The sequence below is a fragment of the Micromonospora sp. 067-2 genome (assembly GCF_046549295.1).
Classification (GTDB): domain Bacteria; phylum Actinomycetota; class Actinomycetes; order Mycobacteriales; family Micromonosporaceae; genus Micromonospora.
Map to the genome: position 1 here is coordinate 173015 of NZ_JAJPWB010000004.1, position 227111 is coordinate 400125.

The window sequence follows — 227111 nt, forward strand, 5'->3', positions numbered from 1 at the left end:
CGAGGTGACCGACCTGGTGCAGCGGGTCCGGCAGCGCGCCGACGGCGGTCTGATCATCGGCTTGTTCGGGGCGGTGAGCCTGGCCGAGGCCGAGGTGCTGGCCGGGCTGCGCGGCAACGGCGCCACCTGTGTCGGCTTCCTGTTGGACAGCTCCACCTGGCTGAGTCTTCCGGAGAAGGCCCGCGCCGAGGCGGAACACGCGCACGGCGCCGCCGCGCTCGCCATGTTGCAGAGCGGTTGGCGGGTGGTCGGTGTCGACCACGGCAGCCGACTGCCGGCGCTCTGGCCGCAGGCGGGCCGGGGTTCCCAGGGCTTCGCCATGCGCGCCGCCCTGGCCGAGACGGTCGCCGGCGGCGTGCGATGAACGGAAGGCTCCCCTCATGATCGCCAGTCGGAACATCGGCGTGGTGGCGGCCGCGGCCACGCTGCTCGCGGCAGCCCCGTTGTCGGCCATCTTCGAAAGCTGGACGTGGCTGATCCAGTCCGCGATCGCGGTCGCCGTGGTGGCCGGTGTGGCCGCGCTGACGCGACTCGTCCGGGCACCCCTCTGGGGTCAGGTCCTCGGCATGCTGGCCGCCCTGACGCTCGCACTGACCTGGCTGTTCCCCAGCGGCGGTGAGCTGCTCACCTTCCTGCCCACGCCGACCACGTTCGGGCACTTCGCCGACCTGTTCGCCGGCTCCCTGCAGGACATGCGCTCGTACGGCGTCGAGGTGCCGGACACCGATCCGCTGCTGTTCATCACCGCGCTCGGCATCGGCGGGGTGGCGGTGCTGGTGGACGTGCTGGCGGTCGGGCTGCGCCGGCCCGCGCTGGCCGGGCTGCCGATGCTCGCCATCTACTCGGTTCCGGTCGCCGTCTACGTGGACAGCGTTCCCGCGGTGCCGTTCGTGGTGGGCGCCGCGGGCTACCTCTGGCTGCTGGTCACCGACAACGTCGACCGGGTACGCCGGTTCGGCCGCCGCTTCACCGGTGACGGCCGCGACGTCGACGTGTGGGAGGCCTCGCCCCTGGCTGCCACCGGCCGCCGGCTCGCCCTGGTCGGGGTTGCGCTGGCCGTGTTGCTGCCGCTGGCCGTGCCGGGCATGACCGGTGGGCTGCTCGACACGCTCGGAAAGGGGTCGGGCAACGGCACGGGCAACGGACGGGCCGGCGCGGGGTCGTCGGGCCGCATCGACCTGTTCGCCTCGCTCTCCGGCCAGCTCAACAGGTCCGAGGTGAGCGATCTGGTCAAGGTGACCACATCCGAGCCGACACCGTTCTACCTGCGCTACGCGGTCGCCGACGAGCTGCGTCCGAACGGCTTCCAGGCGCGCAGCCCGAGCGGCAGACCGGCCAACCGGGACCTGCCGGATCCGAGCGAACGCGCCGGCGCAGGGGTGCAGCAGACCCCGTACCGGGCCACCGTCGAGGTCACCAAGAACCTGAGCATGTCCCTGCTACCGGTGTACGCGGACCCGGTACGCACCGAGGACCTCAACGGCAACTGGCTCTACGACCCCAACCAGCAGGTGGTCTTCTCCAACCGGGACAACTCGCGGGGCAAGAAGTACTCGTTCGACTACATCCGCTCGACGTACACGCCGGCGGCGTTGCGCGCCGCGCAACCACTGCCGACCGACCACCCGATCAGGCGGCAGTTGACCGCCACTCCGACGCCGGTGCCCGAGGTAGAGGATCTGGTCAAGAGCCTGGTTCGGGGCCAACGCACCGAATACGACCGCGTGCTGGCGATCTACCGGCACTTCTCGGCCGACAACGGGTTCAGCTACCGGCTCAGCACCGAGAGCGGCAGTAGCGGTCAGGACATCGTCAACTTCCTGACCAACAAGGTCGGCTACTGCCAGCAGTACGCCGCGGCGATGGCCTGGCTGGTCCGCGCGGCCGGCATTCCGGCCCGGGTGGCGTTCGGGTTCACCAACGGCAGCAAGCGCGATGGCGACACGTACACGCTGACCAACCTGAACCTGCACGCCTGGACCGAGGTCTACTTCGACGGGATCGGTTGGGTGCCGTTCGACGCCACCCCCACGTACGGGGTGCCCGGCTCCACCCGGTCGGATTGGGCACCGGACACGGACGCCCCGGAACCGGCCAGCCCGGACACCGGCACCACGAACACCCCGGCGGGACCGAACGCGTCGGCCGGCCCGGCCGGCCCGGACAACGCCGACCGGGACACCGACAGCGGGCTCTCTCTGAGCGGTGAGAAGCCGGCCGAGCAGGCACCGGTGTGGCCGTGGTGGGCGGCGGGCCTGTTGGCCCTGCTGGCCCTGCTGGCGGTGCCGGCGCTGCGTCGGCTCGCGCTGCGCCGACGGCGGGGTGGCCGGGTGGAGGCCGCCGCGGTGGCCCTTCCCGGGAACGACACCTCCACGGTCGACGGGGCACCGCTGATGGTGGTCGGGGTGGATGCGACCGTCGCCCGCGCCGACGCGCACGCCGCCTGGGCGGAACTGCTCGACACGCTTGTGGACTTCAAGGTCCCCCTCGACGGGGCCGAGACACCCCGGGCGACCGCGGACCGGCTGATCCGGGACACCCTCACCGAGGACACCGCGGCGGTCGGCGCGGCGCGGCTGCTCGGCCGGGCGGAGGAGCAGGCGCGGTACGCGCGGGACCCGCTGACCGGTGAACGGCTGCTGCCGGCGCTCCGCGCGGTCCGCGGCGCGCTGGCCGCCCGAGCGGACCGGCGTACCAGGCTGCTCGCCGCTGTGCTGCCACCGTCGGTGCTGCTGCGCTGGCGGATCGCCCTGGCCGACACCTCCGGCCGGCTGGTGGGGCTGGCGGGGCGGGCCCGGTACAGGCTGCTGCGCTGGAATCCGCGTCGGCTGCTGGCCGACCGGGCGGCTCGCTGAGCGACGTCCGTCGGGCTCGGGGCGGCGGTCCGTCGGCCGTCGCCCCTCCCGTTGGCGTTCCGCTTCGTCGATCACCTGCCACTCGGCCCCCGACGCGCCGCCGCGCAGGTCACGAGGGCACGCAGGTCACGAGGGCACGCAGGTCACGAGGGCACGCAGATACGACGGTGGTCGCCGGGCTGATGGTCCCGGCGACCCGCTCGTCGCGGTCAACGACCCGCCTCAGCGGCGGGGCGGGCTCAGCGGTGCCCCTCCGGGCGCTGCCGCCACCTGTCCTCCATGCGGTCCAGGATCGACGACCGGCGACCGGATCGGCCACCGCCACGGGGACGGCGACGACTGGTCGTGCCGCCCACCACGTGCAGGTCGGGTGACTGCGCCCGTCGGTGCGACTGCACCGCGAACGCGGCCGAGGCCAGCATGACGACGAAGCCCGCCACCGCCAGCGGTGGAGTCTTGATCACCGCGCCGTAGACCAGTAGAGCCAAGCCAGCGATGATCACGCCAGCAGCGACGAGCAGGCGACGCCGCGCGTGAAAGCGCGGATCGCTGGCGCGCACGGCCGAGGCGAATTTGGGGTCCTCGGCAAGCGACCGCTCGATCTGCTCGAACAGCCGCTGCTCGTGCTCCGAGAGCGGCACGGCACTCCTCCCCGGTCACGTTGGTCGGGCCCACTCGGGCCGACAGACCGTGGCAGCCAACCGGCTGCTTACCCGCAAGTCTACGAGGGGGGTCGCGCGTCGGAAAGCGGGACGACCTATGGGTGGGGTGGATTTTCCCTACGACGGGCGTCACGGTCGCCTAACAGACTGGCTGGACCTATGACGGACCGCCCGAATCGGGCAGCGGCGGCGTCCGCGGCAGCTTCCGCCTCGCGCCAGCCGCGCTCGGGCGCGCCGAGGGTGAGTTGCCGCGCCGCACCCTGCGCCGGGGCGAGCCCCTCCACCCGGACACCGACGAGCCGGATCCGCTCGGTCGGGTCCAGGGCGGTGTAGAGCGCCCAGACCGTGTCGAACATCTCGCGGGCGGTGTCGGTTGGCACGTCGAGCGTGCGGGAGCGGTTGACGGTGCGGAAGTCGGCCAGCCGCACCTTGAGCGCGACGGTGCGCCCCACGTGCCCGGAGCCGCGGAGACGGGCACCGACCTTGGCGCTGAGCGCGAGCAGGGCGCGACGGATCTCCACCGGGTCGGCCACGTCGACGTCGAAGGTCACCTCGGCGCCGATCGACTTGTCGACGTGCTCGGGGCTGACCCCGCGCGGGTCCCGTCCCCAGGCGAGTTCGTGCAGGTGCGCCGCCGACGCCGCGCCGACCGCACGGCGGAGCATGCCCACGGGGGCGTCGGCGAGGTCGCCGACGGTGGCCAGGCCGAGCCGGCGCAGCGCCTCGGCGGCCCGCTCACCCACCCCCCAGAGCGCGTCCACCGGCAGTGGATGCAGGAAGTCGAGCACCTGCCCGGGTGGCACGACCAGCAGGCCGTCCGGCTTGGCCCGGGTGGAACCCAACTTGGCCACGAACTTGCTGGGCGCCACCCCGACCGAGCAGGTCAGCGCCTGCTCGTCGGCGACCCGGCGGCGAATCAGCCGGGCGATGGTGGCCGGCGCCCCGAACAGCCGTCGGGCACCGGTCACGTCGAGGAACGCCTCGTCGAGGGAGAGCGGCTCGACCAGCGGGGTGACGTCCCGGAAGATCTGCATCACCGCGCGGGACGCGGCGGTGTAGGCGGTGAAATCCGGTGGCAGGTAGACGGCGTGTGGGCAGCGGGCCCGCGCCTGGCTGGTCGGCATCGCGCTGCGCACCCCGTAGCGGCGGGCCTCGTAGCTGGCCGAGCTGACCACACCGCGCGGCCCGACGCCGCCGACGACCACCGGTCGGCCGCGCAGCTCGGGCCGGCGGCGCACCTCGACGGCGGCGAAGAAGGCGTCCATGTCGACGTGCAGGATCGGGCTGTCGGAGTCGTCGGCGTCCGGCCCGAAGCGCGGATCGTCGCCCCGGGGCAACGACTGGCTGCGGCCCATCCCGGCAGGCTAACCCGGGGGTACGACACCACCGGCGGCCGCCGGGCCGGACCCGTCCGCCCGATCAGCCGCGGACGACCAGCAGGGGCACCGTCAGCTCGGCGGCCGTGTCCGACCCGTGGTACGCCACCAGCCGGGACGCCATCGGTCGCTCGGTCCGGGTGGCCAGCACCGCGTACGTGTCGTTGCAGGTCACCACCACGTCGCCGATGCGCCCCAGGTGCTCCTCGGGCACCGGCCCGAACCAGCCGGTCGCCACCACCTCGTCGCGCGTACGCACCCGTGCCGCGTTCCCGAGCACCGCCGACCAGGCGGCCACCACGTCGTCGACCGCGCCCGCCGTGACGTGCAGATAGCGCACCCGTGCCTCACCGGCCACCAGTCGCACACCGGCGCGCAGCCGCGGATCGGTGTCCAGGTCGAAACGGTGTGTGGCGGGCACGTTGAGCTGCCCGTGGTCGGCCGTGACCAGCAGCGCGGCGTCCGGCGGCAGCCCGTCGACCAGGCGGGCGAGGAGCGCGTCCACCTCGGTGGCGGCGATCCGCCAGGGCGCCGAGTCGACCCCGCTGACATGGCCGTGCCGGTCCAGGTCGGCGTGGTAACCGGAGACCAGGGTGGGCCCGGGGCCGGCGGTGAGTGCGGCCAGCATGGCGGCGGCCACGGCCTCCGCGCCGGTGGCGCCCAGGAAGTCACCGCCCCGGTTGGCTGCCAGGGTCAACCCGCTGCCCCCGAACTCCGGACGGCTCACCACGCTGACCGCGACCCCGGCGGCCCGGGCCCGCTCCAGTTGGGTTCGTACCGGCTGCCAGCGCAGCGGCGACGGGTCGGCGGCCCAGTCGGTGTGGGTGAGCACCCGGTCGGTGCCGGGCACCCGCACGGTGAAGCCGAGCACCCCGTGCGCGCCCGGCGCCACGCCGGTGCCCAGCGACACGAGGCTGGTCGGGGTGGTGGACGGAAAACCCGCGAGAAGCGGGCGGGACGCCGTCGCCGCGAGACCGGCGAGGGTCGGCGCGTGCGGGGCGGCGGTCGGCAGCTGGTACCAGCCCAGCCCGTCGACCAGCAGCACGGCGATCCGGCGCACCCCGGCCAGCGCGGGGACGAGCCCGAGCGGGTCGACCGACCCGGGCACGCCCAGCACGGCGAGCGCGCTGGGCAGCACGTCGGCGAGGCGACCGCCGGCGTGGTCCGGGCCGAGGACGGCCAGCGGCGCGGGGGCACCGCCCGACGGGGCGGTCATGCCGGCCGGCGGGCGAACAGGTGCAGCTGGGCGGCCAGGTCCCGGTACGGGGGTTGGGCGGCGAGCGCCCGTTCCAGCTCGACCAGGGCGGCGGGCTGCCCGTCGGCGACCGCGGCCGGCAGGAGGTCGGCCAGCACGCGTACCCCGTGGATCTCCTCGACCACCAGCCCGGCGGCGGCGAGCAGCGCGGCGGCTCCGGGGGCGTCGTAGCGGCGGCGCAGGGTGTCCCGCGGCCCGGCGGTGCCGGCCGGGTCGACGGCCAGGGTGGCGGCGACGTCCAGGTGGCCGTTCATGGCCCGGCCCAGGACTGCTGCGGCCCGGCCGGCCACCAGTACGCTGGCCGCTCCGCCGGGGCGCAGCGCGGTGGCCAGCGCGGCCACCACCGGTGCCGGGTCGTCGACGACCTCCAGCACGGCGTGGCAGAGGACCAGGTCGACGCCGGCCGGCTCGACCAGCCCGGCGAGGGCGTCGCCGTCGCCCTGCACGGCGGCGATCCGGTCGGCCACCCCGGCCTCGGCGGCCCGGCGGGTGAGCGCCGCGAGGGCGTCGGGGCTGGCGTCGACCACGGTGACGCGGTGCCCGGCGCGGGCCAGTGGGACGGCGAAACCGCCGGTGCCGCCCCCCACGTCCAACACGGTGAGCTCGGCGTCGCCGCGCCGGTCCAGCTCGGCGCGGAGCACCGACCAGATCACGGCGGTACGGGGGGTCAGCGGCGGCCCGGCGAACCGGCCTCGGGTCTGCTCCACCCGGTCGAGCCTAGTGGTCAGGACTCGGCGCCCTCGACCTCGTCCTCAGCCCGGGACCGGCGCTCGTTGGCGACCGGACCGTTGGTCACCTCGTACTCGCGGGGGTCGGCGAGGTGCGACGGCATCCAACCGGCACCCAGCCGGGTCCGTCGGGAGTTGGCGATTCCACCGGTGTACGAGTGATTCCCCAGCACTGTTCATTCCCCCTCGTGAATCACGGGCCGCTCTGCCCGCTCAGCACGAGTCTCCCGTTCGGCGGCGCGAGAAACCGTAATGTGGATCACTCGATCAGCGAAAGTCACGGGAGGCGGGGCTGACCGGCGGCTCGATGGCGTCCAGCCGGTCGGCGACCAGATTCATGACCCCGTCGTGCCGCTGCAGCCGCCCCCGGACCACCAGCGCGGCGCTGGTCCGGGCAACCCGCCGGTAGCGCTGCCACAGCCCCGGTGAGCAGGTGACATTCACCATCCCGGTCTCATCCTCCAGGTTGAGGAAGGTGACCCCGCCCGCGGTCGCCGGGCGCTGCCGGTGGGTGACGATGCCGCCGACCCGGATCCGCTGCCCGGGCTCCACCCGACCGAGCCGGGCAATGGGGACCGCGCCGACCACGTCGAGCTGACCCCGGATGAACCGGGCCGGATGGCTCTCCGGCGACAGCCCGGTGGCCCACACGTCGGCGACCAGCCGGTCCACCGCCTCCATCCCCGGCAGTGTGGGCGCCGCCGCGCCGGTCACCGTGCCGGGCAGCCGGCCCGGCCGGTCCTGGGCCGCCGCGCCGGCGGCCCAGAGCGCCTCCCGCCGGGTCAGCCCGAAACAGGCGAAGGCGTCCGCGGTGGCCAGCGCCTCCAGCTGCCCGGCGGGAAGACCGACCCGCCGGGCCAGATCCGGCATGTCCCGGTACGGCCCGTGCGCCGTCCGTTCGGCCTCGATCCGCTCGGCCACCTCGGCACCGAGGGTACGCACGCTGGACAGCCCGAGCCGGACCACCGGGCCACCCAGCCCCCAGGCGTGCGGCGGCTCCCCCGGCCCACTGCCCCACCGGGTGTCCGGGGTGGATTCCAGCACCGCCTTGGCCCCGCTGGCGTTGATGTCCGGGCGGCGTACCTCCACCCCGTGCCGACGGGCGTCGTCGACAAGCGTCTGCGGGGAGTAGAAGCCCATCGGCTGGGCGTTCAGCAGCGCGGCCAGGAACGGCGCCGGGTGGTAGCGCTTGAGCCAGGAACTGGCGTAGACCAGGTAGGCGAAGCTCATCGCGTGGCTCTCCGGAAAGCCGTAGCTGGCGAACGCGGTGAGCTTGCGGTAGACGTCGTCGGCCAACTCGCCGGTGATGCCCCGCTCGGCCATCCCGGCGTAGAGCCGGTCGGCGATCCGCTCCATCCGTTCGACCGAACGCTTCGCGCCCATCGCCCGGCGCAACTGGTCGGCCCCGGCCGCGTCGAAGCCGGCCAGGTCGATGGCGAGCTGCATCAACTGCTCCTGGAACAGCGGCACGCCCAGGGTCTTCTCCAGCGCGTTGCGCATCAGCGGATGCGCGAACGTCACCGGTTCCTGACCGTTCTTACGCCGGATGAACGGGTGCACCGAGCCGCCCTGGATCGGGCCGGGCCGGATCAGCGCCACCTCCACCACCAGGTCGTAGAAGACGCGGGGCTTGAGCCGGGGCAGGGTGGCCATCTGTGCGCGACTCTCCACCTGGAACACCCCGACCGAGTCGGCCCGGCAGAGCATGTCGTAGACCTCCGGGTCGTCCAGCGTCATGTCACCGAGGTCGAGCCTGGAGCCGATCATGTCGTAGCCGTAGTGCAGCGCGGAGAGCATGCCGAGGCCGAGCAGGTCGAACTTGACCAGCCCGACCGCGGCGCAGTCGTCCTTGTCCCACTGGAGCACGCTGCGTCCGGGCATCCGCCCCCACTCCACCGGGCAGACCTCGATCACCGGCCGGTCGCAGATCACCATGCCACCGGAGTGGATGCCCAGGTGCCGGGGGAACGTCTGCAGCTCGTTGGCGTACTCCACCACCTGCTCGGGGATGTTCTCGACGTCGACCGTGGCGACCGAGCCCCACCTGTCGATCTGCTTGCTCCAGGCGTCCTGCTGACCGGGTGAGTAGCCGAACGCCTTGGCCACGTCCCGTACCGCCGACCGGGGCCGGTAGGAGATGACGTTGGCGACCTGGGCGGCGTGCTCCCGGCCGTAGCGGGTGTAGACGTGCTGGATCACCTCCTCCCGACGGTCGGACTCGATGTCCACGTCGATGTCCGGCGGCCCGTCCCGCTCCGGGGCGAGGAACCGTTCGAAGAGCAGCCGGTGCCGTACGGCGTCCACATTGGTAATCCGTAGCGCGTAGCAGACCGCCGAGTTGGCCGCCGATCCCCGCCCCTGGCAGTAGATGTCCTGCTTCCGGCAGAACGTCACGATGTCGTAGACCACCAGGAAGTAGCCGGCGAAGCCCAGCTCCTCGATCATGTTCAGCTCGTGGTCGAGCTGCGCGTACGCGCTCGGGTGCGCCTGCGGGGGGCCGTAGCGTTCCCGGGCACCGTCGGCGGTCAGCTTCCGCAGCCAGCTCATCTCGGTGTGCCCCGGTGGCACCGGGTATGCCGGCAGCTGCGGCGCGACCAGTTGGAGGTCGAAGGCCAGCTCGGCCCCGAACTCGGCGGCCCGGGCCACCGCACCCGGGTACGCGGCGAACCGGGTCGCCATCTCCGCGCCGCTGCGCAGGTGGGCGGTGGCCGCCGCGGGCAGCCAGCCGTCGATCTCGTCGAGGCTGCGCCGGGCCCGGACAGCGGCGACCGTGGTGGCCAGCCGACGTCGGCCGGGGCTGGCGTAGTGCACGTTGTTGCTGGCCACCGTCGGCAGCCCGGCCGCGGCGGCCAGCTCGGCGAGCGCGTCGTTGCGGTCGGCGTCGACGGGGTGGCCGTGGTCGGTCAGCTCCACCGCCACCGTCTCCGGGCCGAACAGCGCGGTGAGCCGGTCCAGTTCGCGGGCCGCCGCGTCGACCCCCTCGGTGAGCAGCGCCCCCGGCACGTGCCCCTTGCGGCAGCCGGTCAGCACCAGTACGTGATCCTTCAGCTCGGCGGCGATCTCCTCCAGCTCCCCGTAGACCGGGCGGCCCTTCTCACCGCCGCGCAGCTGGGCGCGGGCGATGGTGGTGGCCAGGCGGGCGTACCCCTCGTGGCCGTGCGCCAGCACCAGCAGGTGCGCGCCGTGCGGGTCGGGCTCGCCGTTCTGCGGGCCGGGCAGCCCGAGGGAGAGCTCCGCGCCGAAGATCGTCGGCAGGTTGAGCGCGCGCGCCGCCTCGGCGAAGCGGACCACCCCGTAGAAGCCGTCGTGGTCGGTGACCGCGAGCGCGGTGAGCCCCAGCCGGGCCGCCTCCTCGGCCAGCTCCTCGGGGTGGCTGGCGCCGTCGAGAAAGCTGAAGTTGGTGTGCGCGTGCAGCTCCGCGTAGGGCACGGCGCCGTCGGGGCGGGTCAGCTCGGGCGCCTCGTAGTGCTGGCGATGGCGAGTCCAGGCCGGGGAGTCGCCACCGTCGGCGTCCACGGCGAGCGGGTCCACGACGTGCAGGTGCCGCTCGCCGCCGCTCCCCCGCCCGCCCCCGCCCGTCCGCTTGTCGCCGGACCGCCCGGAGAGCACCCCCTCCAACTCCGACCAGGGCATCTCGGGGTTGCGGAAGCTCATCCCCGCTCCCTCCGGCCGGAATCGGGCTCGATCGACTCCATGTCCTGGTCGGTCTGTCCGAACGGGCGGGACACCCCGATTCCCAGTTCCTGGGTCGTCCGGTCAGTCATAGATCGCCTCCACCAGCCACTGCCCGGCCTCGACGGCGAGCAGCAGAGCGGTGCCATCGGCGAGGCCAACCTGGAACCGGGCCCGGCGATGGGCCTCCGTCGGCGCCCACCAACGCTCGTCGACCGGCCACGGCCCGGTCCAGCCCACGATCTCCGCCGGCCGGCCGGTGCCGACCACCAGCCGGACGGGCGGGGCGCTCACCGCCAACCGTGCGCTGATCACCACCGGTTCGCCGGCAGCGTCGTGCACGGTCGCGGCCAGCGGACTGCCGAGCACCACGGCCGGCGCGGGCGGCGGCAAGCGCCCGGGCCACGGCGGGACGCCCCCAGCCCGGCCGGCACCGGCCCGGCCAGCACCGGCCCGGTCGCCACCGGCCCGGCCAGCACCGGCCCGGCCAGCACCGGCCCGGTCGGCACCGGCCTCGCCCGGCAGCGGTGGCGGGCCGGGACGGGTGGGGAGGCGTTCGTCGCCCCACGGCACCAGTCGCACCTGGTCCGCCGGGGAACGCCCGCCGCCGAGCACCGCGGTGACCACCGCCTCCGGGCCGAGGATGCCCTGCACCCGGTTCAATGCCCGGTGCGCCCGCTCCCGCTCCTCGCCGGTCTCCCCCCAGAGGCCCGACTGCAGGCCGCCCTGGGCGATCCCTCCGTCCGGGATCAGCCGCAGCCGGATGATGCCGGCTGTCGGTCGGGCCGGCCGGGCACCGGCCCGACCGTTACTGCCGGAGAGCCAGCCGTCGAGCTGCCAGCGCACCCGGTCGGCGATGGCCGCGGCGGTGAGCAGGCCGTCGTGTCGCCACACCCGGTGCAGCTCCTGCCCGTGCGCGGTGACCGCCTCGATGCCGAGTCGGGTGCAGGCCAGCCCGTGCCCGGCCAACCGGTCGTGCAGCTGCTCGGCCAGCGCACGGGCGGCGAACGCCGCCGCATCGACCCGGTCGATCGGCTCGTCGTACTCGGCGGTCACCGTCAGGTCGGACGGCGGCTGCCGGACGGCGAGCGGACGGTGGTCCCGCCCGGCAGCAAGCCGGTGGGCAAGTGCGCCGTCGAACCCGAACCGGGCCAGCACGTCACCGGCCGGTAGCGCGGCGAAGTCGCCGAGGGTCCGCACCCCCAGCCGGCGCAGCAGGTCGGCCAGCGCCGGCCGCGCGAGCGCCTCGACCGGCAACCCGGCCAGGAACTCCGGCGTCCCGCCCGGCTCCACCACCCGCCCGGCCCGAGCCGCCAACCCCGCGGCGAAGACCCCGTCGGCGATGCCGACCTGGCTCTCCACCACACACGACTGGGCGATGTGCTCGATGATCCGCTCGGCCGCCGCCTCCTCGCCGCCGAGGTAACGGCCCGGACCTCGGGCGGCCACCGCGCAGGCTCCCGGGCGGACCACCTCGACGCCGGCGACCAGCTCCTCCACAGCGGCGACCACCGGCTCGAACGCCCGGGCGTCCCGGCCCGGGTCGTACTCCACGACGGTGAGCTGCGGGCAGCGGCCCTGCGCCTCCCGCTTGCGCAGCCCTCGGCGTACCCCGTCGGCGCGGGCACGCTCGGAGCAGGCGACCACCCGGTTGGCGTGCAGCACGGCGACCGGGTCGGTGGCCGGCACCCCGTCGACGATCTCGGCGGCGAGCACCGGCCAGTCCGGACACCACAGCAGCAGGGTCCGTATCGGCGCTTCGGTCATGCCGAGCCGACCAGGGTGAGCGCCGGACGGCCGACCGCCGACGACACCGCGCGGGGGATCACCCGGGTGAGCCCGTCACCGGGAAGCCAGACCTTGATCTCCTTGGGTCGGGCGGCCGCCCCGCGCCCGCGCGCCGAGACGGTGACCTCCCGGCGGCGCAGCCGGCCCCGACCCGGCCCGAGCCCTTCCCAGACCCCACGGACCACCTGCAACGTCACGTCCGCGCCGTCCCACCGGCCGTACGGAACGAGCACGCTGCCGCGCTGCCGCGCCCGGGCGGCCAGCCGGGTGGCGACCGAGGCGGAGACCGCGGCCGGCACGGCGGTGACCACGACGTCCACCCCGTCGATCAGCGCGGCGACCACGGTGGCCCACTCGGGGCCGGGGTTCGGCACCAGGGCCAGCCGGTCCAGGGCGATGCCCAGCTCGGCGGCCGCGCCCGCGCCCAACGTCGGCACCCCGACCACGGCGCACCACGAGCCGGCCCGGGACGCCTCGGCGAGCAGGGCCAGCACCAGCGAGGTGCCGCCGCTGCGCCGGGGTTGACCGACGGTGACCGCGATGGTGCTGCCCCGGCGCAGACCCCGGTTGGGCAGCAGGCCGGTCAGCTCGGGCGTCACCGGCAGCACCCGGTGGCCGCCGGCCGGATCGGGTGCGCTCGCCGGACGTACCAGATCGACCAGTGCGGCGGAACCGACCACCATGCGGCCCGCCATCGGACCAGCCCCCCGTCGTTGCTGTGAAAATCAGATCAGGACCGGCGCGCCGTGACGCCGGCCGCCCGGCTCCCCCCGCCGGGCGGCCGGCGTCACGGCGGGATCATGCGGCGAGGCCGTCCAGGGCCGGTTGGTGCGCCACACCGAGCGCGGTCTCCACCACCGTCACGAACTGTTCGGCGGCGCGGAGCAGGTCGTCGGCCTCCCGGGCGCTGACAACCCGAGGGATGCCGGCCTCGGCGGCGGCCCGCTTGCCGGCACCGGCGGCGAAGAACCGGGCCCACTCGTCCAGCTCGGGGGCGACGGCGCAGAGCAGAACCCAGACGCTGGTGATCCGGTTGCGCCGGGTGGGCGCGGGTCGGGCGCGAGCGGCGAGCAGTGCGGCCGCCGCGCGCAACGCCGACAGGTGGGCGGCCGCGTAGCGCAGGCCGTCGGGTCGGGTCTGGCCGGCCTCGACCAGCCCGCGCCGGGCCAATGTGAGGAGTTGGGCGGGGGTGCGGTGCGGCAGCACGTGCGCTGACACCATCGGTGCCTGAGCCGGGTTGGACGGCATGGGACTGTCTCCTCCACGTGGCCGGGCGTCGCCTCGGCGCACTGGTGCCGCCGATGGAATGCCGAGGTCGGTGGTGCGGAGGAAGACGCACCGGGTGTGGCCGGCCGGGTGTGGATGCTTCCCCACACCACACCCGGCCGGCGTACCGGCGGGTTCGTCGCCCGCCGCCCGGGGGTCGTGGGCGGCGAGCGACGCTCCTGCCTGTCGGGACCGGGCTCGCGACTGCCCGGAAACCCAGGTGCGGCCCGCGAAGCCGCACCGGCCGGAGGAGGCGCCGCGAAACACCGCGCTCCGGCTGGTTGGAACGGGCGTTCGAGGCAATCGAACACTCGTTCTAACTGCTGCTGACAGTACACCTCCCCTCCGACGAAAATGCAACGTGTGACGCGCCGGTCCTGGCCGGCTGAACCAACCACCGGCGTACGGGGAAGAATGGCGGCATGCAGCCACACCCGAACGTCCGGGCGGTGCAGGACGCGCTCGACGAAGCCGGCGCGCTCGACGGCGCCGGCCGGCCCAGCACGGTCCGCCTGCTGCCCGACGCCGTGCACACCGCGGCGGCCGCCGCCGAGGCGCTCGGCGTCGAGGTCGGCCAGATCGCCAACTCGCTGATCTTCGATGCGGACGACACGCCGCTGCTCGTGCTCACCTCCGGCGCGCACCGGGTGGACACCGCCGGCCTGGCCGCGTCGATCGGGGTCACCCGGCTGCGCCGGGCCACCCCGGAGTTCGTCCGTACGCACACCGGGCAGCCGATCGGCGGGGTCGCCCCGCTCGGGCACCCCCGACCGTTGCGCACCCTGGTGGACACCGCGCTGTCGGCGTACCCGGAGATCTGGGCCGCGGGCGGCGTACCGCAGGCGGTCTTCCCCACCACCCATGCCGAGCTGCTGCAGATCACCGCCGGCACCCCGGCCGAGGTGGCGTGAGCGAGCGTAGCGAGCGAACCGGCAGGCACGGCAGCGATGCGCTCACGCCGCCGCGAAGCGGGGGCGTGAGCGAGCGTAGCGAGCGAACCGGCAGGCACGGCAGCGATGCGCTCACGCCGCCGCGAAGCGGTGACGCGAGCACCGTTCCTGAGCTGGTGACCCTGCACGTGTGGCGTACCTCCGCGGGTGCGCTGCCCCGGGCGCTGACCCGGATGGCGCTGGACCCGCGGCGGCTGCGCGCCCTCCCCGGCGTCCGGTTCGGCAAGCTGCTGGGCACCGGGACCGGCACCGGCTTCGGGCCGGGCGACGCCGACCTGACCCGGTGGGCGGCGTTGACCGTCTGGGATTCGCCCGCTGCGGCGGCCAGCTTCGACGGCTCGCCGGTCGGACGCGCGTGGGCCCGGATCGCCCACGCCCAGGCCCGCGTCGACCTGCGCCCGCTGAGCAGCCGGGGTGAGTGGTCCGGGCAACGGCCGTTCGGCGAGCCGTCGGGCGGGCGGGTCAGCGGGCCGGTGCTGGCGCTGACCCGGGCCCGGCTGCGGGCCCGCCGGGCGGCCACGTTCTGGCGGGCGGTCCCCCCGGTCGCCGCCGCCCTGCGCGACGCTCCCGGGCTGCTGGCCCGGTTCGGCGTCGGCGAGGCGCCACTGGGTTGGCAGGGCACGGTGAGCGTGTGGCGCGACCCGACGGACCTGGTGGCGTTCGCGTACCGTCACCCGGAGCACCGGGCGGCGATCATGCGAACCCCCACCGCGGGTTGGTACGCCGAGGAACTGTTCGCGCGGTTCGAGGTGCGCGACGTGGTCGGCGACCGGACGGTGCTCGGGTGGGTCGACGGCGACCCAGGAACGGGAAAGGGTGGACGGGCATGAGGTTGGTGCGCTGGACGCCGGACGATCTCGTCCGGCGGCTGGACGACGTGGTGGCCGTGTACGGCGAGGCGATGGGCTACCGCACCGACCTGCTGGAGGCCCGGCGCGGCTACATCGCCACCCACGTGCGCCGACCCGGGTTCCGGGCCGTGGCGAGCCTGACCAACGATGGTCGTCTCGCCGGCTTCGGCTACGGCTACCTGGGCAGCTTCGGGCAGTGGTGGCACGACCAGGTGCACCGGGCGCTGGACGCCCCGACCCGGCAGCGCTGGCTCACCCACTGCTTCGAGGTGGTCGAGTTGCACGTCCGGCCACCGGCGCAGGGGCACGGCCTGGGCGCCGGTCAGCTCCGCGCGCTGCTCACCATGGCCGAGGGCGACACCACGCTGCTGTCCACCCCGGAGGCCGACGAGCAGACGTCGCGGGCCTGGCGGCTGTACCGGCGGTTCGGCTTCGTCGACGTGCTGCGCGACTTCCACTTCCCGGGCGACGATCGGCCGTTCGGCGTACTCGGCCGGGCCTTGCCTCTCAAGCCCCCGGCGTCATGACCGGGCGGCGGATCTCCTGGACGTTGCTGGCGGTCCTGGTGCTCGCCCAGATCTGTTACCCGCTGACCACCGGCGCCACCCGGGCGGGGCTCACCGTGGCCACCGTCGTCCTCGGGTGGCTGCTCTCGGTCGGCCACGCGCTGCTCAGCCGGGGTCCCCGCGCCGCGGCAGCGCTGGTCGCGGTGGCCACCGGCGGCGGGTTCGCCATCGAGGCGGTCGGGGTGGCGACCGGCGTGCCGTTCGGCAGCTACGACTACTCCGGCGAGCTCGGCCCCAAGCTGGCCGGGGTGCCGCTGATCATCCCGCTGGCCTGGACCTGGATGGCCTGGCCGGCCTGGTTGGCGGCGGTCCGCCTGACCGGCGGCACGGCCACGCCGGCCGGAACAGACGGCGGCACCGCGCCCACCGGCGCCGCGTCGGCCGGCGCCGGCAACGCCACCGCGACGGCCGGTTCATGGGTACGGCGGATCGCACTGGCCGCGCTCGGGCTGGCCGCCTGGGACCTCTTCCTCGATCCGCAGATGGTGGCCGAGGGCTACTGGACCTGGCGGAACGCCACCCCGGCGCTGCCCGGCCTGCCCGGCATCCCGGTCAGCAACTACCTGGGCTGGCTACTCTTCGCGGTGCTGCTGATGAGCGTGCTGCGCCCGCTGGCCGGCTCGACCGCCGAGCACACCGACCAGCGGGATTACCCGATGATCGCGCTCTACCTGTGGACGTACCTCTCCAGCATCCTGGCCCACGCGGTCTTCCTCGACCTGCCCGCCTCGGCGCTCTGGGGCGCCGCCGGCATGTCGGTGACCGCCGTGCCGCTGGCGGTGACCCTGCTGCGCGCCCGCCGGGCGCGCGACACCCACCGGGCGGACCGCCAGCCGAACCGCCCCGGCGTCGACGCGACCCGATGACCGCTCTGCTCGTCCTGCTGCTCGCCGTCGCCGCGCTGACCGGCCACACCTGGGTCAACGCCGCCCGCTGGCTGCGCCGGCCCACCGACCGACCGGGCGAGGTCGACGAGCAGGTCGCCGTGCTGCTGCCGCTGCGCGACGAGGCCACCCGCGTGACCGGCTGCCTGCGCGCCCTGCTCGCCCAGCGCGGCGTGCCCGGGTTGCGCATCGTGGTCCTCGACGACGGGTCCACCGACGGCACCGCCGACGTGGTCCGCGCGGTGGTCGGCGATGATCCGCGGGTCACCCTGCTCACCGGGGTCGCCCCGCCGCCGGGCTGGCTGGGCAAGCCGCACGCCTGCTGGCAACTGGCCACCCGGGCCGACCCGGCCGCCACCGCGCTGGTCTTCGTCGACGCCGACGTGGTGCTCGCCCCGCACGCCGTGGCGGCGGCCGTCACCGAGCTGCGCGCCGCCCGCGCGACGCTGCTGTCGCCGTACCCCCGGATTGTCGTGGCGACGGCGGCCGACCGGCTGGTGCAGCCGCTGTTGCAGTGGTTGTGGCTGACCTTCCTGCCGCTGCGCGCGATGGAGCGCTCGGCGCGGCCGTCGCTGGCTGCGGCGGGTGGGCAGTTCCTGGTGCTGGACCGGGCCGGCTACACGGCCGCCGGCGGGCACGCCGCGGTCGCCGAGAAGATCCTGGAGGACGTCGAGCTGGCCCGCGCGGTCAAGCGGGCCGGCGGGCGCATCGCCCTGGCGGACGGCTCCCGACTGGCCACCTGCCGGATGTACGACAACTGGCCGCAGCTGCGCGACGGGTACTCGAAGTCGCTCTGGGCGTCGTTCGGGCATCCGGGCGCGGCGGCCACCGTGGTGGCGCTGCTGTTGCTGCTCTACTGCGCCCCGCCGCTGGTCGCGGCGGGTGCCCTGGCGGCCGGCGCGCCGTGGGCCGCCGCGCTGGCCCTGGCCGCCTACGCGACGGGCGTGACCGGGCGGGTGCTCACCGCCCGGGCGACCGGGGGTCGGTGGTGGCCCGACGCGCTCGCACACCCCGTGTCGGTCGTGGTCCTCGGTTGGTTGACCCTGCGGTCGTACCATCTGCGAAAGCGACGCCGCCTGACCTGGCGGGGCCGCCCGGTCAGCTAGGAGGCGCGGCATGGCACGGATCGTGGTCGTCGGCGCCGGGGTGGGTGGCCTCGCCACCGCCGCCCGGCTGGCCGCCACCGGGCACCAGGTGACCGTGTTCGAGCGGGCCGACACGGTCGGCGGCAAGCTCGGCCGGTACGCGCACGACACCCCGGGCGGGTCGTTCCACTTCGACACCGGGCCGAGTCTGCTCACCCTGCCCGAGGTGTTCCACGACCTCTTCGAGGCGACGGGGGCGAAGCTCGACGAATACCTGGACCTGGTCCCGCTGGACCCGATCGTCCGGCACGTCTTTCCCGACGGCGGCCCGGCTGTGGATTCCTGCGCCGACCCGGTGGAGTTCGCCGCCCGGATCGGGGCCGCCTTCGGTGACCGGGCGGCGACCGACTGGCAGCGGCTGTGGCGACGCGCCGAGCGGGTGTGGCACGCCTCCTCGCGGGACATCCTGCGCCGCACCATCGACTCGCCCCGCGACCTGGCGTCGCTGGCCTGGCGCGTCGGCGACCTGGCGGCCATCGCGCCGGGCCGCACCCTGCGTGGGCTGGGCCGCCGGCACCTGTCCGACCCGCGGCTGCGGATGCTGCTGGACCGGTACGCCACCTACACCGGCGCCGATCCGCGCCGGGCGCCCGCCGCGCTGGTCGCGGTCCCCTACGCCGAGCTGACCTTCGGCGGCTGGTACCTGCGCGGCGGGTTGGGCACGCTCGCCGACGCGCTGCTGACCCGCTGCCTGGACCTCGGCGTGGTCGTGCAGACCGGCGCCGCGGTGACCCGGATCGACGCCGCGGGCGGCCGGGTGCACGGGGTACGCCTCGCCGGCGTCGCCGCGCCGGTGCCCGCCGACGTGGTGGTGGCGAACACCGACGCGCTCACCGTCTACCGTGACCTGCTGCCGCACCCGCGCCGGCTGGCCGGGCTGGCCGACCGCAGCCTCGCCGGTTTCGTGCTGCTGCTCGGCGTCTCCGGCAGCACCGGGTTGGCGCACCACAACGTCTTCTTCCCCCGCGACTACGACGCGGAGTTCGACGCGGTCTTCGGCGATCCGGGGCGCGGCGTACGGGCCCGGCCGGCGCTCGACCCGACGGTGTTCGTCACCGTGGCCGACGACCCGATGGTCCGTCCGGCCGGGCACGAGGCGTGGTTCGTGCTGGTCAACGCGGCCCGCCACGGCACCGCCGCAAGCGCTGTCGACTGGCGACGCCCGGGGTTGGCCGACGCGTACGCCGACCGGATCCTCGACGTGCTGGCGCAGCGCGGCGTCGACGTACGCGACCGGCTGCTGTTCCGCGAGGTCCGCACGCCTGCCGACCTGGACTCCGCGACCGGCGCGCCGGGTGGCTCGATCTACGGCACCGCCGGCGGGCTGCTCCGTCCGGCCAACCGGGGCCCGGCGCACGGGCTGTGGCTGGTGGGTGGCTCCAGCCACCCGGGCGGAGGGCTGCCGATGGTGACCCTCTCCGCGCAGATCGTCGCCGACGAGATCGGCCCCGCCTGGTAGGTCGCCGCTTCCACGGCCGGCCCGGGACGCCGCTCGGCCGGCTGCCCCGGGAGGTCGCTCAGCCGGCTGGCCCCGGGAGGTCGCTCAGCCGGCGTCGAGCAGCGCGCGGCGGACGGTGGAGAGCAGTTGCCCGAGGCCGAAGCCGGCCAGCAGCACCCACACCGCGGTCGCCATGGTGATGGTGCCGGCCGCCAGATCCGGTTCGATCAGCCCGGTCAGCCCGGCGACCAGCAACCCGACCAGCGCCACCGAGACCCGGGTGGGACGCTCTCCCACGGTCACCGCGCCGATCTCGCGCATACCGGCGGAGACCGCTCGGGCCCGCACGTACTCGTGCAACCAGGACAGCGCGCCGCCCGCGACGACCAGCGCTCCCGGCGCGCCGAGCAGCCAGAACGCCAGCAGCCAGGCCACCTCACCGAGCCGGTCGGCGAGCGAGTCGTAGACGTAGCCGAGCCGGGTGGTGCGGCCGGTGGCCACCGCCACCGCGCCGTCCACGCTGTCCGCGACGGAGGCGAGCAGCACGAACAGCGCACCGAGGAACGGCCCGTCCCCCGGCCGGTCGACCAGCAACGGCACGCAGAAGCAGAGCAGCACCCCGGCCACGGTGACCGCGGTGGGGCCGACCCGCAGCCGGCCCAGCACATACCCGACGTGGTACGCGAAGCGCAGCCAGGCACGCACCACCGGCGCGGCGGTCCGGGGGTCGAACCCGCCGTGCAGGCGTGCCCACACCGTGGCGTACTGGTCCCAGTTCAGCTGTGTGCCCACCACTGATCAACCGTCGCGCAAGGCATCAGGTGTCGCAACTCCCCGGTCACACCCGTGCGCCGGCCTGGAGGTTCTGCCAGACCTCACGGGTCGCGGTGGACCGGTTGAGGGTGATGAAGTGGATCCCCGGCACGCCCTCGTCCAGCAGCCGGCGGCACATCTCGCTGGCCTGTTCGATGCCGAGCCGGCGGACCGCGTCGGGGTCGTCGGCGACCCGCTCGAAGCGCGCCGCCAGCGCCGGCGGAAAAGGCGCCCCGGACAGCTGCACGGACCGCTCGATGGTGCCGATCTGGGTCACCGGCATCACGCCGGCCAGGATCGGGGTGTCGCAGCCGGCGGCAGCGACCCGGTCACGAAGCCGCAGGTAGTCCTCGGCCTCGAAGAACATCTGCGTGATCGCGAACTCGGCGCCGGCCCGGCACTTGCGGACGAAGTGCGCGGTGTCGCCGGCCACGTCGGGTGAGCGGGGGTGCTTGTACGGGAAGGCCGCCACACCCACGCTGAAGTCGCCGGCGTCGCGCACGAGGCGGACCAGATCCTCGGCGTAGTCCACGCCCTCGGGGTGGCGCACCCACTCGCCGCCCGGGTCGCCGGGCGGATCACCGCGCACCGCGAGCACGTTGCGGACACCGACTCCGGCGAGCCGGCCGATCACGTGCCGCAGCTCGGCGACGGAGTGGTCGACCGCCGTCAGGTGGGCCATCGGCAGCAGGGTGGTCTCGGTGGCGATCCGTTCCGTCAGCGCCACGGTGGTGTCCCGGGTCGAGCCGCCAGCGCCGTAGGTGATCGACACGAACGACGGACGCAGCGACTCCAGCTCGCGGATCGCCTGCCAGAGCAGCCGCTCCCCCGCCTCGGTCTTGGGCGGGAAGAACTCGAACGAGAAGGTCGGCTGACGGTCACGGATGAGCTCCCCGATCGCCGGCTGCGGATTGGGGAGTACCGAGGGAAGACCGAGCGCCACGACCAGACTCTAGCGGGCTGCGTCCCGGTCACCCAGGCGCTTGCCCCTCCGGTTCGCCGGTTCGACAAACCCACGGGTGTACGAGAGCGTCTCGCCGCCACGGCCTCCGAAGGCGCAGAGCCGTCGTACCCGTGGGGTATCAATGGGTGGCGCGGGAGGGGCGGCGGGGGCCGGCCCCGGGGGCCTGCGCGGGGGTCGACAGCCGACAGGTGGCGCCGTGCCCGTCCGGTCGGGCGGGCGGGTCGTCACCGCACCGACGCCCCGCCGGGAGGACCGATGACACTGCCCCCACCGCCTCGTCCACCACAGCTCGGGCCGCTGCTGGCCCGGTGCCGGCTGGCTCGGGGCTGGAGCCAGCAGCGCACCGCCACCGAGTTGTGCGCCGCCGCTGGCGTGCCCACCTTGAGTCGAAACGAGGTGTCGCGGTGGGAGCGGCAGCGACGCGTGCCGGGGGGCTTCTGGCTCGGCTGGCTCGCGGTCGTGCTGGACGTACCGCTGGTGGTGCTCGCCCAGGCCGCCGCGGGCACCCGGCGGGCCGGCCCGACGCGGACCGCCGGGCCGGGTCGGGCACCCGTGACCGCCGCGCGGTCGACCGGGCGTACGGGCCCGGGCCGCGCCGGGGGCGGGTCGGCGGGACTGCGCGTGGCGGTGGAGCGCGGGCCGCGGCGACCGGCTAGCGTCGTGGCGTGACCCACGCTGCTCCCGTGTCTCCCGTCGACCGCGCCGGCCTGCGTCAGCGGGTCGACAAGGCCCTCACCGAGTTCCTGGCCGGCCAGCGTGCGCGGTTGACCAGCGTGGACGAAGCACTGGTTCCGGTGGCGGAAGCGATCGAGGCGTTCGTGCTGGGCGGGGGCAAGCGGCTGCGGCCGGCCTTCGCCTACTGGGGGTTCCGGGGCGCCGGCGGGGTGGACGGCGACCAGGTGCTCACCGCCCTGGCCGCACTGGAGTTCGTGCAGGCCAGCGCCCTGATCCACGACGACCTGATGGATCGCTCCGACACCCGGCGCGGTGAGCCGGCGGTGCACCGGCGGTTCGCCACCCGGCACCGGGCGGCCGGCTGGGGCGGCGACCCGGACGGTTTCGGCGACGCGGCGGCGCTCCTGCTCGGCGACCTCTGCCTGGTGTGGTCCGACGAGCTGCTGCACTCCGCTGGACTCGACCTGCGGGCGGTGGCCCGGGCCCGGCCGGTCTTCGACGAGATGCGCACCGAGGTCACCGTCGGGCAGTACCTCGACGTGCTGACCCAGGCCACCGGGGACACCTCGGTGGAGCGGGCCAGCAAGGTCGCCCGGTACAAGTCGGCGAAGTACACGGTCGAACGCCCGCTGCTGCTCGGCGCCGCGCTGGCCGACGCGACGGCCGACGTGCGGACGGCCTACTCGGCGTACGGGCTGCCGCTGGGTGAGGCGTTCCAGCTCCGCGACGACGTGCTGGGGGTCTTCGGTGACCCGGTGCAGACCGGCAAGCCGGCCGGGGACGACCTGCGCGAGGGTAAGCGCACCTACCTGGTGGCGGCGGCGGTCGAGGCCACCGGCGACGCCGGTCGGGAGTTGCTGCTCGGCCGGCTCGGCGACCCGCAGCTGGACGAACAGGGGGTGGCCCGGCTGCGCGAGCTGATCTCCGCGAGCGGCGCGCTCGCCCGTACCGAGCAACGGATCGTCACGCTCACCGACACCGCGCTGGCGGCGCTGGCCGCCGTGGACCTCGACACCGAGGCCCGCCAGGCCCTCGTCGACCTGGCCATTGCCGCCACCCGCCGCGCCGACTAGGCCCCGGCCCCTCCCGGCCCCCGGCCCGCATGGTTGATCATGAGGTTGGCGACCCTCGCCTCGGCGTGTCGCGCCGCTAACCTCATGATCAACGCGGAAGCAGGGGCGGGGCGGGTCAGAAGCCCAGGGCTTGGGCTCGGCGTTTGACTTCGCGGGCCTGGTCGCCGGAGAGGGCGGCGGCCGGGTTGGCACCGGGGAGGGTGTCGTCCGGCTCGTAGAGCCAGCGCAGCGCGGCCTCGTCGTCGTAGCCGTTGTCGGAGAGCAGGTTGAGCACACCGGGCAGGTGCTTGAGCGCGGTCTGGTTGGCCACCAGGTCCACCGGGATCCGGCGGACGCCGTCGCGGCGGACCGCCAGCAACTCCCGGTCGCGGATCATCTGGTGCACCTTGCTGATCGACACGTCGAGACGCTCGGCAACATCGGGCAGGGTGAGCCAGCCGGCCGGGTCGGCGGGTCCGGCGAGCTCGGGGCCGGGCACGGCCTGGTCGGGTACGGGTTCGGTCACCCGATCACCCTGCCACGCCACCGGCGCGCCGGGCCACCGGCACCCCGGATGGCCGGCCGTCACCCGGCGGGACGCACCAGCTCCGTCCCCGAGCTGTAGCATCCTGTTCAACCTTTGCCCCTTGGACGCATAGACTCCCTGCCGATGGACACACAGGTCGCCGACACGTTGCTGGGCTCGCTGATCGACGGGCGCTACCGCATTCGCGGTCGCGTGGCCCGTGGCGGCATGGCGACCGTGTACACCGCCACCGACGAACGCCTCGAGCGCACCGTCGCCGTAAAGATCATCCACCCGACCCAGGCACCGGAAGCTCGGGCCCGGATCGCCAACTTCGTGACCCGGTTCACCGACGAGGCCAAGACCATCGCCCGGCTGACCCATCCGAACGTGGTGGCGGTCTACGACCAGGGCACCCATGCCGGCCTGCCGTACCTGGTGATGGAGTACGTCCGCGGCCGCACGCTGCGTGACGTGCTGGCCGAGCGACGCCGGCTCGACCCGGACGAGGTACTGGCCATCGCCGAGCAGATGCTCGCCGCGATCGCCGCCGCGCACCGGGCCGGCCTGGTGCACCGCGACGTCAAGCCGGAGAACGTGCTGGTCGCCGAGGCGCCCACCGGTGGCGTCGCCAACCTGGTGGACAGCGTCGTCAAGGTGGCCGACTTCGGGTTGGCCCGGGCGGTCGAGGCGAGCGCCGACGACGAGCAGGGCAACCAGCTGATGGCCACCGTGGCGTACGTCGCCCCGGAGCTGGTCACCGAGGGCCGGGCCGATCCGCGCACCGACGTCTACTCGGCGGGCATCGTGCTGTTCGAGATGCTCACGGGCCGGGTCCCCTACGACGGGGACCGCCCGGTGGACGTCGCCTGGCAGCACGTCGACCGGGACGTGCCGGCGCCCTCGACGCTGGTGCCCAGTCTGCCGTCGGTCCTCGACGGCCTGGTGCAGCGGGCCACCCGACGCGACCCGGACGCCCGGCCCGCCAACGCCGGCGCGCTGCTGGCCGAGGTGCAGGTGGCCCGGGATCACCTGGGTGACGCCAACACCCGCACCGCCGTGCTGCACCGGGTGACCGACGAGCCGCCGGTCTCCCAGCCGACCATGATGGTCGCCACGGTCCGCCCGGCGCAGCGGCCGGCCTGGGCCCGGCTGCCCGAGGGCGGCCAGGGGCCGGGCCGACGGCGGGCTGCTCCGGAGCAGACGGAGGGCCTGCGGTCGCGGCTCGCCGAGCTGCGCGCCACCGTGCTGGGCCACCCCCGTGGTCGGCTGGCCGTCGCGGCCGTCGTGGTGGTGCTGGGTCTGGTGGCCGCCGGCGGCGGCTGGTGGTTCGGCGTCGGCCGCTACACGGCCGCCCCGCAGTTGGTCAGCCTGAGCAAGGCCGACGCGCAGGCGCAGGCCGACCGCGCCGGGCTCACCCTGGCCTACGGCGAGCCGCGGTACGACGAGAAGGCCCCGAAGGACAGCGTGCTGGGGCAGAGCCCGACGTCGACCACCAAGATCGTCAAGGGTGGCAAGATCACCCTGACCCTCTCCCTCGGCCCGGAGCGCTTCGGAGTCCCCGACGTGATCGGCAAGGAGTTCGAGCTGGCCGAGGCTGACCTGGTCAACGCCCAGCTGGTGGTGGCCAAGGGCACCGCCCGCTACGACGACAGCCTGCCCGCCGGCGTCGTGGTGGACAGCTCCCCGAAGGTGGGCACCGAGGTCCGACCGGGCGCGAAGATCACTCTCATCCTGAGCCGGGGTCGGGCGCCGGTGTCGGTGCCGAACCTCGTCGGCAGGAGCCTGACCGAGGCCCGGGCCACCCTGGCCCAACTCACCCTGGTGCCGGTGGAGACCTACAAGGATTCCGACAAGCCCAAGGACGAGATCCTCGGTCAGAGCCCGGCCGACGGCTCCGGCGTGGAGAAGGGCACCCAGGTCAAACTGGAGGTCAGCAAGGGTCCGCCGCTGGTGGCCGTACCCCGGGTGGTGGACCTGCCCTGCCCGCAGGCCAAGCAGGTGTTGGAGAGCCAGGGCTTCCCGGTGGCGATCCAGTTCAACCCCAATGCCGTGGTCCGCTTCCAGAACCCGGCCGAGAACTCGCAGGTGCCGCCGGGCACCCAGGTCACCATCGGGTGTCTGTGACATGCCGGTGACCTCCTCCAGACCGGTCGGCGCTCACACCCCCACGTCCGGCGGCCTGGCCAGGGCCGCACTGCCGTACGCCGAGGCGACCGGCGCCGAGGTGGTCCAGGTCTACGTCTCCAACTCGCGGGGCTGGGCCCTGCCGGCCGGCGACCCGGCGCAGGACGCGCTGTTCCGCGACGGCTGCGCCGAACGCGGCATTCCGGCCTTCATCCACGCCTCGTTGCTGGTGAACCTCGGATCGCCCACTCCGGCCACCGTGGAACGGTCGGCGCAGACGCTGGCGCACGCGCTGCGGCGGGGCGTCGCGATCGGTGCCCGGGCGGTGGTGTTCCACGCGGGCAGCTCGGTGGACGAGGGGTACGCCGAGGCGGCACTACGACAGGTCCGCCAGGAGCTGCTGCCGCTGCTCGACTGGGCCGCCGACGCCGGTGGGCCGATGCTGCTGGTCGAGCCGAGCGCGGGCGGCGGCCGCTCGCTCGCCTCCAGGGTGGAGCAGCTCGGGCCCTACCTGGACGCCGTGGACCGGCACCCCATGCTGGGGGTCTGCTTCGACACCTGCCACGCCTGGGCGGCCGGGCACGACCTGGCCGCCGAGGGCGGGATGACGGCGACCCTGGACACGCTGGTCTCCACGGTCGGTGCGGACCGGCTACGGCTGGTGCACGCCAACGACTCGAAGGATCTGCGCGGCTCCACCCGGGACCGGCACGAGAACATCGGCAAGGGCACCATCGGTGAGCCGGCCTTCGCCGAGCTGATGGCCCACCCGGCCACCGCCGGCGTCCCGATCGTCGTGGAGACCCCCAGCGAGAAGCACGTCGGCCACACCGCCGACATAGCCACCCTCACCCGCCTCCACCCCTAACCACCCCGCGCCCGCCCCACCCCGCGTCGGTCTAGGGAAAAACGTCGCTAGTTGATCGCCAGCCACGATGGTTCGCCCTAGATCGACGCCAGCCGGGGAGGGGTTAGGCGGACAGGATGCGGGGCAGGACGGCGGCCGCGCGGTCGATGTCGGCGTCGTCGAGGTCCAGGTGGGTGACCAGGCGGGCGGTACGCGGGCCGAGCACCGAGATCAGTACGCCCTCCACCCGCGCGGCAGCGGCCAGGGAACGCGCGTCCAGCGTGTGCTTGGTCAGATCCAGCGGAACCAGGTTGGTGCGGACCCCGGTGGCGAGCACGCCGAACGGCGCGACCACCTCGGCGAGCCGGGCCGCCCGGGCGTGGTCCTCAGCCAGCCGGTCGACATGGTGGGCGAGCGCGTACCGGCCGGCTGCCGCGAGGATGCCGGCCTGACGCATGCCCCCGCCCAGCCGCTTGCGGATCAGCCGAGCGCGTTCGACCTTTTCGGCGCTGGCCACCACCAGCGAGCCGACCGGCGCGCCAAGGCCCTTGGAGAGACAGACGGAGAGCGTGTCGAAGAGCCGGCCGTACTCGACCAGGGGCACCCCGTCGGCGACGTGCGCGTGCCAGATCCGGGCGCCGTCGCAGTGCAGCGCGACCTCCGCGTCGTCGGCGACCCGACGCAGCTCCCGCAGGGTGGCCAGCGGGATCACCCCACCACCGCCCCGGTTGTGGGTCTGCTCGACGGCGATCGCCCGGGTGGGAACGGCGAAGTAGCCGTCCGGCCGGATCATCCCGGCAACCGCCACCGGGTCGATGTCCGCGCCGACTGCCGGCCAGGTCCGCGAGGAGATCCCGCCGTACGCGGCCGCGGCGCCGATCTCGTACGTGACCACGTGCGCGTCGGCGTCGCAGAGCAGCTCGTTACCGGGTGACACCAGCAGTTGCAGGGCGATCTGGTTGGCCATCGACCCGCTCGGGGCGAACAGCGCCGCCTCGTGCCCGAACAGCGCGGCGACCTCGGCCTCCAGCGCGTTGACCGTCGGGTCCTCGCCGTAGACGTCGTCACCGACCTCCGCGGCGGCCATCACCTCCCGCATGCCGGAGGTCGGTCGGGTCACCGTGTCGGATCGCAGATCCACAAAATCAGCCACTGTCATCCCTTCGGCTGCCGACTGCGGGGCTCGCAAGCTCACTCCTCGCGTCAGCCACTGTCATCCCTTCGGCTGCCGACTGCGGGGCTCGCAAGCTCACTCCTCGCGTCAGCCACTGTCATCCCTTCGGCTGCCGACTGCGGGGCTCGCAAGCTCACTCCTCGCGTCAGCCACGGAGCATCTCCGCTACGAGGAAGGCCAACTCCAACGACTGCTGGGTGTTGAGTCGCGGGTCGCAGGCGGTTTCGTACCGGTCGGGCAGGTCCAGGTCCTCGATGCCCTGGGCGCCGCCGAGGCACTCGGTGACGTCCTCGCCGGTCAACTCGACGTGCAGGCCGCCGGGGTGGGTGTCCAGCCCCCGGTGCACCTCGAAGTAGCCGAGCACCTCGTCGACGATGCGGTCGAAGTGCCGGGTCTTGTAGCCGTTGGACGACTCGTGTGTGTTGCCGTGCATCGGGTCGCACTGCCAGACCACCTTGGCACCGGCGGCGGTGACCTTGGCGACGATCGGCGGCAGGGCGTCGCGCACCCGGTGGTTGCCCATCCGGCTGATCAGGGTGAGCCGGCCGGGCACGTTGTCGGGGTTGAGCTTCTCGCACAGCTCGATCGCCTCGTCCGGGGAGGTGGTCGGGCCGAGCTTGACGCCGATCGGGTTGGCGATCCGGGAGATGAAGTCGATGTGGGCGCCGGTGATCTGCCGGGTGCGTTCACCGATCCAGAGGAAGTGCCCGGACAGCCCGTACGCCCGGCGGTCGGAGACCCGGGTGAGCGCCCGGTCGTACTCCAGGGCGAGCGCCTCGTGGGAGCAGTAGAGCGTGACGGTGCGCAGCGCCTCGTCGTCGGTCATCCCGCAGGCCCGGATGAAGGCCAGCGCCCGGTCGATCTCCCGGGCGATCGCCTCGTAGCGCTCCCCGGCCGGGGAGTTCTTGACGAAGCCCTTGTTCCAGTCGTGCACCGCGTGCAGGTCGGCGAGCCCACCGGCGAGGTACGCCCGGAGCATGTTCATCGCCGCGGCCGAGTTGGCGTACGCCCGGATCATCCGCTGCGGGTCGGCGACCCGGGCGGTCGGGTCGGCCTCCAGTGAATTGATCATGTCGCCGCGGTAGGCGGGCAGGCCGCGCGCGTCGGTGGGCAGCGAGCGGGGCTTGGTGTACTGGCCGGCGACCCGGGCGACCTTGACCACCGGCAGCGACGCGCCGTAGGTGAGCACGATCGCCATCTGGAGCAGGGTGCGGGCGTTGGCCAGCAGGTGGCTCTCGGTGTTGTCGGCGAAGGTCTCGGCGCAGTCACCGCCCTGCAGCAGGAACGCCCTGCCCTCGCAGACCAGAGCCAGCTTCTGCCGGAGCTGGTCCACCTCGTAGGGCGCGACGACCGACGGCACGGTGTCGAGCACCTTGCAGACCTCGGCGACGGTGGACGGGTCGGACCACGGCGGGGTCTGTTCGCGCGGCAGGTCCCGCCACCGGTCCAGGCCGAGCGCGGCGTCCTCGGCGGAGTCGGCGGTCGGGCGGCTGGTCTGCAGGCCGGGGCCGCGCACCCCGGGATGGCTCAGCTGATGCCACTCATGGCGCATGAGGGAAAGCGTACGGCGACCGGGGGCGTGCCCGGGCGGCGAGGGGGACGGTTCCGGCAGGTGGGAGATCAATTCCAGCGGGCGCAGGTCAGGACGCGGGCGACGGAACGACGCCGGTCGGCTTCGCGCCGGCGGCCGGGGCGCCGCCGGGAGCCTCTCCCGCGATGCACCAGTCGCCGCCGTCGCGGGTGACGGTGAACACCAGCGGCCGGGTGACCTTGCTCTTGCCGGCGGTGACCGAGACCGAGACGCTGACCTCCTGGCCACGTGGGCCGGACCGCACGTCGGTGATGGCCGCCTCGGGCACCTCGAAGTGGTCGGCGAAGTCACCGTTGGGGCCGGTGGCGCCCAGGTCGAAGCCGTCGTGCAGCAGCGCGCAGAGCTGGCTCCGGCCGGCGGCGACGTCCTTGGCGGTCATCGCGTCGAGGTACGCCTGTACGCGTTCCCGGGACCGGGTCGCGGCCTCCTCGGCGGGGGCCCGATCGGGTTTGGCGGCAGGCTCGTCGCCGCCGTCGCCGCCGAATCCGCAGCCCATCAGGGCCAGCGGCAGCAGCACCAGCCCGGCGGCGGTCGCGGCCAGCCTGCGGCGGGTCGGACGCATGATCACCTCCGTCGAACGGGACATCGACTGCCGAGCCGCGAGTCTGCCACATCGGGGCCGAGCCGCCCAACGCCGGCGACCCGGCCGACGCTGGGCGTCGACCGGGCCGGTACCGCACGGGCGGGGAGGGGCGGTGCGGGCCCCTCCCCGCCGTGTGGGTGGTGCGTCGGCCCTCGGCCTCAGCCGAGGCCGCCCTTGATGGCGCCGATGAGCTCGCCGTTGCCGGTGTCACCGGAGAGCTCCCAGAAGAACGCGCCACCGAGGCCCTGATCCTTCGCGTACGTCATCTTGCCGTTGATGGTCGACGGGGTGTCGTAGCTCCACCAGTTGTTGCCGCACTTGGCGTACGCGGTGCCGGCGATCGTGCCGGTGGCCGGGCAGGTGTTCTTGAGGACCTTGTAGTCCTCGATGCCCGCCTCGTAGGTGCCCGGTGCCGCGCCGGTGGCACTGCCGCCCGGGGCGGCCTGGGTGACGCCGGTCCAGCCCCGACCGTAGAAGCCGATGCCGAGCAGCAGCTTGTTGGCCGGTACGCCCTTGCTCTTGAGCTTCTGGATCGCCGCGTCGGAGTTGAAGCCCTGCTGCGGGATGCCGGTGTACGACGTGAGCGGCGAGTGGGGAGCGGTGGGCCCCTGGGCGGCGAACGCGCCGAAGTAGTCGTACGTCATCGGCATGAGCCAGTTGAGGTTGCCCACGGCACCGGCGTAGTCGGCGGCGTCGATCTTGCCGCCGTTGCTGCCGTCCGCGGTGATCGCGGCGGTGACCAGAGCGTTGGCGCCGAACCTGGTCCGCAGCGCGCCGACCACGTTCTTGAATGCGTTCGGACCGCTGCTGTCACAGCTCAGACCGCAGGCGTTCGGGTACTCCCAGTCGACGTCGATGCCGTCGAAGACGTCCGCCCAGCGCGGGTCCTCGACCAGGTTGTAGCAGCTGTCGGCGAAGGCGGCCGGGTTCTGCGCGGCCTGGGTGAAGCCGCCGGACCAGGTCCAGCCACCGAACGACCAGATCACCTTCAGGTGCGGGTTCAGCTGCTTGAGCTTGCGCAGCTGGTTGAAGCTGCCGCGCAGCGGCTGGTCCCAGGTGTCGGCGACGCCGTCCACGCTGTCGGCCGCGGTGTACGCCTTGTCGTAGTCGGCATAGCTGTCGCCGATGGCGCAACGGCCACCGGTGGTGTTGCCGAAGGCGTACAGGATGTGGGTCAGCTTGGCGGCGGAGCCGCTGGTCTGGATGTTCTTGACGTGGTAGTTGCGGGCGTAGACGCCCCACTCGGCGAAGTAGCCGACGACCTTCTTGGCACCCGGGTTCGGCGGCGGCGTGGTGGGCGGCGGCGTGGTCGGCGGTGGGGTGGTGGGCGGCGGCGTGGTCGGCGGCGGAGTGGTGGGCGGCGGGGTGGTCGGCGGCGGGGTGCCTCCGCCGCACGCGGCGCCGTTGATGGTGCAGTTCAGCGGTGCGCGGTAGGCGCCGGTGCCGTTGTAACCCCAGCTGAACGAGGCGCCGGGCGCGATCCCGCCGGCCCAGCTCTTCTTGACCGCGACGTAGTGGTTGCCGCTGCTGGTCACGTCCGCGTCCCAGGCGCTGCCGATGGTGGTGCCCGAGGGCAGGTCGAACTCGATGCGCCAGGTGTCGACCGCGGCACTCGATGAGTTGGTGACGGTCACCTTCGTCTCGTGACCGGTCCCCCAGTCCTGGGTCTTGGTGAACGTGGCGGTGACACTGCCGGCGCCGAAGGCGGTCGTCATCGGCACCGCGGTGAGGGTCACGGCGACCACGGCACCGGCCCAGAGGGCCCGGCGGAGCGATCTTTTCATGAGGCGTCTCCCGAACTGTTAGGAAACTTTCCAAAAGAGATGGTGAGACGGTACTCACGGCGTCATCACTTCGTCAAGATGTGCATGTTTCGATTTCTTCTGGTGCGCGGAATGCGGCCCCTTCCGCCCGTTCCGGGCCCCCCGGTGGCCGACGCGTAATCTCGGACCATGACCGTTTTCGACATCCCGATCGACGCCCTCTCCGGCGGTTCCGCCGACCTGGCCCACTACCGGGGCAAGGCGCTGCTGGTGGTCAACGTCGCGTCCCGCTGCGGCCTCACCCCCCAGTACGCCGGTCTGCAGGCCCTCGCGGACTCCTACGCCGACCGTGGCCTGGTGGTGCTCGGCGTGCCCTGCAACCAGTTCGCCGGGCAGGAGCCGGGCAGTGCCGCCGAGATCAGCGACTTCTGCCAGGTCAACTACGGCGTCACGTTCCCGCTCACCGAGAAGGTCGACGTCAACGGCCCCGACCGGCACCCGCTCTACGACGCGCTCGTGGACACTCCGGACGCCGACGGGCACACCGGGGACGTCCGATGGAACTTCGAGAAGTTCCTCATCGCTCCGGACGGCACGGTCGCTGCCCGGTTCGCCCCCACCGTCGAGCCCGGCGCCGACGAACTACGCGCCGCCATCGAGAAGGCCCTGCCGGCCTGACCCCGCCTCAGCGCGGGAGGAAGCGCCACCGGGTGGCGTCGGAGATCGGGCGGTAGCCGATCACCTGGTAGATCTTGTTGCTGGTGGGGTTGGCGCGGTCGGTGTAGAGGGTGCAGCGGGTGGCGCCGGTGTCGAGCGCGTACCGGCTGGCATGTGCCACGCAGGCGCTCGCGTAGCCGCGACCACGCCGCGGCGGTGGGGTGTAGACCCCGCTGACCCGGGCGACCCGGGCGACCGGCCGGCTCAGCCAGGCTGTGGCGACCGGGGTGCCGGCGTCCTCCCAGAGCCAGAGCAGGTGGCCGTGCGGCAGCCGTGCGTCGATCTGCGCGGCGGGGTCGGCCGGCGGTCCGCCGGGTGCCGTCTCGGCGAGGAACGCGCCGGTCCAGGCCACCAGCAACTCCCGGTCGGCGCTCGTGGCAGGGCGGGCCCGCCCGGGTACGCCGACCGGCGGCCGGACCGTGTCCAGCTCGAAGATCCGCTGGGACGTGCCGGGTACGGCTGTCAGGTCGGCGTGCTCGGCGTACCGCTCGGTGAACCAGCCGACGGCCGGGACCGGGCCGTGCACCTCGACCAGCGGCGGCGCCGACCGGACGAAGTGGTCGGCGAGGGCCCGCGCGGCGGCCGGCGGCACGGCGCCGAGCAGCGGCCCGCGCGGCGGGGTGTGCACCGCCACGCCCACCGTCGCGCCCCCGTCGACCACCCGGACGAACCGCTCGCCACCGGAGAGTGGCACGTCCCCGGAGAGCCGGCCCGCGACGAGCGTGAGCAGTACGTTGTGCAGGACCGGCTCACGGCGCAACCAGGCGTCGGCTGTGGCGGCGAAGGTCGCGAGATCCTCGACGAGGCAACGCATGCCCGGCAGTCTGCGCCGACGATCGGGACGCCGGCAATCGAAATAACCCACCGGACCGGTCGGGAATGCGTCGTGGGTGGACGGAGTTGGGAACGAGCATGACAACTGTGGGACTGATCGGCAGTGGCAAGATCGGCGGTACGCTGGCACGGCTCGCGGTGGCCGCCGGCTACGACGTGGTGCTGAGCAACTCGCGGGGCCCCGAGACGCTCACCGACCTGGTCGACGAGCTGGGCGAGCGGGCCAGCGCCGGCACGCCGCAGGACGCGGCGCAGATCGGCGATCTGGTGGTGGTCACCGTGCCGCTCAAGGCGTACCGGGCGGTGCCCGTGGAGCCGCTGGCCGACAAGATCGTTCTGGACACCAACAACTACTACCCGCAGCGCGACGGGGCCTTCCCGGAGTTGGACTCCGGCGAGACCACCAGCAGCGAACTCCTTCAGAAGCACCTGCCGACGGCACGCGTGGTGAAGGTCTTCAACAACATCTTCTTCAAGCACCTGGCCGCACTGGGCCGGCCGACGGGCGCGGCCGACCGCAGCGCCCTCGCGATCGCCGGCGACGAGGCCGCCGCGAAGACCGAGGCGACGGGCTTCCTGGACCGGATCGGCTACGACACGGTGGACGCTGGCGCGCTTGCCGAGGGGTGGCGCTACCAGCCGGACACCCCGGCGTACGGCACGCTCTACTCGGCCGACCCGACGGACTGGGAGCGCCCGGCGCAGGGCGACGCCGAGACGCTACGCGCCCTCCTGGCCGCGGCCACCCGCTGACCGCCGACGGGCGGGCCACCGCCGGCCCGCCCGACGGCGTCACACCCCTCGCGCCGACCCCTACCAGCTGGTCGTGCGGAGAGCGGCGGCGAGTTCGTCGTCGTAGCTCGCGATCTGTCGACCGTCCGGGGCGTACGCGACGAGCCGGCCCTGGGCCATGCTCGCCGACCGGAACGAGAACGTCCGGGTCCCCGGATACGCGGCGAGCAGCGGAATGACCCGGGGTGATCCGCCCGGGGCCGAGTAGTACTCCAACCGGGCCACCCGTGGAGAGACCACGCCGTTGACCCGTACCTTGGTCTTCTCCGCCCGGGTGCCGAAGGTGACTGGCGCTTCGGTGCGGTACGCGGCGCACTCGGCCGGCCCACGGCAGACGAAGAAGTATCGCGGGTTGACCACGTCGCCGAGGTCGTACGCCTTGAAGGTCGGGTCAGCTCCGGCGGGCAGCGGTTGGACGGCGAAGAACGCGACCGCCGCCGCGGCCGTGACTCCGATCCGCAACCATGCCCGCCCGGCGGGCGGCCGCCGGTGCGTCCGTGCGGCGGCGGCGACCGCGACACCACCGAAGCCCGCCAGGCACAGCAGGCACACCCCGAGCGCACGGGCGTTCTCGAACAGGAACTGCACGCCCGGCCGGGTCGACACCGGGCTCAGCACCGCACCCAAGGAGACGACCATCGTGCCGAGCAGCGCCGCCCCGGCGGCCCGTTGGGTGACGCCGGACGCGCCGATCAACAGCATCGCGGCGAGCACCGGCCACACCTGGTGGTGGGTCCAGGACACCGGGGACGCGGCCACGGTGGCACAGCCGACGAGCACCGCGCCGTGCCCGGGCCGGCCCTGAACCGTCAGCTGGCGAGCCCGTAGCAGCGCCGCCGCGCAGATGAGCGCCACCAGGCCGGCCCAGAGCAGGGGCAGCACCGTCTCGTCGACCCCGATGCGCAGCAGCATCCCGTGCAGGGACTGGTTACCCAGGGAGGCCAGGTTGCCGATCCGCGAGGTCTGCCGCACGGCGTCGGTCCAGTAGGTCCAGCTCTCCCGGGGCAGCACGATCGCGCCGATCGCGGCGCACCCCAGGAACGTCGCCGCCGCACGGCCGGCGTCGCGGTAGCGGCCGATGGCGAGGAAGTAGACCACGAACAGCAGTGGGGTCAGCTTGATCGCGGCGGCCACGCCGACCAGCACCCCGCGCAGTCGGGGCGGGACGACGCCCATCCCGTCCAGCAGGGCCATCAGCACGATGAAGATGCTGACCTGCCCGAAGCGCAGGTTGCTCTGCACCGGCGCGGAGAGCATCAGCACCGTGGCCGCCACCGCCACCACCAGTGGGCGTCGGTGCCGTCCGGCGGTCAGCGCCACACCGACCGTCCCAGCGATGGCGACGACTGCCGCGCACGTCGCCACCAGCCAGAGCCCCTGCACCACGCCCTCACCGACGACGGTGATCGGCCCCAGCACGAGGGCGGCGAACGGCGGATAGGTGAACGGCCCGCCGTTGTCCGCGACGTAGCCGTACAGCGGTCGGCCGGCGTGCAGGTTGGACAGCGCGCTGTAGTAGATGTGCAGGTCGGAGAGGCGGTCCGCCCGCCGCAGCACGAGCACACAGGACACCAGCGCGACGACCACGAAGGCCGCCCACGCCAGCGCCACCCGGCGATCCCGCATCGACCGAGAATAGGCGAGCACGACGACCCTCGGCGGCCCGTCAGCCCCCGGGCACCGCCCCGTAAGGCCACGACCTGCACACCATCAGGGATGTTGGTGCCTCACGACGGTTCGAGGCGGCAGTTTCCCCGACGTCGAACAGCTCGTGGAGCACCCGCAGGGGCATGGTGACGAAAAGACGGGCGAAAACATTGACCTGCCAACTTGCGCTGCCGTCCCGCGCACGGGACTCTGTTTGCTGGGTTGTCACCCGATCACCGACCGTGCCCCCTCGGAGGCGACATGCACCAGCCCCGCACCGCGTCTCGCCGGCTGCTGGCCGGCGCCGGCGCGCTCCTGCTCGGCGCCGCTCTCACCGCGGCCGGCTCGCCGATGCCGGCCAGCGCCGCGACCGGCGCGGACAACGTCGGATACGTCCGGCTCGCCCACCTCTCCCCCGACACCCCGGCGGTGGACGTCTACCTGGCCGCCTCCGACACCGCGAAGCCGAAGGTCTTCCCCGGCGTCGGTTACGGCGTGGTCTCCGACTACCTCAAGCTGGCGCCCGGCCGGTACGCGGTCGCGATGCGGGAGGCCGGCGCCCCCGCCAGCGATCCCCCGGTGCTCACCACCGAAGTCGCGGTGACCAGCGGCGACGCCTACACGGTGGCCGGCGTCGGTCGGCACGCCGACCTGGGGCTGCGGGTGCTCAACGACGACATCAGCGCGCCCGACCAGGGTCGAGCCAAGGTGCGCGTCGTGCAGGCGTCGGTGCGCACCCCGGTGGTGGACGTGACCGCCGTCGACGGTCCGGTGATCGCCGACGGCGTCCAGTTCGCCACCACCACCGACTACGAGCAGGTCGACCCGGGAAGCTGGCGGCTGAGGCTCACCGGCGCCGGTGGGCCCAGCTCCGACGCCCAGGTGCAGCTGACCGGGGGCGCGGTCTACTCGCTGCTGGTGCTCGACGCGAAGCAGGGCGGGCTCACCGCCGAGCTGCGCCGCGACGCCGCGGGCGGCACCGTCGCACCGGCCGGCGGCGTGGACACCGGCGCCGGCGGCATCGCCGGGACCGGGCTCGGGACGTACCCCCTGGTGGTCGGCGGGTTGGCGGCGGCGGCCGTCGCGGTGAGCCTCCTCCTGTGGCGTCGGCGGCGGCGCACCACCTGGTGAGCACCGGGCCCGACCCGTCGATCCGGCGACACCGTGACCGCCGGGTGCCACTGGCCGCGCTGGTCGCGGCCGGTGCGGCGGTCTGTCTGGCCGCCGGCACCGGGGTCGGGCTCGCCACCACCAGCCGGGACCTGCCGCCGCCCTCGGCGATCTGGCACCCCGGCTGCACCGACAACTGCCCGTCCGTGGCGGCGGCGCCCACGCCGCAGGGTCCACCCACCCGGGTACGCGTGCCACGGATCGGCGTCGACTCGGCGCTCACGGTGCTGGGCCTGGACCGCGCCGGCGCGCTCATCCCGCCGGTCGACTTCGACACCGCCGGTTGGTACGGCGGCGGTCCGGCGCCCGGCGACACCGGCCCGGCCGTGCTCGCCGGGCATCTGGACTCGCGGCGCGGCCCGGGGGTATTCGCCCGGCTCGGCGAGCTGCGTCCGGGCGACGAGGTGGAGGTGTGGCGCGGCGGTCAGCGGGTGTCGTTCCGGGTGACCGGGTCGCTGCGTACCCGCAAGGACCGGTTTCCCACGGCGGCGGTCTACGGTCCGACGCCCGGCCCCGAGCTGCGGCTCGTCACGTGCGGCGGCGCCTTCGACAAGCGGCGCGGGCACTACACCGACAACGTGGTGGTGTTCGCGGTGACCGAGGCCGCCGGCACGGTGCTGCCGAGGTCCGCTGCCGGCTGACGTGCCTGATCCGATCTCGCGTGCGGCCGGCTCGCGTCAGATCGGGCGGCGGCCGGCGAAGCCGCACTCGACCCGGTGGTACCAGCGCACGTCGGAGTCGCCCTCCAGCCAGCACCACAGCACGACGCGCCCGGCCCGCTCGCCGGGAAAGTCGAGCAGCACCGGCGCGATGCTCTTGACCTGGATGTCGTGCTGGTGCAGCTCGTCGACCACGGCGTGCAGACGGGCCTCCAGCCCCTTCACCTCGGCCAACCCGCCGAGCGCGCTGACGCCGTGGTCGGCCAGGTCGGCGCGCAGCTCGGCCAGGTCGGCGCGGAGCCGGATCAGCTCGTCGACGCGCGGTCGCAGGGTGGCCACCAGGTGCCGGGCCTGGGCGAGTGTGAACACCGGGCAAGTATGCGGCACCCGCCGGACGTTGCCGGACCCCGCGACCGGCGCCAGCTCAGTCGGCCTGGGCGGCCAGCTCGCGTGCCCGGTCCCGGGCCGCCTCGAGCGCCGCGAGCAGCGCCGCCCGGACGCCGTGCTTCTCCAGCTCGCGGATGGCGGAGATGGTGGTGCCGGCCGGCGAGGTGACCGCCTCCCGCAGCTTGACCGGGTGCTCGCCGGAGTCACGCAGCATCACCGCGGAGCCGATCGCGGTCTGCACGATCAGCTCGTGCGCGACCTGCCGGGGCAGCCCGAGCAGGATCCCGGCGTCGATCATGGCCTCGACCAGCAGGTAGAAGTAGGCCGGGCCGGAGCCGGAGAGCGCCGTCACCGCGTCCTGCTGCGACTCGGGCACCCGGATCGTCTGGCCGAGCGGCTGGAACATCTCCTCGGCCAGCGCCAGGTGCGCCCCGGTGGCGTACGCGCCCGCCGAGATCGCCGTCATCGCCTCGTCGACCAGTGCCGGGGTGTTGGTCATCACCCGGACCACCGGGGTGCCCTCGGGCAACCGTCGGCTGAAGAAGCTGGTGGACAGCCCTGCGCACAGCGAGATGACCAGCTTGTCGGCGGGCACCTTGGGGCCGATCTCGTCGAGCAGCGCTCCGGCGTCCTGCGGTTTGACCGAGATCGCGAGCACCGCCGCCTCGTCCACGGCGGTCAGGTTGTCGACCACCCGTACGCCGTAGCGGGCGCTCAACTCCTCGGCCCGGGCCGTCCGTCGCGCGGTGGCCAACAACCGATCAACGGGCCATCCCGAACGCAGCAACCCGGAGAGCATCAGCTCCCCGATCTTGCCCGCCCCGACCACCGCAACGCTGTGCACCCCAACCGTCATGTCGCCGCACCCCTCCCTGACCCCGCCGATCTAGGGCGGATCGTCGTGAGTTGATCTCCTCGAACAGAAATATGCCCTAGATCGACGGGGTGGGGGGGTCAGCTGCCGAAGAAGACCTCGGCTTCGGCGTAGCGCTCCAGGGGGACGGTTTTCAGCTCGGCTGTGGCCTCGGACAGGGGCACTCGGACGATGTTGGTGCTCTGCATCGCGACCATCTTGCCCCAGTCGCCGTCGTTGACCGCGTCGATGGCCTGCAGGCCCAGGCGGGTGGCGAGCACCCGGTCGAACGCCGTGGGGGTGCCACCGCGCTGGATGTGACCCAGCACCACGGTGCGGGCCTCCTTGCCGGTCTTGGCCTCCAACTGCTCGGCCAGCCACTGGCCGATGCCGCCGAGGCGGACGTGCCCGAACGAGTCCAGCTCCTGGTTGGCCAACCGCATCTGGCCGTCCAGCGGCTGCGCGCCCTCGGCGACCACGACGATCGGGGCGTACTGGTGCTGGAAGCGCTTCTCGACGTAGCCGGCCACCTGCTCGACGTCGAACTGACGCTCGGGCAGCAGGATCACGTTGGCGCCACCGGCCAGGCCGGCGTGCAGGGCGATCCAGCCGGCGTGCCGGCCCATCACCTCGACGACCAGGGTGCGGTGGTGGCTCTCCGCGGTGGTGTGCAGCCGGTCGATGGCCTCCATCGCGATGTTGACCGCGGTGTCGAAGCCGAAGGTGTAGTCGGTGGCGCCGAGGTCGTTGTCGATCGTCTTCGGCACTCCGACCACGTGCACGCCCAGCTCGTAGAGCTTGGTGGCCACGCCGAGGGTGTCCTCGCCGCCGATCGCGATCAGCGCGTCCACGCCCTGGCTGGCGAGGTTGTCCTTGATCCGCTCGACGCCGTTTTCGATCTTGAACGGGTTGGTTCGGGACGAGCCGAGGATGGTGCCGCCGCGGGGCAGGATGCCGCGGACGTCGGCAATGTCCAGGGGGCGGGACAGACCCTCCAGCGGGCCCTTCCAGCCGTCCCGGAAGCCCACGAACTCGTGACCGTAGGTGGCGACGCCCTTGCGGACCACCGCCCGGATGACCGCGTTGAGACCGGGGCAGTCGCCGCCGCCGGTGAGCACGCCGATACGCATGATCCGCTCATCCTCCTGGAGCATCAGGTAAAGCCCGATTTGCCCCAGGATATGTGTCAGGTCAGACCATCGGCGCCGTTGCCGGCCCGGGGCGGGCCGTCACTGCGAACTGTAGTCGGCCTGCCTGTACGGCGACAGCGCGCCCCGGACGCCCCGCGACCGGTCGCGGTCAGTAGGTCACCTCGTGGTTCTCGCCGGGGTTCGGCGGCTGGCCGGTGACCGCGGCCTTGGCGAAGCCGAGCAGATTGACCACGGTGCTGCTGGGCGAGTCCCAGTACTCCGCCGAGGTCGCGTGCACCTTGATCAGCGTCAGGCCGGGCGTGTCCAGCCCGTCCGGGAACCACACCTTGAGCAGCGGGCTCCACAGCCGCTCGGCGCGGGACCGGTCGAAGCCCTCGTTGGCCGTGCCGGAGATCGACACCCAGGCGTTGTGCTTCTGGTCGGAGAAGGCCACGTTGACCTCCGGGTTCACCCGGATCTGACGGACCTTGGCAGAGTCGGCATAGGCGAAGAACCACAGTTCGCCGTCGAAGTCGGCCTCCTGGAGGCCCATCGGCCGGCTCACCTGCCGCCCGTCGACGGCGATCGTGGTGAGCATGCAGATCCGCGCGGCCCGGGCCAGCTCGGTGACCCGGGTGCGGGCCTCGGCCGCGGTGGTCGGCTCGTTGCTCATGGCTGTCTCCCTCAATCGGCTCGTCGAACCGATGCCCGGGACAGAACTGGTCAAACATCCGACGGTACGGCCGGCAGCCACGACCCCCGATCTCAGCGGGCCGTCATCGCCCGCCAGCGGGCCACGTTGTGTCGGGCATCGACCAGGGCGTCGTGCCGGGCCGCGTCCGCGTCCGGGAGGGTCGGGCGGCCGCGGTCGTCCCAGAGCTGCCGCAGGTCCTTGGTGAACCGGGGGATCTCCCGGGGCAGCGCCGGCATCGCACCCCAGAGCTGGGCGAGCACCACATGGTCGTACGCGGCGTACCAGGCCCACAGCTCCAGTTGCTCCCCCGGCCGGTCCCGGACCGGTTCGACGAGGAAGTCGTACAGGTCGTCGCGGATACGTTCCCGGGAGCGCCAGGAACGGTCGGCCGGCGACGGCAGCTTGTCCAGTACGTTGCGCCGGACCCAGGGCACGGCGCGGGAGTCGTCGAACTCCGTGGAGACCGCGTAGAACTCGCGGCCGTACTCGTCGACGACACCGATCGAGACGAGGTCGACGATGCGCCCGTCCTCGATGAACTCGCAGTCGTAGAAGTAGCGGTAGACCATTCCGGCCATCCTCGCCCACCCTCGCGCGGCGGTGGACGGCGGGGCCGGCGGACGGCGGCCGTCGGCATGGATCCGCACCTGGGAAAGCGGTACGCCCCAGCTCGCGACGGTCACGGAAGTGCTTCGAGGGGTGTACAGCAAGCGACCGGACCGTCATGATCTGATGGGTACCGCTACCGGACGCCGAACCGGTGTCAGTTCACCTTGTCAGGGCCATCAGGTTCACCCGGTGAGCGAGTTGTGGTCCATGACCGGGGAGGGGTTGGGCCGTGGAGATGCGCCTGCCGGAGCCGGGTGACGCGCTCACGGGTGTGGAGATGTTCGCCGGGCTGGAGCCCGAGGTGCGGCAACGCGTCATCGCCGCCGCCGTTCCGCGCACCTACCGCAAGGGTCAGCTGCTCTTCGTGGAGAACGACCCGGGCGAGTCGCTGATCGTGTTGCGCCGCGGCGCGGTGGCCGTCTTCCGCACCGCACCCACCGGTGAGCGGGCGGTGCTGTCGGTGATCCGTCCACCGGACGTGCTCGGCGAGGTCTCCCTGCTCGACGCCTCCACCCGGTCGGCCTCGGCCGAGGCCATTGAGGACTGCGCGGCGCTCGCGCTGTCCCGGGGCGCTTTCATGGAACTCGTCCACTCCAACCCGCGCATCCTGGACGCGGTGATGCGCTCGCTGGGCGGCCTGATCCGCCGGCTCACCGAGCAGAACGCCGACCACGTCTTCCTCGACCTGCCGGGTCGGGTGGCCAAGACGCTGGTCCGGCTCGCCGGTGAGAGCCAGGCACCGATGATCACGATCGAGCTCAACCAGAGCCAGCTCGCCGAGATGGCCGGCGGCTCCCGGCAGAGCGTCAACCAGGCCATCGGGTCGTTCGCCAGCCGGGGTTGGCTGCGCACCGAGGGGCGCCGCATCGTGGTGACCGACGTGGCCGCGCTGCGCCGGCGCGCCGGCATGAACGACCGCTGAGGGCGCCCGCGCGGGCGGGGTCCCCGGATACGGACACGACGCGGCCGGGCCACCCGAGGGCGGCCCGGCCGCGTCGTCGCGTCACCGACGCTGAGTCAGACTCCGGCGCTGCCCGGCCCGGCCCACTGGTCCGGGCCCTTGCCGTCCTTGCCCTTACCGTGGGACTGCTCGCTGACGATGCCCTCGGCCTGCAGGTTGGCGAGGGTGGCGGCGTCGACATCCACCGACTCACCCGCGGAGTGGTTGACTCCGTTGCCGTCGGTCCAGTCACTCTCCAACTTGACGTACACCATGACCTGTCCCCCTCTGGTCGCTGATCGATATCTGGCCGCCTGAATCTAATGCGTCAACCCCTCGGTGGAGTGTCCACAAACCAACAGCCCGGTACCTGACAGCCACGTCGACAGTGATACTTCCACTCAGGGGACGCCGTGCGCGTCCGCCGGTTTCACCCCAGTGGAGGATGTCATCGCCGCGCAGTGTGGGCGCTGTGGACGTACGGCCTCTGACGGCGATCGTTTCTGCGGTGGCTGTGGGGCCGAGCTGGGCGCGGTCTGCCCGCACTGCCTGCGTCCGCTCGCCTCGGACGTCACCTTCTGCACCTCGTGCGGGTCACCCCGCCCGGGCGCGGACCGCGCGGCGGGCGCGGTCACCCCGCAGGAGGACCGCCGCCGGGTGAGCGTGCTCTTCGTCGACCTGATCGACTTCACTCCGTACGTCGAACGGACCGACCCGGAGCAGGTCCGCGGCATGCAGACCGGCTTCTTCTCGGCCGCGCGCCGGGTCGTCGGCCAGTACGGCGGCGTGGTGGAGAAGTACATCGGCGACGCGGTGATGGCGCTCTTCGGCGCCCCGATCGCCACCGAGACCGACGCGCTGCGCTGCGTACGGGCCGGACTGGAGCTGCAACGGGTGCTGACCCGTTTCGCGCCCACCGGCAGCACCGAGCTGCGGTTCCGGGTCGGGGTGGCCACCGGTGAGGCGCTGGTCGACGTGGCCGCCGCCCGCGACGGCGGGCAGGCAATCGTGGCCGGCGACGTGGTCAACACGGCCTCACGGATGCAGTCGGTCGCACCACCGGGCGGGGTGCTGGTGTGCGGCACCACGCACGCGCTGACCAAGGACGCGATCCGCTACGAGGAGCAACCCCCGGTCACCCTGCGCGGCCGGTCGGCGCCGACCGAGGTGTGGCTCGCCCTGTCCCCACTGCGCCGGCAGCCCACCGACCGTGAGCCGGACACCACGCCCCTGGTCGACCGTGAACATGAGCTGGGCATGCTGGTCAACGCCCTGCACCGGTCGCTGCGCGACCGGCTGCCGCAGGTGGTGACCATCTTCGGCCGGGCCGGTATCGGCAAGAGCCGGCTGCTGCGGGAGCTGCACCGGCACACCGGCCGGCTGGTCGACGAGCCGCTGACCTGGCGGACGGGACGCTGCCCGCCCTTCGGGGAGAACGTCACGTTCGCCGCGCTGGCCGACATCGTCAAGTCCGAGGCCGGCATCCTGGACACCGATCCGGCCGGCAGCGCGGCACAGCGGCTGGCGTCGGCCGTCGGTGAGCTGATCGGCCCGGGCGAACGGGACCGGGTGGTGGACGCCCTGTGCCCGCTGGTCGGGCTGCCCGGCACGCCGCTGCCCGCCGAGGAGGCGGAGTCGGCGTGGCGGCGCTTCCTGCTGGCGTTGGCCGCCCGCCGCCCCACCGTGCTGGTCTTCGAGGACCTGCACTGGGCCGACGACGCGATGCTGCGTTTCGTGGAGCTGCTCGGCGCGGCGGCCCGCGAGGTGCCGCTCCTGCTGCTCTGCACCGCCCGTCCCGAGCTGGTCGACCGGGACCCGAGCTGGGCCGGCACCATCACCGGCTCGGTGACCATCACCCTGCCGCCGCTGCGGGACACGGGCATCGCCGCGCTGTACGCGCACATGTTCGGCCAGGCCGCGTTCTCCGCCGACATGCTGAGCCCGCTGATCGAGGTGGCCGGCGGCAACCCGCTCTACGCCCACGAGTACGTCCGGATGCTGATCGAGCAGGGTGCGTTGCGCCAGTCCGGGCGCGGCTGGTCGCTGGACAAGCAACTCGAGCTGGCCATGCCGGAGAGCGTGCACGCGGTGATCGCCAACCGGGTGGACCTGCTGGACGCCAAGGACCGTGCCGTCCTACTGGCCGCCTCGGTGGTCGGCGTGCAGTTCTGGCCCGGCGCGGTGGCCGCCGCACTGGGGCAGCCGGTCGAGTCGGTCGAACGCTCGCTGCGCCGGCTGGAGCAGCGCGACTTCGTCCACGAGCAGGCGGCGTCGACGATGGCCGGGCAGGCCGAGTTCCGGTTCCGGCACGTGCTGGTGCGTGACGTCTGCTACCAGCGGCTCCCGCGTACCGAGCGGGTGGCCCGGCACGAGCGGGCCGCGGACTGGCTCGACGCGCTGTCACACAGCCGTGACACCGACCTCGCCGAGGTGCTCGCCCACCACCGCTGGGCGGCCCACGAGATCGCCCGGTCACTCGGCATGCAGGTCCGCCGGTACGCGGGGCCCGCACGGCAGGCGCTGCACCGGGCGGCCCGGCGGGCGTACGCGCTGCACGGCCTGGACGCGGCGGCGAGCCACGCGGGCCGGGCGCTCGGTCTGACCGACGACAGCGACCCGGTGGACCGCCTCCAGTTGGAGCTGCTGAGCACGGAGATCTCGTTCTACCGGGACGGCAACGCGTTCCTCTCCGGGGGTGGCCCGGAGCAGGTGCACGCGCTCGCCGACCGGCTGCTGGCGCACGGCGACGACCCGTGCGCAGCGCGGGCGTGGACGCTGCTCGGTCAGGCCGCCTGGCTGCGCGCCGACCGGAGCGACGCGTTGGCCTGCCTGGACCGCGCGGTGCAGCTGTTCGAGCCGCTGTCGGACACCCCGCAGAAGGCGGACGCGTACGCCGAGCTGGGCCGCCTGCACATGCTCAACTACGAGCGGGACCAGGCCGTGGCGGCGGCGGACACCGCGGCGGAGATCGCCGAGCGGTTGGGTCTCACCGAGACCCGCACCAACGCCCGGATCACCGCGGCCACGGCCCGCTACCAGTCCGGCGACCGGGTGGGCCTGGACGAGCTGCACGCGATCGTCGAGTTCAGCCGCGTCGGTCAACTGCTGGCGCTGCCCCGGGCCACGCAGAACCTCGCGTGGGCGGTCCGGGAGGAGGGTGACTGGCTGCGCTCCGACGCCCTGCTGTCGGCCGCGCCGGCGCGTACCGCCAGCGGGCAGACCCTGACCACCAGCTACTCGGCGGAGGCGATGCGCGCCTGGTTCGAGGGCGACTTCGGTCGGCTGCTCACGGCGGCGGAGGCGTTCGTGGACACCCCGACGGGGAGCTGGGACATGCAGGTGCGGGGGCTCCGCAGCTGCCTGCTGGTGCTGCGCGGCCAACCGGTCCCACCAGCCGGAAACGCCGCAGCGGGGCGGCCGGCCGGTCCCGGGCACCTCGACGACGTCACTGCGGCGTTGCACACGGCGCGCAGCAGCGGGTTCCACCGGCTGCACTGGACGATGCTCGGCATGGCTGCCCTGTGCCGGGCGTTGCAGGGCAGGGAGACGGAGGCGGCCGAGCTGATCGGTGAGCTGGACGCCTCCTGGTCCGCGGTGCCGGCCCTGGCCAGCGGGGAGTGGATCGCGGCGGCGGCGTACGCGGCCAGCCTCGCCGGCCGGGACGCAGCGGTGCGGGTACGCACGATGCTCGACCGCGTCGGGCACCGTACCCCCTGGTCGGAGGCGGCGCTGCACACGGTGACCGCCGCGGTGGCCGCCGCGGACGGCGATCACCGGCGGGCCGCCGAGCTACACCTGGCCGCGGGTGACATCTACGGCCAGGTACCGGACGTCTCGGACCGGGTCCTGGCGCTCGCTTTCGCCGCGGCGGAGATGAAACGGGCCGGCGACCGGATCAGCCTCCAGGGCCCGCTGGCCGACGTCCGGAGGTTCGCCGCGCGCAACGGGGCGCCGGGCCTGCTCACCCTTGCCGGTCATCCGACCGCCGCCGCTTCCCTCGCCTCCTGAGGCGTCACCCACCGGACACCGGGACCGGTCCGTCCACGTGCCCCCTTGACCTTGCCCCATGGGCAGGCTCCAGCCTGGTTCGTACCGGTCGCCCTGACCGGTACGAGGAGGATCTCGACGTGAGGTTGCTGACCATCGGTGCGTTCGCCCGCGCGGCGCGGCTGACGCCGAAGGCGTTGCGCCTGTATGACGAGCTCGGACTGCTACAGCCGGCCGCGGTCGACCCCGATTCCGCCTACCGGCTCTACGATCCCGACCAGCTGGAGCAGGCACGGCTGATCGCCCAGCTACGCCGCATCGGCATGCCGCTCGCGGAGATCCGGAACGTGTGCGCCCTGGAGCCGGCCGCGGCGGCCGAGGCGATCAGCGCGTACTGGCAGCGGATCGTGACCGACACGGCGGCCCGCGGACGCCTCACCGCCTTCCTCCTCGAGCACCTCTCCGGAAGGGGAACCACCATGTCCTACGCCAGCCCCACCCTCGGCCTGCACTGGGCCGCCGGCTGCGAGATCGGAACCGTTCGCGACAGCAACGAGGACGCCACGTACGCCAGCGATCTCCTGCTGGCGGTCGCCGACGGCGCGCGCGGACCCGGAGGTGCGGCGGCCAGCGCCGCCGCCATCGACGCGCTCAGGCCGTTGGAGCTGGCCGACGTGCCGGCTGCCGAACTGCTCAGGAAGCTGGCCGACGCGGTCACCGAGGCCGATCGGACCGTGCGCGGGGCGGCGACCGACGACCACCAGCCGATCACCACCCTGACCGCGATACTGCGCCGTGGCTCCCAGCTGGCCCTGGTGCATGTCGGCGACACACGGGCATATCTGCTGCGTGGCGGTGAGCTGTCCCAGCTCACCCAGGACCACACCTGGGTGCAGTCGCAGGTCGACCAGGGCAGGCTCGGCCCGCAGGAGGCCGCCGCGCATCCCCAGCGAGCCCTGCTCGTACGGGCACTGGGCGCCGGCGGGGACCATCTCGAGGCGGACCTGGCGCTGCGCACCGCCCTGGCCGGTGACCGCTACCTCCTGTGCTCCGACGGCCTGTCCGCCGTGGTGGATCACGCGGCACTGCGTACGGCCCTGGGCGGGGCGGCCGATCCCGACGAGACCGTGCAGCGGTTGATCTCGCTCGCCCACGACGGAGGGGCACCGGACAACATCGCCTGCGTCGTCGCCGACGTCGTCACGGTCTAGGGGCGGCACCGCGGGTCAGGCGGCCACCGGCACGGGCACGGGCGCCTTGAGCTTCTGCGCGTAGATGTCGACGTACTCCCGGCCGGAGAGCTCCATCAACTCGTACATGATCTCGTCGGTGACCGCACGCTCGACGAACCGGTCGCCCGCCAGCCCGGCGTAGCGGGAGAAGTCGAGTGGCGCCCCGAACCGGATCTTCACCCGGTCGACCCTGGGGATCAGCTTGCCGGGCGGCTGGATCTCGTCGGCGTTGAGCATCGCCACCGGCACCACCACCGCGCCGCTCTCCAGGGCGAGCCGGGCCACCCCGGTCTTGCCCCGGTAGAGCCGCCCGTCCGGCGACCGGGTGCCCTCCGGGTAGATGCCGGCCACTCCCCCGGCGCGCAGCACCTGCAACTGGGTGTCCAGTGCGGCGCGGGCAGCCCGACCGCCGGAGCGGTCCACCGGAATCGTGCCGGTGCCGACGAAGAACATCTTGGTCAGCCAGCCCTTGATCCCCTTGCCGGTGAAGTACTCGGCCTTGGCCACGAAGGTGACCTTCCGCGGAACGATCAACGGGGTGAAGATCGAGTCGGAGAAGGAGAGGTGGTTGCTGGCCAGGATCACCGGACCCGTCGCCGGCACGTGGTGCAGGCCCTCCACCTGGGGACGGAAGATCAGCTTGAGCAGCGGACCGAGGATGACGTGCTTCAACAGCCAGTAGAGCACCGGCGTCCTTTCCCAAGATGTGCCCGCGACAGCACGCCCGTGCCGGGCAACACCGCCGTCACCGACGAGCCTACGAAGCACAGGCTCTCACCACAACGGACGAACCCGGCGCTGACGCATCGACCGTCCCCAGCGCGGTCCGCCGTCAGGTGTCCCGACCGCGCTGGCTCGTGCCCACCAGCAGCACCGTGCGCCCCTCCGGTCCCGATCGGTGGCAGCTCCGCAGGGCGGCGCTCGGCGGGTCGAGTCGCCGTCACCGAGATAGCACCCGGAGCGCAAGAACGGACAAAGAGCACCTGCCGGGACCTGCGGCGGTAGCCGTGACTTTGGAAGACGCGACACAACGCACTCCCGGAACCGGCCCCGGACGTGTCACGATTCAGAGCACGGCGTGCGGACGGACGTCGAGGGGGCTGGGCGGCCGCGCCGGAAGGTGCGTGAAGGAGGATGTCCGGGTGTCAGCGGGTGGGGCCCGCCGGGGACGGCGGGACAACGGGCTCGACGCGAGCGACTACGCCGTCGTGGGCGACGTCGATCCGCGCGTCGGCGAGCACCTGCTCGACGTGCTGGCCGCCGGGGGGATCGCCGCCTACCTGCAACCCTCCGCCGACCTCAACCCGGTCACCCGCACGACCACCGTTCCGGCCCGCCCGGTCGACCGGCTCTACGTCGACCGCTCGCACCTGACCACGGCACGGGACTACCTCACCCAACTCGCCGACGAGACCGCCCCCGAGCAGTCACCGGCTCGCGACGAGCCGGATATCGACGCCGAGTGGGCACGGATCGTGGCCGGCTTCCACAGCACCTCGACGGTCGGCGAGCACCCGTGGCCGGCCGCCGAGGACGTGGACGACCGGGACGAGCCGGCTGCCGGCCCGCTGGCCCGCTCCGGCGCCGACGAGGCCGGCCCGACCGCCACCGACGTTCGCCGGCTACCGTCCGCCACCGACATCTCCGGGATCTCGATCGGGCGCGGCACCCGGCCGGACCAGCCGTCGCTGCTGGACGGGCTGGACACCTTCGGCGCCGACCTGCCCGACGACGACGAGGACGAGGGTTACCACCCGCCCCCACCGCCGCCGCTGCCCCGGTTCTCCAAGTACGCGGTGGTCGGCGCACTCGCGGTGGTCATCGGGTTTGTGCTCTTCCTCTTCCCGGCGTTGCTCCCGGTGGACCGCTCGGCGGTCACCCTGTTCGGCTTCACCGGGATCCTGGCCGGCTTCGTCACGTTGATCTGGCGGCTGCGCCCCGGCGACGACGACGATGACGACCCGGACAACGGCGCGGTCGTCTGAACGCCGCGAACCCACCGCCGACCGCATGCCGGGACGACGACGCCCCCCGCCGGGGGCGTAACAGTGGTGTAACTTACTGTCAGTAGGAATACCGCCGTACGTCACTTCCCTCGCTGACTGACCGGTTTTCCATCTTCGCGGCGGTCAGTCCTCTGCTGATCGGAATGCCCGAGATGCGACAGAGTTCCCTCGTGGTGGTGGCCAACCGCCTTCCCATCGACGACAGCGTGGCGCCCGACGGGGCCTGCGAATGGCGACGCAGCCCCGGAGGGCTGGTCAGCGCGCTACACCCCCTCCTGCGGCACACCCCGGCGACGTGGGTCGGCTGGGCCGGCGGCACCGGCCCGGCCCCCGCCCTGCCGGACGTGGACGGCGTCCGGATGCACAGCGTCGCGCTGACCCAGGAGGATCTGCGCGACCACTACGAGGGGTTCGCCAACGCCACCCTCTGGCCGCTCTACCACGACGCCGTCGAGCAGCCGCAGCACCATCGACGGTGGTGGGAGGCGTACCAGCGGGTCAACCAGCGCTTCGCCGAGGCGACCGCCGAGGTGGCCGAGCCGGGTGGGGTGGTCTGGGTGCAGGACTACCACCTGCAACTGGTCCCCGGCCTGCTCCGGGCCAAACGGCCGGACCTGCGCATCGGGTTCTTCCTGCACGTCCCTTTTCCACCGCCGGAGCTGTTCATGCAGCTGCCCCGTCGGGCCGAACTGCTGCGCGGCATGCTCGGCGCCGACCTGGTCGGCTTCCAGCGCGCCCAGGCGGCACACAACTTCGCCCAACTGGTCACCAGGGTGCTGGAGTTGCCCGCCACCGACCGGCGGATCGGAATCGACGACCGGGTGGTGCGCATCGGCGCGTTCCCGGTCTCCATCGACACCGCCGAGATGGCCGCGCTCGCCGCCCGCCCCAACGTGGCCGCCCGTGCCCGCCGCCTGCGCCAGGACCTCGGCGACCCCCGGCAGGTCATCCTCAGCGTCGACCGGATGGACTACACCAAGGGCATCGAGCAGCGGCTCAAGGCGTACAGCGAGCTGCTTGCCAGCGGCGACGTCACGGTCCGTGACACCGTCCTGGTGCAGGTCGCCATGCCGAGCCGGGAACGCGTCGGCCAGTACCAGATCCTGCGCGAGCGGATCGAACGTGAGGTCGGCCGGATCAACGGCGAGTTCGGCCGGGTCGGTGAGCCGGCCATCCACTACCTCACCCAGCCCTTCGACCGGGCCGAGCTGGCCGCGCTCTACCGGGTCGCCGACGTGATGGCGGTGACGCCGCTGCGCGACGGAATGAACCTCGTCGCCAAGGAGTACGTGGCCGCCCGCGTCGACGACTCCGGCGCGCTGCTGCTCAGCGAGTTCGCCGGCACCGCCGCCGAACTGTCCCAGGCGTACCTGGTCAACCCGCACGACCTGGAGGGGCTCAAGCAGGGGCTGCGCGCGGCGCTGGGGGCCAGCCCGGCCGACGTCACCGAGCGGATGCGGGCCATGCGCGCCCATCTGCACCGGCACGACATCCGAGCCTGGGCCCGCTCCTACCTCAACGCGCTCGACGAGAGGGGCGCCCTGGTCGGCCGCCTGACCGATGGCGACCTCGACGCGCCCGCCCGGGTGCCGCACCCGACACACCACGCCAGCCCGGCCACACACCGCACCGGCGGCTGACGACGCAAGCCCGCCCACTCACTTCGTCGGAGGCTCCTTCTCCAGCCAGTCCAGGATGGCGTCGATCGGCTCCACCCAGCGCGCGTCCAGCATCAGGTCGTGCCCCATGCCGGGAAACAGCAACGGGGCCGACCCGAACCGTCGGGCCACCCCGGTCAGTGCCGACGCGGGCACCACCCGGTCATCCGGGCTGCCCAACACCAGCACCGGCGGCGCACCGACGGCCGGCTCGGCGTCCGGCGCGCCCAGCAGCGACCACTGCGCCCGCCGCCCGGCCCGACCGAGCCGCGCGACGTGCCGCCGGGCCTCCTCGTCGGGCAGCTCACGGCTGAACAGCTGGCTCCGGCTGAGCCGCAACGGGCCGCCGAACACCGCCGGCAGCGTGCCGCCCGGGTTACGGCGCAACGCGGCGCCGAGCACTCCCCAGCCGCCGAAGACCGGCGCCACCAGCACCGCGCCCCGGGCCGGGTAGCGGGCCAGCGCGTGCGCCACCACCAGCGCCCCGGCGCCGTGCCCCACCAGCACCGCCTGGCGCGGCAGGCCCGCCGCCACCTGGACCACATCATGGGCGTACGCGCGCAGCGTCGCCTGCGGCGCCGGCTCGCTGCCGCCGTGCCCGCGCAGGCTCACCGCGTACGCCGGGAACCCCCGCGACGCCGCGTGCCCCAACCAGTGCTCGGCGAACGCCCACGCGCCGTGCCCGAAGCCGGGTACGAAGAGCAGCGGTGGGCGTCCCTCCTCCAGCTCGGGAGCGGCACTGAGCACCTCACGCCGGGCCGCCCGAACCGGACGGGACCACTCCCGCCCCCGCATGATCCGCAACTGACTCACCGGACCGGCCTCTCGTTCGCGACTGCGGGGCTCGCAAGCTCACTCCTCGCGCTCACCGGACCGACCTTTCGTTCGCGACTGCGGGGCTCGCAAGCTCACTCCTCGCGCTCACCGGACCGGCCTTTCGTTCGCGACTGCGGGGCTCGCAAGCTCACTCCTCGCGCTCACCGGACCGGCCTTTCGTTCGCGACTGCGGGGCTCGCAAGCTCACTCCTCGCGCTCACTTGGCCTCCAGCTCTAGCAGGGCGCGCTCGACGGCGCGCAGGTAGTCGGCGTGACCGACCTCGAACCAGTGCCGGCTGCTCTCCTTGACCTGCGCCGAGTACCGCTCCCCGGCGCGGTCCCGCACCCGCTGCGCGAACGCCGCGGCACGCTCCGGCCGGTCCCGGCGAGCCTGCAACAGCCGGGCGAAGAGCACCGTCTGCCAGTGCGACAGGGTGAACATCCCCGAGTCCGGCTGGACCAGCCCCGCCACCGCCAGCGTCGGGTGCCCGGGAGTGAACGCGTTGAGCCACAGCGTGGGCCGGCCGACGCCGGCGCTGTCGCCGAACACCGACGCGTCGAGGAACTCGAAGCGTGGCAGGTAACCGGTGGCGAAGATGATCAGCTCGGGGTCGATCTCACGACCGTCGGCCAGCTCCACCGCGTACGGGTGGAACCGGGCGATGTCCGGCACCGGGCCGATCGCGCCGTGACCCACGTAGTAGACGAGCTGGCTGTTGGCGATCGGGTGCGTCTCGTACACCCGGTGGTCGGGTTTGGGCAGGCCGAAGCGGGTCAGGTCGCCGACGGTCAGCCGCAGCGTCCAGTGGTAGAGCCACTGGCGCACCCGCAGCGGCACCCGCAGCGCCAGGAGCGCGTCGTTGACCTGGTCGGCGGGGCGGCCGAGCACGTACTTCGGCGCGTACCAGTAGCCACGCCGGGTGGAGTGCCAGCAGCGTGACGCCTGCTGGGCGGCCTCGACGGCGATGTCGCAGCCGGTGTTGCCGGCGCCGACGACCAGCACCCGCTTGCCGCGCAGCTGCGCCGGGTCCTTGTAGGACGAGGCGTGCATGATCTCGCCGCGGAACTCCTCCAGCCCCTCGTAGCGGGGCAGCTTCGGCGACCAGTTGTGGCCGTTGGCGACAACCACGGCGGCGTACTGGGAGGTGCGTTCCGGACCGTACCCGCCGGTGGAGCGGGTCGTCACGTCCCAGCGGTCCCCCGCGGCCGGCTCGACCCGGACCACCTCGGTGCCGAACCAGATGTGCGAGCGGAGGTCGAAGTGGTCGGCGTACCGCTCGAAGTACGAGAGCAGCTGGCTGTGGTGCGGGTAGTCGGGCCAGGAGTCCGGCATCGGGAAGTCGGGGAACTGGGTGAACGGCTTCGAGGACAGCAGGTGGGTGCTGGCGTACACCGGGCTGCGGTCGTGTCGCCAGTTCCAGGCGCCGCCGATGCCGGTCTCCCGCTCGTAGCAGTCGACGGCGAAGCCGTGCTCGCGCAGGTTCTTGATGGCGGTCAGGCCGCTGGCCCCGGCCCCGATGACGCAGACCGTGTCGCCCCGGTCGGAGACCGGGCGGCCGTCACGGCTCGGCGCCGACGAGGTCGCCTCCGGGTCGGGCCGGCCATGGTCGGTGGAGGTGGACACCGGAACATCTCCTTTTGTGCGGCACGCGTGCCGGTCGCGCGAAATCCTCTCCACAACGGAGCCGGATGTCCAGCCCCGGCGCGGGCCGGATCGACGGTTCGCGCCGGTGGGGGTCAGTCGGTGGTGGGCAGCAGCAGGTCGACCAGGACCGGGAAGTGGTCGCTGGCCCGCCTGGTCTGCGGGGTGTCCACCACGTCGTAGTCGACCACGGTGATCCGCTCGTCGACGAAGAGCGCGTCGATGCGGCGGCGCGGGTCGGCGCAGGAGTAGGTGAGGCGGTCCGCCCGGTCGGCCGCCACCGCGGCATCGGTCAGCCCGCGCGCCACGGTGGCCCAGGCCGGGCCGTCCGGGCCCTCGTTGAGGTCGGCCCCCGCCAGTACCGGGCCACTCGCGGCGTCCAGGCCACGCTTGAACTCGGCGGCCTGCGCGGGACGCTCGGCCGGATCGGTGGACAGGTGGGAACCGGCGAGGGTGAACCGGGCGTCGCCGACCCGGCAGTCGGCGTACGCGGCGCCGCGCAGATGCCGGCCCGGGGTGAGCGGGAAACGCTGGCAGCGGGTGCCGAGGACCTGGACGCGCAGACTGGTCAGCAGCAGGTTTCCCAGCGCGGGCAGACCACCGGCGACCACCACCAGGCCGAACGACTCGGCCAGCGTGGCGGACTTCTGCCGCCAGCGGAACCGACGCGGGCCCTCCTGCACGATCACCACGTCCGGTGACACGGCCCGGACCACGGCCGCCAACGCGGCGGTGTCGTCGCGCTGGCTGTGGATGTTGTACGAGATCACGCGCAGCGGCACGCCGGCACCCTGACCCATTCCGGCCCGCCTCAGAGCCGTCGGGCCAGGTCAGCGGCGCCGATCACGCCGGCGCTGTTGCCCAGCTCGGCCGGGAGCACCTCGGCCACCGGCAGCCGTCCCCGCTGGGCGAGCGCGTCGAGGTACGAGCGGCGGGTCGGGCCGAGCAGCAGGTCCCCGGCGTCGATCACGCCGCCGCCGACCACCAGGGTCTGCGGATCGAGGATCTGCGCCATGTCGGCGAGGCTGGTGCCCAGCCAGCGGCCGATCTGCGCGAACGCCTCGGCGGAGATCGGGTCGCCGCCCTGCGCGGCGGCGGTCACCATCGGGCCGGTGATCGCCTCGGCCTCCCCGCCGGCCAGGTCCAGCAGTGCGGTGGCCCGGTGCGGCTCCTGCCGAGCGCCGGCCCGGGCGAAGCGGACCAGGGCGCTACCGCTGGCGTACTGCTCGATGCAGCCCAGCCGCCCGCAGCCGCACTGGTGCCCGTCCGGCACGGCCAGCATGTGGCCCAGCTCCGCGGCGACGCCGTGTGCTCCCCGCATCAGCTCACCGCCGAGCACGATGCCGCCGCCGACGCCGGTGCCGATGGTGAACATGACCATCGAGTCGTCGGCGGCCCGGGCGGCGCCGTAGCGGAACTCGGCCCAGGCGGCCACGTTGGCGTCGTTCTCCACGATCACCGGTAGGCCGACGGCCGCGCTGACGTACTCGCGCAGCGGCTCGTCCCGCCAGGCGAGGTTGGGGGCGAAGAGCACCGTCGAGCGGGTGGCGTCGATCCAGCCGGCCGCGCCGATTCCGACCGCCTCGACAGTCCGCCCGGCGGCCAACTCGCCGACCAGCTCGATGATGACGTCGCGGGTCTTGCCGACGTCATCGGCGGGGGTGTCCCGTCGGCTCTGCACGAGGACCGCGCCGGTGTCGTCCACGACACCGCCGGCCACCTTCGTGCCACCGACGTCGACTCCGATGGTCAGCGTCACCGCTGCCGCTCCCCTCTGCTGTGCTGTCCGGCCCGCGCGCCGGCGGCACGCCGGTCCGGGTCGCGGATGCTCCCGCGCTCAGGCGCCGTCGTCCGGCGCGTGCGCGCCGGTGTCGTCGGGGGCCCGCGAAGCGGGCACCACCGTTGCGCTGGTCGGTGCCGGTGCGGACACCGGCCCGGCCTCGTCGACGGGTGGTGCGGCAGCCGGGGCGGGTGGGTCCGCCGTCCGGGTGGCGACCGACCAGACATCCCGCTCCGGCGCCGGCTGAGAATCATGCCCGGTACGGGTGGCATCGCGCCACACGTGATCGTTGCCGGCTTCGGTGGACCTGTCGGCCGGGGCGGGCTGCCCGGCATCGGTGTCGGCGGTCGGGGCTGGCGCCGGTGGGCTGGTGGCTGGCGGCTCGGCCGGGGCGAACGCGCGCAGCAGGCTGGCGACGCCCGCCGCGAGGTCACCAGCACCGGTGGCCAGACGTTCGGCGAACTCCGGACTCGGGTCGCGCAACGCGGCGATGCCGCGGCAGACCGGGCAGATGCAGCATTCGGTCGAACCGGTGGCGAACCCACCCCCGGGGGTGGACTGGGCGCCGCGGGTCGCACTGTGACCGAGGACACCGGTCACCATCCCGGCCAGCGGGCCCCACGCGCCGCCCGTCGACCCCGCGGAGGCCAGTCGGGCCCCCGCGAGCAGGGTGGCGACCAGTCGCTCCGCCTCTTCCCGGGCCGAACCCGGATCCGTTCCGCCCACCCTCGGCTCCTCTACCGTGCCGCGCGACGCGTCACTGCGCCGCACCGGGTGCTTCTACCCGGCGCTTGAGCTGCTTCAACGCGGCATCCATGATCATCTTCTCGGCTTTGCGCCGAAACATGCCGAGCATCCCCACGGACAGCTCGACCTCCAGGGTGTACGTCACCGTGGTGCCACCGTCCGGTTCACCCACCAGGTCGTACGACCCACGCTGGCTCTTCTGCATCTTCGAGGGGGCGACCAGGCGCCACTCGATCCGGGACAGATCATCGGCGTACTCGTAGGCCAGCACGTACTCGTCGGCCATCACCCCGGCGTCGATGGTGAAGCGCACCTGGCTGGCGTAGCCGTCCTCGTACTCCTCGATCACCTCGGCGTGGCGCACCGCCTCGGTCCACTCCGGGTAGCGCGCGAAGTCGCAGATGACCGCCGTCACCCGGTCCGGTGCGGCGCCGATGGTGATCGACTGGGTGGAGGAGTCCGCCATGGGGGGAGGCTACCCGGCGGGCAACACCCGCACGCCGCGCCGCCCCCCGCCGTGCCGGGCATCCTGCCTACTACACCCGAACCGGCGGCCGGGTAGGTTTCGACAGAGCCGACACCCACGGTGGCGGCCGGTCCGGCCAGTGCGAGCACGAGGGAGTGCAGGTGCGCGAGTTCTCCGTTCCGCCGATCGTCACCGTCGGCGAGGCGGCCAACCTCACCGACCCGGTGTGGAACAACGCCGAGGTCGCGCCGGACGCCGTCCAGTTCGCCCGCTCCATCCCGACCGCCGACGGCACCGGCACCACCTGGGCCGAGGTGACCTGCCTGCAGTTCCGCGACGAGGTGACGGCGGTGGCCCGCGGCCTCATCGCCGCCGGCATCCAGCGGGGTGAACGGGTCGCGCTGATGAGCCGGACCCGCTACGAGTGGACGCTGCTGGACTACGCGATCTGGGCGGCCGGGGCGGTCACCGTGCCGATTTACGAGACCTCCAGCGCCGAGCAGGCCGCCTGGATCCTCGCCGACTCCGGCGCGGTCGCCGTGGTGGTGGAGACCGCCGCGCACGCCGCCACGGTGGCCGGCGTCCGGGACCGGCTGCCCGACCTCAACCAGGTCTGGCAGATCGACCACGGCGCGGTCGACGAGCTGGTCACCACCGGCGCGGCCGTCGAACTGAGCGAGGTGCAGCGGCGACGCAAGGCGGTCCGCTCCGGCGACCTGGCCACCATCATCTACACCAGCGGCACCACCGGCCGGCCCAAGGGCTGCATGCTGACCCACCACAACATGTACGCCGACATCGCGAACGCGGTGCCGGTGCTGCCGAACCTGTTCAACGCCGGCGCGGCCACCCTGCTCTTCCTGCCGCTCGCGCACGCCTTCGCCCGGCTGATCCAGATCGGCGTCGTGCAGGCCCGGGCCACCATGGCGCACTGCGCCGACACCAAGAACCTTGTGGCCGAGTTGCAGGACTTCAAACCGACCTTCGTGCTCTCCGTACCCCGGGTGTTCGAGAAGGTCTACAACGCGGCGAAGCAGAAGGCCGAGGCCGACGGCAAGGGCGAGATCTTCGCCCGCGCCGAGCAGGTCGCCATCGCGTACAGCGAGGCGCTGGAGACCCCGCGCGGGCCGGGCCTCGCGCTGCGCGCCCAGCACGCGGTTTTCGACCGGCTCGTCTACCGCAAGCTGCGCGCCGCGCTCGGCGGCCGGTGCCGCGACGCCATCTCCGGCGGCGCGCCGCTCGGCGCTCGGCTCGGTCACTTCTTCCGCGGGATCGGCGTGACGATCCTGGAGGGGTACGGGCTGACCGAGACCTCGCCCGCCGCCGCCGCGAACCTGCCCACCGGCACCCGGATCGGCACCGTCGGCCGCCCGCTGCCCGGCGTGACCGTGCGCATCGAGGACGACGGCGAGATCCTGCTCTCCGGCGACCTGATCTTTCAGGGCTACTGGCACAACGAGTCCGCGACCGCCGAAGCCCTCAGCTCCGACTGCTGGTTCCGCACCGGCGACCTCGGCCATCTCGACAACGACGGCTACCTCAGCATCACCGGCCGGAAGAAGGAGCTGATCGTCACCGCCGGCGGCAAGAACGTCGCCCCGGCGGTGCTGGAGGACCTGGTCCGCGCGCACCCGTTGATCAGCCAGTGCGTCGTCGTCGGCGACCGACAGCCCTTCATCGCGGCGTTGGTCACCGTCGACGAGGAGGCGCTGCCGAAGTGGCTGGAGAGCGCCGACCTGCCCGCCGACACCCGGGTCGAGGAGCTGCGCGAGCACGAGGGTCTGCGCAGGGAGATCCAGGCCGCCATCGACACCGCGAACCAGGCCGTCTCCAAGGCCGAGGCGATCAAGGTGTTCCGGGTCCTACCCCGCGACTTCACCGAGGCCACCGGCGAGCTGACCCCGTCACTCAAGGTCAAACGTCAGATCGTCCACAAGACGTACGCGGCGGAGATCGCCGATATCTACCGGGGCTGACTACCATCCGTCACGTGCCCGCATCCACATCCGTCGCACCGCACCCGCATCCCCTCGCCGCGGCCGCCCGCCTGGTGATGCTCGCGCTGGTCGCCGTCCTGACCCTGTTCGCCACCCACGACGTCAGCCAGCTGTGGTGGATCGCCCTACTGGCGGTCGCCGGTCTGCCCGCCCTGCTGGCCCCCCAGCACCGGCTGATCGGGCCGCTCAGCCGGGTGGCCGAGGTCGTCGTGCTGGGGCTGGCCGCGAGCCAGGTGGCCGCGGTCGCCTCGATCGGCGGCACGGTCGGCGGGCTCGGCGCCTCGGCCGTGCTGCCCTACCTGGCGGTCCCGGTGACCGTCACCGCCCTGCGCCGCAGGTTTCCCGAGGGTGCCGCCCTGCTCGCGGTCAGCGCCGCCACCCTGCTGGTCAGTGGCGCGCTGACCGAGGTCGGCGGTGGGCGTCAGCTCGGCCAGCTGGGCTACCTGGCGGTCTGCGCGCAGTGGCTGATCCTGGCCGCGCTGGGCCTCTACGCGGCCAGCACGCTGCACCGGGTGATGGCGGTCCGCAACGAGGGCAAGCCCCAGCCGTACGCGGAGGCGACCCGGCTGCTGACCCAGCTGCGCACGGTGGCCCGCCAGCTGCCCGGCGCGACCCTGGACCCGGGTGGCATCTCCGAGCACCTGCTTGAGGAGGTACGCACGGTGGCCCGGGCCGACCGCGCCGCGGTGCTCTCCGCCAGCGGGGGCGGTCGACTGGTGGTGCTCGCCCAGGTCGGGGTGGAGCGGGTGGACTGGGAGACGACGCTCGACGCGGACTCGGCGATCGCCGACGCCTGGGCCAGCCAGCAGGCGCAGACCGCTGCGCGGTCGCAGTCCCGCTCGCACGCCGGCGGCGACGTCTCGGCGCTGATCGTTCCGCTGGTCGCCGGGGTCCGCACGGTGGGCCTCATGGTGCTGGAGGCGGACGCCGCGCACGCGTACCCGCCGCCGGTGGTGTCCCGGGTGACCGCGCTGACCCGTCCGGCCGCGCTGCGGCTGGAGGCGGCGCTGCTCTTCGACGAGGTCCGCTCGCTGGCCACCAACGAGGAGCGGCAGCGGCTGGCCCGGGAGATCCACGACGGGGTGGCGCAGGAGCTGGTGATGGTCGGCTACGGCATCGACAACGCCCTGGCCACCGTCTTCGACGACGCCGACGAGACTGCCGAGTCGCTGCGGACGCTGCGCGGCGAGGTCACCCGGGTCATCCAGGAGCTGCGGCTGAGCCTGTTCGAGCTGCGCAGCGAGGTGGACCGGCAGGGCGGGCTGGCGGCGGCGATCGCGGAGTACGCGCGGACCGTGGGAGCGTCCGGCGGGCTGCGGGTGCACCTGTCGCTGGACGAGTCCACCGCGCGGCTTCCGGCCGCCACCGAGGCCGAGTTGCTGCGCATCGCGCAGGAGGCGGTGACCAACGCGCGCAAGCACGCCGGAGCCTCGAACCTCTGGGTCACGTGCGAGGTGGACCCCCCGTACGCGCAAATTGAAGTGTCGGATGACGGTCAGGGGATGGCTGACCAGCGCCCCGACGGGCGGTACGGTCTTGCGATCATGGCCGAGAGGGCGGAACGTATCCGGGGCCGGTTGGAGATCAGGCCGCGGCAACCGAGCGGCACGACCGTGGCGGTGGTTCTCGGCACCTCGTCCCGGCGAGATAACGTGCGCGACAGCGCAGCACCAGAAGGGGAGTAACCCGAGGATGACCACAAGTCCGACACCGGCCACCCGCACCAAGGTCCTCCTTGTCGACGATCACGACCTGATTCGCAAGGGTCTGCGGCACGCCTTCGAGCGTGACCGCCAGTTCGAGGTCGTCGGTGAGGCCGCCACCGCGGCGGAGGGGGTACGTCAGGCGGGCGCCCTGCAGCCGGACGTGGTGATCATGGATCTGCGGCTGCCCGACGGCAGCGGCCTGGAAGCCACGCGCGCCCTGCGCAAGTCCAGCGCGTCGATGGGCATCGTGGTGTTGACCATGTACGCGGGCGACGACCAGCTCTTCGGCGCTCTGGAGGCCGGCGCGAGCGCCTTCGTGCCGAAGACCGCTCCGGCCGACGAGGTGGTGGCCGCCGCCCGGCACGCCGCCTCCTCCCCCAGCGCGTTCACGGCGGCCGACCTGGCCGAGGCGATGAAGCGTCGGCTCGCCCCGTCCGGGCCGCAGCTCTCCCCCCGCGAGGGTCAGGTGCTGCGGTTGCTGGCCGACGGGATGAGCGTGGCCGGCATCGCCAAGCAGCTCTTCGTCAGCGAGTCCACGGCCAAGACGCACATCTCCAAGCTCTACGAGAAGCTCGGTGCGGCCAACCGCGCGCAGGCGCTGATGACCGCGCTGCGGCTCGGCCTGCTCGAGGCACCGGACGCCCCGAAGTTCTGACCTGCGCCCGCTCGTCGAGCGGGATCCCGCGACCGAAGGTCCGTGCCAGCCTCCCGCTGGCACGGACCTTCGCGTATCGACCGAGATCGGCGGCGACGAGGGCGGCACGCTATGGTCTGGCGGGCACGGCGGGGGCACAATACCCGCGCGGGCGACGATGCCCGCGTCGCGGACTAGGGGTGAGCGCATGCAGCGGCCGGACTGGGCACCCGAGACGATCGACATCGAGCGCCCGAGCGTCGCGCGGATGTACGACTACTATCTCGGCGGCTCGCACAACTTCGCCGCCGACCGGGCGGCGGCCCAGGCCATGGTGGCCGCGGTGCCGGAGGCGCCGCTGATGGCACAGGCCAACCGGGCGTTCCTGCGGCGGGCCGTGCACCACCTGGCCGAGGCCGGGATCCGGCAGTTCCTGGACATCGGCTCGGGGATCCCCACCGTCGGCAACGTGCACGAGATCGCCCAGCGCATCGACCCGGACTCGCGGGTGGTCTATGTGGACGTCGACCCGGTGGCGGTGGCGCACAGCCGCGAGATCCTCGCCGGCAACGACCGCGCGGTGGTGGTGCAGGAGGACCTGCGGCACCCGGAGAAGATCCTGGCCCATCCCGGCGTGCGTCGGCTGCTGGATCTGGACCAGCCGGTGGCCGTGATGATCGTGGCCGTACTGCACTTCGTTCCCGACGAGGACCGGCCGGCGGAGCTGTTGCGGACCCTGCGCGAGGCACTGGCCCCGGGCAGCTACCTGGTGCTGTCGCAGGCCAGCGACGACGGGCGCAGCTCCGACGAGCGGGCCGAGGCGGAGCGGGTCTACCGACGTACCGACAACCCGCTGTGGGTCCGCAGCCGGGCCGAGCTGACTGTGCTCTTCGACGGGTTCGAGCTGGTCGACCCGGGTGTGGTCTGGGTGCCGCAGTGGCGACCGGACACCCCGGAGAGCGCGGAGGACGCCGAACGCACCGTCTTCATCGGCGGCGTCGGGCGTCTCGGTGGCTGAGTCGCCCGATGCGATCTCCTGCCCGGGCACCTTCGCCCGGGCCTGGGCGAAGGCGGTCTCCGGCACCAGCTATCTGCCGATGACCCAGGCCCAGCTCGAGACCCTGCTGCACCGGCTCACCGGGCAACTGGCTGGTGCGCTGCTCACCGAGCCGTTCGACCTGCGCGTCGGGCACCGGGTCGGTGCCGAGATGGTCGCGGCGCACATCGCGTCCGCGGAGGGGTTGGGCCGTACGGTGGAGGTCATCCAGCTCCGTCTGGTTCGTGACCTGGGGCTGGTGGCCGAGGACGTCGAGGACCGGATGGCGCGGCTGCTGGCCGCGGTGGCGACCGGCTACGCCCGCGCGCTGCGTGACCGGACGCTCGACGAGCAGGAGTCGATCCGCCGTGCCGCCATGATGGCCCGGACGCAGGCAGAGCGGGCGCTGCGCGCCAGCGAGGCCCGGTTCCGCCATCAGGCCACCCACGACCCGCTGACCGGCCTGCCCAACCGGACGCTGTTCACCGAGCGGCTCACCGCCGCGCTGAACGAGCCGGGCCGGGGTGCGCAGCGGGTCGGGGTGTGTTTCCTCGACCTGGACCGGTTCAAGGTCGTCAACGACACCCTGGGGCACCAGGTCGGGGACCGGCTGCTGACCACGGTGGCTGAGCGGCTGTGCGAGGCCCTCGGTGAGCACCTGGTGGCCCGGCTCGGCGGGGACGAGTTCGTCATCCTGGTGGAACGCACCGGTGGAACCGACGACATGGTGCGGGTGGCCGAGACCGCGCTGGCCGCGGTCCGGGCACCGGCGCTTGTCGACGGACACGAGCTTCAGGTCTCGGCGAGCCTGGGCATCGTGGAGCGGCAGGTGGCCGGCGCCGACCCCGGTGACCTGATGCGGGCAGCCGACAGCACCCTGCACTGGGCGAAGTCGGCCGGCGGGGCGCGGTGGGCGCTCTACGACGCCGAACGCAACCGGCGGGAGCTGGCCCGGTACGCGCTCTCCGCGGCCATCCCGGCGGCGTTGGAGCGGGGCGAGTTCTACCTCGACTACCAGCCGTTGACCTCGCTGCGCGACGGCCGGCTGATCGGTGTGGAAGCGCTGGTCCGCTGGCGTCACCCGGAGCTGGGGGTGCTCCGACCGGACAGCTTCATCGGGTTGGCCGAGGAGACCGGCCTGATCGTGCAGCTGGGCGGCTGGGTGCTGGCCGAGGCGTGCCGGGAGGCGAAGGCCTGGTCGGCCGGCGGCGCGGCGGCGCCGTTCGTGAGCGTCAACCTGGCGGTCCGCCAGGTGCACCGACCCGGGCTGGTGCAGGAGGTCCGTGCCCTGCTGCGGCAGACCGGTCTACCGCCGGAGCGGCTCCAGCTGGAGATCACCGAGAGCACGATGATGAGCACCGCCGAGGAACCCGTTCGTGCCCTGCGGGTGCTGGCGGACCTCGGCGTACGCATCGCCATCGACGACTTCGGCACCGGTTACAGCAACCTGGCGTACCTGCGGGACCTGCCGGTGACCGAGCTGAAGGTGGCCGGGGAGTTCGTGGCCGGGCTGCGGTCGCCGGCGGTCGGGCGCACTGACGAGCGGATCCTCGCCTCGCTGGTCTCGCTGGCGCACGCGCTGGATCTGACGGTGACCGCCGAGGGTGTGGAGACCGCCGGGCAGGCCGAGCGGCTGCGGGCGATCGGCTGCGACGCCGCTCAGGGCTGGCACTTCGGCCGTCCCGCGCCCGCCGACCGGATCCTGGCCCGCATGCGCTGAGGCTGCCCGGCCCCGCCGCTCGCCGTCGGGGCGGTCGGGTCGGAGAGCGCAGTAGACAATGTCTACGCTGAACTGGTAGACACTGTCTATGAGCGAGGACGCGGGCGTCCGGGCCCGACTGGTCGCCGCCGGGGTGGACCTGGTGTTGCGTGAGGGTCAGTCGGCGGTGTCGCTGCGGGAGATCGCCCGTCGGGCCGGCGTCTCGCACGGCGCACCACGCCGCTACTTCCCCACCCACGTCGACCTTCTCTCCGCCATCGCCCGGGAGGGCTTCGCCGACCTCACCGCCCGGGTCGGGATGACGATGCGCGACGCCGGCCCGGACCCACGCGCCCGGCTCACCGCGCTGGGCCGGACGTACCTGGACTACGCGGCCGCCCACCGGGGCATGTTCGAGCTGATGTTCCGGCACGACCTGCTGGCCAGCGGCCGACTGGGGTTACGCGAGACGAGCCTGCCGCTGTTCGCCGTGCTGGTGGACCTGATGGCCCAGGTACGCCGGCCGACCGACGCGGCGGCGCCGGTGCTGGCCGGTGCGCTCTGGGCCAACCTGCACGGCATCGCCCAGCTCTGGGCGTGGGGCAGCCTGCCGCTGGCCACCGGCGCCGCCGACGACGCGGCTCTGCTGCGCGCCGCGCTGGAGGTCCACCTCGGCCTCACCGCCAACTGAGCCATCCCACCCCCACACCCCGGAGTGCCAGTGCCCCTGCTGTACGACCTCACCAAGCTGACCGTCGGCGCGACGCTGCGGCTGGGCTGGCGGCCACGCGTGGAAGGCCTGGAGCACCTGCCCCGGCACAGCGGCGCGATCCTCGCCGGCAACCATCTCTCCGTCGCCGACGAGCTGTTCCTCGTCTGCGCGGCACCCCGGCACGTCACGTTCTGGGCGAAGGTCGAGTACTTCACCGGCCGCGGCCCGGGCGGCTGGCTCAACCGGCGGATCGTCGCCGGCATGGGTGCCATCCCGGTCGAGCGTGGCGGCGGCCGGGCCGCCCTCAGCGCCCTCGACGCCGCCGTGCCCGTGCTGCGCGCGGGCGGCCTGGTCGCCGTCTATCCGGAGGGAACCCGCTCCCCCGACGGGCGGCTCTACCGGGGACGCGTGGGAATGACCCGGCTGGCCCGCGACGCCGGGGTGCCGATCATCCCGGTCGGTGTGCTCGGTACTGCCGAGGTGCTACCGGTCGACGCGCGGCTACCCCGCCGGCACCCGATCACCCTGCGATTCGGCCCGCCCATCCCGGTCGCCGACCGGATCACGGGACCCCGCGACATCCGTACGGTCACCGACGAGGTGATGGCGGCGATCCAGCGGCTCACCGGCCAGGAGTACGTGCCGCACTACGCCCCGCGACGCGAGCACCCCGACGACTGAGCGCCGGTGCTCAGCCGGCGAGCAGGGCCGCCATCCGCTGCGCCTGGGCCTCCCAGCGCCACTCCCGCTCCACCCACGCCCGACCGGCCGCGCCCAGTTGGCGGGCCAGGTCCCGGTCGGCGAGAAGCCGGGCCACCCGGTCGGCGAGCTGGGCGATGTCGCGGCCGCGTACCACGTAGCCGGTCTCGCCCTCGCGGACCGCGTCGGGTGCGCCCCCGGAGTCACCGGCCACCACCGGCAGGCCGGTCGCGGACGCCTCCAGATAGACGATCCCCAACCCCTCCACGTCCAGCCCCCGGTTGCGGGTGCGGCAGGGCATCGCGTAGACGTCGCCGGCCGCGTAGTGCGCCGGCAGGTCGGCCGACGGCACCGAGCCGGTGAAGACGACGTCCCGTTCCATCCCGGTCTGCCGGGCCAGTTTCTCCAGGGTCGCCCGGTACGGCCCACCGCCGACGATCAGCAGCGCCGCGTCGGGCACCCGGCGGCGGATCTCCGGCAGTGCCCGGACCAGCATGTCCTGGCCCTTGCGCGGCACCAGCCGGGACACGCAGACCACCACCGGCCGGTCGGTCAGGCCCAGCCGGGCCCGGACCGGCTCGCCGTCCACCGTGGGGTGGTAGGTGTCCACGTCCACCCCGGGCGCCAGACGGCGCAACTCGGTCACCCCGTCGAGCACCCGGGCCAGTCGGCTGCGGGTGTACTCGCCCAGGTAGGTGGTGACGTCGACGCCGCGACCGATCCGACGCAGCGCCGGCCGGGCCGCGGGAAGCGCGGCCCAGCCGACCTCGTGGCCGTGGGTCATCGCCACCACCCGGCGGACGTCGGTCCGCCGACGCAGGCCGGCGGCGAGCAGGCCGAGCGGGGCCGCCGCGCCGAACCACACGGTGTCGCAGTCGTACGCCCGTGCCAGCCGGGCCGCCCGGCGGGCGATCAGCGGGGTGGGCAGCAGCACCCTCGTGCGTTCCCGGACCACCTCGAACGGCTGGTCGGCGTCGAACTTCGCCGCGCCTCGCCAGCTCGACGCGTACACCACCACCGAGCCGGCCGGCTGACGGACGGCGAGGTTGTGCACGAAGGACTGGATGCCGCCGGGGCGCGGCGGAAAGTCGTTGGTGATCAGCAGCGTCCGGCTCACCGGCCAGCCTCCCGGGCGTACGCGCGGGCGGCGGCCATCCGCTCCACGGTGGACGGGTGCGAGGCCGAGTAGAGGTATTCCCAGCGGGGCGGATCGGGGTCGTCGAGGTTGACCGAGCCGAGCCGGCGCTGCATCGCCTCGAAGGCGGCCGGATCACCGGTGAGCGCGAGCGCGTGCGCGTCGGCCCGTGCCTCCACCCGCCGGGACATCAGCGCCTGCACCGGAGCGGCCACCAGCCCGGCCACCGTGACCACGGCAACCAGCAGCGGAAACGCGCGGGGTTGGGCAACCGAGTCGACACCGGCCAGCCGCAGCAGCGGCCCCCACGAGCCGAGCAGGTAGAGCGCCACCACCGCGGCGGCGGCGCCGAGCGCTCCGGTCAGCGTGCCGACCGTGACGTCCCGCTCCTTCGCGTGCCCCAGCTCGTGCGCCACGACGGCGGTCACCTCGGCCGGCGTGGCCTCGCGCAGCAACGTGTCGTAGACGACGACCCGCCGGGTCGGCCCGAGACCCGAGACGTACGCGTTGACCGCCTTGGTGCGCCGCGAGGCGTCGGCGACCAGCACGTCGCGCACCGGCACCCCGTCCCGGGCGGCCATGCTGATCAGCTCGGTGCGCAGTGGGCCCTGCTCCAGCGGGGTGAAGCGGTTGAACACCGGCTCCACCAGCACCGGCAGCACGAACGACAGCAGCACCACCAGCAGCGCCGCGCCGGCCGCGCCGAAAGCCCACCACCAGCGCGGGGCGAGGCGGATGACGGCGTAGAAGCCGAACAGCGCGACCGCGCCGATCACGGCACTGACGGCGTACGACTTGAGCAGGTCCACCGCCCAGCCGCCCCAGCCGTTGGTGCTCAGCCCGTAGCGGGTGAGCACGCTCTGCCGCCAGGCGGAGAACGGAAGGGTGAGCAGGTCGGCGACGAGCACCACGGCGAGCCCACCGAGCACCGCCTGCGCGGCCCAGTGCCCACCGAAGGGCCGGCCCACCAGCTCGACCAGGCGGCTGCCCAGCGGGGTGAGCCCGAGTGCGAGGGCGATCAGCAGCCCGACGGCCAGCGCAGCGTACCCACCGGGGCGAAGCGCGGCGCGGAACTCCCGCCCCCGAGCCACCTGCTCGGCGGGCAGGTCGCGCAGCGCGGCGAGCTGGTCGGCACGGGGAGCCGGCGGCCGGTGCCACGGAATGAACAGCGCGGCGATCACCACGAACGCGACGGTCAGGCCGGCCAGGGTCAGCAGCGCCCAGCCGCGCGGAGTCACCGGGGCACCGCCGTAGTCGCCCCGCGGCGAGCCCTCTCGTCGCCGCCGACGGGCCCGCCGTCGTCGCGTCGTACACCGCTCATCTGGCCGCTCCTCCCGCCGTGACCGCCCATCCTATGGCCCGGGAAGAGCCCACTTCGGGCGCGGTGTGGTGGTCAGGCCACCCGGCGTTCGCGGCGCCGATCACGCGCGGCGGGCGCGGGTGGTGAGAGCACCTCCACCTCGAAGCCGGCCCGGGCGAACACCTCGATCGCCCGGACCTCGGCGGCGTCCAGCCCGGCCGCCGGGGACGACTCGTCGAACAGGGCGGCCACCAGGCAGTCGGAGCAGCCCTTCCCCTGGGTCGGGCACCCGTCGCAGTCGATGAGCATCGTGCCTCCTGATCGGCTCGCGATGCGCGGCCGGCGCGCTGTCGTCGCCGCCCGAGCACCGTCGGTCACATCGACGCTAACCATCGGGTACGACAGAACCGTCCCGACCGGCCGTTTGAGGACGAGATCGACTCCAGATCAGCGATATCGGGGTATCCCGGCCGGACAGCCCGACAGCACCGATTCCGTGCCTGGCCGGGGACGATGTGAGCCGGCTCAGGTACGGACGCCGTGGGTCGCCGGATCCCCCGGGGCGGCCTGGTCGACCATTGCGGTGCGCTCGGCCGCGACCGGCACCAGGATCGCAGCGACAAGGGGGAACGCGGCCACCACGGCGAAGGCCGGCGCGAAGCCCGCGGCTCCGATCGCCACCGCAAGAACCGGTGGAGTGAGAGCCGTCAGCGCGTTCTGACCCGTGGTCTGGATACCGAGTGCGCGGCCGGCCCAGGCAGATCCCGCTTGTTCGGCGACGGCGGTGAAGGACAGGCCGTTGCTGCTCACGACCACCACCCCCAGGAACAGCAGGACGGGCACCGCCAGGCTCGATCCGGCAGCGGCGGCAGCGGCCAGCACCAGCATTCCCACACCGGTCGAGACCGCGATGATCCGCATGGGCCTCAGCCGGCTGTCGGTGCGATCCGACCAGTAGCCCGCACCGAGGCGGCTGAGGGCACCGCACACCTGCGCGCCGGCGAGCAGGTGACCGGCGGCGAGGGCAGTCCAGCCGCGGGCGTCGATGAGGAACACCAGCGCGAACGTGGTGATCGTGAACTGGGGGATCACGAGAAGCGCACTGGCGGCGTGGATGCGCCACAGGCTGGGAGTGCGATAGGGCGAGGTCGACGGGCGGTCCGGTGTTCCCCGGACACTGGTGGAGGGCTGCGGGGCCGGATCGCGCACGAACACGAAGGCCGCTGTCGCCGCGGCCAGGAACAGCGCCGCGAGGAACAACAGCGGCATCCCGATGCCATCAGCGGCGAGAGCGGGCAGCGTGACCGCGGCCAGCGCGAGGCCCAGCGGCCCCGAACTCTGCCTGATGCCCATCGCCAGGGCGCGCTCGTGCCGCGCGAACCAGCCGAGGATCATCCGGCCGCTCGCCAGCACCGAACCACCGGCCGCGCCGGCGAGCGTCAGGCAAACGGCCAGGCTCGCTGTGCCGTGCGCCCACTGGGCGGCGACGAGGACGAGGCCCTCCAGCCCGAGGCCCGTGGACAGCACGCCGCGCTCACCCCACCGGTCGGCCGCGGCACCCCAGGCGATCAGCGTGAGCGTCACGCCGACGGTGGGGCAGGCGACCAGGAAGGCGGCCTGTTCCAGAGCTAGACCCTCGTCCCGGAATGCCGGGATCAGGTAGGCGAGCCCGTACTGGAACGTGCTGCCGGCGATCATCGTGAGCATGCCGACGACCAGGATCAGCCACCGTCTGCGCTCACCTGGCATGTGCGGGTCCATCCCCCTCGATGCGCCGTCGCACGCGCCCGTTGACCTTATGGCACGGCACGCCGACACAGGGGCCCCCGCCTCCCCGTGATCGACAGCGTTCCGGCGATGTCGCGGTGTTCCGGAGCCGAGGATCAGCCGTTGTCGGCGCCGTCGACTCGATCGTGCCGAGGCCCGACGCGTACCAGGCGGCGATCATGCCCGCCGCCCGAGGCGGGCCGGCCAAACTCGGTCAGGAGCGGGCGAGACGCCGCAACAGCGAGTCGGCCCCCAGCGGGTAGGCGCCGTGCCGGCGTACACCGTCGGCGACCTCACGGTCGGACGAGACGACGACCACCGGGCGGCCCGACGGCTCGGCGCGGACCAGGCGGCGGATCAGCTCGTCGGCGGTCTCGCCCTTGCGGGAGAACAGCACGCGTACGCCGCGCGGCGCCGGTGGGAGCCCGTGCATCCGTTCGGCGCCGTCGAAGACCACGGTGACCTCGTCACCGGTCTGCGCGGCGATCCCGCCGAGGCCGGTGATGAGACGTTTGCGCTGCTGCTCGAGCGACATCTCGCCGAAGCCGCGCTTGGTGACGTTGTAGCCGTCGACCACCAGGTGCGCGCGGGGCAGGGCGAGCAGCTGGTCCAGTCGGGCCGGGTCGTCGGTGTCCCGGGCGCGCGCGGACGGGCCGGCCGGCGCGGCGCCCGGCTGCTCGGCGAACGAGTCGGCGATGAAGTCGGCGGGAAGCTTGTCGACGGGGTCCAGTGCCAGCTCCCGGCGCAGCCCGACGGCGGCCTGGCCGATGGTCTCCAGCAGCAGCCACAGCCGGGCGTCGTCGACCGAGCGCGCCTCCTTGGCGCTGGCTCGGGCAACCCCGGCCGCCGACTCGGCCTCGGCCAGGCGTGCTCGGGCGCGGCGCAGCTCGGCGTCCACGTCGGCGCTGGCACGCGCGGCACGACCGCGCTCGGTGGCCAGCAGCTCGGTGGCCTTGCGCTCGCGGGCCTGTGTCTCGCGCAGGGTGCGCGCCACCTGTCGGGACTCCTCGCGGAGCTGGCCCAGCTCCTCGCGGACCCGGGCGAGCTCGTCGCGGAGCTTCTCGGCCTCGACCCGGGCCACCGCCCGGTCGTGTTCGGCCCGGGTGGCCCGCTGCTCGGCCTCCCGGACCAGCTCGGCGACGACCGCGCTGTCGGCCTCGGCGCGGACCGCCGCGCCACTGGCGTCGATCAGCTCGCGCCAGCCACGGGGCCGGGCAAGGTAGGCCAGCGCGGCCACCTCGACGGGGTCGGCGGCGGCCGGGGCGGTGCCCTCGACCACGGCCGCACCGAGATCACCGGCGTCGGCCAGCACCCGGGCGGTGACCCGCTGCCGGAACAGCGGGTCGGAGGTGAGCTGGGCGGCGATGGCTGGCGCGCCGAGCCGGGCCCGCCGGTTCGGGGCGAACTTGGCCACCCGGCGCAGCGGCACCGGCACCTCGTCGAGGGGCAGCCCGGGCAGCACCGTGGCGGTGAGCGTCACGATCCGCTGCCGGACCGGCTCGGGCAGGGTGGGTTCCGGCTCGATCGCCGGCCCGTCGTCCGGTGTCGTCGGGCCGGGTGCGCCCGATGTGTCGGTGACCACGTTGTCGTCCGGATCGCCCACGGCACCAGCACGCACGGCGACCGGGTCCTCCTGCGGGAGGTGGTCGTCGGACGGCTCGGTGAGGGGCATGTGGCAAGTCTCCCACCGCGACCGGGCCCACCGCCCGGTGAGTGAGCCGATCTCTCATCCTAGCCCCACGCCGACTGGTGGGGCCGCTGTGACGGGAGTGTCGGACCGTCGCGCTAGCGTGCCGCCGATGGCACAGGCGGAGTACGTCCAGGAGTCCCTCGCTGGTCTCGACCCGGCGGTGGGCGGGGTGGACCCGGCGCTGCCGCTCTACGCGACCACTTTCGTGGTGGTCGACCTGGAGACCACCGGCGGCGCGCCGGACGGCGGCGGCATCACCGAGATCGGCGCGGTCAAGGTGCGCGGCGGCGAGCAGCTCGGCGTGCTGGCAACCCTGGTCAACCCGGGGCAGCCGATCCCGCCGTTCATCACCGTGCTGACCGGCATCACCCAGGCCATGCTGCTGCCGGCCCCGCCGATCGAGCAGGTGCTGCCGAGCTTCCTGGAGTTTCTCGCCGACGCGGTGCTGGTGGCCCACAACGCCCCCTACGACGTGGGCTTCCTCAAGGCCGCCTGCGCCAAGCACGGCTACCGGTGGCCCAACCCCCGGGTGCTGGACACCGCGGCGCTGGCCCGCCGGGTGCTGACCCGCGACGAGGTGCCCAATCGCAAGCTCGGCACCCTGGCCGCCTACTTCCGCACCGCCACCCAACCCACCCACCGGGCGCTGGACGACGCGAAGGCCACCGTCGACGTGCTGCACGGGCTGATCGGCCGGCTCGGTGGCCACCGGGTGGACACCGTCGGCGAGGCCATCGAGTTCGCCCGGGCGGTCACCCCGACCCAGCGCCGCAAGCGGCACCTCGCCGACGGGTTGCCCAAGGTCCCCGGGGTCTACATCTTCCGGGCCGCCGACGAGCGACCGCTCTACGTCGGCACCTCGGGCGACATCGCCACCCGGGTGCGCAGCTACTTCACCGCCGGCGAGAAACGCGCCCGCATCTCCGAGATGTTGGCCGCGGCCGAGCGGGTCGAGGCGGTGGAGTGCGCGCACTCTCTGGAGGCGGAGGTCCGCGAGCTGCGGTTGATCGCGGCGCACGCCCCGCCGTACAACCGGCGGTCGAAATACCCGGAGCGGATGGTCTGGCTCAAGCTGACCGACGGGCCCTACCCCCGGTTGTCGGTCGTCCGCGACCTCTCCCCCGCCGACACCGCGTACCTCGGGCCGTTCACCTCCCGGCGGGCCGCGGAGCTGGCCGCCGCCGGCTTCCACGACGCGCTGCCGCTGCGTCAGTGCACGCACCGGCTCTCGCTGCGGACCGTCACGCCGGCCTGCGCGCTGGCCGAACTGGGTCGCTGCCCGGCGCCCTGCGAGCACAGGATCACCCCCGAGGAGTACGACGACAGCGCCGCGGCGCCGTTCCGCAGCGCCACAGCCAGCGACCCGCAGCGGGTGGTGGACGCGCTGCTGGCCCGGATCGAGGTGCTCTCCCGGGACCAGCGCTACGAGGAGGCCGCGGTGGTGCGGTCGCGGCTGGCCGCGGTGCTGCGCGCCACGGTGCGGATGCAGCGGCTGGCCGCGCTGACCGGGATCGTCGAGCTGGCCGCGGCTCGGCCCGCCGCCGGTGGCGGCTGGGAGCTGGCCCTGGTCCGCCACGGCCGGCTGGCCGGGGCGGGGGTGTCCCCACCGAGGGTTCACCCGCGACCCACGCTCGACGCCATCCGGGCGACCGCCGAGACGGTGCCGGGCGGCCACGGTCCCGTTCCGGCGGCCACCGCCGAGGAGTCCGAGCGCATCCTGTCCTGGTTGGAACGACCGGAGACCCGGCTGGTGGAGATGTCCTCCGGTTGGGCGTCGCCGGTCGGTGGTGCGGGGCGGTTCCGTGACCTCCTGGTGAAGGCCGAGAGCGGCGGGTCCCACCAACTCTCGACCGAACGCTCATGACCAAGTGACCGATCGGACTACGTCGACTCGCTTAGGCTGTTAGACAAGTGCAGTCCTGCCCGATTCGTGGGCCTGCTCCCGTCCGCCGGCTTCCGGCGGCCGTGGAGCCGGGGTGAGGAGGTGTCCCTCGTGGACGTCGACGCCGGACACGGCGCCGCCCTGGGGGGCGCCCTGCCGACCCAGTCGGGTGAGCTTCCGCTGGCCCGCCGGCTGCGGTCGTTGCTCACCTGGCCGACCACCGACTCCGACCCGGTCACGCAGCTGGTCCGTACCCATCGGGGCATCCACGCCGGCACCGACCCCGCCGTGCTGCGCCGGGCCTACACCATCGCGGAGAACATGCACCGCGGGCAGTTCCGCAAGAGCGGCGAGCCGTACATCACCCACCCCCTCGCGGTGGCGCAGATCTGCGCCGAGCTGGGCATGGACACCACCACGTTGGTGGCGGCGCTGCTGCACGACACGGTGGAGGACACCCGCTACACGCTCCAGGCGCTCTCCGAGGACTTCGGCGGCGAGGTGGCCCACCTGGTCGACGGGGTGACCAAGTTCGACAAGGCGTTCTACGGCAAGAACGCCGAGGCGGAGACGATCCGCAAGATGATCGTCGCGGCCGCCAAGGACGTCCGGGTGCTGATCATCAAGCTGGCCGACCGGCTGCACAACATGCGCACCCTCGGGGTGCGCTCCGCGTCGTCCCGGGAACGGATCGCCCGCAAGACGCAGGAGGTGCTCGTTCCACTCTGCGACCGGCTGGGCATCCAGACCCTCAAGCGCGAGTTGGACGACGTGGTGCTGCTGCACCTGGAGCCCGACGAGCACGCCCGGCTGGCCCGGCACGTGCACGACCGGCCCGGTTGGGACGCCTACCTCGACGCGGTGGCCGCCCGCGCCCGGGTGGCGCTGCGCCGCAGCCGCGTCGACGCCGAGGTGAGCCCCCGGCCGCGGCACCTCTACTCGATCTGGAAGGACACCATCGCCGGCGAGCACAGCGCGCCGTACGACCTGCCGCGCATCGCCATCGTGGTCGACGGCCCGGCAACCGAGTGTTACGCGGCACTGGGTGCGATCCACGGCACCTGGCGGCCGGTCGCCGGCCGCTTCAAGGACTTCATCGCCTCGCCGAAGAACAACCTCTACCGCTCGCTGCACACCAGCGTCTGTGGTCCCCAGGACCGCACGGTGGAGGTGCTCATCCGCACCGAGGAGATGCACCGCTCGGCCGAGTACGGCATCGCCGCCGACTTCCGCTTCCCCCACTCGGGCACCGGCAGCGCGGCGGCCCGCGCCGAGCAACTGGACTGGCTGCGCCGGGTCCTCGACTGGGAGCCCGACGCCGCCGATCCGGCGCAGTTCCTCGAGTCGCTGCGCTGCGACCTCGCCGAGGGGCAGATCCAGGTCTTCGCCGACGGGCGGCAGGTCGTGCTGCCGGGTGGCGCCACTCCCGTCGACCTCGCCTACGAGCTGGGCAGCGAACGGGGTGACCGATGTCTCGCCGCCCGGATCAACGGCCGGCTCGCGCCGCTGAGCTCGGAGTTGGACGAGGGCGACGTGGTCGAGATCTTCACCGAGAATGACGGGGACAACGGCTTCGAGGCCGGTGTGGCACCCCGGGGCCCGCGCCGGGAGTGGCTCGGCTTCGTCAAGTCACCGCACGCGCAGATGCAGATCAACCGCTGGTTCGCCGAGCACACCGAGCCGGGCATCACGATCAGCGACAAGGTCCGCCTCGGCCGGGCGACCATCGGGCTCACCCTGCGTCAGCACAACCGTGGTCTCGCCAGTGACCTTCCGCTGCTGCGCCTCTCCGAGGAGCTGGGCTATCCCGACCTGGAGACCCTGTTGGTCGCGGTCTTCGACCGGGTGATCGAACCGGACACCGTGGTACGCCAGCTCATCGACCTGGTCGACCACCGGCAGTGACGCGCGGTGCCCCAGCGCGTCCGAAGGACATTCGTCACCACTAGCCTGGGGTCATGATCCCCCGCTCCCGCGTCACCGGTCGGGCACTCTTCTACCAGGCTTTCTACCGGCTGCCCCTGCCGGTGCGCCGCCGCCTGGTCCGGCTGGCAGTGCCCAAGTACATCGTCGGCGCGGTCACCCTGGTCCGCGACGCCGAGGCGACGGGTGCGGGTCGCCTGCTCATGCTGCGCCAGCCGCCCGGCAGGGGCTGGTCGCTGCCCGCCGGTCTGCTCGACCGGGGCGAGGCCCCGGTGGCGGGCGCGGCCCGTGAGTTGTTCGAGGAGTCCGGCATCCGGCTGTCCCCGTCCCGGCTGCGTCCCGCGGTGCCGAACGCGATCGTGCACGCCAAGGGTTGGGTGGACATGGTCTTCGAGACGGAGGTGCCCGCCTCCAGCACGGAGCTGGTGGTCGACGGCGGGGAGGTCTTCGAGGCCGCCTGGCACCCGCTGGACGACCTGCCCAAGCTGACCTGGCCGACCGCCCGCCTGCTCGCCTACTACGACATCGGGCCGCTGGCCGGGCAGTTTCCGCCACCGGTGCCCGACACACTGCCGTGAGCCTGCCGGCCAGCGTGCCGTCCGACGGGCGGCCGGACAGTCGGCGGGCCGAGGTGTGCGCCGTGGTGCTCGCCGCCGGCGAGGGCACCCGGCTGCGCCCCCTCACCGAACGGCTGCCCAAGGCGCTCTGCCCGGTGGGCAACGTGTCGTTGCTGGACCGGGCGCTGGCCCGGCTGGCGGGGCTCGGCCTGACCGGTCCCGAACGGGTCGCGGTGAACGCCTGTTACCTCGCCGACCAGGTGGTCGCGCACGTCGGTGACCGGGCATACCTGTCGGTGGAGCCCGGTGACCCGCTCGGTACCGCCGGCGGGGTGGCCAACCTGCGGGACTGGATCGACGGGCGGCCGGTGCTGGTCGGCAACGCCGACGCGTACCTCGCCGACCCGGTGAGCGCCCCGGGCCCGGACGTGGCCGCCCTGTTCGACGGCTGGGACGGGCAGCGGGTACGCCTGCTCGGTCGGCCCGCCGCGAACCCGACGGCGCCGGGCACCTTCGCCGGGCACGACTTCACCGGCTTCTCGCTGCTGCCCTGGCGGCTGGTCCGCGACCTGCCGGTGGTCTTCTCCGACCTGGTACGCGCGGTCTGGCGGCCGGCCGAGGCGGCCGGCGCGCTGGAGGTGGTGCCCTACCCGGGCACCTTCTACGACACCGGCACACCGGCGGACTACCTGGCGGCCAACCTGCACGCGGCCGCCGGTGGCGCCCTGGTCGACCCGTCCGCCACGGTCACCGGCCGCTGCGCGGAGTCGGTAGTCGGCGCCGGTTCTCGGGTGGGCGGCGACGTGCGGCGCACGGTGGTCTGGCCGGGCGCGACGGTGCGCACCGGCGAGCGGCTGCGCGACGCGATCCGGACCGGGGACGGCTGTACGGTGCAGACCGACGCCCCCGACGGCTCCCGCCTTCAGGCTCAGGTGGAAACATCTAGCATGGGCGAGGACGCCGACGAACGGAGAAATGTCTCGTGATCACCGCGATCGTGCTGATCGACTGCTCTACCGACGCGATCCCCGAGGTGGCGGAGAACCTGGCCACCCTCCCCGGCGTCAGCGAGGTCTACTCGGTGGCGGGGCACGTCGACCTCATCGCCATCGTCCGGGTCCGCGAGTTCGACCAGATCGCCGAGGTCATCGCCGGCAGCATCTCCAAGGTGCCGGGTGTGCTGAACACCGAGTCGCACATCGCGTTCCGGGCGTACTCCCAGCACGACCTGGAGGAGGCGTTCGCGATCGGCCTGGCCAGCGCCGACTGACCTCTCGACCGCCTCGCCTGCCGGCGCCGGACGCACGGCGGCCGGCCCACCACGCGGGTGGACCGGCCGTCTGCTGCCGCTACGTCAGCTCTCGCTCGGAGCCGGCGTCTCGGTGGTGCCGCCGCCCGGAGCCGGCGAATCGGTGCCGCCGCCCGGAGCCGAGGATTCGGTGCCGCCGCCCGGAGCGGGCGACTCGGTGCCACCCGGGCTGGGCGTACCGCTGGCGCTGGTCTGCGGAACCGGGATACCCAGCTGGTTGGCGAGCTGGACCAGCTCGTCGTAGTGCGCCTGCAGAGTCGGCAGGGCGTTCTGGGCCAACTGGACCACCGACTGCTCGGAGCCCTGCGAGATCTCCGTCTGGGTGGCCTGGATCGACTGGACGTGACCGGCCAGCTCACTGGTCACCCAGAGCCGGTCGAACTCCGCGCCGCTGGCGTTGTTCAGCTTGTCGAGGACGGCCTGCTGATCGGCGTTGGGCTCGTTCGGCAGTTCCACGCCGAGCGGGGACGCCGTCTGCTGCAGTGTCTGGTCCAGCTTGGTGTGGTCGGACTTGAACATCGCGCCCAGGTCCTTGACCCTCTGGTTCTGCCCCTTCTGCTGGGCCAGGTCACCGGCGGTGATCTCGAACAGGTTGGTCTGGTGTGCCGCCTGCAGATACTGGGTGTCCTGCGTCGACGGCTGTGCCGCGGCCTGCGCGGCCGCGGCCGGCGCAACGCCGACCAGTACCAGCGCGGCCAACAGGCCGAGGCGTTTGATACCCAACATGCTTCCCCCCCTTGAGACGTTGGACCGCACGGATACCCGGCTCACGGGGGTTATTCCTGCGATCGCCCGTCGCGCGGGGTCGACCCGTCGCGCCGTGGCCGTCCGACTCCTGGCCGGATGGGCGGTGGACGCCGAGATACGACGTGGCGCCCACCGGAAGTCCGGTGGGCGCCACGTCACGCTGCGGTCGGGGGGTCAGCGACGGCTCTCGCCGCTGCTGATCTCCTCGCGCTCGGGCCGCGCCTCGACCGGGGGGTGTCCCGGCGAGACCGGCGCCTCGGCCGGCTTCTCGATCGGGTAGAAGAAGCCCCGGATCGCCGGGCCGAGAGCCCCGAGCCGGTTCATCTTCTTGGGCACCACCCAGCCGACGTACTCCAGCTCGCCGTGGCCGTCCGCGTGCCCGTTGGACGCGCTGAGCGGCTGGTGCACCTCGACGAACCGGCCGTCCGGCAGGCGCCGGATGATGCCGGTCTCCACACCGTGCGCGAGAACCTCACGGTCGTGCTGCTGCAGACCGAGGCAGAGCCGGTAGGTGACGTAGTACGCCAGCGGCGGAACCACCAGCAGGCCGACCCGGCCGGCCCAGGTCATCGCGTTCAGGCTGATCTGGAACTTGTCGGCGATCACGTCGTTGGCACCGGAGAGCGTCAGCACGACGTAGAAGGCGACGGCCATGGCGCCGACCGCGGTGCGGGCCGGGGCGTCGCGGGGCCGCTGGAGCAGGTTGTGGTTCTTGCGGTCCTTGAGGCGCCGGGCCTCCAGGAACGGGTACATCGTCGACAGGCCCACCAGGATGCCGGGCAGCACCACCGTCGGCCAGAACAGCGGCGGGATGACGTACCCGTCGCCGATCGGGATGTTGATCTCCCACGCTGGCATGAGTCGGGTCGAGCCGTCGAGGAACATGACGTACCAGTCGGGCTGGCTGGCGGCCGAGACCACCCACGCCTCGTACGGGCCGAACAGCCAGATCGGGTTGATCTGGAACAGGCCGCCCATCAGCGCGATGACGCCGAAGACGACCATGAAGAAGCCGCCCTGCTTCAGCGCGTACCGCGGGAACATCCGCTCGCCGACCACGTTGCCGTTGGTCCGACCGGGGCCGGGCCACTGGGTGTGCTTCTGCTTGAAGACCAGGCCCAGGTGGACGCTGATCAGCGCGACCAGCAGACCCGGGATGAGCAGCACGTGGGCGATGAAGAACCGGCTGATGATGATCGTGCCCGGGAACTCGCCGCCGAAGATCGACGAGGTGAGCCACGAACCGATCACCGGGATGGACAGCATGATCGCCGAGGCGATCCGCAGGCCGGTGCCGGACAGGCCGTCGTCCGGCAGCGAGTAGCCGGTGAAGCCGGCCAGGAAGCCGACCCAGAACAGCAGCGAACCGATGATCCAGTTGGTCTCCCGCGGCTTGCGGAAGGCGCCGGTGAAGAAGACCCGCAGCATGTGCACGACGATCGCGGCCATGAACAGCAGCGCCGCCCAGTGGTGCATCTGCCGCATCACCAGACCACCCCGGACCTCGAACGAGAGGTCCAGGCTGGAGGCGTACGCGGCGGACATCGGTGTGCCCTTCAACGGCGCGTAGCTGCCGTTGTAGACCACCTCGGTCATTGCCGGCTCGTAGAAGAAGGTCAGGAACACACCGGTCAGCAGCAGCACCACGAACGAGAACAGCGCGATCTCGCCGAGGAGGAAGGACCAGTGGTCCGGGAAGACCTTGTTCAGCAGCTTGCGCAGCGGAGTGGCCACCTGAAAGCGGTCGTCCACTCCCACCGCGGCCTTGCCCGGCGTCGCCGCAAGGTCAAACTTTCGACGCTTCATGGCCGCTCCCAGAAATCAGGCCCGACGGTCTCGGTGTAGTCGGACTTCGCCACGAAGAAGCCCTCGGAGTCCACCTCGATCGGCAACTGCGGCAGCCGCCGGCTGGCGGGGCCGAAGACGGGCCGGGCGTTGTCGGTGATCAGGAACTGGGACTGGTGGCACGGGCAGAGCAGCCGGTTGGTCTGCTGCTCGAACAGGCTCGCCGGGCATCCGGCGTGCGTGCAGATCTTGGAGAAGGCGGCGTAGTTGCCCCACATGAAGTCGCCGTGACCGATCCGCTCGTTGGCCCGGCGCGAATCCTGGGCGTCGGAGTCCCTCAGGTGGATCAGCAGCGTCGGCGAGTCGGCGTGCTCGTTGCTCACGCCGTTCTCGATGCCGGGGAATACGGTCAGCTGGCCACCGGTGCTGATGTCGGCCGGGCGTACCGGTCGGCCGTCCTCGCGAACCAGGCGGATCCGCTCGCCGCTTCCGGCCGCGGCGAAGCCGGTGGTGAACATCTGGTTGTTCTTGTGCGGCTGGGAGATCAGACCGCCGACCAACGGCGCCGCGACCACCGCGCCCACCGGAGCGAGACCGGCCAGCAGCGAGATGCCGAGCAGCGGACGGCGCTTCACACCCAGCTCGTCGGCCATGTAGAGCATGGTCTGGCCGGTGATGGTGCGGCCCTCGGAGTCCACCGCGCCCTCGTGCCGGTCCTGGATCGAGACCTCCTTGGGCAGCAACTTCTTGCCCCAGGTCAGGATGCCGAAGCCGACGGCGAGCAGGGCCACGCCGAGCGTGAAGCCGAGCAGCGGGGTGTAGAACTTGTCGCCACCACGGCCCGGCTCGTACTGCCAGGGCCACCAGATGTAGATCGCCAGGAAGGCGGTCGCGGACAGGCCGGTGATCAGGAACAACCCGGCCACCACGCGGGTCAGGCGACGCTCGGCCTTGGTGCCGGGCAGCACCTGCTGCTCGTAGTGGACGATCTCGATGTCGTCCCGGCGGGCGCCCTCGCGGACGACGTCGAACCGGGTCACTCCGGGCGCGTTGATGTCGAGCGGCTCCTGGCCCTGCGGGGCCTGCTGCTCGGTGTGCGTGCTCATGCCGTCACCTCGCTACGGGTGGCGCCGAGCGGCACCACAGCACTGAATCGGATGATCCGCTCGGTCACGACTTACCCGCAATCCACAGGCTAGCGAAGACGAGGGCCACAATGCCAATCAGGAAGATCGCCAGACCCTCGGTGGACGGCCCGTACCGGCCGAGGTTGAACCCGCCCGGGTCCTGGTCGCGCTTCAGCGTCTCCTGGATGTAGGCGATGATGTCGGCCTTCTGCTCCGGCCGGAGCTGGTTGTCGCCGAAGACCGGCATGTTCTGCGGGCCGCTCAGCATCGCCGCGTAGATCTGCCGGTCGGTGGCCGGGTGCAGGCTCGGGGCGAACTTGCCCGAGGAGAGCGCGCCACCGCCGCCGCCGAAGGCGTGGCACTGGGAGCAGTTGATCCGGAACAGCTCACCGCCGGCCGCGACGTTGGCGTTCTCGTGGAGGTTGCCACCCTCCGGCACGACCGGGCCGCCGCCGAGTTCCTGGATGTACTCGCCCAGCTGGCGGGTCTGCTCGTCGGTGAAGAGCGGGGGCTTGCGGTGCGCCTGGGCCTCCTGGCGGGGCAGCGGCATCCGGCCGGAGCTCACCTGGAACTCGACCGAGGCCGCGCCGACGCCGATCAGGCTCGGCCCGCGGCCCTCGACGCCCTGGGCGTTGCGTCCGTGGCAGGTCACACAGCTCACATCGAACAGCGCCTTGCCCTCGGCTGCGGCGCCGGTCAACGGCGGGTTGTCCTGCGCCTGCGCGCCGGGGGCGAAGACGGTGTAGGCGCCGCCGGCGAGCATCAGCGCGGCGAACAGCCGGACCGCGGCACCCAGCCGGCGGCGGCCCCTGCTGCGCGCGGCGGGCCGCTCGCGCAGGCGCGCGAGCAGACCGCGTCGGCGGTCGTTGTCAGAAGTCATGACCTGTGTCCTTAACCGGTTGGACCTTGTCTCAGGGGACGGAGCAGCGGCGCGGTTCGTGACGCGCCAAGATCACTGAAGCCAGTAGATCATGGCGTACAGCCCGATCCACACGACGTCGACGAAGTGCCAGTAGTACGACACGACGATCGCTGAGGTCGCCTGCGCCGGCGTGAACCGGCCCATGGTCGTACGGACCATGAAGATGATGAAGGCGATCAGACCGCCGGTCACGTGCAGGCCGTGGAAGCCGGTGGTCAGGTAGAACATCGAGCCGTAGCCGTCGGCGTTGATCTTGACGCCGTCCTCCACCAGGTGGCGATACTCGTTGACCTGGCCGAGCACGAAGATCAGGCCCATCACGAAGGTGATGGTGAACCAGCGCCGCAGCGCGTGCACGTCACCCTTCTCCGCCGCGAAGACGCCAAGCTGGCAGGTCACCGAGGAGAGGACCAGGATCACCGTGAAGGTGGTCGCATACGGGATGTTCAGCGACTCGGTGTGCTTCTCCCACTGCTCCGGCGCAGCCGCGCGGATCGAGAAGTACATCGCGAACAGCGCCGCGAAGAACATGAGTTCGCTGGAGAGCCACACGATCGTCCCGACGCTGACCATGTTTGGTCGGGTCAGGGAGTGGATCCGGCTCTTGTCAATGGCTGGGGCCGCAGTCACGCCGTCATTATTGCCCCTGACCGGGGCCGGCGATCAGCGGGGTGGCAAACCCACGCCTTCCGTGGCCCGGGCGTCAGGGTCCGGTTCGCCTGGCCTAGCCTGAAAAGCGTGCTGCACGTCGATCCGATCTTCGCCGCCACCTCGGCCGTCCCGGCCGCGGTGCTCGCGGCCGCCCCGGCGGGCACGTCGGCGCTGGCCGCCGGGGGCGAGGCGACCCCTGGACCGTTCACCGTCGGCGCGGTGCTGACCGAGACCCGACTGGACAGCTGGCTGGCCCTCGGCCTGGTGCTCGCGGCCGGCCTCTACCTCTACGGGGTGCACCGGCTGCGCGTCCGCGGCGACCGCTGGCCGGTGTCCCGCACGGTGTTCTTCCTCGGCCCCGGCCTGGGCGGCATCGCGCTGGTCACGGTCAGCGGGCTGCACGCGTACGACACCGTCCTGCTGTCGGTGCACATGATCCAGCACATGGTGCTCTCCATGGTGGCACCGATCTTCCTGGCACTGGGCGCGCCGATGACGTTGGCCCTGCGCACCCTCCCGGTCCGGCCCCGCAAGCGCCTGCTGGCGATCGTGCACAGCCGCGTCGCCCGGGTCTACAGCTTCCCGCTGGTGGCGTTCGCCATCTTCGTGGTCAACCCGTTCGCGCTGTACTTCAGTGACCTGTACCGCTTCACCCTGGAACACGCGTGGGCGCACGAGCTGGTGCACGCGCACTTCATCATGACCGGCTGTGTGTTCTTCTGGCCGCTGCTGGGCCTCGACCCGCTGCCCGGCCGCTGGCCGTACCCGGCACGGGCGCTGCTGATGCTGCTCTCGGTGCCGTTCCACACCGTGCTCGGGCTCACGATCATGCAGAGCAGCACGCTCTTCGCCGGCGACTGGTATCCATCGCTCAACCTGGGCTGGGCCGACCCACGGGCCGACCAGGTGCTGGCCGGCGGCATCCTGTGGGCGGGCGGCGAGTTCGTCAGTGTGACCATGCTCGCCGTGCTCGTCGCCCAGTGGGTCAAGCAGTCCGAACGGGAGGCCCGCCGGGTCGACCGCGAGCTGGACCGCCAGGAGGCCCGCGACCGCGCCGCCGGCACCCCGGCCGCCTGAGCAGCGCCGACGGTACGCCGGACGGCAGGCGACGGGCGGGATGTCGACTGCGTCACGTCGACCGGTACGATCGGCGGGCAGCTACGAGGTGGGAGTCAGTCCAGCCATGAGCGATCGTTCGTGCACCGTCCTGCTCTACAGCGACGACCCGCAGGTCCGCGACCGGATGCGGCTTGCCGTAGGCACCCGCCCCGCGCCCGGGCTGCAGATCGAGTTCGTCGACGCCTCGACGTACGCCGAGACCATCCGGCTCGTCGACGACTACGAGATCGACCTGCTGCTGCTCGACGGTGAGGCGTCCCCTGGCGGCGGCATCGGCATCGCCCGCCAGATCAAGGACGACCGGGACGACGCGCCCCCGACCTGCCTGGTGATCGCCCGCGCCGCCGACCGATGGCTCGCCGCGTATGCCGAGGTCGACGCGACGCTGGTGCATCCGCTCGACCCGGTGACCACCGGCGGCACGGTGGCCGAGCTGCTGCGGACGCACGCACCCGCCTGACGTCCCCCGCTTCCCGGCACCGCCACGGCGCCGGATCCGCCGGCGCCGGTTCCAGCCCACCCGCACTCGCACGCTCGGGAGGCCCGCCATGGGCGATCGGACCTGGCCGCACCTGCTCAACGCGCTGCTGCGCGGCGACGAGCTGTCCACCGCCGACACCGCCTGGGCGATGAGCGAGATCATGGCCGGCTCGGCGAGCGCGGCGCAGGTCGCCGGTTTCGCGGTGGCGCTGCGGGCCAAGGGCGAGACCTCCGCCGAGCTGGCCGGGCTGGTCGAGACGATGCTGAGCCGGGCCGTCCCGGTCAACCTGCCCGACGAGCTGCGCTCCACCGCGCTGGACGTGGTGGGCACCGGCGGAGACCTCGCGCACACGGTCAACATCTCCACCATGGCCGCGCTCGTGGTGGCCGGTGCCGGCGTCCGGGTGGTCAAGCACGGCAGCCGGGCCGCGTCCTCCTCGTGCGGCACCGCCGACCTGCTGGAGTTCCTCGGCGTACCTCTGGATCTCGAACCGGCCGCCATCGTCCGCTGCGTCACCGAGGCCGGCATCGGGTTCTGCTTCGCGGCCCGGTTCCACCCGGGTCTGCGGCACGCCGGGCCGGTCCGCCGGGAGCTGGGCGTGCCCACCGTGTTCAACTTCATCGGCCCGCTGTCCAATCCGGCCCGCCCCCGGGCCAGTGCGGTCGGCTGCTTCGACCAGCGGATGGCCCCGGTGATGGCCGGCGTGTTCGCCGCCCGCGGCGACTCCGCCCTGGTGATGCGCGGCGAGGACGGGCTGGACGAGTTCACCACCGCCGCGCCGACCCGGGTGTGGGCGGTTCAGGGCGGCACCGTACGCGAGGCCGTGCTGGACGCGGTGGACCTGGGAGTACCCAGGTCCACCCTCGCCGACCTGCGGGGCGCTGACGCCGCGTACAACGCGGGTGTGGCCCGTCGACTGCTGGCCGGCGAGACGGGTCCGGTCCGGGACGCGGTGCTGGTCAACGCCGCGGCGGCGCTGGCCACCCAGGGTCCGCTCGACGGTGACCTGATCGAGGCGCTGCGCGCCGGCCTGGACCGCGCCGCCGAGTCGATCGACTCCGGCGCGGCGGCCGCCACCCTCGACCGTTGGATCGAGACGGCCACCATCGCCTGATCCACCCGCTCCGCGAGCAGCGCGCGGGGGAATTGTCGGACCCGCCCGGCAAACTACAGTCCAGTAGTTCCCGCTGCCGTCCACGCGCCGCTGTGGCGTAACGGCGCGGCCCGCCCGAACTGAGAGGAGACGCCCGTGTCGGACCGCGAGCTCTACTGCGACGTCTGCGAGGGCGCGGTGCCGTTCGAGGCGCCGCCCTGCGTCGACGGCCACGGCAGCGACTGTCCCGAGCTGATCTGCACCCGCTGCGGCACCGCCGTGGTGATCGCCACCTTCGCCTTCCGCGTCACCCGGCTGGCCGACCGTCGGCGCCGGCAGCCCGCCCGCCGGCACGCCGCCTGACGCGCGCCCGACAGACCGGGCTACGACGGAGGCCCGCTCCCCCACCGGGAGAACGGGCCTTCGTGGCGGTATGGGGTCGACCGGAACGGCTGACCGGGTGGCTCAGTGTTCGGCGGTGCGCCGGGTGCCGCTGTAGTACTCGAAGAGCAACCCACAGGCAGCGAAGATGACCGCCAGCAGACCGCCGCCGATCAGCCAGAACTGCCAGAACACCAGGCCCAGGCCGGCGGTCGCGGCGGCCAGAGCCAGGCCGAACGGCCAGTAGCTGCCCGGGCTGAAGAAGCCGACCTCACCGGCGCCGTCGGCGATCTCGGCGTCCGCCCGGTCCTCGGGGCGCAGGTCGATACGCCGGGACACGAACCAGAAGAAGCCGCCGCACATCGAGCAGAGCAGGAACGACAGCAGCAGGGCCACCGTGCCCACCCACTCGATACCGCCGGATGCGCCGTTTGTCCACGCGCCGTAGAGGATCGTCGCGCCGAAGAGGAACCCGGCGATGATCAGGAAGATACGCCACTCGGTCTTCATGCCGCTGCCTCAGCTTCCCGTGCCGGCCGGAGCGTTGTCCGGGTTGAAGTTGCTCCGCGTCCGCCGGGTGTCGAACGGCTGCGTGGTCTGCGCGTACGGCTGCTCACCGATCGCGGTCAGCGCGTCCTGCGTGGACTTGCCGCTCTGCTTGGCCGCCAGGAACTGGTCGTACTTCTCCGGCGAGACGACCCGCAGCTCGAAGTTCATGAAGGCGTGGTAGCTGCCGCACAGCTCGGCGCAGCGGCCGACGTAGGCACCCTCGGTCTCCAGACTGGAAACCTCGAACACGTTGCGGATCTTGCCCGGCATGACGTCCCGCTTGAACAGCAGCTCCGGCACCCAGAACGAGTGGATGACGTCGCGGCTGGTCTCCTCGAACCGGATGGACCGGTTGGTCGGCAGCACCAGGACGGGGATGACCTCGCTCGTGCCCAGCGTCGAGGCGGTGGTGCGGGCTTCCGTGCCCTGCCCGTCGCGGTAGTTGAACTGCCAGTTCCACTTGAACGCGACGACCTCGACCGTGACGTCCGGGTTCTTCGACAGCTTGTCGACGTCCGTCTGCACGATCGCCGTGTAGTAGAAGAGCACGGAGACGATCAGGATCGGCGCGATGGTGTAGAGGAACTCCATCGGCATGTTGTAGCGGGTCTGCACCGGCAGGGCGTTGCCACGCTTGCGGTACCGCACGACGCACCAGAAGATCAGGCCCCACACGAAGACGCCGACCGCCAGGGCTGCGATGCAGGAGGCGATCCACAGGTCGTACATCCGCCGGGACTCGGCCGAGATCCCGCCCTGCGGCCAGCCGAAGCCGCCGAACGCCGCACCGACGTCACAGCCCGTGAGCAGGACGAGCAGCGCCACGCCACCGAGACCGAGGCCGGCCACCCGACCGGCACCGCGCCGTCGGCGTCCGCCGATCCCTGGCGAGGCGCTGTGTCGTACGGCCACCGGCCGTACCTCCGAACTCCTTGCGACCACCTGGTCCTGCCTCCCTAGCGCGCCGCGGTGCGGTCTTCCCTCAGCACCGACGACAAAGGCGTCACCGACGGTCGCAGATTACTCGACCATGACGGCCTCGGCCGTGGTGGGGTCACTGTGCGCCCCCAATGGGGGGAAGCTCGCGATACCGCCGCGATAGCGTTGGGAACCGTGAGCGCGAGGAGTGAGCCGGGGTTGCGAGCCCCGCAGTCGCGAGCAGAAGGTGAATCCGTGAGCGCGAGGAGTGAGCCGGGGTTGCGAGCCCCGCAGTCGCGAGCAGAAGGTGAATCCGTGAGCGCGAGGAGTGAGCCGGGGTTGCGAGCCCCGCAGTCGCGAGCAGAAGGTGGACCCGTGAGCGCATCCCCGGTCTACCTGGACGCGGCGACCGCCGCGCCGCTGCACCCGGTTGCCCGGCAGGCGCTGCTGGCCGCCCTCGACGACGGCTGGGCCGACCCGGGAAAGCTCTACACCCAGGCCCGCCGGGCCCGGCAACTGCTCGACGCCGCCCGCGAAGCCACCGCGCAGACGCTCGGCGTCCGCGCTGACGAGCTGTCGTTCACCCCCAGCGGTACGACGGCCGCCCACGGCGCGGTGCTCGGTGCTCTGGCAGGGCGGTACCGGGCCGGTTCGGCGTTGGTGCACTCGACGATCGAGCACTCCGCGGTGCTGCACGCCGCCCAGCGCCACGTGGCGGCCGGCGGCACCGCCAACCCGGTGCCGGTGGACCGGCTGGGCCGGCTGGACCTGACCGCCTGGTCGGACGCGGTCCTGGCTCCCGGCGTCGCGCTGGCCGCGCTGATCACCGCCAGTCACGAGGTGGGCACCGTGCAACCGGTCGCCGAGGCGGCCGCCGCGTGTGCCGACGCCGGGGTCCCGCTGTACGTCGATGCCGCCCAGTCGGTCGGCCGGGTGCCCCTGCCGGCCGGCTGGTCGGTGCTCAGCGCCAGCGCACACAAGTGGGGTGGCCCGAGCGGGGTGGGGCTGCTGGCGGTCCGCAAGGGCACCCGCTGGGAGTCACCCTGGCCGGCCGACGAGCGGGAGGCCGGGCGTACCCCCGGCTCGGTGAACCTGCCCGCGGTGGTGGCGGCGGCGGCGAGCCTGCGCGCGGCGGCGGCCGACGCCGCGGCCGAGGCGGCCCGGTTGGCGCCGCTGGTGGATCGGATCCGGGCGCGGGTCGCGGCGGAGGTGCCCGACGTCGAGGTGGTCGGCGATCCGGTGCTCCGGCTCCCCCACCTGGTGACCTTCTCCTGCCTGTACGTCGACGGCGAGGCGCTGCTGCACGCACTGGACCGGCGGGGGTTCGCCGTGTCGTCCGGCTCGTCCTGCACGTCGTCCACGCTGCGCCCGTCGCACGTGCTGGAGGCGATGGGGGTGCTCTCGCACGGCAACGTCCGGGTCAGTCTGCACCGGGAGACGACCGAGGCCGACGTGGAGCGGTTCCTCGCCGAACTGCCCGGGATCGTCGCCGGCCTGCGCGCCGAGGCCGGGGTGGTGGGGCTGTGACGATGCCGGACGAGGTGCTCGACTGCCGGGGTCAGCGCTGCCCCCTGCCGGTGATCGCGGCGGCCCGACGGATGCCCCAGGTGCCGGTCGGCACGGTCGTCCGGGTGCTCGCCGACGATCCGGCCGCGGCGGTGGACATCCCCGCCTGGTGCCGGATGCGCGGCCAGGAGTTCGTCGCGACCATCACCGGCCCCGAGGGCCCCGCCTACGACATCCGCCGCGCCCACTGAGACCCCCACTCCGCCCGGCACGTCGATCATGCAGTTGTGGCGGGCGCACAAGAAGCTGTCTGCCCACCATCACTTCATGATCGTCGCGGTCCGGGCGCGGGTTACGGCAGGAGGTGCGGGCGGATCTCGTCGGCGGCGGCGTCACCGTAGGACTCGGCGAGGCGCTTCACGAACAGGTCGCGGCGGACGTCGTACTCCTGGGTGCCGACGGTCTCCAGGACCAGGGTGGCCAGCAGCGAGCCGACCTGGGCCGCCCGTTCCAGGCCGAGGCCCCAGGAGAGCGCCGTGAAGAAGCCGGCGCGGAAGCCGTCGCCCACCCCGGTCGGGTCGACCGCCCGGATCTCCCGCGCGATCGGCACATGGATCGGGTCGATGCCGTGCCCGGCGATCTCCACGCCGTGCTTGCCCAGCGTGGTGACCCGCACCTTGACCAGGTCGAGCAGTTGCCCGTCGCTCAGCTGAGCCTTGCTCTGCAGCAGCGACTTCTCGTAGTCGTTGGTCATCAGGTACTCGGCGCCCTCGATCAGCGCCACCACGTCCTCGCCGGGCATCCGGGCGAGCTGCTGCGAAGGATCGGCGGCGAACGCGTACCCGCGGGTGCGGCACTCGGTCGAGTGGCGCAGCATCGCCTCCGGGTCGTTGGCGCTGACCAGCACCAGGTCCAGCCCGCCGAGCCGGTCGGCGACCGGGGCAAGTTCGATGTTGCGGGCCTCACTCATCGCGCCGGCGTAGAACGACGCGATCTGGCACATGTCGGTGTCGGTGGTGCAGACGAACCGCGCGGTGTGGGCCACCTCGCTGACGTGGACCGAGTCACAGTCCACACCGTGCCGCTCCAGCCAGGAGCGGTAGTCGGCGAAGTCCGCGCCCACCGCGCCGAGCAGCACCGGGCGCAGCCCGAGCTGCCCCATACCGAAGGAGATGTTCGCCGCCACGCCGCCGCGGCGGAGCACCAGGTCGTCCACCAGGAACGAGAGGGAGACCTTGTGCAGTTGATCAGCAAGAAGCTGGTCGGCGAAGCGACCGGGGAAGCTCATCAGGTGATCGGTGGCGATCGAGCCGGTGACGGCGATCTTCATGTCAACCCTCGGGGGTCGGGAGCAGGGCGCGGTCAGCCTACCGGCCCGGTCATCCGGAGGTGTCTGGTCGGTCGGACCACGGCCACCGCCCGTTTACCCCGCCCGGCGAGGGCCATCCGCGCCGCGGACAACGACGTCGGGGCCGCCCCGAAGGACGGCCCCGACGCGATGGTGCGGAAGGTGACTCAGTTGAACGAGTCACCGCAGGCGCAGGAGTTGCCCGCGTTGGGGTTGTCGATGGTGAAGCCCTGAGCGTCGATCCGGTCGGCGAAGTCGATCGTCGCGCCGGAAAGGTACGGGGCGCTCATCCGGTCGACGACGACTCCGACACCACCGAAGTCGGTGACGACATCGCCATCGAGCGAACGCTCGTCGAAGAAGAGCTGGTACCGCAGGCCGGAGCAGCCGCCCGGCTGCACCGCGACCCGGAGCCGCAGGTCGTCGCGGCCCTCCTGCTCGATCAGGGCCTTGACCTTCTGCGCCGCGAAGTCGGTGAGGACGACGGACGTGGAAGTAGGGGCCTTGGCCTCGGTCGACTCGGTCTGCGCTGGCGTGGTCACGTGGAAGTCTCCCTGCGCGGTATGGGTCCGGACGCACTGGCCAACGTCGCGCGCCGTCCAGTGATTCCCGGTTGTGGTCCGTTCCCGATCCTACGCCGCCCCGGCCGGACTCACCCGCGTGGCGTGACCCCCGCCCCAGGTCGACCCGGTCGCAGCCGCGCCGACCGCGCGGCCCGAACGCTCAGCGGCTCCACTGCCGGGCCAGTCGGGCGCCGACCTCACGCAGCCCGTCGGCGGGCCGGCTCATCGCGGCGGTGAGCCCACCGCCCTGCTCACCGCCGAAGTGCTCCACCAGGCTGTACACGTCGGTAACCCCCGCTGCGGCGGCCTCCCGCCGGCCGGTGCTCACCTGGCCGGCCACCACCACGCAGGGGACTCCCCGGTCGCGGGCGGCGCCGGCCACCCCGGCGACCACCTTGCCGCGCAACGACTGGTGGTCGAAGGACCCCTCACCGGTGATCACGAGGTCGGCGGTGTCGAGCGCGGCGTCCAGCCTCGTGGCCCTGGTGACCAGGCCGATGCCCGACTCGCAACCCCCGCCCAGGGCGAGGATGGCCGCGCCGATGCCACCGGCCGCACCGCCGCCGGGCAGCGTGCCGAGGCCCTCGGGGCAGCCGGGCAGCGCCCGCTCCAGCACCGCCGCGAAGCGCTCCAGCGCGGCGTCGAGCAGCAGCACGTCGGCCCGGTCGGCACCCTTCTGCGGGCCGAACACGTTGCTCGCCCCGTGCAGGCCGAGCAGCGGGTTGTCCACATCCGTGGCGGCGACCAGCCGGGCGCCGCGCAGCCGGGGAGCGCCGTCCAGCGCGTCGACCGAGGCCAGGGCGGCGCCGCCGTACGGCAGTGCCGCGCCGGTGGCGTCGAGCGGAGTCACGCCCAGCGCGGCCAGCATGCCCGCGCCGGCGTCGTTGGTGCCGGAGCCGCCCAGCCCGATCACCACCGTCCGGGCCCCGCTCTCCACCGCGGCGGCCACCAGCAGGCCCAGCCCGTACGACGTGGTGGCCTTCGGGTTCCGCTCGGCGACGGTCAGCAGGTGCAGCCCGCACGCCTGGGCGCTCTCCAGGTAGGCGGTCGTCCCGTCGGCGGTGAGCAGGATCTCACCGGCAGCCGGCCGGCCCAGCGGGTCGACCGTCCGTACCGGCACCCGCCGGCCGCCGAGGGCCTCGGCGAGCACCTGCACGAAGCCCGGCCCACCGTCGGCGAGCGGCCGGATCAGCAGGTCGTCGTCGGCCGCGACGCTGCGCCACCCGGCGGCCACCGCGGCGGCCACCTCGGGCGCGGGCAGGGTGCCGGCGAACTTGTCCGGGCAGAGCAGCACACGCATGCCGAGCAGTGTGGCAGCCCACACCGACGGAAGCTGCGGCGCGTCCGCGCTGTGGGACCATGGACCACGTGACTTCGACCTGGGTGGAACCCTCCAACACGGCGACGGCTCTGCTGCTGCTCGGCCGGGGCAGCGACCCCGACACCGAGCGCGGCGTCGAGTGTCCGGGCGACCTGCCGGCGCCCAGCGACCCCGACCTGGTGGCCCGCGCCACGGCCGCGAAGGCGAAGCTGGGCAACAGGGTCTTCGTGCTGGGGCACCACTACCAGCGCGACGAGGTGATCCAGTTCGCCGACGTGACCGGCGACTCGTTCAAGCTGGCCCGGGAGGCCGCGGCCCGTCCGGACGCGGAGTACATCCTCTTCTGTGGCGTGCATTTCATGGCGGAGAGCGCCGACATCCTCACCACCGACGCGCAACGGGTGATCCTGCCGGACCTCGCGGCGGGTTGCTCGATGGCGGACATGGCCGTGCTGGGCCAGGTCGAGGCCGCCTGGGACACGCTGACCGACCTGGGTATCGCTGGCGAGACCGTGCCGGTGACGTACATGAACTCCTCGGCCGACATCAAGGGTTTCGTCGGCCGGAACGGCGGCGTGGTCTGCACGTCCTCCAACGCCAAGCGCGCGCTGGACTGGGCGTTCGAACAGGGGTCGAAGGTGCTCTTCCTGCCCGACCAGCACCTGGGCCGCAACACGGCGGTGCTGGAGATGGGCCTGTCGCTGGACGACTGCGTGCTCTACGACCCGCACAAGCCGGGTGGCGGGCTCACCCCGGAGCAGCTGCGCAACGCCAAGATGATCCTCTGGCGGGGGCACTGCTCGGTACACGGTCGGTTCACCCTGGAGAGCGTCAACGACGTACGGGAGCGGGTGCCCGGGGTCAACGTGCTGGTCCACCCGGAGTGCCGGCACGAGGTGGTCACGGCCGCCGATCACGTCGGCTCGACCGAGTACATCATCAAGACCATCGAGGCGGCCCCCGCCGGTTCGGCGTGGGCGCTCGGCACCGAACTGAACCTGGTCCGCCGGCTGGCGCTGGCGCACCCGGACAAGCAGATCGTGTTCCTGGACAAGGCCGTCTGCTACTGCTCGACGATGAACCGGATCGACCTGCCGCACCTGGTCTGGGCCCTGGAGGAGCTGGTGGCGGGCCGGGTGGTCAACCAGATCACGGTGGACGCCGACACCGCGCACCACGCCCGGGTGGCTCTGGATCAGATGCTCGCCCTGCCGGGCGCGGACACCCCGCCGCCGACCCCGATCTGATCACCGTCGGTAGCGCCCTTGGTACGCAAAAGCACCCGATCACCGATTAATGCCACACACGCCGATGTGACCGAGTCCTTTTTCGTCACCGAGGGCTATGCTGCCGGAGCGACGACGCAAAGCGGGCCGTTTCGATCTGGCCGCACCCGGGGCAGCGACAGAGTGACGCCCCCACCATCAACACGACAGCACCGACACGCTGGAGGTTGCGTTGACCGACGACGTCCTGGTCGTGCACGGAGGCACTCCGCTCGAAGGGCGGATCCGCGTGCGCGGCGCGAAGAACCTGGTTTCGAAGGCGATGGTCGCCGCGCTGCTTGGCGACAGCCCGAGCCGGCTGTTCGACGTGCCGAAGATCCGCGACGTCGAGGTGGTCCGGGGCCTGCTCGGTCTGCACGGCGTCAAGGTGACCGACGGCTCCGAGGACGGCGAGCTCGTCTTCGACCCCGCGAACGTGGAGAGCGCCAGCACCGACGAGATCAACGTGCACGCCGGTTCCAGCAGGATTCCGATCCTGTTCTGCGGCCCGCTGCTGCACCGGCTCGGGCACGCGTTCATCCCGGACCTGGGCGGCTGCCACATCGGCCCCCGGCCGATCGACTTCCACCTGGAGGCGCTGCGCCAGTTCGGCGCCGTCGTCGACAAGAAGCCGCAGGGCATCCACCTCGCCGCGCCCAACGGGCTGCATGGCACGAAGTTCGCCCTGCCATACCCGAGCGTCGGGGCCACCGAGCAGGTGCTGCTGACCGCGGTGATGGCCGAGGGTGTCACCGAGTTGCGTAACGCCGCTGTCGAGCCGGAGATCATCGACCTGATCTGCATCCTGCAGAAGATGGGCGCGATCATCAAGGTGCACACCGACCGGGTGATCGAGATCCAGGGCGTGCCCAAGCTGCACGGCTACACCCACCGACCGATCCCGGACCGGATCGAGGCGGCGAGCTGGGCAGCGGCCGCTCTGGCCACCCGCGGTCACGTCGAGGTGCTCGGCGCGCAGCAGGCCGACATGATGACCTTCCTGAACATCTTCCGCTCGGTCGGTGGCGAGTACGAGGTCACCGACGCCCGGGCGCCGAAGCTCGGCGACCCCGGCCAGGAGGGCGGAATCCGCTTCTGGCACCCGGGCGGCGAGCTGAACGCGGTGGCGCTGGAGACCGACGTGCACCCCGGGTTCATGACCGACTGGCAGCAGCCGCTGGTCGTGGCGCTGACCCAGGCCCGCGGGCTGTCGATCGTCCACGAGACGGTCTACGAGCAGCGGCTGGGCTACACCGAGGCACTGAACTCGATGGGCGCCAACATCCAGGTCTACCGGGACTGCCTCGGCGGCACCCCGTGCCGCTTCGGCCGGCGCAACTTCAAGCACTCTGCGGTCATCGCCGGGCCGAGCAAGCTGCACGCCGCCGACCTGGTCATTCCGGACCTGCGGGCCGGCTTCAGCCACCTGATCGCGGCGCTCGCGGCCGAGGGCACCTCCCGGGTGTACGGCGTCGACCTGATCAACCGGGGCTACGAGGACTTCGAGGCGAAGCTCGCCGACCTCGGCGCGCACGCCGAGCGTCCGTAACCTCCGACACCCGTTCGCTACGACAACTCCGGTTTGACTGGCGGCCATAATTCGGCCTCCGCGCCGCCGGGCGGCGTTCCGGACCGAAGAAGGGCCGGTCGCACGCCGCACCGCGACCTGGAGCCGTCGGCCCGGTGCACCGCGATGTGCACCGGGCGCGGGACGTTGGCTACCCTTGCCGCGTGCCGTCGCTCTTTCGCCGCAAGTCCACCGACCTCGTCGACGAGGCCGTCTCCTCGGTGACCCCTGAGGAGACCGCCGATCGGTCCCGGGGTTACACCCCGGCCAAGGGTCGGGAGACGCCGAAGCGGCCGACCGCCGGCCGTCGCCCGGCCGGCCCCACCCGCCCCCTGACCAAGGAGGAGGAGCGGGAGCGCCGCCGTCAGTTGCGCGCCGAGGCCGCGTCGGAGTTCCGCCGCGAGGGCGGCCCCCGTGACCGCGGCCCGGAGCGGCTGCTGGCCCGGAACGTCGTCGACTCCCGACGTACCATCGGCACCTGGTTCTTCGGCGGCGCGTTGATCGTGCTGATCGGGTCGAACGCGGCGATGCCGGCGCTGGTCCGGTTGATCTCCAATGTGCTCTGGGGCGCGTTGGCGCTCGGCGTGATCGTCGACTCGGTGCTCATCTGTCGGAAGATCAGCAAGCTGGTCCGGGAGCGCTTCCCGAAGACCGGCCAGCGGATGGGTTCGCTCTTCCTCTACGCGGTCATGCGGTCGATCACCTTCCGTCGCATGCGCGCCCCCGCCCCCCAGGTCAAGATCGGCGACAGGGTCTGATCCCGGCTCAGGGCACGCCGAGCAGGCGCAGCACCGCCGCAGTGGCGGCGGCACCCACCACCACCAGCACGAACGGCACCCGCCGCCAGGCGAGCAGTAGGCCGACCAGCACTCCGGCCGGTCGCGCCCAGCCGGCGAACCGCCCGGCCTCGGTCAGTGCCGCGGTGGCGGCCAGCGCGGCCAGCAACGTGGCGGCGGCCACGGGAAGCAACCGGCGGGACCACTCGGGCAGATCCAGTCGGTCCCGCAGCAGGACACCGGTCAACCGGAAGCCGTAGGTTCCGGCGGCCAGGGCCAGGATCACCGCGATCAGCACGACACCTCACCGCCACGCTCGACGCCAGCACACGCGGGCTGGCCAGGGCTGGCGTCGCCGGTGGCGTTCGATCGGCGGCGAATGGCGACCGCAGCCGGGCCGACAAGGGCGAGCAGTACCGGCAGCCCGGCCGGCAGGAGCGGCGTGGCGAGGACCGCCAGCACGGCCCCGCCCAGCGCCGCGTGCCGCGTGTCCCGGTCACGCAGCGACGGCAGCAGCAGCGCGATCAACCCGGCGGGAAACGCGGCGTCCAGGCCCAGCGCCGCCGGATCGCCGATCGCGCCACCGGCGAGCACGCCGAGCAGGGTTCCGACGTTCCAGGCCAGGAAGAGCAGCGTGCCGGCCAGCCAGAACGCCCGCCGCCGCGCCTCGCCGGCCGGTTGGGCCAGGCTGAACGCGGTCGTCTCGTCGGTCATCAGGTGGCTGCCGAGCAGCCGGTGCCGCAGCCGGGGGCCGATGCTGTCACCGAGGGCGAGGCCGAACGGCAGATGTCGGGCGTTGAGCAGCAGCCCGGCCAGCACCGCGGCCAGCGGGCTGCCGGCGGCCAGCAGGCCGACCGCCAGGAACTGCGCGCCGCCGGCGTAGAGGACCGCGGACATGGTCAGAGTGGCCCACACCGGCAGCCCGGCGGCGATCGCCACCGCCCCGAACGAGGCACCCACCGCGATCATGGCGGCGCCGAGTGCCAGCACGTCACGGAGCATCCGGGTGACGGCTGTTCGTTGTACCGTACGCATGGTTCACCATGCTGGACAGATCAGCGGTGTTCGTCAAACCGAACATTGATCCAATGGAGCGAACGCATGCCTCCCGAACCGGCCGCCCCGCTGGCCACCATCGCCGCAGCCCTGCGCCGGGAGCGGGAACGGGTCGGCATCTCGCTGACCGAGCTCGCCCGCCGGGCGGGAGTTGCCAAGTCCACCCTCTCGCAGCTCGAGTCGGGGACCGGCAACCCGAGCGTGGAGACGCTCTGGGCACTCGGCGTGGCACTCGGCGTGCCGTTCAGCCGGCTGGTGGAGCCCGCCGGCGACACCATCCACGTGATCCGTGCCGGAGACGGGCCGCGGGTCCGCTCCGAGCAGGCCGACTTCACCGGCACACTGCTCAGCGCCGGGGCTGCCCACCTGCGCCGGGACGTCTACCTGATCGAACTGGAGCCGGGGGCGGTCCGGGCCGCGGAGGGGCACACTCCCCGCAGTGTCGAGCACGTGGTGGTCGCCGCCGGCCGGCTGCGGGTGGGGCCCGAAGCGGGCATGGTCGAGCTCGGCCCGGGCGACTACGCGACGTTCCCCGGCGACGCCCCGCACCGTTACGAGGCGCTGGCACCCGGCACCTTCGCCGTACTCGTCATGGAACATCCCTGATCATGGGCGGCGGGCCCGCCGGGGCCGATGAACCGGCAGGTGAGGTATCGTCGGAGACCTGATTTCGGTTATCAGCCCAAATGTCCGAAACCATGGGATAACGTTTGCGCCCGTGGGCGGTGCCACAGTGGCGGTGGACGAGCCCACGCCGTTACCCTCCATCGGCAGCCACGCCCTCCCGGAATGGGCGACTCGACCGGCACGCGGGGCCCCAGCGCGACAACTTGCAACGAGGTGACAACGCCGTGAGCGAGCGGACGCGAGCCGGCCACCGGGGTGTGGCAGGCGGCGACCGGACGCCCCGCGATCACCAGGGCGCGCTCACGGACAACCCTCGTCCCACGCAGACCGGCCGCTCGGCCGGATCTGGCGACGGGCTCGACGGATGAACGGCCGCTACACCGACCGGTGGCAGGACCCGAACGAACCGTCCTGGGTGGTCGAACCCACCACCGAGTGGCACCCCCAGTTCCCCGGCCAGCGCTACGCCGGCGACATCGGTCTGGCCCAGCAACCGTCCCCTCCGCCGCGCGGCCGGGCGACGGTGGTCGGCCGCACCGAAATCCCGCCGCTCGCGCCCACCCGCGCGGACGGCACCTACCTCGGCCGATCCTGGGCCGACGAGGAGCCGGCCAAGCAAGCCCCCAACGGCCGGTCGTGGGCCGACGAGGACCAGGCCGGGACGCCGACGTACGGCCGGTCGTGGGCCGACGAGGACCAGGCCGAGACGCCGACGTACGGCCGGTCCCGTGGCTCGGTCGATGCGCCGGCACAGGACCGGGCCGACGGCGCCCCGCGCTACGACCATGAGCCGTACCGCCGGCCGCTACCCGAACCGCCCCGGCGCGACGAGCGACGCTCCCCGGAGTCCGACCGGCGGACCGCCTGGTCCGACCGGCGCCCCGGCGACGAGCGAGCGCCGGCCCGGGAGGCCGCCTGGCACCGGGAGCAGCCCGCCGAGCGGTACGACACCCGCCAGCCCCGGCAGGAGCCCGCCGACCGGGACCGGGGGTACCGGCCGGCGCCACCGGTGTCCCCCGCGCCGCGCAGCGGCTGGGTACCGGAACCGGAGGAGGCGCCCCGTCGGGGCGGCACGGCCGAGCGTCCAGCCTCCGGACACGAGCGGCACCCCGACGACGGGTACGGCACACGGCACTCCGACGGGTACCGCACGCGGCCCAGCCGGGGCCACGACGGCCGGACAGCCGACGGTTGGGCCGACGACGGGGCCGGGCAGTGGGCGACCGTGGACGGTCGCTCGCGGTATCGCGACGAGAGGTCCCCCGAGGACACCCGCCACCCCGATCGGCCAGCGGACGGCGCGCGCCGCCCGGAGCGCGCTGATGACGTCCGCCGCCCGGACCGCGCTGCGGAAGACCGCCGCCCGGACCGCCCTGTCGACGACCGCCGCCCGGACCGCGTCTCAGAAGACGCGCGGCCGACAGCGCGGGCCCGAACGGAGTCCGGAGTCGGCGCCCCCAGCGAGTGGCGGTCCCACCCGGACGAGCGGGTCGGCGGCGCACCGCAGACATCCAACGGCGGACGCCGCCGCCGACCCGAACCGGAGACACCCGCTCAGCCGCGTCGGGATGACGAGCGGCGTCAACCCGACGCTGACCCGTACCGGCAGCAGCCCCGCGACGCGGCGGCCCGCGGCGCGGCGCACCCGGACCGGCGCCACCGGGAGGGCCCCCGCCCGGACACCCACCGCGAGGACGCCCACCGCGAGGACGCCCACCGCGAGGCCCGTCCGCAGCCGGGCCAGCGACCGGACGGCACACTGCCCTGGCCGCCGCCGGGTCCGATACTCCCGGACCGCACGCGCGAGGCCGGCTATCGTGCCGATCAACGCCAGGTCGCCGAACCGCACCGCATTGCCGGGCCGGACGGGCCGTCGCGGACGGGCACCCGGCCCGAGAGGCCGACCACCGAGCCATCCCGGTACGACGACCGACCCGCGCGCCCCGCCGCCACGGCTCCGCCCGCGCCGGCCACCTCCGGCCGGGCCGCCCCGGTCCCGCCGGTCGCCCCGGAGCGACCGGTGTCGCCGGCTCCCACCGTGTCCGGCTCCGACCGGCCGATCTCGGCCGCTCCGATCTCCCCCGCCCTGGGCTCGGCCACCCCGGCAGAGCACGCGCACCGACCGGCGGACCGTGCTCCGTCCGGTTGGTCGGATCGCGACCGGCCGGTGTCGGCGGTTCCGATCTCCCCGGCGACGGACGGACCCGTCTCGGGTCCCCCCGCAGCCCGGCTCCGGCTTGAGTACCTGCCTGCGCCGGTGGACCCTCCGCTGTCCGACGAGCGGCCGAACCCGTCGCCACCGGAACGCCGTACGTCGGCACCGGTGGCCGACGCACGGCTCACCGCGCCGCCGCACTATCCCGGCCCGGGCACGGCGAACCGCTCCACAGAGCAGCGGAGCGGCGCCGAGCCGACCCCGGAGCGCCCGGTCAGCGGGCAGGGCCCCGTCCCACCAGCCGACCAGCGCCCGAGCGCTCCGGAGCGCCCGACCGCGCCGGAACGGCCCGCTCCGACGGCGGCCGCCCGTCCGACGGTCGCGCCGCCACCCGCCTGGCAGGTCCCGGATCCGCCGGCTCCCCGGCCGGCCCCGACGGCCCCGGCACCGGCGGCATCGACACCCACGGCGGTGGACCCCGAACCGGTACCTCCGATCAGCCCCGGCAGGCCGCGCCGGTACGTACCACCGCCGCCGTCAGAACCGCCGGTGGCCTCCGCTCCGGCGCCGGACGCCGCACCCGTCACCCGTGGCCCGGCCGCCTGGTTCAGCCCCGCCCCGGCGGCGGAGTCCGAGCAGGACGAGCCGACGACAGATCCCCGACCGACCGGGACAACCGACGACCGGTCGACGGCGGACGGTTCGTCCGACTCCTCGGCACCGAGCACGGTCGTGGAAGGCCGATCGGTACCGTTCGACGGACCGACCGGCGACGGTCGCCAGACCCATCCGCGCCCCGAAGTGGCGGTCGAGCCGGTCGTCACCTCTCCGGCACCGCCGGCCCGGCCGGTCTCCGCACCGCCCGCACCACCAATCTCCGCACCGCCCGCGCCACCAATCTCCGCACCGCCCGCGCCACCGGTCTCCGCACCGCCCGCACGGCCGGTCTCGGGTGCACCCCGCACCTGGGCCGACGATGTGCGCGACGACGCACAGCCCGCCAACGAGTCGACACCGATCGGCGAGGACCGGCCGGCCTCCGGTGCTCCGAACGCCGCACCGCGGGACCACCAGACCCGATCCGCGGCCGAAGCCGACCAGCCCGTCTCCGGCCTGCCGGACGCGCCGACCTCCGACGCGCCGACCGGCTGGGCGGACGATCGCCGCGCCGACCCCGAGCCGCTGGACCGGCCGACGTCGTCGCCACCGGCCTACGCGTACCCGCCGATCCCCGCGCAGGCGAACCGACCGATCTCCGCGCCTCCCGGAGGGGACACCGACCCGGCCGAGCGCGATCCGGCCGGCGAGGAGACCGATCCGCCGTACGACCCGGCATCGGACGCGTCCACCGATCGGGGCACCGTCGAAGCGGTGGCCGGTTCGCAGCCCGACCACCGGCCCGCCGACGGTCCGCCGACGGCCCGAACCGTGTCGACAGACCTGGACGCGGAGCACCCCGTCTCGGCACCACCCGTAGCCGCGACGCCCCCACCGCCGCTCGACGACCTGACCGCGCCCCCGGCCTCGGCACCGCCCGCCGCTTCCGTTCCCGGACCACCCGAAGCGCCGCTGTCCGCACCGCCGGTTGCCGCGACACCCACCGCCACGGCACCGATCTCCGCGCCACCGGACGCGACCGCACCGATCCCCGCGCCACCGGACGCGGCGGAACCCGTCTCCGCGCCACCGGACGCGACCACACCGATCCCCGCGCCACCGGACGCGGCGGAACCCGTCTCCGCGCCACCGGACGCGACCACACCGATCCCCGCGCCACCGGACGCGGCGGAACCCGTCTCCGCGCCACCGGACGCGGCGGAACCCGTCTCCGCGGCACCGGACGCGGCCGCACCGATCTCCGCGCCGTCGATCCCCGCGCCGTCGATCGGGGCCGCACCGACTTCCGCGCCGCCGGACGTAGCCGCGCCGGTCTCCGCGCCGCCAGCGTCCCGGCGTACGGCCGCAGCCGTTCCCGGGCCTCGGAACGGGTCGTCCGAGGCGACCGAGCCGGTGTCCGCGCCGCCGACGGCACCCCGCCGGACGCTGGCCGACCAGGGCGACCCGGAACAGGTCCTCGCGGCGTACCGCTGGCGGCTGGACCCAGTCACCCTGCGCGAAGAGCTGACCGAACCCGACGCGTTACGGGCGATCCGCCGGCGGTTGACCGAGAAGTTGGGCTCGGCCAACGACAACCGGGCCAGGGCCCGACTGCTCAGCCTGCGGGCGGTGGCGTCCCGGATCCTCGGCGATCTGGACGACGCGCTGGCCGACGGCCGGCTCGCCCTCACCTACGCCGAGGCCACCGGCGAGTTGCGCCGGACCTCGCTGGCGCAGGCCCGCCTGGCCCACGTGCTGCGCTGGCGCGGAGACTTCGCCGAGGCCGACCAACTCTTCGCCCAGGCCAACTCCGTCGAGCTGCCCGACCGTCTGCGGGCGGCGCTGCACGAACACGCCGGTCGGTCCTGCTACGACCAGGGCCGGTTCATGGAGGCCTGCCAACACTTCGAGCACGCGCTCGATCTGCGGGGCGCCGGCGACGCCGACCTGTTGGACCGCGTCCGGGTGGCTCTCGACGCGGTGTTCGTCCGGGCCACGGCGGAGGGCTTCGGGCCGTACCCCCGGGGTCGCGACGACGTGCTCGACCGTGACCGTCCCCCGCTGCTCGAGCGGGACGGACAACTGTGGGGGTACGCCGACGCGGACGGCGACCTGGTCATTCCCGCCCGGTTCGCCGAGGCGCAGCCGTTCCACGACGGGCTGGCATGGGTCCGCCGTCCGGACACCGACCGGTGGTCGCTGATCAACCTGCTCGGTACGACGGTGATCCCGCCCACCTATCGCGCGGCGCGACCGTTCAGCGACGGCCTGGCCTGGGTCGCCGACAGCGCGAACGGCTGGCTGGCGATCGACGCGACCGGGGCGGTGCAGGTCCCTCCCGGTTTCGCCGACGTGCGGCCGTTCCACCGTGGGGTGGCCGTGGTCCGGCGCGAGGGGTGGGGTGCGGTCGACCGGACCGGTCGGATCGTGGTGCCGACCCGGCACCACGGGTTCGTCACCGAGCTGGCCGACGGCCAGCAGGTCGACGGTTTCACCGACGAGGGCCTCGCGGTCGTCGACGTGGCCGGTCGGCGCGGTGTGGTGGACCGCACCGGCGCGGTGCTGGTCGCGCCGGCGCACCCGTTGCTGGTCATCCACCCGGTGGCGTTCCTGGTCGGCAGCGGCACCGGTCGGTGGGGCGCGCTGGACCGCAGCGGCGAACCGCTGATCGAAGCGGTGCACCACGATCGCGAAGCGGTGCTGGCGGAGATCGACCGGCTGCTCACCGACGCGAATCCGGTGCTCTGAACGTCGGTTCGACGGCCGGAAACCGCCGGGCTAGGGTCGAGTCATGGAATTCCGACACCTGGGCCGTTCCGGCCTCTTGGTCAGCGAGATCTCGTACGGCAACTGGATCACCCACGGTTCGCAGGTCGAGGAGGACGCGGCGTTCGCCTGTGTCCGGGCCGCCCTCGACGCCGGCATCACCACGTTCGACACCGCCGACGTGTACGCCGGCACCCGGGCCGAGGACGTGCTCGGGCGGGCGCTGCAGGACGAGCGCCGCGAGGGTCTGGAAATCTTCACGAAGGTCTACTGGCCGACCGGGCCCGGCCGCAACGACCGCGGCCTGTCCCGCAAGCACATCCTGGAGTCGATCAACGGCTCGCTGCGTCGGTTGCGCACCGACTACGTGGACCTCTACCAGGCCCACCGGTACGACCACAGCACGCCGCTGGAAGAGACGATGGAGGCGTTCGCCGACGTCGTGCACTCGGGCAAGGCGCACTACATCGGTGTCTCCGAGTGGAGCGCGGAGCAGTTGCGCGCCGCTCACCCGCTCGCCCGGGAGCTGCACATCCCGCTGATCTCCAACCAACCCCAGTATTCGATGCTCTGGCGGGTCATCGAGGCCGAGGTCGTGCCGGCCAGTGAGGAGCTGGGCATCGGCCAGATCGTGTGGTCGCCGATCGCGCAGGGCGTCCTGTCCGGCAAGTACCTGCCGGGGCAGGCGCCGCCGGCCGGCTCCCGTGCCACCGACGAGAAGTCCGGCGCGAACTTCATCTCCCGCTGGATGACCGACGACGTGCTGACCCGGGTTCAGCAGCTGAAGCCCCTCGCCGAGCAGGCCGGGCTGAGCATGGCCCAGCTCGCCGTGGCGTGGGTGTTGCAGAACCCGAACGTCTCCTCGGCGATCATCGGCGCGTCCCGCCCGGAGCAGGTGCACGACAACGTGAAGGCGGCCGGCGTGAAGCTCGACGCCGACCTGCTCAAGGCGATCGACGAGATCGTCGAGCCCGTGACGGAGCGAAACCCGGACAAGACCGAGTCCCCCGCCCAGCGCCCGTAGCGTCCGGCCCCCAACCTCGTCGATCCAGGTATTGCTGCGTACGGAGATCGACAAGCAGCGATAGCCCTGGATCGACGGGGTCGGGGGTGGGGGGTTAGGTTTTCCAGAAGCGGATGAGCTCTAGGCCGGCGGCGTAGAGCCAGGGGGGCAGGCCCAGCAGGTCTCCCACTGCGAAGACCGCGTCGAAGAACCAGCCGCCGATGCGCGGGTTCCACAGCAGCGCGAAGAGCAGCAGGAAGCCGTACGGGGCGAACAGGTCGTACATCCGCCGCCACTGCGGGTTGAGCCACGGCTGGATCATGTTGCCGCCGTCGAGGCCCGGAACGGGCAGCAGGTTCAGCACGCTGGCGGTGATCTGGAGGAAAGCGAGCAGTGCCACTCCGGCCCAGAACTCCTCCGGCCCGCCCGCCGGAGCGCCGATCCGTATCGCCGCCACCAGCACCAGCGTGAACAGCACGTTGGTCGCCGGGCCGGCGAGACTGACCAGGGTGTGCCGCAGCCGGCCCGGGATGGCGTGCCGGTCCACCCACACCGCGCCGCCGGGCAGGCCGATGCCGCCGAGGAGCACCACCGCCACGGGCAGCACGATCGACAGCAACGGGTGGGTGTACTTCAACGGGTTGAGCGTCAGGTAACCGCGATGGGCGATGTCCCGGTCGCCGGCGCGGAACGCCACCACCGCGTGGGCGTACTCGTGCAGGCACAGCGAGACCAGCCAGCCGGAGACCACGAAGAGGAACACGTCGAACCGGACGCTTCCGTACCCCTTCCAGGTCAGCAACCCGCTGACCGCGAAGAGGGTGACCAGACCCAGGAAGACCGGGCTGGGCCGGAACGCCGCCCGTGGCACGCCGAGCACGAGGCGTTCCCCGCCCGGCCGGTCGTAGCCCATCACTCGGCCGTGGGCAGCAGGCTCATCCGGTAGTCCACCCGGTCGTCCTCGACCAGCGCGACCGAGGTGACGCCGGACGCCGCGAGCTCCCGCCAGGTCTGACCGATCCAGGATTCGGCGTCGGCCTGGCTGCCGAACGACTCCGCCGGTCCCTCGACCGTCTGGCCGTCCGTGCCCTCGTACCGCCAGCTCCACGCCATGCCGCGTCTCCCCTCGCCGCTGAAGTCCCCGTGGGACGAACCCTCGCCAGCGTAGTCGGCCCGACGCGCAACGACCTCTCGCTCGCCACCGGCCTCGACCGACGGGTTGATCAACCGCCGTCGGGAGCGCCGGGCCGGCAGGCAGCGGGACACCGCGCGGCCTTAAGGTACGGGCATGTCCGTTGACGGGTGGAACACGGTCCTGGTGCTCGGCGGTATCCGGTCCGGCAAGTCCGAGTTCGCCGAGTCCCTGGTCACCGACGCGCCGGTGGTCCGCTACCTCGCCACCGCGCCGGAGGGGGATCCGGAGGACACCGAGTGGGCGACCCGGCTCGCGGCGCACCGCGTCCGGCGGCCGGGCAGCTGGACCACCGAGGAGACCGCCGCCGAGCCACGCCGTCTGGCCGACGTGCTCGAGTCCGCGCAGCCCAACGAGACGTTGCTCGTGGACGATCTGGGCGGCTGGGTGACGGTGCTGCTCGACCCGGATCACCAGCCCGCCGACGACGTGGCGACGATCGCCGAGCTGGCCGAGGCGATCCGCACGTGTGCGGCCCGGGTGGTGCTGGTCAGCCCCGAGGTGGGGTTGTCGTTGGTGCCGACCACGCCGCTGGGCCGGGCGTTCACCGACGCGCTCGGGGCGGCCAACCGCGCGGTCGCCGACGCCTGCGACGCGGTGGTGCTGGTGGTCGCCGGCCAGCCCGCCTGGCTGAAGCCGGCCGTCGCACCCGTGGCCACCACCGGTTCCGCCCCGGCGGCCATCGCCCCCGTGCCGACCGTGACCGCGCCGAGCGCAACGAGTTACACCGACACCGAGCCCACTCCCGAGGTTCAGCTGCCGGACGTGCTGACCCACGCGCCGCCGGTCGTGCCGAACCAGGAGCCCGGCAACCCCTGGGCGGCGCCGACCATGGCGCTGCCGATGGTGGCCACCGGCCTGGTCATCCAGCCGGGCATGGAGCTGCCGATGCCCGACGAGTACGCCGGCCCACAGGCCGTGGACCGGCTGGCCACGCTGGATGTTCCCGGCGCCGGGCTGGGCGTGCTGGACCGGGTGGTCGGCTTCGCCGCGGCCACCCAGGGCACCGCCACCCCGGTCGCCTGGGGCTCGGTGCGGGTGCTGCTGCTGCGCGGCGACCACGCGGGCGGCGCGTCCGCCGGAGCGACGCTTGACGACTCGGCGCGCAGGGCCGCGCAGGCCCGCGCCGGTCGGGGGGCGTTGGCCCGGCTGGCCGCGGAGAGCGGCGCCAGCCTCCAGGTGGTGGACACTCCTGCCGCCGCCGCCATGGAGGACCAACCGGCGCTCACCCCCGGGCAGGTGGAGTCCGCGCTGCGCTACGGCTGGCGGCTGGCCGAGCAGGCCGCCGACGCCGGCGTACAGCTGCTCGTGCTGGGTGCGTGCGGCGTCGGCACCGAGGCGGCCGCCGCCGCGGTGCTGGCGGCCACCGCGGGCGCGGAGCCGCAGGCCGTGCTCGGCCGGGTGATCACCGAGTCCGGCGAGATCGACGACGCGGCGTGGATGATCCGCTGCGCGGCGGTGCGGGACGCGCTGCACCGCACCCGCCGCTCGCCACGGGGCGCGAAGGACGTGCTGGCCGAACTGGGCGGCGGCGACGTGGCGGTCGCCACCGGCGTGCTGCTCGGCGCCACCGCCCGTCGGGTGCCGGTGCTGCTGGACGGGCCGGTCGGCCTGGCCGCCGGCATGATCAGTCGGGATCTGGCGGGGCAGGCGCGGCACTGGTGCCTGCTCGCCGACCACGGCGGGCACCCGGCGGTGCGGCTGGCCGCCGACGTTCTCGGCCTCACCCCCCTGCTCGACCTGCGCCTGGACCTCGGCGAGGGCGCGAACGCGCTGGTCGCGCTGCCGCTGCTGCGCTCGGTGCTGGCGCTGGCCGCCGCGCTGCCGGTCCACCCGTCGCTGGCCGGCGAGGAGCCCGACGCGGCCCCGGATGAGCCGGACCACACCGATCCGGAGTTCCTCGAGCCGGAACCGGACGGACCGGGCCCGGCCACCACCGGGGCCGACGAGCAGCCGGCGTCGGGCTGGCGTGCCGGCTGAGCCACGGCTCGTCGCGGGAGCTCGGCTGGCCGTCACCACGTTCACCACCCTGCCGGTGCGGGCCGGGCGGATCGACCGCCCGGTGGCCGGCAGCGCGATGGCGCTCGCCCCGCTGGTGGGCGCGCTGCTCGGTGCCCTGCTGGCCGGCGTCCTCCTGCTGACCGGCGCGCTGGCTGCACCGCTGGTGGCCGCCGGTGTGACGGTGGGCGCCGCGGCGCTGCTCACCCGAGGTCTGCACCTGGACGGGCTGGCGGACACCGTGGACGCGCTCGGCTCGTACCGGCGGGGCGCGGCCGCTCTGGAGATCATGAAAAAGCCGGACGTCGGCCCGTTCGGCGTGGTCGCCCTGGTGGTCGTACTCCTGGTGCAGGCGGCGGCACTCGCGGACCTGGCGGGGCGGTCCTGGCCGGCGTGTCTCGCGTCGGTGGTCGCGGCGACCGCCGCCGGGCGGTTCGGCGTCACGATGGCCTGCCGCCGGGGAGTGCCGGCGGCCCGGCCGGACGGGCTCGGCGCGCTCGTGGCCGGCACGGTCGGCCCGGTGGCGCTGGCCGCGGGCGCGGTCGCCGTCCTGCTGCTGGCGGTACCCGCGGTGCCGGGCCGGCCGTGGCAGGGGCCGCTGGCCGTCGCCGCCGCGCTCGCCGTCGCGGTGCCGCTGCAGACCCACGTGGTACGTCGGCTCGGCGGGATCACCGGTGACGTGCTCGGCGCGACCGTCGAGGTGGTCACCACGCTGGTCTACCTGGGTCTGGTGCTGTCCGGCTGAACAGGGCAAGGCAGGCCGGGTAGCGTTCGGCTCGACAGCACCGGCGCCGCCACCGGGGGACAAGAATGCTCATCACGGACGACTTCCTGCCCGTACCGGTCCCGGAGTCGCTCAGCGCGACCTACCTGGTGCCGATGGCTGGGCTACCGAAGGTCAGCACGAAGACCGCTGTGGCGGCCCTGACCGGCCGGCTGGCCGAGCCGGTGCACGGCCTGGCCCGGCAGATGCTGGACAGCCCTCTGATGAGCGTGGACACTCGCCCGATCACGGAGTTCCCCGAGTTGCCACCGGACCTGCTCACCGCGTTCGGTGCCACCGAGGAGCAACTGGCACGGCTCGCCGCGGCGAGCCACCTGGTGGTGGTGCAGGCCGAGTACCGGCCCGGCTGGCCGCCGGCGCACGAGTGGGCGGCCCGCGCGGTCGCGGCGGCGGTGGCGGAGTCCGTCGACAGCGACGTGGTGGACGTCTTCGGCCTGCAGTTCCTCGACCCGGCCACCGCGCTGCGCTCGCTGCCTGACGAGCAGGGCCGGATCCGGCTGGTGGACTGGGTGCTGGTGCCGTACTCCTCGGACACCGAGGGTCTGTGGTTCACCACGAAGGGGCTGCGCCGCTTCGGCCTGCTGGAGTTGCAGACCCAGGGGGTTCCCGACCACCTCACGCGGGCCTGGGGTGCGGTGATGACCGGGGCGGCGCGCCGCCTGCTGCGGGACTGGACCGACGGGCTCAACGGCGAGGAGGTGCCGGCGTTCGTGCAGTTGCCGGTGCTGGCCACGGTGACCGGGCACGACATCGCGGTGGCGTACGGCAACCCGGACCAGCACGGCGCGACCGCTCCGGTGCTGCTTCGCCTGGAGCTGGACCCGGCGACCGACCCGGAGGCCGACTCGTTCCTCAGCCTGCGTCCGCCGCTCGGGCACCCGGGGCCGGACGGGCGCTACTACGCGGCCGCCTGCGCCACGCTGTTCGCCGGGATCCAGCCGGACGTGCGCTACGCCCGCTCCGGTGACGCGATGAGCCGGGCGGTCGCCACCGCCCGGGCCGCGCTGGGCGACGCCCGGACCCGGTTCGTCGCCAACGAGCTGCCGGCGGAGTCACAGCTGGTGGTCAAGTACGGGCTGCCCGGCGACGACGGCCCGGAGTACGTGTGGGCGGGCGTCACGTCGTGGGAGGCCCCGGAGCGGATCGTCGGGGTCAGCGCCAGCGACGCGGCCACCGACCCCTCGGTGCGGATCGGCGCCCCGGTCGTGGTGGAGGCCACCGAGGTGGTCGACTGGGCGCTGCTGAACGCCACCGGCGTCATCGAGGGCGGCTGGACCCAGGCCGTCCTGGATTCCGGCGAACCCCCCACCCCAACCCCCTGAACCCCACCCCACCCCCCCGACCGGGTTGATCATGAAGTTATTGCCACCCACCTCGGCGTGTCATGGCAGTAACTTCATGATCAACCGGGCTGGGTTGGGGGTGGGGGTGGGGGTGGGGGTGGGGTGACCTGGGGGCGGGTTACTTGACTGAGGGGTTGACGAAGGGCGGTTTGGTTAGGCGGAGGGGGGCTCGGCGGCCTCTGATGTCGATCTCGACCACGTCGTCGTCGGCGAGCTTGGCGTCGGTGTCCACCAAGGCCAGGGCGATGCCCTGCTTCCGGGTCGGGCTGAAGGTGCCGCTGGTGACCGTGCCGACCTGCGCGTCACCCACGTGCAGGGTCATGCCGGGCCGCGGGATGGCCCGGTCGACGGCCACCAGGCCGCGCAGCGTACGCCGGGGGCCGGCGGTCTTCTCGGCGAGCAGGGCGTCGCGGCCCCAGAAGGTCGGCTTGTCCCAGCCCACCGCCCAGCCGGACCGGGCCTGCACCGGGCTGATCTCCAGGGAGAGGTCCTGCCCGTGCAGCGGATAACCCATCTCGGTACGCAGCGTGTCCCGGGCGGCGAGCCCGCAGGCGCGCAGCTCGAAGCGCTCGCCGGCGGCGAAGAGGGCGTCCCAGACCGTCACGGCGTGCTCCGCGGGCACCACCAGCTCATAGCCCAGCTCCCCCGTGTAGCCGGTGCGGCAGACCGTCAGCTCCACCTCGCCGAGACTGGCGGCGGAGAAGCTCATGTAGCCGTGGTCGGTGGGCAGGCCGAGGGCGTCCAGCAGCTCGGCCGAGCGCGGGCCCTGCACGGCCAGCACCGCGTACGCCTCGTGCTCGTCGCTGACGGTGACCCGTTCGGGCGCGGCGGCGCGCAGCCGGCGCACCACCTCGGCGGTGTTGGCCGCGTTCGGGATGAGGAAGACGTGGTCGTCGGCGTACAGGTAGGCGATGATGTCGTCCACCACGCCGCCGGTGGCGTCGTCGCAGCAGAGCGTGTACTGCGCCCGGCCGGGGCCGATCCGGCCCAGGTCGTTGCTGAGGCAGGCGTTGACGAAGTCGGCCGCGCCGGGGCCGCTCACCCGCGCCTTGCCCAGGTGCGACACGTCGAAGACCCCCACCGCGGTACGCACCGCGGTGTGCTCCTTGAGCACACCGCCGCCGGCGTACTCCAGCGGCATCTCCCAGCCCCCGAAGGGGGCGAACTTGGCGCCGGCGGCGCTGTGCCGCTCGTGCAGCGGGGAACGGCGCAGCCGGGTCTCGGCGGCGGCGGAGGTCACGTCGGTCATGGGTGGCAACTTACCGGGGGTAACCCCGCTGGTTAGCATCGGCGGGACCCGTCGGTGTGATCGACGGGACAACCCCGACGTCCGGCGGGTAGGTTCCGCCGGAGACCTTTCCCGCCGGTACGCGACGACGCGGCCGGCCCGGCCCGCCCGGAGTAGCTTCAGTGACATCGCCCCGCACCACCACCCTGAGCCTGGTCGACACCGACCCGGCGGAGCTCGCCGTCGACGCGATCGTGATCGGCGTGCACAGCCAGCCCGGAGAGCAGGGCGCCATCAGCGGCCTCGCCGGCACCCTGCTGCTCGCCAGCGGCGCGGAGAGCATCGCCGTCGCGTTCGACGGCAAGCTGACCGAAACGCTCGCGCTGCTCGGCGCGTCCGGCGGCCCGGGTGAGGTGATCAAGCTGGCCACGCTGGGCACGATCACCGCTCCGGTGGTGGTCGCGGTCGGGCTCGGCCCGGAACCGTCGGGCGCCGCCCCGGCGCCGGAGGCGCTGCGCCGGGCGGCCGGTGCGGCGATCCGGGCCCTGGCGGGCGCGCCCCGGGTGGCGCTGTCCCTGCCGCTGCCCGACGACGCCGACGCCCCGGCCGCGCTGCGCGCGGTAGCCGAGGGTGCGCTGCTCGGCGGGTACCGGTTCGCCGGCTACAAGACCCGGCCGCAGCCGGCCCGGCGGGAGCCGGTGGCCGAGGTGCTGGTGGCGGTGCCGGACGCCGCGGATGCGGGCGCCCAGGCGGAGATCAGCCGGGCGCAGGCGGTGGCCGGTGCGGTCCGGCTCAGCCGGGACTGGGTGAACACCGCCCCGAACGAGCTTCGGCCGCCGTCGTTCGCCGACGCGGTGGCGAACGCCGCCCGGGAGGCGGGGCTCGGCGTCGAGGTGCTGGACGAGGCGGCGCTGGCCGCCGGCGGGTACGGCGGCATCGTCGCGGTCGGGCAGGGCTCGGAGGCTCCGCCGCGGCTGGTGAAGCTGACCTACACGCCGACGGACGGCGGCAACGGCAAGCGGGTCGCGCTGGTCGGCAAGGGCATCACCTTCGACACCGGCGGCATCTCGATCAAGCCGGCGCAGGGCATGTGGGAGATGAAGTCCGACATGGCCGGCGCGGCAGCGGTGGGCGCGGCCATGCTGGCGATCGCCGCGCTCAAGCCGGCGGTGGCGGTCAGCGCCTACCTGCCGATGGCCGAGAACATGCCGTCGGGCACCAGCTACCGGCCGGGCGACGTGATCAGCATGTACAACGGCAAGAAGGTGGAGGTGCTCAACACCGACGCCGAGGGCCGGATGATCCTGGGCGACGCGATCGCGCGGGCCTGTGCCGACGGCACCGACTACCTGTTCGAGACCTCGACCCTGACCGGCGGCCAGGTGATCGCGCTGGGCAAGCGGGTGGCCGGCGTGATGGGCACCCCGGAACTGTGCGAGCGGGTCCGGACGGTCGGCGACTCGGTCGGCGAGCCGGCCTGGCCGATGCCGCTGCCGGACGACGTGCGCAAGGGCATGGACTCCGAGGTGGCGGACATCTCCCAGGTCAACGCCGGGATGGACCGGGCCGGCCACATGCTGCAGGGCGGCGTGTTCCTGCGCGAGTTCGTGACCGACGACGTGGCCTGGGCGCACATCGACATCGCCGGGCCGGGCTACCACTCGGGCGAGCCGACCGGCTACTGGACCAAGGGCGGCACCGGCGTTCCGGTCCGTACCCTCGTGCAGCTGGTCGAGGACGTCGCCGTCCACGGCTGACGATCCGACGACCCAGGGCGCTCCCAATTTTCAGGGGGCGCCCTGGTCGCGTCTCAGTACTGGTCGGGACGGCGCTTGCGGCGCTCGTTGAAGTCGCGCATCCGCTGCGGGTAGCCCATCAGCTTGACGTCGTACACCGGGATGCCCATCCGGTACGCGAAGCGCCGGGCGCCGTCCGGGCCGTCGATACGGCGGCGGGTCCACTCCCCGTCGTCGGCGATCAGGATGACCGTGGTCTCGGTCACCGTCGTCCGCGGTTCGATGAACGCCTCGACGCCGCGCCGGCTCCGGACGAAGTTCTCCAGGTGGTCCAGGTCGCCACGATCGGCGACGCGGTCATGGCTCGGCACACGCGCCTGTTTGCGGCGGCGGAACAACCCCACCAGACCCTCTCCCCCACGTTCCGTCATCGATATCGGTGCCAAGGGTACGTGCCGGCGACGTGTCGTTGGGCACCTCGGTACGCACCCTGTGCCCAGTGGTGACAAGATGACCGAGGTGGGGTGTGTCCGTGTTACACCTCTGTGACCCCCGATGCAGTGACGCGACCTGGGAGTTGGACGTGACCGAGCCGAACGAAGCGACCTTCGACATCGTCATCCTCGGAGGTGGCAGCGGCGGCTACGCGGCGGCGCTGCGCGCCGCCCAGCTGGACCTCTCCGTGGCACTGATCGAGAAGGGCAAGCTGGGGGGCACCTGCCTGCACAACGGTTGCATCCCGACCAAGGCCCTGCTGCACGCGGCCGAGATCGCCGACCAGACCCGCGAGTCGGAGCAGTTCGGCATCAAGGCCGAGCTGGTCGGGATCGACATGGCCGGGGTCAACTCGTACAAGGACGGGGTCATCTCCCGCCTCTACAAGGGCCTGCAGGGCCTGGTGGGCGGCACGAAGAACATCACCCTCGTGGCCGGCGCCGGCAAGCTGGTCGGCAAGAACGTGGTCGAGGTCGACGGCAAGCGCTACACCGGCCGCAACATCGTGCTGGCCTCCGGCTCGTACGCGAAGAGCCTGCCGGGCCTGGAGGTCGACGGTGAGCGGATCATCACGAGCGACCACGCGCTCACCCTGGACCGGGTCCCCTCGTCGGTGATCGTCCTGGGCGGCGGCGTGATCGGCGTCGAGTTCGCCAGCGTGTGGAAGTCCTTCGGCGTGGACGTGACCATCGTCGAGGCGCTGCCCCGCCTGGTCGCCGCCGAGGACGAGGAGTCGTCGAAGGCGTTGGAGCGGGCGTTCCGCAAGCGGAAGATCAACTTCAAGGTCGGCAAGCCGTTCGAGAAGGTGGAGAAGACCGAGAACGGTGTCAAGCTGACCATCTCCGGCGGCGAGACCGTCGAGGCCGAGCTGCTGCTGGTGGCCGTGGGTCGCGGCCCGAACACCGCCAACCTGGGGTACGAGGAGCAGGGCGTCACGATGGACCGCGGCTACGTGCTGACCGACGAGCGGCTGCGCACCAACGTGCCGAACGTCTTCGCGGTCGGCGACATCGTTCCCGGTCTCCAGCTCGCGCACCGTGGCTTCCAGCAGGGCATCTTCGTCGCCGAGGAGATCGCCGGGCAGACCCCGGCCGTGATCGACGAGGTCGGCATCCCGAGGGTCACCTACTCCGACCCGGAGCTGGCGTCGGTCGGCCTCACCGAGGCGAAGGCCAAGGAGCAGTACGGCGCCGACAAGGTGCAGAGCTACAACTACAACCTCGGCGGCAACGGCAAGAGCCAGATCCTCAAGACGACCGGCTTCGTGAAGCTGGTCCGGGTCGCCGACGGCCCGGTGGTCGGCGTGCACATGGTCGGCGCCCGGGTGGGTGAGCTCGTCGGCGAGGCGCAGCTCATCTACAACTGGGAGGCCTACCCGGCCGAGGTCGCCCAGCTCGTGCACGCCCACCCGACCCAGAACGAGGCCCTGGGCGAGGCGCACCTGGCCCTCGCCGGCAAGCCGCTGCACGCGCACGCCTGACACAAGACAACCGCGGCGTCCGGCGACGGGCGAAGATCCCCCAGGGGAATGAAGGAGTCTGGAGAACATGCCGGTATCGGTCACCATGCCCCGGCTCGGCGAGAGCGTCACCGAGGGCACCGTCACTCGCTGGCTCAAGCAGGAGGGCGACACGGTCGAGGTCGACGAGCCCCTGCTCGAGGTCTCGACCGACAAGGTCGACACCGAGATCCCGTCGCCCGCGTCGGGCGTGCTGAGCCGGATCGTGGTCGGCGAGGACGAGACCGCCGAGGTCGGCAGCGAGCTGGCTGTCATCGCCGGTGAGGGCGAGTCGGCCGGTGGGGGCGAGGCCGCCCCGCAGGAGCAGCAGCAGGCCCCGGCGGAGTCGGTCGTGCCGGCCGCCGAGCCGACCGCCGCCGCCGAGGGCACCGCCGACCAGGTGGCTCAGGACGAGGCACCGGCCCAGGACGAGGCGCCCGCCCAGAACCAGGCGCCCGCCGCCTCCGGTTCGGGCGAGGGCACCGCGGTGAAGATGCCGGCCCTGGGCGAGAGCGTCACCGAGGGCACCGTCACCCGCTGGCTCAAGCAGGTCGGCGACACCATCGACGTGGACGAGCCGCTGTTGGAGGTCTCGACCGACAAGGTGGACACCGAGATCCCGTCCCCGGTCGCCGGCACCGTGCTCGAGATCAAGGTCGCCGAGGACGAGACCGCCGCTGTCGGCGCCGACCTGGCGATCATCGGCGTTGCCGGCGGAGCCCCCGCGCAGTCGAAGCCCGAGCCGAAGCCGGAGCCGGAGCCGAAGGCGGCGGCCGCGCCGGCACCCAAGGCCGAGCCGAAGCCGGAGCCGAAGGTCGAGGAGCCCACCCCGGGCGTCTCGTACAACGAGCCGGCCGCGGAGACCGAGCAGGCCGCACAACCGGCGAAGGCCGAGCAGGCCGCACAGCCGTCCGCGCCGACCCCGACGCCGCAGCGCCCGACCGCGCCGGCGCAGGGTGGCGGCGAGGAGGCCGCCGGCTACGTCACGCCGCTGGTACGCAAGCTGGCCAGCGAGCACAGCGTCGACCTGTCCTCGCTGAACGGCACCGGCGTGGGTGGCCGGATCCGCAAGCAGGACGTCCTGGAGGCGGCCGAGAAGGCGAAGGCCGCCAAGGCCGCACCTGCTGCCCAGCCGACCGCCGCTCCTGCCACGGCTCCGTCCAAGCCGGCGGCGAAGCCGCAGCCGAGCGGCAAGCGGGGCAGCACCGAGAAGCTGACCCGGATCCGCACGGCGATCGCGAAGCGGCTGCACGAGTCGCTGCACGAGATGGCGCAGCTGACCACCGTGATCGAGGTGGACGTCACCCGGGTCGCCAAGCTGCGGACCCAGGCGAAGGACTCGTTCCAGCAGCGGCACGGCGTCAAGCTGTCGTTCCTGCCGTTCTTCGCCCTCGCCGCCGTCGAGGCGCTGCAGACGTACCCGATCGTCAACGCCCGGATGGACCTGGCCGGTGGGACGATCACGTACCCGGACGCGGAGCACCTCGGCATCGCCGTGGACACCGAGCGTGGGCTGCTGACGCCGGTCATCCACAACGCCGGTGACCTCAACCTGGGCGGCATCGCCAAGCGGGTCGCCGACCTGGCCGAGCGCACCCGGACCAACAAGATCAGCCCGGACGAGATCGCCGGGGCGACCTTCACGCTGACCAACACGGGCAGCCGGGGCGCGCTCTTCGACACTCCGATCGTGCCGTCGCCGCAGTCGGCGATGCTCGGCACCGGTGCCGTGGTCAAGCGGCCGGTGGTCGTCAACGACCCGGAGCTGGGTGAGGTCGTGGCGGTCCGCTCGATGGTCTACCTGGCCCTGTCCTACGACCACCGGCTGATCGACGGCGCCGACGCGGCCCGTTTCCTGGCTGCGGTCAAGGAGCGGCTGGAGGCCGGCAACTTCGAGTCGGAGTTGGGCCTGGCCTGATCCGGCGAATCCACCGAAGGGGCGCCCCGGTCGTCGACCGGGGCGCCCCTTCGCCGTTCGCGGGGGGCGCGACGCCGACCCGGTGCGAACCGCGCCTCCGCGGCGAGCGCCGACGCCGGCACCGTCCGGGCCGACGTCGAGACCGGTGACGTGCTGGTCAGGCTGATCGGAATCTCCCTGGCCGCCAGCGAGCGCCACCCGGGCCGACCGGCTGCTCGACCAGCTCATGGACGGCCTGCGGCACGGCAGGACTGGCTGGGGCGTTCCGACTCCCGGCCAGACCCGACGCTGCCAGAGTGGGAACGTGGGCGGCAACCGGCGGGGTGAGCGACTGGGTCCGGCTGTCCCCATCGCCCCCGGCGCCCGGGTGGACAAGTTCGAGGTCTTCTTCGACCTGGTCTTCGTTTTCTCGTTCTTCATCATCACCCGGGCCACCGCCGCGAACATCTCCGGCCGGCAGCTGCTGCACGCCGGCCTGGTGCTGGCCGTGCTCTGGTGGATCTGGGTGGTGCACAGCCTGGTCGCCACCCGGATCCGGCTCGGCGAGGGCTACGTGCCGGTGCTCATGGTGATCGCGATGGCCGCCCTGTTCTCGTTCGCGTTGGCGCTGCCGCACGCGTTCAGCGACCCGAAGCGCGGCACCGCCGGCCCCATGCTCGTGGCCGTCAGCTACGTCGTGGTCCGGGGCGTACACGCGTTCCTGTATCAGCATGTGGTGCGGGACAGCCCGCAGGAGCGCCGGCAGCTCCGCCGGTTCGCCCCCGAGCTGGCGGCGAGCATCGTCCTGCTGTTGGCCGCCGCTCTGCTACCGCCGCTGATCGACGATCCGGGCCAGGCGGCACTGGTACGCGACTGCCTGTGGATCGCCGTGGTGTTGTTCCAGTACGCCACCGGCTTCATCGTCGGCACCTGGGGGTGGGGGGTCACCAGCGCCGAACACTGGACCGAACGCTACGACCTCATCCTGATCATCGCGCTGGGCGAGTCGGTGATCTCCGTGGGCGTGGGCGGCAACCTCCTGCTCGGCAAGGAGGTCACCTGGTCGGCGGTGGCTGCCGCCACCCTCGGCATCGTGTTCACCGCCGCCCTGTGGTGGGCGCACTTCGACTTCGTCGGGCCGGCCGCCCGGATCGCCCTGCACGCCGCGGAGGGCGGCCCGCGGGTGGCGATGGCGCGCGACGCGTACGCGTACCTCTACCTGCCGATGATCGCCGGGGTGATCCTCTTCTCCATCGGCAGCGAGGAGATCCTGCACCAGGTCACCAACACGTCCGAGGGAGGCGCCAGACGGATCGAGGGGCCCGCCGTGCCGATGCTCTTCGGCGGGGTGATCTGCTATCTCGCCGTCAACATGCTGTTCCAGCTCCGCACGCTGCACACCATCACCTGGACCCGGATCGGCGTGCTGGTGGTGCTGGCCGCGGCCCTGCCGGTCGGGCAGCAGTTGCCGGCGCTGGGCGCACTCACCCTGGTGACCGCGATCTGCGTCGCGCTGGTGGCCGTCGAGGTGCTGGTGATGTCGGACTCCCGGCACGCGCTACGCGCCGCCGTCTTCGAGGAGCGGACCGTCCACGAGCGCAACGAGGCCGCCTGGCGGGCCCGCTGGCACGACTTCGAGGAACCCGACGACCCCACCACGCCGTGAGGCACTCTCGTGGTCAGTCCGGCTGCTCGTAGAAGCGGATCTTCTCCCGCAGGTGGTCGTACTGGCGCTGGAGCAGGCGCATCTGCTCCTCGACCCGCACGGCGTGGCCCACCAGCAGCGCCCGCCGCTCGTCGGCGGTGTGCTCGCCCTCCCGGGCCAGCTGCGCGTAGCGGCACATCTGGGCGATCGGCATCCCGGTGTCGCGTAGGCAGCGGAACAGCACCAGCCAGCCCAGGTCGTCGTCGGTGAAGACCCGCTGCCCGCCCGTCGTGCGGCCCACGTCGGCGAGCAGGCCGATCTTCTCGTAGTAGCGCAGGGTGTCCAGGCTGAAGCCGCTGCGGCGGGCGGCCTCCGAGGGGGCATACATCCGTGGATGCTACCGCTTGACCTGGAGCGCGCTCCAGGTTGGAGGCTGGTCCGCATGACGACGACACGGACGCTGGGACACAGCGGCATCGAGGTGAGCGCGATCGGAATGGGGTGCTGGGCGATCGGCGGCCCGCTCTGGGGCGAGGGCGGGCAGCCGTTCGGTTGGGGCGAGGTGGACGACGACGAGTCGATCCGCACCATCCACCGCGCACTCGACCTCGGCGTGACCCTGTTCGACACGGCCAGCAACTACGGCGCCGGGCACAGCGAGCGGATCCTCGGCCGGGCCCTGGCCGGCCGGCGGGACGGTGCGGTGATCGCCACCAAGTTCGGCAACGTCAGCGACGAGACCACCCGCCGGGCGCTCGGCACCGACGCCACCCCCGCCTTCGCCGTCCGCAGCCTGGAGGACTCGCTGCGCCGGCTCGGCACCGACCACGTCGACCTCTACCAACTGCACATCAACGCACTGCCGGTGCCCGCCGCACTCGACCTGGTCGGCACCCTCGAGGATCTGGTCGGCCAGGGCAAGATCCGGGGGTACGGCTGGAGCACCGACGACCCGGCCTCGGCGGAGGCCTTCGCGACGGCCGGCCCGCACTGCATCGCCATCCAGCACGACGAGTCGGTGCTGCGGGACAATGCGGCGGTGCTGGCGGTCTGCGACAGTCATGACCTGGCCAGCCTCAACCGGGGGCCGCTGGCGATGGGGCTGCTCACCGGCTCGACCCGGGCGGTCGGCGCGGACGACGTACGCGGACGGGCGCCCGAGTGGCTGGAGTGGTTCACCGACGGCCGGCCGACGCCGCGCTGGGCGGCACGGGTCGAGCAGGTCCGCGCGGCGCTCACCGCCGACGGGCGCACCCTGGCTCAGGGGTCGCTCGGCTGGCTGCTGGCGCGCAGCCCGCGTACCGTGCCGATCCCCGGTCTGCGCACGGTGGCGCAGGCCGAGGAGAACCTCGCCACCCTGACGCTCGGCCCGCTGGGCGACGACGCGTACGCCGAGGTGGAGCGGCTGCTGACGGACCTGCGGCCGACCCACGCGGCCTGACCCCCACCTCCGCGCCGATCCTGCGCTTTCTGCCCGGACAGAACGGACTTAGCTCGGCATAACGGCGACACGCCGTGCAGGATCGGCGAGGAGTGGGGTCGGGCCGCGTCCGTGGGGCAGGTTCTGGGCGAAGATGTGAGCATGCGGATCCTTCTGGCCGGCGCGTCCGGCTTCCTCGGCACCCGGCTGGCCGACCGGTTCTCGGCCGACGGGCACCAGGTCACCCGGCTGGTCCGCCGACCGGCGCGCGACCCGCGGGAGCGGCGGTGGGATCCGTCCGCCGGGCAGCTCGACCCGGCGACGGTCGCCGAGTCGGACGCGGTGGTCAACCTGGCCGGTGCGGGGGTCGGCGACAAGCGGTGGAACGACGACTACCGACGACTGATCCGGTCCAGCCGGGTCGACAGCAGCAGCACCCTGGCGATCGCCGTGGCCGCTCTGCCGGCCGCGGACCGGCCGAAGGTGCTGCTGAACTCCTCGGCGGTGGGTTGGTACGGCAACACCGGCGACCGGGTCGTCGAGGAGGACGCCCCGGCCGGCGAGGGCTTCCTGGCCGACGTCTGCCGGGTCTGGGAGGCCGCGACGCGGCCGGCGGAGGACGCCGGGGTACGCGTGGTGCGGCTGCGCACCGGCCTGCCACTGCACCGCGACGGTGGGCTGCTCAAGCCGCAACTGCTGCCGTTCAAGCTGGGCATCGCCGGCCGACTCGGCAGCGGCCGGCAGTGGCTGCCGTGGATCTCGATGGTCGACTGGCTGGACGCGGTCCGATTCCTGCTCGACCGGGACGACATCGCCGGCCCGGTGAACGTGGTGGGGCCGAACCCGGTGACCAACGCCGAGTTCACCCGGGAACTGGCCCGGCAGCTGCACCGGCCGGCGATCATCCCGATCCCCGCGCTGGCCCTCAAGGTGGCCCTCGGCGGTTTCGCCCACGAGGCGCTCACCAGCACCCGCGTCCACCCCGAAGTCCTCACGAGGGCCGGCTACCACTACCACCACCCCGACCTCCCCTCCGCCCTCCACGCGGCCCTCACCGACTGACCCCGTCGATCATGAAGTTGTTGCCACTCGCCTCGGCGTGTCGCGGCAACAACTTCATGATCAGCAGGGGGTTTGGGGGGTCAGCAGCCGATGACCCAGTAGTTGGGGCCGGTTTGTTTGAGGGCGCTGGTGTTGAAGGTGTTGTAGAGGCCCATCCGCTGGTTGGAGCCGTTCGCGTAGGCGTAGCCACCGGACTGGTACGCCCGGCCGGCGGCTACGTGCGCGTAGTTACTGGCGGTCACGCAGGTCGGCGGCGTGGTCGGCGTCGGGCTGGGGGTGGGGGTGGCCGTCGGCGTGGGAGTCGGATTGGTCCCGCCGCCGTTCAGGCCGAAGAAGAGCGCGTCGCGGTACGTCGAGCAGATGGTGTCCAGGAAGTACGCGGCGGTGTTGCCGCACTGGTCGGCGCCGGAGCCCGGGTCGACCGGGGTGCCGTGACCCATCCCGGAGACCCGGTAGAGCCGGACGTCGTCGTTGCCGTACACCTCGAGGGTGGTGCCGCCGGGCAGCGACGAGGTGCTGGTCGGGGTCTGCGAGACCCCGCGCACGTTGGTCCACTGGTCGCGGGACTCGGTGGCGTTCGCCGGGACCACGGTGCTGTCCGAGGTGCCGTGCCAGATGGCCACCCGGGGCCGCCGGCCGGTGTAGCCGGGGTACGCCGCACGCACCTGGTCACCCCAGGCGGCCGGGGTCTTGTCCACCCCGCTGTACTGGCAGGTGCTGGTCGACGCCGGCGGCGAGCAGCGGTACGGCAGGCCGGCGATGACCGAGCCGGCCGCGAAGACGTCCGGGTACGTGGCGAGCATGACCGCGCTCATCGCTCCGCCAGCGGAGAGTCCGGAGACGAAGACTCGGTTGGCGTCGGTGCCGTAACTGGTCCGGGCGTAGTCGACCATCTGCCTGATCGACAGCGCCTCGCCCTGGCCACGACTGATGTCGCCCTCGGTGAACCAGTTGAAGCAGCTCAGCGACTGGTTCGCCGAGGACTGCTGGGCGACGATCAGGGCGAACTTCCACTGGTCGGCGTACTTCTGCCAGCCGGAGTTGGCGAAGTAGCCGGAGGCGTTCTGGGTGCACCCGTGCAGCAGCACCACCGCAGGGGCGTTGGCCGGCAGGTTGTCCGGTCGGTACGCGTACATGGCGAGGTTGCCGGGGTTGGAGCCGAAGCCGGTGACCTGGGTCAGGCTGGCGGCCTGGGCGGGCGCGGCGAGGGTGACGACGCCGGCGGCGGCGAGGACGAGCCCGGCGACCGCACCGGTCAACCGGGTGAGCAGGGATGAGGAGCGGCGCACGGCGGCCTCCCGGAGGGTGGATTGTGAACTGGGTCACTGTCGAGTTGCCGAGACGTTACGACGATGTGTCGCAGCTATGACATGGGGCACACTCACACATTCACCGTCGTCACAATGTGCGGTTCGGGCCGCAATTCCACAGCGGGTTGTACGTCCGAAGGTTCCGTGTCTGACCGGACGGTCCAGGTCCGGTTGGTAACGTCCGCTGCGTGCCGTCCTCCCCGTCGCTGGCCACCGGGCCCGCACCCGCGTCACCGCCGCTCGCCGCCCGGGACCGCCGGGCCGACCTCGTCGTCGTGGTGGTGGCGCTCGCGCTCGCCGTCTGGGTGACCAGCGGGCTGTGGCGGGACCCGAACCTGCGCACCATCACCGTCAACTCCAGCGACCAGGCGCTCTTCGAGTGGCTACTGGCCTTCGGCGGGCATGCGGTCACCCACGGGGAGAACCCGTTCTTCACGTACCTGATCAACGTCCCGGACGGGGTCAACCTCGCGGTCAACACCTCGATCACGGTGTACGCGGTGGTCTTCGCCCCGCTCACGTACCTGATCGGGCCGCCGGCGACGTTCCTGGTGATCCTCACCCTGAACCTGCTCGCCACCGCGCTGGCCTGGTACTGGCTGCTCTCCCGGCACCTGGTCCGCAGCCGGTTGGCCGCCGGGATCGGCGGTCTGTTCGTCGCCTACTCCCCCGGCATGGTCTCGCACGCCAACGCCCACCTGAACTGGACCGCCGGCTGGCTGGTGCCCCTGCTGATCTGGCGGCTGTTCGCGCTGCGCCGGCCCGGGCACTGGCTCCGGGACGGGGTGATCCTCGGCGTCCTCGTCGCGGTGGCCTTCTCGATCGCCGCCGAGGGCCTGTTCTTCGCGGCGCTCGCGCTCGGCGTGTTCGTCGCCGTCTGGGCGGTGCACCCGGCCTCCCGGGCCGAGGCGCGGGCCGCGCTGCCCACCTTCCTGCGCGGGCTCGGGGTGACCGCGGTGGTGGCCGGCGTGCTGCTGTCGTACCCGCTGTGGCTGCACTTCGCCGGGCCGCAGCGGTTTCACGGCACCGGCTTCGACCCGGTGATCCACTCCGAGGACATCGCCGCGTTCGCCGCGTTCCCGCGCCGCTCGCTGGCCGGTGAGGCCGGACTGGGCACCGCGCTGGCACCGAACCCGACCGAGGAGAACTCCTTCTTCGGGATCCCCCTGCTGGTGCTGTCCGTGGTCTGCTTCGTCGCCGTCTGGCGGCGGGCCGACGCCGGTCGCCGGGCGGTCCTGTGGGCTCTGGGCACCATCGCCGTGATCTTCACGGCGCTCTCCTTCGGTCCGGTGGCGAAGGTCGACGGGCGGCGCACCGACGTGCCGATGCCGTTCGACCTGCTCGGGCAGTTGCCTGTGGTGAACGCCGCGCTGCCCGCCCGACTGGCCCTGGTGGTCGCGCCGGTGATCGGGGTGCTGCTGGCCTACGTCGTCGACCAGCTGCGCACCGCGCCGCCCCGGCACCGCTCCACGGAGCTGGCCTGGGCGCTCGGCTTCGCGGTGGCGCTGGTGCCGCTGCTGCCCACCCCGCTGCTGACCAAGGAGCGGGAACCCATCCCGCGGTTCATCACGGCCGGCACCTGGCGGGACTACGTGTCCCCCGGCGGCACGCTCACCCCGGTGCCGCTGACCGTGGACATCTACCCGGACGGTCAGCGCTGGCAGGCGTACGCGCTGTCGCACCGGCAGGGTGAGTTCTCCATCCCGGGCGGCTTCTTCCTCGGCCCCGGCGGCCCGGACGGACGGGGCCGGATCGGGCCGGTACCGCGCACCCTGAGCGCGCTGATGGACCAGGCCGGCCGGACCGGGCTGGTGCCCATCATCACCGACGGCAGCATCCGGGACGTCCGCTCCGACCTGCGGCACTGGCGGATCGAGACGCTGGTCCTCGCCGATCAGGTGCACGGCGCGAAGTTCGACGTCGACGAGGGCGCGGTCCGCCGTACCGCCACCGCCCTGTTCGGTGAGCCGCAGCGGGTCGACGACGTCTGGATCTGGCGCGTGCCGTCGGCCTGAGCGGCCGCGGTGAGGCGGCTCACCAGGGATCGGAGCCGGTGTCGGGACTACGCTGAGGGGCGTGACGACGACGACCTCCGGCCTGACGGCCGTCCGCGCCGGCCTGCTCGAATACCAGGCCGCCTGGGACGAGCAGCGCCGCCTGCACGAGTCGGTGGTGGCCGGCGAGCGCGGCGACACCGTGCTGTTGCTGGAGCACCCGAGCGTCTACACGGCGGGCAAGCGCACCGAGCCGTGGGACCGGCCGGAGGACGGCACCCCGGTGGTGGACGTGGACCGCGGCGGCAAGATCACTTGGCACGGGCCGGGGCAGCTCGTCGGGTACCCGATCCTCCGGCTGCCCGACCCGGTGGACGTGGTCGCCTACGTACGCCGCACCGAGGAGTTGCTGATCGACGTGTGCGCCGAGTTCGGGCTGGCCGCCGGCCGGGTCGAGGGGCGCAGCGGCGTCTGGGTGCCCGAGGACGACCGGGGGCCGGCCCGCAAGGTGGCCGCCATCGGCATCCGGGTGGCCCGGGGCGTCACCCTGCACGGCTTCTCGATCAACTGCGACTGCGACCTGACGTTCTTCGACCGGATCGTGCCGTGCGGCATTCGTGACGCCGGTGTCACCTCGCTCACCGCCGAGCTGGGCCGTCCGGTCACCGTCGCCGACGTGCTCCCGGTCGTCGAGCGCCGGCTGTCCACGCTGATCGAGGTCTGAGCGCCCGGGCAGCGTCGGCCCGACAATTTTTTCGCTCGAGGTGTCCCGTGGGTCTTCCGGTCGATCGTCCCTATGGTGAGGTCGACGACCAGCGTCGGCTCGACACCTGGGGGCCGGTGCCCGGCACCGACCCGGACGCGAGGAGCGACATGCCCACCTACATCGCGCTGACCTACACCGCCGACGTCGACTGGTCCAGCCCCGAGCAGGCCGACGAGATGGCCGAGTACCGGGAGTTCGGTGCGGCCGCGCGCGCGGTGATCCGGGGCGGCAGCGCGCTCTACCCGACGGCCACCGCGACCACCGTGCGCGTCTCCGGCGGCAGGGGCGGCGACGTGCTGACCACCGACGGCCCGTACGCCGAGACCAAGGAGGCCCTGACCGGCTTCTACCTGCTGGAGTGCGCGGACCTGGACGAGGCCGTCGCGACGGTCGCGACGATGCCCGCGGCCTGGAACGGCGCGGTCGAGGTGCGTCCCGTCATCCCGCTGTGACCCGATGCTGAGCGGTGACGCGGGAACCGCCGCCGACGCGGCGGCGCAGCTGGGCCGGGCCGCCGACGCGGCGGCGCAGGTGGTCCGGGCCGCCGACGCGGCAGCGCGGGTGGTCCGGGCCGAGCGGTCCCGGATCCTCGCCACGCTGGTCCGCGTCACCGGCAGCGTCGACCTGGCCGAGGACGCCACCCAGGACGCCGTCGTCCGCGCCCTGTCCACCTGGCCGCGCGACGGCGTACCGGACCAACCACGCGCCTGGCTGCTGGTGGTGGCCCGGCGGCGCGCGGTCGACCTGGTCCGCCGGGAGGCCCGGCGCGCCGGCAAGGAGGCCGAGGCCGTGGCGCTGCTCGACCCCACGCCGGACTCACCCGAGGTGGTCCGGGACGATCTGCTCCGGCTGGTCTTCACCTGCTGCCACCCGGCGCTGTCGCTGGACGCCCAGGTGGCACTGGCGCTGCGTACCCTCGGCGGGTTGGCCACCGCCGATGTGGCCCGGGCCCTGGTGGTGCCCGAGGCGACGATGGCGAAGCGGCTCACCCGAGCCAAGCAGAAGATCACCCGGGCGGGCATCCCGTACCGGATCCCGGCCGCCGAGGAGCTGCCCGGTCGCCTTGCCGGGGTCGCCGCCACGGTCTACCTGATCTTCAACGAGGGCTACGCCGCCGGCGCCGGGGAGGACCTGGTCCGGGTCGGACTGGCCGACGAGGGGCTGCGGCTGGCCCGGCTGCTGGCCGAGCTGATGCCGGACGACCCGACCGTGCTCGGCCTGCTGGCCCTGGTGCTGCTGCAGGACTCCCGGCGGACGACCCGGGTCGATGACCACGGCCGGCCGCTGCTGTTGGGCGAGCAGGACCGCTCGCGCTGGGACCGGGCCGCGATCACCACCGGAGTCGAGCTGGTCGGGCGCGCGCTGCGGCGCACACCCGACCATCCCGACCGGTACGTCGTGCAGGCCGCCATCGCCGCCTGCCACGCCCTCGCCCCGACATACGACCAGACGCCGTGGAACGCGGTGATCTCCTGGTACGACGTGTTGCTCACCGTGCACGACACCCCGGTGGTACGGCTGAACCGGGCGGCAGCGGTCGCCGAGCGGGACGGTCCCGCCACCGGGTTGGCCCTGGTGGACACGATCGAGGGGCTGTCCGGCTACCCGTGGTTCCACGCCACCCGCGGCGAGCTGCTGTACCGCCTCGGCCGGGCCGGCGAGGCGGCGGCGGCGTACCGGGCCGCACTCGCGTGCGACCTCAGCAACCCCCAGGCGGCCCGGCTGCGCGACCGCCTGGGCGAGTGTCGAAGGGGTCCCCTGCGTTTCACGGGGTGAGCCGGTGCAGGTCCCGGGGGAAGGCGGTGACCTCCCGGACGTTGGCCGCGCCGACCAGGCGGGCCACGAACCGCTCCAGCCCGATGGCGAAGCCGCCGTGCGGCGGCATGCCGTGCCGGAACGCGTCCAGGTAGCCGGCGTACGGCTCGACCGGCTCGCCCCGGGCCGCAAGCGCCGCCAGGTAGTCGGCGTGCCGGTGCAGTCGCTGCCCGCCGGTGACCAGCTCCAACCCGCGGAAGAGCAGGTCGAAACCGTTGGAGTACGCCGGCCGCGCCGGGTCCGGGTGGGTGTAGAACGGCCGCTTCGCCATCGGGTATCCGGTGACGAAGAGGAAGTCCGACCCATGTTCGCGGCGGGCCCACTCGCCCAGCGCCCGTTCGTGGGCGGGCGCGAGGTCCGGCTCGTCGGCGGGCGCGCCGGCGATCGTCAGCGCGTCGGCGAAGTGCACCGCCGGGATCTCCGCCGGCACCTCCGGCGGTTCGACGCCGAGCGTCGCCAGGGCGGCGCCGGCCCGCTCGCCCACCGTGCCCAGCATCCCGGCCAGGGTGTCGCGCAGTACCCGCATCACGTCGGTGTGGTCGGCGACGAAGCCCAGCTCGGCGTCGAGTGAGGTGTACTGCGCGAGGTGCCGGACGGTGTCGTGCGGCTCGGCCCGGAACACCGGCCCCACCTCGTAGACCCGTTCGAAGACGCCGACCATCAACTGCTTGTAGAACTGCGGCGACTGGGCCAGGTACGCGGGCCGGCCGAACCAGTCCAGCGCGAACACGTTCGCGCCGCTCTCGGTGGACGAACTGACCACCTTCGGAGTGTGGATCTCGACGAAGTCCCGGGCGTCCAGCGCGGCCCGGAACCCGGCCACCGCGGCTGCCGAGATCCGCAGCGCGGCCGACCGGGTGGGGTGCCGCAACGCGGTCGGCGCGTGGTCGAGCTGGGTGGGCAGACTCGCGGTGAGCGCCGGCCGGTACAGGTCGAACGGTGGTGGCACGGCGAGCGGGCCGAGCGGACGTACCGTCGGGTCGGTCAGCTCGACCCCGGCCGGCGCCGCACCGTTCGCGACGACCGTGGCGACGACCTCGACGACCGTCTCCTCGGTGATTTCGTCCAGCTCGGCGCGGGCCGCCGGGTCGGTGACCACGACCTGGGCCAGGCCGGCGGCGTCCCGCACGATCAGGAAGGCCACCGACTTCAACAGGCGGCGGCGGTGCACCCAGCCGGCGATCCGCACGGTGGTGCCGACGTGCAGGTGCAGGTGGTGGGACAGGGTTCGTTGCATGGCGGGCTGCTCCTCGGTCGATCGCCACGCCTGCGCCACCGGGGCGGCCAAGCGTCGCGTCAGCCCCAGGGAGGTGTGGGCGAGCGGGAACCTCGCGGTGCCACCACACCTTCGCCCCCGCCCAGGCGGGGGCCTCGTTCGTCGCCTGATGACCGGGGCCAGCCGGGCGGGCTCTACTAGGCGTCTGCGCCGTTCTGCCCGCAGCTCGGGAGGGTCTTCGCGCACCGGCGCCAGACCGCCTCTCAGCACCGGCGGCTCTCTGCACTGGCGGGTCGGCGCACTACTCGGCTCCGTCATCGCTGTTGGCGGAGAACGTAGCACCCCGGCACCGCCGATGTGACGCCTATTTTCGACCGGCCGGTGTCCGGCGTCACAACATCCGGGGCGTGACGCCGGTCGCCTGGCGTACATAGACGCCTGCCGTCCGGCGTAGTCTCGTTTTCGTGACGATCGAGCACTCCGCGCCGACGACCGGCCAGGCAGCGCGCACCGCAACGGCCGCCCCCGAGGGGCGTCGTCTGCTGCGCATCGAGGCGCGCAACGCCGAGACGCCGATCGAGCGCAAACCGCCGTGGATCAAGGTCAAGGCCAAGATGGGGCCGGAGTACACCCAGCTGCGCGGGCTCGTCTCGCGCGAGGGGCTGCACACGGTCTGCCAGGAGGCAGGCTGCCCCAACATCTACGAGTGCTGGGAAGACCGCGAGGCGACCTTCCTCATCGGTGGCGACCAGTGCACCCGGCGCTGCGACTTCTGCCAGATCGACACCGGCAAGCCGGCCGAGTTCGACGCCGACGAGCCGCGCCGCGTGGCCGAGTCGGTGGTCGCGATGGGGCTGCGCTACGCCACCATCACCGGCGTCGCCCGTGACGACCTGCCCGACGGCGGCGCCTGGCTGTACGCCGAGACCGTCCGGCAGATCCACGCCCTGCAGCCCGGCTGCGGCGTCGAGCTGCTCATCCCGGACTTCAACGCCGTACCCGAGCAGCTCGCCGAGGTCTTCGGCTCCCGCCCGGAGGTGCTGGCCCACAACGTGGAGACCGTGCCGCGCATCTTCAAGCGCATCCGCCCGGCGTTCCGCTACGACCGTTCGCTGGACGTGATCCGGCAGGCCCGCGCCGACGGCCTGGTCACCAAGAGCAACCTGATCCTGGGCATGGGCGAGGAGCGGGCCGAGGTCTCCCAGGCGCTGCGCGACCTGCACGAGGCCGGCTGCGAGCTGATCACCATCACGCAGTACCTCCGCCCGACCCCCCGGCACCACCCGGTGACCCGCTGGGTCAAGCCGGAGGAGTTCGTGGAGCTGCGCGAGGAGGCCGAGGAGATCGGCTTCGCCGGGGTGATGAGCGGGCCACTGGTGCGCTCGTCGTACCGCGCCGGCCGGCTCTACCGGCAGGCCCTCGACGCCCGCACCGCCAGCCCGGTCCCCACCGCCAGCTGACCCGGAGCGATCCGCCGGCCGGGACGAGCCTGCGCGAGCCGGGCCCGCGACGCCCGACGACCACTGGGTGCGGGGCGGATCCACCCACGGTGCGGCTGGGGTGGTCGACCGGCCGAGGCGCGCCCGTCAGCGGGGTGCGGTGGGCTCGGCGAGCAGGCCGAGGCGGTGCGCCAGGGCGGCAGCCTCCACCCGGTTGGTGACGTCCAGCTTGGCGATGATCCGGGACACGTGCACGCTGGCCGTCTTCGGCGAGATGAACAGCCGCTCGGCGATCCGGCTGTTGCTGTGCCCCTCGGCGACCAGACGCAGCACCTCCCGCTCCCGAGCGGTCAGCAGATCGGCTCCGGGGCCGCCCTGGGCCGCCCCGCGCAGGCCGACCCGGCGGGCCAGGGTGGCAGCCGACTCGGCCAGCGGCGTCGCACCGAGTCGGCGGGCGATCTCGGCCGCCTCGGTGATCGCCGCCGACACCTCGTCCCGATCTCCTGCCGAGGCGGCCGCCTCGGCCAACGCCAGCAGGGCCCGGCCCAGTGGGTACGGCTGCCCGTCGGCACGCCACGCGTCGACGGCGACCCGCCATGCGGGTAGCGCCTGGTCGCCGGTCGCGAGCAGCGCGGTGACCTGGGCGGCGTGCGCCCGCGCGGCCGGGTGCCGGGCGGGCAGGTCGACGGCGAGCGCGGCGACGGTGCCGGCCAGCTCCCGGTCGCCCACCCGGGCGGCGGTGCGAGCGGCGGCGCTGAGCACCGGCCAGCCCTCGCGTGGCAGCTGGGGCAGGGCCGCGTCGGCCAACGCGACCCGGGCCAGTCGAACCGCCTCGACCTTGTCGTCGGCGGACAGCGCCGACTCGATGCCCAGCTCGTGCAGGGGCAGCCGATGGTTCGGCCACAGGTAGGGCCGGCCGAGGAAGGCCAGCGCCCGATCGACCAGCTCGTCGGCGCCCGGGTGGGCGCGGGCCAGCCGCAGCCCGGCGCCCAACTGGAGCCAGTGCAGCCCGGTGACGCCGGACAGGTCGATCCGGGCGGCCTCCGCGCACACCACCTCGGCCTCGTCCCACCGGCCGAGCGCGATCAGCGCCTCGGCCCGGTTCGACAGCAGGTACGCCCCGGTGGAGCGGCTGATCCCCACCCGCCGCGCCTCGGCCACGCCACCCGCGGCCGCCTCCGCCGACTGGGCATAGTGGCCCAGCTCGCAGAGCACATCCGACTGGAACACCTTCGCGAGCACCAGGGCCGACGCGTCCCCGGCCGCGCGGGCGACCGACTCGGCCCGGCGCAGCTCGGTCAGCGCCCACTCGAGGTCCCGCTCGCCGTGGCAGAGCAGGGCGATCCGGGTGGGCAGCAGCGCCAGGTCCGCGCCGAACGCCTCGGCATCCGCGCTCGCCTCCGCGGCCACGCGCGCAGCCTGCTCAAGGTCGATCTTGACCAGGTGCGCGGCGATGTCGGCGAGCAGACGTACGCGCTCGACGCCCGCCGGGCCGCCCGCCGCCAGCCGGTACGCCTCACCCAGTTCGCTGGCACCGTCGCTCTTTCCGAGCAGGGCCATCAATCTCCCCCGCTGATCCAGCAGACGGGCGGCGCGCAGCGGTGCGGTGTCGGCGTCCACCTCGGCCAGCCCGGCCCGGGTCAGGGTGATCGCACGGCTGAAGTCGCCGGCCGTGACGGCTGCCGCGAGGGTCTGTTCCAGCAGCGCCAGATGGTCCATGCCGAGCCGGTCGGCGGCGTCGGGCACCAGCTCCCACAACTCGAGGACCCGTTCCAGCAGTCGACGCTGCTCGGCGTAGGCGTACCGGTCGGCGGCCGCGCAGGCAGCGGCCCGAGCGGCGACCAGGGCCCTCGGGTGGTCGTGCGCGGCGTACCAGTGGTGGGCGATCTCGGCCGGGGCGCGGCCGGCGGCGACCAGGTGCGGTTGCGCCTCGATGGCGGCGGCGAAGCGGGCGTGCAGCCGGGCGTGCTCGCCGGGCAGCAGCTCGTCGTGCACGGCCTCGCGGACCAGCGCGTGGCGGAACTCGTAGTCGCCGTCCGGGTCGGCGACCACCAGTTGAGCGGCGACGGCGGCGCGCAGCGCGTCCTCCAACTCCGCGTCGGGCAACCCGGCGACCTCCGCCAGCAGGTCATGGGCGAAGCGACTGCCACCGGCCGCGGCGATCCGCAGCACCCTCTGAACTGGCTCGGGCAGGCGATCCACCCGGGCCAGCAGCAGGTCTCGCAGCGTCTCGGGAAGCGCGGCGCAGCCGAGTGGGTCGCCAGCGACGGCCAGCTCCTCGATGAAGAAGGGGTTGCCCTGGGTGCGGTCGTGGACGTCGTCGACGGCGCGGGCGGCCGGCTCGAAGCCGAGCAGGTCGGCGAGGATCGTGCCGGTGCCGTCGCGGTCCAGCCGGCCCACCTCGACCCGCTCGACGCCGCGGGCCCGCTCCAACTCGGCCAGGAACGCGCGCAGTGGATGCCCGCGCTGCAACTCGTCCGTCCGGTAGGTGCAGACCAGCAGCAGCCGACCCGGCCGGGCGGCCCGCACCAGGAAACCGATCAGGTCCCGGGTGGAGCGGTCCGCCCAGTGCAGATCCTCGATCGTCAGCACCAACGGCCGGGCGTCCGCGAGCCGCTGGAACAGCTCGGCGACGAGGTCGAACAGGTAGCCGCGCGGAGCGTCGGTGAGCGGCGCGGTGAGCGGCGGGATCTGCGCCGCCGGCACCCGGCCCAGCTCCGGCAGCAGACGGGCGAACTCCGCCTCGTAGCCGGCGAAGACCTCGGCACCGTCGGCACGCAGCACCGCGCGCAGGGCAGCGGCGAACGGGGCGAAGGGCAGGCCGGCCTCGCCCAGTTCCAGGCACTGGCCCACCAGTACGCGCGCCCCGGCGTCGGTCGCCCAGCCGGCGAAATCCTCCAGCAGCCGGGTCTTGCCCACGCCCGCCTCGCCACCGACCAGCACCGTGGTCGGCTCCCCCGCCCGGGCCCGGGCGAGCGCGTCACGCAGCGCCGCGCTCTCTCGCTGGCGGCCGACGAGGACGGAACTGGCGGCACGTACGGTCACGGGACCGAGCATGCCACGGCCGCTCCCGCCACCGGCCCCGCCGATCGGCCGGTGACCGGGCGGCGGGGCGGTCTGCGCGGACCCGGATCGACCGGCCGGCGCGGCTGGCGGTGCGGTCGCGGTCACCGGCGGACGTCGTCGCTGCGGGCCGCCTGCTGGCGCCGACCCAACCAACCACGACCGACGCGCCGGGTGAGCGACCTGGCCAGCCGGTCCGTCGCCGCCTCGGCGCGCAACTCGGCGGCGTGGGTGCGGTGCAGGGAGAGCAGGAATTCCGCGTCGTTGCCGAACATGTCGGGCTCCTTCATGGTCGTCGTCATCTGCTGACCATGACTCTTCGCGCGAAGGCCCCAACCGGGCATGAGCACCGCGCCTGATCTTCCCGGGCAGCACCCTCCTTACTCGCCCGCCGGGAACGCCTGAGGCGACGTAAGGTACTCAGCCGGCCGGCACCCGGACGCGGATCAACGGGGTCGGCGGCGCCCACTAGACTCTGCGGCATGGCAAAGCCCCAGGAGAAGGTCTCGTTCGGCCAACGGCTGAAGCAGATCGGGATGGTGTTTCAGTTCACCGCCAAGCAGGACCGGTGGTTCGCCCCGCTGGTCGCCGCCGCGGTGCTCATCCCGCTCGCCCTCACCGTGGTCGCGGTGATCCTCTGGAGCTGGATCTGGCTGCCGCTGGGCATCCTGTTCGCCCTGCTCGCGGTGCTGATCGTGCTGAACCTACGGTCCAACAAGGCGATGATGAACGCCGCCGAGGGGCAACCCGGCGCGGCGGCGCAGATCATGGAGAACATGCGCGGTGACTGGCGGGTGACCCCGGCGGTCAGCTCCACCACCCAGATGGACATGGTTCACCTGGTGATCGGCCGGGCGGGCGTGATCCTGCTGGCCGAGGGCAACCCGCAGCGGGTGCGTGGCCTGCTCGGGCAGGAGAAGCGGCGGCTGTCCAAGGTGATCGGCTCCGCTCCGCTGCACGACTACGTGATCGGGCAGGACGAGGGCGAGCTGCCGATCCGCAAGCTGCGGACGACGCTGCTGCGACTGCCCCGCGCGCTCTCCGGCAAGGACGTCAACTCGCTGGACAAGCGACTCAAGGCGCTCACCGCGCGGCCGCAGATGCCCAAGGGCGCGATCCCGAAGAACATGCGGCCGCCGGGCGCCTCCCGCCAGTCGCGGGGCCGCTGACCCTCGGCGTACGCCGCGAAAGAGCCGGACCCGCGCGGGTCCGGCTCTTTCGCATTCCGCACCGGCAAGATCGCGCTCGATCCAAGATGTAGTCCCCTCGTGCCGCAGGGACGCCACTACATCCGCGATCGAGCGCGATCTTGCCGGGAGCAGGACCGGCGTGCGCCCGTGGGCGTACGCAGCGAAGAGCCGGACCCGCGCGGGTCCGGCTCTTGTCGTTGGTGGCCGGCTCGGCCGCCTTTGCGTGGTCGGGGGTCAGCCGCGGGGCGCGTCGGTGACGACCGAGTCGGTGAGGCGGTCGTGCACGCCACGGCGGTGCTCGTCCATGATCAGCGCGGGGACGACGAGGGCCAGCAGCAGGCCCCGGAGCAGCCCTCGCAGCAGCCCGATCCGGCCGCCGTCGGCCCAGCGCACGCAGCGGACCTTCGTGACGTACATGCCCGGTGTCTGCGCGAACAGGCCGAGGAAGATGCCGTACTCGACGATCAGCACCAGCACCGGGGCCCAGCCGTCGCGCACCGGATCGGCGAAGATGTTGGCCGCCAGCAGGCAGAGCACCCAGTCGATGATCAGCGCTCCGAACCGCCGACCGAGGCTCGGCGGGGTGAAGGTGGGGTCGGTGGCGGGCGCTGCCGGGGCGTGCGGATTGGTCACAGCGGTCAAGGGTATCCGCGCCGGGACGGCGGCTTCCGGGTGCCATCCTGCGACCTGTGCCGAATCGGGCCTATCGCATCAGATGTCATTACAATGGCGCAGTCGGTACAGCGTTCGCGGCAGGCCGAGAGCGGCGGGGAAGCGTCGCTGACGCTCCGCGAGCGACGTAACACGGCAGAAACACTCAAGACATGGCCGGGCAACCGCCTGGCCATAGCGTCGCCAGAAGCCTAGCCACCCAGTGGACGTGCCAGGAGGACGTGTGTTCGCCAATCCCGAGGAACTGCAGCGATACCTCAAGAACGAGGACGTGAAGTTCGTCGACGTACGCTTCTGTGACCTGCCCGGTGTGATGCAGCACTTCAACCTGCCGGTCGAGTCCGTCAACGACGACCTCTTCACCGACGGCCTGGCGTTCGACGGCTCGTCGATCCGCGGTTTCCAGTCGATCCACGAGTCGGACATGCTCCTGCTCCCGGACGTCGCCACCGCGTTCATCGACCCGTTCCGGGCGCAGAAGACCCTCGCACTGAACTTCTTCGTCCACGACCCGTTCACCCGCGAGGCGTACACCCGCGACCCGCGCAACGTGGCGAAGAAGGCCGAGGCGTACCTCGCCGCGAGCGGCATCGCCGACACGGCGTACTTCGGCGCCGAGGCGGAGTTCTACATCTTCGACTCGATCCGCCACGAGACCTCGGCACACCAGTCGTTCTACTACATCGACTCGATCGAGGGCGCGTGGAACAGCGGCCGCGAGGAGCCGGGCGGCAACCGCGGCTACAAGACCGCCTACAAGGGCGGCTACTTCCCGGTGCCGCCGGTCGACCACTACGCCGACCTGCGCGACTCGATCGTGCGCCGGCTGGTCGACACCGGCTTCACCGTGGAGCGCTCGCACCACGAGGTGGGCACCGCCGGCCAGTCCGAGATCAACTACCGGTTCTCCACCCTGCTGCACGCCGCGGACCAGCTCCAACTCTTCAAGTACATCGTGAAGAACGAGGCCTGGGCCAACGGCAAGACCGCCACCTTCATGCCGAAGCCGCTCTTCGGTGACAACGGCTCCGGCATGCACACCCACCAGAGCCTCTGGCTGGGCGGTGAGCCGCTGTTCTACGACGAGACGGGCTACGCCGGCCTGTCCGACACCGCCCGCTGGTACATCGGCGGCCTGCTGCACCACGCCCCGTCGCTGCTGGCCTTCACCAACCCGACGGTCAACTCGTACCGCCGCCTGGTGCCGGGCTTCGAGGCGCCGGTCAACCTGGTCTACTCGCAGCGCAACCGCTCCGCCTGCACCCGCATCCCGGTGACCGGCAGCAACCCGAAGGCCAAGCGCGTCGAGTTCCGGGTTCCGGACCCGTCGGCCAACGTCTACCTGGCCTTCTCCGCCATGATGATGGCCGGCCTGGACGGCATCAAGAGCAAGATCGAGCCGCCGACGCCGATCGACAAGGACCTCTACGACCTCCCGCCGGAGGAGTGGGGCGACGTCAAGCAGGTGCCGGGCTCGCTGCCGGCGGTGCTCGACTCGCTCGAGGCCGACCACGACTACCTGCTCGACGGCGGCGTCTTCACCCCCGACCTGATCTCCACCTGGGTGGACTGGAAGCGGGCCAACGAGGTCGACCCGGTGCGTCTGCGCCCGACCCCGCACGAGTTCGCCCTGTACTTCGACTGCTGAGCAGTCACCCGCTCCACCGGCCGGGCCGGCTCCGCGATCCGCGGGGTCGGCCCGTTCGCGTGTCACGTGTCGGTGCGGCATACCTTCGCGTCCGTTATATTACGGCCATGGACACACCCCTTCGGGAACCCACGTTCCTCATCCTCACCGCGCTCGCAGGTGAGCCACTGCACGGCTACGGGCTGATCGGCGAGGTTGCCGCCCTCTCCGACGGACGGGTGACGCTGCGCCCCGGCACCCTCTACGGCGCGCTCGACCGGTTGGTCGACGCCGGCCTGGTCGAGGTCGACCGGGAGGAGGTGGTCGACAGCCGGCTCCGGCGCTACTACCGCCTCTCCCCCACCGGTGACGCCACCCTGAGTGCCGAGACCGAGCGCCTACGCCGCAACGTCGAGGCCGCCACCGCCCGGCTACGCAGGCGCCCACGCACGGCCGGGCCGCTCACCCCGCGTACCGCCGGGGGGTTGGCATGAACGACCTGGAGCGCCGCTACCTGCGCCTGCTTGGCGCGTACCCCGCCGACTACCGCCGCTCCCGCGGCGCGGAGATCGTCGGGACGTACCTGGAGATGGCCGGTCCGGGCCGGCACTGGCCCTCGCCGGCCGATGCCGCGGACCTGGTGCGCGGCGGCCTGCGCCAGCGGCTGCGGGCCGCCGGCGCGGCCGACCTTGCGCCCGGGGTACGCCTCGCGGCGCTGCTGGCCATGGTCACCGCGAGCGCCCTCGCGGGCATCTGGGGCCTGGCGGAGCTTCATCCGGCACCGGCCGAGTGGGGGGTCCCCCACGTCGGCCCGTTCGTCTCGCTCGGTGTCGTCGCGTGGGCGGCCTGGCTGCTGGCGGCCGTCGCCACTGCCGTCGCACCGGGCCGGGTCGCTCGCCTGGTCATCACCCTCGCGCTCCTGGTCACGCTGGCCCTGCCGTTGGCCGCCGCGGCGCTCGACGCACCCCGACCGCCGCTGTACGTGCTGCTGCCGCAGGTCGCCCTGGGCCTACTGGGGCTCGCCCTACCCGACCGGCCCTCTGCGGCAACCCGCCTCGCGCCACTGCTGGCCGCGTTCTTGGCGGTGGCGGCGACGGTGGTCCTGATCGGGTCGGCTGCCGGCGCTGGTTACGAGCGCGCCGCCACGGCGGCTGTGGGGCCCACTGCCGGCGCGCTGCTGCTGCTCGTCGCGGCACTGCTGGCGGCGGGCCTGGCAATGGGCCGGGATGCTCGCGGCGACTGGGCGCTCGTCACGTTGCTCACCCCCGCCGGACTGTTGGCGGTGCCCGACCTGGCCGCAGGCATCGACCCGCAACGCGGCGTCGTCACCTTCGCAGCACTGGCCGCGACCACCGTCGTTGTCACGCTCGCCGGCCCCGCCGTACTGCTCCTGACCCTCCTCGTCCGCAGCCGCCAGACCTCCACCACCTCGCACCAATCCTGCCCCACCTGCGGTGCCCAATCCTGACCGCACAGCCCAGTGGATCATCAGGCTGGCAGGCGCTGAAGCAGGCCAAGATCGTGCACGATCCTGGATGTAGTGGTCTCCCAGGCCTCCGACCCCCCTCTAACCAGGATCGAGCACGATCTTGACCCTTGAACCCCGGTGATCATGGGGCTAGCGGGGCGCTTCGCCCGGCTTGTCGCCCGCGAACCTCGTGATCACCGGAGCGCGGGCGGGGCGGGGGGCGCGCGGGGGGCGCAGAGCGGGCGGAGGGACAGGAACAGAACCAGGGCGGTCATGATCAGGGCGCCGGGGGCCTTGGCGAATCGGGCCAGGGTGGTGCCGTCGGGCAGGGCGAGGAACGCGGCGGCCGCAGCCGGCAGCGCGAACCACACCGTCCGGATGGTGGTGAGCGCGAGCAGCGCGAGGGCCCAGGTGGCGTACCAGGGGTGGAAGACCGGGGACAGGACGACCGTCGCGGCCATCGCCGTCGCCGCGCCACCCAACGCCACCCGGGGTCGCCGGGCCTCTGTCCCGGCGGCCCGGTCTCGCACACCGGTCGATTCGCGCAGCACCCGCCAGGCTCGCCACCAGAGCACCACGAGAATCCCGACGAGCAGCAGCAACGCGGTCGCGCGGGCCACCGGCACCGCTGCCGGATCCCGGCCGACCAGCGCGCCGGCGTAGTCGACCACGAGGCCGACCGCGGTCGGCGGGGACGTCCACTGCTCGGAGTCGCCGCTGCGGCTCAGCCCGCCCACCCAGCCGAGCCCGAGACCGGACGACGCCGAGGTGATCAGCAGAGCGGCCACCAGCCCGCCGGCCAGCAGGCCACCGTCGCGCAGCAGCGCCCGAACGGTGTACCGGCCGCGCACCGCGGCCAGCGCGGCGAAGGGCACCACCACCAGCGCGCTGGCCTTCACCGTTCCCGCCAGCCCGAGCAGTGCCCCGGCCAGCAGCAGCGCCGGCGCTCGGCCCGGCCGGCGGATCACCACCAGCAGCCCGCACAGCAGCAGACCCAGCATCACGGCGTCGTTGTGCGCTCCGGCCACCAGGTGCACCCCGACCAGTGGAGTGGCCAACGCCAGCCAGACGGCTCTGCGGGTCGGCACCCCGGCCGCCCGGGCCAGCGCGGGCAGGCAGAGCGCGGCCAAGAGCAGCCCTGCCACGGCGATCAGCCGGAGCAGGACGACCGTGCCGGTGAGCCCGCCGCCGAGTGTGACCGCGAGCGCCGCGAGCAGCACGAAGACCGGCCCGTACGGTGCGGGGGTGTCCCGCCAGATCGGCGCCACCGTGTCCAGCCACGGGCAACCCGCGGCGGCCACCGGTACCGCGTACGGGTCGACGCCGTGCGCGTACGTCCAGCCCTGGCAGGCGTACGAGTAGACGTCCCGGCTGCCCAGCGGTGGCGCGACCAGCAGCGGCAGTGCCCAGAGTCCTGCGGTGGCGTACGCCCAGCGGGTCGACGGCGCACCCGCGCGCAGGGACCACCACGCACCGACCAGCAGTGCCGTGCCGACCAGCCAGCAGCCCAGCGTCGCCGGCCCGCCCGGGGAACGCCAGATCGAGACCGGCGTCGCGCCCAGCGGGGCGTCGGGCCGTGCCCCGCCGAGACAGCCGGCCACGGTGAGCAGGACCGCTCCGGCCAGACCGGCGTACCGTGCGGCGCGCGGGCCGAGCGCGACGGCGGCGCCGGGAGCGGTCACCGGCGCACCTTCCCTCAGTCGGCGGCGACCGGCTGACGGGTCGCCCGAGCCGACCGTACCAACCTGATGACCAGCACGATCACCAACAGCGTCATCAGCGGAGCCCCGACAGACTTGGTGAACCGGGGCAGCCCGGTGCCGTCCGGCAGCACCAGGAACGACGAGATCAGGGCGACCACCGTGAACCATCCGGCCCGCCGGGCGGTCGCCGCGAGCACGGCCAGGGGCCAGATCCAGTACCAGGGGTGGAACAGCGGTGCCAGGGCGACCGTTGCGGCCAGCGCCAACCCGGCGTGCCACAGCGGCTCCCGGGTGCGGGCCCGCCACCAGAGCCAGATCAGCAGCACCGCCAGCACCGCCATGCCGATGGCCCGGGTGACCGGCAGCGCGTCGACGTGCCCGCCGAACGGCACCACCAGGTAGCCGACGGTCTGTCCGATCGCGGTGGACGGCGACGTCCAGGCGATGACGTCACCGCCGCGCGCCAGCCCGCCCACCCAGCCGAAGTCCAGCCCGGCGGCGAAGGTCACCCCGACCACGACGGCGACCGCGCCCCCGACCACCCAGCCGCCGTGCCGGATCAGCGCCCGGATCGAGTACCCGCCGACGATCGCGACCAGCGCCGCGAACGGCACCACCACCAGCGCGGTCACCTTGATCGAGGCGGCCAGCCCGAGCAGCACCCCGCCGGCGAGCAGCGGCCCGGGGCGGCCCGGCCGGGAGGCCACCACGGCCAGCCCGGCGACCAGCAGACCGACCATCAGGGCGTCGTTGTGGGCGCCGGAGATCAGGTGCACGGCCACCAGCGGGCAGGCCAGCGTGAGCCAGACCGCCCGACCGGCCGGTACGCCGGCCCGCCTGGCCAGCACCGGCAGGCTGACCGCCGTGAGCGCGACCCCCGCCACCGCGATCAGCCGGAACACGATGATGGCCCCGGTCAGCGACCCGGTGGCGGTGACCACCGCGCCGGAGAGCACCACGAACAGCGGCCCGTACGGCGCGGGAGTGTCCCGCCAGATGTAGGAGATGGTGTCCAGCCAGGGGCAGGGCAGCGCGGAGACGCCCTGCTCGTACGGGTTTATCCCGGCGGCGTAGCTGGCGCCCTGGCAGGCGTACGCGTAGACGTCGCGGCTGGCCAGCGGCGGCGCGAGAAGCAGCGGCAGCAGCCACAGGCCGATGGTGACAAGCGCCCAGCGGGTCGACGGCACCCTGTCGCGCAGTGCCCACCAGGCGGCGGCCAGCAGCGTGGTGCCGACCAGCCAGGCGACGAGGACCAGCGGACCGTCCGGCCCCTGCCAGATGCCGACCGGGGTGGTGCGCAGGGGCGAGCCGGGCAGGGCACCGCCGAGGAACGCGGCGACGGCGAGCAGCGCCGATCCCGCCAGTCCGGTCCAACGCGCGAGGTGGTGAGGCACGCCCGACATGCTGCCAGTACGGTGGTCGCGGTCGGGAGGTGGGCATGCGACGCAGTCGTGTGGTGGCGGTGTCCACCGGTGCCGCCATCGTGCTCGGCGCGATCTGGCTGGCCCTGCCCCTGATGGGCTCGGATCTCGCCGCGCAGGTGGCCCGGGCGGACTTCTTCGCCGCTCACGGCCCCACCCCGGTGGACCTGCGCTGGTACGGCGGGGTGCAGCAGTTCGGCTACAGCCTGGTGTCCCAGCCGGTGATGGCGCTGCTCGGCGTACGGGCGACCGGGGTGCTGGCCCTGCTGGCGTCGGCCGCCGCGCTGGCCGCGTTGCTGGTTCGCAGCGGGGTGCCCCGGCCGCTGCTGGGCAGCCTGGTCGGAGTGGTCACGCTGGCCGGCAACCTCGTGTCGGGGCGGGTCACCTATGCCCTCGGCGTCGCGTTCGGGCTGGCCGCGCTGCTTGCGCTCGGTCGGGACGTACCCCGCGAGCGAAGGGCCGGTCGGGACGTACCCCCGGGTTGGAGGCTCGGGCTCGCGGCGGCCGGGGCGCTGCTGGCCTCGGCGACCAGCCCGGTGGCCGGCCTGTTCGTCGGCCTCGCCGGTGTCGCGCTGCTGCTGGCCCGCCGGTACGCCGACGGCCTGGCGCTGGGGATCGCCGCGGCCGTGCCGCTGGCCGCGACCGCGCTGCTCTTCGGTGACGGCGGCTGGATGAACATCAGCCACACCGACGCGCTGCGCGCGGTGCTGACCAGCCTGGTGGTGGCCGCGCTGGTCGCGTACCGACCGGTCCGGGCCGGCGCGCTGCTCTCCGCCGCCGGAGTGCTCGCCGCTGCCCTGGTCCACACACCGGTGGGCCTGAACGCGACCCGGCTGGCGACGATGTTCGCGCTGCCGGTGCTGGCCGCCGCCGCCCGCCCGCCGACCTGGCTCTCCGCCCGGCTGGCCCGCCGGCCGGCCCCCCTGGCCAGCGCCGCGACATCGAAACGGTTGTCAGGGGTCGGCCTGGCCGCGCTCCTGGTGGCGGTCTGCGCCTGGCAGCCACCGGTGGTCCCCGCCGACCTGCGCAGCATCGACGATCCGACCAGCGCGCCGGGCTACCACGCGCCGCTGCGCGCGTTCCTGGCCGGGCAGCGGCTCACCGGGCGGGTGGAGGTGCCGCCGACCCGCAACTACTGGGAGGCGGCCCGGCTGGGCGAGGTGCCGCTGGCCCGGGGTTGGCTGCGGCAGGCCGACATCGACCGCAACCCGCTGTTCTTCCGGACCGTGCCGGGAGCGGCCGGCACCGGCGTGCCGCTGACCCCGTCCAGCTACCGGGCCTGGCTGGCCGACAACGCCGTGCAGTTCGTGGCGCTGCCGGACGCGCCGCTGTCCTGGGTGGGGCGGGCCGAGGCGGAGGTGCTCGAGAGCGGGGTGCCGTACCTGACGCCCGTCTGGTCCGGCGCGCACTGGCGCGTGTGGGCGGTGGCCGACCCGACGCCCTTGGTGGCCGCTCCCGCCGAACTGGTCCGCGCCGACGGCGTGGCGGTGACGTTCCGCGTCTCGACCGCCGGTCCGGTGATGGTCCGGGTCCGCCACAGCCGCTGGCTGCGAGCCTCCGGTGACGCCACGGTCGCCGCCGACGGGAACTGGACCACCGTCACGGTCCCCCGCCCCGGCGAGTACACGCTCGGCAGCTGACCCGCCCTACGTCTCCAGCACCCGCTGGGCGGCGGCGCGGGAGCGGCGCCCGGTCCGCAGGTACTCGTCGAGGAACTCCCCCGGGTCGTGCCGGCCGAGCAGCCGGACCACCGCGGCCAGCTCCACCCCGTGCCGGGGCAACTGGTCACCGGCCCGGCCGCGGACCAGCATCAACGCGTTGCGGACCCGCGCCGCCAGGGACCAGCCGTCGGCCATCTCCGCGGCGTCCGCCGGGTCGATCAGGCCGGCGTCGGCGGCGGCCGCGAGAGCGTCGAGGGTACGCGTGCCGCGCAGCGCCGGGACCTCGCCGGCGTGCCGGAGCTGGACGGTCTGCACCGCCCACTCGACATCCGCCAGCCCGCCGCGACCCAGCTTGGTGTGGGTGGCCGGGTCGGCGCCGCGCGGCAGCCGCTCGGTCTCCACCCGGGCCTTGATCCGCCGGATCTCGATGATCTGCTCCCGCGAGAGCCCGTCGACCGGATAGCGCACCGGGTCGATCATCACCTCGAACTCGGCGCCCAGGTCGGCGTCGCCGCAGACGAACCGCGCCCGTAGCAGCGCCTGCGCCTCCCACACGCGGGACCAGCGGGCGTAGTACTGCGCGTACGCGGCGAGGCTGCGGACCAAGGGACCCTGCCGGCCCTCGGGGCGCAGGTCGGCGTCGACGCCGAGCGGTGGGTCGGGCGCGGGCATGCCGAGCAGCCGGCGCAGCTCTTCGGCGATCGCGTGCGCGGCGGCGCTGGCCGCGCTCTCGTTGCTTCCGGCCGGTGGGTCGTAGACGAACAGGACGTCGGCGTCGGAGAGGTAATTCGACTCGTACCCGCCGAGCCGGCCCATGCCGATCACCGCGAACCGGAGCCCCGGCGGTGCCGACTGGCTGGCCCGGGCGGACCGCAGCGCGGCGGCCAGGGTGGCGTCGGTGATGCCGGCCAGCGCCGTGCCGACGCCGGTGATGTCACACAGTGCGGGGGCCTTCCGGGCGCCGCCGTCCGTACGGGTGGGGGTGGGTGCGAGGGAGCCGGCCCGGCACAGCAGGTCGGCGCAGGCCACCCGGACCAGCTCCCGGCGACGCAACGCGCGCACCGCCCGGGTGGCCTCGACCGGGTCGCTGTGCCGGGCCGCCGCCGCGAGAAAACCTTCCCGGAGCACCTCACGTGGACGCGGTACCAGCTCGTTCTCCTCGGCCAGCAGACGCAGCGCCTCCGGGTCCCGGGCGAGCATGTCGGCGACGTACCGGGACAGGGCGAGGACCCGGGCCAGCCGCCGGGCGACCGGGCCGCCGTCGCGCAGCAGTCGCAGGTACCAGGGGGTGCTGCCCAGCTTGTCGGAGACCTGCCGGTAGTTGAGCAGCCCCCGGTCCGGCTCGGGCGCGTCGGCGAACTCGCTGAGCAGCACCGGCAGCAGGGTCCGCTGAATGGCCGCCGTGCGGCTCACCCCGCCGGTGAGGGCCTGGAGGTGGCGCAGCGCCCCGGCCGGGTCGGCGAAGCCGAGGATCTCCAGTCGGTGCCGGGCCGCCTCCGGGGTCAGCCGCAGACCGTCGGCGGGCACCCGGGCCACCGACTCCAGCAGCGGCCGGTACAGCAGCTTGGCGTGCAGTCGGCGTACCTCGGTGGCATGGGTGACCCAGTCGGCCCGGAAGCTCTCCACGGCGCTGCGCCCCGGTGTGGCCGCGTAGCCCAGCGCGGCGGCGAGCCAGCGCAGCGCGGCCGGCTCGGCGGGCACCGTGTGGGTGCGACGCAGGCCCTGCAACTGGAGCCGGTGCTCGACGCCGCGCAGGAAGCGGTAGCCGCGCAGCAGTGCCTCACCGTCGGCGCGACCGACATATCCGCCCGTCACCAGCGCGCGCAGCGCCGGGATGGTGCCGGCTGCCCGCAGCGTCTCGTCGCCCCGGCCGTGCACCAGTTGCAGCAGCTGAACGGCGAACTCGATGTCGCGCAGACCGCCGGGGCCGCGCTTAATCTCTCGCTCCAGCTCCTTCGGCGGGATGTGGTCGATGATCCGGCGCCGCATGGCGCGGACGTCTTCGACCGCCTCGGGCCGTTCGGCCGCCCGCCAGACCAGCGGCGCGAGCTGGTCGATCCACTCCTGTGCCACCGCCAGGTCGCCGGCGGCCGGACGGGCCTTGAGCAGCGCCTGGAACTCCCAGGTGCGCGCCCACCGCCGGTAGTAGGCCAGGTGGCTGGCGAGCGTCCGCACCAACGGGCCGCGACTGCCCTCCGGGCGCAGCGCGGCATCCACCGGCCACGCGACCAGCCCGCAGATGTGGATCAGCTGGGTCGCCACCGTGGTGCCGGCGGCCAGGTCGGCGTCCTCGGCCGCCACGAAGATCACGTCCACGTCGGAGACGTAGTTCAGCTCGCCGCCGCCGCTCTTGCCCATCGCCACCACGGCCAGCCGGGGCCGCGCGGTGCCCTCCGGCAGCTCGGCGACGGCGATCTCGTACGCCGCGGCCAGCGTCGCGTCGGCCAGTGCGGAGAGCGCCGCCATGGTCTGCTCCAGGCCGCGCCCGCCGGTCAGGTCCGCCGCCGCGATCCGCAACAGGGCCAGCCGGTACGCGCTCCGCAGCACCGCCACCGGGTTGCCGTCGCCGGACGGTTCCAATCTGCCCTCGGCGCTCGGCGCGAGCCCGTCCGGGGCGGTACGAAGCGCGGCGGTGTGCTCGGGGTGGGCCACCAGATGGTCCCCGAGCGCCGCCGAGGCACCGAGCACGGCGATCAGCCGCCGCCGCAACCCGGGGTCGGCGTGCAGCGCCGCCAGCAGTGGCGAGGCGGCGGTGCCGGTCGTGGCGCCGCCCCCGCCGGGCACCACACGCCTGGTCGTCCGGCGTTCGGCCTCCACGGCCCTGGTCGTCCGGCTTTCGGCATCCACGATGCGGTGCAGCTGACGCAGCGCCAGATCCGGGTCGGCGGCCCGGGACAGCGCCGCGAGCAGGTCGGCGGCCAGCTCGTCGACCGGTTCCTGCTCGACCGGCCGCCACAGCCGCAGCCCGTCCGGGCCGAGCAGGTCGGCCGCGCGGGCGCCGCCGTCGCCGTCGGCGGTGCCGAAGCCGTACCGGGCGAGCCGGCCCGGCGCCCTGGTCGGCCGGCTCATCAGTGCCCGAGCAGCGGCAGGCCACGCCGCATCGTGCTGTCGTCCAGCTCACCGAGCGCCAGCGCCGCGAACCGGGCGGCGAACGGTTGCCAGACCTCCTCGACGTCGACCAGCACCGAGGCGCAGGCCGCGACCACCAGCTCCGGGTCGTAGCCCAGCTCGGCGAGGAGAGACGAGTCGGTCGCCCAGTCGGCGATCATGGCGGTGTCGCACTCGATGTGGAACTGCAGCCCCCAGGCCCGGTCGCCGAGCCGGAACGCCTGGTGCGGGTAGCGGGTGGACGCGGCCAGCAGGGTGGCCCCCCGGGGCAGCTCGGTGATCTCGTCGGAGTGCCACTGGAGCACGTCCGGGATCAGCGGCACGTAGCGGAACAGCGGATCGCCGTCGGCGGCGTCTCGCTTGCCGACCACGCCGGGGCCGACCTCCGGCCCGGACGGGCTGCGTTCGACCAGCCCGGCGTGAGCGGTGGCGAGCAGTTGCGCGCCCAGGCAGACGGCCAGTGTGGGCACCCGGTAGCGGACGGCCTTGCGTAACAGCCCTTCCACGGCGGGAAACCAGGGCGCGCCGGGTGAGCCGTCGGGCAGCGGGTACGCCTGCTGCTCGCCGCCGAGGACCACGAGCGCCGCGTACCCCTCCAGGTCGGCGGGGAGTTCGTCGCCGGCGTGCGGGCGGACCACCCACAGTTCCAGCCCGGCCTCGGTCAGCCACTCACCCAGTCGTCGCAGGTCGTCCGTCGGGTCGTTCTCGATCACCAGCGCGGTTGCCACGACGTCGAGGCTAGCCGGTGCACCGGGTGACGCCACGCCCCGCCACAGTCCCGCGCCTCCCTCGTCCCGCCGCCGGGAGGCTGCACGGTGCGCCGGGGATGGATCCGGCGGGTCGTTAGGCTCTGCGGTTGTGATCAGCGAGGACTCGGCTGTCGTCCGCCCGCCCGTGCTGCGCCCGGGCGACACGGTGCTGCTGGTGTCGCCGTCCGGGCCGACCTCGCCGGAGCGGGTGGCCCGGGGCATGGAGTTGCTCGTCGCTTGGGGCCTGCGTCCGGTGCCGGCACCGAACGCGTACGCCCGACACGGCTACCTCGCCGGCACCGACGACCTGCGGGCCGCCGACCTGAACGCGGCGTTCGCCGACCCGCAGGTCCGCGGGGTGATCTGCACCCGGGGAGGGTACGGCGCCCAGCGGATCGTGGACGCCCTCGACATGACCGCCGTCCGCCGCGATCCGAAGGTGGTGGCTGGCTTCTCCGACATCACCGCGCTGCAGTTCGCGCTCTGGCGGGGCGCCCGGCTGGCCGGCGTGCACGGCCCGGGGGCCGCCTGGCGGGACGAGCGCACCCCGCTGCGTTCCGCCGAGTCCCTGCACGCGGCGCTGATGACGACCGAGCCGGTGTCGGTCACCGCCGTGCCGTCCGAGGACACCTTCGGCGTACGCGTCCCGGGTCGCGCCACCGGCACCCTGCTCGGCGGCAACCTGTGCATGATCGCCGCCTCGATCGGCACGCCGGACCTGCCCGACCTGACCGGGGCGGTGCTGTTGGTCGAGGACGTGCAGGAACCCCTGTACAAGGTCGACCGGATGCTCACCCAGCTCCGCCGGGCCGGTGCGCTGCAGGGGCTGGCCGGGGTGGCGGTCGGACAGTTCACCGACTGCGGCGACGGATGGGACACCACGATCGTCGACGTGCTCACCGAACGCCTCGGCGACCTCGGCGTACCGGTGCTCGGCGGCCTGCCGATCGGCCACGGCCCCGGCCAACTCACCGTTCCGGTCGGCACGCGGGCAACCCTCGACGCCGACGCCGGCACGCTGACAGCAGCCCCCGCGGTCCGGTAACCCACCCCGTCCAGATGATCGAGGCCGAAACCGATCTTGCCGCTCGCCGGCCTCGATTGTCAGCTCGCTGACAGGGTCGCCATGGGTTGCGCCCAGACTCCCCCGTCACTGTCGGTGACGACATCGCACGATGACCGAGTCTCTGGAGGACAGCATGTCCCGCACCATCCGCAGGAAGCACCTGCTGGCCGGCCTGGCCACCGCCGGCGTCCTCGGCGTGGGGATCGCGGCCCCGACGATCGCGTTCGCCTCGGACACGCCGACACCGACACCGAGCACCAGCACCGCCGCGGCTCCCGGGGCGAAGGCCGACCGCCAGGGCGAGTTCGCCGAGGCGCTCGCCAAGGAGCTGGGCGTGCCCACCGACAAGGTGACCGCAGCACTCGACAAGGTCCGTGAGCAGCACCGCGCCGACCGGCCGCAGCGGCCGTCCGGCGAGGACCGGCAAGCCGCGCTCAAGCAGCGGCTGGACCAGGCGGTCAAGGACGGCAAGCTCACCCAGGAGCAGGCCGACGCCATCACCAAGGCCGTCGACGCCGGCGTCTTCCCCGGTCCCGGCGGCCACCGCGGGCCGGGCGGTCACGGCACCACCCCGGGTACACCCGGACAGTGATCGCCGGCGGCCCCGCCCGGGCGGGCGGGGCCGTGACCGGGCAGGCCGTCGGGCTCAGGAGGCGGCCGGCGGGGGCGTGAACACGCCGAGGTGGTTGCCGGCCGGGTCGAGCAGGTGAGCCAACGTGAGCCCGCTCGGTGCCGTACGCGCCGCCACCAGCACCTTGCCGCCAGCCGCCTCGGCCCGCCGGCAGGTCTCCGTCACGTCGGCGACCTCGGCATAGAACACCGCGTAGTTCGGCGACGTCCCGTCGGTCGCCCGGATCGCACCGCCGATCCCGGTGTCACCACCGGCCCCGGTCACCCGGTAGGACCCACCGTCGGCGGAGCCCTGCTCCTCGAAGGCCCAGCCGAACAGCTCGCCGTAGAAGCGCTCCGCCTCCTCCGGCCGGTCGGTGCCGATCTCGAACCAGGTGATGGGCGTCGTGGACATCTGCTGCCTCCAGTTTCGTGCCGGCCGGTCGGCCGTCGTCTGGAGCAGTCTCGGCGTCGCCCGCGACACCGTCCTGTCGGTGTTTCCTGATCGGACGACGGGAATTGGTGTCGGCTGGGTCGTGCCCGCCGATGCCGGCCCGCGGGTGCCGCGGCGATGGTTCTCAGACCAGGCTCAGCGATTGGACCCGCTCGCGCGGAATGTCCAGGTCGGCGGGACGCAACTCGCGGGTCACCACGTCGGGCAGCGCCCGGACGCTCCGGATCCGGTCGGTACGGAAGCAGCGCAGCTCGTTGCGGAGCCGGCACCAGGCGAGCAGGTACCAGTGTCGAGAGTTGCCGAGGTAGCCGAGCGGCTCGACGTCGCGTACCGAATCGGCGCCGTCGCGGTCGGCGTACCCGATGCGCAGCACCCGCCGCGCGGTGACCGCGTCGGCGACGGTGGCCGGGACGGGCGTGGCCGGCCCGTCGCCGATCAGGTGCACGCGGCCGGCGAGCCGGTGCGCCTCGGCGGCGTCGGCGGCCGGCAGCACCGCCACCAGCTTGCGCAGCGCGGTGGTGCCCGGCCCGGCGAACGGCGTGCCGGCGAGCCGGTGCAACGCGACGGCCATCGCCACCGCCTCGCCAGGCGTCAGGTTGACCGGAGGCAGGGTGTGGGCGCGGTCCAGCACGTAGCCGCCCGTGCGCCCCGGCTCCGCCCAGATCGGCACCCCGGCCTCCTGCAACGCGCCGAGGTCACGCTCGATGGTGCGGCTGCTGACCTCGAAGCGCCCCGCCAGCCAGCGGGCACTGCGCGGCCGCGGTGACACGGCGCGCAACTCCTCGACCAGGGCGTAGAGGCGGTCCGTGCGGTTCATGCCCCGCACGCTACGGCCGGGGTACGACCACCGCGCTCAGGCGATGCAGGCGCAGACGATCAGTGCGGCCCCGAAGTGGGTGGCGGCGCTGACCCGGGCCGCCGGGTGCGGCTCGTCCGAGCAGATGATCTCGCCAAGCTTGCCCGGGGTGAGCAGGTCGAGCACGAAGAAGGCCAGCGCCATGATTGCCAACCCGACGATCCCGAACACCACCGTGGAGGCGAGCCCCCTGCCGAAGTCGCTGTAGCTGGTGAGGATCGCGGTGAAGACGATCCCGGCGATGCCGAGCTGGTTGGCGGCCAGCAGCAGCCCCGCGTTGGCGTTGCGCTGCACCCAGATCAGCTCCCGCAACCGGCCCGGCGTGAGCAGGTCGACCAGCACGAAGCCGGCCGCCATCAGCCCCACGCCGATGATCCCGAACACGACGCTCTGCCAGGCACCGCTGAGCAGATCCTCCAGCACCGACTGCCTCCCGAGTCTCCGACCGGAGGGGTACCGGCCGCGGTGATCGAGACGATAGCGGCAGCGCGCAACCGCGTCAGCCCCCCGCGCGGGGCGCGGCTAGAGCGCCAGGTAACGCTGCCGCTCGTACGGGGTGACCTCGCGGCGGTACTGCTCCCACTCGGCCCGCTTGTTGCGCAGGAAGAAGTCGAAGACGTGCTCGCCCAGCACCTCGGCGACCAGCTCGGAACCGGCCATCACGTCGATCGCCTCGGCGAGGTTCTCCGGCAGCGCCTCGTATCCCATCGCGCGCCGCTCGGCGCTGGTCAGCGACCACACGTCGTCCTCGGCGCCCGGAGGCAGCTCGTAGCCCTCCTCGATGCCCTTCAGCCCGGCACCGAGCAGCACCGCGAAGGCCAGGTACGGGTTCGCCGCCGAGTCCAGTGAGCGGACCTCCACGCGGGCCGAGTTGGGCTTGCCGTACGCGGGCACCCGGACCAGCGCGGAACGGTTCAGGTGACCCCAGCAGACGTACGCCGGGCTCTCGGTGATCCGGTCGGGCAACGCCTGCGGAAAGAGCCGCTTGTACGAGTTGACCCACTGGTTGGTGACCGCCGTGTACTCCCGGGCGTGCACGAGCAGGCCGGCGATGAACGACTTCGCCACCTTGGAGAGCTTCATCGGGTCACCGGCGTCGTGGAAGGCGTTGCGCTCCCCCTCGAACAGCGACAGGTGGGTGTGCATGCCGCTGCCCGGCTGGTCGGTGAACGGCTTCGGCATGAAGCTGGCCTGCACACCGGTGGACAGCGCCACCTCCTTGACCACGTGCCGGAAGGTCATGATGTTGTCGGCGGTGGTGAGCGCGTCGGCGTACCGCAGGTCGATCTCCTGCTGGCCGGGCGCGACCTCGTGGTGGCTGAACTCCACCGAGATGCCGATCCGCTCCAGCGCCAGCACGCCCTGTCGGCGGAAGTCCCGGGCCACGGCGTGCGTGGTGTGCTCGAAGTAGCCGCCGGTGTCGACCGGAACGGGCACCGAGCCGTCCTGCGGGCCGTTCTCCAGCAGGAAGAACTCGATCTCAGGGTGGGTGTAGAAGGTGAAACCCTTCTCGGCGGCCTTGGACAGCGCGCGGCGCAGCACGTGCCGGGGGTCGGCCCAGGACGGCCCTCCGTCGGGCAGCAGGATGTCGCAGAACATCCGGGCGCTCTCGCCGCTGACCCCACCCTCGAACGGGAAGACCTGGAAGGTCGTCGGGTCGGGCATGGCCACCATGTCCGATTCGAAGACCCGGGCGAAGCCCTCGATCGCCGAGCCGTCGAAACCGATGCCCTCCTCGAAGGCCGCCTCCAGCTCGGCGGGCGCCACCGAGACGCTCTTGAGTGTGCCCAGCACGTCGGTGAACCACAGCCGGACGAACCGGATGTCCCGCTCTTCCAGCGTACGGAGGACGAACTCCTGCTGACGGTCCACTTCCACCCCTCGCAACACCTGTTTGCCGTCGCCTGCCGGGCCGGCCCGGCCTGACCGACCAGTCTCCACGGGTCCGGTTACGCCGACGTTACGCCAACGCCCGGCCGCCGTCCCGCTCTGCCCGTCCAGGTGCCGACCGGTGGGCCGGGAGCCGGCCCGGAGCGCCGGCCCATCGACCGGCGGCGGTCCGGCCGCACGCGTGGCGGCCGTCTCCCGCCGGCACCGTGTCCGCCCCGACGGGCTGGGGCAAAATGAGGACATGCCCACCCTGCGTCTCGCCCTGTCCCAGGTCAACCCGAGCGTCGGCGACCTCGCCGGCAACGCCGACCTGGTCCGCAGCCGGACCCGCCAGGCCTTCGACGCCGGCGCCCAGTTGGTGCTCTTTCCGGAGATGATGCTGACCGGATACCCGGTCGAGGACCTGGTCTTCCGGCGCTCGTTCGTCGCCGCGTCCCGCGCCGCCCTGGAGCAGCTCGCCGCCGACCTCGCCGGCGACGGCCTCGGTGAGCTGCCGGTGGTCGTCGGCTACCTGGACGCGGACGGGCCACCCCAGGTCAGCGGGGACGCCGAGCAGGGCCGAGGCGCCCGCAACGCCGCCGCCCTGCTGCACCGGGGCGCCGTCGTCGCCCGCTACTTCAAGCACCACCTGCCCAACTACGGCGTCTTCGACGAGGACCGCTACTTCGTCTCCGGCGACGAGCTGACCGTCGTGCGGATCGGCGGGGTGGACGTCGCGCTGACCATCTGCGAGGACCTGTGGCAGGCCGGTGGCCCGTTCACCGCCGCCCGCCAGGCCGGGGTGGCCCTGGTGGTCAACATCAACGGCTCGCCGTACGAGCTGAACAAGGACGACATCCGGTTGCCGCTGGTCCGCCGGCGGGCCGCCGAGGCGGGCGCCGCCGTCGCGTACGTCAACATGATCGGCGGGCAGGACGAGCTGGTCTTCGAGGGCGACTCGATGATCGTGACCGCCGACGGCGAGGTGCTGGCGCGCGCCCCGCAGTTCGTCGAGCACCTGCTCGTCCACGACATCGAGCTGCCGGCCGCCGCCGCGCCACCGGCCGGTGAGACCGTCGCGGACGGCATGCGGGTGGTGCACCGCACCCTGGACGGCATCCCGCCCACGCCGCCCGGCCCGGCCGCCACCGGCGGGCTGATCGAGCCGGTGGCCGACGAGGCCGAGGTGTGGCACGCGCTGGTCCTCGGCCTGCGCGACTACGTGAACAAGAACCGGTTCCCGTCGGTGGTGCTCGGCCTCTCCGGCGGCATCGACTCGGCGGTGGTGGCCGCGCTGGCCGTCGACGCGCTCGGCCCGGACCGGGTGGTCGGGGTGTCGCTGCCGAGCCAGCACTCCTCGGAGCACTCCCGGGAGGACGCCGAGGACATGGCCAAGCGCACCGGGCTGGACTACCGCATCGAGCCGATCCAACCGATGGTGGACGGGTTCCTGGCCAACCTGTCGTTGTCCGGGGTGGCGGTGGAGAACCTGCAGGCCCGGGTCCGCGGCGTGATCCTGATGGCGCTGTCGAACCAGGAGGGCCACCTCGTGCTGACCACCGGCAACAAGAGCGAGCTGGCGGTCGGCTACTCCACGCTGTACGGCGACTCGGTGGGCGGCTTCAACCCGGTCAAGGACGTGTGGAAGACGCTGATCTGGCGGCTGGCCACATGGCGCAACGCCGACGCGGCCCGGCGCGGCGAGACCCCGCCGATCCCGGAGAACTCGATCGGCAAGCCGCCGAGCGCCGAGCTGAGCCCGGGCCAGCTCGACAGTGACACCCTGCCCGACTACGACGTACTGGACCCGATCCTGATCGGCTACGTCGACGGTGACCTGGGCCGGGACGGGCTTGTCGAGTCGGGCCACGACCCGGCGGTGGTGGACAAGGTGCTGCGGCTGGTGGATACCGCCGAGTACAAGCGGCGGCAGTCCGCTCCGGGCACGAAGATCTCGATGAAGGCGTTCGGCCGGGACCGCCGGCTGCCGATCACCAACCGGTGGCGGGAGCACGGCTGAGCCGTACACCCGGGGTGTCGGGTCGGTGGCACGGCCCGGCACCGCCTCGCGGCGGCCTCGCGGCGGCCTCGCGGCGGCCTCGCGGTGGCCTCGCGGTGGTGGAGTGACATCTTGCACTGGGCTCTGCCGTCACCCCGTCCCGCGGTGCGACGATCCCGGGGAACCCGGGGACCGCGCAGGCGGCCTCGAGGAAGGAGACGGAGATGGTGGAGTCCACGCCGAACGAGGTGACCGCGCTGTACGGCGGTCCGGCAACACGACGGGTCCGCACCCGCGACCTGGTGGCCGCCAAGGAGCGCGGCGAACGGTGGCCGATGCTCACCTCGTACGACCAGTACACCGCGTCGATCTTCGACCAGGCCGGCGTGCCGGTGCTGCTGGTCGGCGACTCGGCCGCCAACAACGTGTTCGGCTACGAGACGACCCTGCCGGTCACCGCCGAGGAGCTGCTCCCGCTGGTACGGGCCGTGGTGCGGGCGACCCGGCAGGCACTGATCGTCGGTGACCTGCCGTTCGGCTCGTACGAGGAGGGTCCGGCCCAGGCGCTGCGCACCGCCGTCCGGTTCATGAAGGAGGGTGGCTGCCACGCGGTGAAGCTGGAGGGTGGCCGCCGCTGCGCCGCGCAGATCGCCGCGATCGTCGGCGCCGGCATTCCGGTGATGGCGCACATCGGCTTCACCCCGCAGAGCGAGCACACCCTGGGCGGCTACCGCGTTCAGGGCCGGGGCGACGCGGCCGACGAGGTGCTCGCCGACGCCCGGGCGGTGACGGAGGCGGGCGCGTTCGCGGTGGTGCTGGAGATGGTGCCCGGCGAGGTCGCCAAGCGGATCACCCACGAACTGCCGATCCCCACCGTGGGCATCGGCGCCGGCCCGGACACCGACGCGCAGGTGCTGGTCTGGCAGGACATGGCCGGGCTGCGCACCGGCAGGGCACCACGCTTCGTCAAGCGGTACGCGGACCTGGCGGGCGCCCTCACCGACGCCACCCGCCGTTTCGCCGACGAGGTCCGCGGCGGCGAGTTCCCGGCCGCCGAACACACCTTCTAGGCCCATGATCGCGCTCGATCCAGGATGTAGTGGCCTCCCGCAACGAGGAGGGGCCTCTTTCCAGGATCGAGCGCGATCATCACGCGGCGGCGCGGTGGGGCGGCGCGGTGGGCCGGCGCGGCGCGGTGGGGTGGGGCGGCGCGGGGCGGGGCTCAGATGTCGGTGACGCGGATGCCGGCGTGTGCCTTGTAGCGCTTGTTGACGGCGATCAGGTTGGCGGTGAACGCCTCGACCTGGTGGGCGTTGCGTAGCCGGCCGGCATAGATGCCGCGCATTCCGGGGATCCGGGCGGCGAGCGCGCCGACCACGTCGACCAGTTCGCGGTCCTCGGTGCAGATCAACACGTCCAGGTCGATCCGGTCGATCTCGGGGTTGGCCAGCAGCGGGGCACTGACGTGGTTGAACGCCGCGCAGACCCGGGAGTCGGGCAGTAACGCCGCGGCCTGCTGCACGGCGCTGCCCTCGGCGACGGTCAGCGCGTACGGGCCCTGCTTGTCGAAGCCGAGCGGGTTGACACAGTCGACGACGATCGTGCCGGCGAGAGGCTCGGCGAGGGCGGCGACGGTGGCGGCGTGTCCGTCCCACGGCACCGCGATGATCACCACATCGCTCCGTCGGGCCACCTCGTCGTTGGCCGCGCCGGTGACGTCGACGTCGGCAGGCATCCGGGGCAGGGCGGCGATCTCGGCCGCGGACTCGGCGGCCCGTTCAGCCGACCGGGAGCCGATCAGCACCGCCTGGCCGGCCCGCCCGAACCGGTAGGCGAGGCCCCGCCCCTGGTCGCCGGTGCCGCCGATGATGCCGACCGTCAGCCCGGACACGTCGGGCAGCGTGCTCGCGTCGTATGCCATGGGCTCATCCTCGCAAACCGCCGGCGGCGGGGCAGAGCCGGCAACGAGCCACAGCGCGCGGCGGGCCAGAACCGGCAACGAGCCACAGCGCGCGGCGGGCCAGAACCGGCAACGAGCCAGAGCGCGCGGCGGGTCTCGGCAGTCAGGCCACCTCGAACAGCACCGTGCGGGCGGTCGGGTCAGCCGTGACAAGTCGGACCCGGACCCGTTCACCGAGCGGCAGTTGGCCGAGGCAGCGGCCGCGTACCGGCGGGGCGTCCAGCGCGACCGTGCCGCCGGGCGGTCGGGGACGGGAGCGGCCGTTGGGTGGGGCGTCCACGTCCAGCACGGCCGCGTCGAAGGTCTCGCCCACCCGGGGCGCCAGCAGTACCGCCTCGGCCAGGTCGACGGCGCCCCGCGCGGCCGCCGAGGCGGTCCGGTCGGTGCTCGCCATCACCTCGGGCAGCCGTGGCAGCGCGGCGCGGGCCCAGTCGGGCACCGGCCGGCCCGCGTGCAGGGCCAGGCAGACCTCGGTGGCGTACCGGTCGGCCAGGCGCCGCAGCGGCGCCGTGACGTGGGCGTACGCCGCTGCAACCCCGCCGTGCTCCGGATGCTCCGGCGGCGCTCCGTCGAAGGCGGTGTACGCGGCACCGCGCATCAGTTCGGCCGCTTGGTCGATGAACGCGGCGGCGCGCGGTTGGGCGGCGTCGAGACCGGCGATCACCTGGCCCGGGCCGACGCCGTCCGGCCAGTGCACGCCCAGCGGCGCGGCGGCGGCCCGCAGCCGCTGCACCGCCTCCGGTTTCGGCGCCGGCATGGTCCGCAGCACGCCGACCCGGCCGGCCAGCATGATGTCGGCGGCGGCCATGCCGGTCAGCAGGGAGATCTGCGCGTTGTGCTCCTCCATGAGCGCCGGCGCGCGCAGCACCAGCCGCCACCCCTCGCCGTCGGGCTCCAGATCCTGCTCCGGCAGCGGCAGGTTGATGGCGCCGCGACGCAACCCTCGGGCAGTCAGCCGGTCGCCGATCTCGGGCAGTAGCTCGATCGGGTCCGGCAGCGACCCGGCGTCGGCTGCCGCCTGCACCCCGGTGTAGTCGAGTTTGGCCCGGCTGCGCACCAGGGCGCGTTCCAACTCGACGGCCACGGTGGCACCGTCGGCGTCCAGGTCGATGGTCCAGATCACCGCGGCCCGGTCGTCGTCGGGCAACAGGCTGGCCGCACCCTCGCTGAGCGTCCGCGGATGCAGCGGCACGTTTCCGTCGGGCAGGTAGATGGTCTGCCCTCGCCGCCAGGTCTCCGCCTCCAGCGCGCCGCCCGGCCGGACGTGCGCCGCGACGTCGGCGATCGCGTACCGCACCCGGTAGCCGCCACCCGGGCGGCGGGCGAGGTGCATCGCCTGGTCCAGGTCGCGGGACGAGGCCGGATCGACCGTGACGAAGGGTATGTCGGTGCGGTCGACGGGCGGCTGCGGCGGTGCGGCGGCCGCCTCGTCGGCCTCGCGCTGAGCGTCGGTCGGAAAGGTCTCGGGCAGGCCGAGCTCGCGGCGCAGCGCGCCGAAGTCGATGCGGGGCGCGAGTACGCGTCGGATGACCACGAGTCAATCCTGACAGTGCCGTGAGTGATCCGCTTCCGGTGACCGGCCGAAAATGCGCCAGGTCGAGCCGAACCAGCCGGGTCTACCCGCTCAGCCGGCGGTCTTCCCAGCGGCGCCGCGCGTACCCCGGGGGGTGGTGGTCCGCGCGGCGGCCGGGCCGGCCGGCGACTTGCGGGCGGTCACCGCGCGGGCCGGGGCCTTGGCCGCGACGGTCTTCTTCGCCGGGGCCCTCTTCGCCGCCGCCTTGCGCGCGGTGGTCGACGAGGTGCCGCTCACCTTCGCGGCCGGGGCCTTTCTGGCCGGGGCCTTGCGGGCGCCGCCGCTGGGGCGGGTGGTGGCGGTCTTCTTCGCCGTCGTCTTCGTCGCCGGCGCCTTCTTGGCGGCGGTCTTCGTGGCGGCCGTCTTCTGCGCCGCTGTCTTCTTCACGGCGGATGCGGTCTTCTTGACGGCGGACGCCTTGGTCGCGGTCTTGCGCCCCGGTGCCTTCGCGGCGGCAGTGGTCTTCTTCGCCGCCGCCGCCGAACCGGTGGTCTTCCTCGCGGCGCTCACCGTCTTCTTCGCCGTACCGGTGGTCTTCTTCGCGGCGGCGGTGGTCTTCCTGGCCGCGGACGCCGGGGCCCGCTTGGCGGTGGCGGTCGTCGTGCGGGTGGCGGTCGAGGTCTTCGCCGGCGCCTTCTTGGCCGCGGTCGTGGCCTTGGTCGTGGCCTTGGTCGTGGCCTTGGTCGTGGCCTTCTTCGCGGGGGCCTTCGTGGCCGCCGTGGTGGTCTTCTTCGCCGGGGCGCGCCCCGCGCCGCCGGCAGCCTTCCTGGCCGGGGCCTTCGCCGCCGACGCGCCCGCCGTGGACCTGCGGACGGGGGTGGTCCGGCTCGCGGCCGTGTTCCGCTCCGCCGCGGCGGTCTTCTTCGCGGTGGTGCGTCGGGCGGCCGGGCGGGTGGTGGCCTGCTGTGCTTCGGCCATCGTGGTTCCCTCCTTGGGGACGTGCTCTCGCGTGCGTCCTCGCGGAGCACGAAATATCTCGGCGCGGGCCGTCCCGCGCCGCCTACCTGTCCTCCCCGGCCCAACGAGCGTCCTCGGCATCCCACGCCTCGTTCCGCTCCTGCACTCGATGCAGGGCGTTCTCCGCGTCGGCCGCCGAGTCGTACGGGCCGAGAACGTGCTTCGCCGGGCACACGTCGGCGTCCGTCTCGACCCGGTGGTGCCGGGTGCACCAGTAGAACTGCCCACCACGTCCGCTGTCGCTCATGGGAATCACTGTGCACCGCGAACCGACCGGCCGCCACCGGATCGCACAAGTCGCCGACCCTCTCCACAGTAGATATGCATGACGCGTCGGGGGCGGGAACACCGAAACGCGTGGCACCGGAACACCGAAAGACGCGCAGGTCAGTCTCACCGCGCCCCGGCCTATGATCGCCGGATGGCGATACCGGACTACATCCTGGGGATGCGCAAACACGTCGGCCACGACCTGCTCTGGCTGCCCAGCGTCAGCGCGGTGGTCCGCAACGACACCGGTGAGCTGTTGCTCGGTCAGCGTGCCGACGACGGGCGCTGGTCGGTGATCAGCGGATTCGTCGAGCCGGGTGAGCAGCCGGCCACCGCGCTGGTCCGCGAGGTGCGGGAGGAGACGGGTCTGGACGTCGCGCCGATGCGGTTGTCCAGTGCCGTCTCGCACCCGCACACGTACCCCAATGGCGACCGCTGCGAATACCTGAACCTGGGTTTCCTGTGTCGACTGGTGGCCGGCACCGCCCGGGTCAACGATGACGAGTCGCTGGACGTGCGGTGGTTCCCCCTGGACCGGCTGCCCGAGCTGGACAAGCACGCCCTGCTGGTCATCGCCTACGCGCTGCGTGAGAACCAGTCGGCCGGTTACCTGCAGCCGGGCACGAGTTGGGACGACGTGCCCAGCTGAGCGGCACGGCTCAGACCGACGACGGGGTCGGCGCGAGGGCGACCGGCACGGCGGGCGCGGACCGGGCCGCCCGGATGGTGTACGCGAGCGCGTAGGGCATGCACGCCAGGTAGAACACGGGCTCCACCAGCACCCGGTTGGTGATCAGGAAGATCTCCCACGGGATGGGCCGGGGTAGGCCGAAGTTCCAGTTCGTCCACGAGGCGAAGAGCCACAGCGGCGCGGAGGTCCGGTCGACACTCTCCCGGGCATCGATGACCGGCCCAACGCCGATGCCGCCCGGGAAGGTGTCGACGACGGCGAGGATCACCGCGAGGTCGGCGGCGGCGAGCGCGCCGAGGACGCCCACCCACCACGCTGCGCGGAGCCGACCCCGCGCGGCGAGGTTCGCGGCGGCCCAGAGGGCCAGCGTCAGGCCGGCCAACCAGAGCAACAGACCTGGTACGGCGCCGGCCAGGCCGTCCGGGTAGATGACGTACAGGAGCGGAACCGCTGTCGCGCCGATGGGCAGCACCACGCCGAGCGCGATGCGCAGCGGGCCGTCGATGGCGCTGTGCCGGGCCCAGCGCGCGGCGAACACCGCCAGCAGCAGCGCGAGCCCGACGGTGATCGCCGCCCAGAGCGGCCTCTGCGCCCGCTCCGACCACCTCTCGGTCATCAGCCAGCGCTGGATCGGGTACAGGGCGTACGCACTGGCGAGCACGATCCCGACGCAGGCGACCGGGGACAGCAGCAACGCGGCCACCGTTTGACCAGCCCGCCCGCGCGTGAGCCTGCGGTCGACGAGCGGGGCACCGGCGCGACTGACGGCGAGGCTCAGCGCGAAGCCGACCATCTTCGTCCGGCGACCGCTCTCGGCGAGCACGTGCACCTCTGCGACCCACTCGCGGCGCAGGTCGTCGCGGATCTCGGCCGGCCAGCGGCGCGCGGCCAGTTCGAGCAGCACCTCGGCCGCTCGGCGGGTCACCATGCTGGCGCTCCGGTGGGCTCGGCGCCGCCCCACGAGGGACGACCACCGGGGATCGCGGCGCGCAGGTCGGCGAGCGCCCGCCGGGCCAGCGCCACCCCTTCGGCCGTCAGGCGGTAGTAGCGACGGGCTGGCCGGCCGGCCGCGACGGGATCGATCGCCTCCCAGTCGGCGGCCAGCCAGCCGGCCCCTGTGAGCCGGTGCAGCACCGGATAGAGGGTGCCGCTGGGTAGGCCGGTCAGACGCATCAGGTCCAGCCCGTACCGCTGCGCGTCAGGCTCGGCGAGCAGCGCCGCGAGCACCTTCGCGACCGGAATCGTGATCCGCATCGGACCACTGTATCGGTTCTCTACATAGGGGTGGGTACCCGTTGAACGGGAATCCACAACTCGGCGTCCGCACTCGGTGCCGTTCGCGGCCACTCGGACCCGGGAGGTGGTCCACCCCGGTGCCCACTTTCCGGCCGGTCAGCGCTCGACCGCCGCCTCGGCGCGTGGCCGATGTCGTAGGCTGGCGGACTTTGCTTCTCGAGGAGGTTGCCGTGGTCGAGTATCCGCAGGACGTCGTGCAGCGCTTCCACGGCACCCCCGAGCAGGTGGACGCCGGCCTGGTGGGCGAGCGGCCACGGACGTGGGCTTCCGTCGTCATCGAGGAGTACGACCCGGCCTGGGCGCATCGGTTCGCCGCCGTCCGCTCGTCGCTCGCCGAGGCCCTGGGTGGCCTGATCATCGCTGTGGAACATGTCGGGTCCACGGCGGTGCCGGGGCTGGTGGCCAAGCCCGTCATCGACATCGACGTGCTCATCGAGAACACCGCAGACGAGTCCAGCTATCTGCCCGCGCTGGAAGGCCTCGGATACCGACTCGTTCTCCGGGAGCCATGGTGGCAGGGGCATCGGATGCTCCTCAGCCCCGCCGAGGACGTCAACCTGCACGTCTGGCCGCAGGGTGCGCCGGAGCCCGTCCGGCACCGGCTGTTCCGCGACTGGCTGCGCTCGCATCCGCAGGACCGCGAGTTGTACGCCGCGAGCAAGCGCCGCCTCGCGCGGGACACCGCAAGCCGTCCGCGCGACTACAGCCTGGCGAAGAACGACGTCATCGACGGGATCTACGCGCGCATCTTCGCCGCCGCCGAAGGTCGTGCGTAGATCTTTGGACAGTTACCGTTACCAGCTAACGGAAACTGTCCAAGATCTGGTGGCGGCCCCCGGATGCAGTCAGCCAGCCAGCAGAACGGGGTCGCAAGTCACCGCCAACCGTGACCTCTCAGCGGGTCCGCTGCTGCATGATCCAGGTGGGCACGGGCTCCGAGAGCGAGTCCACCACCTCCCAGCCGGCGCGGCGATACAGCTCCACGTTGGCCGGGTTGCTGGTCTCCTCCCAGATAGCGACGGACGCACCCCCACCGATCGTCCAGATCGACGACCTGTGCACCCGCTTGTCGAAGAGGTTTCCGAAGAAGGCTGCGGCATACCGCGGATACGTTCTCGCGTCGGGGAACAGGTACCGCAGAACGGGATCGTTGACGAACGCGGCCACCAGCGAACCGACCACCGTGTCGCGGGCCGCCGGGGTGGCGATGGTGATGTCGGACGCTGTCACAGCAATCGACACTATCCCGAAAAGCACCTTGACTCGGCGACGGTGCCAGGACGGAGACTCGTCCCATGGACATTGACGACTACCGGCGGCACTCCCCCTACAGCGATCCCGGTCGGCACGGCGGGCTCCTCGACGCCGTGCCCGCCGACATTCCCACCGTGGCGGCGACCGTCCGCAACGTGATCGTCCACTACCGGGCCGGTGGCGTCGAGCTGCCCAGCGACCGGCTGGACGAGGTGAACTGCCGCTGGGTGGACCGCATCCTCGACACCGACCAGTCCCGCTTTCCCCTGCCCCTCACGACCGAGCGCACGGTAGCCGACCGGGTAGCCGGCTGCTGCCGGGACCACACCCTGCTCTCCGTCGCGATACTCCGCCAGCACCGCATTCCCAGCCGCAGCCGGGTCGGCTTCGCCTCCTACTTCTCGCCCGGCTGGTATCACGATCACGTGCTGGTGGAGTACTGGAACGGCCACCGCTGGGTCTGGGCGGATCCGGAGATCGACCCCGGTGGCGACTGGCAGTTCGACGGGTACGACATCGACCCGAAGGCTGGACTCTTCGACTCGGCAGCTCGGGTGTGGTCGGCCTACCGGGCCGGGACGATCGACCCCGACGTCTACGGCGTGAGCCCGGAGCTGCCGATCCGTGGCGACTGGTTCATCCACGACTACGTCCTGCTCGAACTGGCCCACCGGCAGACCGACGAGCTGCTGCTCTGGGACAGCCTCGACGCGATGACCGACGACGTCACCACCGCCGACCTCACCCTCGTCGACGAGATCGCCGCCCTGCTGCTCGCCGCCGACGACGGCGACGAGGCCGCGGAGAAGGCGCTCGCCGACCGGTACGCGACCGACGCACGTCTGCGTCCCGACGATCGAGTGCGCAGCACCTCACCGGTCTCCGGCACGATGAGCGTGGTGGATCTGCGCCGCTGATCGGGCCTATCCGAAGGTGAAGGCGTACGCCTCGGCGCCGGGCTCGCCGAACGTGATCTCCAGGGTCCGCTCGCGGACCGCGCCGTTCTGGCGTACGAGCTGGTGGAGGCGGCCGTCCTGGAGCACGCCGTTGCCGTCGGAGTCGACGTCGACTCCGTGTGACGGGCCGGGTGGCTCGCCGTCGAGGAGCACGCGGAACGGGATCGATGACCCCGCTCCGGGGGCCAGCACGAGATGCGCGTCGCGTGCGTGGAACCGGACGGCGACGCTGCCGCCGGCCCGGTCGACCACGACGTTCTCCACCCCGATCGTCCACTCGCCAGCCAGGCCCCACTGGTTGAGGCTCAGGCTCTCCGGCAGCTCGTAGGCGCGGCGCTCGTCGAGCACGGCGCCGTTCGGCGACGCGAAGTCCTCGCCGCGACCGAAACCGAGGTACGTCTCGGGTGTACGCAGGTTGTCCCAGTCGGCCTCCGCCTCCGGGCCGAGACCGTCGACGGCAACGGGTTCGCGCTCGATGCCGAGCAGTTGCTGCAGGACGCGCTCGGACTGCTCGTAGCGCCCCTCACCGAAGTGGTCGTCTCGGATCACGCCGTCGGTGTCGACGAAGTAGAGCGCCGGCCAGTAGTGGTTGTCGAAGGCGTTCCAGATCGTGTGGTCGTTGTCGACCGCGACCGGGTAGTCGATCGCTCGTGCCGCGACCGCCCGTCGCACCCACTCGACGTCGTGCTCGAACGAGAACTCCGGCGTGTGCACCCCGACGACGACCAGCCCGTCGTCGCGGTAGGCCCGCGACCAGGCACGGACGTACGGCTCCTGGCGCAGCCAGTTGACGCACGTCAGCGTCCAGAAGTTCACGAGAACGGCGCGCCCACGCAGGTCGGCGGGACCCAGTGGCGCGGAGTTGAGCCACTCGGCCGCCCCGTCGAGCGGGGGCAGGTGCGGAAGCCCGGACGTGGCCATCTAGCGCAGCGACCGGAAGGCGGTGCGAAGCTCCTCGGAGAAGATCTTCGGCTGCTCCCAGGCAGCGAAGTGCCCACCCGTGTCGAGCTTGTTGTAGTAGACGAGGTTCGGGTACGCCTGCTCGGCCCAGCTCTGCGGGGCCTCGTAGAGCTCGTCGGGAAAGACGCTCACGGCGACCGGGACGTTGACGCCCTTGGCGGCGAAGAACGAGAGCTTGTTCTCCGCGTACAGGCGGGAGGCGGAGATCGCCGTGTTCGTCAGCCAGTAGAGCGAGATGTTGTCCAGGATGTCGTCGCGGGTGAGGCCCGCGGTGGCGCCCTCGAAGACCTGCGAGATCAGGTGCAGACTTTTCGCGTCGTGGTCGAGCAGGAAGGACGCCAGGCCGACCGGAGAATCCGCCAACCCGGTCAGCGTCTGCGGACGCGTCGCCATCATGAGGGCGTAGGCGACGTGTTTCCAGACGTAGTCCAACTCCGTGGCCGCACGCATCTCGTCGTCGGACAGACCCGACGGCAGCGAACCCATGGCGTTGTTCGCGCCGGTGGTGTCGCCCTGGAACACCAGGTCGATGTCGGGTGGGACCGCACCCGCCATGTTGGTGTGGATGCCGAGCAGTTCCGGAGGCGCCTGCACCCCCATCTGGTCCACGACGACCGCACCCCAGTCGCCGCCCTGCGCGACGAACCGCGAGTAGCCCAGACGCTTCATCAGCTCCGTCCAGGCGGTCGCGATCTTTTCCGGGTTCCAGCCCGACGACGTCGGCTTGCCCGAGAACCCGTGACCGGGCAGCGACGGAATCACCAGGTGGAAGGCGTCCGATGCGCTTGCGCCGTGTGCCGTGGGATCGGTGAGCGGCTCGATGATCTTCATCTGCTCGATCACCGACCCGGGCCAGCCGTGGGTGACGATGAGCGGCAGCGCATCCTCGTGCTTCGAACGCACGTGGAGAAAGTGGATGTCCACTCCGTCGATGGCGGTCACGAACTGGGGTACGGCGTTCAGCCGCGCCTCGATCGATCGCCAGTCGTACTCCTTCTCCCAGTAGCGGGCAACGGCCTGGATCGTCGCGAGTGGCACGCCCTGCGACTGGTCGTCGACGGTTTCCTTTTCCGGCCAACGCGTCGCCGCGATGCGCCTCCGCAGGTCATCAAGGTCCGCCTGAGGGATTTCCACCGTGAACGGGCGAATCTCCGTCGTGCGGGGGCGTGCTGTGGTCTTGACAGCCATGCGTGCTTTCCTCTCGGTCTGAGCTGGTGGGGGGCACCTCGGCCGGGCCTGGACCGCCTTCCCGTGATCGCGGACGGCTAACGGTGTCACTGGGCCTTCGGCGCCGGCCCCACCTCGACACCGGCGGCCTGCCGGACCATGTGATTGGCATCGGTACGGGAGATCGCAGTGGCGCGCAGCAGGTCTCTGGCGATGGTCCGGACCTGGGCCATCACCACGGTGCCCGACAACCCCAGGCCCTCGCGCGCGGCCTGGCCGGCCTCGTGGACCGCCCGCAGTGCCTGGTGCCGAGCCGATGACGGCTCGCGTCCCCGGATGAACTCCAGATGCAGCTGCCGGACGGCGCCACCCAGGTCGATGACGGCATCGCTGAGCGCCGCAGGAATCGCCTCACCGTCACTGATCGCGGTGTACGCGCGTCGGGCCAGGCCACGGCCACCCAGCACGGCCCGGTCCAGGTGCTCGGCGCCGGCGCGGTACTCCCGCAGCGTGTTGCGCCAGCGGAGGCGTTGGGGCGAGTATCTGACCACCTCGGCACCGCCCTGAACGGCGTCCGAGAGCTGGGCCAACTGCGCGCCCATCGCCCGCAGCCCACCGAGCGCGGTGTCGACGGCCTTCGCATCGCGGCGGGCCAGCGCCTGACCCACCGTGGTGAACTGGTGCGCCAGGTTGTCCAGCTCCGGGCCGGCGGCCCGCTCGACGATCCGCAGCGGGTTGAGCGGAAACAGCAGGAGCACCACGGTGAGAGCCGTCGCGCCTCCGATGACGGCGTTGAACACCTGCGGCGCGTCGACCCGGGCATGGGCGGGGGCGATGCTCGACACCAGCACGGCGGTGCCGCCCGCCTGCGTGATCAGGCCACCTCGCCCGTAGAGGGCGATCGCGGTCACGATGGTGGCCGTCACGATGAGCCCGATCTGCCAGGCCCCACGGTCGATCATCACGACGAGCCCGTCGGCGATGGCCGCGCCCAGTGCCACCCCCACGACGAGTTCGACCGTACGGCGCAACCGTTGCCCGGCCGCCGCCGCGACGGTGCCGACCGCCGCGATGGGCGCGAAGACCGGGTTGGCGTCGAAGTCGATGGCGTCGGCGATCGTCCAGGCGAGGCCCGCCGCAATACCGGCCTGCACCGCGACGACGAGGTAGATCCCGAGTTGCCGGCGCCGCTCCCGCCCGGTGGTCCGCCGCTTGGACCGCCACCGACGGATCACCTCGTCGGCGCGGTCGTCGTGGGCGTCACCGGGGCGATCGGTCCGCGCGTCGGGAGTGTGTCGTCGCCCTCGCATGGCCCGGACTACCCCGATCGCCTGCGGGCAAGCGACGCCGGTCCGGCGATCAGTTTTCTGGTGACCCGACCCGGCCGAACCCGTCTGCGCCCGATCGCGGGTGCCATAGCCTCGATGGTGACGCCGGGTGGCTGAGGGTGGGTGATCGGTAGACATGGCCGTTCCTGACGAGGGGTCCGCCACGGCGCTTGCCCGTGAGCTGTCCGGGCGGGTGTTCCGACCCGGCGACCCGCGGTACGACGATCTTCGAAAGCCCTGGTTGCAGGTCGTCGACCAGCATCCGAAGGTGATCGTCGACGCCGCCTCGGTGTCGGACGTCGTCACGGCGGTCACCTACGCCCGCACGCAGCGCATACCGCTCTCGGTGATGGCCACCGGCCACGGAATCGTCGGACCCTGCGACGACGGCCTGCTGCTGCGCCTGTCCGCGATGAGGAACATCTCGGTCGACACCGCGAACCGCACCGCGACGTTCGGCCCCGGCGTCACGTCGGGGGATCTGCTCGGCGCGGTCGAGCCGGAGGGCTTGGCGTACCCGCTCGGGCAGGTGACCAGTGTGGGAGTGACCGCGTTCAGCCTCGGTGGTGGCCTGGGCTGGCTGGTCCGTCATCTGGGATCCGCCGCCTCGCACGTCCTCGCCGTGCAACTCGTCCTCGCCGACGGGACGGTGACGCGGGCCGACGAGACGCAGAACGCCGATCTGTTCTGGGCCCTCCGCGGCGGTGGCGGCAACTTCGGTGTCGTCGTGTCGCTCACGATGGCGCTGCGGCCCATTCCCGAGGTGGTCGGCGGGGAGTTGTACTTCCCGATCGAGCGCGCCGCCGATGTGCTGCGGTTCTATCGGGACTGGGCCGCAGGGCTACCCACCACGACCAGCACCGTCTGCCGACTCCTCGCCGCACCACCCGAGGACAGCGTCCCCGCGCAGATCCGGGGCCGGACGGTCTGCATGTTCGGCCTCTGCCACGCCGACCCGGCGACCTCTGACGCGATTCTCGCGCCGTTGCGGGGCCTCGGGACGCCGCTGCTCGACTCGGTCAGGCGCCAGAGGCTGTCCGACGTGGCGAACCTCGATCCCGCCTCCCACGCCGCCGGCTCCCCGACGTACTCGCACGTCGAATACCTCAGCTCGCTCTCCGACGAGGTCATCGACGGTCTGGTCCGGATCGCGCACACCACCATGCCTCCCCTGATGCAACTGGAGGTGCAGCAGCTGGGCGGCGCGCTCGCCGACGAGGTGGGCGCCCACCAGGCCTTCACTGCGCCGTCGGCGCCGTTCCTGCTGCACGCGGTGACGCCAGCGGTCACGGCGCCGATGGATCAGATCGCCGCCGCCACGACCGACGCCTTCGCCTCGCTGGGCGACGTGTACACGGGCGAGGCGTACTTCAACTTCCTCCGCGGGGACCAGCAGGACCGGGTGGGTGACGCCTTCGGGGCCGACACGTTCCGGCGCCTACGAGAGATCAAGGCCACCTACGATCCGGACAACATGTTCCGGTTCACCCTGAACGTTCCACCGACCTGACCACGCGTCGTCCGGGAGTCGTCCACCGCATCGCGGGGTAAGGAGAGGGCCGTAACCGGACAGGTCGGAGGGTCGACGGGTGACACGGAGCAGGACGCGAGGGACGGTCGTCGGTCTCCTCGTACTCACAATGCTGGTTGGTGGTTGCCGGCCGGACGAGGCGCGACGCGCCGACCGGCCGCTCGCCGGCCCGACCAGATCCGACGTACACACCGCCGTCGGCGACCGGGGTGACCTCCGGGACGCCACCTTCGTGCTGGTGAACGGCGCGGACGTGGTCCGGGTGCGCAGCGCCGACCTCGGCGACGACCTCTACCGCGTCTCGACGCCCGCGGAGGCCAAGGTCCGCCCGGCGGTCACCGTGGCCGACGGCTCGGTGCTGGCCGGGCTCGCCGCGTCGGACGGCGCCGGCCCCGCGCTGGTCGAGGTGACACTGAACGAAGCGGTACGCTGGCGTGTCCGCCTCGGCGGCGGCGCGCAGGAGGAAACTCTCGATCTGCGCAGCGGCCTGGTCGACGAGGTCGAGTTCGCCGCCGGCACCAACCGGGCGGAGGTGACCCTGCCACCGGCCAAGGGCACGATCCGGGTGTCGATGACCGGGGGCGCCAGCCGCCTCCTGGTGCACCTCGCCGGCGACGCGCCGGTTCAGGTACGCGCCGGAGGTGGAGCCGCCCGGGTGACCGTGGACGGCGACAGCAGGTCCGGCGTGGCCGGCGGCACCACCCTCACACCGGCCGGTTGGGCCGCAGCTGGGGACCGCTACGACATCGACGCCGTCGCGGGCGTCTCGGAACTGACCGTCGACCGGACGCCGTGAGGCGCCGCTCGGGCCCGGTCCGGTTTCGACAAACGAACAGAAGGATGGTTTCCGATGGCAACGAATGACCTTCCCGGCGGCACGTTCCCGATGGGTGGGGACCTGACGGTCCCCCGGATGGGGTACGGCGCCATGCAGCTCGCCGGTCCGCACGTGTTCGGCCCGCCCGCCGACCGCGCGGCCGCCGTGGCGGTGCTGCGCGAGGTGGTCGAGCTGGGCATCACCCACATCGACACCAGCGACTACTACGGCCCGCACGTCACCAACGAGATCATCAAGGAGGCGCTGCACCCCTACCCGGCCGACCTGCACATCGTGACCAAGGTCGGGGCGCGCCGCGACGCGGAGGGCGGCTGGCCGAAGGCGCTGAGCCCCGAGGAGCTGCGCCAGGCCGTACACGACAACCTGACCAACCTCGGGCTGGAGCAGCTCGACGTGGTCAACCTGCGCGTCGGCGGGTTCGACAAGCCCGAGCCGGGCTCGATCGCCGAACCCTTCGAAGCGCTGGCGCGCCTGCAGCAGGAAGGGCTGATCAAGCACCTGGGGGTCAGCACCGTCAACGCCGAGCAGGTCGCCGAGGCGCAGTCCATCGCGCCGGTCGTGTGCGTGCAGAACCTCTACAACCTCGCCAACCGTGCCGACGACGACCTGATCGACGCGCTCGCCGCCCAGGGCATCGCCTACGTGCCGTACTTCCCGCTCGGCGGGTTCACGCCGTTGCAGTCCGACGCCCTCCAGCGGGTCGCGGAACGGCTCGGCGCGTCCCGGATGGCCGTCGCCCTCGCCTGGCTGCTGCAGCGTTCCCCGAACATCCTGCTCATCCCCGGCACGTCGTCGGTGGCACACCTGCGGGAGAACGTGACCGGCGCCAGCCTGATCCTGTCCAAGGAGGACGTGGCCGAGCTGGACCACATCGCCAGCTGAGCGGTTCACGCTCGGCCCCGCAAACTCATTGTCGATGTGACTGGCGAGGCCGGCGGGCCAGGGACACCCAGCCGAGGAACCTGACGTGCATCGCGGGCAGGTTCGGGTGCAGGCCCAGCCCGTGTACGTCGTCGATCGCCTCGTGCATCGACGCGGCCAGGTAGAACGCCAGGGCGATCGAATGGCCGTAGAACTCGGCCACGAGGTCGAGCTGAGCCGGGCGACACGGCCAGGGCGCGGCGCAGTTGCGGCACAACCACGCCGGGCGCATCGGCAGGTGCGGGCGAGGGCGAGCGGTCATCCGACCCGCACCGGAGCTCGACGGACGGGCCGGCGTTCGGCGGTCTTCGCCGGTGGGGTGGGCGGGGCCTGCAACCGCACGCCCGCCCGCATCACGAACAGCTCGCGTCGCGCCACCGCGTCGCCCGCCGCGTTCAGCTCGTAACCCTCAATCCACACCCACCCGTCGTACGTGTGCCGCTCGGGCAACTCACGGATGACGCGCACGACAATCGGGCGGAGGAACTGCACGCTCGCGGCGGTGGTCAGGTGGACCACGTCGCCGGCCTTCATCGTCCCGATCACCGTGTCGCCCACCGGTACGCGGGGGCACGGTTCGCGCCCGGGCGCCGGAGGGGCGGAACGATGAGTCCGGGCGGCCACGGGCCGTAGGGGGCAATCGGTGCATCCGGGTTCGCGGGCGGCGGGCTAGCCGGCTTGGGCTCGGGCTTCTCGGGCTTGTCGTCGGGCACGGTCTCCCCTGGGTGCCGTTGGGAAGGGGCCGCTCCCGTGAGTGCTCGCCCGTCGGGAGCGGCCCCGCTACGAACGCGACCGCCGGGTCTCGTGGTCCCTACCAGCCGCGCCATCTGGTGACACTCTGATGTGGAGACCACTACGCTCGGAAGACATTCCAGGCGTCCGGGCTGAGCTGGCCGAACAGCTTCGAGGCGTGTGGAGTCCCGGGTAGTCGATCTCCGATTTGAGGAGCGCTGTATGGCTGACGTGCCGAGTCCCCTGTCGGACTTCATCGTGAGCGAGATCCGCCGCGCTCGCGGAGCGTCCGGCATGACGCAGGAGGCGTTCGGCCGGGCAGCGGGCTTCAGCGCCTCGCACGTCAGCGCCGTCGAGAGCGGCACCCGAGCGCTGACGATGGACTTCATCCGGGGAGCGGACCGCGCCTTCAGAAACGACGGGCTGTTCGGACGTCTGGTGGTGAAACTTGGTGCACCGTCGTGGTTTCTGCCGTGGCTGGACGCCGAACGCGGCGCGCGACAACTTCGCCTCTTCGAGCCACTACTGATCCCGGGCCTACTCCAGACCGAGAACTACGCCCGTGTTGTGATGCGCTTGAACGACCTCATGTCGGCCACGGAAATAGACCACCAGGTAAGCGCCCGTATGAGTCGACACAAGATCCTGACCGGGGACACACCGCCACAGGTGGTGGCCGTGCTGGACGAGTCCGCGCTTCGCCGCGGTGGCGACGAGCATGCCGGCATCATGGCCGAGCAGATCGCCCACCTCATCACCGTCGCAGAGCTGCCGCACGTTCACGTGCACGTGGTCCCGACAGGTGCCGGCCTCCACATCGGGCTGTCCGGGCCGTTCGCTTTGGCGCGCGCCAGCGACGGGGCCTGGACGGGGCACCTCGAAAATCAGCTAGGCGGGATCGTGGTCGATAACGAAGATGGGCTACATACTCTTCAGGCGAGGTGGGAGAACGTCCGGAACGAAGCGCTCCCGCGCCGACAGTCCAACGAGCTGATGAAGGAAGTGCACAGCGATCATGGACCTCACTAACGCCACCTGGCGCAAGTCCCGGCGCAGCGGTTCGTCAGGGGGCAACTGCGTCGAGGTCGCTGACAACCTGCCCGGTGTCGTCGGCGTCCGGGACAGCAAGGATCCTGCCGGCCCGGCACTAACCTTCGGTCCGGCGGCCTGGCGAGCGTTCGTAACCCAGATCGCCCAGCGACCGTAACCGACAACAACCGCGAAAGCACTGCCACGATGCGACGGGCACCCGCGATTCCAGCCCTCGCACCGGCGGAGGTTCTGCCAGAACAGGTCGAGCAGCCAGAGGAAGTGAACGGCGTCCCAGGCGGCGCGGCGGTAGTCGTACCGGGCGGGGTTGACCGGGGTGCCGTCGGGGCGGACCGGGCCGTACGAGTCCCATGTTGACACTTGATAAGACAAGTGCCAGGTACGGTGACCGGGTGCCCACCCCGCACTACGGACAGCCCCGTTACCGGGTCATCGCGGACCAGCTCAGGGAACGCATCGAAAGCGGCAGCATCCCGCCGGGCGCGCTCCTGCCAACGGAGAGCGCCCTCACCACCGAGTTCCGGGCAAGCCGGGGCACTGTTCGTCAGGCCGTCCTACGCGAGACGGTCTGGTCATCACCGAGCACGGACGCGGCACCTCGGCAGCGCCGACCGCCATAAGGACGGCCCAGAAAAAACCGAGGAGTCAGACACCGAACTGCGTGAGATGCGGCTGACCCCGAGCTCGCAGCACTCTTCGGCCTTGAGGTCGGCGCAACCCTGATCGGACACCAGCAGGTCAATCGACGTAGCGGAGTCGTCGAATCAGTCGTCAGAAGCTAACGACTACACCGCCCGGGAAAGTAGGGCACGCGCACCTTCTACACGTGGCGCAGAGCGATCAACTGGTATTGACCGTGTTGGTGTCGGCCCTTACGTCTGAACTCGTGGCTCTTGGCGTCGATTGGACCGCTAAGCCGCAGTTCGAGGCGCATAAAGAGGCGGTTCTCGCGAAACGAAAGAACGAGACCAAACTGGTCAAGCAACTTCAGTTAATGCGGCAACTGCTGCTTCGTGTCTCAGTCTTCCCAGGGCGAACCCCCGAGGGCCTATCCGTGAGGTTGGCTATTGTCCGAGAGGTTACCCGAATCACTGCAAAAGCAGCGGTAGGGGGGCGGATCCGCCCATCGATGATGCTTTCACTCAAGTTGCACCACGTTGGAGCACCACTGAACGGAACGATCTTCCCTGCTACGCAGACCTCTCTGCGGAACTTCAATTCTCGAACCCATTGAAGGGGGCTTAAAAGGGTGCTCGCTTACGCAGCTCGAACTCTAGATGGCTCACAACTCCACATTGGCGAATTAGCAAGCGGAGCCGCCACTATGATGTTATTTGCCGCAGGCTGAAGATAGACCGAGGGAAGGTAGGCGCCTTCAAAAAACGCGACGGTCAGTCATTTCCGTAGTCCTCACCGCCATACAGCATGCTTGTGTCAACATTGCTCTCCCAGCCCTCGTAACGATCTTCGGAATATTCGATGGTACGAAGCCGCGGGATCCCCGCCGCAATAACCTTTGCGGTGTCATCCAGCTCTAATCCGCAGATCTCACAGGCAAGGCCGGTTGCAAGGTGAATAACGCTGTGAACTATCTCGCCAGTGTTCCCGTCGTACTTGCTTCTTGTTGTGCGGCCCGGAGTTAGTTGAAGTGGAGTCTGATTGCCGCAGGCAGGGCATGCAACTCCGTAGAGGATTACGCGCTTATGGCCACCAGGAGTGTGCGTCACCGCCCTGATCCGCGCCTCACGCTCCGGTGCTGTCAGGTGTTCATACATGTACTTCGACTTCTCTATCAATGCGCGCACGGCTTGCTGAACTACACGGTCCACTTCGACACTTAACTGCTCAGCGTGCGCAATAATGCCAGCATCAAGGGCGTCAGACATAGGCATCTTTAAGTACTCACAAAGCGCCTTAACGACGGCCAAAAACCGGGGGAGCCACTGCTCCTCTGGAATTTCGGCCAAGGCAGCGTCGGCCGAGTGCAGCTCCTGATTGCGCAAATTGGCAAGGAATATGGCGTCGCGCTGTCGGTCATCCCCGAAGCTTTCGATGACAAATTTGAGTCGGTCCACCACCGTTTTCGTCGTAACCGATCGAGGGTGCGCGTCAGCCTTAGTGATACCTGCTGCATGCAAAAGACTATTGCCCTCGGGTGCCGCAAGTAGTGAGGGATGCATCTGTGAAAGAGGAGCGCGAAGGAGGAATTCAAGGCCGAGCAGGAGCCATAGTACGAACTCGTCGTCATCCTCGTCATGATTGGCCGCGCGGTTGAAATACAGTTTTGCTTTGGCGACAAAATCCTCGTAGCCCCACATTGGATTTCCCTTAATCTTAGTGAACGTAGAGTCGTACTAACTCGCGGGGGGCGGTTGTGGTGATGGGCGGGCGGCGATGGAGGTTCCGTCGATTATCGATGAAGGCAACGCGACCGGGCAGCCAAGCCACTTCAGCAGTCGGTGGGGTGTCATCAATGACGTTCGCAACCCGTTGCCATTGCGGATCCACAACCTCACAGGTTCTCGGATCCCAGCGCAGCATTGGTTTACCATTTGAATGGATAATGGCTGGGAGGTATCTAACCCACCCCGTTTTATCCCTTGCCCGCAATACCACCTTGGACAATAGTTGCGCAGCGTCCAGAGTGGATTCGTGCATGAAATCAAGCAGCTGGGTTGGTTCTGAGACAGCTGACGCGCTTATACACTGCATAACAAGTAGTTTCGGCGGCACAGATGCGACCGCTCCGTCAATATGCCACGGGAACCTGCCCAGCCCGTAACGTCCGGAAAGACTCCACGGATGTGCAGCGTCTTCCTGCTTTGGGGTCAGCGTCTGCCAACCACCTGTCACCACACCTAACTGTTGGGCAAGGCGCTCGGCCAGGAGGGTGTCACAGTGGTCACTGACCGCATACCCTTGGTTGGATAGATCGGTCGTGATCGACGCATAGAGATCGGCGAACGCTGGACCGGACATGAAGTCCACGCTACCTGTTCAGAGCGCAGGGGTGGGATTCCAGAGATGCGGGTTACCCGTCCACGGCTCATCGACGGCTGTACGGCAACCTATGATGCAGCCCAGGTCGAACGACGGATCCGCCCGATAGGAGCTAATCGACGCCAGGCGAGAATTTCAGGGTTCGAGTCCCTGGCGGCCCACCTCTTACCTATCCTGAGCTGCGGAAATGCCCAACAAAGATCATCGGTTACAACCTAGATCCGATCTTGCTCGGTGGAGGGTTCCCGCCACTGGCCGTCTGCCTGCCGCAGGAGGTTTGCCTACCAAGCCGCGCGGGCGGTCCTTTTTCGGCAGCCAATTAAGGCGGCCCGCTTCGCGGGCCGCGCGCGCCGCCGAACCGGGGCCGCCCAGATGGGGCCGCCGCCGCTCCTCTGGTCTTCGGCCGCCGGCGCGCCGGTTGCAGCCCGCCTGCAGCGCGGAACATGGCGAAGCCTCGGGCCGCTGGTAAGAGCGATTCCTGGGCTGGTGAGATTGCCGCCGCTGACAGCGAGACACTAATGGGCGACCCAATTGCGAAGAGCAGGCACTCCGGCTCCGGGAGGTTCCCGACTACCGACGACCCAGGCGGAGCCGAGCAGACTAGGGCCAGATCCACAGGGTGTGGGTCGACGCCAGACGCGAACAGGAGCGGGGTTTGCGGGAAGCACTAGGCGTGGTTCTGCGCCTTCTTTGCCTTCCAGAGAAAGTACATAGGCGATACATTCACCTGCTTGCGCTCCTTGAAATACTCAGATATCTGGTTTACGGGGAGAGTCGTCGCCACAGCCGCTCCCAGCATGGCTGCCGCCCAGGGAGCAGTGACCACTGAGGCGACGGTAGTTGCCGCGACTCCAAGGACCAGACCGCTGCTGGAACTCTGCCACAGAGAACTCCTGCTTGCCGAGATACGCCGCTCAAGATCTGCCAGCGCTGGCTTCAACTGCTCTTGCCAGGCCAATTCACCGATCAACTGCGGGGAAGCTGCAGGTATTTTCTCAAGCGTAGTTGCCACCGCTTCCCGCAATGCTGCACGAAATGCTTCAAAATGCGCCGACTCGCGCTCTCGAAGCTCAACGATCTGCTTGGTAGTTAGACTGCTCAGGATTGGAACTTTGAGCTGGGTTGCAACTTCATCGACGGTCAATCTGGGGCGGGAGCTCTCCGAATCACGATCGAAGTATTGAGGCACCGCCATTGATGCCATAGGAAGACCCATCATTTGAGCCGCCGCTGCATCGAAAACAACGGCCATTAGGTCGCGCCTTAGAATCTCTTCGGCAACGGCAGCCTTCTTGGGAGCCGTCTTTCTTCTATACCGCTTACCAATCGACCCAAAGAACAAGGGTTCAGAGATGTATCCGTACCAATCGCGGGGCTGCCTCTGCTCCACCCTCACTAAGCCTGCGCGGCTTAAGCGTTTGGCCATTTTCGCGATTCTCTCGCGATCAGCCATTTCCGCGAGTCCGAGCGCAGCCGCATGGTCCTTGAAGTGATGGTCACAGAAGCATGACGGCTTATTTGCAAAGATGATGTGGTTGGAAATTCCAGTACTTCTTAAGTAGAGCAAGCACTCCATTTCACGGACCGCCATGTGAATTGCAACAGGTCGTTCATCGGGATTTTTGATGGCTTCGCTTAAATCGGTATAATCACGCGCACTCGGTCCTTGCATTACGACATAGTCGAAGTAGTGAAGGAGGGAGCCCAGGTCTGCGTCAAGGCTTGGTCTGCGACAAGCCAAGGCACCGCAGGTTCCGGCTTGGACGGTTTCCAGCCCTGTGCCGGCGACGACACTCCCAGTCAAAGGGACGTGAGAGTAGTTTAGACTCGCCCGCTCGGTAGCAAGCTGTTCAAGGCTGACTACCGCTGATCGCTCCCTAAGACGAGTCTTCGCTGTCTCTTCGTCCACGACGTCGAACTCGTCCATCCACTCGTACATCCAGTGATGGCCCGCCCCTTGCCGCCTTCGCTCCACAGTTGCCTCCGTACGAAAGTCGGGGACGCTGCGAGCAGCGTAGTGAGTGTTGGCAAGGGCTAGGACGTAGCCGAGGACGACCGCGGATCGGTCTATGCTGGCGAATCCTTCTGTTTGGATCAAGGCACCACGCTCCGCGCGGTGCGGGGCGGCAAGCCCGGCCGGCGGCAAGCCGCCCAGAACGCCTACGGCACCGGGGCGGTAAGCCGCCGACAGCCGCCGGACACCGCCCCATCAACCAGAGACCAGGCCCAGCGAGGCCGCGACGGAAGCCGGCGTGTCGGACTGGTCGCATGGTCGGGGCTGTCGGCTGCCGCGCCAGTCCAACCCGGGGACTGGCTTGCCTCTGGCTCATCCCATCGCGGCGGCACCCCAGCTCCACGGCCAGGACGTACCCGACCCTCCCCCAGAGCCGCCGGCCGCCTACCCGGAACCCCACCGCCCCGGCCCCGCAGAGCCCCCCACACGACGGCGCAACCCGGCCGACCCGAGGCGAGGCCAGCTGAGCCAGCGCTCAGGGCGTCAGGGCATCAGGGCGTCGTCAGGGCGTCAAGCGCCGGCCAATGTTGACCAAGAACGACCATCGACGCCCGGACATAGAACCAGCTCAGAGCCTTGATCAGGTCTCGGAGCTGGTGGGCGACGGACGAGTCGACCTGTACGCCGGATTAAGATCACCGCACCCCCGATGACCAGGGACGGAACCTGGCGATAATCACTGTAGGCCGTCGCCAGGCCGTCAAAGCATAGGCACAGAAGCCGCCTCACACGAGGGCGGCAACCAGCTCAAGTGCCTGCTGACGTATCTCTTCCTGTTGTAACCAGAGCTGAATTAGCACGTTAGTGACGAAGCTTTTATCGAGCCCGAGTTCATCAGCAAGGCGACCAAGCCAATACTGGTGATCGTAAAACTCATAACCATCCAAGGCTGTCAGCAAAGAATCTTCACTGCGCCCTAGAGAGGCCGCCACCGCGACGGGAACCCGTAATGCGAAGAGTAAAAGTTCCTGCTCCGGATCCAGATTCCCAGGCAACGCAAATAGCCTACTAGAACTTCCGGCCAGTTCTCGCTGGTCGGCATCCAAAACTCCGGAGACACGTAAACGCGTTGCACGCGAAATGCTTCTTACCCCCGCAACAACCTCACTCTTCCCGCCTGCATTGACAATCTCAAGGCTCGCACTTGAAATATTCAGCAAGCCGAAGATTCCTGCGAGAACCGAAGCAGCAAAGGCGTCCTCCACTAGCACAACACCCGCCAGGGGCACCTCTACTCCTACAACCTGCTGCACCTGCGCGAGAGAATCCGGCTTCAAAACCCTGACCTTACCCGCTACGCCTCGGACGCACATGCGGATATTCGGAGCCGGAAAGCGAGAGAGCACCTGCGGGGAATGCGTCGCCACCATAAGCTGAAGCTTCTGTTCGAGAGCACGGCGCGCTACCTCGTCAACGAAAGGACGATGCCCACGCAAAGCCAGAAAGGATTCTGGCTCGTCCAGCATGAACAAACATCCCGCATCGAGCCTGCTTTGCTCCCACAGAGCTTGATGGACCCACAGTTCACCGAGACTGAACTTGGTGCTATCAGTGGTCACACCTCCAGCCATCGCAGTCACAAAAGGCCCTTGGGAATACCAGCTGTTGTCACCGTCATCATCGTCCAGAAGGATAGTCTGCACACGAACCGCGTCATATTTTCTGCCGAGGATGGCCCTGAGAGCCGACAGCTCATTCGCCTTAAATGTGCGCTCACTGAGCACGTGACCCAAACTGGACGGGAGTTGCTGATAGTACCAAATGAAGTTGTTCGCCAACTCTGCCGAACTAGCGAACGAAGGCCAATATTTCGACTTTAGGACAGCTGACCAAGCCGCAGCACGATCAGCCTCACCCATAGACAAGTCGATCACCCTGCGCGCGACTTCGTTCACCCCTTCCGCAACCACCAGTTCAACGACACCGCCAACCGGCTCAGCATTATGCTCGAATTGTTTCCCACCACCAACAAAGGGCGGAGTCCGGCTGTTGTACCCGAAGGCCGCCTCAACAATTCTCAGGAGTAACGTCTTGCCCGAGCCATGAGATCCGACGATACAATTCGCTGAATCAAAATCAATCACTTGCTCTTCAAATATGTCTGATTCGATTATTCGCATCGATTTGACCCGAAGGGGAGGATTTGTCGCCAGAAGGCGGCTCCACACTCGACTCCGCGCGTCCGACTCGTTAGCAGCCATGAGTACACCTTGGCAACCCGCCGTACGGGGTGTCGAGTGGGAATCGCCGATCTCAACCGCAACGCAGCTCCAAGATGCTCAAACCTTGGCATGGCGACTGCCTGCAACGGCTAGCAACGTTAGGACGGATCAACACCCACCGTCCGCGAAGAGATCGTCGATGGCACGCCGGGTACGTTCCTCGCTGGCGGGCATCAGGTGGGTGTAGACCCGCAGTGTGAAGCCAGGATCGGAGTGCCCGAGATACGAGGCAAGAGCTTTGATGCTCTCCCCCGCGTCGAGTAGCGCCGAGGCGTAGAAGTGGCGCAGGGCATGCATCCCGGTCGCCCTAGTCGGCACGATGCCGGCTGCTTCGACCGCCGGACGCCAACTCTTGCCGTCGAAGGTGGCCCGCTTGATCGCCCCCCGCCGGGTCGTGGTGAAGATCAGAGGCACGGTCACCCGCTCATCGCTGAACGGGTCTTCCCACGGCAGGGTGATCGAGAGCGGGTCGTACTTTTTGGCGTGTTCCTTGAGCGACTGAGCCACCGAGTCAGGCAGCGGTACGCGTCGGTCCCGATCGTTCTTGGGGAGGCCGAAGACCAGCCGGGAGCGGACCACCTTGACCTGCCGGACGATATGCACCCAGCCCGAGTCGAGGTCGACGTCATCGACGCCCAGGCCGAAGATCTCCCCCTGCCGCATGCCACAGCCGGCGCCCAAGTCGACCATCGGGCGGTACCGCTCAGCGAGGCCACCGCGGATTGCCGAGACCTCGTCGGCCCGCCAGGGGACGACTCGACGTTGCGCCGGCCGAGGCGGCTTGACCGACTTTGCCGAACACGGGTTCTTCACGATGCGTTCGTCGTCGACGGCCGCGCCGAGGATCGTCCGCAGGTGAGCGAAGACGACGGCCCGGGTCGAGGGGGCCAGCTTGCCGACCATCGCGGCGTCCCACTCCCGGACGTGACCCGGCTTGATCGAGGCCAGTTGCCGAGAGCCGAAGAACGGCAGCAGGTGCTTGCGTACCCGGAACTCGGTGCTCTCCCGGGTTGACTCGTCGAAAGCGCGCGTGCGCAACCAGTTCTCGGCGTACTCGGCGAAGGCCATCCGACCAGCAGACGGGTCGACGTAGGAGCCCCGAAGCTTGTCCGTCTCAGTGGAGACGAGGAACGCGTCAGCCTCGCGCTTCGCCCGGTCGGGGAAGGACTGGCTACGTTCGCGGCCGTCCGGACCGATGTACCGCACCCGGTAGCGCATCCCCTTGCCGAACAGATCCGACTTGATCCGCTCTTTCCGGCCGCCTTCGTGCCGGATCACCTTGTACCAGCGGTCCTCTACGTGTCCCATTAGGCCGCCGCCTGCTCACGTACCCATGACCGGACCATCTCCGGCTCGTACCGCAGGTGTCGACCGACCCGGGCCGCCGGCGGACCGTACTTGACCTTCCTCCAGCGGTACAGCGTCTCGGTTGGCACGCGCAGGTACGCCGCCACGTCCTGGATCGTCCAGAGTCCATCGTTCGCCGCCATCAAAGCCTCTCCCCCGTCGTGCCGTCTGCTTCCGTTCTCGATCCGGTCTGGGGGAGCTGCGCGGCCCGGTCCTTTGCCGCGAGGAGTTCGGAGCGCCAGCGGGCGCGTTCGCTGATCGACCGCAGCAGCCGGTGGGCGATGGCCGGCACGTCGGGGTCGTCGGGTCGGGCGAGTTCCCAGGCGTGCCGGACCGGTTCGACGGTTGCGCCCTGGTCGTCGACGCCATCCAGGCCGACGCTCACGCCGAGCAGCGTCCGCACCCAGGCCCGTACGTCGTGCTTGTGGTCGGAGAGCGTTTTGCCGGACCAGTCGCGGGAGATGAGGATGCGCCGGCCGCCGATGCCGAGGGTGTCCCGCTGGTGGACTTTGCCCTTGCACCGGCCGGGCTTGAGCTTCGCGTGCGACCCCTTCGGCTGGACGCCGTAGAGCAGCCAGTTCGCGCATCGGTCGGTGCACGGGGTTAGCTGGAGTTCCTGCCACAGCCGATCCAGGTGCGCCCGCTGCCGACCGCCGGTGATCTTGTGAACGTCGCCGGTGTGCTTGGTGATGTACTTCGTGACGTACCGAATGGTCCGCTCGGCATCCTCGGTGCCGGGCATGACGCCACGCGCGTCGACCTGGGAGCCGAAGCGCACCACGTGCACCGGATCCGCGTCCGGGTCCTCGTCGATCGCGTCGAGCGCTTCAGACCAGGTGGTCAACGGCGCAAGGGTTTCCGGGTCGACCCACGCCGCCGCCTGCTCGTCCCAGACCGGGAGCCGGTCGAGGGTGTAGCGCTGGGCATCGACCGAAGGCCACCACACCTGGTGATAGGTCGCCGCCGCAACCGTCCGCAGTACGTCGCGGGGAATGGTGCCCCGGATGGCGAAGTGCGCGTGCGGGGCGAGACGGCGTTGCGGCTCGACACAGCCGGCGTACTGGACGTTCCAGCCCTCGCAGCGGCGAAGGTTCTGCCAGAACCGGTCCAGCAGCCGAGGGAAGTGCACCGCGTCCCAGGCCGCGCGGCGGTAGTCGTACCGGGCGGGGTTGACCGGGGTGCCGTCGGGGCGGACCGGGCCGTACGAGTCGAGGGTGAGCGTGAGCCACATCGACGGCCGGTAGGTCGAGCCGTCCGACGCGGTGTAGGTCTTGCCGACCGTGCGGCGCTCGACCTTGCGGCGAGGCAGGTCCGGGGCATCTTGCCGTCGCCGGGTGGAGCGCTTGCGGCGCCGGCCGCTGTCCTCGTCGTCCTGGTCCTCGTCGCCGGTCAAGTGCGGTGGCGCGATCCGTCCCCGGAGCCCTTCGGCCGCGATCGCCTCTTCGACTTCTTGGATCGCCTCGTCGAGGTCGGTGACCTGGTCCCATTGGCTCGCCCGGGACGCCTCGTCGCGGGAGAACTCCAGGTGCCCGCGCAGCAGGACAAGCGCCTTCTGTTCCTCGGTCGCCGGCTCCGGTGGCGGTAGCGGCTCATCGTCACGGTGCCAGCCCTCCCGGATCTGCGCCTGCCGCAACCGGCGGTTCTTCTTGGCGCACGGCGCGCACTTGTCCTCACGGGTCGCCCCACAGGGCAGGTCAATGACCTCGGTCAGCCCGGTGTTCAGGTCCGTGCGGCGCATGGCGAGCGGACGCACGCAGACTCCGTACTCGGCCGCGATCTCCTTGAGCACGTCGACTGAGCGAGGCAGCGCCATCCGGGCCGCCCGCGACCCCGGCCGAGGAGCAACCGGGGTCAGGGCGGGTTCGAGGCCGGGCAGAGTCGGAGCGGTCATCGAATGATCCCGACGACGTGCGGCCGGTTGGACGGGACGACCGCGCGCGGAGGCACCACCGCCGGGGCGATGGACGGCGTCGGCTCTGCCGAGCGGGCCGGCTCGATGTCCGTTTTGGGCCGCTCTGGCTCCTCGAACTGGTACGCGGCCGGCTGGTCCGGCTCGTCAGCCGGCGGGGTGACCGGGGTGTTGGACAAGACGACCTTGACCAGCGCGAGGAATGCCAGCGACGGCACCGCCGCCACGGTCCAGCCCCACACGGACGGTTCGGCTTCCGCGACCTGGGCCGCGAGTGACAGGAGCGCGAACGCCACCAGGAGCGAGCCGACCAGCCCGACCGGGCGATTGGTACGCCGCCGGGCACGGATCTCCAGGCCGAGGTAGATCGCCATCAGCTCGACCGCCACCGCGTTGGCCCAGCCGATCCAGTCCGGCTGGCCATGGGCAACGGACAGGTCATGGACGTGGGTGAAGGCGGCGGCACCGGCCATGGTGCCAATGGCGAGCAGGATCACCAGGCGTACCGCCGATTCGGTGCTCTTGCTCATCGCCACTCCTCCAACGGCTTCTCGCGGATGGTCAGGTCGATGCGGATGCGCCGGCCGTCCATGTCGGGGCGGCGGTTGACCATGTGCGCAAGTCCATGCAGAGCGGCGGAAGCCTGGTCGGAGGGGCCGACGAGCCGAATGCGCAGCGGACGGAGCCGGTAGATGAGGCGGGTGAGGGAGTTCACGGCGGTTAGCTCCGGGCCGGTCGGATGTCGGTGCGGATGTAGTCGGGTGGGGTGCCGAGCGCGGCGACCGCTTCGGAGAGGCAACGCCACAGCGCCCAGGCCTCGTCGGGAGTCAGGGACATCCGTCGCCGGCCGGCACCGACCGCCAGATAGACGGGGTACGGGTCGGGTCGCTCCGGGTCAACCCGCACGGAGACGGCGGTGACCGGGTCGGGGGTACGCAGCCGGTAGAAGCGGCTGGTCGGAGTGGCGGTCATCGGGCATCACCGCCGGTGTCCCGGTCGAGTAGGTTGCGCAGGGATTCGGGGAGCAGCGGCCCGGATGGCTTACGAGGCAGCGGAAGCCGGACCGGTTCGGTGGCGGTTTCCCGGCCAACCTGGGCGAGGATGTCCGCCGCGTCGACCGGAGCCGGATACTGCCGCGCCATCTCGCGGATGTCGTCGTCGCTGACGTACGAGAACCGGACCCGCATCGGGTCGGGAGTGCCGTCGAGGATCACGTACCCGACGCCCTTCGCCCACCGGGGCATCTGGTCCGCGAGCGCGCCCCGCTTCCGGGCACCGTCGCCAAGAATCATGTCGACCTGTGAAGCCTCGGTCAGGCCCAGCGCGATCCGAGTCGGGAACAGGTCCCGGAACGGCAGTACGTCCTTGCGCGGGTCCTGCAACGCGGCCACCACCAGGACGCCAACGCCGGCCCCCTGGGACAGCAGCAGCCCCAGGGAAGACGCGATGCGCTTGCGCAGCTCGACATCTTGCAGGTACGCGGTCAGCGCGGCCATCTCGTCGATGACGACCACGACCAGGGGGTCAGCCTCGGTCGGGGTGTGGACGCGAACCCGGCCGGCGAGCCGGTTCTGCCGCTCCCGCAGCACCTCCACCGCTTCGTCGAGCAGGTCGGCCATGGCCTCGAACGACTTGCCAGCGAACCGGGCGAACATCGGACGGCCGAGCGCGAATTCCATCCCGCCCTTGGGATCGATCACCCACAGCCGGACGAGGCCGGAGGCGATCCCAGCACCGAGCACCCGGACCAGCGACCACAGCACCGAGCCCTTACCGGACCGGGTCGCACCGCCCACCAGGACATGCGTTGCGAGCAGGTGCAGCGACCAGGTGCGCAGGTCTTCCCGCCGCGCCAGCGGTAGCGCGGTGAGGTCCGGCACCGCCGGGACAGCAAACGGCGGGACCACAGTCCGCAGCGCATCGGTACGGATTAACGCCAGGTAGACCAACGTCGGACGATCCCGAAACCGCACCCGGTCGACGAGCCGCAGCAGCCACGCACCCCCGCCGGTCCGGGTCGGAGGGTCGCCCGGACGCTCGGAGTAGATCCGCGCATGCCGCCGGCCGAACGCGTACGCCAGGTTGGCGCTGACCGCCTGGAACTGTTCCGGCGTCTGTCCCCGGACCATGCGAATGGTCAGCACGTCGAGCGCCTGATCCGAACGCACCCGCAGCAGCTCGGGCAAGACCGGGCGATGGTTGTACGTCTCGGCGAGCCCGCACAGGGTCATTGCTTCTCGCCACGCCCGCCGGTAGACGAACACTCGCCGCCATGAGCCGAGCAGCGGACCCGCCAGCCAGGCCCACCAGGACGACTCATCGCGCCAACGCCACACCGCCGAGGCAGTGGCCGCCAGCACGAGCGGCACCACCACGCCGGGCCAGTCGAATTCGACGTAGAGCCAGAGCGCCAGCAGCACCGACACCGTGGCCACCGGGTGCCGCAGGCACCACCAGAGCACCCGCCCGGACCACCTCAGCAGCAGGCCGAGCAGCACCATCCAGAACGGCAGCTTGATCCGCTTCGGCCGAATCACCAGCAGATCCCCGGCCGAGGTCATTAACACCTCACCCCGAGGCCGCCCGATCACTTGGCACCACCGGCCAGGGTGAATCGGGCTGGACACACACCGAACCGGGGCCAGCCACGGCCAACCCGACGCCTACCCTTGGACACGTCTGCACCTCTCTCGACAGAGCAGGGGGAAGAGACACCGGGGCGGGGCTGCCGTCCGCCAAGACCTGACAGCCCCGCCCTGACCAGAACCGGCTACGCCGACGCCTTCTGGTTGACGCCCGCCGGGGCACGCAGCCCGGTCGCCCGCAGCGAGTACGCCATCCGACCGTTGTTCGCCACGTACGGCGTGACGGTCATGCCGTCGAACTCGACCGCCTCGAACAGGCCACCCGTGGGCGGCACCGGCTGGTAGTCCGCCGAGATCTTTACCGTCGTCTCCCGGGACCGCTTGCCAAGCTCGGGGTCGAGATCCATCACCCGGACCTGCCACACCCGCTGGCCGGTCACCTTGTCCTTGGCCGGCGACCGTCGACCGGTCTTCTCGTCGTAGTCCTCGACCTCACCCAGGGACTCGGGCACCAGCGCGCACCCAGCCGGGAACACGTCCTCAAACCGCACAGCGAACCGCGTTCCGCCTCGCAGAGCCATCGCTCAACCTCCAACTTGTTAACTTGTCTGCCAAGTTGCGTCCAAGGTAGACGGCACTTGGCAGACAAGTCAACAAGCAATGCGGGCTGAGGTCGCTTCGCGCGTTGGCCCGCGCCGGAACCCCCGGTCTCCTCGGCGCAGTCGCCCTAGGAACGGCATAGACCGAACTGGAGGATTACTCCCAAGCCCCATTGGCCGCACAATCGAACAGCAGACCGCTTGGCCGCACGGAACTAGTACTGGGTGTCGCAACTTGGTAGATCTAACAACTTCCAATCGGCGTGTTTTGCAAGTTGCTAAGGAAGACTGCGTAAGGTGACTTACGCAGCGAAGGTTAAGTCTGTACGGTTTTAGAGCGTTGAACGTCCAGCGCAACGCGATGCGGGAACATCTTGCAACCCTCGCTTCACTGCTGCCGGTCGTCGCAGGCCGGCCCGGAGGAAGCCCCCGCCCGACGTGTCGAGACGAGAAGCGGGGACTCCGCCCGAGGAGGGATGGGCCTTTCTAAACGGAGGGCTCATCCCCCTCACCCTGGGCGTCAACCCCAACTGCCACCAGCGTCAACAGCCTGATGATCAGAGCTACCAGCTCGATCAACGTGCCAACTCCAGTCGTTCGGGGTGTCCGCCGCTGGCCAGGTCCGCACCCTCTGCGGCCCGGGCCTCTTCGGTTTGGCATAACAATGATCTCCAACCAATCAGGAAGGCGCCGGTCGCCTCACTGGGGGGTAGGTAGACGACCGCCCGTCAGTCTGGTGATCACTGAAGTGCCACCGTCATGCTAACGGCCCGTCCGCAATTGATGGCACGACGCGCGCGCGGGAAACGACGACTTATGGAGCCTGACTCACACAATCACGCGTGCACGGCAAACAACGGCAGGGAACAAAGATCACATGAACAATGACGGCCAGCCTGTCGACGAAAAGCATTCACGTCCGGCACGTGTAGATGACACGACGATCAAAGCGCTCGGCGAGTTGAGCAAGGCGCTGGAGACGATCCACCGCGTACGCGGTCACCTGTACTCGGCGCATCAACTGGTCGGCGGTGCGGATCTCACGCTTGATCGGGTGGTGGAGCTGCTCCGCGAGGCTGGACATGGCGAGGTGGCCGACCGAGTCGAGCACGAGCTGTTGGGCCGCAATGTGCTGCCGGGGCGATGGACGTTCCAGATCGTGGAGGAGTTCGACGATGGCTACTACGCCGCATTCCAGGAGATCGAGCGGGATGCGCGGGAGAAGCTGACCGGCGGTCGACGGCACATCTACGAGGCGGAGATGAAAGAGCGCCGGCGCACCCAGGGGATGCCGGGGCATGAGGCTATGCCGCAGGAGTGACCGGCAGTCCGTTCGGGAGCATCGAGGCCAGGGCTTCGGCTCTGGCCTCGATAATCTTCATCCGGCCTTCGTACTCGACGGGTTCGCGGTGGGCAGCTTGGCTGGTGACCTGACCGGGCCACTTGCGGTAGAGCAGGCCGTGCTCGCGGGTGAAGTAGCCGTCGCTGATCGCACTCGCGGCCAGGAGCAGGCCGGTGTCCTCGGAGGCAGGGAGCGCCATCCAGCCGCCGAGGGCCAGGAGCAGATCCCGTCGGATGCACAGGGTGGCCGGGTGCACCTGCGCCCGGTAACCGTTGGCCTGCCAGAAGGCCAGGACGGCACCGCGGGCGATGGTTCCGCCTTCCGGGTCCTTGTCCCAGCCGAGGGTAGATCCGTCGGGCATCAGGTCCAGGACGCGGGAGGTTGTCCAACCGATCTGCGGGTGCGCCTCGAAAGCGGCGATGTCCCGGGCCAGGGCACCGGGGGTGAGCTGGTCGTCTGCGTCCAAAACCTTGACGTGTTGCCCGGCGACACGGGAGAGAGCGGCGGTACGGGCAACACCCGGCCCGCCGGGACGACCGCCGCCGATGCTGATGCGAGGGTCGTCCGGCAGGACGCCGTTCAGCGCGCCGGTCTGCCCGTCCTCCTGGACGAGCCACTGCCAGTCCCACCCGTCAGGCATCTCCTGCTTGACCAGGGAGTCATGCGCGCCGGTCAGGTACTCGATGCTGGGCGCGTGGACTGGCGTGATGACTGAGACGAGCTGCGTCAAGTTTTCCACCGTTGGAGTTTGTGGGAGTAGACCAGCTCCGTCCGGTCCCCCGGCATCACCACGTCGGCCACCTCGACGATGCGACCCTTGGTGTCGATCGAGGTCTTACGGACGGTGAGCACGGAGACGCCCGGGTCGATGTCCAGTAGCTCGGCCTCGTCCGGCGATGGCGGGCGCGCGCGGATCTCGTCGTCGATCCGGTCCACCTCGATACCGAGGGTGTGGAGTTGGTGCTGCGTGCCGCCCGGCCAGGGCTCCTTGCCCGCGTCGAGCAGGTCCGGGTTCGCGGCCACCAGGTCATACGGCAGATAGGAGTACGACATGGTCAGCGGAGCGTTCTCATGCCGAGAGGTTGTCCAGTAGACCCGCCGCAGCAACGGCGTACCCGGCTCGACCTGCAAGGCCGCCGCCATGTCCGAATCCGCTTCCACGCGGGCGTACTCGGCGTGGAACTTGAGGTCATCGACGGTCAGGCCGGTGTCGTGCTCGATGGCACCGGTCTTCAACCGCTCCGACTCGTCGAGCAGCGCCCGGTCCTTCTCCCACTGGTAGCGCTCGGCGTTGCGACGCCGTACCCGTTGACGAGGTGCCCGCACGTAGGTGCCGCGCCCTTGTTCCGCGCGGACCAGACCCCACTCCCGGAGCTGCCGAATGGCGTTGCGGACACTGGTGCGGGACAAGCCGGACGACTCGGCCAACTCCGTCTCGCTCGGCATCAGCGTGCCGGGGGCCAGCTCTCCGCCCACGATCTTTGCCCGCAACTCCTCCGCGAGTTGCAGGTAGCGAGGGCGCCAGTCCCGGCCATGCACACCGGTCACCGTACCCCCTAGACGTTCCAACGTCTGCCAGGCGGTCCCGCCTGCGGCCCGCTCAGGCACCGGAGGCACGGCGGCAACCGGTCGCTTCGTGGGCCGCGCACTCGTCGAGGGCACCCGCTCGGTGAATCGCCGGTCAGTGGTGTTCATCGCACCCCTCCAGAGGTTGCCCCTCGGTCATCATCACCAGCCGGGCGTAGGTCAGCTCATCGATGAGCCGGTCGATCTGAGTCTGGGAGAGCAGGACCGATTCGGTGGCACCGCTGCGGCTGGCGTTGAGCTTCACCGCCGGGTCGCGGCGCTTAAACCGGTCGGTCAGCATTTGAACGCTGATCCAGCCGGTTCGCTCCCGGCCGATGGTCCTCAGCAGGCCCCGATGCATCGGATCATTCGGGCCGCAGCCCCGGCACCAACTCGGGCACTCGGCCGGATTCATGGACGAAGTCGACCCGCGATCGGTCATGGCCTCATGCTCAGTCATCGGTGCCCTTCCTGTGAGCGCCCGCCTGCGCCATCAGGGAACGAAGCTGTTCGACAAGCTGCGCAGCCTGCGGGAGAGGCAGTTCCGCCCAGGCGATCCCACCCCGGCACGTCGCTTGCACAGCGATCAAGGGCACCCGAGCATCGGAGCCGACGAGGTACGTGACGACCTGGCCGCCCTGCCGAATGTCTCCGAGGCGGTGCGTCTGGCCGCGATGGCGGCGCGGCATATGGGCCATCAGTGGTGGCACCAGGTGGCCGCATCTATCGGGGGCACACCAGGCCGGATGGCTACCGCTGGTCGGCTTGCCCGCATCGCTCACCGTCGCCACCGCCCACCGTTGCCCCGGTAGATCTGGGCTGGCGTCATCAGCGGCGCAGTCCTCAGCACCGGCAGTTTCCGGGTCGGCCCGCCAGGCCACGAATGCGCGGGCACCGTGCAGGGCCGCGTACAGCGGTCCGATGAGACGGAGTTTCCGCCCGGACCGGATGGCAGACGCCTGCGCGACCTCCAGATCGAGAACCAGCGCCGCCGACGATGAGAGCCCGACATCGCACCTCCATGGGTAGGCCGGGACCGGTGGTCAGCAACGCGGGAGCGCAGCCGGCCACCGGCCCGGATGAGGGCACGGCGCACCGTCCGACGCAGACGGGTCGGGTATCGCCGAGCCAGGTTGTACGCGCAGCTACCGCAACTGGTCCGACAGGACGCCGCGCGTCGCGTGCGATCAGGAGCAGCGCGACACCACCCCTGATACGAGCCGTCATCCTGACCGCACACCCGGAAACGTACCTACAAGTGGATGAGTTGTCTAGACATTGAAATGTGCCCCTGGTTGACACTTGATAAGACAAGTGCCAGGTACGGTGGCCGGGTGCCCACCCCGCACTACGGACAGCCCCGTTACCGCGTCATCGCGGACCAGCTCAGGGACCGCATCGAGAGCGGCAACATCCCGCCCGGTGCGCTCCTGCCGACGGAGAGTGCTCTCACCAGCGAGTTCCGGGCGAGCCGGGGCACTGTTCGTCAGGCCATAGCCGTTCTACGCGAGGAAGGTTTGGTCACCACCGAGCACGGGCGTGGCACCTCCGCAAGACCGATCATTCACGGGCACGGGCACGACTCAGAACAAGCCGCCGAATCAGACACCGGTCAACGTGAGATCGTTGCCGACCCGGAGCTCGCAGCACTCTTCGGCGTTAAAGTCGGCGCAACCCTGCTCGGACAGCAGCACGTCAACCGACGCAACGGGGTCGTTGAATCGGTCGTCAGAAGCTATTGGCTGCACCGATCGGAACAGTGAGCGCCTGCCTTCTATACCTCTTCAAACGGCCCACACCGGACCCTGCCCGCCGACTCTTGGCAACGTCCGTCGTTCCGCTGACTCTCCGATTCCGGCCACAACACGCCCGGCCGCTGGCGCGGAGAGCGGGAGGCACGGAGGTCCGCCACGGAACGATGATCACCGATGACGCTAACAGGGTGTGGCCCGCAACCGGACGGGCCTCGCGGCGCAGGAAAACGAACTGCGCGCTACGTCGCGCGAGCTGACTGCGGTCGCGGGGGCGGCTATGCGCCCCAACGGGAGGGCTCCGGCTCCAGGATCACCGGGGCCCGCTGGCAGCTCGTGGTCCGTGGGTGGCTGCGGTGAGGAGTCGTCCCGCCCCGCATCGACCAGGGCAGGCCGAGCAGCCCCACCGCCCTACCTGCCAGCGACCGAACGTGCGTCAAGGTCCGCTTGACTCGCCATGCCGGGCGACGGGCTCACTTCCAACAGGGCGGGGCGATGGCAGACGGGATGGCGAGGCCGAATCATGCTGTCGCGACCTGACATCACTAGCGTGACGGGATAGTGTGCGTAGAGCCGGGCATGGAATCGACGGGAGAATTCGTTGTCAAGCAGACCTAAAAAAGGTGGAATTGATGGCCTGTCGGTGGAGGGGTACAAATCAATTCGAACTCTGCAACAGATCGCCATCAGGCCCTTAACGGTTATTGCCGGGGTCAACAGCTCCGGAAAATCTAGCATCATGCAGCCCCTGCTGCTACTTAAGCAGACCGTCGACGCCAGCTACGATCCAGGCCCCCTGCAACTCGATGGAGTAAACGTCAGCGTCACCAAGATTGAGCAAGTTCTCTCCAGGACAGCGACCAGGGCAGCTCAAGCGAAGAGTTTCTCCGTGGGCGTCTCGATCAATGGGCGCGAGACTATGCTCACCTTCGGCAAAGACACGCGTGGCGATCTGCGCGTACTCAAGATGGCTGGCTATTTTATGGCCGAACAACAGGAGTCGGTGGTGCTCCGCGAAGGAATGTCTGAGACGCAAATCCGGCGGGCGGTAGGCGGTGCAAGACTAGACGAAGTTTATTCTTTCCTAAAGTCTAGGCCCGAGGCCTACAAAATCGTAGTTGACCGCGAGCGGTGTTTCCTAACCCTGGGATTGAGGCACGGATTATCAGGAGCGGTGAACAGTACAGTCTTTAGATTCGCAGCAGATCCCGCCGAAAACGAGATTTCGAGAATAATTCACCTTCCTGCGCTGCGCGGCAATCCGCGTCGCACTTATCGCACGACTGCCGTAGAAGAGCGTTACCCTGGAACCTTCGATACTTACACGGCGGGCATAATCGCGGCTTGGCAGAATGCTCGACGTACAGATGAGTTGGCGCAGCTGAGGGTCGACCTAGAAGAGCTTGGCCTCACGTGGAAAGTCGAAGCCAGGCAACTAGACGACACTCAGGTCGAGCTCCTAGTTGGGCGCATGCCGCATGCGCAACGAGGCGGAGCAAGGGATCTCGTCAATATCGCAGACGTCGGGTTCGGCGTATCTCAAACGCTTCCAGTCATTCTTGCGCTCCTTGCGGCCAGGCCGGGGCAGATGGTTTACCTGGAACAACCCGAGATTCACCTACACCCTCGCGCCCAGGCGCGCTTCGCCAACTTGGTAACTCGAGCGCTGCGCAGAGGAGTTCGGGTCGTTCTTGAGACTCACAGCTCACTGTTCGTCCGCGCGATTCAAACTGCAATAGCGCGCGGCCAAATCGAGCCAGACGACGTAGCTTTGCACTGGTTTACAAGAGATATTGTTACCGGCGACACTTTGGTGTCAACCGCCGAGCTTCTTTCGGATGGCTCATTCGGCGAATGGCCTGAGGACTTCGATGACGTCCTCCTCGAGACTGAATCCGCGTACCTTGATGCTGCGGCTCGGACGAATGAGTTTGTAGCATGAGCACAATGTCCAAAAGAATCGTTATCGATGCGTCAGTCGGGCGTTCTGCAGGAACCACCACGAACCCCGTTTCTATCAATTGCCGCATGTTTCTTCAGGCAATATCAGAAAATTCTCATCGAGTCGTGCTAACTGCGGAAGTTGAAGCAGAATGGCGCAGGCATAGATCGAACTTCTCGCACCTCTGGTTGGCCTCTATGCGGCGACGCGGTAAACTTGTAGTGATAAACACTGATGAAGGGAAACGGCAGACGCTACACGATGCAATTCTTGCATGTGACGCAAATGTCAACGGTCGCACTGCTCTTGAGAAAGACATGCTACTCATCTGCGCTGCCTGGGCTGCGGATAGGATCGTGGCCTCTCTCGATGAAGTGACCCGTAAGCTGCTTGTTAAGCATCGTGATGAGTTGCCAGGGGTCAACTCGATAATCTGGGTTAATCCCACCCGCGAGTCCGCAGTCGTGCTGGCGTGGATTAAGGCAGGCGCTAGGCATGAGACTCACCTCCAGCTCCGCCACTGCCCTGCCTGACTAGCGTTCCCGGCCGTAAGTTCGAGCGTGACAGCATACGTCAGCTAAGTCAGCATGGACGGGTGGCAGCGACGGATGTTTCAGTATGGGTACCTTTCGCTTCCGGCGCGCTTGGCATCCTGGGAGCCCTGGCGGGTGCTGGGATCACTCAGCGGGCTACCAGGAAGCGCGAGGATCGCCGATGGGTGCGTGAGCGCGAGCTGGACAGGGTCCGGCACGAACAGGACCGTCTTGTGAGACAACGCGAACGACGGGCCGCCCTCTATGTCGACCTGGCCGAGTACACACAGAACGAGCAATCAATCTTGGCAGCCGCGACAGATGAGTACAGCAGCCGTCCCGTCGAAGTACCAGACCTCCAGCACCCGGACCGGCTGACAGCGCGCGTGATGCTGTACGCCGCACCCCAAGTAGGCGGAAGCTGGGCCGCGCTGATTCGGGCCATAGATCAGGTTCGGTGGGAGTGGACCGAAGGCGACGTGAACCATAACGGACACCAGCAGTGGCTTGGCTCGGACAACCCCGCCGTAGTGGAGCTGGACAAGGCAATTAACGAGATGCAATCCATCTTGAGGGCAGCCGTCGACGAAGATCCCTGAGCGCGGAGGTCTTGAGTCGCTGGGCCACAGGCAGGCCAGCGCTGGTACCCATCAGCTCCGACCATGCAGCCGGTCCCAACCTTGCATAGGCGATAACAGGACTCCCAGACGAGTTGCCAGTCACACGCCCTCGCCTCGCACGATCCGTCGTTGCTGCCGAATCTCTCTATTCTGGATCAAGGCACCGCGCTCCGCGCGGTACGGGGCGGCAAGCCCGGCCGGCGGCAAGCCGCCCCGGCCGCCTACGGCGCCGGGGCGGTGAGCCACCGACAGCCGCCGGGACACCGCCCTTCCGCCAGATGCGGACAGCACTACGGTCGCAGCATGGACGACCCGATCGAGCTGCGACTCGACCTCACCACCGCCGATGACCTTCGCAATGCGTTGTACGACCTGGGCGAGCATCAGGCCGCGGGCAGGCCCATCCCCTACATGGACACCGAGACCAGCCGACGACTCGGCGCCCTCCTGAGAGACCTGGACATCCTGTTGGGCGGCACCGGCAGATTCGCATAGCGGGCTTGCCAGCAAGCGGTACGGAAGCCGGCACATCAGCCGCCGGCGAGGTTGGGGCTTCCGCCTGCCGCGCCAGTCCAACCCCGGGACTGGCTTGCCACCGGATCACCGGGTAGCGGCCGCAGCTCCACCGCCAGGACGTGCCCGCCCCTCCCCCACAGCCGCCAGCCCGACTCCCGGGATCATCGGGCGTCGGCCGAGAGAGCACACAGCGAGCGGATCGGAACCGAGGTCAACTGAGCCAACGCTCAGGCCGTCTCCAGGCCGTCTCAGGCCGTGGCCAGGCCGTCAAGCGCCGCCCAACGATGACCAAGGCCAACCAACAGCACCAGATAAACGGCCAGCTCAGAGCCTTGATCGCGGCTCTGAGCTGGTGGGCGACGGACGAGTCGACCTGTACGCCGGATTCTGTGCGCGGCGCATACCCCGAAGGGTTTGCGTCGGCGGCGGCCATCCATCTCGGCCTGCCGTTGCCGGCAGGCTCCAGCGGCCTACCCGCAGACATCGGGCGGGCAGCCCTCAAGCGTCTGCGCGGGGTCGTCATCTTGCGGTGACGGCCCTTACTTGGCCTTGCTCCGGGTGGGGTTTACCGAGCCACCCCGGTCACCCGGGGTGCTGGTGGGCTCTTACCCCACCGTTTCACCCTTACCGTCCCCGATTGGGGTCGGCGGTCTGTTTTCTGTGGCACTGTCCCGCGGGTCGCCCCGGGTTGCCGTTAACAACCACCCTGCCCTGTGGAGTCCGGACGTTCCTCGGCAGCGGGCCGAAGCCCGCTGACGCGACCGCCCGGTCGACTCGTCCGTCGCGCCCTCATCCTAACGACGCCGCTGGCGCGCCTATTGCCGCCCCGCAGGCGGGCACCCGCACAGACCTGCCCGCACGGAGTGCGCCGGCTTCGGTCACGCCCGCCGGCTACTTTCGGCCAGAGCTTCCGGCACGTTGCCAGCCTCGATGGTCGCCCACACATCCTCGCCACGGTTGAGATCGTCGGCGCTCAGTTCGGGAGCCAACCGGAGCCGGACGTACTGCTCGGCGTGGTCCGCACGGTCGCGTAGCTCGCCAACGGTGAAGGTCGCCTGAGCCAGCTGGGCGACGAGGTCACGGATGGTCGTTCCACGTTCCTTCGCCAGGAGCGCCAAACGGTCGCGTACCTCGGTGTCGACCTTGATCGTGGTATCCACGACCGCAGTATACGACCGGTATACCTCCGAGTGGTTCGGCAACGCCGGCCAGCTCACGAGGGGTGCGGTGCGCGTACTAGCCTCAAGGTTCTATGGATCTCTCTCACGCCGCGCTGCTGCTCGCCGCCGGTCTAGCCGCTGGCACGGTCAACGCGGTGGCCGGTGGGGGTTCGTTGATCACCTTTCCGGCGATGATCGCCGTCGGGCTGCCCCCGGTGCCGGCGAACGTCAGCAACTCCGTCGCCGTGTTCCCCGGGTACCTGGCCAGCGTGGCGGGCAGCCGGGCGGACCTGCCGCGCCCCCGCGCCCTGGCCACGCTGGTGCCCACCACCATCGTCGGCACGATCGTCGGGGCGTTGCTGCTGTTGGCCACTCCGGCCCGCGCGTTCGAGCTGGTCGTACCCTTTCTGGTGCTCGGCGCGACCGCGGTCCTGGCCTTCCAGGACCCGCTGCGCCGCCTGGTCGGTCACCCCCGGGACCTGTCGCCACGCCAGCGGACGGTCGCGGTGCAGACGATGGTCGCGCTCGGCGCGGTGTACGGCGGGTACTTCGGTGCGGCCCTCGGGGTGATGCTGATCGCCGGGCTGGCCCTGGTGCTGGACGCGACGCTGGCGCGGGTGAGCGCGATCAAGAACCTGCTCTCCGCGGTGGTGGGCTTCACCACGCTTGTGGTGTTCGCCCTGTTCGGCCCGGTCAACTGGGCGGCCGTCGCGGTGGTCGCTCCGGCGACCTTGATCGGTGGGTACGCGGGTGCCCGGCTGGTACGCCGGCTGCCGCCGGTGCTGCTCAAGACGCTGATCGTGGTCTTCGGCACGGTCATCGGCCTCTACCTGCTCTGGCGTGCCCTCACCTGACCGGCGACCGGTCAGTACACCTCGCCGACGGGCTGGTGCTCGGTGTCGGCGGCGGCGCGGTTCCAGCGGGACCAGAGGACCCGCTCGCCGTGGCCGGCGGCCATCAGGTGCGCGAAGGCCAGGTAGACGAGCACGCCGACGGTGAGCACCCCGAAGCCGACCCAGTACGGCAGTGACAGTGACTGCTCGGCGAGCTTGCCGGAGATGATCGGCGCGGGTGCGGCGGCGCCCCAGCGGACCAGGTTGAACGCGCCGGTGGCGACGCGCCGGTCGCTGGAGCCGAGGCCGAGCGCCAGGTCGGTGAGGTTGGCGTTGGCCAGCCCCATGCACAGGCCGGAGAGCACGAGCACCACCAGCGCCTCGGCGGTGCTGGTCGAGGTGGCGAAGAGGACCATGCAGACCAGCAGGCCGGCGATGGCCACACCGACGGTCTGCACCGCGCCGATCCGGTGGGCCAGGCGGTGGCCGACCACCAGGATGCCGGTGGCCAGGCCGAGGCCCCAACCGGTGAACGCGAGCCCCAGCGGGATGATGTCCAGGCCCAGGAAGAGCGGCGTGTAGCCGAGCACCACGAAGAACACGAAGTTGTAGGCGGCGGTCACCGCGCAGAGGGCGAGAAACGCCGGCCGGCGGTAGGTGGCGAAGATCTGGCCGACGCGTACCGGTGGCTGTCGGTTGGTGGGCTCGCGAAGCTTGCGGGAGGCCACGCCGAGCGCGAGGACCATGAAGACGCCGCAGACGAAGAACGGCAGCCGCCAGCTGACCTCGCCGAGCAGGCCGCCGATCAGCGGGCCGACGGCGAAGCCGAGACCGAGGGCGGTCTCGAAGAGGCCGACCACCCACTCCCGGTCGTTGGCGAGGTTGACCAGCACCACCATGGCGGTGGCGAAGAACATCGCGTTGCCCAGCCCCCAGACGCCGCGCAGCACGGAGAGCTGCACGATGGTGTCGCTGAACGAGGCGAGGATCGCGGCCACGCCGACCACGGAGACGCCGGTGATGAGCACCGGCTTGAAGCCGAACCGGCCGCTGGCCAGCGTCGCCGGGATCATGCCGAGGGCCATGACCGCGATGTACGCGGTGAACAGCAGCTCGACCTGCCAGGCGGTGACGCCGATCGCCTCGCCGATGGCGGGCAGGATCGGGTCGACGACGGCGATGCCGGCGATGGCGAGGAAGGCCACCAGTGTGGTGGCGTAGATGGCACTGCGGTTCGGTTCGGAACGCCGGTCCACTCCGACTCCTCAATTAGCTGTATGATGCAGGTACTTAGCTTGTATCATACAGCTATGAGCGACGACCGTGACACCGACGCCGACGAGACCGCCCTTGGTCGGATCGAGACCGAGGTTGCCCTGCTGATGCGCCTCGGCGAGGCGACCCGGCGGGCGACCGGCACCGCCGAGCACCGGGTGCTCGACCGCGCGGCGTACGTGATCCTGCGTCACCTGGACACCGCCGGCCCGCAGAACGTCTCCGCGCTCGCCGCCCGGCTCAACCTGGACGGCTCGACGGTGACCCGGCAGGTCTCCGCGCTGCAGCGGGACGGCCTGATCACCCGTACGCCGGACCCGTCCGACGGCCGGGGCACGGTCATCTCCCCCACCCCGGCCGGCCTTGAGCGGATGGCCGCCGTGCAGGCGGCCCGCACCCGCCTCTACGGCGACATGCTGGCCGACTGGAGCGCCGAGGACCGGGCCGACCTGGCGACCATGCTGGGCCGCCTCAACCAGGCCCTAACCGCCCGCAACCGCCCCCGCTGACCAGCCTCGGGAGACCGTCACCCGGCTTCTCCCCGCCAAGATCGCGCAGAATCCTGGTTGTAGTGGCATCGCACGCGTTCCGACACCACAACAACAAGGATCGAGCACGATCTTGGCGGCAGATCCCCGGCAACGCCGGCAACGCCGGCGCATGGCGGCGCATGGCGGCGCATGGCGGCGCATGGCGGCAACGCCGGCGCATGGCGGCAACTTCGGGGAAGTCCGGGCACCGGCTACCTGGCTGCCGGCGGGCACCGCCGCCCGGGCACCGACCGTTGTCGGTGCCCGGGCGTGTACCCGATGTCAGGCGACTGGTTCGCGGGCTGGGTTGGCGTCGCGTTCGGTGCCGGGGGTGATGCGGGGGTCGCCCTCGTCGGCGAAGTAGTCGTCCGGCGTGGTGCCGTCGGCGCCGTCGGCCACCTTTGTCGCCCGCAGGATCAGCGTCAGCAGCGCCGCCACCGCCAGATTCACCAGCACGGCCACGATTCCCACGTAGATCGTCTTGCGGGTGTCGAAGCCGAACTCCGACAGCGGGAACGCCGAGCCGCCGAAGTGCTTCCGGGTCGGGCTCGCCACCTGGTAGAGCATCCACATGCCGAGCCCCATGCCGGCCGCCCAGCCGATGATCAGGCCGGTGCGGTGGAACCAGCGGGTGTAGAGGCCCAGGGCCACCGCCGGCAGCGTCTGGAGGATGATCACACCGCCGATGAGCTGGAGATCGATGGAGAACTGCGGGTCGAGGAAGACGATGCAGGCGACCGCGCCGACCTTGACCACCAGCGAAGTGATCTTCGATACGGTCGCCTCCTGCGCCGGGGAGGCGTCCCGCTTCAGGTACTCCTTGTAGATGTTGCGGGTGAACAGGTTCGCCGCCGCGATCGACATGATCGCCGCCGGCACCAGCGCGCCGATGCCGATCGCCGCGTACGCGACACCGGCGAACCAGTCCGGGAACTGCTGGTCGAAGAGCAGCGGCACGACGGTGTTGTTGTCCACGGTGCCGGCCGACGCCCCCGGCAGAGGCTTCACCCCGGCCGCGATGGCCATGTAGCCCAGCAGCGCGATCAACCCCAACAGCAGGCTGTACGCGGGCAGCGCCGACATGTTCCGCTTGATCACGTCGCGGTTCCTGCTGGCCAGCACGCCGGTGATGCTGTGCGGATAGAGGAACAGCGCGAGCGCCGAGCCGAACGCCAGGGTGATGTACTGCAGTTGGTTGTTGGCGTTGAGCAGGATGCCGTCGTTCACGTTCGGCGAGGCGTCGAACTTCGCGTCGGCGGCGGCGAAGATGTCGCCCCAACCGCCCAGCTTGTACGGCAGGTAGATGACCGCCACCAGGATCACGATGTAGATCAGGGTGTCCTTGACGAAGGCGATCAGCGCCGGCGCGCGCAACCCGGACTGGTAGGTGTAGGCGGCCAGGATGGCGAACGCGATGATGATCGGCAGGTGCCGTGCGACGGTGCTCTCGCCGGTCACCCCCATCGTCTTAAGCACGGCCTCGATGCCGATCAGCTGCAGCGCGATGTACGGCATGGTGGCCACGATGCCGGTGATCGCGATCAGCAGCGCCAGCACCGGAGAGTCGAACCGCTTGCGGACGAAGTCGGCCGGCGTGACGAACCCGTGCCGGTGCGACACCGACCAGAGCCGGACCAGCACCAGGAAGACCAGCGGATAGATCACGATGGTGTACGGCACGGCGAAGAACCCGGCCGCCCCGGCGCCGAACATCAACGCCGGCACCGCCACGAAGGTGTACGCCGTGTAGAGGTCACCGCCGACCAGGAACCAGGTGATCCAGCCGCCGAAGCTGCGCCCGCCCAACCCCCACTCGTCGAGGTGCGCCATGTCCTTCGGCGCCCGCCATCGGGCAGCCACGAAGCCCATCGCGCTGACCAGCAGGAACAGCAGGGAGAAGACGATGATCTCGGTGAGATGGTCCTTCCACATCAGTGCCCACCCCGCTTCTTCGTCCTCTGGTAGACCAGCGTCGTGGTGGCGACGCCGAGCAGGATGTACGCCAGTTGCAGCCAGTAGTAGCGGGGGAACCCGAAGATCCGGGGCGAGTCGCCGTTGAAGAAGACCGGGATCAGCGGCACCACGATGGGGAGGAAGAGCAACCAGTTCCAGGGGCTGTGGTCCTTCGCCCTGGTTGGCGCCGTGGTCGGCGCCTCCGGTTCCGGTGCAGCCATCTGACACACCTCCGGGGAGTCGAGGCTCTCGATGTAACGGCCGGAGGCTATGACTTTGTGATGGCCGTCACGTCGCCCCTCGGGAGGGTGCTGCGCCGAACGGCCGATCGGCTGCGCCGAACGGTGTGGCCGACCAGCCCGCCGGAAAGGAGGCCGGCCCGTCGACGGTGTGGGGCCCGGGTGCGGTTGGCACCCGGGCCCCACATCGGCCGGTCGTGGACTGTCCGGTCGGGGTTACCGCCGGGCAGCCCAGAGCACCGCCCGGCCGAGCTGCGACTGAAGGCCCTTGGGGTGCAGGCGGAAGGTCGGGTTGGTGCCGAACAGCACCACTCCGTTTCCGGCGGCGGAGACGCCCCGCACGATGCTGGCCTGGTTGGCCGCCGCGGCCTGCCCGTTGGCGCCGTCGGTGGCCCACCAGCCGGCGAGCAGCGGGTCAGCCGCGTACGACTGCTCGACCTCGACGGTGGCACCCAGGTTGGTGAACCAGACGGGCTGGCTGATGAACGCGTGCGGGATGGCCGACGTGGTGACCGGTCCTCCGCTGTTCACGATGGTGGCCACTCCGCTGGCCAGACCGGCCCCCGCGGTGGCGGTCACGCTCAGCAGCGCGGTGCCGTTGCTGAAGGACGCCCCACCGGTGCCGAGGCCGACCACCCCGCCGCCCCGGGCGAGGAAGCGGTCCAGGGCGGACCGGTTCTCGGCGGTGAGGGTCGCCAGGTTGACGTTGCCGGCGACCAGCAGCACGTCGACGTCGTCGGTCAGCGTGCCGGCGAGCGTCGCGGCGGTCAGCGCACGCGCCTCGAAGCCCAACTCACCGAGGGTGTCCCGCTCCTCGACCGAGCCGAGGTAGCCGACCACGACCCGGTCCAGCGGCGTGCCCTGCCAACCGGTCGGCGCGCGTTCGAAGCTGACCGCATGGGCCCGGACCTCGGCGCGGGCCAGCCTGCGGTTGGCCGGGGTGCCGGGAACGACCACCGACCCGTCGGCGAGCCGGTGCACGGCGACGCCCTTGGCGAGCAACGAGTTCACCGCGAGCAGATCGGCGGCGTCCCGCAGGTCCAGGCGCAGGTCCGACCGACCGGCGGGCAGTGTGCCCTCGGCCCGCCCGTCGTAGGTCCGCTCCAGGCGCACCCGGGGCAGGTCGTTCCAGAGGGTGTCCACGGTGGCGCCCCAGGTGAGTCCCTGGCTCCAGGCGGCCGGGCCGGCGTAGAGGTCGTTCACCCGGTCGGTGATGTCCGCGCCCGGTTCGAGCAGCGAGTTGACCAGGCCGCGCTTGGGTTGGTGCAGGTCGACGACGTACGACCCGGCCTGGTAGCGCTTGCCGCCGGAGGTGAACGCCTTCTTCGCACGCCACACCCGGCCACCGCTGCTGATCAACAGGTCGACCAGGCGGGCCGCCGCCGGCTCCGAGCGCTGACCGGTGCCGCTCGGAATGACGTACGCCCGGGGGAAGGTGGTCTTGTAGTTGTCCTCTGGTCCCCAGCCGGGCACGTAGCCGTCGGGGATGTCGCGCAGCGGCTCACCGGCCAGGCCCCGGCGGTAGACCTCGGCCTGGTCGTGCAGCACCTCGGCCCGGTGGTCCTGGATGTAGCGCAGCGACGTGCGGATCGCCACCTCGTGCACGTCGGTGTTGATAGCGGAGCGGCGTACCCGCTCGGCCGGGGGAAGCGTGCTGCCGCGCGGGTTCAGCGGTGCCTCGATGGTGTACGGGATGCTGCTCTGCAGCATGGCGAACGACGGCACGTAGATCGGCGGGAAGTCGTCCCACACGCCCGGCTCGTCGTCGCGGAACGGGATCCGGGCCCGCTGGGTCTCGGCGTACCCGAGGCCGCGCAGGTCCTGCTCGATGGCCAGGGCGTTGGGCAGGCCGTGCTTGATGTACAGGTCGTACTCGTTGTTGACGTTGTGCGGCGGGGTGCTGGGGTGCAGCAGGGTCGGGTTGACGTACCCGTGCAGGTCCAGCGTGATGATCGGCTTGGTGTCGATGATCAGGTCGCGGATGAGGTTGGTCTCGGGCTGCGCGACGATCGTCAGGTCGCGGTTCAGGTCGTAGCCCGCCGCGTTGGCCCGGGTGCCGGCCACCCGACCGTCCGGGTTGGAGGTGATGTTGAAGACCAACCGGTTGCGCTTCAGCAGCTCGGCCGTCTCGGGGCTGCGGTCGGCGGCGAACTCCTCGATGACCCGCAGCGCCGCGTCGGTGCCCTCCCACTCGTTGCCGTGGATGTTGGCGTTGACGAAGAGCGGGGTCTTGTAGCCGGCGAGCAGCCTACGGTCCCGCTGCGCGCGGGCCGGCTCGTCCTCGAGAAGCCGCTTCCAGGTCTCCTGCTGCCGCGCCTCGGTGCGGCTCTCCGGCGCGGTCACGGTGACCGCGTACAGGTCGTGGCCGCCCGCGGACTTCCCGGCGACCCGGGCGGAGACCCGGTCGCTCGCCTGCTGGAGGGCGTTCAGCTTCGGCGCGATCTCGTCGTACGGGATGACGCCGATCGGGATGGACGCGTCGGCCGGGTTGTCCGGCCAGACCGGAAGGGTGCTCTGCCGGGGGTAGCCGCGGACGTCGGAGAGGTCGACGGGGCGCGACGGCACCGTTGGCAGCGCGCTGGCGTACGCCGGCCCGCTCAGGGCCACGGCGGCGAGCAGCACGGTGCTCACCGCGGTTGCGGCGAGCCGGGGTGATCGTCTTGTGGACAGCATGGACAGATCTCCTGTCGGGAGGTACGCGCAGGCGAACGCGCCGCAGGGCCGGAGACCTGCGGTGGTGGGATGTGCCTGCTGCGTGCGAGAAAGAGGGACCCGGCGTCAGATGGAGCGTCGACAGGCGGCGCTGGCGACGCGCAGGAGGTCGATGTGACCCCGCTTCGTCAGGTGAACGCTTCGCACCAACCGATCTTGAATCGGCCGCCATCCACTGTCAACAGTTACCGCACAGGTTCGGACCGTGGAGCCGAAACCCTCCCGACAGATGGGAATTAGTCGATCTTGGCGAGGTGGGCGGTGTCGTTGACCGTCCGCACCGCGACGCCGCCGTCGGGCCACATGTCGAGCACCGAGATACCGGCCGCGTCCAGGAAGAGCCGGTGCAGGAAACCGTCGCCGGCGGCGAGCGCGTCGCGCAGCACCAGCTTGATCGGCGAGACGTGCGAGACGACCACCACGGTCTCCCCGGGGTACGCGGTGAGCAGCCCGGCGATGACGCGGTGTGCACGTTCGGCGACACGGGTGAACGACTCACCACCCGGCGGGGCGATCCGGGCAGAGGCGAGCCAGGCGTCCATCTCCCCCGGCCACTGCTGGCGTACCTCGGCGAAGGTGCGACCCTCCCACTGGCCGAAGTCGCACTCGATCAGGTCGTCCTCGGTGCGGACCGGCACGTTCCCGAGCGCCCCGGCGATCGCCGCCGCGGTGGACGTACACCGGGACAGCGGTGAGCTGAGCACGGCCGCGACGGACGGGGCCAGCGCGGCCACCCGGGTGGCGGTGGCCCCGGCCTGGGCCCGGCCGCGCCCGGAGAGCGGGACGTCGCCGCGGCCGGAGTAGCGCCGTTGCTCGGTGTACGCGGTCTCGCCGTGCCGGACGAGGATCAACCGGGTGGCGGTGAAGCTCGGCCGCGGCTCCCAGGACGGCGGCGCGGTCGCCGGGTCGCTGCCCACGACCGGGGCGGCGGGTGTGGCCGGCTCTGGTCGACCGGCGGCGGCGTCCATGGCGGCGTTGGCCAGCGCGTCAGCGTGCCGGTTCTGCTCGCGGGGGATCCAGGTGAACCGGACCGCGCTGAACCGTCCCACCAGCCCGGCCGCCTGGGCGGCGAGCGGTCGCAGACCGGGGTGCTTGATCTGCCACCGACCGCACATCTGCTCGACCACCAGCTTGGAGTCCATCCGGACGTCCACCTCGGCGACGCCCAGCTCGGCGGCGGCGGTCAGACCGGCGATCAACCCCTGGTACTCGGCGACGTTGTTGGTCGCCGTGCCGAGCGACTCGGAGCGCTCGGCCAGCACCTCGCCGGTCTCCGGGTCCCGCACCAGGGCGCCGTAGCCGGCCGGGCCGGGGTTGCCCCGGGACCCGCCGTCGGCCTCGACGACGACCACGCGCGGCGCCACGACCTACAGACCCGACTCGTTGGTGCGGACCATGATCCGTCGGCAGTCCTCGCAGCGGACCACGTCGTCCGGGGCGGCCTTGCGGATCCGCGCCAGATCGGCGCCGGAAAGCTCCAGCCGGCACCCGCCGCAGCGGTGCGCCGTGAGCAGCGCGGCACCGAGCCCGGTGTCCTCGCGGATCTTGTTGTAGAGGGTGACCAGCTCGCTCGGGAGGTCGGCGGCGAGCGGCCCGCGGGCCCCCCGCTTGAACTCCTCCTCCTTGGCGATCTCGGCCAGCGCGTCGTCGCGGCGCTGCTCGGTCGCGGCCCGCTTGTCCCGGGTGTCGGCCAGCCGCTGCTCCACGCCGTCCAGCACGCCCTGCGCGGTCTCCCGCTGCTCCATCAACTCCAACTCGGCGTCCTCCAGGTCGCCCTGGCGCCGGTTCAGCGAGACCAGCTCGTGCTGGAGCGCCTCCAGCTCCCGGGCCGGGCCGGTGCCGGCGGCCAGCCGGTTCTGGTCCTTCTCCTTGCGGGCGCGGACCTGCTCGACGTCCTTCTCCAACCGGGCGATGTCGCGGTCCAGGTCGTCGACCGCCACCTGGGCGCGGACCCGCTCGTCCTCCAGCGACGACAGCTCCCGGGCCTGCGCCTCCAGCTCGGCCCGCTCGGGCAGCGAACGCCGACGATGGGCGAGCTGGGCGAGGTTGGTGTCGATCGCCTGGAGGTCGAGCAGGCGGCGCTGCACCTGGGGGTCAGCCTTCACGGTCGGGCTCCTTGTCGTCCACAACGGGTGCGGCGGCGTGTACGGTCCATGGGTCGGTGTCCAGGTCGGACACCAGCGTCTCGACGCCCGGCGCCTCCCGCAGGAGGGCCGCCAGATCGTCCAGCCACGGTCGTTCGGTCGCCCAGTGGGCGGCGTCGATCAGGGCGGGACCATCGGCGGCGACGTGCTCGCTTGCCGGGTGGTGCCGCAGGTCGGCGGTGAGGAACGCGTCCACCCCGGCGGCGGTCGCGGCGCCGAGGAAGCTGTCCCCCGACCCGCCGCTGACGGCGAGGGTACGAACCATACGCCCGGGGTCCCCCGCCGCGCGAACTCCCCAGGACGTGACGGGGAGCACGGCGGCGGCATGCCGGGTCAGCTCGGCCAGGGTCATCGGGCGGGGCAGCTCACCGATCCGGCCGACACCCCGGTCGTGGCCGTACGCGGGCGAGGAGGGCGCGGGCCGCTGCAGCGGGCGCAGGCCGGTCAGACCGAGCCGGGCGGCGAGGGCGTCGGAGACCCCCGGGGACGCCACGTCGGCATTGGTGTGCGCCACGTGGAGCGCCACCCCCGCCCGGATCAACTGGTGGATGATCCGCCCCTTGACCGTCGTCGGGGCGACCGAGGAGACCCCGCGCAGCAGGAGCGGGTGATGCGCGACGATCATGTCGGCGCCGACGGCCAGCGCCTCGGCGACCGTCTCCGGCACCACGTCGACCACGCAGAGCACCCGGCGGACCGGGGCCGCAGGCTCGCCGAGCACCAGGCCCACCCGGTCCCACTCCTCCGCCCAGGTCGGCGGATAGCGCCGTTCCAGCTCGGCCACCACGTCGGTCACCGTGGGGGTGGATCCGCATACGCTCACGGCGGGCCAGCTTACCGGCGCGCGGCCGTCCGGCGGCGACGCCCGGCCCGGCCGCGCCGGTCAGGCGGGCGATCTGGCCGCTAGGCGGCGCTCCAGGAGACGCTGCCCAGCGTTGCCAGCGGCATCGGCCAGGGAAACGCGTCAAGGTGCTGCTCGCCCGTTCCCGGCGGGTGCAGGGCGACCACGTGGTCGCCGAAGAGCACCGTGACGCCCCACTCGGTCAACCGCGCGATACCGGCCCGGAACGCCGGGTGGGCGGCCATCGCGGCGTTGGTGTACGGCACCGCCACGATCGGAAGCCCCTTGCCCTGCGCCTCGACCAGCAACCCGAGCGCCAGGGTGTCCGCGATCCCGGCCGCCCACTTGTTGATCGTGTTCACGGTGGCCGGGCAGACGATCATGGCGTCGGCGGGCGGCAGCACATCCGGATCACCGGGGTTCTTGTAGTGCGTCCGCACCGGGTGGCCGGTCTGCCGGGCCAGGGCCGGCTTGTCGACGAACTTGGCGCCGTCCGGTGTGGCGACGACGCACACCTCCCATCCGTCCTGCTGAGCCAGGTCGACCAGGCGCCCGACGTGTCGCGCCAGCGGCGAACCGCAGGCGATGACATAGAGCACCTCGCGGTGCTCGCTGACGTGTTGCGAACCGGCCATCAAACCGGCTCCGCGCTCATACCCCTACTCCCATGTGCTCAGCCAACTCCGCTACCGGAGAAGGCGGCGCACCACGTGTGCGACGCAGGATGTCCGACATCACCTCGTGGGCGATCGGCCGGCAGCGGATCTCGGACGGGGCGAGTCGATCGCCGAGCAGCAGCATCTCGCCGGCATTCGCCACGTCGCCCATCTGGGCGTACCCGCGGGCGATGTCGAGCAGGTGGTGCGCGCGACGTTCGGGCAGCAGCGCATTGAACGAGGGCTCCAGGATGCGCAACTGGTGCACCTCCACCGCGCGGCCCCCGTCGCCCAGCTCCACCGCGGCGGCGGCCCGGTGCAGCTCGACGTTGGTCGGGCCGAACGAGGTCCAGTAGTGGTTCTGGTCGCTGCCGAGCCGGTTGGCGGCCTCCTCGGCGCAGTTGATCAGGTCGTCGACACTGGCCGAGTCGCCGATCCGGGAGGCCGCCATCGCACCCTGGAGCAGCAGCATCCCGTAGACGGAGAGCCGGGCCGGAGAGACCTCGTTGCTTCCGCCGGGTGCCAGCCGGTTGGCGATCTGGACGTTCAGTTCCAGTGCCGGGCGGGCCCGACCCATCGCGACCAGGGCGTTGCAGACCCGGGTCGTGGCAATGCCGGCCAGCAGCGGGTCGTCGGCCCGCTGGGCCACCGCCATCGACCGGTCCGCGGCCAGCCAGGCCAGCTCGCACTCACCGAGCTTGCGCAGCACCGAGGAGGCGATCTGGTAGACCTGCCCGAGCAGGTGGGCGGCCTCCGGCGCCTGGTCACCGCCGTGGCCGGCGTCGGCCGCCTGGGCGTCGCGCAGCAGCTTGGGCAGCGCCCGGGTGAGCATCCCGTAGCGGCCGTACTGGTAGGTGAGCCAGGCGTGGTTGACGGCCTTGCGCATGTCGTCCAGCGGCGGCGGGCACGGCGCCGCGTCGAAGTACGCGCTCATCGAGTCGTACCGCTCGAGCGCGGCACGGATCTCCTGCACCTCGACCTGGTCGATGCAGTTCAGCGCATCGGTGCGCCGCTCCGGGTCCTTGCCCATCAGCAGCTGGACGTCCACCTGGAGGATGTCGGCGATCTCGTAGAGGACCGAGAACTTGTCCAACCGACGGACGCCCCGCTCGACCTTGTCCACCCAGCTCTTCGACTTGCCCAACCGGTCCGCGAAGACCTGCTGCGACATCTTGCGTCGCCCCCGCCAGTAGGCCACTCGCCGCCCTATGGGTAGCTCGTCCATCTCCCCATCCCCTCCCCTGCCGCCCCGACCCATCGGGCCTGGGCGATGTCCGCGGGCGCGGCGATACTCGTTCATCTTCAGGTTTTCCCTGGTCGCACAGCTAGTACGTCAGCCGTACAGCCAGTCCTCGTACTTTTCGTGCAAGTTGCACGAGCCGTTCGTCAACCTCAACGATCGTGGGTTACGGCAGTGACGGTGCTCGACATGCGACCTGGCGTCAGCCGGGCCAGGCCAGGGGAGATGGGAAACATGTGGGGAAACGTCGGACCGCGGGTCGCTGAACTGTCACCGCTGGAACGGGTCCGGCTGCGCCGGGTCGCCGTGCGGTACGCCGCACACGGGTGGGAGGTCACCCCGGGCGCCTGTCTGGCCCGCAGCCGCTTCGTCTGCGGCCGAGCCGGCTGCCCGACCGTGGGCTGCCACCCGGCGCTGGAGAACTGGGAGCTGGCCGCCAGCGCCGACCCGGCCCGGGTGGCCACCTGGTGGCGGAGCCGCCCGCACGGCGTCCTGCTGCCCACCGGTCGGGCCTTCGACGTGCTGGAGGTGCCCGCCCACCTCGGCCGGCACGTGCTCGACGCGGTGCAGACCCACCCGGCCGGCACCGGCGTACGCGGGCCGGTGCTGGTCACCCCCACCGGGCGGTGGATGTTCCTGGTCCGCCCCGGCGATCCGCTCCGGCCGGAGCTGGAGCACTGCTTCCACGTCGTCCGGCACGGGCCGGGCTCGTGGATCCCGGCGCCGCCCACCCGACTGCCGGAGGGGCCGGTGCGTTGGGCGGTCGCCCCGGAGCAGGCCCGCTGGCAGCTTCCCGACTCCTACCTCGTGCAGAACACCCTGATCGAGGCGCTGCACGCCACCGGGGTGACGCTCGCCCCCGATCTGCTCCCCGGTCACCTGCCGCTGCCCCGGCGGGGCATGTGACGGCTGCTGCCCCGACGGGGCACGTGAACCGGCCCGGTGGGCGATTCCATCCGGTCGCCGACAGCGTCGCCGGGGCGTCGGTGCTCGTTGACAGGGGGACGGCGCGAACGCGCGCCACGAACGGGGGACCGATGTCCACGGACGACAGAGCGCCTCATCCCGGCGGCACCGAGCCGCCCCGGCGCAGCCACCCACGGCACCGGTGGGCCGGCACCCGCCCGTCCGGCTCCCGGCCGGGCCGTCCCCGGCCCACCGGTTCCCGTCCTGCCGGCACCCACCGCCCGCTCCGCTAGACCGTCCCGCTAGTCCGTCAGGGGCAGGTCGCCGGAGAGGAACTGGCGGGCGTCGTCGGTGATCACGGCGTGGCTGTGGTCGGCGAGTCGGCCCAGCCACCCGATTCCGGCGGCCCCCATGGCCAGGGCCGCCGTGGCGTACGCGTCGGACGCCCCGAGGTCGGTGCCGACCACGGTCACCGAGCGCAGCCCGCCGGCCGGCACGCCCCGGCGCGGGTCCAGCACGTGCCGACCCCGCTCGTAGACGCCGGACGTGGCGACGGCCAGGTCCGTCCCGGCGACCACGAGGCAGGCCGCCATCTCGTCCCAGGGATGCCGGATGCCGATCCGCCACGGCTCGGCGGACGGGGAGAAGCCGCGCACCCGTACGTCGCCGCCGGCGTTCACGCAGTGGTTCGCCGCGCCGGCGGCGAGCAGCCGGTCCGAGGCGACCTGCGCCGCCCAGCCCTTCACGAAGCCGGACGGGTCGAGTCGTCCGGTGGCGTACGCGTCGAAGAACCCGTCGGTGGCGCCCCACAGGTCGGCGCACGCCTCCAGCACGAACCGCAGGTCCGCAGATGCCTCGGAGAGCAGCACCTCGCCCCGGTCGAAGCGGCACACCTCGCTGTCGGCCCGGTAGGTGCTGAACCGGGCGTCCACCTCGCGCATCCAGTCGAAGACCTGATCGGCCAGCTCGTGCAGGCGTGCCGGGGGCAGATCGTCGGCGAGGTCCAGGCTGATCGTCGTACCCATGATGTGCTCGACCCGGCACAGCCCGGGTCGGGTCAGCGCCGCCGGCACCTCAGAACGCCTCCTCGATCGCGGCTCGCAGCGAGGTCTTGTACGCGTTGCTGGTCGCGGTGGCGCCGGAGACGGTGTTGAGGTTGGCGCTCTGCTTCTGCACCACCTCGCCTCCGGGGTTGTTGTACTTGGTCCGGACGTCACCGCTGTGGATGTCGGATTCGCCGCCGCTGGGCAGGGACACGGTGGTGGCGTCGACGATCCTGTTGCCGGAGACGACGATCTGCACCACCACCGTCCCGTAGCCGTTGGCCGTGTCCACCGGGGGTCCGGTGACCCGGCGGGTGGTCGGCTGGGGTGCTTTGGTGGTGCGCGGCGCGGCGGGTGCCTTCGCCGTGGTGCGGGTGCCGGACGGGCGTGCGGTGCTCTTGCTCGGCTTGGGCGACACCGGGGCGTCGGCGCTTTCCGACGGATTCGGGCCGGCCGGGCCGGCACCGGGAGCCCCGGGTGCGACGCTCGGGCCCACGCCCTGCGGGGTGGGGGTCACCAGTTGCCCGGTGGGCAGGTCCTGGGCGACCTGGGAGGTGCCCGGCGAGCCCTTGAGCACCACCAGCGCGGTGGTGCTGGCGGCCAGACCGGTGATCGCGAGGAACGCGCGGCGCATGGAATGCCTTCCTACAACTCGAAGGTGGCCAGGTGGATCTGCCGGCGGGGCACGCCGGCGCGCCGCAGCGCGGCTACCGACTGTTCCACCAGTCCGGGTGGCCCGCACAGGTAGACGTCGCGCCGGGCCACGTCGGGCACCAGTTGGCGCAGGCCGTCCGGGCTCATCATCTGGCGCGGGCCGGGATCGTCGCGGGAGCCGATGACGTACCAGATCGAGGTGTCGCGGGCCTGGGCCAGCCAGTCCAGCTCCCGGCCGAGCAGCACGTCCGCCGGGGTACGGGCGCGGTAGATCAGCGCGGCACCGGGCGGCAGTTCCTCCAGCATGGCCCGGATCGGGGTGATGCCGCTGCCGCCGGCGATCAGCAGTGCCCGGTCGCGGACCCGGTGCGCGGCGGTGAAGGTGCCCGACGGGCCCTGCGCCCAGACCCGGTTGCCCGGTTCCAGGTTGCGCAGGTCCCCGGTGTGCGCGCCGACGACCTTGACGGTGAGCCGCAGCCAGCGGCCGTTGGCCGCGGCGGAGACGGAGAACGGGTGCGACTGCCACCAGCAGCCGCGGGTGAGGAAGCGCCAGCGGAAGTGCTGCCCACCGAGCATCTCCAACCGGTCCAGCCGGTCGCCGGTGAGGTAGATGGAGATGGTGTCCGGGCTCTCCGCGACCACGTCGGCGACCCGCAGCCGGTGCCGCAGATTGAACACCAACGGCGTGATCACCCGACCCCAGAGCAGGGCGGCGACCACCAGCAGGTAGAGGGCGATCCAACCGGTGCGCACCGGGCCGGGCTTGTAGAGCTGACCGCCGTGGCTGAACTGGTGCCCGTAGCCGAGCAGCAGCACCAGGTAGCTCGACCGGTGCAGCAGGTGCCACAGCTCGTAGGGCAGCGCCCGCCGGATTCCGCGGATGCTGCTGAAGCCGACCACCACCAGGATGCCGGCGGCGACGAACGCCGAGACCATGTCCTCGTAGGTGCCGAGCAGCGTGCCGACCTCGGCGAGGACCGAGTGGTTACGCAGATCGGCGTAGCCGACCAGGATCAGCGAGACGTGCGCCAGCATGGCGACCAGCAGGGTGGCGCCGACGTCGCGGTGCCAGCGGCTCAGGTGCTCGCCGCCGATCCATCGCTCGACCAGCCGCAGGCGGCTCATCAAGAGCACCTGCACCAGCAGCAGGTAGCCGGCGACCAGGCCGGTGATCCGGCCCGCCGCGGTCACCGTGGCCGCGGTGGTCCGCAGCGAACCGGCCGGGGTGCCCAGCCACCAGGGCAGCACGCTGGCGAGCAGGCCGACCAGGAGCAGCGCGGCCAGCAGCCGCCGGCCGCCGGGCCCGCGTCGGGCCGGGATCTGCGGGGGTACGGGCTCAGCCGTCCGGCCGCCGTGCCGGGACGGAGTCCCGGTACGGCGGCCGGCGGCGTGGGTGTGCGAATGCGTCACGCGTAGAGCTTCATCGGGGCGAACTTCATGCGGGGGAAGATCTTCTGCACCTCCGCGTTGGTGAGCCCGAACCGCCCCTGCGCCACGGAACCGTAGACGTTGAACATGTTGTTGTACTCCGGCACATCCCCGGAGTCCGGCTTGTCCAGGCCGTTCCAGGCGCCGAGCAGCGAGCCGGCCAGCTTCCTGCCGGAGAGCACGGTGACCACTCCGCCGTGCCCGTGGTCGCTGCCACCCTTGTTGGAGGCGATCCGCCGGCCGAACTCGCTGGACACCAGGATCGTCACGTCGGCGGCCTGCGGGCCGAGGTCGGTGAAGAACGCGGCCATCGCGCTGGCCAGCTCGCCCAGCCGGCGGTGCAGCTGACCGCCCTCGCGGGTGCCCTGGTTCTCGTGGGTGTCGTAGCCACCCATACCGACGGTGGCGACCCGCACGTTCGCGCCGCCCTTGATGAGCTGGGCGAGCTGCTCGAACGCGTTGCCGACGCCCTCGTACTTGACGCCCTCGGCCGGCTGGTAGGGCTTGGCGGCGAGCTTCTGGGCGGTGGCCAGAGCGCCCATGCCCTCCTGCACGGCCTCCTCGACGGGGTGGTTGATCCCGGTGAAGAGCCCCCTGATCGCCTTCTCGGTGGCGGCCCGGAACCGGTCGTCACCGTTGAGCCGCAGCGAGCCGACGTTGTTCAACGACAGCGCGCCGTTGTTGCCGACCAGCGAGCGGGGCAGCGTGCCGCCGATGCCGACGCTGCGGAACGCGGTGCCCTTGCCGAGGTTGTCGACCAGACCGTCCAGCCAGCCCCGACCGCCGGTCTCGTTGGGCAGCCCGCCCAGGTTGCAGGCATCCGCGGCCTGGAAGTGGCTACGGGACAGCCGCTCGTCGGAAACCGCCGGGATGAAGCCCAACTGGCCGTTCTTGAGCCACTGCTCCAGCGGCTTGAACGCGCTGGTCAGCTTGAACCCACGGCTCAGCGCCAGCGAGTCGTTGCCGAGCAGCAGGTCGGGGCGGTCCTTGGCGAGCACCGGGTCGTTGTCCGGCGCGACCAGGCTCAACCCGTCCAACCCGCCGTAGAGGAAGACGTGGATCAGCGTGCCGGTCTTGGTCGCCGCGAACGACGCCGAGGTGGTGACGAACTGGGCGGTGGCCAGCGCGGTGGCCGTGGCCGCGGCACCGGCAACGAAGGTCCGTCGGGTGACGCCGCGACCGTCCTGCTGGGCCTCTTCCAGGTCCTCCAGGCGGCGGTAACGGTCGACCTCGGCGGCGTTCTCGGCGGCGACGATGTCGGCCTCGGCGCGCAGCAGCGCCTCGGCCGGGTTGTCGGCCAACCGGCTCAGGTCGGTGCATTCGGGGTGCAGCGGAAAGGTGTTGTACACAGTCTTCTCCATCGGGTGCCTCACCGGAGGTGGTGCTGGGGGGAAGCGAGGATCGCCCGCGCGACGGCGGTGATGGCCCCGTTCAACGTGGCGTCGACCTTGGCGGTCGCCGGCACACCGGCCACGCCGAGGACCAGGTTCTTCTCGCGGGCGGTCAGCTTCTGGTTCACCAACCGCTGGGCGAGCGCGTCCACGTACGCACCGGCGGTGGCCGGCGGCTTGGCGACCAGCTTCTCCGGAGCGGTGTACGTGAAGGTGGTGCGGTAACCGGCGGCGATCTCGCCTGCCTCGTTCCAGCCGTTGACCATGGTGCCGGCCGAGGTCCAGGCGACGTAGACGTCCGGGTAGCCGTCCGGGGTGGGCTGACCCATCGGGTACTGGCCCAGCTCGCGCAGCTTGTCCTGGATCTGCCGCAGGCCCTGCGCGTACGGGGTGCGCTTGTTGTCACCGTTGTTGTGCTTCGGCGACGGATCCGGCGACACGCCCAGGACCCGGTACGTGGAGACCAGGTACTCCATCGGCCGGCGCACCTTCTGACCCACGGCGGCCCAGAACTCCGAGGAGCTAAACAACGCGATCAACACCGGCTTGATCAGGCCCTTGTTGGTGATGTAGGTCTTCGTCAGCCGGTCCACCAGGGACTTCGGCGGGGTGTCCGAGACGAACCGGGTCGCCAGGCTCTGCGCCACGTACTTGGCGGTCGACGGGTGCAGCGCGATGTAGGTGATGTATTTGTCGATCGCCACGTCCATGGCCGTCGCAACCTTCTTGACGGCCTTCTCGTCGTTCGGGTTGGGCAGGGTGAACGCGTTCGGGTTGGTGAAGCCGAGGATCTTCACCTTGCCGATGTAGTGGTTGAACGGGTTGAGGACGTACTCACCCTTGTCGTTGACGCCCCGGCCGGTCTGCAGCATGGCGGCCTGCCGGACGTCGCCCTCCTGGTAGCCGCCGTCCACACCGACCGAGTAGAGCTCCAGGTTCTCCCGGGCGAGGTTCTCGTTGATCGCGTCCTTGCTGGAGTCCTTCTGGTTCAGGTAGATCAGCAGTGCCGGGTGCTTGTTCGCGGCGACCAGCATCTCCGGGTAGCTGCCCAGCGCGTGCTTGCGGATCACGTCCTGGTCGAACGAGGTGCGGTACACCTCGCCACCGTCGAAGTCCGCGGCAACGTGCAGGTAGTCGTTCCAGAAGTCGACCATCACCTCGAACAGCTGGCGCTTGGACCAGATCTGCCGGGCGATGGTCGCGTCCACCACCTCACGCTCCGGCTGGGCGCCGCGCTCGTTGAGCTGGTCCCGCTGGGTGCGCAACTGCTCCACGTTGAGCTTCTGGGTGGGCAGCTCGGCGAGCTTCAGCTCGGCCTTGCTCGGCTCGAGCTTCTCCGGGGTGAGCTGCGAGCGGATCCAGCCGTCGATGCCCTGCGACTTGATGTCGGCGATCACCGCGGGCGTCGCCCCGAAGGTGGCCCGCCTGGCCAGGTGCAGGATCGGGTCCTTGGCGAGCACCGTCTTGACGGTCACCTTGGTCTCCGCCGCGGCCGCGGCCGGGCCGGAGAAGGTCCGTCCACCCACGGGCGCGTTCTTCTTCAGCGCCTCGCCGGCCCGGGAGCCCATGTAGCTCTCGTTCTGCTCGGTGTAGGTGCGCACCGTGCTGGGCTGCTGGCCGCTGGGCCGCGCAGCGGTGCCGTCCGTGACGGTGCTGCCGGTCGCGTCGCCGGCCGCCGCGTCGTCGGAGAAGAGGCCGCGGAACTGCGGCGTCATGGCGAGTGCCGCGCCACCGGCGACGACGGCGGCGGTGCCGCCGAGCGCCACCATGGCCTTGCGCCGGCCGACCTTGCGGCCGGGCTCGTCGCCATCGTCCAGGGTGGGCAGTCCGCCACCGGTCGGAGCCGGGCGTCCGAGACCCTCCGGGCCGACCCACTGCGGCCCGCGCGGGGCGGGGGCGGGGTGTCCGGGGTTCGCGTAGCCGTCGGTGTACTGCTCAGCCGGGTAGCCGCCCTGGTAGGGGTGGGGCGATTCGTACCCGTACGGCGCGGACGTGTTGTGGTCGCCGTACGCGTCGGAGGTGTGGTGCTGGCGTCCGTCCCAGCCGCGGTCGTCCCGCGGTCGACGTGGTGGCACATTCTGGTCGGCCATGTACCAATCCCGATTTCTGATGAGCGCCGAAAGCTGCGACCGGGCAGGTGCGGCAGGTGCGGCGACTGTTGCCTGAGGGGGTTGCTACGGCAAGGTAGCCAGTGCGTGAGAAGCCTTCAAGACGGGCTGAACGCCCTCGTGGGGGCACTTAAGACAGCGCTCAGCGCCGCATCGGTGGCGAGCCGCGCACCGGGGCGGTCGACGGACCTTCCCAGCAGGGCGGACGTCCGGCAGCCGGGTACGGATCGGACCGCGCCGCCCTCCGCGACACTTTCGGCGCCGTTCGCCACCACAGACAAACTTAAGGTTCGGATAAGCCGGACGTGAGACGTCCTCGGAGCGGAGGAAAAGTAGCACCAGAGGGTGAGCGTGAGCCGCCGCCGCAGCGGGTATGCCGCCGAACCGCTGGACGCGTGAGGGGAAGGCAGCGCCATGCTCAGCAAAGAGGATCAGCGCAGGTTCGACCAGATCACCCGTCAGCTCCGGGAGAGCGACCCGGCCTTCTTCAACCGGCTGGACCATCGGGTCCGGGCCCGGCGAGGCCGCTACCTGATGTTGTTGACCATCGTGCTGTGGGCGTCGCTGCCGGCGATGACCGTGTTCGCCGGCCGGCTGGCCGGCGCGATCTGCGCGGTGGTGCTGGTGGCGAACGCCGCGCTCATGTGGCGGTTCCGTCGCCGCTGGACGTGACCGGTCACCGGTCGGGCGGGCCGAGCGCCCGGTACGCCCGGCGCAGCCGTTCGAGCAGTCCCGGCCCGCCGATCGCCGGCGCCGGTGGCCCGAGCTGGCGCAGCAGCAGGTCCGGCCCGGTCGCCAGCCGGGGCGGCCGATCGGGCAGTGGTACCGGCGGCAGCCAGAACCGGTCCACCGCCTCCGCCAGCGGGGTCGCCGACAGCCCGGCGAGCGCCCGGGCCGCGCCGGCCGGCGGTGCGACGGTATCCACAGGGGACCCGGCGACGTCCGGGTCTGCGGGGGACGCGGTGACCGGTCCGGGTGGCACCGGGGCTCCGGTGGCCTCGGCCCGCAGGGCACGAAGCCGGTCGAGCAGCTCCGCGCGGCTACGGCCGCGCCAGTGCAGCAACTCGAACGGGTCCTCGTCGAACGCCTCGGCCAGCAGATAGAAGGTGGCCGCGAGGTGCTTGCACGGCACCGCGAAGTCGGGGCAGCTGCACCGCTGCTTCAGCTCCGTGACACCGGTCGGAAAGAGCGGCGCCCCGGCGGCGGCGAACAGCTCCTCCAACTCGTCGGGGAGGTCCCCGGCGAGCAGTCGGGCGCTGAAGAACGCCTGACCGGCCAACTCCCTCTCGACCCGGGACCAGAGCCGGGCCGGGAACGGCGTCAGCGCGATGGAAACCTCGTACGGCTGCGGCCGGGAGCCCTGGACAGCGGCGCTGACCAGGCCCGGCGCGATGGCGAGCCGAACCACCTGCCCAGCCCGCGCGTACGAGCGGCCACGGGTCAGCCGGGTGCCGAGCGCGAACGACTCCAGCACCTCCAGGAACCGCCGGGACCACCAGGACCGCCCGATCGCACCCCGGGCGCTGCGTGCCCGCAGACCGCCGTCGACCCGCCGAGGCCGGCCGTAGTCGGCGAAGTCGCTCACGCCGGCACTCCGCTGCGCTCCGTGCCGACATGAGGCACCACGCGGCTGTGCCTGATGGTTCGCTCGCTACGCTCGCTCACTCCACCACCGCCCCGGCCTCCAACGTGAACAGCTCCCGCAGGTGCCCGGTGGACAGCTCGGTGATCCACTGCTCGCCGGTGCCGACCACCCGCTCGGCGAGGTTGCGCTTGTCGGCGATCAGCGCGGCCACCTTCTCCTCGACGGTGCCGGCGCAGACGAACTTGCGTACCTGCACCCGCCGGTGCTGCCCGATCCGGAACGCCCGGTCGGTGGCCTGGTCCTCCACCGCCGGGTTCCACCAGCGGTCCACGTGCACCACGTGGTTGGCGGCGGTCAGGGTGAGGCCCGTACCGCCGGCCTTGAGCGAGAGCACGAACAGCGGTGGCCCGTCCGCCGACTGGAACCTCTGCACCATGGCGTCCCGCTCGGCCTTGCCGAGCCCACCGTGCAGGAACAGCACCTCCCGGCCGAACCGGGCGGAGAGGTGGCCGCGCAGCATCCCGCCGAACTCCGCGTACTGGGTGAACAGCAGCGCCCGCTCCCCCGCAGCCAGAACCTCTTCCAGGATCTCGGTGAGCCGGGCCAGCTTGCCCGAACGACCGTCCAGCGGTGAGCCGTCGCGCAGCAACTGGGCCGGGTGGTTGCAGACCTGCTTGAGCCGGGTCATGGTGGCCAGCACGAGACCCCGGCGTTCGATGCCGTCGCTGGCTTCGATCCGGGCCAGCATGTCGTCGACCACCACCCGGTAGAGGGCGGCCTGCTCGGCGGTGAGGTTGCAGACCACCTCCATCTCCAACTTCTCGGGCAGGTCGGTGATGATCGACGAGTCGGTCTTGAGGCGGCGCAGCACGAACGGACCGGTGATCCGGCGCAGCCGCTCGGCCGCCTCGACATCGCCGTGCCGCTCGATCGGCTCGGCGAACCGTTTCCGGAACGTCGCGGCCGGGCCGAGCAGGCCCGGGTTGGCGAACTGCATGATCGACCACAGGTCCGCGAGCCGGTTCTCCACCGGCGTACCGGTGACCGCCACCCGCTGCCGGGCGGGCAGCGCGCGGACCGCCTCGGCCTGCCGTGTCGAGGCGTTCTTGATCGCCTGCGCCTCGTCCACCACCACCCGGTGCCAGTCGATTCCCGCCAGGTCCAGGGCGTCGCGGGCGGCCACCGAGTAGGTGGTGAGGACCAGGTCCGCGCCGTGCGCGGCCGCCGTGAACTCCGCCCCCCGCGCCCGCTCCGCCCCATGGTGTACGTGGACACGCAACCCCGGTGTGAACCGCGCCGCCTCCCGTTGCCAGTTGCCGACCAGTGACATCGGACAGACCAGCAGGGTCGGCCCGGCATCCGTGGGGTCCCCGGCGAGCAACGCGAGCAGCTGCACGGTCTTGCCCAGCCCCATGTCGTCGGCGAGCACACCGCCCAGACCGAGCGACCGCAGGAAGGCCAGCCAGGCCAACCCACGCCGCTGGTACGGCCGCAGCGTGCCCTGGAAGCCCGGCGGCGGGTCCAGCGGGGTGAGCCGGCGCTCGACCGCACCGGCCAGCAGGTCACCCAGCGCGCCGTCGGCGGTCACCTCCAGCACCGGCAGCGCCCCGCTGTCCTCGCCGTCGGCCAACCCGAGGCGGAGCAGGTCGGCGACGGTCAGCTCCCCGGCCGAGCGGAGCAGACGCAGCCCGGCGGCGAGCCGCCCCGGATCCAGTTCCACCCACCTGCCGCGCAACCGCACCAGAGGCGTCTTCATCTCGGCCAGCGCGGCCAACTCCTCGGCCGACAGGGGCTGGTCGCCGAGCGCCACCTCCCAGCGGTAGTCGACCAGGGCGTCCAGCCCGACCCCGGCGTCGGCGCCGGCCACCGTGCCCGGGGCGGTCCGGCTACGCGCGCGCAGCCGAGCGCCGAGCCGCGCCGACCGGCGCTGCCACCAGGACGGCAGCAGCACCCCGAAGCCGGCCGCGTGCAGCACCGGGGCGCCCTCGCTGAGGAACCGGTGCGCCCCCTCGACGTCCAGCTCCATCGCCTCCGGCGCGGCGGTACGCAGCGCGGCGTCCAGGTCCGGCCAGAGCCGACTGGCCCGGCCCAGCTCGGCGAGCAGTGTCTCCTGTGGGCTACCCGTACGGCCGGTCAGGCCCCCGAGCGTGTGCGGCGCCCGCCAGACCTGCCCCGCGTCGACGTGCAGGCCGGGCTCGTCGGCCGCCTGCAACCCGAACTCGAGCCGCCACCGGCCCTCGTCGACCGGCTCCTTGGCGACCGGCTCACCGCCGGCCAGGTCGGCGGCGACGTGCCCGGCTCCGTCGTGCGGGCGGGTGGCCAGGATCGGTTCGGTGACCTCGTCCGGGGCCGGCTCCACCAGTCGAAAGCTGGCTCGGACCGGGCCGCCGGCGGCGTCGCGCTGCCAGGTGTCCAGTTCGGCCCGGAGGGTGGCCAGCGCCGCCGGGTCGACGGTGAAGTCGCGGCGCGGGCCGGCGAGCGCTCCCAGCCAGGCCGGTGCCGGGCCGCCCGGCCGCAGACCCCGGCCCAGTGTCGTGGTCGCGAGTGCCGCCCGGGCGGCGGCGTCGGTCAGCGCGTCCAGCGCGCCCGCGACCAGCGCACCCGCCGTCAGCTCGGTGCTGCCCGACCGAGGCAGGGCCGAGGCGATCCGACCCGGCGCGGCAGCCGCCGGCCCAGTGCCGACCAGCGTGCCGGCGGCGCGGGCGACCGGTGGCAGGGCCAGCGCCAGCGACCGCGCCCAACCGGCGTCGGTGCCGGTCAGCAGCGGTCGCCAGACGGCGAGCGCGGTCACCTGCGCGTCCGGGTCCGTCGACTCCGCACCGGTCGGCGGCACGGACGCGCCGACGGCCGACGTCGCCGTGCCGACGCCGGGCAGGACCCGACCCCGGGTCACCAGGTCGGCGGCGAAGTCGGCCAGTTCGGCGAGGTGGCGCAGGGTTGCCCCGGGCACCGTCGGGAGGTCGTCCAGGGAGCGGAGCAGTGGCAGGGCGTCGTCGGGGGCGTACACCAGGATGGGGACCCGCCACCCGGCGAGGGTGAGCCGGCCGCGGGCCGGGGGTGCGACGTCGGTCCGGATCAGCTCGGGTGAGTCGGTCGGCGCGCCGGCCCGGGTGGGCAGGGTGAGCAGGGCGGTGTCGGGACGGGCCGGCTCGGCGGCGCCGGCCAGGGCGGTGGCCAGCGCGGCGTGCCCGGCGGCGAAGGGGTGCGGGCGCTCCCGGGGTGCCCGGCCGGGCCGTGGCGGCGCGGCCGGCGGCGCGGCGCTGTCCTCGGCCCACACGGCGAGGCCGGCGGTCGAACCGTCGCCGGGCAGCCACAGCCCGTGGATGACCAGCACGTGCTCCCCCTCGTCGCCGCCCGCGCCCAGGATAGGCGGCCCGGACCGGTCGGCGTCGGCGCCCACTCACCGACACGCAACCCGCCCGCGCAGGCTCAGACCGCGCCGGTCGCCCAGCACCACGGCGGGGTGGAGGTCGAGGAACGAGTCCAGTACGGCACGCTCGTCACCGGTGCGGGCGAGCACCGGGCCGAGCGTCGGATCGATCGTCTGCTCCATCCACCGACCCTGGTTCCGCGCCGAGCGTCCCGCTGCCCCGCTATCCGCTGCGAGCGGCCCCCGCGACGGGCAGGATGGGCGCATGGCTTCATCCGTGCAGATCCTCCTCGTCGGCGGCGCGGCGGACGGGCAGAGCGTCACCGTCGAGCTGGACAGCAACGACCGCCCACCGCTGACCCACCACCACCTCGGGTCCGGTGGGCTGGCCGAGGCGCAGATCTACGAGTTGGAATCCGCCCGCGAGGAGGACCGCGAGTGGCGCTACCGGTGGACCGGCCCGGCCGTGTGACCGGCTGGTCAGACCCGGGTGAGGGTGTGACTGCGCAGACTGTCCAGCACCCCGCGGGTGACCTCGGAGGTGCCCCTGGCCAGCTCACAGACCTCGGCCACCCGCCGGGCGGTGTCCTCGGCGCGCTGCTCCCGCTCGTCCCAGAGCCGGTCCACCTCGGCCAGTAGCGGCCCCTCGACCTCCCGTTCCACGCCGCGCAGCGCCGGCACGCCGAGCCGCTGGGCCAGGTCGAAGACCTTGCCGGCGTACGGCAGCGGCAGGAACGGGGTGCCGACCATCGCCGCGAAGATCAGGAAGTGCAGGCGCATGCCGACCGCCAGGTCGAAGTGGCGCATCAACCCGAGCACCTGCTCCGGTGAGTACGTGCCGTGCAGGATCCGCCCCCGGTCGGCGGCGACCATGTGCGACAGCACCCCGTGGGCGTGCCGGATGTCGTCGCGTTCCATCGGCACGAACAGGACGTACGCGTCGATCCGGTGCACCAGGAAGTCGCCAATCTGGGCCAGCAACCGGTGGTAGCCGTCCACGTCGAGGCGCTCGGCGGCCCGTCCCGGCTCCCGCACACTGATCCCGACCAGCCGGTTGCCGGCCGGAACACCCTCCTCGGCCAGCAGGTGGGGTGGAAAGTCCGCCGGCTTGAGCAGGAACGCCGGATCGGCGGTGACCGTGATCGGGTTGAGCAGCCCGGCCTCCTCCAGCACCATCCGGGACTCCTGGTCCCGAACGGTCACCTGGGCGGCACTGGAGAGCGTTTCCCGGACCATGCCGGTGTCCACCGACTCGCTGAGCGGCCCGACGCCCACGGCGTACGTGATCAGGGGCAGGCCCCGCTCCTGGGCGACCCGGACCACCCGCAGGTAGCGGCGTGCCTCCCGGTCGTAGAGGATCCCGCCGCCGCCCAGGATGAGCAGGTCGAGTTGGGCCAGGACCAGGGCGGAGTCGGTGCGGCTGACGCCCTCCCACGGCACCGCCTCCACGTCCGGGTGGGCGCCTCGGGTGTGCTCCGGGTTGCGGGAGAAGACGATGATCCGGGCGTTCGGCTCCTGCGTCCGCAGATCGGTGAGCAGACCGGTGAGGATCGCCTCGTCGCCGAGGTTTCGGCCACCGTACGAGCCGAGCACACCAATGGTCAGTCCGGTGCCGTGCGTCATCCGTCGCTCCTCCCCAGGTGCGGTACGGGCCGGGTTCCCGCTGGGTGGGTGAACAGTCCTGCCGGGGGTCCCAGCTCGGACACCCACACCGAGCACTTTCGCCCTTCTTGGGCCGAGTCACACACAGTGGGACTGGGCAGCACGTCACACCGCTGTGCCCTTGATTGTGTGAGCGCACGAGCGGTTGAGTCGACGGCATGGCTCGAATCGACGGCGCTGCGCCGCGAGGCGCACACTCCTCTGCAACTGATCACCGACGACGAGTACGCCGCGGGCGTCGCCCGACTGCACAAGGCAGCGCGAACCGAGACCGGACCCGTGGTGGACGCCCTGGACCTCCTCGTCCTGACCTGTTGACGGCACCGGCGCGAACGTCCCCGAAAGGCCACCGGGATCCGCGCCGGCTGCGATCACCCGTCCCGGTTCAGCACCGGGCGTACGGCGTCGACGAACGCGATCCGGCGGTTCGTCCGTACCTCGATGGCGGCGAGCCAGCGCTCCCGGTGCCGCTCGCGTAGCGGCACCGTCGCGCCGCCCGCCTCACCGGCGAGGCGGCGCTGGTCGGCGTACTCCGTGGTGATGCTGGCCAGCACCGACCGGGCCGCCGACCCGACCTCCTCCGGGCCTTCCAGCAACACCAGGTTGTACGCCTCGTCCACGGCGCGCATCGCCACGTAGGACTCGTCGTAGCCGGGCGCCGGCTCCTGCGCGCCGACCTCGACCCACCGCCGGTCCAACCGCCGGTACGCCTGGTCGCAGGCGCTCAGCAACCCGACGTAGGCGTCCCGCCGCAGCTCCTCGCGGCGCGTGGCCCGCCGCTCGGCGTCGTCCTGCCGGGCGGCGCTGAGCTGGTGGGTCAGTTGCCGGCGGGTGCTGAGCGCGCCGACCAGCCCGGTCAGGGCCGCGGCGGCCAACGTGGACAGAGAGGTGATCAGCGCGACGGCGACGGTGTCCTGCACACGCCCATCATGGTGTCGCCCGAAGCAGAGGCGCGAACCGGGCGGGGTCGACGCGGGCCGACCCGAGCGGTTCATCGATGCGGTGAGGCCACGTCGACCCCCAGGTCACGGTGTCACGTCCAACGCGGTGAATTGGTACAGTCGCGCCTCCCCCTTGATCGAATAGAGGACGCCCGCATGGCCGACACCGGGCCTGAACCTGACGCAAGCCCGACTCCGGTTCCAGATCCGGTGCCCCCGGCGACGTCGCAGGACGCGCAGGCGCCGCAGGACGCGCGGGCCCCGGGAACGGTTCCGGGCATGCCCGTCGACCCCGTGCCGGTCGCCAGCACGTGGACGCCCCCGCCGGCACCGCCCACCCAGCCCAGCCAGACCGGCGTCATCGTCGCCGCGGTCGCGGGTGTCGTGGTGCTGGTGCTGGTGGCCTGCGTCGGGCTGGTCGGCGGCTTCTTCCTGCTCCGTGCCGAGAAGACCCCGCTGGCCAGCAGCCCGACCTCCCGGGCGCCGCTGCGTCCCACGACCGGCGGCAGCCCCACCGCGAGCGGTCTGCCCGACCAGAGCGAGGAACCGGTGGCGCAGGGGCCGCAGGCCAGCGCGTACCCGGCGGAGAAGACCGAGGACCTGGACCGGGTGTGCGACGAGGACATCTTCTACCCGGAGCTGCCGAAGCGCGCCGGCAAGGCCCCGCACCCGGTCGTCCTGCTCCTCTCGGAATACCCGGGCCTCCGCTACCAGGACAGCGGCTACTACTACGACCTGGGCCTGTCGGCCAAGGTCGAGCAGACGTGGGCGGCGAAGGACCCCAGGAAGGTGCAGATGGTGGCCTGCCTCGACCGGGTCGGCACCGGCTCGACGATCCGCAGCTGCAAGTTCGACGACCCGAAGCCCCAGACGGTGCAGCTGGTGCGGACCACCTGGCGACTGCGGGTGTACGAGGCCGCGACCGGCCGCAAGCTGCTGGACAGGAAGATGAACGGCGACGACCAGAAATGCCCGTACGTGGTGATGGTCGGCGCCGACAGGAAGATCTACGCCGAGGTCAGCGATCGTGCTGCCATCGCTGCACTGCGCACCCTCGTCACGAAGTGACCAGGTGGACGAGTGACCACGTGAGCGAGGGACGGATGAGGGGTGGGCGCGGCAGGTTTCGAACCTGCGACCCCCCGCTTGTAAGGCGGGTGCTCTCCCACTGAGCTACGCGCCCGGAACGCCCGTGCGGCGGGCCGGAGGTTGGCAAGCTTACCTGCTCGCCGCCGGCCCGGGCGCACGGCGTGCTCCGGTCAGGCCGTCGCCTCGGCGATGGCCTTACGCCAGCCCTGCTGGTCACGGGCCTCGCCCGGGCCGTTCATCTCGGCGAAGCGGACCACGCCGGCCCTGTCGATGACGAAGGTGCCCCGGTTGGCGAAGCCGGCCACGTCGTTGAAGACCCCGTACGCCTGGGCGACGCCGCCGTGCGGCCAGAAGTCGGCCAGCATCGGGAACTCGTAGCCCTCCCGGTCGGCCCAGATCTTGTGGCTGTAGACCGAGTCGACGCTGACGGTCAACACCTGGACGTCGTCGTTCACGTACTCGTTGAGATTGTCTCGCACCTCGCACAGCTCACCCTGGCAGGTGCCGGTGAAGGCGAGCGGGTAGAAGACCAGCAGCACGGTCCGCCTGCCGCGGAAGGCCGAGAGCCGGACCTCCTGGTTGTTCTGGTCCTTCAGCACGAAGTCCGGCGCTTCCGCGCCAACCTCAATCGGCATGCGAACTCCTCGGATCGAGTCGGGGGGACGGCATCAGGCTGTCTCAGCCCGGCGGTGTGACCGCCGGACCGGAAGGGCAACGGTGCGGGGGCTACTTCTTGCCCTTGACCCCTCGGCGCAGCACCAGCCGGGCGCCGCTCCAGTCCCGGCCGGCGTTGACGGTCGAGGTCTGCTGGAGGCCGGCGGTGGGCGCGGACTCCGCCACCTCACTCGGCTCGACGTGCCCGTCACGCCCCGCCTTCGGGGTGAGGAGCCACACGACGCCGTTGTCGGCCAACGGGCCGAGGGCGTCGACGAGAAGCTCGAAGAGGTCACCGTCGCCGTCGCGGTACCAGACGAGAACCGCGTCGACGACCTCGTCGGTGTCCTCGTCGACCAGCTCTCCAGAGCGGTCGGTCAGGGCGTCTCGGAGATCCTGGTCGACGTCGTCGTCGTACCCCATCTCCATGACGACCATCCCCGGTTCGATACCGAACCGGTCCGCCAGGCTGCGTACCCCGTCGGCGGCCTGACCAGCGGTCGCGCTCACTGTCGCGTGCCTCCTCATCTCGTCCCTGCTCGCGGCGTCGGTGCGACGCCGTCAGGCAGAGTCCACACAGTTGTGCCTCTGCGCGCAAGTGGCGCACCGGGTGGATCGGAATTTACCGTGCCAGCAGCGTACGGGCACCGTCGGTAATGGCTTCCGCGGAGACCAGAACAGAACGCGCTGCCGGACCTAATGGTACAAACGAGTCAACTCCCGCCACACGTCGCGCGGCGCCGACATATCCGGCGTCGACCAGTGCGGCGATCACTCCCTCCCCGACACCCCCGGAACGGCGTGTCTCGTCCACCACGAGCACCCGGCCCGTCGCGGAGGCCTCCCGGATGATGTCGGCCACCGGCAGCGGGGCCAGCCAGCGCAGATCCATGACCCTGGTACCCACCCCCTCCTCGGCGAGGACGGCCGCGGCCCGCAGCGACATCCGCACCCCGTTACCGAAGGTGATGATGGTCAGGTCGTCGGCCGTTCCGACCCGGTAGACCCGGGCCCGACCGATCGGCACGTGCCCCGCCACCCAGGCGCCCGGCTCCGGATAGCCGGCCAACCACTCGCCGTCGCCATCGGCGTACAGGTCGCGGGTGTGGTAGAGCGCGATCGGCTCCAGGAACACGCAGACACTGCCGTCCACCGCCGCGCTGGCCAGGCAGGTCCGCAGCATGGGCGCGGCGTCGTCCGGCCGCGCCGGCACCGCGACCACCAGACCGGGCACATCCCGCAGTACGGCCACCGAGTTGTCGTTGTGGAAGTGCCCCCCGAACCTCTCCTGGTACGCCAACCCGGCCACCCGCAGCACCATCGGGTTGCGGAACGCGCCCCGCGAGAAGAACTGCATGGTGGCCGCCTCGCCCCGCAGCTGGTCCTCGGCGTTGTGCAGGTACGCCAGGTACTGGATCTCCGGGACCGGCAGCATCCCGGCCAGCCCGGCGCCGAGGCCCAACCCGAGCACCGACGTCTCGTCGAGCAGGGTGTCGAAGACCCGGGCCGCCCCGAACCTGTCGCGCAGCCCCTTCGTCACCCCGTAGACGCCGCCCTTGACGGCCACGTCCTCGCCGAAGACGGCCATCTGCGGGTGGTCGAGCAACCCGTCGGCGAGCGCCGAGTTGATGCTCTGTGCCAGGGTCATCGGGCCGGCCAGCTCCGGCGGCCTGCCGCCGAACGCCTCCGCGCGCGCACCCGCGCCCGGCCCGCTGGCCCGGGCCGCCGCGTCCGCCACCGCCCGCGCCACCCGCACCGGCCGGCGGGGCGCCAGCGCCGACACCACGTCGGCCGCGGAGGCCAGTTTCGGCTCGCCCAGCACTTCCTCGGCGAGGCGGCGGACCTGCCAGCCGGTCTCGTCGTACCGGGCCAGCAGTTCCTCGCCGGTCGCCACGCCGGCGCTCACGAGCAGCCGCGCGGTGCCGATGACCGGGTCCCGGTCCAGGTCCGCGGCGAGTTCACCCGGGCTGCGGTACGCGGACTCCGCGTCGGCCCCGGCGTGCCCCATCAGCCGTACGGTGCGCAGGTGCAGCACGGCCGGCCGCCGGTGCCGGCGTACCCAGGCCGCGGCCTCGGCCGCCACGGCGTACGCCTGCACCGGGTCGGCACCGTCGGCGCTCAGGTAGCGGATGCCCGGCTTGGACCGCAGCGCCGCCTCCACCCAGCCCTCCGGGGAGCGGACGCTGATGCCCAGCCCGTTGTCCTCACAGACGAAGAGCACCGGGATGCGCAGCCCCGCGTGGTCGTACCAGCCGGCGGTGTTGAAGGCGGCGGTGGCGCTGGCGTGGTTGACCGAGGCGTCGCCGAAGGAGCAGACCACGATGGCGTCCGGTGGCCACGGAGCGTCCACGGCGCCGGCCCGTGGCCCGGCGCCGCCGCGCCGCCCGGTGGTGTCCAGCCGCCGCAGCCGTTCCACGGCCAGTCCCATCCCGACCGCCCGGGGCAGGTGCGAGGCGATGGTGGACGTGGTCGGCACGATGGCCAGGTCGGCCCGACCGAACACCTTGTGCCGGCCACCGGCGATCGGCTCCCGACTGGAGGCGACCATCCCCCGCAGCACATCGCGGGCGGCCTCCGCGTACGCCGCGAAAGCGCCGGCGGGCGGCGCGGATCCGTCCACCTCGGCGAGTGCCTGCGGTTCGGCGGGTGGTTCCGGGTCGGCGGGTGCCTGCGGAACGGCGGCGGCCCGGATGGGGGCGGCCTGCGGGACGGCGGCGGCCCCCGGGTCGGCGGCGGCCTGGGCGGCGGCGGCCTGGGCGGCGGCGGCCTGGGCGGCGCGCACGCAGTAGAACGCGCCGGAGCGGTAGTGCAGCAGGGCCGGATCGGTGGGGCGCAGCGCGGCGGCGACCGCCGCGTTGCCCTCGTGCCCGGCCGAGCCGATCGTGTAGAAGCCCTCCCCGAAGCTGCGCAGCCACCGGGCCGCCAGGTCGAGCTGCCGGCTGGTCACCTGCGCGTCGAACAGATCCAGCAGCTGCGCGCCGCTCAGCGGTGCGTCGTCGGTGACCGGGTCGGCGGAGTCACGCCGCCGCTCGGCGGCGGGCAGCGCCGCCAGCGTCTCCCGGAAGCGGTCGTCGAGATCTTGCGGGGTGGTCACGTCGCACAGCATTACCGACGCAAGCCCTGGTCGCCCAGTGGGACACGGTGGGCACAGGTCGACTCACTCCGGCCCGCACGGCTCCGGACAGCCACCGTCGGACACCTTCCAGACCAGGTCGCGCAGGGTGTCGAGCTCCTGGTCGGTCAGCGGTGCCAGGAGTCGGGAGTCGGACATCACCTCGGTCACCCGGCCCCGCACGTCCCGGCCCTTACCGGTCACCACCAACGTCTTCTGCCGCCGGTCGGCCGGGTCGGTGCGGCGCTCGACGAGGCCGACCTGCTCCAGCTTGTCGACAAGCGCGGTCACGTTCGACCGGTCGCAGCCCAACCGCTCGGCGAGGTCACGGGCCGGCAGGGGATGGTCCGGGTCGAGCTCGTTCAGCGCCCGGGCCGCCGCTGGGGTGAGCCCCAACTCGGCGAACGCGGAGTCCTGCCGATGCCGCAGCGCGGCGGTCACGTGCGCCATCCGGCGCACCACGTCGGCGGCCAGGCCGGCACGGCCCACCGGCCCTCCCGGAACCACCTCCTGCGCCACCGCCACATCGTACGCACCGCGCCGACCACGCCACCCCCGTCACCCGCGCCCCTCGCCCCCTTTCCGCGATCCGGCGGGCAGCAGGCGGCCCCAGCGTGCGGGCTGTCAGGCGGGGAGGAAGGAGAAGCGGACCTGGCGGGTCGGGTTGTCGCCGTTCGGGTCGACCAGGCAGATCGACTGCCAGGTGCCCAGGGCCAGGCGTCCGTCCAGCACCGGCAGCGTCGCGTACGGCGGGACGAACGCCGGCAGCACGTGGTCGCGACCGTGGCCGGGCGAGCCGTGCCGGTGTCGCCAGCGGTTGTCGGTGGGTAGCAGCGCGTCGATCGCGGTGAGCAGGTCGTCGTCGGAGCCGGAGCCGGTCTCGATGATCGCCAGGCCGGCGGTGGCGTGCGGCACGAAGACGTGCAGTAGCCCGTCGCCCTGGCCGGTGACGAAACCCTGGGCTTCGGCGGTGATGTCCCGGACCGCCGGCCGGGACCCGGTCTGGACGGTGATCACGTCGCTGCGCATACGTCGCATTCTGCCGCAGCGGCGGGTCAGAAACCGCCGCCACCGCCACCGGAGTCGCCGCCACCGGAGAACCCGCCTCCACCGGAGTCGCCCCCGCCACTCCAGCCACCACCGGAATCACCTCCGCCACTCCAGCCACCACCGGAGTCGCCACCGCCACTCCAGCCGCCGACCGGCTCCGGGCTGCCGGCGCCCCCGTCCCCGTCGTGGCGGCCGTGGTCGGCACGGCCGTGGTCCGCGCCGCTGTCCCCGGTCGGTCCGGCATACAGGTAACCGCCTCCGGTCGCATCCGCACCGTGGCGGCCGGGACGGCGCTGCCCCCTGCCCGCGCGGCCGGCGTCCCGAAGAAGGGCCGCGCCGAGCACCACCAGCAACGCACCCACCGCGATGACTCCCACCGCCGCCGCGTCACCGGAGACGAGCGTGACCACTCCGGCCAGCATGCCCGCCACCCCGCCGACGATCATGAGCACGGCAACCGTTGCGTGGCTCCTCTTCATGACCGGCACGGTAGGGGTGGCGGGCAAGCCCGTCCGGGTCGAGTCGGACCGGCCGTAGCACTAAGTTACCGGCGGGTACCTGTGTTCAGCGTCGCGTCCGAGGGGCCTAGACGTGACGCCGGGTGCCACTACGAGGCAGGATGGCGCTAGAGACCTATCCCACACACAACCGAGGGAACGCCTGTGGCTACGGAACGCAAGCGCCCGGTGATCAGCGACGGCCTACCGAGCCAGCTTCCGGACATCGACCCTGAAGAGACCAGCGAATGGGTCGAGTCGCTTGACGGTGTCATCGACGATCGCGGCGCCAAACGCGCCCGCTACGTCATGCTGCGCCTGCTGGAGCGGGCCCGTGAGCGCCAGGTCGGGGTTCCGCCCCTGACCACCACCGACTACATCAACACCATCGCGTCCGAGCGGGAACCGTGGTTCCCGGGCGACGAGCACGTCGAGCGGCGGATCCGGGCGTACGTCCGGTGGAACGCCGCCATGCTGGTGCACCGGGCGCAGCGCCCGGAGATCGGCGTCGGCGGGCACATCTCCACCTTCGCCAGCTCGGCGTCGCTCTACGAGGTGGGCTTCAACCACTTCTTCCGGGGCAAGAACCACCCCGGCGGCGGCGACCACATCTTCTACCAGGGTCACGCCTCCCCCGGGATGTACGCGCGGGCGTTCCTGGAGGGGCGGCTGAGCGAGCACCAGCTCGACGGCTTCCGCCAGGAGCTGTCGCACCCCGGCGGTGGGCTGCCCTCGTATCCGCACCCACGGCTGATGCCGGACTTCTGGGAGTTCCCCACGGTCTCGATGGGCCTGGGCGGGCTCAACGCGATCTACCAGGCCCGGTTCAACCGCTACCTGCAGCACCGGGGCATCAAGGACACCTCCCAGCAGCACGTCTGGGCGTTCCTCGGCGACGGTGAGATGGACGAGCCGGAGACGCTGGGCGCCATCGGCGTGGCCGCCCGCGAGGAGCTCGACAACCTCACCTTCGTGATCAACTGCAACCTCCAGCGGCTGGACGGCCCGGTCCGGGGCAACGGCAAGGTGATGCAGGAGCTGGAGTCGTTCTTCCGGGGCGCCGGCTGGAACGTCATCAAGGTCGTCTGGGGCCGCGAGTGGGACCCGCTGCTCGCCGCCGACACCGACGGCGCGCTGGTCAACCTCATGAACACCACGACCGACGGCGACTACCAGACCTACAAGGCGGAGTCGGGCGCGTACGTGCGGGAGCACTTCTTCGGCCGCGACGCGCGGACCCGCAAGATGGTCGACCCGCTCAGCGACGACGAGATCTGGAACCTCAAGCGAGGTGGCCACGACTACCGCAAGCTCTACGCGGCCTACAAGGCGGCCACCGAGCACACCGGTCAGCCGACCGTCATCCTGGCGAAGACGATCAAGGGTTGGACGCTCGGTTCGCACTTCGAGGGCCGCAACGCGACCCACCAGATGAAGAAGCTGACGCTGGAGGACTTGAAGACCTTCCGCGACCGGCTCTACCTGGACATCCCGGACAAGGCGCTGGAGGACAACCCCTACCTGCCGCCGTACGTCAACCCGGGTGAGAAGTCCGAGGAGATCCAGTAC

The 227111-nt window shown here is 71.9% G+C and carries 208 protein-coding genes, 1 tRNA gene, 1 other RNA gene and 4 pseudogenes (2 of these 214 running past the window's edge); 90 read left to right on the plus strand and 124 right to left on the minus strand.

The window, feature by feature from the left end; all coding sequences use genetic code 11:
• Together ACLJN9_RS10570 and ACLJN9_RS10575 are read left to right on the plus strand one after the other, a co-directional pair.
• Positions 1-364, plus strand: the final stretch of a protein-coding gene (locus ACLJN9_RS10570; RefSeq protein ID WP_410810974.1) for a DUF58 domain-containing protein. 935 nt of this gene lie to the left of the window's left edge; 364 of the gene's 1299 nt are visible here — the last part of the coding sequence; the start codon falls outside the window, past its left edge; it ends in the stop codon at positions 362-364.
• A gap of 16 nt (positions 365-380) precedes the next feature.
• A complete protein-coding gene (locus ACLJN9_RS10575) occupies positions 381-2855 on the plus strand; it encodes a transglutaminaseTgpA domain-containing protein (protein ID WP_410810976.1) in 2475 nt (824 codons plus the stop codon).
• Between the two features lie 239 nt (positions 2856-3094).
• Here ACLJN9_RS10575 and ACLJN9_RS10580 read toward each other — a convergent pair whose 3' ends face one another.
• The 9 genes from ACLJN9_RS10580 to ACLJN9_RS10620 all read right to left on the minus strand — a co-directional run bounded on the left by ACLJN9_RS10580 (position 3095) and on the right by ACLJN9_RS10620 (position 13584).
• Positions 3095-3496 (minus strand): DUF3040 domain-containing protein, encoded by a 402-nt coding sequence (locus ACLJN9_RS10580; protein WP_124817678.1) that lies wholly within the window; start codon positions 3494-3496, stop codon positions 3095-3097.
• A gap of 116 nt (positions 3497-3612) precedes the next feature.
• Positions 3613-4872 carry a DNA polymerase IV gene (locus ACLJN9_RS10585; RefSeq protein ID WP_410810977.1) on the minus strand — a complete coding sequence of 420 codons (1260 nt, stop codon included), beginning with the start codon at positions 4870-4872 and terminating at the stop codon, positions 3613-3615.
• A 64-nt stretch (positions 4873-4936) separates the two neighbouring features.
• Positions 4937-6109 carry an alkaline phosphatase family protein gene (locus ACLJN9_RS10590; protein WP_410810978.1) on the minus strand — a complete coding sequence of 391 codons (1173 nt, stop codon included), beginning with the start codon at positions 6107-6109 and terminating at the stop codon, positions 4937-4939.
• On the minus strand, positions 6106-6876 hold the full coding sequence (locus ACLJN9_RS10595; protein ID WP_410811437.1) for a methyltransferase domain-containing protein: 771 nt from the start codon (positions 6874-6876) through the stop codon (positions 6106-6108). Before ACLJN9_RS10595 ends, ACLJN9_RS10590 begins: the two co-directional genes overlap by 4 nt.
• A complete protein-coding gene (locus ACLJN9_RS10600) occupies positions 6873-7049 on the minus strand; it encodes a hypothetical protein (protein WP_410810979.1) in 177 nt (58 codons plus the stop codon). Before ACLJN9_RS10600 ends, ACLJN9_RS10595 begins: the two co-directional genes overlap by 4 nt.
• A gap of 94 nt (positions 7050-7143) precedes the next feature.
• Positions 7144-10530, minus strand: a complete 3387-nt coding sequence (locus ACLJN9_RS10605; protein WP_410810981.1) for an error-prone DNA polymerase — start codon at positions 10528-10530, stop codon at positions 7144-7146.
• A gap of 102 nt (positions 10531-10632) precedes the next feature.
• Complete coding sequence (locus ACLJN9_RS10610) at positions 10633-12315, minus strand: DNA polymerase Y family protein (RefSeq protein ID WP_410810982.1); 1683 nt, start codon at positions 12313-12315, stop codon at positions 10633-10635.
• The gene (locus ACLJN9_RS10615; RefSeq protein ID WP_410810983.1) at positions 12312-13031 is read right to left on the minus strand and encodes a hypothetical protein; all 720 of its coding nucleotides are present in this window, start codon (positions 13029-13031) and stop codon (positions 12312-12314) included. Before ACLJN9_RS10615 ends, ACLJN9_RS10610 begins: the two co-directional genes overlap by 4 nt.
• A gap of 103 nt (positions 13032-13134) precedes the next feature.
• On the minus strand, positions 13135-13584 hold the full coding sequence (locus ACLJN9_RS10620; RefSeq protein ID WP_410810984.1) for an SAV_6107 family HEPN domain-containing protein: 450 nt from the start codon (positions 13582-13584) through the stop codon (positions 13135-13137).
• 440 nt (positions 13585-14024) lie between these two features.
• On the opposite strand from ACLJN9_RS10620, the gene ACLJN9_RS10625 reads away from it, so the two are divergent.
• The 6 genes from ACLJN9_RS10625 (at position 14025) to ACLJN9_RS10650 (ending at position 19457) form a co-directional block, all read left to right on the plus strand.
• Entirely contained in the window at positions 14025-14513 is a 489-nt protein-coding gene (locus ACLJN9_RS10625; protein ID WP_410810985.1) for a YbaK/EbsC family protein, read from the plus strand.
• Between the two features lie 152 nt (positions 14514-14665).
• On the plus strand, positions 14666-15382 hold the full coding sequence (locus ACLJN9_RS10630; RefSeq protein WP_410811438.1) for a monooxygenase: 717 nt from the start codon (positions 14666-14668) through the stop codon (positions 15380-15382).
• Complete coding sequence (locus ACLJN9_RS10635) at positions 15379-15930, plus strand: GNAT family N-acetyltransferase (RefSeq protein ID WP_410810986.1); 552 nt, start codon at positions 15379-15381, stop codon at positions 15928-15930. The genes ACLJN9_RS10630 and ACLJN9_RS10635 overlap by 4 nt, the downstream gene beginning before the upstream one ends.
• Positions 15927-16835: a carotenoid biosynthesis protein gene (locus ACLJN9_RS10640; protein ID WP_410810987.1), complete on the plus strand. Its 909-nt coding sequence runs from the start codon at positions 15927-15929 to the stop codon at positions 16833-16835. Before ACLJN9_RS10635 ends, ACLJN9_RS10640 begins: the two co-directional genes overlap by 4 nt.
• Positions 16832-17959, plus strand: a complete 1128-nt coding sequence (locus ACLJN9_RS10645) for a glycosyltransferase (RefSeq protein WP_410810988.1) — start codon at positions 16832-16834, stop codon at positions 17957-17959. The genes ACLJN9_RS10640 and ACLJN9_RS10645 overlap by 4 nt, the downstream gene beginning before the upstream one ends.
• 10 nt (positions 17960-17969) lie before the next feature.
• The gene (locus tag ACLJN9_RS10650; protein ID WP_410810989.1) at positions 17970-19457 is read left to right on the plus strand and encodes a phytoene desaturase family protein; all 1488 of its coding nucleotides are present in this window, start codon (positions 17970-17972) and stop codon (positions 19455-19457) included.
• An 84-nt stretch (positions 19458-19541) separates the two neighbouring features.
• Here the strand turns inward: ACLJN9_RS10650 and ACLJN9_RS10655 are convergent, their stop codons facing one another.
• Positions 19542-20231: a CDP-alcohol phosphatidyltransferase family protein gene (locus ACLJN9_RS10655; protein WP_410810991.1), complete on the minus strand. Its 690-nt coding sequence runs from the start codon at positions 20229-20231 to the stop codon at positions 19542-19544.
• A 43-nt stretch (positions 20232-20274) separates the two neighbouring features.
• Positions 20275-21192 carry a methylenetetrahydrofolate reductase [NAD(P)H] gene (gene metF / locus ACLJN9_RS10660; protein WP_410810993.1) on the minus strand — a complete coding sequence of 306 codons (918 nt, stop codon included), beginning with the start codon at positions 21190-21192 and terminating at the stop codon, positions 20275-20277.
• A gap of 276 nt (positions 21193-21468) precedes the next feature.
• Between metF and ACLJN9_RS10665 the strand changes: the two genes are divergently transcribed.
• Both ACLJN9_RS10665 and ACLJN9_RS10670 read left to right on the plus strand, forming a co-directional pair.
• Positions 21469-21882: a helix-turn-helix domain-containing protein gene (locus ACLJN9_RS10665; RefSeq protein WP_410810995.1), complete on the plus strand. Its 414-nt coding sequence runs from the start codon at positions 21469-21471 to the stop codon at positions 21880-21882.
• Complete coding sequence (locus ACLJN9_RS10670; protein ID WP_410810996.1) at positions 21879-22961, plus strand: polyprenyl synthetase family protein; 1083 nt, start codon at positions 21879-21881, stop codon at positions 22959-22961. The genes ACLJN9_RS10665 and ACLJN9_RS10670 overlap by 4 nt, the downstream gene beginning before the upstream one ends.
• 115 nt (positions 22962-23076) lie before the next feature.
• Here ACLJN9_RS10670 and ACLJN9_RS10675 read toward each other — a convergent pair whose 3' ends face one another.
• Positions 23077-23466: an Rv2175c family DNA-binding protein gene (locus tag ACLJN9_RS10675; protein WP_410810997.1), complete on the minus strand. Its 390-nt coding sequence runs from the start codon at positions 23464-23466 to the stop codon at positions 23077-23079.
• 144 nt (positions 23467-23610) lie between these two features.
• On the opposite strand from ACLJN9_RS10675, the gene pknB reads away from it, so the two are divergent.
• On the plus strand, positions 23611-25593 hold the full coding sequence (gene pknB / locus ACLJN9_RS10680; RefSeq protein WP_410810998.1) for a Stk1 family PASTA domain-containing Ser/Thr kinase: 1983 nt from the start codon (positions 23611-23613) through the stop codon (positions 25591-25593).
• A gap of 1 nt (position 25594) precedes the next feature.
• Positions 25595-26461, plus strand: coding sequence for a deoxyribonuclease IV (locus tag ACLJN9_RS10685; RefSeq protein ID WP_410810999.1), 867 nt, complete (start codon positions 25595-25597; stop codon positions 26459-26461).
• A gap of 103 nt (positions 26462-26564) precedes the next feature.
• Here ACLJN9_RS10685 and ACLJN9_RS10690 read toward each other — a convergent pair whose 3' ends face one another.
• From ACLJN9_RS10690 to ACLJN9_RS10705, 4 genes are all read right to left on the minus strand, one after another.
• Positions 26565-27593, minus strand: coding sequence for a threonine aldolase family protein (locus tag ACLJN9_RS10690; RefSeq protein WP_410811000.1), 1029 nt, complete (start codon positions 27591-27593; stop codon positions 26565-26567).
• Between the two features lie 166 nt (positions 27594-27759).
• Entirely contained in the window at positions 27760-29166 is a 1407-nt protein-coding gene (locus ACLJN9_RS10695) for a class II 3-deoxy-7-phosphoheptulonate synthase (RefSeq protein WP_410811001.1), read from the minus strand.
• Between the two features lie 88 nt (positions 29167-29254).
• A complete protein-coding gene (locus ACLJN9_RS10700) occupies positions 29255-29767 on the minus strand; it encodes a nuclear transport factor 2 family protein (RefSeq protein ID WP_410811002.1) in 513 nt (170 codons plus the stop codon).
• Positions 29768-29946: 179 nt separating this feature from the next.
• Positions 29947-31572 (minus strand): glycosyl hydrolase family 18 protein, encoded by a 1626-nt coding sequence (locus tag ACLJN9_RS10705; RefSeq protein ID WP_410811003.1) that lies wholly within the window; start codon positions 31570-31572, stop codon positions 29947-29949.
• A 168-nt stretch (positions 31573-31740) separates the two neighbouring features.
• Between ACLJN9_RS10705 and ACLJN9_RS10710 the strand changes: the two genes are divergently transcribed.
• Positions 31741-32229, plus strand: a complete 489-nt coding sequence (locus ACLJN9_RS10710) for a glutathione peroxidase (protein ID WP_410811004.1) — start codon at positions 31741-31743, stop codon at positions 32227-32229.
• A gap of 7 nt (positions 32230-32236) precedes the next feature.
• On the opposite strand, the gene ACLJN9_RS10715 is transcribed toward ACLJN9_RS10710, so the two are convergent.
• Positions 32237-33082 (minus strand): GNAT family N-acetyltransferase, encoded by an 846-nt coding sequence (locus tag ACLJN9_RS10715; protein WP_410811005.1) that lies wholly within the window; start codon positions 33080-33082, stop codon positions 32237-32239.
• Positions 33083-33180: 98 nt separating this feature from the next.
• Between ACLJN9_RS10715 and ACLJN9_RS10720 the strand changes: the two genes are divergently transcribed.
• On the plus strand, positions 33181-33855 hold the full coding sequence (locus ACLJN9_RS10720; RefSeq protein ID WP_410811006.1) for an NADPH-dependent F420 reductase: 675 nt from the start codon (positions 33181-33183) through the stop codon (positions 33853-33855).
• Between the two features lie 60 nt (positions 33856-33915).
• Here the strand turns inward: ACLJN9_RS10720 and ACLJN9_RS10725 are convergent, their stop codons facing one another.
• Positions 33916-35520, minus strand: a complete 1605-nt coding sequence (locus ACLJN9_RS10725) for a glycosyltransferase 87 family protein (protein ID WP_410811007.1) — start codon at positions 35518-35520, stop codon at positions 33916-33918.
• Between the two features lie 282 nt (positions 35521-35802).
• Between ACLJN9_RS10725 and ACLJN9_RS10730 the strand changes: the two genes are divergently transcribed.
• Both ACLJN9_RS10730 and ACLJN9_RS10735 read left to right on the plus strand, forming a co-directional pair.
• Positions 35803-36672, plus strand: coding sequence for a DUF4397 domain-containing protein (locus ACLJN9_RS10730; protein WP_410811008.1), 870 nt, complete (start codon positions 35803-35805; stop codon positions 36670-36672).
• A complete protein-coding gene (locus ACLJN9_RS10735; RefSeq protein WP_410811009.1) occupies positions 36642-37352 on the plus strand; it encodes a class F sortase in 711 nt (236 codons plus the stop codon). The genes ACLJN9_RS10730 and ACLJN9_RS10735 overlap by 31 nt, the downstream gene beginning before the upstream one ends.
• Positions 37353-37388: 36 nt before the next feature.
• Here ACLJN9_RS10735 and ACLJN9_RS10740 read toward each other — a convergent pair whose 3' ends face one another.
• From ACLJN9_RS10740 to ACLJN9_RS10760, 5 genes are all read right to left on the minus strand, one after another.
• On the minus strand, positions 37389-37739 hold the full coding sequence (locus ACLJN9_RS10740) for a DUF2203 domain-containing protein (RefSeq protein WP_410811010.1): 351 nt from the start codon (positions 37737-37739) through the stop codon (positions 37389-37391).
• A 55-nt stretch (positions 37740-37794) separates the two neighbouring features.
• On the minus strand, positions 37795-38613 hold the full coding sequence (gene proC, locus ACLJN9_RS10745) for a pyrroline-5-carboxylate reductase (protein ID WP_410811011.1): 819 nt from the start codon (positions 38611-38613) through the stop codon (positions 37795-37797).
• 98 nt (positions 38614-38711) lie between these two features.
• Positions 38712-39740, minus strand: coding sequence for a 6-phosphofructokinase (locus tag ACLJN9_RS10750; RefSeq protein ID WP_410811439.1), 1029 nt, complete (start codon positions 39738-39740; stop codon positions 38712-38714).
• A 169-nt stretch (positions 39741-39909) separates the two neighbouring features.
• A complete protein-coding gene (locus ACLJN9_RS10755) occupies positions 39910-40413 on the minus strand; it encodes a pyridoxamine 5'-phosphate oxidase family protein (protein ID WP_410811012.1) in 504 nt (167 codons plus the stop codon).
• A 92-nt stretch (positions 40414-40505) separates the two neighbouring features.
• Positions 40506-41003, minus strand: a complete 498-nt coding sequence (locus ACLJN9_RS10760; protein WP_410811440.1) for a polyadenylate-specific 3'-exoribonuclease AS — start codon at positions 41001-41003, stop codon at positions 40506-40508.
• Positions 41004-41272: 269 nt separating this feature from the next.
• Between ACLJN9_RS10760 and ACLJN9_RS10765 the strand changes: the two genes are divergently transcribed.
• The gene (locus ACLJN9_RS10765; protein ID WP_007463121.1) at positions 41273-41965 is read left to right on the plus strand and encodes a Crp/Fnr family transcriptional regulator; all 693 of its coding nucleotides are present in this window, start codon (positions 41273-41275) and stop codon (positions 41963-41965) included.
• Positions 41966-42060: 95 nt separating this feature from the next.
• On the opposite strand, the gene ACLJN9_RS10770 is transcribed toward ACLJN9_RS10765, so the two are convergent.
• Positions 42061-42258 (minus strand): hypothetical protein, encoded by a 198-nt coding sequence (locus tag ACLJN9_RS10770; protein ID WP_410811013.1) that lies wholly within the window; start codon positions 42256-42258, stop codon positions 42061-42063.
• A gap of 163 nt (positions 42259-42421) precedes the next feature.
• Here ACLJN9_RS10770 and ACLJN9_RS10775 point away from each other — a divergent pair, with 163 nt between their 5' ends.
• Together ACLJN9_RS10775 and ACLJN9_RS10780 are read left to right on the plus strand one after the other, a co-directional pair.
• Positions 42422-45991 carry an ATP-binding protein gene (locus ACLJN9_RS10775; RefSeq protein WP_410811015.1) on the plus strand — a complete coding sequence of 1190 codons (3570 nt, stop codon included), beginning with the start codon at positions 42422-42424 and terminating at the stop codon, positions 45989-45991.
• Positions 45992-46110: 119 nt separating this feature from the next.
• Entirely contained in the window at positions 46111-47181 is a 1071-nt protein-coding gene (locus ACLJN9_RS10780) for a MerR family transcriptional regulator (RefSeq protein ID WP_410811017.1), read from the plus strand.
• 15 nt (positions 47182-47196) lie between these two features.
• Here ACLJN9_RS10780 and ACLJN9_RS10785 read toward each other — a convergent pair whose 3' ends face one another.
• Positions 47197-47889, minus strand: coding sequence for a lysophospholipid acyltransferase family protein (locus ACLJN9_RS10785; protein WP_410811018.1), 693 nt, complete (start codon positions 47887-47889; stop codon positions 47197-47199).
• A gap of 455 nt (positions 47890-48344) precedes the next feature.
• Between ACLJN9_RS10785 and ACLJN9_RS10790 the strand changes: the two genes are divergently transcribed.
• Both ACLJN9_RS10790 and ACLJN9_RS10795 read left to right on the plus strand, forming a co-directional pair.
• On the plus strand, positions 48345-49187 hold the full coding sequence (locus ACLJN9_RS10790; protein ID WP_410811019.1) for a DUF308 domain-containing protein: 843 nt from the start codon (positions 48345-48347) through the stop codon (positions 49185-49187).
• A gap of 173 nt (positions 49188-49360) precedes the next feature.
• Positions 49361-50848 (plus strand): trehalose-6-phosphate synthase, encoded by a 1488-nt coding sequence (locus tag ACLJN9_RS10795; protein WP_410811020.1) that lies wholly within the window; start codon positions 49361-49363, stop codon positions 50846-50848.
• Positions 50849-50866: 18 nt separating this feature from the next.
• Here the strand turns inward: ACLJN9_RS10795 and ACLJN9_RS10800 are convergent, their stop codons facing one another.
• The 6 genes from ACLJN9_RS10800 to ACLJN9_RS10825 all read right to left on the minus strand — a co-directional run bounded on the left by ACLJN9_RS10800 (position 50867) and on the right by ACLJN9_RS10825 (position 56317).
• Positions 50867-51661, minus strand: a complete 795-nt coding sequence (locus ACLJN9_RS10800; protein ID WP_410811441.1) for an alpha/beta hydrolase — start codon at positions 51659-51661, stop codon at positions 50867-50869.
• Positions 51662-51899: 238 nt separating this feature from the next.
• Complete coding sequence (locus ACLJN9_RS10805; RefSeq protein ID WP_410811021.1) at positions 51900-53306, minus strand: flavin-containing monooxygenase; 1407 nt, start codon at positions 53304-53306, stop codon at positions 51900-51902.
• 113 nt (positions 53307-53419) lie between these two features.
• On the minus strand, positions 53420-54124 hold the full coding sequence (locus tag ACLJN9_RS10810) for an endonuclease/exonuclease/phosphatase family protein (RefSeq protein ID WP_410811023.1): 705 nt from the start codon (positions 54122-54124) through the stop codon (positions 53420-53422).
• A gap of 11 nt (positions 54125-54135) precedes the next feature.
• Complete coding sequence (locus tag ACLJN9_RS10815; protein ID WP_410811024.1) at positions 54136-55083, minus strand: ROK family glucokinase; 948 nt, start codon at positions 55081-55083, stop codon at positions 54136-54138.
• Positions 55084-55161: 78 nt separating this feature from the next.
• Entirely contained in the window at positions 55162-55830 is a 669-nt protein-coding gene (locus ACLJN9_RS10820; protein ID WP_410811026.1) for a hypothetical protein, read from the minus strand.
• 31 nt (positions 55831-55861) lie between these two features.
• Positions 55862-56317: an SRPBCC family protein gene (locus tag ACLJN9_RS10825; RefSeq protein WP_410811027.1), complete on the minus strand. Its 456-nt coding sequence runs from the start codon at positions 56315-56317 to the stop codon at positions 55862-55864.
• 161 nt (positions 56318-56478) lie between these two features.
• On the opposite strand from ACLJN9_RS10825, the gene ACLJN9_RS10830 reads away from it, so the two are divergent.
• From ACLJN9_RS10830 to ACLJN9_RS10860, 7 genes are all read left to right on the plus strand, one after another.
• Positions 56479-58293 (plus strand): AMP-dependent synthetase/ligase, encoded by a 1815-nt coding sequence (locus ACLJN9_RS10830; protein ID WP_410811028.1) that lies wholly within the window; start codon positions 56479-56481, stop codon positions 58291-58293.
• A 14-nt stretch (positions 58294-58307) separates the two neighbouring features.
• Positions 58308-59999, plus strand: a complete 1692-nt coding sequence (locus ACLJN9_RS10835; protein ID WP_410811030.1) for a GAF domain-containing sensor histidine kinase — start codon at positions 58308-58310, stop codon at positions 59997-59999.
• A gap of 7 nt (positions 60000-60006) precedes the next feature.
• A complete protein-coding gene (locus ACLJN9_RS10840) occupies positions 60007-60675 on the plus strand; it encodes a response regulator transcription factor (protein WP_007072219.1) in 669 nt (222 codons plus the stop codon).
• A gap of 187 nt (positions 60676-60862) precedes the next feature.
• Positions 60863-61672 (plus strand): SAM-dependent methyltransferase, encoded by an 810-nt coding sequence (locus ACLJN9_RS10845; protein ID WP_410811035.1) that lies wholly within the window; start codon positions 60863-60865, stop codon positions 61670-61672.
• 79 nt (positions 61673-61751) lie between these two features.
• Entirely contained in the window at positions 61752-63410 is a 1659-nt protein-coding gene (locus ACLJN9_RS10850) for a putative bifunctional diguanylate cyclase/phosphodiesterase (protein WP_410811442.1), read from the plus strand.
• Positions 63411-63498: 88 nt separating this feature from the next.
• A complete protein-coding gene (locus ACLJN9_RS10855; RefSeq protein WP_410811037.1) occupies positions 63499-64080 on the plus strand; it encodes a TetR/AcrR family transcriptional regulator in 582 nt (193 codons plus the stop codon).
• Positions 64081-64110: 30 nt separating this feature from the next.
• Entirely contained in the window at positions 64111-64782 is a 672-nt protein-coding gene (locus ACLJN9_RS10860) for a lysophospholipid acyltransferase family protein (protein WP_410811038.1), read from the plus strand.
• 10 nt (positions 64783-64792) lie between these two features.
• Here ACLJN9_RS10860 and ACLJN9_RS10865 read toward each other — a convergent pair whose 3' ends face one another.
• From ACLJN9_RS10865 to ACLJN9_RS10885, 5 genes are all read right to left on the minus strand, one after another.
• Positions 64793-65917 carry a glycosyltransferase family 4 protein gene (locus tag ACLJN9_RS10865; protein ID WP_410811039.1) on the minus strand — a complete coding sequence of 375 codons (1125 nt, stop codon included), beginning with the start codon at positions 65915-65917 and terminating at the stop codon, positions 64793-64795.
• Complete coding sequence (locus tag ACLJN9_RS10870) at positions 65914-67173, minus strand: M48 family metallopeptidase (RefSeq protein ID WP_410811040.1); 1260 nt, start codon at positions 67171-67173, stop codon at positions 65914-65916. Before ACLJN9_RS10870 ends, ACLJN9_RS10865 begins: the two co-directional genes overlap by 4 nt.
• A 155-nt stretch (positions 67174-67328) precedes the next feature.
• On the minus strand, positions 67329-67544 hold the full coding sequence (locus ACLJN9_RS10875) for a hypothetical protein (protein WP_410811041.1): 216 nt from the start codon (positions 67542-67544) through the stop codon (positions 67329-67331).
• Positions 67545-67760: 216 nt separating this feature from the next.
• A complete protein-coding gene (locus ACLJN9_RS10880) occupies positions 67761-68984 on the minus strand; it encodes an MFS transporter (protein WP_410811042.1) in 1224 nt (407 codons plus the stop codon).
• 232 nt (positions 68985-69216) lie between these two features.
• Positions 69217-70674 (minus strand): NYN domain-containing protein, encoded by a 1458-nt coding sequence (locus ACLJN9_RS10885; protein WP_410811043.1) that lies wholly within the window; start codon positions 70672-70674, stop codon positions 69217-69219.
• A gap of 127 nt (positions 70675-70801) precedes the next feature.
• Here ACLJN9_RS10885 and ACLJN9_RS10890 point away from each other — a divergent pair, with 127 nt between their 5' ends.
• From ACLJN9_RS10890 to ACLJN9_RS10910, 5 genes are all read left to right on the plus strand, one after another.
• A complete protein-coding gene (locus ACLJN9_RS10890) occupies positions 70802-72556 on the plus strand; it encodes a DEDD exonuclease domain-containing protein (protein WP_410811044.1) in 1755 nt (584 codons plus the stop codon).
• A gap of 129 nt (positions 72557-72685) precedes the next feature.
• Positions 72686-74479: a RelA/SpoT family protein gene (locus ACLJN9_RS10895; protein ID WP_410811045.1), complete on the plus strand. Its 1794-nt coding sequence runs from the start codon at positions 72686-72688 to the stop codon at positions 74477-74479.
• 53 nt (positions 74480-74532) lie between these two features.
• Positions 74533-75075, plus strand: a complete 543-nt coding sequence (locus ACLJN9_RS10900; RefSeq protein ID WP_410811046.1) for an NUDIX hydrolase — start codon at positions 74533-74535, stop codon at positions 75073-75075.
• A gap of 2 nt (positions 75076-75077) precedes the next feature.
• Complete coding sequence (locus ACLJN9_RS10905; RefSeq protein ID WP_410811443.1) at positions 75078-76040, plus strand: sugar phosphate nucleotidyltransferase; 963 nt, start codon at positions 75078-75080, stop codon at positions 76038-76040.
• Complete coding sequence (locus tag ACLJN9_RS10910) at positions 76037-76324, plus strand: Lrp/AsnC family transcriptional regulator (RefSeq protein WP_410811047.1); 288 nt, start codon at positions 76037-76039, stop codon at positions 76322-76324. The genes ACLJN9_RS10905 and ACLJN9_RS10910 overlap by 4 nt, the downstream gene beginning before the upstream one ends.
• A gap of 84 nt (positions 76325-76408) precedes the next feature.
• Here the strand turns inward: ACLJN9_RS10910 and ACLJN9_RS10915 are convergent, their stop codons facing one another.
• The 5 genes from ACLJN9_RS10915 to ACLJN9_RS10935 form a co-directional block, all read right to left on the minus strand.
• Complete coding sequence (locus tag ACLJN9_RS10915; protein WP_410811048.1) at positions 76409-77089, minus strand: DUF4142 domain-containing protein; 681 nt, start codon at positions 77087-77089, stop codon at positions 76409-76411.
• A gap of 195 nt (positions 77090-77284) precedes the next feature.
• Entirely contained in the window at positions 77285-78916 is a 1632-nt protein-coding gene (locus ACLJN9_RS10920; RefSeq protein ID WP_410811049.1) for a cytochrome b N-terminal domain-containing protein, read from the minus strand.
• A complete protein-coding gene (locus ACLJN9_RS10925) occupies positions 78913-80001 on the minus strand; it encodes a ubiquinol-cytochrome c reductase iron-sulfur subunit (RefSeq protein ID WP_410811050.1) in 1089 nt (362 codons plus the stop codon). The genes ACLJN9_RS10920 and ACLJN9_RS10925 overlap by 4 nt, the downstream gene beginning before the upstream one ends.
• 64 nt (positions 80002-80065) lie before the next feature.
• Positions 80066-80902, minus strand: a complete 837-nt coding sequence (locus tag ACLJN9_RS10930) for a cytochrome c (RefSeq protein WP_410811051.1) — start codon at positions 80900-80902, stop codon at positions 80066-80068.
• A gap of 72 nt (positions 80903-80974) precedes the next feature.
• Positions 80975-81574: a heme-copper oxidase subunit III gene (locus tag ACLJN9_RS10935; protein WP_410811052.1), complete on the minus strand. Its 600-nt coding sequence runs from the start codon at positions 81572-81574 to the stop codon at positions 80975-80977.
• Positions 81575-81682: 108 nt separating this feature from the next.
• Here ACLJN9_RS10935 and ACLJN9_RS10940 point away from each other — a divergent pair, with 108 nt between their 5' ends.
• The 4 genes from ACLJN9_RS10940 (at position 81683) to ACLJN9_RS10955 (ending at position 84651) form a co-directional block, all read left to right on the plus strand.
• On the plus strand, positions 81683-82672 hold the full coding sequence (locus ACLJN9_RS10940) for a cytochrome c oxidase assembly protein (protein WP_410811053.1): 990 nt from the start codon (positions 81683-81685) through the stop codon (positions 82670-82672).
• Positions 82673-82778: 106 nt separating this feature from the next.
• Complete coding sequence (locus ACLJN9_RS10945; RefSeq protein WP_410811054.1) at positions 82779-83174, plus strand: hypothetical protein; 396 nt, start codon at positions 82779-82781, stop codon at positions 83172-83174.
• Positions 83175-83262: 88 nt separating this feature from the next.
• Positions 83263-84309: an anthranilate phosphoribosyltransferase gene (gene trpD / locus ACLJN9_RS10950; protein WP_410811055.1), complete on the plus strand. Its 1047-nt coding sequence runs from the start codon at positions 83263-83265 to the stop codon at positions 84307-84309.
• 135 nt (positions 84310-84444) lie between these two features.
• Positions 84445-84651, plus strand: coding sequence for a hypothetical protein (locus ACLJN9_RS10955; RefSeq protein ID WP_410811057.1), 207 nt, complete (start codon positions 84445-84447; stop codon positions 84649-84651).
• A 102-nt stretch (positions 84652-84753) separates the two neighbouring features.
• Here ACLJN9_RS10955 and ACLJN9_RS10960 read toward each other — a convergent pair whose 3' ends face one another.
• Positions 84754-85179, minus strand: a complete 426-nt coding sequence (locus tag ACLJN9_RS10960) for a cytochrome c oxidase subunit 4 (RefSeq protein ID WP_410811058.1) — start codon at positions 85177-85179, stop codon at positions 84754-84756.
• Positions 85180-85188: 9 nt separating this feature from the next.
• Positions 85189-86160 carry a cytochrome c oxidase subunit II gene (gene coxB / locus ACLJN9_RS10965; protein ID WP_410811059.1) on the minus strand — a complete coding sequence of 324 codons (972 nt, stop codon included), beginning with the start codon at positions 86158-86160 and terminating at the stop codon, positions 85189-85191.
• Positions 86161-86511: 351 nt separating this feature from the next.
• Between coxB and ACLJN9_RS10970 the strand changes: the two genes are divergently transcribed.
• Together ACLJN9_RS10970 and ACLJN9_RS10975 are read left to right on the plus strand one after the other, a co-directional pair.
• Positions 86512-87663: a cysteine desulfurase family protein gene (locus ACLJN9_RS10970; protein WP_410811060.1), complete on the plus strand. Its 1152-nt coding sequence runs from the start codon at positions 86512-86514 to the stop codon at positions 87661-87663.
• Positions 87660-87893 carry a sulfurtransferase TusA family protein gene (locus ACLJN9_RS10975; RefSeq protein ID WP_410811061.1) on the plus strand — a complete coding sequence of 78 codons (234 nt, stop codon included), beginning with the start codon at positions 87660-87662 and terminating at the stop codon, positions 87891-87893. The genes ACLJN9_RS10970 and ACLJN9_RS10975 overlap by 4 nt, the downstream gene beginning before the upstream one ends.
• Before the next feature lie 101 nt (positions 87894-87994).
• Here ACLJN9_RS10975 and ACLJN9_RS10980 read toward each other — a convergent pair whose 3' ends face one another.
• The 3 genes from ACLJN9_RS10980 to ACLJN9_RS10990 all read right to left on the minus strand — a co-directional run bounded on the left by ACLJN9_RS10980 (position 87995) and on the right by ACLJN9_RS10990 (position 90853).
• On the minus strand, positions 87995-88972 hold the full coding sequence (locus ACLJN9_RS10980; RefSeq protein WP_410811062.1) for a carbohydrate kinase family protein: 978 nt from the start codon (positions 88970-88972) through the stop codon (positions 87995-87997).
• Between the two features lie 185 nt (positions 88973-89157).
• Complete coding sequence (gene erpA / locus ACLJN9_RS10985; protein ID WP_410811063.1) at positions 89158-89532, minus strand: iron-sulfur cluster insertion protein ErpA; 375 nt, start codon at positions 89530-89532, stop codon at positions 89158-89160.
• 181 nt (positions 89533-89713) lie between these two features.
• Positions 89714-90853 carry a glycerate kinase gene (locus ACLJN9_RS10990; protein ID WP_410811064.1) on the minus strand — a complete coding sequence of 380 codons (1140 nt, stop codon included), beginning with the start codon at positions 90851-90853 and terminating at the stop codon, positions 89714-89716.
• Between the two features lie 68 nt (positions 90854-90921).
• On the opposite strand from ACLJN9_RS10990, the gene nadA reads away from it, so the two are divergent.
• The 3 genes from nadA to ACLJN9_RS11005 all read left to right on the plus strand — a co-directional run bounded on the left by nadA (position 90922) and on the right by ACLJN9_RS11005 (position 94464).
• The gene (gene nadA / locus ACLJN9_RS10995) at positions 90922-92121 is read left to right on the plus strand and encodes a quinolinate synthase NadA (RefSeq protein ID WP_410811065.1); all 1200 of its coding nucleotides are present in this window, start codon (positions 90922-90924) and stop codon (positions 92119-92121) included.
• A gap of 211 nt (positions 92122-92332) precedes the next feature.
• Positions 92333-93688, plus strand: a complete 1356-nt coding sequence (gene murA / locus ACLJN9_RS11000) for a UDP-N-acetylglucosamine 1-carboxyvinyltransferase (protein WP_410811066.1) — start codon at positions 92333-92335, stop codon at positions 93686-93688.
• A 182-nt stretch (positions 93689-93870) separates the two neighbouring features.
• Positions 93871-94464 (plus strand): DUF3043 domain-containing protein, encoded by a 594-nt coding sequence (locus ACLJN9_RS11005; protein ID WP_410811067.1) that lies wholly within the window; start codon positions 93871-93873, stop codon positions 94462-94464.
• Between the two features lie 7 nt (positions 94465-94471).
• On the opposite strand, the gene ACLJN9_RS11010 is transcribed toward ACLJN9_RS11005, so the two are convergent.
• Positions 94472-94780, minus strand: a complete 309-nt coding sequence (locus ACLJN9_RS11010; protein ID WP_410811068.1) for an AzlD domain-containing protein — start codon at positions 94778-94780, stop codon at positions 94472-94474.
• Positions 94774-95517, minus strand: a complete 744-nt coding sequence (locus tag ACLJN9_RS11015) for an AzlC family ABC transporter permease (protein ID WP_410811069.1) — start codon at positions 95515-95517, stop codon at positions 94774-94776. The genes ACLJN9_RS11010 and ACLJN9_RS11015 overlap by 7 nt, the downstream gene beginning before the upstream one ends.
• Before the next feature lie 66 nt (positions 95518-95583).
• Between ACLJN9_RS11015 and ACLJN9_RS11020 the strand changes: the two genes are divergently transcribed.
• The 3 genes from ACLJN9_RS11020 to ACLJN9_RS11030 all read left to right on the plus strand — a co-directional run bounded on the left by ACLJN9_RS11020 (position 95584) and on the right by ACLJN9_RS11030 (position 102707).
• Positions 95584-96144 carry a helix-turn-helix domain-containing protein gene (locus ACLJN9_RS11020; RefSeq protein WP_410811070.1) on the plus strand — a complete coding sequence of 187 codons (561 nt, stop codon included), beginning with the start codon at positions 95584-95586 and terminating at the stop codon, positions 96142-96144.
• A 385-nt stretch (positions 96145-96529) separates the two neighbouring features.
• The gene (locus tag ACLJN9_RS11025) at positions 96530-101665 is read left to right on the plus strand and encodes a WG repeat-containing protein (RefSeq protein WP_410811071.1); all 5136 of its coding nucleotides are present in this window, start codon (positions 96530-96532) and stop codon (positions 101663-101665) included.
• A 43-nt stretch (positions 101666-101708) separates the two neighbouring features.
• The gene (locus ACLJN9_RS11030) at positions 101709-102707 is read left to right on the plus strand and encodes an aldo/keto reductase family protein (RefSeq protein WP_410811072.1); all 999 of its coding nucleotides are present in this window, start codon (positions 101709-101711) and stop codon (positions 102705-102707) included.
• A 94-nt stretch (positions 102708-102801) separates the two neighbouring features.
• Here ACLJN9_RS11030 and ACLJN9_RS11035 read toward each other — a convergent pair whose 3' ends face one another.
• The gene (locus tag ACLJN9_RS11035; RefSeq protein ID WP_410811073.1) at positions 102802-103599 is read right to left on the minus strand and encodes a site-2 protease family protein; all 798 of its coding nucleotides are present in this window, start codon (positions 103597-103599) and stop codon (positions 102802-102804) included.
• Positions 103599-103799, minus strand: coding sequence for a hypothetical protein (locus ACLJN9_RS11040; protein WP_007463228.1), 201 nt, complete (start codon positions 103797-103799; stop codon positions 103599-103601). Before ACLJN9_RS11040 ends, ACLJN9_RS11035 begins: the two co-directional genes overlap by 1 nt.
• 175 nt (positions 103800-103974) lie before the next feature.
• Here ACLJN9_RS11040 and ACLJN9_RS11045 point away from each other — a divergent pair, with 175 nt between their 5' ends.
• From ACLJN9_RS11045 to ACLJN9_RS11055, 3 genes are all read left to right on the plus strand, one after another.
• The gene (locus tag ACLJN9_RS11045; RefSeq protein WP_410811074.1) at positions 103975-105858 is read left to right on the plus strand and encodes a bifunctional adenosylcobinamide kinase/adenosylcobinamide-phosphate guanylyltransferase; all 1884 of its coding nucleotides are present in this window, start codon (positions 103975-103977) and stop codon (positions 105856-105858) included.
• The gene (locus tag ACLJN9_RS11050; protein WP_410811075.1) at positions 105848-106621 is read left to right on the plus strand and encodes an adenosylcobinamide-GDP ribazoletransferase; all 774 of its coding nucleotides are present in this window, start codon (positions 105848-105850) and stop codon (positions 106619-106621) included. The genes ACLJN9_RS11045 and ACLJN9_RS11050 overlap by 11 nt, the downstream gene beginning before the upstream one ends.
• Before the next feature lie 65 nt (positions 106622-106686).
• Positions 106687-107982 (plus strand): DUF2314 domain-containing protein, encoded by a 1296-nt coding sequence (locus ACLJN9_RS11055; RefSeq protein ID WP_410811076.1) that lies wholly within the window; start codon positions 106687-106689, stop codon positions 107980-107982.
• Between the two features lie 139 nt (positions 107983-108121).
• Here ACLJN9_RS11055 and gcvT read toward each other — a convergent pair whose 3' ends face one another.
• Entirely contained in the window at positions 108122-109252 is a 1131-nt protein-coding gene (gcvT, locus tag ACLJN9_RS11060; protein WP_410811077.1) for a glycine cleavage system aminomethyltransferase GcvT, read from the minus strand.
• A gap of 161 nt (positions 109253-109413) precedes the next feature.
• Here gcvT and ACLJN9_RS11065 point away from each other — a divergent pair, with 161 nt between their 5' ends.
• Positions 109414-110988, plus strand: coding sequence for a leucyl aminopeptidase (locus ACLJN9_RS11065; RefSeq protein WP_410811078.1), 1575 nt, complete (start codon positions 109414-109416; stop codon positions 110986-110988).
• A 53-nt stretch (positions 110989-111041) separates the two neighbouring features.
• Here ACLJN9_RS11065 and ACLJN9_RS11070 read toward each other — a convergent pair whose 3' ends face one another.
• A complete protein-coding gene (locus tag ACLJN9_RS11070; protein WP_410811444.1) occupies positions 111042-111371 on the minus strand; it encodes a hypothetical protein in 330 nt (109 codons plus the stop codon).
• Positions 111372-111550: 179 nt separating this feature from the next.
• Here ACLJN9_RS11070 and lpdA point away from each other — a divergent pair, with 179 nt between their 5' ends.
• From lpdA to ACLJN9_RS11085, 3 genes are all read left to right on the plus strand, one after another.
• Positions 111551-112942 carry a dihydrolipoyl dehydrogenase gene (gene lpdA / locus ACLJN9_RS11075; RefSeq protein WP_410811079.1) on the plus strand — a complete coding sequence of 464 codons (1392 nt, stop codon included), beginning with the start codon at positions 111551-111553 and terminating at the stop codon, positions 112940-112942.
• A gap of 67 nt (positions 112943-113009) precedes the next feature.
• Positions 113010-114878, plus strand: a complete 1869-nt coding sequence (gene sucB, locus ACLJN9_RS11080; RefSeq protein ID WP_410811080.1) for a 2-oxoglutarate dehydrogenase, E2 component, dihydrolipoamide succinyltransferase — start codon at positions 113010-113012, stop codon at positions 114876-114878.
• A gap of 304 nt (positions 114879-115182) precedes the next feature.
• Positions 115183-116523, plus strand: a complete 1341-nt coding sequence (locus ACLJN9_RS11085; RefSeq protein ID WP_410811082.1) for a low temperature requirement protein A — start codon at positions 115183-115185, stop codon at positions 116521-116523.
• 13 nt (positions 116524-116536) lie between these two features.
• Here ACLJN9_RS11085 and ACLJN9_RS11090 read toward each other — a convergent pair whose 3' ends face one another.
• Positions 116537-116890 carry a MerR family transcriptional regulator gene (locus tag ACLJN9_RS11090; protein ID WP_410811084.1) on the minus strand — a complete coding sequence of 118 codons (354 nt, stop codon included), beginning with the start codon at positions 116888-116890 and terminating at the stop codon, positions 116537-116539.
• 54 nt (positions 116891-116944) lie between these two features.
• Here ACLJN9_RS11090 and ACLJN9_RS11095 point away from each other — a divergent pair, with 54 nt between their 5' ends.
• Both ACLJN9_RS11095 and ACLJN9_RS11100 read left to right on the plus strand, forming a co-directional pair.
• On the plus strand, positions 116945-117943 hold the full coding sequence (locus ACLJN9_RS11095) for an aldo/keto reductase (RefSeq protein WP_410811086.1): 999 nt from the start codon (positions 116945-116947) through the stop codon (positions 117941-117943).
• 141 nt (positions 117944-118084) lie between these two features.
• A complete protein-coding gene (locus ACLJN9_RS11100; RefSeq protein ID WP_410811088.1) occupies positions 118085-118984 on the plus strand; it encodes a TIGR01777 family oxidoreductase in 900 nt (299 codons plus the stop codon).
• Between the two features lie 80 nt (positions 118985-119064).
• Here the strand turns inward: ACLJN9_RS11100 and ACLJN9_RS11105 are convergent, their stop codons facing one another.
• Positions 119065-120273, minus strand: coding sequence for an alpha/beta hydrolase family esterase (locus ACLJN9_RS11105; RefSeq protein ID WP_410811089.1), 1209 nt, complete (start codon positions 120271-120273; stop codon positions 119065-119067).
• 209 nt (positions 120274-120482) lie between these two features.
• Between ACLJN9_RS11105 and ACLJN9_RS11110 the strand changes: the two genes are divergently transcribed.
• The 4 genes from ACLJN9_RS11110 (at position 120483) to ACLJN9_RS11125 (ending at position 124830) form a co-directional block, all read left to right on the plus strand.
• Entirely contained in the window at positions 120483-122309 is a 1827-nt protein-coding gene (locus ACLJN9_RS11110; protein WP_410811091.1) for a DUF2079 domain-containing protein, read from the plus strand.
• A 61-nt stretch (positions 122310-122370) separates the two neighbouring features.
• Positions 122371-123012, plus strand: coding sequence for a lipoyl(octanoyl) transferase LipB (lipB, locus tag ACLJN9_RS11115; protein ID WP_410811092.1), 642 nt, complete (start codon positions 122371-122373; stop codon positions 123010-123012).
• Between the two features lie 47 nt (positions 123013-123059).
• Positions 123060-123506 (plus strand): YciI family protein, encoded by a 447-nt coding sequence (locus tag ACLJN9_RS11120; RefSeq protein WP_410811094.1) that lies wholly within the window; start codon positions 123060-123062, stop codon positions 123504-123506.
• Positions 123507-123510: 4 nt separating this feature from the next.
• The gene (locus ACLJN9_RS11125) at positions 123511-124830 is read left to right on the plus strand and encodes an RNA polymerase sigma factor (protein WP_410811095.1); all 1320 of its coding nucleotides are present in this window, start codon (positions 123511-123513) and stop codon (positions 124828-124830) included.
• Here ACLJN9_RS11125 and aspS read toward each other — a convergent pair.
• Positions 124820-126106 carry an aspartate--tRNA(Asn) ligase gene (aspS, locus tag ACLJN9_RS11130; protein WP_410811097.1) on the minus strand — a complete coding sequence of 429 codons (1287 nt, stop codon included), beginning with the start codon at positions 126104-126106 and terminating at the stop codon, positions 124820-124822. The genes ACLJN9_RS11125 and aspS overlap by 11 nt on opposite strands.
• A 443-nt stretch (positions 126107-126549) precedes the next feature.
• Here aspS and lipA point away from each other — a divergent pair, with 443 nt between their 5' ends.
• Positions 126550-127545 (plus strand): lipoyl synthase, encoded by a 996-nt coding sequence (gene lipA, locus ACLJN9_RS11135; RefSeq protein ID WP_410811098.1) that lies wholly within the window; start codon positions 126550-126552, stop codon positions 127543-127545.
• 126 nt (positions 127546-127671) lie between these two features.
• Here the strand turns inward: lipA and ACLJN9_RS11140 are convergent, their stop codons facing one another.
• The gene (locus ACLJN9_RS11140) at positions 127672-130569 is read right to left on the minus strand and encodes an ATP-binding protein (RefSeq protein WP_410811099.1); all 2898 of its coding nucleotides are present in this window, start codon (positions 130567-130569) and stop codon (positions 127672-127674) included.
• A 122-nt stretch (positions 130570-130691) separates the two neighbouring features.
• Positions 130692-130889, minus strand: coding sequence for a hypothetical protein (locus ACLJN9_RS11145; RefSeq protein ID WP_410811100.1), 198 nt, complete (start codon positions 130887-130889; stop codon positions 130692-130694).
• Positions 130890-131069: 180 nt separating this feature from the next.
• On the opposite strand from ACLJN9_RS11145, the gene ACLJN9_RS11150 reads away from it, so the two are divergent.
• Positions 131070-131756 carry a DUF4191 domain-containing protein gene (locus ACLJN9_RS11150; RefSeq protein WP_410811101.1) on the plus strand — a complete coding sequence of 229 codons (687 nt, stop codon included), beginning with the start codon at positions 131070-131072 and terminating at the stop codon, positions 131754-131756.
• Positions 131757-132011: 255 nt separating this feature from the next.
• Here the strand turns inward: ACLJN9_RS11150 and ACLJN9_RS11155 are convergent, their stop codons facing one another.
• Positions 132012-132410: an RDD family protein gene (locus tag ACLJN9_RS11155; protein WP_410811103.1), complete on the minus strand. Its 399-nt coding sequence runs from the start codon at positions 132408-132410 to the stop codon at positions 132012-132014.
• Positions 132411-132672: 262 nt separating this feature from the next.
• Between ACLJN9_RS11155 and glnA (ACLJN9_RS11160) the strand changes: the two genes are divergently transcribed.
• The 3 genes from glnA (ACLJN9_RS11160) (at position 132673) to ACLJN9_RS11170 (ending at position 135544) form a co-directional block, all read left to right on the plus strand.
• The gene (gene glnA, locus ACLJN9_RS11160; protein WP_410811104.1) at positions 132673-134097 is read left to right on the plus strand and encodes a type I glutamate--ammonia ligase; all 1425 of its coding nucleotides are present in this window, start codon (positions 132673-132675) and stop codon (positions 134095-134097) included.
• 107 nt (positions 134098-134204) lie between these two features.
• Positions 134205-134570 carry a PadR family transcriptional regulator gene (locus ACLJN9_RS11165; protein ID WP_410811105.1) on the plus strand — a complete coding sequence of 122 codons (366 nt, stop codon included), beginning with the start codon at positions 134205-134207 and terminating at the stop codon, positions 134568-134570.
• Positions 134567-135544, plus strand: a complete 978-nt coding sequence (locus ACLJN9_RS11170; protein ID WP_410811106.1) for a hypothetical protein — start codon at positions 134567-134569, stop codon at positions 135542-135544. Before ACLJN9_RS11165 ends, ACLJN9_RS11170 begins: the two co-directional genes overlap by 4 nt.
• Positions 135545-135738: 194 nt before the next feature.
• Here the strand turns inward: ACLJN9_RS11170 and mptB (ACLJN9_RS11175) are convergent, their stop codons facing one another.
• On the minus strand, positions 135739-137226 hold the full coding sequence (gene mptB / locus ACLJN9_RS11175) for a polyprenol phosphomannose-dependent alpha 1,6 mannosyltransferase MptB (RefSeq protein ID WP_410811107.1): 1488 nt from the start codon (positions 137224-137226) through the stop codon (positions 135739-135741).
• A 14-nt stretch (positions 137227-137240) separates the two neighbouring features.
• Complete coding sequence (gene mptB / locus ACLJN9_RS11180) at positions 137241-138641, minus strand: polyprenol phosphomannose-dependent alpha 1,6 mannosyltransferase MptB (RefSeq protein ID WP_410811108.1); 1401 nt, start codon at positions 138639-138641, stop codon at positions 137241-137243.
• Positions 138642-138685: 44 nt separating this feature from the next.
• Between mptB (ACLJN9_RS11180) and ACLJN9_RS11185 the strand changes: the two genes are divergently transcribed.
• Positions 138686-140308, plus strand: coding sequence for a hypothetical protein (locus ACLJN9_RS11185; protein WP_410811109.1), 1623 nt, complete (start codon positions 138686-138688; stop codon positions 140306-140308).
• A 6-nt stretch (positions 140309-140314) separates the two neighbouring features.
• Here the strand turns inward: ACLJN9_RS11185 and ACLJN9_RS11190 are convergent, their stop codons facing one another.
• Together ACLJN9_RS11190 and ACLJN9_RS11195 are read right to left on the minus strand one after the other, a co-directional pair.
• On the minus strand, positions 140315-143398 hold the full coding sequence (locus ACLJN9_RS11190; RefSeq protein ID WP_410811110.1) for a bifunctional [glutamine synthetase] adenylyltransferase/[glutamine synthetase]-adenylyl-L-tyrosine phosphorylase: 3084 nt from the start codon (positions 143396-143398) through the stop codon (positions 140315-140317).
• Complete coding sequence (locus tag ACLJN9_RS11195; protein WP_410811111.1) at positions 143398-144165, minus strand: type 1 glutamine amidotransferase; 768 nt, start codon at positions 144163-144165, stop codon at positions 143398-143400. Before ACLJN9_RS11195 ends, ACLJN9_RS11190 begins: the two co-directional genes overlap by 1 nt.
• A 130-nt stretch (positions 144166-144295) precedes the next feature.
• Between ACLJN9_RS11195 and ACLJN9_RS11200 the strand changes: the two genes are divergently transcribed.
• Together ACLJN9_RS11200 and ACLJN9_RS11205 are read left to right on the plus strand one after the other, a co-directional pair.
• Positions 144296-145231: an LD-carboxypeptidase gene (locus ACLJN9_RS11200; RefSeq protein WP_410811112.1), complete on the plus strand. Its 936-nt coding sequence runs from the start codon at positions 144296-144298 to the stop codon at positions 145229-145231.
• Positions 145232-145385: 154 nt separating this feature from the next.
• Positions 145386-145844: a hypothetical protein gene (locus tag ACLJN9_RS11205; protein ID WP_410811445.1), complete on the plus strand. Its 459-nt coding sequence runs from the start codon at positions 145386-145388 to the stop codon at positions 145842-145844.
• A gap of 54 nt (positions 145845-145898) precedes the next feature.
• On the opposite strand, the gene ACLJN9_RS11210 is transcribed toward ACLJN9_RS11205, so the two are convergent.
• The 4 genes from ACLJN9_RS11210 to glnA (ACLJN9_RS11225) all read right to left on the minus strand — a co-directional run bounded on the left by ACLJN9_RS11210 (position 145899) and on the right by glnA (ACLJN9_RS11225) (position 149043).
• The gene (locus ACLJN9_RS11210; RefSeq protein WP_410811113.1) at positions 145899-146276 is read right to left on the minus strand and encodes a VOC family protein; all 378 of its coding nucleotides are present in this window, start codon (positions 146274-146276) and stop codon (positions 145899-145901) included.
• 163 nt (positions 146277-146439) lie between these two features.
• Entirely contained in the window at positions 146440-147132 is a 693-nt protein-coding gene (locus ACLJN9_RS11215; RefSeq protein WP_410811114.1) for a helix-turn-helix transcriptional regulator, read from the minus strand.
• A gap of 36 nt (positions 147133-147168) precedes the next feature.
• Positions 147169-147594: a DUF350 domain-containing protein gene (locus ACLJN9_RS11220; RefSeq protein WP_410811115.1), complete on the minus strand. Its 426-nt coding sequence runs from the start codon at positions 147592-147594 to the stop codon at positions 147169-147171.
• A gap of 99 nt (positions 147595-147693) precedes the next feature.
• Complete coding sequence (gene glnA, locus ACLJN9_RS11225) at positions 147694-149043, minus strand: type I glutamate--ammonia ligase (RefSeq protein ID WP_410811117.1); 1350 nt, start codon at positions 149041-149043, stop codon at positions 147694-147696.
• 259 nt (positions 149044-149302) lie between these two features.
• Here glnA (ACLJN9_RS11225) and ACLJN9_RS11230 point away from each other — a divergent pair, with 259 nt between their 5' ends.
• Both ACLJN9_RS11230 and panB read left to right on the plus strand, forming a co-directional pair.
• Positions 149303-151060, plus strand: a complete 1758-nt coding sequence (locus ACLJN9_RS11230; RefSeq protein ID WP_410811119.1) for an NAD+ synthase — start codon at positions 149303-149305, stop codon at positions 151058-151060.
• A 203-nt stretch (positions 151061-151263) separates the two neighbouring features.
• Positions 151264-152109: a 3-methyl-2-oxobutanoate hydroxymethyltransferase gene (panB, locus tag ACLJN9_RS11235; RefSeq protein ID WP_410811120.1), complete on the plus strand. Its 846-nt coding sequence runs from the start codon at positions 151264-151266 to the stop codon at positions 152107-152109.
• A gap of 152 nt (positions 152110-152261) precedes the next feature.
• On the opposite strand, the gene npdG is transcribed toward panB, so the two are convergent.
• The 4 genes from npdG to ACLJN9_RS11255 form a co-directional block, all read right to left on the minus strand.
• Complete coding sequence (gene npdG, locus ACLJN9_RS11240; RefSeq protein WP_410811121.1) at positions 152262-152960, minus strand: NADPH-dependent F420 reductase; 699 nt, start codon at positions 152958-152960, stop codon at positions 152262-152264.
• A 142-nt stretch (positions 152961-153102) separates the two neighbouring features.
• A complete protein-coding gene (locus ACLJN9_RS11245; protein ID WP_410811122.1) occupies positions 153103-154533 on the minus strand; it encodes an RNB domain-containing ribonuclease in 1431 nt (476 codons plus the stop codon).
• Positions 154534-154623: 90 nt separating this feature from the next.
• A complete protein-coding gene (locus tag ACLJN9_RS11250; RefSeq protein ID WP_410811123.1) occupies positions 154624-155490 on the minus strand; it encodes a histone in 867 nt (288 codons plus the stop codon).
• An 82-nt stretch (positions 155491-155572) separates the two neighbouring features.
• The gene (locus ACLJN9_RS11255) at positions 155573-155776 is read right to left on the minus strand and encodes a hypothetical protein (protein WP_410811124.1); all 204 of its coding nucleotides are present in this window, start codon (positions 155774-155776) and stop codon (positions 155573-155575) included.
• Between the two features lie 174 nt (positions 155777-155950).
• Here ACLJN9_RS11255 and ACLJN9_RS11260 point away from each other — a divergent pair, with 174 nt between their 5' ends.
• A complete protein-coding gene (locus ACLJN9_RS11260; RefSeq protein WP_410811125.1) occupies positions 155951-156448 on the plus strand; it encodes an NUDIX hydrolase in 498 nt (165 codons plus the stop codon).
• A gap of 10 nt (positions 156449-156458) precedes the next feature.
• Here ACLJN9_RS11260 and ACLJN9_RS11265 read toward each other — a convergent pair whose 3' ends face one another.
• Complete coding sequence (locus ACLJN9_RS11265) at positions 156459-157418, minus strand: hypothetical protein (RefSeq protein WP_410811126.1); 960 nt, start codon at positions 157416-157418, stop codon at positions 156459-156461.
• Positions 157412-157744 carry a PadR family transcriptional regulator gene (locus tag ACLJN9_RS11270; RefSeq protein WP_410811127.1) on the minus strand — a complete coding sequence of 111 codons (333 nt, stop codon included), beginning with the start codon at positions 157742-157744 and terminating at the stop codon, positions 157412-157414. Before ACLJN9_RS11270 ends, ACLJN9_RS11265 begins: the two co-directional genes overlap by 7 nt.
• Positions 157745-157956: 212 nt before the next feature.
• Between ACLJN9_RS11270 and ACLJN9_RS11275 the strand changes: the two genes are divergently transcribed.
• Positions 157957-158562: a GrpB family protein gene (locus ACLJN9_RS11275; protein ID WP_410811128.1), complete on the plus strand. Its 606-nt coding sequence runs from the start codon at positions 157957-157959 to the stop codon at positions 158560-158562.
• A gap of 118 nt (positions 158563-158680) precedes the next feature.
• Here ACLJN9_RS11275 and ACLJN9_RS11280 read toward each other — a convergent pair whose 3' ends face one another.
• Complete coding sequence (locus tag ACLJN9_RS11280) at positions 158681-159016, minus strand: hypothetical protein (protein WP_410811129.1); 336 nt, start codon at positions 159014-159016, stop codon at positions 158681-158683.
• Positions 159017-159081: 65 nt separating this feature from the next.
• Here ACLJN9_RS11280 and ACLJN9_RS11285 point away from each other — a divergent pair, with 65 nt between their 5' ends.
• On the plus strand, positions 159082-159957 hold the full coding sequence (locus tag ACLJN9_RS11285; RefSeq protein WP_410811130.1) for a transglutaminase domain-containing protein: 876 nt from the start codon (positions 159082-159084) through the stop codon (positions 159955-159957).
• Positions 159958-159963: 6 nt separating this feature from the next.
• On the opposite strand, the gene ACLJN9_RS11290 is transcribed toward ACLJN9_RS11285, so the two are convergent.
• The 3 genes from ACLJN9_RS11290 to ACLJN9_RS11300 all read right to left on the minus strand — a co-directional run bounded on the left by ACLJN9_RS11290 (position 159964) and on the right by ACLJN9_RS11300 (position 163433).
• Positions 159964-160917: a redoxin domain-containing protein gene (locus tag ACLJN9_RS11290; protein ID WP_410811131.1), complete on the minus strand. Its 954-nt coding sequence runs from the start codon at positions 160915-160917 to the stop codon at positions 159964-159966.
• Positions 160918-162144: an epoxide hydrolase family protein gene (locus ACLJN9_RS11295; RefSeq protein WP_410811132.1), complete on the minus strand. Its 1227-nt coding sequence runs from the start codon at positions 162142-162144 to the stop codon at positions 160918-160920.
• A gap of 86 nt (positions 162145-162230) precedes the next feature.
• Positions 162231-163433: an FUSC family protein gene (locus tag ACLJN9_RS11300; RefSeq protein WP_410811133.1), complete on the minus strand. Its 1203-nt coding sequence runs from the start codon at positions 163431-163433 to the stop codon at positions 162231-162233.
• Between the two features lie 154 nt (positions 163434-163587).
• Here ACLJN9_RS11300 and ACLJN9_RS11305 point away from each other — a divergent pair, with 154 nt between their 5' ends.
• The 3 genes from ACLJN9_RS11305 (at position 163588) to ACLJN9_RS11315 (ending at position 166702) form a co-directional block, all read left to right on the plus strand.
• Positions 163588-164961: an FAD-binding oxidoreductase gene (locus ACLJN9_RS11305; protein WP_410811134.1), complete on the plus strand. Its 1374-nt coding sequence runs from the start codon at positions 163588-163590 to the stop codon at positions 164959-164961.
• A 130-nt stretch (positions 164962-165091) separates the two neighbouring features.
• Positions 165092-165778 carry a hypothetical protein gene (locus ACLJN9_RS11310; protein ID WP_410811136.1) on the plus strand — a complete coding sequence of 229 codons (687 nt, stop codon included), beginning with the start codon at positions 165092-165094 and terminating at the stop codon, positions 165776-165778.
• 54 nt (positions 165779-165832) lie between these two features.
• On the plus strand, positions 165833-166702 hold the full coding sequence (locus ACLJN9_RS11315; RefSeq protein ID WP_410811137.1) for an aldo/keto reductase family oxidoreductase: 870 nt from the start codon (positions 165833-165835) through the stop codon (positions 166700-166702).
• A 25-nt stretch (positions 166703-166727) separates the two neighbouring features.
• Here the strand turns inward: ACLJN9_RS11315 and ACLJN9_RS11320 are convergent, their stop codons facing one another.
• Both ACLJN9_RS11320 and ACLJN9_RS11325 read right to left on the minus strand, forming a co-directional pair.
• The gene (locus ACLJN9_RS11320) at positions 166728-167003 is read right to left on the minus strand and encodes a hypothetical protein (protein WP_410811138.1); all 276 of its coding nucleotides are present in this window, start codon (positions 167001-167003) and stop codon (positions 166728-166730) included.
• On the minus strand, positions 167000-167275 hold the full coding sequence (locus tag ACLJN9_RS11325; protein WP_410811446.1) for a hypothetical protein: 276 nt from the start codon (positions 167273-167275) through the stop codon (positions 167000-167002). The genes ACLJN9_RS11320 and ACLJN9_RS11325 overlap by 4 nt, the downstream gene beginning before the upstream one ends.
• 420 nt (positions 167276-167695) lie before the next feature.
• Between ACLJN9_RS11325 and ACLJN9_RS11330 the strand changes: the two genes are divergently transcribed.
• Together ACLJN9_RS11330 and ACLJN9_RS11335 are read left to right on the plus strand one after the other, a co-directional pair.
• Positions 167696-168502, plus strand: coding sequence for a helix-turn-helix domain-containing protein (locus ACLJN9_RS11330; protein WP_410811139.1), 807 nt, complete (start codon positions 167696-167698; stop codon positions 168500-168502).
• Positions 168489-168680 carry a DUF397 domain-containing protein gene (locus tag ACLJN9_RS11335; RefSeq protein WP_410811140.1) on the plus strand — a complete coding sequence of 64 codons (192 nt, stop codon included), beginning with the start codon at positions 168489-168491 and terminating at the stop codon, positions 168678-168680. The genes ACLJN9_RS11330 and ACLJN9_RS11335 overlap by 14 nt, the downstream gene beginning before the upstream one ends.
• Positions 168681-168727: 47 nt before the next feature.
• Here the strand turns inward: ACLJN9_RS11335 and ACLJN9_RS11340 are convergent.
• Positions 168728-168871, minus strand: a pseudogene (locus ACLJN9_RS11340) (replication initiator); the annotation flags it as partial.
• 2 nt (positions 168872-168873) lie between these two features.
• Here ACLJN9_RS11340 and ACLJN9_RS11345 point away from each other — a divergent pair.
• Complete coding sequence (locus ACLJN9_RS11345; protein ID WP_410811141.1) at positions 168874-169143, plus strand: GntR family transcriptional regulator; 270 nt, start codon at positions 168874-168876, stop codon at positions 169141-169143.
• 771 nt (positions 169144-169914) lie between these two features.
• Here the strand turns inward: ACLJN9_RS11345 and ACLJN9_RS11350 are convergent.
• From ACLJN9_RS11350 to ACLJN9_RS11405, 12 genes are all read right to left on the minus strand, one after another.
• Complete coding sequence (locus ACLJN9_RS11350) at positions 169915-170841, minus strand: hypothetical protein (protein WP_410811142.1); 927 nt, start codon at positions 170839-170841, stop codon at positions 169915-169917.
• Between the two features lie 16 nt (positions 170842-170857).
• On the minus strand, positions 170858-171502 hold the full coding sequence (locus tag ACLJN9_RS11355) for a hypothetical protein (protein WP_410811143.1): 645 nt from the start codon (positions 171500-171502) through the stop codon (positions 170858-170860).
• Between the two features lie 688 nt (positions 171503-172190).
• Positions 172191-173450, minus strand: coding sequence for a hypothetical protein (locus ACLJN9_RS11360; RefSeq protein WP_410811144.1), 1260 nt, complete (start codon positions 173448-173450; stop codon positions 172191-172193).
• Positions 173451-174262: 812 nt separating this feature from the next.
• Positions 174263-175738, minus strand: coding sequence for a hypothetical protein (locus ACLJN9_RS11365; protein WP_410811145.1), 1476 nt, complete (start codon positions 175736-175738; stop codon positions 174263-174265).
• A 129-nt stretch (positions 175739-175867) separates the two neighbouring features.
• Entirely contained in the window at positions 175868-177067 is a 1200-nt protein-coding gene (locus tag ACLJN9_RS11370; protein ID WP_410811146.1) for a tyrosine-type recombinase/integrase, read from the minus strand.
• On the minus strand, positions 177067-177249 hold the full coding sequence (locus tag ACLJN9_RS11375; protein WP_393352307.1) for a helix-turn-helix domain-containing protein: 183 nt from the start codon (positions 177247-177249) through the stop codon (positions 177067-177069). The genes ACLJN9_RS11370 and ACLJN9_RS11375 overlap by 1 nt, the downstream gene beginning before the upstream one ends.
• The gene (locus ACLJN9_RS11380) at positions 177249-178997 is read right to left on the minus strand and encodes a replication initiator (protein WP_410811147.1); all 1749 of its coding nucleotides are present in this window, start codon (positions 178995-178997) and stop codon (positions 177249-177251) included. Before ACLJN9_RS11380 ends, ACLJN9_RS11375 begins: the two co-directional genes overlap by 1 nt.
• Positions 178994-179545 carry a DUF2637 domain-containing protein gene (locus ACLJN9_RS11385; RefSeq protein WP_410811148.1) on the minus strand — a complete coding sequence of 184 codons (552 nt, stop codon included), beginning with the start codon at positions 179543-179545 and terminating at the stop codon, positions 178994-178996. Before ACLJN9_RS11385 ends, ACLJN9_RS11380 begins: the two co-directional genes overlap by 4 nt.
• Positions 179542-179730, minus strand: coding sequence for a hypothetical protein (locus ACLJN9_RS11390; protein WP_410811149.1), 189 nt, complete (start codon positions 179728-179730; stop codon positions 179542-179544). Before ACLJN9_RS11390 ends, ACLJN9_RS11385 begins: the two co-directional genes overlap by 4 nt.
• Before the next feature lie 5 nt (positions 179731-179735).
• Positions 179736-179987, minus strand: a complete 252-nt coding sequence (locus ACLJN9_RS11395) for a hypothetical protein (RefSeq protein WP_410811150.1) — start codon at positions 179985-179987, stop codon at positions 179736-179738.
• Positions 179984-181576 (minus strand): FtsK/SpoIIIE domain-containing protein, encoded by a 1593-nt coding sequence (locus tag ACLJN9_RS11400; protein WP_410811151.1) that lies wholly within the window; start codon positions 181574-181576, stop codon positions 179984-179986. The genes ACLJN9_RS11395 and ACLJN9_RS11400 overlap by 4 nt, the downstream gene beginning before the upstream one ends.
• Positions 181577-181785: 209 nt before the next feature.
• Positions 181786-182181 (minus strand): transcriptional regulator, encoded by a 396-nt coding sequence (locus ACLJN9_RS11405; RefSeq protein ID WP_238661241.1) that lies wholly within the window; start codon positions 182179-182181, stop codon positions 181786-181788.
• Positions 182182-183076: 895 nt separating this feature from the next.
• Between ACLJN9_RS11405 and ACLJN9_RS11410 the strand changes: the two genes are divergently transcribed.
• Complete coding sequence (locus tag ACLJN9_RS11410; protein WP_410811152.1) at positions 183077-183520, plus strand: hypothetical protein; 444 nt, start codon at positions 183077-183079, stop codon at positions 183518-183520.
• On the opposite strand, the gene ACLJN9_RS11415 is transcribed toward ACLJN9_RS11410, so the two are convergent.
• The 3 genes from ACLJN9_RS11415 to ACLJN9_RS11425 form a co-directional block, all read right to left on the minus strand.
• Positions 183504-184280: a glycosyltransferase family 2 protein gene (locus ACLJN9_RS11415; RefSeq protein ID WP_410811153.1), complete on the minus strand. Its 777-nt coding sequence runs from the start codon at positions 184278-184280 to the stop codon at positions 183504-183506. The genes ACLJN9_RS11410 and ACLJN9_RS11415 overlap by 17 nt on opposite strands.
• A complete protein-coding gene (locus ACLJN9_RS11420) occupies positions 184268-185089 on the minus strand; it encodes a GntR family transcriptional regulator (protein WP_410811154.1) in 822 nt (273 codons plus the stop codon). The genes ACLJN9_RS11415 and ACLJN9_RS11420 overlap by 13 nt, the downstream gene beginning before the upstream one ends.
• A 133-nt stretch (positions 185090-185222) precedes the next feature.
• Positions 185223-185567: a hypothetical protein gene (locus ACLJN9_RS11425; protein ID WP_410811156.1), complete on the minus strand. Its 345-nt coding sequence runs from the start codon at positions 185565-185567 to the stop codon at positions 185223-185225.
• Positions 185568-186441: 874 nt separating this feature from the next.
• On the opposite strand from ACLJN9_RS11425, the gene ACLJN9_RS11430 reads away from it, so the two are divergent.
• The 4 genes from ACLJN9_RS11430 to ACLJN9_RS11445 all read left to right on the plus strand — a co-directional run bounded on the left by ACLJN9_RS11430 (position 186442) and on the right by ACLJN9_RS11445 (position 190448).
• The gene (locus ACLJN9_RS11430) at positions 186442-186870 is read left to right on the plus strand and encodes a GntR family transcriptional regulator (RefSeq protein ID WP_410811157.1); all 429 of its coding nucleotides are present in this window, start codon (positions 186442-186444) and stop codon (positions 186868-186870) included.
• Positions 186871-187597: 727 nt separating this feature from the next.
• Positions 187598-188800, plus strand: a complete 1203-nt coding sequence (locus ACLJN9_RS11435) for an AAA family ATPase (RefSeq protein ID WP_410811158.1) — start codon at positions 187598-187600, stop codon at positions 188798-188800.
• Between the two features lie 718 nt (positions 188801-189518).
• A complete protein-coding gene (locus ACLJN9_RS11440) occupies positions 189519-189932 on the plus strand; it encodes a hypothetical protein (protein ID WP_410811159.1) in 414 nt (137 codons plus the stop codon).
• Between the two features lie 324 nt (positions 189933-190256).
• The gene (locus ACLJN9_RS11445) at positions 190257-190448 is read left to right on the plus strand and encodes a hypothetical protein (RefSeq protein ID WP_410811161.1); all 192 of its coding nucleotides are present in this window, start codon (positions 190257-190259) and stop codon (positions 190446-190448) included.
• Positions 190449-190829: 381 nt separating this feature from the next.
• Here the strand turns inward: ACLJN9_RS11445 and rnpB are convergent.
• Both rnpB and ACLJN9_RS11455 read right to left on the minus strand, forming a co-directional pair.
• Positions 190830-191246, minus strand: an RNA gene (gene rnpB, locus ACLJN9_RS11450) — RNase P RNA component class A.
• A gap of 101 nt (positions 191247-191347) precedes the next feature.
• A complete protein-coding gene (locus ACLJN9_RS11455) occupies positions 191348-191629 on the minus strand; it encodes a hypothetical protein (protein WP_410811162.1) in 282 nt (93 codons plus the stop codon).
• Positions 191630-191721: 92 nt separating this feature from the next.
• On the opposite strand from ACLJN9_RS11455, the gene ACLJN9_RS11460 reads away from it, so the two are divergent.
• Positions 191722-192483, plus strand: coding sequence for a sulfite exporter TauE/SafE family protein (locus ACLJN9_RS11460; protein WP_410811164.1), 762 nt, complete (start codon positions 191722-191724; stop codon positions 192481-192483).
• 11 nt (positions 192484-192494) lie between these two features.
• Here the strand turns inward: ACLJN9_RS11460 and ACLJN9_RS11465 are convergent, their stop codons facing one another.
• Complete coding sequence (locus tag ACLJN9_RS11465) at positions 192495-193718, minus strand: MFS transporter (RefSeq protein ID WP_410811165.1); 1224 nt, start codon at positions 193716-193718, stop codon at positions 192495-192497.
• 54 nt (positions 193719-193772) lie between these two features.
• Between ACLJN9_RS11465 and ACLJN9_RS11470 the strand changes: the two genes are divergently transcribed.
• Positions 193773-194246 (plus strand): MarR family winged helix-turn-helix transcriptional regulator, encoded by a 474-nt coding sequence (locus tag ACLJN9_RS11470; protein ID WP_410811166.1) that lies wholly within the window; start codon positions 193773-193775, stop codon positions 194244-194246.
• A 303-nt stretch (positions 194247-194549) separates the two neighbouring features.
• Here ACLJN9_RS11470 and mctP read toward each other — a convergent pair whose 3' ends face one another.
• The 9 genes from mctP to ACLJN9_RS11515 form a co-directional block, all read right to left on the minus strand.
• Positions 194550-196199: a monocarboxylate uptake permease MctP gene (mctP, locus tag ACLJN9_RS11475; RefSeq protein ID WP_410811167.1), complete on the minus strand. Its 1650-nt coding sequence runs from the start codon at positions 196197-196199 to the stop codon at positions 194550-194552.
• On the minus strand, positions 196199-196441 hold the full coding sequence (locus ACLJN9_RS11480) for a DUF3311 domain-containing protein (protein ID WP_410811168.1): 243 nt from the start codon (positions 196439-196441) through the stop codon (positions 196199-196201). The genes mctP and ACLJN9_RS11480 overlap by 1 nt, the downstream gene beginning before the upstream one ends.
• A 234-nt stretch (positions 196442-196675) precedes the next feature.
• Complete coding sequence (locus ACLJN9_RS11485) at positions 196676-199132, minus strand: M14 family zinc carboxypeptidase (RefSeq protein WP_410811169.1); 2457 nt, start codon at positions 199130-199132, stop codon at positions 196676-196678.
• Positions 199133-199237: 105 nt separating this feature from the next.
• Positions 199238-199474: a putative leader peptide gene (locus tag ACLJN9_RS11490; RefSeq protein WP_410811170.1), complete on the minus strand. Its 237-nt coding sequence runs from the start codon at positions 199472-199474 to the stop codon at positions 199238-199240.
• Entirely contained in the window at positions 199408-200535 is a 1128-nt protein-coding gene (locus tag ACLJN9_RS11495) for a bifunctional RNase H/acid phosphatase (protein ID WP_410811172.1), read from the minus strand. Before ACLJN9_RS11495 ends, ACLJN9_RS11490 begins: the two co-directional genes overlap by 67 nt.
• 3 nt (positions 200536-200538) lie before the next feature.
• Positions 200539-201276, minus strand: a complete 738-nt coding sequence (locus ACLJN9_RS11500; RefSeq protein WP_410811173.1) for a zinc ribbon domain-containing protein — start codon at positions 201274-201276, stop codon at positions 200539-200541.
• A complete protein-coding gene (locus ACLJN9_RS11505) occupies positions 201266-202102 on the minus strand; it encodes a Nif3-like dinuclear metal center hexameric protein (RefSeq protein WP_410811447.1) in 837 nt (278 codons plus the stop codon). The genes ACLJN9_RS11500 and ACLJN9_RS11505 overlap by 11 nt, the downstream gene beginning before the upstream one ends.
• Positions 202103-202218: 116 nt before the next feature.
• Entirely contained in the window at positions 202219-202791 is a 573-nt protein-coding gene (locus ACLJN9_RS11510) for a flavoprotein (protein ID WP_410811174.1), read from the minus strand.
• A 16-nt stretch (positions 202792-202807) separates the two neighbouring features.
• The gene (locus tag ACLJN9_RS11515; RefSeq protein WP_410811175.1) at positions 202808-204037 is read right to left on the minus strand and encodes a helix-turn-helix domain-containing protein; all 1230 of its coding nucleotides are present in this window, start codon (positions 204035-204037) and stop codon (positions 202808-202810) included.
• A gap of 249 nt (positions 204038-204286) precedes the next feature.
• Here ACLJN9_RS11515 and ACLJN9_RS11520 point away from each other — a divergent pair, with 249 nt between their 5' ends.
• Positions 204287-204958 (plus strand): bifunctional DNA primase/polymerase, encoded by a 672-nt coding sequence (locus ACLJN9_RS11520; protein WP_410811176.1) that lies wholly within the window; start codon positions 204287-204289, stop codon positions 204956-204958.
• Positions 204959-205260: 302 nt separating this feature from the next.
• On the opposite strand, the gene ACLJN9_RS11525 is transcribed toward ACLJN9_RS11520, so the two are convergent.
• Genes ACLJN9_RS11525 through ACLJN9_RS11545 form a run of 5 tightly spaced genes read right to left on the minus strand, consistent with a single transcriptional unit; the run spans position 205261 to position 211564 of the window.
• A complete protein-coding gene (locus ACLJN9_RS11525; protein ID WP_410811448.1) occupies positions 205261-205983 on the minus strand; it encodes an FAD:protein FMN transferase in 723 nt (240 codons plus the stop codon).
• Positions 205984-206032: 49 nt separating this feature from the next.
• Positions 206033-206635, minus strand: coding sequence for an FMN-binding protein (locus ACLJN9_RS11530; RefSeq protein WP_410811177.1), 603 nt, complete (start codon positions 206633-206635; stop codon positions 206033-206035).
• A gap of 11 nt (positions 206636-206646) precedes the next feature.
• The gene (locus ACLJN9_RS11535; protein WP_410811178.1) at positions 206647-208065 is read right to left on the minus strand and encodes a ferric reductase-like transmembrane domain-containing protein; all 1419 of its coding nucleotides are present in this window, start codon (positions 208063-208065) and stop codon (positions 206647-206649) included.
• Positions 208062-209444, minus strand: coding sequence for a DUF1501 domain-containing protein (locus ACLJN9_RS11540; protein ID WP_410811179.1), 1383 nt, complete (start codon positions 209442-209444; stop codon positions 208062-208064). The genes ACLJN9_RS11535 and ACLJN9_RS11540 overlap by 4 nt, the downstream gene beginning before the upstream one ends.
• A gap of 8 nt (positions 209445-209452) precedes the next feature.
• Positions 209453-211564 (minus strand): DUF1800 domain-containing protein, encoded by a 2112-nt coding sequence (locus tag ACLJN9_RS11545; RefSeq protein ID WP_410811180.1) that lies wholly within the window; start codon positions 211562-211564, stop codon positions 209453-209455.
• Between the two features lie 432 nt (positions 211565-211996).
• On the opposite strand from ACLJN9_RS11545, the gene ACLJN9_RS11550 reads away from it, so the two are divergent.
• Positions 211997-212254 carry a DUF3040 domain-containing protein gene (locus ACLJN9_RS11550; RefSeq protein ID WP_410811181.1) on the plus strand — a complete coding sequence of 86 codons (258 nt, stop codon included), beginning with the start codon at positions 211997-211999 and terminating at the stop codon, positions 212252-212254.
• 4 nt (positions 212255-212258) lie between these two features.
• Here ACLJN9_RS11550 and ACLJN9_RS11555 read toward each other — a convergent pair whose 3' ends face one another.
• The 4 genes and pseudogenes from ACLJN9_RS11555 to ACLJN9_RS11570 form a co-directional block, all read right to left on the minus strand.
• Positions 212259-213167 carry an SWIM zinc finger family protein gene (locus ACLJN9_RS11555; RefSeq protein WP_410811183.1) on the minus strand — a complete coding sequence of 303 codons (909 nt, stop codon included), beginning with the start codon at positions 213165-213167 and terminating at the stop codon, positions 212259-212261.
• 76 nt (positions 213168-213243) lie between these two features.
• A pseudogene (locus ACLJN9_RS11560) lies at positions 213244-215955 on the minus strand (DEAD/DEAH box helicase); the annotation flags it as partial.
• Positions 215956-216030: 75 nt separating this feature from the next.
• Positions 216031-216501, minus strand: a pseudogene (locus ACLJN9_RS11565) (ATP-dependent helicase); the annotation flags it as partial.
• Between the two features lie 66 nt (positions 216502-216567).
• On the minus strand, positions 216568-216720 hold the full coding sequence (locus tag ACLJN9_RS11570) for a hypothetical protein (RefSeq protein ID WP_410811184.1): 153 nt from the start codon (positions 216718-216720) through the stop codon (positions 216568-216570).
• Positions 216721-216802: 82 nt separating this feature from the next.
• Between ACLJN9_RS11570 and ACLJN9_RS11575 the strand changes: the two genes are divergently transcribed.
• Positions 216803-217009: a hypothetical protein gene (locus tag ACLJN9_RS11575; RefSeq protein WP_410811185.1), complete on the plus strand. Its 207-nt coding sequence runs from the start codon at positions 216803-216805 to the stop codon at positions 217007-217009.
• Positions 217010-217017: 8 nt separating this feature from the next.
• Here ACLJN9_RS11575 and ACLJN9_RS11580 read toward each other — a convergent pair whose 3' ends face one another.
• Entirely contained in the window at positions 217018-218160 is a 1143-nt protein-coding gene (locus ACLJN9_RS11580) for a polysaccharide pyruvyl transferase family protein (RefSeq protein ID WP_410811186.1), read from the minus strand.
• Positions 218161-218373: 213 nt separating this feature from the next.
• Between ACLJN9_RS11580 and ACLJN9_RS11585 the strand changes: the two are divergent.
• Positions 218374-218517 (plus strand): annotated as a pseudogene (locus ACLJN9_RS11585) (SAM-dependent methyltransferase); the annotation flags it as partial.
• A 53-nt stretch (positions 218518-218570) separates the two neighbouring features.
• Here ACLJN9_RS11585 and ACLJN9_RS11590 read toward each other — a convergent pair.
• Positions 218571-219119 carry a hypothetical protein gene (locus ACLJN9_RS11590; RefSeq protein WP_410811187.1) on the minus strand — a complete coding sequence of 183 codons (549 nt, stop codon included), beginning with the start codon at positions 219117-219119 and terminating at the stop codon, positions 218571-218573.
• Positions 219120-219419: 300 nt separating this feature from the next.
• Here ACLJN9_RS11590 and ACLJN9_RS11595 point away from each other — a divergent pair, with 300 nt between their 5' ends.
• Positions 219420-220208, plus strand: a complete 789-nt coding sequence (locus ACLJN9_RS11595) for a hypothetical protein (protein WP_410811188.1) — start codon at positions 219420-219422, stop codon at positions 220206-220208.
• Between the two features lie 43 nt (positions 220209-220251).
• On the opposite strand, the gene ACLJN9_RS11600 is transcribed toward ACLJN9_RS11595, so the two are convergent.
• From ACLJN9_RS11600 to ACLJN9_RS11630, 7 genes are all read right to left on the minus strand, one after another.
• A tRNA-Val gene (locus ACLJN9_RS11600) sits at positions 220252-220323 on the minus strand.
• A gap of 76 nt (positions 220324-220399) precedes the next feature.
• Positions 220400-220864 (minus strand): peroxiredoxin, encoded by a 465-nt coding sequence (locus tag ACLJN9_RS11605; protein WP_410811189.1) that lies wholly within the window; start codon positions 220862-220864, stop codon positions 220400-220402.
• 91 nt (positions 220865-220955) lie between these two features.
• On the minus strand, positions 220956-221393 hold the full coding sequence (locus ACLJN9_RS11610) for a DUF3052 domain-containing protein (protein ID WP_410811190.1): 438 nt from the start codon (positions 221391-221393) through the stop codon (positions 220956-220958).
• A 112-nt stretch (positions 221394-221505) separates the two neighbouring features.
• Positions 221506-223989, minus strand: coding sequence for a thiamine pyrophosphate-dependent enzyme (locus ACLJN9_RS11615; RefSeq protein ID WP_410811191.1), 2484 nt, complete (start codon positions 223987-223989; stop codon positions 221506-221508).
• Between the two features lie 51 nt (positions 223990-224040).
• Positions 224041-224445 carry a MarR family winged helix-turn-helix transcriptional regulator gene (locus tag ACLJN9_RS11620; RefSeq protein WP_410811449.1) on the minus strand — a complete coding sequence of 135 codons (405 nt, stop codon included), beginning with the start codon at positions 224443-224445 and terminating at the stop codon, positions 224041-224043.
• 174 nt (positions 224446-224619) lie between these two features.
• On the minus strand, positions 224620-225024 hold the full coding sequence (locus ACLJN9_RS11625) for a YjbQ family protein (protein WP_410811192.1): 405 nt from the start codon (positions 225022-225024) through the stop codon (positions 224620-224622).
• Positions 225025-225050: 26 nt separating this feature from the next.
• Positions 225051-225524, minus strand: coding sequence for a hypothetical protein (locus ACLJN9_RS11630; RefSeq protein ID WP_410811193.1), 474 nt, complete (start codon positions 225522-225524; stop codon positions 225051-225053).
• Positions 225525-225707: 183 nt separating this feature from the next.
• On the opposite strand from ACLJN9_RS11630, the gene aceE reads away from it, so the two are divergent.
• Positions 225708-227111 carry the 5' portion of a pyruvate dehydrogenase (acetyl-transferring), homodimeric type gene (gene aceE, locus ACLJN9_RS11635; RefSeq protein ID WP_410811194.1) on the plus strand. Its footprint extends 1335 nt past the window's final position, so only the first 1404 of its 2739 coding nucleotides appear in the window; it begins with the start codon at positions 225708-225710; its stop codon lies off the right edge, out of view.

Excerpts from the sequence above, each read along its gene's own strand:
- ACLJN9_RS11185 (WP_410811109.1), top strand. The coding sequence starts at position 138,686 with ATGCGACGCAGTCGTGTGGTGGCGGTGTCCACCGGTGCCGCCATCGTG.
- ACLJN9_RS11380 (WP_410811147.1), bottom strand. The coding sequence starts at position 178,997 with ATGACCGCTCCGACTCTGCCCGGCCTCGAACCCGCCCTGACCCCGGTT.
- ACLJN9_RS10575 (WP_410810976.1), top strand. The coding sequence starts at position 381 with ATGATCGCCAGTCGGAACATCGGCGTGGTGGCGGCCGCGGCCACGCTG.
- ACLJN9_RS10890 (WP_410811044.1), top strand. The coding sequence starts at position 70,802 with ATGGCACAGGCGGAGTACGTCCAGGAGTCCCTCGCTGGTCTCGACCCG.
- ACLJN9_RS11020 (WP_410811070.1), top strand. The coding sequence starts at position 95,584 with ATGCCTCCCGAACCGGCCGCCCCGCTGGCCACCATCGCCGCAGCCCTG.
- ACLJN9_RS10850 (WP_410811442.1), top strand. The coding sequence starts at position 61,752 with ATGACCCAGGCCCAGCTCGAGACCCTGCTGCACCGGCTCACCGGGCAA.
- ACLJN9_RS10710 (WP_410811004.1), top strand. The coding sequence starts at position 31,741 with ATGACCGTTTTCGACATCCCGATCGACGCCCTCTCCGGCGGTTCCGCC.
- ACLJN9_RS11515 (WP_410811175.1), bottom strand. The coding sequence starts at position 204,037 with ATGGACGAGCTACCCATAGGGCGGCGAGTGGCCTACTGGCGGGGGCGA.
- ACLJN9_RS10855 (WP_410811037.1), top strand. The coding sequence starts at position 63,499 with ATGAGCGAGGACGCGGGCGTCCGGGCCCGACTGGTCGCCGCCGGGGTG.
- ACLJN9_RS10650 (WP_410810989.1), top strand. The coding sequence starts at position 17,970 with ATGGCACGGATCGTGGTCGTCGGCGCCGGGGTGGGTGGCCTCGCCACC.
- gcvT (WP_410811077.1), bottom strand. The coding sequence starts at position 109,252 with ATGACCGACGTGACCTCCGCCGCCGCCGAGACCCGGCTGCGCCGTTCC.
- ACLJN9_RS10695 (WP_410811001.1), bottom strand. The coding sequence starts at position 29,166 with ATGCGCCATGAGTGGCATCAGCTGAGCCATCCCGGGGTGCGCGGCCCC.
- ACLJN9_RS10645 (WP_410810988.1), top strand. The coding sequence starts at position 16,832 with ATGACCGCTCTGCTCGTCCTGCTGCTCGCCGTCGCCGCGCTGACCGGC.
- ACLJN9_RS11015 (WP_410811069.1), bottom strand. The coding sequence starts at position 95,517 with ATGCGTACGGTACAACGAACAGCCGTCACCCGGATGCTCCGTGACGTG.
- ACLJN9_RS10945 (WP_410811054.1), top strand. The coding sequence starts at position 82,779 with ATGAGCGATCGTTCGTGCACCGTCCTGCTCTACAGCGACGACCCGCAG.
- ACLJN9_RS10980 (WP_410811062.1), bottom strand. The coding sequence starts at position 88,972 with ATGAAGATCGCCGTCACCGGCTCGATCGCCACCGATCACCTGATGAGC.
- ACLJN9_RS11355 (WP_410811143.1), bottom strand. The coding sequence starts at position 171,502 with ATGTCCGGTCCAGCGTTCGCCGATCTCTATGCGTCGATCACGACCGAT.
- ACLJN9_RS11625 (WP_410811192.1), bottom strand. The coding sequence starts at position 225,024 with ATGCGCAGCGACGTGATCACCGTCCAGACCGGGTCCCGGCCGGCGGTC.
- ACLJN9_RS10845 (WP_410811035.1), top strand. The coding sequence starts at position 60,863 with ATGCAGCGGCCGGACTGGGCACCCGAGACGATCGACATCGAGCGCCCG.
- ACLJN9_RS11270 (WP_410811127.1), bottom strand. The coding sequence starts at position 157,744 with ATGCGGATCACGATTCCGGTCGCGAAGGTGCTCGCGGCGCTGCTCGCC.
- ACLJN9_RS11570 (WP_410811184.1), bottom strand. The coding sequence starts at position 216,720 with ATGGAGCAGACGATCGATCCGACGCTCGGCCCGGTGCTCGCCCGCACC.
- ACLJN9_RS11360 (WP_410811144.1), bottom strand. The coding sequence starts at position 173,450 with ATGGACGAGTTCGACGTCGTGGACGAAGAGACAGCGAAGACTCGTCTT.
- ACLJN9_RS11045 (WP_410811074.1), top strand. The coding sequence starts at position 103,975 with ATGTCCGTTGACGGGTGGAACACGGTCCTGGTGCTCGGCGGTATCCGG.
- ACLJN9_RS10825 (WP_410811027.1), bottom strand. The coding sequence starts at position 56,317 with ATGGCGGACTCCTCCACCCAGTCGATCACCATCGGCGCCGCACCGGAC.
- ACLJN9_RS11540 (WP_410811179.1), bottom strand. The coding sequence starts at position 209,444 with ATGGAGAAGACTGTGTACAACACCTTTCCGCTGCACCCCGAATGCACC.
- panB (WP_410811120.1), top strand. The coding sequence starts at position 151,264 with ATGGTGGAGTCCACGCCGAACGAGGTGACCGCGCTGTACGGCGGTCCG.
- ACLJN9_RS11325 (WP_410811446.1), bottom strand. The coding sequence starts at position 167,275 with ATGAAGGCCGGCGACGTGGTCCACCTGACCACCGCCGCGAGCGTGCAG.
- ACLJN9_RS11395 (WP_410811150.1), bottom strand. The coding sequence starts at position 179,987 with ATGACCGCCACTCCGACCAGCCGCTTCTACCGGCTGCGTACCCCCGAC.
- ACLJN9_RS11575 (WP_410811185.1), top strand. The coding sequence starts at position 216,803 with ATGGCTTCATCCGTGCAGATCCTCCTCGTCGGCGGCGCGGCGGACGGG.
- ACLJN9_RS10625 (WP_410810985.1), top strand. The coding sequence starts at position 14,025 with ATGCAGCCACACCCGAACGTCCGGGCGGTGCAGGACGCGCTCGACGAA.
- ACLJN9_RS10640 (WP_410810987.1), top strand. The coding sequence starts at position 15,927 with ATGACCGGGCGGCGGATCTCCTGGACGTTGCTGGCGGTCCTGGTGCTC.
- ACLJN9_RS11485 (WP_410811169.1), bottom strand. The coding sequence starts at position 199,132 with ATGCTGTCCACAAGACGATCACCCCGGCTCGCCGCAACCGCGGTGAGC.
- ACLJN9_RS11330 (WP_410811139.1), top strand. The coding sequence starts at position 167,696 with ATGGCTGACGTGCCGAGTCCCCTGTCGGACTTCATCGTGAGCGAGATC.
- ACLJN9_RS11375 (WP_393352307.1), bottom strand. The coding sequence starts at position 177,249 with ATGGCGGCGAACGATGGACTCTGGACGATCCAGGACGTGGCGGCGTAC.
- ACLJN9_RS10720 (WP_410811006.1), top strand. The coding sequence starts at position 33,181 with ATGACAACTGTGGGACTGATCGGCAGTGGCAAGATCGGCGGTACGCTG.
- ACLJN9_RS11215 (WP_410811114.1), bottom strand. The coding sequence starts at position 147,132 with ATGAACCGCACGGACCGCCTCTACGCCCTGGTCGAGGAGTTGCGCGCC.
- ACLJN9_RS11030 (WP_410811072.1), top strand. The coding sequence starts at position 101,709 with ATGGAATTCCGACACCTGGGCCGTTCCGGCCTCTTGGTCAGCGAGATC.
- aspS (WP_410811097.1), bottom strand. The coding sequence starts at position 126,106 with ATGCAACGAACCCTGTCCCACCACCTGCACCTGCACGTCGGCACCACC.
- ACLJN9_RS10840 (WP_007072219.1), top strand. The coding sequence starts at position 60,007 with ATGACCACAAGTCCGACACCGGCCACCCGCACCAAGGTCCTCCTTGTC.
- ACLJN9_RS10795 (WP_410811020.1), top strand. The coding sequence starts at position 49,361 with ATGCGACAGAGTTCCCTCGTGGTGGTGGCCAACCGCCTTCCCATCGAC.
- ACLJN9_RS11165 (WP_410811105.1), top strand. The coding sequence starts at position 134,205 with ATGGACACACCCCTTCGGGAACCCACGTTCCTCATCCTCACCGCGCTC.
- ACLJN9_RS10725 (WP_410811007.1), bottom strand. The coding sequence starts at position 35,520 with ATGCGGGATCGCCGGGTGGCGCTGGCGTGGGCGGCCTTCGTGGTCGTC.
- ACLJN9_RS11520 (WP_410811176.1), top strand. The coding sequence starts at position 204,287 with ATGTGGGGAAACGTCGGACCGCGGGTCGCTGAACTGTCACCGCTGGAA.
- ACLJN9_RS11345 (WP_410811141.1), top strand. The coding sequence starts at position 168,874 with ATGTTGACACTTGATAAGACAAGTGCCAGGTACGGTGACCGGGTGCCC.
- ACLJN9_RS11035 (WP_410811073.1), bottom strand. The coding sequence starts at position 103,599 with ATGGGCTACGACCGGCCGGGCGGGGAACGCCTCGTGCTCGGCGTGCCA.
- ACLJN9_RS11205 (WP_410811445.1), top strand. The coding sequence starts at position 145,386 with ATGTCCCGCACCATCCGCAGGAAGCACCTGCTGGCCGGCCTGGCCACC.
- ACLJN9_RS11400 (WP_410811151.1), bottom strand. The coding sequence starts at position 181,576 with ATGACCTCGGCCGGGGATCTGCTGGTGATTCGGCCGAAGCGGATCAAG.
- ACLJN9_RS11190 (WP_410811110.1), bottom strand. The coding sequence starts at position 143,398 with ATGAGCCGGCCGACCAGGGCGCCGGGCCGGCTCGCCCGGTACGGCTTC.
- ACLJN9_RS11150 (WP_410811101.1), top strand. The coding sequence starts at position 131,070 with ATGGCAAAGCCCCAGGAGAAGGTCTCGTTCGGCCAACGGCTGAAGCAG.
- ACLJN9_RS10810 (WP_410811023.1), bottom strand. The coding sequence starts at position 54,124 with ATGGGTCAGGGTGCCGGCGTGCCGCTGCGCGTGATCTCGTACAACATC.
- ACLJN9_RS10915 (WP_410811048.1), bottom strand. The coding sequence starts at position 77,089 with ATGTTGGGTATCAAACGCCTCGGCCTGTTGGCCGCGCTGGTACTGGTC.
- ACLJN9_RS11100 (WP_410811088.1), top strand. The coding sequence starts at position 118,085 with ATGCGGATCCTTCTGGCCGGCGCGTCCGGCTTCCTCGGCACCCGGCTG.
- ACLJN9_RS10665 (WP_410810995.1), top strand. The coding sequence starts at position 21,469 with ATGACACTGCCCCCACCGCCTCGTCCACCACAGCTCGGGCCGCTGCTG.
- ACLJN9_RS11310 (WP_410811136.1), top strand. The coding sequence starts at position 165,092 with ATGCTGGTTGGTGGTTGCCGGCCGGACGAGGCGCGACGCGCCGACCGG.
- ACLJN9_RS11365 (WP_410811145.1), bottom strand. The coding sequence starts at position 175,738 with ATGGCTGCTAACGAGTCGGACGCGCGGAGTCGAGTGTGGAGCCGCCTT.
- pknB (WP_410810998.1), top strand. The coding sequence starts at position 23,611 with ATGGACACACAGGTCGCCGACACGTTGCTGGGCTCGCTGATCGACGGG.
- ACLJN9_RS11615 (WP_410811191.1), bottom strand. The coding sequence starts at position 223,989 with ATGCTGTGCGACGTGACCACCCCGCAAGATCTCGACGACCGCTTCCGG.
- ACLJN9_RS10750 (WP_410811439.1), bottom strand. The coding sequence starts at position 39,740 with ATGCGTATCGGCGTGCTCACCGGCGGCGGCGACTGCCCCGGTCTCAAC.
- ACLJN9_RS11230 (WP_410811119.1), top strand. The coding sequence starts at position 149,303 with ATGCCCACCCTGCGTCTCGCCCTGTCCCAGGTCAACCCGAGCGTCGGC.
- ACLJN9_RS11580 (WP_410811186.1), bottom strand. The coding sequence starts at position 218,160 with ATGACGCACGGCACCGGACTGACCATTGGTGTGCTCGGCTCGTACGGT.
- ACLJN9_RS11595 (WP_410811188.1), top strand. The coding sequence starts at position 219,420 with ATGCCCGTCGACCCCGTGCCGGTCGCCAGCACGTGGACGCCCCCGCCG.
- ACLJN9_RS11095 (WP_410811086.1), top strand. The coding sequence starts at position 116,945 with ATGACGACGACACGGACGCTGGGACACAGCGGCATCGAGGTGAGCGCG.
- ACLJN9_RS10635 (WP_410810986.1), top strand. The coding sequence starts at position 15,379 with ATGAGGTTGGTGCGCTGGACGCCGGACGATCTCGTCCGGCGGCTGGAC.
- ACLJN9_RS10770 (WP_410811013.1), bottom strand. The coding sequence starts at position 42,258 with ATGGTGTACGTCAAGTTGGAGAGTGACTGGACCGACGGCAACGGAGTC.
- ACLJN9_RS11290 (WP_410811131.1), bottom strand. The coding sequence starts at position 160,917 with ATGGCCACGTCCGGGCTTCCGCACCTGCCCCCGCTCGACGGGGCGGCC.
- ACLJN9_RS11335 (WP_410811140.1), top strand. The coding sequence starts at position 168,489 with ATGGACCTCACTAACGCCACCTGGCGCAAGTCCCGGCGCAGCGGTTCG.
- ACLJN9_RS11210 (WP_410811113.1), bottom strand. The coding sequence starts at position 146,276 with ATGTCCACGACGCCCATCACCTGGTTCGAGATCGGCACCGACCGGCCG.
- ACLJN9_RS11435 (WP_410811158.1), top strand. The coding sequence starts at position 187,598 with ATGCAGCCCCTGCTGCTACTTAAGCAGACCGTCGACGCCAGCTACGAT.
- ACLJN9_RS10585 (WP_410810977.1), bottom strand. The coding sequence starts at position 4,872 with ATGGGCCGCAGCCAGTCGTTGCCCCGGGGCGACGATCCGCGCTTCGGG.
- ACLJN9_RS11550 (WP_410811181.1), top strand. The coding sequence starts at position 211,997 with ATGCTCAGCAAAGAGGATCAGCGCAGGTTCGACCAGATCACCCGTCAG.
- ACLJN9_RS10930 (WP_410811051.1), bottom strand. The coding sequence starts at position 80,902 with ATGACTTCTGACAACGACCGCCGACGCGGTCTGCTCGCGCGCCTGCGC.
- ACLJN9_RS11040 (WP_007463228.1), bottom strand. The coding sequence starts at position 103,799 with ATGGCGTGGAGCTGGCGGTACGAGGGCACGGACGGCCAGACGGTCGAG.
- ACLJN9_RS11470 (WP_410811166.1), top strand. The coding sequence starts at position 193,773 with ATGAGCGACGACCGTGACACCGACGCCGACGAGACCGCCCTTGGTCGG.
- npdG (WP_410811121.1), bottom strand. The coding sequence starts at position 152,960 with ATGGCATACGACGCGAGCACGCTGCCCGACGTGTCCGGGCTGACGGTC.
- ACLJN9_RS11510 (WP_410811174.1), bottom strand. The coding sequence starts at position 202,791 with ATGGCCGGTTCGCAACACGTCAGCGAGCACCGCGAGGTGCTCTATGTC.
- ACLJN9_RS11305 (WP_410811134.1), top strand. The coding sequence starts at position 163,588 with ATGGCCGTTCCTGACGAGGGGTCCGCCACGGCGCTTGCCCGTGAGCTG.
- ACLJN9_RS10925 (WP_410811050.1), bottom strand. The coding sequence starts at position 80,001 with ATGAGCACGCACACCGAGCAGCAGGCCCCGCAGGGCCAGGAGCCGCTC.
- ACLJN9_RS11055 (WP_410811076.1), top strand. The coding sequence starts at position 106,687 with ATGCTCATCACGGACGACTTCCTGCCCGTACCGGTCCCGGAGTCGCTC.
- ACLJN9_RS10700 (WP_410811002.1), bottom strand. The coding sequence starts at position 29,767 with ATGCGTCCGACCCGCCGCAGGCTGGCCGCGACCGCCGCCGGGCTGGTG.
- ACLJN9_RS10885 (WP_410811043.1), bottom strand. The coding sequence starts at position 70,674 with ATGCCCCTCACCGAGCCGTCCGACGACCACCTCCCGCAGGAGGACCCG.
- ACLJN9_RS10605 (WP_410810981.1), bottom strand. The coding sequence starts at position 10,530 with ATGAGCTTCCGCAACCCCGAGATGCCCTGGTCGGAGTTGGAGGGGGTG.
- ACLJN9_RS11525 (WP_410811448.1), bottom strand. The coding sequence starts at position 205,983 with ATGGGTACGACGATCAGCCTGGACCTCGCCGACGATCTGCCCCCGGCA.
- ACLJN9_RS10715 (WP_410811005.1), bottom strand. The coding sequence starts at position 33,082 with ATGCGTTGCCTCGTCGAGGATCTCGCGACCTTCGCCGCCACAGCCGAC.
- ACLJN9_RS11285 (WP_410811130.1), top strand. The coding sequence starts at position 159,082 with ATGGACATTGACGACTACCGGCGGCACTCCCCCTACAGCGATCCCGGT.
- ACLJN9_RS11425 (WP_410811156.1), bottom strand. The coding sequence starts at position 185,567 with ATGACTGAGCATGAGGCCATGACCGATCGCGGGTCGACTTCGTCCATG.
- ACLJN9_RS10760 (WP_410811440.1), bottom strand. The coding sequence starts at position 41,003 with ATGGTCTACCGCTACTTCTACGACTGCGAGTTCATCGAGGACGGGCGC.
- proC (WP_410811011.1), bottom strand. The coding sequence starts at position 38,613 with ATGACGGTTGGGGTGCACAGCGTTGCGGTGGTCGGGGCGGGCAAGATC.
- trpD (WP_410811055.1), top strand. The coding sequence starts at position 83,263 with ATGGGCGATCGGACCTGGCCGCACCTGCTCAACGCGCTGCTGCGCGGC.
- mctP (WP_410811167.1), bottom strand. The coding sequence starts at position 196,199 with ATGTGGAAGGACCATCTCACCGAGATCATCGTCTTCTCCCTGCTGTTC.
- ACLJN9_RS11300 (WP_410811133.1), bottom strand. The coding sequence starts at position 163,433 with ATGCGAGGGCGACGACACACTCCCGACGCGCGGACCGATCGCCCCGGT.
- ACLJN9_RS11265 (WP_410811126.1), bottom strand. The coding sequence starts at position 157,418 with ATGGTGACCCGCCGAGCGGCCGAGGTGCTGCTCGAACTGGCCGCGCGC.
- sucB (WP_410811080.1), top strand. The coding sequence starts at position 113,010 with ATGCCGGTATCGGTCACCATGCCCCGGCTCGGCGAGAGCGTCACCGAG.
- ACLJN9_RS11530 (WP_410811177.1), bottom strand. The coding sequence starts at position 206,635 with ATGCGCCGCGCGTTCCTCGCGATCACCGGTCTGGCCGCCAGCACCACC.
- ACLJN9_RS11250 (WP_410811123.1), bottom strand. The coding sequence starts at position 155,490 with ATGGCCGAAGCACAGCAGGCCACCACCCGCCCGGCCGCCCGACGCACC.
- ACLJN9_RS10990 (WP_410811064.1), bottom strand. The coding sequence starts at position 90,853 with ATGCGTGTGCTGCTCTGCCCGGACAAGTTCGCCGGCACCCTGCCCGCG.
- ACLJN9_RS11170 (WP_410811106.1), top strand. The coding sequence starts at position 134,567 with ATGAACGACCTGGAGCGCCGCTACCTGCGCCTGCTTGGCGCGTACCCC.
- ACLJN9_RS10620 (WP_410810984.1), bottom strand. The coding sequence starts at position 13,584 with ATGCCGTCCAACCCGGCTCAGGCACCGATGGTGTCAGCGCACGTGCTG.
- ACLJN9_RS11320 (WP_410811138.1), bottom strand. The coding sequence starts at position 167,003 with ATGACCGCTCGCCCTCGCCCGCACCTGCCGATGCGCCCGGCGTGGTTG.
- ACLJN9_RS10875 (WP_410811041.1), bottom strand. The coding sequence starts at position 67,544 with ATGCTCATCGACTGCGACGGGTGCCCGACCCAGGGGAAGGGCTGCTCC.
- ACLJN9_RS11090 (WP_410811084.1), bottom strand. The coding sequence starts at position 116,890 with ATGTATGCCCCCTCGGAGGCCGCCCGCCGCAGCGGCTTCAGCCTGGAC.
- ACLJN9_RS11405 (WP_238661241.1), bottom strand. The coding sequence starts at position 182,181 with ATGGCTCTGCGAGGCGGAACGCGGTTCGCTGTGCGGTTTGAGGACGTG.
- ACLJN9_RS10900 (WP_410811046.1), top strand. The coding sequence starts at position 74,533 with ATGATCCCCCGCTCCCGCGTCACCGGTCGGGCACTCTTCTACCAGGCT.
- ACLJN9_RS11350 (WP_410811142.1), bottom strand. The coding sequence starts at position 170,841 with ATGTGGGGCTACGAGGATTTTGTCGCCAAAGCAAAACTGTATTTCAAC.
- ACLJN9_RS11460 (WP_410811164.1), top strand. The coding sequence starts at position 191,722 with ATGGATCTCTCTCACGCCGCGCTGCTGCTCGCCGCCGGTCTAGCCGCT.
- ACLJN9_RS11480 (WP_410811168.1), bottom strand. The coding sequence starts at position 196,441 with ATGGCTGCACCGGAACCGGAGGCGCCGACCACGGCGCCAACCAGGGCG.
- ACLJN9_RS11545 (WP_410811180.1), bottom strand. The coding sequence starts at position 211,564 with ATGGCCGACCAGAATGTGCCACCACGTCGACCGCGGGACGACCGCGGC.
- ACLJN9_RS10960 (WP_410811058.1), bottom strand. The coding sequence starts at position 85,179 with ATGAAGACCGAGTGGCGTATCTTCCTGATCATCGCCGGGTTCCTCTTC.
- ACLJN9_RS11315 (WP_410811137.1), top strand. The coding sequence starts at position 165,833 with ATGGCAACGAATGACCTTCCCGGCGGCACGTTCCCGATGGGTGGGGAC.
- ACLJN9_RS11125 (WP_410811095.1), top strand. The coding sequence starts at position 123,511 with ATGCTGAGCGGTGACGCGGGAACCGCCGCCGACGCGGCGGCGCAGCTG.
- ACLJN9_RS10685 (WP_410810999.1), top strand. The coding sequence starts at position 25,595 with ATGCCGGTGACCTCCTCCAGACCGGTCGGCGCTCACACCCCCACGTCC.
- ACLJN9_RS10610 (WP_410810982.1), bottom strand. The coding sequence starts at position 12,315 with ATGACCGAAGCGCCGATACGGACCCTGCTGCTGTGGTGTCCGGACTGG.
- ACLJN9_RS11630 (WP_410811193.1), bottom strand. The coding sequence starts at position 225,524 with ATGAAGAGGAGCCACGCAACGGTTGCCGTGCTCATGATCGTCGGCGGG.
- ACLJN9_RS10730 (WP_410811008.1), top strand. The coding sequence starts at position 35,803 with ATGCACCAGCCCCGCACCGCGTCTCGCCGGCTGCTGGCCGGCGCCGGC.
- ACLJN9_RS10705 (WP_410811003.1), bottom strand. The coding sequence starts at position 31,572 with ATGAAAAGATCGCTCCGCCGGGCCCTCTGGGCCGGTGCCGTGGTCGCC.
- ACLJN9_RS10920 (WP_410811049.1), bottom strand. The coding sequence starts at position 78,916 with ATGAAGCGTCGAAAGTTTGACCTTGCGGCGACGCCGGGCAAGGCCGCG.
- ACLJN9_RS10755 (WP_410811012.1), bottom strand. The coding sequence starts at position 40,413 with ATGAGCAACGAGCCGACCACCGCGGCCGAGGCCCGCACCCGGGTCACC.
- ACLJN9_RS11295 (WP_410811132.1), bottom strand. The coding sequence starts at position 162,144 with ATGGCTGTCAAGACCACAGCACGCCCCCGCACGACGGAGATTCGCCCG.
- ACLJN9_RS11025 (WP_410811071.1), top strand. The coding sequence starts at position 96,530 with ATGAACGGCCGCTACACCGACCGGTGGCAGGACCCGAACGAACCGTCC.
- ACLJN9_RS10880 (WP_410811042.1), bottom strand. The coding sequence starts at position 68,984 with ATGCCAGGTGAGCGCAGACGGTGGCTGATCCTGGTCGTCGGCATGCTC.
- ACLJN9_RS11255 (WP_410811124.1), bottom strand. The coding sequence starts at position 155,776 with ATGAGCGACAGCGGACGTGGTGGGCAGTTCTACTGGTGCACCCGGCAC.
- ACLJN9_RS11260 (WP_410811125.1), top strand. The coding sequence starts at position 155,951 with ATGGCGATACCGGACTACATCCTGGGGATGCGCAAACACGTCGGCCAC.
- ACLJN9_RS10615 (WP_410810983.1), bottom strand. The coding sequence starts at position 13,031 with ATGGCGGGCCGCATGGTGGTCGGTTCCGCCGCACTGGTCGATCTGGTA.
- ACLJN9_RS11385 (WP_410811148.1), bottom strand. The coding sequence starts at position 179,545 with ATGAGCAAGAGCACCGAATCGGCGGTACGCCTGGTGATCCTGCTCGCC.
- ACLJN9_RS11620 (WP_410811449.1), bottom strand. The coding sequence starts at position 224,445 with ATGGCGCACGTGACCGCCGCGCTGCGGCATCGGCAGGACTCCGCGTTC.
- ACLJN9_RS11605 (WP_410811189.1), bottom strand. The coding sequence starts at position 220,864 with ATGCCGATTGAGGTTGGCGCGGAAGCGCCGGACTTCGTGCTGAAGGAC.
- ACLJN9_RS11145 (WP_410811100.1), bottom strand. The coding sequence starts at position 130,889 with ATGACGACGACCATGAAGGAGCCCGACATGTTCGGCAACGACGCGGAA.
- ACLJN9_RS10800 (WP_410811441.1), bottom strand. The coding sequence starts at position 51,661 with ATGCGGGGGCGGGAGTGGTCCCGTCCGGTTCGGGCGGCCCGGCGTGAG.
- ACLJN9_RS11370 (WP_410811146.1), bottom strand. The coding sequence starts at position 177,067 with ATGGGACACGTAGAGGACCGCTGGTACAAGGTGATCCGGCACGAAGGC.
- ACLJN9_RS10590 (WP_410810978.1), bottom strand. The coding sequence starts at position 6,109 with ATGACCGCCCCGTCGGGCGGTGCCCCCGCGCCGCTGGCCGTCCTCGGC.
- ACLJN9_RS11445 (WP_410811161.1), top strand. The coding sequence starts at position 190,257 with ATGGACGACCCGATCGAGCTGCGACTCGACCTCACCACCGCCGATGAC.
- ACLJN9_RS11410 (WP_410811152.1), top strand. The coding sequence starts at position 183,077 with ATGAACAATGACGGCCAGCCTGTCGACGAAAAGCATTCACGTCCGGCA.